The organism is Streptomyces aurantiacus, assembly GCF_027107535.1.
In the GTDB taxonomy this organism is placed as follows: Bacteria; Actinomycetota; Actinomycetes; order Streptomycetales; family Streptomycetaceae; genus Streptomyces.
The window spans coordinates 458,710-684,912 of sequence record NZ_CP114283.1 but is presented as its reverse complement, the minus strand read 5'-3'; the positions used below and the strand labels follow the sequence as shown (position 1 = coordinate 684,912).

207 protein-coding genes, 3 rRNA genes and 1 pseudogene (2 of these 211 cut by a window edge) are annotated in these 226,203 nt (G+C 70.3%); 77 read left to right on the top strand and 134 right to left on the bottom strand.

The annotated features are described in order from the left end of the window. From nuoF to O1Q96_RS04755, 6 genes are all read right to left on the bottom strand, one after another. Positions 1-824 carry the 5' portion of an NADH-quinone oxidoreductase subunit NuoF gene (nuoF, locus tag O1Q96_RS04780; RefSeq protein ID WP_269247008.1) on the bottom strand. Its footprint begins 559 nt before the window's first position, so the window shows 824 of its 1,383 coding nt (coding positions 1-824); it begins with the start codon at positions 822-824; its stop codon lies beyond the left edge, outside the window. Beyond that, positions 824-1,702: an NADH-quinone oxidoreductase subunit NuoE gene (gene nuoE, locus O1Q96_RS04775; protein WP_269247007.1), complete on the bottom strand. Its 879-nt coding sequence runs from the start codon at positions 1,700-1,702 to the stop codon at positions 824-826. The genes nuoF and nuoE overlap by 1 nt, the downstream gene beginning before the upstream one ends. After that, positions 1,699-3,030, bottom strand: a complete 1,332-nt coding sequence (locus tag O1Q96_RS04770; protein WP_217453059.1) for an NADH-quinone oxidoreductase subunit D — start codon at positions 3,028-3,030, stop codon at positions 1,699-1,701. The genes nuoE and O1Q96_RS04770 overlap by 4 nt, the downstream gene beginning before the upstream one ends. Beyond that, a complete protein-coding gene (locus tag O1Q96_RS04765; protein WP_269247006.1) occupies positions 3,027-3,767 on the bottom strand; it encodes an NADH-quinone oxidoreductase subunit C in 741 nt (246 codons plus the stop codon). Before O1Q96_RS04765 ends, O1Q96_RS04770 begins: the two co-directional genes overlap by 4 nt. Continuing rightward, positions 3,764-4,318: a NuoB/complex I 20 kDa subunit family protein gene (locus O1Q96_RS04760; RefSeq protein ID WP_018528252.1), complete on the bottom strand. Its 555-nt coding sequence runs from the start codon at positions 4,316-4,318 to the stop codon at positions 3,764-3,766. The genes O1Q96_RS04765 and O1Q96_RS04760 overlap by 4 nt, the downstream gene beginning before the upstream one ends. A gap of 66 nt (positions 4,319-4,384) precedes the next feature. After that, positions 4,385-4,744: an NADH-quinone oxidoreductase subunit A gene (locus O1Q96_RS04755; RefSeq protein WP_003974383.1), complete on the bottom strand. Its 360-nt coding sequence runs from the start codon at positions 4,742-4,744 to the stop codon at positions 4,385-4,387. A gap of 765 nt (positions 4,745-5,509) precedes the next feature. On the opposite strand from O1Q96_RS04755, the gene O1Q96_RS04750 reads away from it, so the two are divergent. Beyond that, a complete protein-coding gene (locus O1Q96_RS04750; RefSeq protein ID WP_269247005.1) occupies positions 5,510-6,337 on the top strand; it encodes a C40 family peptidase in 828 nt (275 codons plus the stop codon). A 222-nt stretch (positions 6,338-6,559) separates the two neighbouring features. Here O1Q96_RS04750 and O1Q96_RS04745 read toward each other — a convergent pair whose 3' ends face one another. Then, positions 6,560-7,864: a geranylgeranyl reductase family protein gene (locus O1Q96_RS04745; RefSeq protein WP_269247004.1), complete on the bottom strand. Its 1,305-nt coding sequence runs from the start codon at positions 7,862-7,864 to the stop codon at positions 6,560-6,562. A 129-nt stretch (positions 7,865-7,993) separates the two neighbouring features. Here O1Q96_RS04745 and O1Q96_RS04740 point away from each other — a divergent pair, with 129 nt between their 5' ends. After that, positions 7,994-8,500: a GNAT family N-acetyltransferase gene (locus O1Q96_RS04740; protein ID WP_269247003.1), complete on the top strand. Its 507-nt coding sequence runs from the start codon at positions 7,994-7,996 to the stop codon at positions 8,498-8,500. A gap of 79 nt (positions 8,501-8,579) precedes the next feature. Next, entirely contained in the window at positions 8,580-8,918 is a 339-nt protein-coding gene (locus O1Q96_RS04735) for a PASTA domain-containing protein (RefSeq protein ID WP_269247002.1), read from the top strand. A gap of 68 nt (positions 8,919-8,986) precedes the next feature. On the opposite strand, the gene O1Q96_RS04730 is transcribed toward O1Q96_RS04735, so the two are convergent. The 4 genes from O1Q96_RS04730 to O1Q96_RS04715 all read right to left on the bottom strand — a co-directional run bounded on the left by O1Q96_RS04730 (position 8,987) and on the right by O1Q96_RS04715 (position 13,754). After that, positions 8,987-9,688: a demethylmenaquinone methyltransferase gene (locus tag O1Q96_RS04730; RefSeq protein WP_269247001.1), complete on the bottom strand. Its 702-nt coding sequence runs from the start codon at positions 9,686-9,688 to the stop codon at positions 8,987-8,989. A 103-nt stretch (positions 9,689-9,791) separates the two neighbouring features. Further along, entirely contained in the window at positions 9,792-10,988 is a 1,197-nt protein-coding gene (locus O1Q96_RS04725; protein ID WP_269247000.1) for an acyltransferase family protein, read from the bottom strand. Continuing rightward, positions 10,988-13,300, bottom strand: a complete 2,313-nt coding sequence (locus O1Q96_RS04720; protein WP_269246999.1) for a bifunctional polysaccharide deacetylase/glycosyltransferase family 2 protein — start codon at positions 13,298-13,300, stop codon at positions 10,988-10,990. Before O1Q96_RS04720 ends, O1Q96_RS04725 begins: the two co-directional genes overlap by 1 nt. A gap of 19 nt (positions 13,301-13,319) precedes the next feature. Next, the gene (locus O1Q96_RS04715) at positions 13,320-13,754 is read right to left on the bottom strand and encodes a hypothetical protein (protein ID WP_269246998.1); all 435 of its coding nucleotides are present in this window, start codon (positions 13,752-13,754) and stop codon (positions 13,320-13,322) included. A 309-nt stretch (positions 13,755-14,063) separates the two neighbouring features. Here O1Q96_RS04715 and O1Q96_RS04710 point away from each other — a divergent pair, with 309 nt between their 5' ends. Then, entirely contained in the window at positions 14,064-15,089 is a 1,026-nt protein-coding gene (locus O1Q96_RS04710; RefSeq protein WP_269246997.1) for a chitinase, read from the top strand. Positions 15,090-15,192: 103 nt separating this feature from the next. Here the strand turns inward: O1Q96_RS04710 and O1Q96_RS04705 are convergent, their stop codons facing one another. The 4 genes from O1Q96_RS04705 to O1Q96_RS04690 form a co-directional block, all read right to left on the bottom strand. Further along, the gene (locus tag O1Q96_RS04705) at positions 15,193-15,645 is read right to left on the bottom strand and encodes an imidazolonepropionase-like domain-containing protein (RefSeq protein ID WP_419586421.1); all 453 of its coding nucleotides are present in this window, start codon (positions 15,643-15,645) and stop codon (positions 15,193-15,195) included. A 4-nt stretch (positions 15,646-15,649) separates the two neighbouring features. Then, on the bottom strand, positions 15,650-16,849 hold the full coding sequence (gene mqnC, locus O1Q96_RS04700; RefSeq protein ID WP_269246996.1) for a cyclic dehypoxanthinyl futalosine synthase: 1,200 nt from the start codon (positions 16,847-16,849) through the stop codon (positions 15,650-15,652). Between the two features lie 104 nt (positions 16,850-16,953). Next, positions 16,954-17,697, bottom strand: a complete 744-nt coding sequence (locus O1Q96_RS04695; RefSeq protein ID WP_269246995.1) for a prepilin peptidase — start codon at positions 17,695-17,697, stop codon at positions 16,954-16,956. Next, complete coding sequence (locus tag O1Q96_RS04690; protein ID WP_269246994.1) at positions 17,694-20,678, bottom strand: BTAD domain-containing putative transcriptional regulator; 2,985 nt, start codon at positions 20,676-20,678, stop codon at positions 17,694-17,696. Before O1Q96_RS04690 ends, O1Q96_RS04695 begins: the two co-directional genes overlap by 4 nt. Before the next feature lie 331 nt (positions 20,679-21,009). Between O1Q96_RS04690 and O1Q96_RS04685 the strand changes: the two genes are divergently transcribed. Beyond that, complete coding sequence (locus O1Q96_RS04685; RefSeq protein ID WP_269246993.1) at positions 21,010-21,657, top strand: hypothetical protein; 648 nt, start codon at positions 21,010-21,012, stop codon at positions 21,655-21,657. Further along, on the top strand, positions 21,654-22,736 hold the full coding sequence (locus O1Q96_RS04680) for a hypothetical protein (protein WP_269246992.1): 1,083 nt from the start codon (positions 21,654-21,656) through the stop codon (positions 22,734-22,736). The genes O1Q96_RS04685 and O1Q96_RS04680 overlap by 4 nt, the downstream gene beginning before the upstream one ends. Positions 22,737-22,803: 67 nt before the next feature. Here the strand turns inward: O1Q96_RS04680 and O1Q96_RS04675 are convergent, their stop codons facing one another. Both O1Q96_RS04675 and O1Q96_RS04670 read right to left on the bottom strand, forming a co-directional pair. Then, positions 22,804-23,079 (bottom strand): hypothetical protein, encoded by a 276-nt coding sequence (locus tag O1Q96_RS04675; RefSeq protein WP_269246991.1) that lies wholly within the window; start codon positions 23,077-23,079, stop codon positions 22,804-22,806. A 415-nt stretch (positions 23,080-23,494) separates the two neighbouring features. After that, the gene (locus tag O1Q96_RS04670; protein WP_269246990.1) at positions 23,495-24,418 is read right to left on the bottom strand and encodes a helix-turn-helix domain-containing protein; all 924 of its coding nucleotides are present in this window, start codon (positions 24,416-24,418) and stop codon (positions 23,495-23,497) included. A gap of 173 nt (positions 24,419-24,591) precedes the next feature. Here O1Q96_RS04670 and O1Q96_RS04665 point away from each other — a divergent pair, with 173 nt between their 5' ends. Beyond that, positions 24,592-25,938, top strand: a complete 1,347-nt coding sequence (locus O1Q96_RS04665; RefSeq protein WP_269246989.1) for an aldehyde dehydrogenase family protein — start codon at positions 24,592-24,594, stop codon at positions 25,936-25,938. Between the two features lie 504 nt (positions 25,939-26,442). After that, positions 26,443-27,555, top strand: a complete 1,113-nt coding sequence (locus tag O1Q96_RS04660) for an alkene reductase (protein ID WP_269246988.1) — start codon at positions 26,443-26,445, stop codon at positions 27,553-27,555. A 182-nt stretch (positions 27,556-27,737) separates the two neighbouring features. On the opposite strand, the gene O1Q96_RS04655 is transcribed toward O1Q96_RS04660, so the two are convergent. Then, the gene (locus O1Q96_RS04655; RefSeq protein WP_269246987.1) at positions 27,738-27,938 is read right to left on the bottom strand and encodes a hypothetical protein; all 201 of its coding nucleotides are present in this window, start codon (positions 27,936-27,938) and stop codon (positions 27,738-27,740) included. Between the two features lie 98 nt (positions 27,939-28,036). Here O1Q96_RS04655 and O1Q96_RS04650 point away from each other — a divergent pair, with 98 nt between their 5' ends. Continuing rightward, on the top strand, positions 28,037-28,381 hold the full coding sequence (locus tag O1Q96_RS04650; protein ID WP_269246986.1) for a hypothetical protein: 345 nt from the start codon (positions 28,037-28,039) through the stop codon (positions 28,379-28,381). A gap of 87 nt (positions 28,382-28,468) precedes the next feature. Here O1Q96_RS04650 and O1Q96_RS04645 read toward each other — a convergent pair whose 3' ends face one another. The 14 genes from O1Q96_RS04645 to O1Q96_RS04580 form a co-directional block, all read right to left on the bottom strand. Beyond that, a complete protein-coding gene (locus tag O1Q96_RS04645; RefSeq protein WP_269246985.1) occupies positions 28,469-28,951 on the bottom strand; it encodes a pilus assembly protein TadG-related protein in 483 nt (160 codons plus the stop codon). A gap of 8 nt (positions 28,952-28,959) precedes the next feature. After that, positions 28,960-29,421 (bottom strand): TadE/TadG family type IV pilus assembly protein, encoded by a 462-nt coding sequence (locus O1Q96_RS04640; RefSeq protein ID WP_269246984.1) that lies wholly within the window; start codon positions 29,419-29,421, stop codon positions 28,960-28,962. Next, complete coding sequence (locus O1Q96_RS04635; protein WP_269253473.1) at positions 29,422-29,802, bottom strand: TadE family protein; 381 nt, start codon at positions 29,800-29,802, stop codon at positions 29,422-29,424. It abuts the gene before it with no gap. A 121-nt stretch (positions 29,803-29,923) separates the two neighbouring features. Beyond that, positions 29,924-30,175: a hypothetical protein gene (locus tag O1Q96_RS04630; RefSeq protein WP_217455642.1), complete on the bottom strand. Its 252-nt coding sequence runs from the start codon at positions 30,173-30,175 to the stop codon at positions 29,924-29,926. Positions 30,176-30,272: 97 nt separating this feature from the next. Continuing rightward, the gene (locus O1Q96_RS04625; RefSeq protein ID WP_269246983.1) at positions 30,273-31,199 is read right to left on the bottom strand and encodes a type II secretion system F family protein; all 927 of its coding nucleotides are present in this window, start codon (positions 31,197-31,199) and stop codon (positions 30,273-30,275) included. Then, positions 31,196-32,176, bottom strand: a complete 981-nt coding sequence (locus O1Q96_RS04620) for a type II secretion system F family protein (RefSeq protein WP_269246982.1) — start codon at positions 32,174-32,176, stop codon at positions 31,196-31,198. The genes O1Q96_RS04625 and O1Q96_RS04620 overlap by 4 nt, the downstream gene beginning before the upstream one ends. 7 nt (positions 32,177-32,183) lie before the next feature. Then, positions 32,184-33,494 carry a TadA family conjugal transfer-associated ATPase gene (locus O1Q96_RS04615; protein WP_217455644.1) on the bottom strand — a complete coding sequence of 437 codons (1,311 nt, stop codon included), beginning with the start codon at positions 33,492-33,494 and terminating at the stop codon, positions 32,184-32,186. Continuing rightward, entirely contained in the window at positions 33,491-34,342 is an 852-nt protein-coding gene (locus O1Q96_RS04610; RefSeq protein WP_217455645.1) for a hypothetical protein, read from the bottom strand. Before O1Q96_RS04610 ends, O1Q96_RS04615 begins: the two co-directional genes overlap by 4 nt. Before the next feature lie 22 nt (positions 34,343-34,364). Beyond that, a complete protein-coding gene (locus O1Q96_RS04605; protein WP_269246981.1) occupies positions 34,365-35,093 on the bottom strand; it encodes a hypothetical protein in 729 nt (242 codons plus the stop codon). Between the two features lie 642 nt (positions 35,094-35,735). After that, positions 35,736-36,221: a hypothetical protein gene (locus tag O1Q96_RS04600; protein WP_269246980.1), complete on the bottom strand. Its 486-nt coding sequence runs from the start codon at positions 36,219-36,221 to the stop codon at positions 35,736-35,738. Between the two features lie 17 nt (positions 36,222-36,238). Further along, entirely contained in the window at positions 36,239-40,813 is a 4,575-nt protein-coding gene (locus tag O1Q96_RS04595; protein WP_331276027.1) for a DUF6531 domain-containing protein, read from the bottom strand. Positions 40,814-41,209: 396 nt separating this feature from the next. Further along, the gene (locus O1Q96_RS04590) at positions 41,210-41,818 is read right to left on the bottom strand and encodes a hypothetical protein (RefSeq protein WP_269246978.1); all 609 of its coding nucleotides are present in this window, start codon (positions 41,816-41,818) and stop codon (positions 41,210-41,212) included. A gap of 251 nt (positions 41,819-42,069) precedes the next feature. Continuing rightward, positions 42,070-42,717 carry a hypothetical protein gene (locus O1Q96_RS04585; RefSeq protein ID WP_269246977.1) on the bottom strand — a complete coding sequence of 216 codons (648 nt, stop codon included), beginning with the start codon at positions 42,715-42,717 and terminating at the stop codon, positions 42,070-42,072. 176 nt (positions 42,718-42,893) lie between these two features. After that, positions 42,894-43,184, bottom strand: a complete 291-nt coding sequence (locus O1Q96_RS04580; RefSeq protein WP_269246976.1) for a winged helix-turn-helix domain-containing protein — start codon at positions 43,182-43,184, stop codon at positions 42,894-42,896. Between the two features lie 171 nt (positions 43,185-43,355). Here O1Q96_RS04580 and O1Q96_RS04575 point away from each other — a divergent pair, with 171 nt between their 5' ends. The 4 genes from O1Q96_RS04575 to O1Q96_RS04560 all read left to right on the top strand — a co-directional run bounded on the left by O1Q96_RS04575 (position 43,356) and on the right by O1Q96_RS04560 (position 45,844). Continuing rightward, a complete protein-coding gene (locus O1Q96_RS04575) occupies positions 43,356-43,646 on the top strand; it encodes a hypothetical protein (protein ID WP_217455762.1) in 291 nt (96 codons plus the stop codon). Continuing rightward, the gene (locus O1Q96_RS04570) at positions 43,643-43,864 is read left to right on the top strand and encodes a hypothetical protein (protein ID WP_269246975.1); all 222 of its coding nucleotides are present in this window, start codon (positions 43,643-43,645) and stop codon (positions 43,862-43,864) included. Before O1Q96_RS04575 ends, O1Q96_RS04570 begins: the two co-directional genes overlap by 4 nt. A 223-nt stretch (positions 43,865-44,087) precedes the next feature. After that, the gene (locus tag O1Q96_RS04565; RefSeq protein ID WP_269246974.1) at positions 44,088-44,762 is read left to right on the top strand and encodes a hypothetical protein; all 675 of its coding nucleotides are present in this window, start codon (positions 44,088-44,090) and stop codon (positions 44,760-44,762) included. Continuing rightward, positions 44,759-45,844, top strand: a complete 1,086-nt coding sequence (locus O1Q96_RS04560; RefSeq protein WP_419586420.1) for a hypothetical protein — start codon at positions 44,759-44,761, stop codon at positions 45,842-45,844. Before O1Q96_RS04565 ends, O1Q96_RS04560 begins: the two co-directional genes overlap by 4 nt. A 207-nt stretch (positions 45,845-46,051) precedes the next feature. Here the strand turns inward: O1Q96_RS04560 and O1Q96_RS04555 are convergent, their stop codons facing one another. Then, positions 46,052-46,612 carry a hypothetical protein gene (locus O1Q96_RS04555; protein WP_269246972.1) on the bottom strand — a complete coding sequence of 187 codons (561 nt, stop codon included), beginning with the start codon at positions 46,610-46,612 and terminating at the stop codon, positions 46,052-46,054. Between the two features lie 378 nt (positions 46,613-46,990). Here O1Q96_RS04555 and O1Q96_RS04550 point away from each other — a divergent pair, with 378 nt between their 5' ends. From O1Q96_RS04550 to O1Q96_RS04530, 5 genes are all read left to right on the top strand, one after another. Continuing rightward, positions 46,991-47,293, top strand: a complete 303-nt coding sequence (locus tag O1Q96_RS04550) for a WXG100 family type VII secretion target (RefSeq protein ID WP_269246971.1) — start codon at positions 46,991-46,993, stop codon at positions 47,291-47,293. A 150-nt stretch (positions 47,294-47,443) separates the two neighbouring features. Beyond that, positions 47,444-48,727: a hypothetical protein gene (locus O1Q96_RS04545; protein WP_269246970.1), complete on the top strand. Its 1,284-nt coding sequence runs from the start codon at positions 47,444-47,446 to the stop codon at positions 48,725-48,727. Positions 48,728-48,761: 34 nt separating this feature from the next. Further along, complete coding sequence (locus O1Q96_RS04540; RefSeq protein WP_269246969.1) at positions 48,762-49,154, top strand: hypothetical protein; 393 nt, start codon at positions 48,762-48,764, stop codon at positions 49,152-49,154. Then, positions 49,147-49,785 carry a hypothetical protein gene (locus tag O1Q96_RS04535; RefSeq protein WP_269246968.1) on the top strand — a complete coding sequence of 213 codons (639 nt, stop codon included), beginning with the start codon at positions 49,147-49,149 and terminating at the stop codon, positions 49,783-49,785. The genes O1Q96_RS04540 and O1Q96_RS04535 overlap by 8 nt, the downstream gene beginning before the upstream one ends. Further along, entirely contained in the window at positions 49,782-50,381 is a 600-nt protein-coding gene (locus O1Q96_RS04530) for a hypothetical protein (RefSeq protein WP_269246967.1), read from the top strand. Before O1Q96_RS04535 ends, O1Q96_RS04530 begins: the two co-directional genes overlap by 4 nt. 164 nt (positions 50,382-50,545) lie before the next feature. On the opposite strand, the gene O1Q96_RS04525 is transcribed toward O1Q96_RS04530, so the two are convergent. The 6 genes from O1Q96_RS04525 to O1Q96_RS04500 form a co-directional block, all read right to left on the bottom strand. Then, positions 50,546-51,061 (bottom strand): hypothetical protein, encoded by a 516-nt coding sequence (locus O1Q96_RS04525; protein WP_269246966.1) that lies wholly within the window; start codon positions 51,059-51,061, stop codon positions 50,546-50,548. 103 nt (positions 51,062-51,164) lie between these two features. Beyond that, a complete protein-coding gene (locus tag O1Q96_RS04520; protein WP_269246965.1) occupies positions 51,165-51,764 on the bottom strand; it encodes a hypothetical protein in 600 nt (199 codons plus the stop codon). Further along, entirely contained in the window at positions 51,757-52,383 is a 627-nt protein-coding gene (locus O1Q96_RS04515) for a hypothetical protein (protein ID WP_269246964.1), read from the bottom strand. The genes O1Q96_RS04520 and O1Q96_RS04515 overlap by 8 nt, the downstream gene beginning before the upstream one ends. 7 nt (positions 52,384-52,390) lie before the next feature. After that, positions 52,391-53,725, bottom strand: a complete 1,335-nt coding sequence (locus O1Q96_RS04510) for a hypothetical protein (RefSeq protein WP_269246963.1) — start codon at positions 53,723-53,725, stop codon at positions 52,391-52,393. A gap of 36 nt (positions 53,726-53,761) precedes the next feature. Beyond that, positions 53,762-54,160: a hypothetical protein gene (locus tag O1Q96_RS04505; protein WP_269246962.1), complete on the bottom strand. Its 399-nt coding sequence runs from the start codon at positions 54,158-54,160 to the stop codon at positions 53,762-53,764. Between the two features lie 73 nt (positions 54,161-54,233). Further along, on the bottom strand, positions 54,234-54,539 hold the full coding sequence (locus tag O1Q96_RS04500) for a WXG100 family type VII secretion target (protein ID WP_217455672.1): 306 nt from the start codon (positions 54,537-54,539) through the stop codon (positions 54,234-54,236). 380 nt (positions 54,540-54,919) lie between these two features. Here O1Q96_RS04500 and O1Q96_RS04495 point away from each other — a divergent pair, with 380 nt between their 5' ends. Further along, entirely contained in the window at positions 54,920-59,515 is a 4,596-nt protein-coding gene (locus O1Q96_RS04495) for an FtsK/SpoIIIE domain-containing protein (RefSeq protein ID WP_269246961.1), read from the top strand. Between the two features lie 98 nt (positions 59,516-59,613). On the opposite strand, the gene O1Q96_RS04490 is transcribed toward O1Q96_RS04495, so the two are convergent. Continuing rightward, positions 59,614-61,578 carry a serine/threonine-protein kinase gene (locus O1Q96_RS04490; protein WP_269246960.1) on the bottom strand — a complete coding sequence of 655 codons (1,965 nt, stop codon included), beginning with the start codon at positions 61,576-61,578 and terminating at the stop codon, positions 59,614-59,616. Between the two features lie 349 nt (positions 61,579-61,927). Then, positions 61,928-62,800, bottom strand: coding sequence for a menaquinone biosynthetic enzyme MqnA/MqnD family protein (locus O1Q96_RS04485; protein WP_269246959.1), 873 nt, complete (start codon positions 62,798-62,800; stop codon positions 61,928-61,930). Between the two features lie 357 nt (positions 62,801-63,157). On the opposite strand from O1Q96_RS04485, the gene O1Q96_RS04480 reads away from it, so the two are divergent. Beyond that, positions 63,158-63,361: a cold-shock protein gene (locus O1Q96_RS04480; protein WP_033319512.1), complete on the top strand. Its 204-nt coding sequence runs from the start codon at positions 63,158-63,160 to the stop codon at positions 63,359-63,361. Between the two features lie 172 nt (positions 63,362-63,533). Here the strand turns inward: O1Q96_RS04480 and O1Q96_RS04475 are convergent, their stop codons facing one another. Both O1Q96_RS04475 and O1Q96_RS04470 read right to left on the bottom strand, forming a co-directional pair. Then, the gene (locus tag O1Q96_RS04475; protein ID WP_269246958.1) at positions 63,534-65,450 is read right to left on the bottom strand and encodes an AMP-dependent synthetase/ligase; all 1,917 of its coding nucleotides are present in this window, start codon (positions 65,448-65,450) and stop codon (positions 63,534-63,536) included. A gap of 205 nt (positions 65,451-65,655) precedes the next feature. Then, a complete protein-coding gene (locus O1Q96_RS04470; protein WP_269246957.1) occupies positions 65,656-66,981 on the bottom strand; it encodes an acetyl-CoA C-acetyltransferase in 1,326 nt (441 codons plus the stop codon). Between the two features lie 122 nt (positions 66,982-67,103). Here O1Q96_RS04470 and O1Q96_RS04465 point away from each other — a divergent pair, with 122 nt between their 5' ends. Together O1Q96_RS04465 and O1Q96_RS04460 are read left to right on the top strand one after the other, a co-directional pair. Beyond that, entirely contained in the window at positions 67,104-68,405 is a 1,302-nt protein-coding gene (locus O1Q96_RS04465; RefSeq protein ID WP_269253472.1) for a 3-oxoacyl-ACP reductase, read from the top strand. Between the two features lie 139 nt (positions 68,406-68,544). Then, positions 68,545-69,423, top strand: coding sequence for a MaoC family dehydratase (locus O1Q96_RS04460; protein WP_269246956.1), 879 nt, complete (start codon positions 68,545-68,547; stop codon positions 69,421-69,423). A gap of 62 nt (positions 69,424-69,485) precedes the next feature. Here the strand turns inward: O1Q96_RS04460 and O1Q96_RS04455 are convergent, their stop codons facing one another. The 8 genes from O1Q96_RS04455 to O1Q96_RS04420 all read right to left on the bottom strand — a co-directional run bounded on the left by O1Q96_RS04455 (position 69,486) and on the right by O1Q96_RS04420 (position 76,187). Beyond that, entirely contained in the window at positions 69,486-70,145 is a 660-nt protein-coding gene (locus O1Q96_RS04455) for a TetR/AcrR family transcriptional regulator (protein ID WP_269246955.1), read from the bottom strand. Positions 70,146-70,207: 62 nt separating this feature from the next. Continuing rightward, positions 70,208-70,510, bottom strand: a complete 303-nt coding sequence (locus tag O1Q96_RS04450; protein ID WP_217455679.1) for a DUF4229 domain-containing protein — start codon at positions 70,508-70,510, stop codon at positions 70,208-70,210. Positions 70,511-70,633: 123 nt separating this feature from the next. After that, positions 70,634-71,167, bottom strand: coding sequence for a GNAT family N-acetyltransferase (locus tag O1Q96_RS04445; protein ID WP_269246954.1), 534 nt, complete (start codon positions 71,165-71,167; stop codon positions 70,634-70,636). Positions 71,168-71,228: 61 nt separating this feature from the next. After that, positions 71,229-72,392 (bottom strand): aminofutalosine synthase MqnE, encoded by a 1,164-nt coding sequence (gene mqnE, locus O1Q96_RS04440; protein WP_269246953.1) that lies wholly within the window; start codon positions 72,390-72,392, stop codon positions 71,229-71,231. Positions 72,393-72,492: 100 nt separating this feature from the next. Then, the gene (locus tag O1Q96_RS04435; protein WP_269246952.1) at positions 72,493-72,957 is read right to left on the bottom strand and encodes an Lrp/AsnC family transcriptional regulator; all 465 of its coding nucleotides are present in this window, start codon (positions 72,955-72,957) and stop codon (positions 72,493-72,495) included. 73 nt (positions 72,958-73,030) lie between these two features. Beyond that, positions 73,031-73,705, bottom strand: a complete 675-nt coding sequence (locus tag O1Q96_RS04430) for a UbiX family flavin prenyltransferase (protein ID WP_269246951.1) — start codon at positions 73,703-73,705, stop codon at positions 73,031-73,033. Positions 73,706-73,833: 128 nt separating this feature from the next. Continuing rightward, a complete protein-coding gene (gene mqnP, locus O1Q96_RS04425; RefSeq protein ID WP_269246950.1) occupies positions 73,834-74,736 on the bottom strand; it encodes a menaquinone biosynthesis prenyltransferase MqnP in 903 nt (300 codons plus the stop codon). After that, positions 74,733-76,187 carry a menaquinone biosynthesis decarboxylase gene (locus O1Q96_RS04420; protein ID WP_269246949.1) on the bottom strand — a complete coding sequence of 485 codons (1,455 nt, stop codon included), beginning with the start codon at positions 76,185-76,187 and terminating at the stop codon, positions 74,733-74,735. The genes mqnP and O1Q96_RS04420 overlap by 4 nt, the downstream gene beginning before the upstream one ends. Positions 76,188-76,286: 99 nt before the next feature. Here O1Q96_RS04420 and O1Q96_RS04415 point away from each other — a divergent pair, with 99 nt between their 5' ends. Continuing rightward, positions 76,287-76,649 carry a PLD nuclease N-terminal domain-containing protein gene (locus O1Q96_RS04415; protein WP_269246948.1) on the top strand — a complete coding sequence of 121 codons (363 nt, stop codon included), beginning with the start codon at positions 76,287-76,289 and terminating at the stop codon, positions 76,647-76,649. A 40-nt stretch (positions 76,650-76,689) separates the two neighbouring features. On the opposite strand, the gene O1Q96_RS04410 is transcribed toward O1Q96_RS04415, so the two are convergent. Both O1Q96_RS04410 and O1Q96_RS04405 read right to left on the bottom strand, forming a co-directional pair. Beyond that, entirely contained in the window at positions 76,690-76,803 is a 114-nt protein-coding gene (locus O1Q96_RS04410; RefSeq protein WP_269246947.1) for a DUF397 domain-containing protein, read from the bottom strand. Continuing rightward, a complete protein-coding gene (locus tag O1Q96_RS04405; RefSeq protein ID WP_269246946.1) occupies positions 76,766-77,713 on the bottom strand; it encodes a helix-turn-helix domain-containing protein in 948 nt (315 codons plus the stop codon). The genes O1Q96_RS04410 and O1Q96_RS04405 overlap by 38 nt, the downstream gene beginning before the upstream one ends. Positions 77,714-77,829: 116 nt before the next feature. Here O1Q96_RS04405 and O1Q96_RS44185 point away from each other — a divergent pair, with 116 nt between their 5' ends. After that, the gene (locus O1Q96_RS44185) at positions 77,830-78,054 is read left to right on the top strand and encodes a hypothetical protein (RefSeq protein WP_331276026.1); all 225 of its coding nucleotides are present in this window, start codon (positions 77,830-77,832) and stop codon (positions 78,052-78,054) included. Then, a complete protein-coding gene (locus O1Q96_RS44180; RefSeq protein WP_331276025.1) occupies positions 78,051-78,338 on the top strand; it encodes a hypothetical protein in 288 nt (95 codons plus the stop codon). Before O1Q96_RS44185 ends, O1Q96_RS44180 begins: the two co-directional genes overlap by 4 nt. A gap of 6 nt (positions 78,339-78,344) precedes the next feature. On the opposite strand, the gene O1Q96_RS04395 is transcribed toward O1Q96_RS44180, so the two are convergent. The 5 genes from O1Q96_RS04395 to O1Q96_RS04375 all read right to left on the bottom strand — a co-directional run bounded on the left by O1Q96_RS04395 (position 78,345) and on the right by O1Q96_RS04375 (position 82,000). Continuing rightward, on the bottom strand, positions 78,345-78,857 hold the full coding sequence (locus tag O1Q96_RS04395) for a hypothetical protein (RefSeq protein WP_269246945.1): 513 nt from the start codon (positions 78,855-78,857) through the stop codon (positions 78,345-78,347). Beyond that, complete coding sequence (locus O1Q96_RS04390; protein ID WP_269246944.1) at positions 78,841-79,332, bottom strand: RNA polymerase sigma factor; 492 nt, start codon at positions 79,330-79,332, stop codon at positions 78,841-78,843. The genes O1Q96_RS04395 and O1Q96_RS04390 overlap by 17 nt, the downstream gene beginning before the upstream one ends. A 140-nt stretch (positions 79,333-79,472) precedes the next feature. Then, on the bottom strand, positions 79,473-80,096 hold the full coding sequence (locus O1Q96_RS04385) for a class F sortase (protein WP_269246943.1): 624 nt from the start codon (positions 80,094-80,096) through the stop codon (positions 79,473-79,475). Then, positions 80,093-80,461 carry a Tat pathway signal sequence domain protein gene (locus O1Q96_RS04380; protein WP_269246942.1) on the bottom strand — a complete coding sequence of 123 codons (369 nt, stop codon included), beginning with the start codon at positions 80,459-80,461 and terminating at the stop codon, positions 80,093-80,095. Before O1Q96_RS04380 ends, O1Q96_RS04385 begins: the two co-directional genes overlap by 4 nt. 144 nt (positions 80,462-80,605) lie before the next feature. Continuing rightward, complete coding sequence (locus O1Q96_RS04375; protein ID WP_269246941.1) at positions 80,606-82,000, bottom strand: heparan-alpha-glucosaminide N-acetyltransferase domain-containing protein; 1,395 nt, start codon at positions 81,998-82,000, stop codon at positions 80,606-80,608. A gap of 181 nt (positions 82,001-82,181) precedes the next feature. On the opposite strand from O1Q96_RS04375, the gene O1Q96_RS04370 reads away from it, so the two are divergent. From O1Q96_RS04370 to O1Q96_RS04360, 3 genes are all read left to right on the top strand, one after another. Next, positions 82,182-82,907: a response regulator gene (locus O1Q96_RS04370; RefSeq protein WP_269246940.1), complete on the top strand. Its 726-nt coding sequence runs from the start codon at positions 82,182-82,184 to the stop codon at positions 82,905-82,907. 14 nt (positions 82,908-82,921) lie between these two features. Next, on the top strand, positions 82,922-84,028 hold the full coding sequence (locus tag O1Q96_RS04365; protein WP_269253471.1) for a sensor histidine kinase: 1,107 nt from the start codon (positions 82,922-82,924) through the stop codon (positions 84,026-84,028). Between the two features lie 236 nt (positions 84,029-84,264). After that, positions 84,265-85,023, top strand: coding sequence for a VOC family protein (locus O1Q96_RS04360; protein WP_269246939.1), 759 nt, complete (start codon positions 84,265-84,267; stop codon positions 85,021-85,023). On the opposite strand, the gene O1Q96_RS04355 is transcribed toward O1Q96_RS04360, so the two are convergent. Further along, positions 85,010-85,582: a YqeB family protein gene (locus O1Q96_RS04355; protein ID WP_269246938.1), complete on the bottom strand. Its 573-nt coding sequence runs from the start codon at positions 85,580-85,582 to the stop codon at positions 85,010-85,012. The genes O1Q96_RS04360 and O1Q96_RS04355 overlap by 14 nt on opposite strands. Positions 85,583-85,777: 195 nt before the next feature. Between O1Q96_RS04355 and O1Q96_RS04350 the strand changes: the two genes are divergently transcribed. The 3 genes from O1Q96_RS04350 (at position 85,778) to O1Q96_RS04340 (ending at position 88,614) form a co-directional block, all read left to right on the top strand. Beyond that, on the top strand, positions 85,778-86,245 hold the full coding sequence (locus O1Q96_RS04350) for a nucleoside deaminase (RefSeq protein ID WP_269246937.1): 468 nt from the start codon (positions 85,778-85,780) through the stop codon (positions 86,243-86,245). Further along, positions 86,238-87,287: an isopenicillin N synthase family dioxygenase gene (locus tag O1Q96_RS04345; RefSeq protein ID WP_269246936.1), complete on the top strand. Its 1,050-nt coding sequence runs from the start codon at positions 86,238-86,240 to the stop codon at positions 87,285-87,287. The genes O1Q96_RS04350 and O1Q96_RS04345 overlap by 8 nt, the downstream gene beginning before the upstream one ends. A 208-nt stretch (positions 87,288-87,495) precedes the next feature. After that, the gene (locus tag O1Q96_RS04340; RefSeq protein WP_331276024.1) at positions 87,496-88,614 is read left to right on the top strand and encodes a hypothetical protein; all 1,119 of its coding nucleotides are present in this window, start codon (positions 87,496-87,498) and stop codon (positions 88,612-88,614) included. A 38-nt stretch (positions 88,615-88,652) separates the two neighbouring features. On the opposite strand, the gene ccsB is transcribed toward O1Q96_RS04340, so the two are convergent. The 7 genes from ccsB to hemL form a co-directional block, all read right to left on the bottom strand. Further along, the gene (ccsB, locus tag O1Q96_RS04335; RefSeq protein ID WP_269246935.1) at positions 88,653-89,753 is read right to left on the bottom strand and encodes a c-type cytochrome biogenesis protein CcsB; all 1,101 of its coding nucleotides are present in this window, start codon (positions 89,751-89,753) and stop codon (positions 88,653-88,655) included. Then, positions 89,750-91,579, bottom strand: a complete 1,830-nt coding sequence (gene resB / locus O1Q96_RS04330) for a cytochrome c biogenesis protein ResB (protein ID WP_269246934.1) — start codon at positions 91,577-91,579, stop codon at positions 89,750-89,752. Before resB ends, ccsB begins: the two co-directional genes overlap by 4 nt. 4 nt (positions 91,580-91,583) lie before the next feature. Then, positions 91,584-92,351, bottom strand: coding sequence for a cytochrome c biogenesis CcdA family protein (locus O1Q96_RS04325; RefSeq protein ID WP_269246933.1), 768 nt, complete (start codon positions 92,349-92,351; stop codon positions 91,584-91,586). A 6-nt stretch (positions 92,352-92,357) separates the two neighbouring features. Then, a complete protein-coding gene (locus O1Q96_RS04320; RefSeq protein WP_269246932.1) occupies positions 92,358-93,002 on the bottom strand; it encodes a TlpA family protein disulfide reductase in 645 nt (214 codons plus the stop codon). Positions 93,003-93,103: 101 nt separating this feature from the next. Beyond that, positions 93,104-94,396, bottom strand: a complete 1,293-nt coding sequence (locus O1Q96_RS04315; RefSeq protein ID WP_269246931.1) for a polysaccharide deacetylase family protein — start codon at positions 94,394-94,396, stop codon at positions 93,104-93,106. A 318-nt stretch (positions 94,397-94,714) separates the two neighbouring features. Then, positions 94,715-95,389: a histidine phosphatase family protein gene (locus O1Q96_RS04310; RefSeq protein ID WP_269246930.1), complete on the bottom strand. Its 675-nt coding sequence runs from the start codon at positions 95,387-95,389 to the stop codon at positions 94,715-94,717. Further along, on the bottom strand, positions 95,386-96,705 hold the full coding sequence (hemL, locus tag O1Q96_RS04305) for a glutamate-1-semialdehyde 2,1-aminomutase (protein ID WP_269246929.1): 1,320 nt from the start codon (positions 96,703-96,705) through the stop codon (positions 95,386-95,388). The genes O1Q96_RS04310 and hemL overlap by 4 nt, the downstream gene beginning before the upstream one ends. A gap of 139 nt (positions 96,706-96,844) precedes the next feature. Between hemL and O1Q96_RS04300 the strand changes: the two genes are divergently transcribed. Both O1Q96_RS04300 and O1Q96_RS04295 read left to right on the top strand, forming a co-directional pair. After that, entirely contained in the window at positions 96,845-97,504 is a 660-nt protein-coding gene (locus tag O1Q96_RS04300; protein ID WP_269246928.1) for a hypothetical protein, read from the top strand. 240 nt (positions 97,505-97,744) lie between these two features. Next, complete coding sequence (locus O1Q96_RS04295; RefSeq protein WP_269246927.1) at positions 97,745-99,256, top strand: MFS transporter; 1,512 nt, start codon at positions 97,745-97,747, stop codon at positions 99,254-99,256. A gap of 128 nt (positions 99,257-99,384) precedes the next feature. Here O1Q96_RS04295 and O1Q96_RS04290 read toward each other — a convergent pair whose 3' ends face one another. Then, complete coding sequence (locus O1Q96_RS04290; protein ID WP_269246926.1) at positions 99,385-100,203, bottom strand: SAM-dependent methyltransferase; 819 nt, start codon at positions 100,201-100,203, stop codon at positions 99,385-99,387. A 234-nt stretch (positions 100,204-100,437) separates the two neighbouring features. Here O1Q96_RS04290 and O1Q96_RS04285 point away from each other — a divergent pair, with 234 nt between their 5' ends. Next, entirely contained in the window at positions 100,438-101,274 is an 837-nt protein-coding gene (locus O1Q96_RS04285; RefSeq protein ID WP_269246925.1) for a transglutaminase domain-containing protein, read from the top strand. A 129-nt stretch (positions 101,275-101,403) separates the two neighbouring features. Here O1Q96_RS04285 and O1Q96_RS04280 read toward each other — a convergent pair whose 3' ends face one another. From O1Q96_RS04280 to O1Q96_RS04265, 4 genes are all read right to left on the bottom strand, one after another. Beyond that, positions 101,404-102,714, bottom strand: coding sequence for an FtsX-like permease family protein (locus O1Q96_RS04280; protein ID WP_269253470.1), 1,311 nt, complete (start codon positions 102,712-102,714; stop codon positions 101,404-101,406). A 5-nt stretch (positions 102,715-102,719) separates the two neighbouring features. After that, positions 102,720-103,511 (bottom strand): ABC transporter ATP-binding protein, encoded by a 792-nt coding sequence (locus O1Q96_RS04275; protein WP_269246924.1) that lies wholly within the window; start codon positions 103,509-103,511, stop codon positions 102,720-102,722. Between the two features lie 288 nt (positions 103,512-103,799). Beyond that, the gene (locus O1Q96_RS04270; RefSeq protein ID WP_269246923.1) at positions 103,800-105,236 is read right to left on the bottom strand and encodes a sensor histidine kinase; all 1,437 of its coding nucleotides are present in this window, start codon (positions 105,234-105,236) and stop codon (positions 103,800-103,802) included. Beyond that, entirely contained in the window at positions 105,237-105,944 is a 708-nt protein-coding gene (locus O1Q96_RS04265; protein WP_269246922.1) for a response regulator transcription factor, read from the bottom strand. 219 nt (positions 105,945-106,163) lie between these two features. On the opposite strand from O1Q96_RS04265, the gene O1Q96_RS04260 reads away from it, so the two are divergent. Next, positions 106,164-107,447, top strand: a complete 1,284-nt coding sequence (locus tag O1Q96_RS04260; protein ID WP_269246921.1) for a glycosyltransferase family 4 protein — start codon at positions 106,164-106,166, stop codon at positions 107,445-107,447. A 204-nt stretch (positions 107,448-107,651) separates the two neighbouring features. Here O1Q96_RS04260 and O1Q96_RS04255 read toward each other — a convergent pair whose 3' ends face one another. After that, on the bottom strand, positions 107,652-108,392 hold the full coding sequence (locus O1Q96_RS04255; protein WP_269246920.1) for an FMN reductase: 741 nt from the start codon (positions 108,390-108,392) through the stop codon (positions 107,652-107,654). Continuing rightward, on the bottom strand, positions 108,389-109,498 hold the full coding sequence (locus O1Q96_RS04250) for an LLM class flavin-dependent oxidoreductase (protein WP_269246919.1): 1,110 nt from the start codon (positions 109,496-109,498) through the stop codon (positions 108,389-108,391). Before O1Q96_RS04250 ends, O1Q96_RS04255 begins: the two co-directional genes overlap by 4 nt. Positions 109,499-109,663: 165 nt before the next feature. On the opposite strand from O1Q96_RS04250, the gene O1Q96_RS04245 reads away from it, so the two are divergent. Further along, complete coding sequence (locus O1Q96_RS04245; protein WP_269246918.1) at positions 109,664-110,494, top strand: helix-turn-helix domain-containing protein; 831 nt, start codon at positions 109,664-109,666, stop codon at positions 110,492-110,494. Between the two features lie 140 nt (positions 110,495-110,634). Here the strand turns inward: O1Q96_RS04245 and O1Q96_RS04240 are convergent, their stop codons facing one another. Then, complete coding sequence (locus O1Q96_RS04240; RefSeq protein WP_269246917.1) at positions 110,635-111,123, bottom strand: hypothetical protein; 489 nt, start codon at positions 111,121-111,123, stop codon at positions 110,635-110,637. Positions 111,124-111,319: 196 nt separating this feature from the next. Here O1Q96_RS04240 and O1Q96_RS04235 point away from each other — a divergent pair, with 196 nt between their 5' ends. Further along, positions 111,320-111,652, top strand: coding sequence for a YnfA family protein (locus O1Q96_RS04235; protein ID WP_269246916.1), 333 nt, complete (start codon positions 111,320-111,322; stop codon positions 111,650-111,652). Between the two features lie 6 nt (positions 111,653-111,658). Here O1Q96_RS04235 and O1Q96_RS04230 read toward each other — a convergent pair whose 3' ends face one another. Next, positions 111,659-112,099, bottom strand: a complete 441-nt coding sequence (locus O1Q96_RS04230; protein WP_269246915.1) for an ester cyclase — start codon at positions 112,097-112,099, stop codon at positions 111,659-111,661. A 184-nt stretch (positions 112,100-112,283) separates the two neighbouring features. Here O1Q96_RS04230 and O1Q96_RS04225 point away from each other — a divergent pair, with 184 nt between their 5' ends. Then, positions 112,284-113,069 (top strand): SDR family NAD(P)-dependent oxidoreductase, encoded by a 786-nt coding sequence (locus tag O1Q96_RS04225; RefSeq protein WP_269246914.1) that lies wholly within the window; start codon positions 112,284-112,286, stop codon positions 113,067-113,069. Positions 113,070-113,116: 47 nt separating this feature from the next. Here O1Q96_RS04225 and O1Q96_RS04220 read toward each other — a convergent pair. Next, a pseudogene (locus O1Q96_RS04220) lies at positions 113,117-113,209 on the bottom strand (polysaccharide deacetylase family protein); the annotation flags it as partial. Positions 113,210-113,482: 273 nt separating this feature from the next. On the opposite strand from O1Q96_RS04220, the gene O1Q96_RS04215 reads away from it, so the two are divergent. Both O1Q96_RS04215 and O1Q96_RS04210 read left to right on the top strand, forming a co-directional pair. Further along, the gene (locus O1Q96_RS04215) at positions 113,483-114,034 is read left to right on the top strand and encodes a recombinase family protein (protein WP_269246913.1); all 552 of its coding nucleotides are present in this window, start codon (positions 113,483-113,485) and stop codon (positions 114,032-114,034) included. 70 nt (positions 114,035-114,104) lie between these two features. After that, complete coding sequence (locus O1Q96_RS04210; RefSeq protein ID WP_269246912.1) at positions 114,105-114,545, top strand: hypothetical protein; 441 nt, start codon at positions 114,105-114,107, stop codon at positions 114,543-114,545. A 66-nt stretch (positions 114,546-114,611) separates the two neighbouring features. Here the strand turns inward: O1Q96_RS04210 and O1Q96_RS04205 are convergent, their stop codons facing one another. Further along, positions 114,612-115,805, bottom strand: coding sequence for an RtcB family protein (locus O1Q96_RS04205; protein ID WP_269246911.1), 1,194 nt, complete (start codon positions 115,803-115,805; stop codon positions 114,612-114,614). A 205-nt stretch (positions 115,806-116,010) separates the two neighbouring features. On the opposite strand from O1Q96_RS04205, the gene O1Q96_RS04200 reads away from it, so the two are divergent. The 3 genes from O1Q96_RS04200 (at position 116,011) to O1Q96_RS04190 (ending at position 119,441) form a co-directional block, all read left to right on the top strand. After that, positions 116,011-116,868, top strand: a complete 858-nt coding sequence (locus tag O1Q96_RS04200) for a DUF3558 domain-containing protein (protein WP_269246910.1) — start codon at positions 116,011-116,013, stop codon at positions 116,866-116,868. Positions 116,869-117,016: 148 nt separating this feature from the next. Continuing rightward, positions 117,017-117,922 carry a DUF3558 domain-containing protein gene (locus O1Q96_RS04195; RefSeq protein WP_269246909.1) on the top strand — a complete coding sequence of 302 codons (906 nt, stop codon included), beginning with the start codon at positions 117,017-117,019 and terminating at the stop codon, positions 117,920-117,922. Positions 117,923-118,049: 127 nt separating this feature from the next. After that, positions 118,050-119,441, top strand: a complete 1,392-nt coding sequence (locus tag O1Q96_RS04190) for a DUF2637 domain-containing protein (protein WP_269246908.1) — start codon at positions 118,050-118,052, stop codon at positions 119,439-119,441. A gap of 101 nt (positions 119,442-119,542) precedes the next feature. Here O1Q96_RS04190 and lysS read toward each other — a convergent pair whose 3' ends face one another. Then, positions 119,543-121,285: a lysine--tRNA ligase gene (gene lysS, locus O1Q96_RS04185; RefSeq protein ID WP_269246907.1), complete on the bottom strand. Its 1,743-nt coding sequence runs from the start codon at positions 121,283-121,285 to the stop codon at positions 119,543-119,545. Positions 121,286-121,563: 278 nt separating this feature from the next. Between lysS and argS the strand changes: the two genes are divergently transcribed. The 3 genes from argS (at position 121,564) to O1Q96_RS04170 (ending at position 125,533) form a co-directional block, all read left to right on the top strand. Continuing rightward, positions 121,564-123,348, top strand: a complete 1,785-nt coding sequence (gene argS, locus O1Q96_RS04180) for an arginine--tRNA ligase (RefSeq protein WP_269246906.1) — start codon at positions 121,564-121,566, stop codon at positions 123,346-123,348. A gap of 360 nt (positions 123,349-123,708) precedes the next feature. Continuing rightward, positions 123,709-124,635, top strand: coding sequence for a phosphotransferase family protein (locus O1Q96_RS04175; RefSeq protein WP_269246905.1), 927 nt, complete (start codon positions 123,709-123,711; stop codon positions 124,633-124,635). Between the two features lie 100 nt (positions 124,636-124,735). Beyond that, the gene (locus O1Q96_RS04170; RefSeq protein WP_269246904.1) at positions 124,736-125,533 is read left to right on the top strand and encodes a DUF4253 domain-containing protein; all 798 of its coding nucleotides are present in this window, start codon (positions 124,736-124,738) and stop codon (positions 125,531-125,533) included. A 10-nt stretch (positions 125,534-125,543) separates the two neighbouring features. Here O1Q96_RS04170 and O1Q96_RS04165 read toward each other — a convergent pair whose 3' ends face one another. Together O1Q96_RS04165 and O1Q96_RS04160 are read right to left on the bottom strand one after the other, a co-directional pair. Next, positions 125,544-126,446 carry an SAM-dependent methyltransferase gene (locus O1Q96_RS04165; RefSeq protein WP_269246903.1) on the bottom strand — a complete coding sequence of 301 codons (903 nt, stop codon included), beginning with the start codon at positions 126,444-126,446 and terminating at the stop codon, positions 125,544-125,546. Positions 126,447-126,590: 144 nt separating this feature from the next. Then, positions 126,591-127,979, bottom strand: coding sequence for a helix-turn-helix domain-containing protein (locus tag O1Q96_RS04160; protein ID WP_269246902.1), 1,389 nt, complete (start codon positions 127,977-127,979; stop codon positions 126,591-126,593). 216 nt (positions 127,980-128,195) lie between these two features. Between O1Q96_RS04160 and O1Q96_RS04155 the strand changes: the two genes are divergently transcribed. Both O1Q96_RS04155 and O1Q96_RS04150 read left to right on the top strand, forming a co-directional pair. Next, on the top strand, positions 128,196-128,906 hold the full coding sequence (locus O1Q96_RS04155) for a DUF4232 domain-containing protein (protein WP_269246901.1): 711 nt from the start codon (positions 128,196-128,198) through the stop codon (positions 128,904-128,906). Between the two features lie 118 nt (positions 128,907-129,024). Continuing rightward, positions 129,025-129,906, top strand: coding sequence for an NAD(P)-dependent oxidoreductase (locus O1Q96_RS04150; RefSeq protein ID WP_269246900.1), 882 nt, complete (start codon positions 129,025-129,027; stop codon positions 129,904-129,906). A 69-nt stretch (positions 129,907-129,975) separates the two neighbouring features. Here O1Q96_RS04150 and hemB read toward each other — a convergent pair whose 3' ends face one another. Next, positions 129,976-130,968, bottom strand: coding sequence for a porphobilinogen synthase (gene hemB / locus O1Q96_RS04145; protein ID WP_269246899.1), 993 nt, complete (start codon positions 130,966-130,968; stop codon positions 129,976-129,978). A gap of 187 nt (positions 130,969-131,155) precedes the next feature. On the opposite strand from hemB, the gene O1Q96_RS04140 reads away from it, so the two are divergent. Continuing rightward, entirely contained in the window at positions 131,156-132,547 is a 1,392-nt protein-coding gene (locus O1Q96_RS04140) for an FAD-binding oxidoreductase (RefSeq protein WP_269246898.1), read from the top strand. Between the two features lie 363 nt (positions 132,548-132,910). Here the strand turns inward: O1Q96_RS04140 and O1Q96_RS04135 are convergent, their stop codons facing one another. The 5 genes from O1Q96_RS04135 to O1Q96_RS04115 form a co-directional block, all read right to left on the bottom strand. Continuing rightward, complete coding sequence (locus tag O1Q96_RS04135) at positions 132,911-134,599, bottom strand: bifunctional uroporphyrinogen-III C-methyltransferase/uroporphyrinogen-III synthase (protein ID WP_269246897.1); 1,689 nt, start codon at positions 134,597-134,599, stop codon at positions 132,911-132,913. After that, on the bottom strand, positions 134,596-135,555 hold the full coding sequence (hemC, locus tag O1Q96_RS04130) for a hydroxymethylbilane synthase (RefSeq protein WP_269246896.1): 960 nt from the start codon (positions 135,553-135,555) through the stop codon (positions 134,596-134,598). The genes O1Q96_RS04135 and hemC overlap by 4 nt, the downstream gene beginning before the upstream one ends. Continuing rightward, positions 135,552-137,483 (bottom strand): glutamyl-tRNA reductase, encoded by a 1,932-nt coding sequence (locus O1Q96_RS04125; RefSeq protein ID WP_269246895.1) that lies wholly within the window; start codon positions 137,481-137,483, stop codon positions 135,552-135,554. The genes hemC and O1Q96_RS04125 overlap by 4 nt, the downstream gene beginning before the upstream one ends. Beyond that, the gene (locus O1Q96_RS04120; protein ID WP_269246894.1) at positions 137,480-138,247 is read right to left on the bottom strand and encodes a redox-sensing transcriptional repressor Rex; all 768 of its coding nucleotides are present in this window, start codon (positions 138,245-138,247) and stop codon (positions 137,480-137,482) included. The genes O1Q96_RS04125 and O1Q96_RS04120 overlap by 4 nt, the downstream gene beginning before the upstream one ends. 331 nt (positions 138,248-138,578) lie before the next feature. Beyond that, positions 138,579-138,878, bottom strand: coding sequence for a glutaredoxin family protein (locus O1Q96_RS04115; protein WP_269246893.1), 300 nt, complete (start codon positions 138,876-138,878; stop codon positions 138,579-138,581). 233 nt (positions 138,879-139,111) lie between these two features. Here O1Q96_RS04115 and O1Q96_RS04110 point away from each other — a divergent pair, with 233 nt between their 5' ends. The 3 genes from O1Q96_RS04110 (at position 139,112) to O1Q96_RS04100 (ending at position 142,752) form a co-directional block, all read left to right on the top strand. After that, positions 139,112-140,050: an HAD family hydrolase gene (locus O1Q96_RS04110; RefSeq protein WP_269246892.1), complete on the top strand. Its 939-nt coding sequence runs from the start codon at positions 139,112-139,114 to the stop codon at positions 140,048-140,050. Between the two features lie 393 nt (positions 140,051-140,443). After that, on the top strand, positions 140,444-141,220 hold the full coding sequence (locus O1Q96_RS04105; protein ID WP_217455742.1) for an ECF subfamily RNA polymerase sigma factor, BldN family: 777 nt from the start codon (positions 140,444-140,446) through the stop codon (positions 141,218-141,220). Positions 141,221-141,522: 302 nt separating this feature from the next. Next, entirely contained in the window at positions 141,523-142,752 is a 1,230-nt protein-coding gene (locus O1Q96_RS04100; protein WP_269246891.1) for a DUF5667 domain-containing protein, read from the top strand. Between the two features lie 103 nt (positions 142,753-142,855). Here the strand turns inward: O1Q96_RS04100 and O1Q96_RS04095 are convergent, their stop codons facing one another. The 11 genes from O1Q96_RS04095 to O1Q96_RS04045 all read right to left on the bottom strand — a co-directional run bounded on the left by O1Q96_RS04095 (position 142,856) and on the right by O1Q96_RS04045 (position 155,209). Further along, positions 142,856-143,905, bottom strand: a complete 1,050-nt coding sequence (locus tag O1Q96_RS04095; RefSeq protein WP_269246890.1) for a lysophospholipid acyltransferase family protein — start codon at positions 143,903-143,905, stop codon at positions 142,856-142,858. Between the two features lie 14 nt (positions 143,906-143,919). Beyond that, positions 143,920-144,981 carry an NAD-dependent epimerase/dehydratase family protein gene (locus O1Q96_RS04090; protein ID WP_269246889.1) on the bottom strand — a complete coding sequence of 354 codons (1,062 nt, stop codon included), beginning with the start codon at positions 144,979-144,981 and terminating at the stop codon, positions 143,920-143,922. A 321-nt stretch (positions 144,982-145,302) separates the two neighbouring features. After that, entirely contained in the window at positions 145,303-145,401 is a 99-nt protein-coding gene (locus O1Q96_RS04085) for a 30S ribosomal protein bS22 (RefSeq protein WP_003948845.1), read from the bottom strand. A 164-nt stretch (positions 145,402-145,565) separates the two neighbouring features. Then, a complete protein-coding gene (locus O1Q96_RS04080; protein ID WP_093781815.1) occupies positions 145,566-145,775 on the bottom strand; it encodes a helix-turn-helix domain-containing protein in 210 nt (69 codons plus the stop codon). 129 nt (positions 145,776-145,904) lie between these two features. Then, entirely contained in the window at positions 145,905-146,720 is an 816-nt protein-coding gene (locus O1Q96_RS04075) for a phosphatase (protein WP_269253469.1), read from the bottom strand. Positions 146,721-146,857: 137 nt separating this feature from the next. After that, positions 146,858-148,030 carry an acetoin utilization protein AcuC gene (locus O1Q96_RS04070; protein ID WP_269246888.1) on the bottom strand — a complete coding sequence of 391 codons (1,173 nt, stop codon included), beginning with the start codon at positions 148,028-148,030 and terminating at the stop codon, positions 146,858-146,860. Further along, complete coding sequence (locus O1Q96_RS04065) at positions 147,981-149,210, bottom strand: MFS transporter (protein ID WP_269246887.1); 1,230 nt, start codon at positions 149,208-149,210, stop codon at positions 147,981-147,983. The genes O1Q96_RS04070 and O1Q96_RS04065 overlap by 50 nt, the downstream gene beginning before the upstream one ends. Positions 149,211-149,318: 108 nt before the next feature. Beyond that, positions 149,319-149,966: an HAD family hydrolase gene (locus tag O1Q96_RS04060; RefSeq protein WP_269246886.1), complete on the bottom strand. Its 648-nt coding sequence runs from the start codon at positions 149,964-149,966 to the stop codon at positions 149,319-149,321. A gap of 62 nt (positions 149,967-150,028) precedes the next feature. Next, a 5S ribosomal RNA gene (gene rrf / locus O1Q96_RS04055) occupies positions 150,029-150,145 on the bottom strand. A 100-nt stretch (positions 150,146-150,245) separates the two neighbouring features. After that, positions 150,246-153,369 (bottom strand): 23S ribosomal RNA (locus O1Q96_RS04050). Between the two features lie 312 nt (positions 153,370-153,681). Beyond that, a 16S ribosomal RNA gene (locus O1Q96_RS04045) occupies positions 153,682-155,209 on the bottom strand. The 16S, 23S and 5S rRNA genes sit together here, the layout of an rRNA operon. A gap of 844 nt (positions 155,210-156,053) precedes the next feature. Between O1Q96_RS04045 and trpS the strand changes: the two genes are divergently transcribed. Beyond that, entirely contained in the window at positions 156,054-157,052 is a 999-nt protein-coding gene (gene trpS / locus O1Q96_RS04040) for a tryptophan--tRNA ligase (RefSeq protein ID WP_269246885.1), read from the top strand. Between the two features lie 39 nt (positions 157,053-157,091). On the opposite strand, the gene proC is transcribed toward trpS, so the two are convergent. The 6 genes from proC to O1Q96_RS04010 all read right to left on the bottom strand — a co-directional run bounded on the left by proC (position 157,092) and on the right by O1Q96_RS04010 (position 161,711). Further along, on the bottom strand, positions 157,092-157,901 hold the full coding sequence (gene proC, locus O1Q96_RS04035) for a pyrroline-5-carboxylate reductase (RefSeq protein WP_269246884.1): 810 nt from the start codon (positions 157,899-157,901) through the stop codon (positions 157,092-157,094). A gap of 130 nt (positions 157,902-158,031) precedes the next feature. After that, a complete protein-coding gene (locus O1Q96_RS04030) occupies positions 158,032-158,826 on the bottom strand; it encodes an ABC transporter permease (protein WP_269246883.1) in 795 nt (264 codons plus the stop codon). Then, positions 158,823-159,695, bottom strand: a complete 873-nt coding sequence (locus tag O1Q96_RS04025; protein ID WP_269246882.1) for an ABC transporter ATP-binding protein — start codon at positions 159,693-159,695, stop codon at positions 158,823-158,825. Before O1Q96_RS04025 ends, O1Q96_RS04030 begins: the two co-directional genes overlap by 4 nt. 632 nt (positions 159,696-160,327) lie before the next feature. Then, on the bottom strand, positions 160,328-160,810 hold the full coding sequence (locus O1Q96_RS04020) for an EamA/RhaT family transporter (protein WP_269246881.1): 483 nt from the start codon (positions 160,808-160,810) through the stop codon (positions 160,328-160,330). A gap of 144 nt (positions 160,811-160,954) precedes the next feature. Then, positions 160,955-161,242, bottom strand: a complete 288-nt coding sequence (locus tag O1Q96_RS04015; protein WP_269253468.1) for an SH3 domain-containing protein — start codon at positions 161,240-161,242, stop codon at positions 160,955-160,957. A 115-nt stretch (positions 161,243-161,357) separates the two neighbouring features. Next, the gene (locus O1Q96_RS04010) at positions 161,358-161,711 is read right to left on the bottom strand and encodes a peptidase (RefSeq protein ID WP_269246880.1); all 354 of its coding nucleotides are present in this window, start codon (positions 161,709-161,711) and stop codon (positions 161,358-161,360) included. Positions 161,712-161,861: 150 nt separating this feature from the next. On the opposite strand from O1Q96_RS04010, the gene O1Q96_RS04005 reads away from it, so the two are divergent. Continuing rightward, entirely contained in the window at positions 161,862-164,075 is a 2,214-nt protein-coding gene (locus O1Q96_RS04005; RefSeq protein WP_269246879.1) for a serine/threonine-protein kinase, read from the top strand. Between the two features lie 106 nt (positions 164,076-164,181). On the opposite strand, the gene ilvD is transcribed toward O1Q96_RS04005, so the two are convergent. From ilvD to O1Q96_RS03985, 4 genes are all read right to left on the bottom strand, one after another. Further along, positions 164,182-166,035, bottom strand: coding sequence for a dihydroxy-acid dehydratase (gene ilvD / locus O1Q96_RS04000; RefSeq protein WP_269246878.1), 1,854 nt, complete (start codon positions 166,033-166,035; stop codon positions 164,182-164,184). A gap of 174 nt (positions 166,036-166,209) precedes the next feature. Beyond that, positions 166,210-166,824, bottom strand: coding sequence for a TetR/AcrR family transcriptional regulator (locus tag O1Q96_RS03995; RefSeq protein WP_269246877.1), 615 nt, complete (start codon positions 166,822-166,824; stop codon positions 166,210-166,212). Next, positions 166,821-167,648 carry a sugar phosphate isomerase/epimerase family protein gene (locus O1Q96_RS03990; protein ID WP_269246876.1) on the bottom strand — a complete coding sequence of 276 codons (828 nt, stop codon included), beginning with the start codon at positions 167,646-167,648 and terminating at the stop codon, positions 166,821-166,823. The genes O1Q96_RS03995 and O1Q96_RS03990 overlap by 4 nt, the downstream gene beginning before the upstream one ends. Before the next feature lie 308 nt (positions 167,649-167,956). Beyond that, positions 167,957-168,889 carry a Ppx/GppA family phosphatase gene (locus O1Q96_RS03985; protein WP_269246875.1) on the bottom strand — a complete coding sequence of 311 codons (933 nt, stop codon included), beginning with the start codon at positions 168,887-168,889 and terminating at the stop codon, positions 167,957-167,959. Positions 168,890-169,065: 176 nt separating this feature from the next. On the opposite strand from O1Q96_RS03985, the gene O1Q96_RS03980 reads away from it, so the two are divergent. Then, entirely contained in the window at positions 169,066-169,860 is a 795-nt protein-coding gene (locus tag O1Q96_RS03980) for a DUF3109 family protein (protein ID WP_419587035.1), read from the top strand. Between the two features lie 109 nt (positions 169,861-169,969). Here the strand turns inward: O1Q96_RS03980 and O1Q96_RS03975 are convergent, their stop codons facing one another. Further along, positions 169,970-171,904: a BACON domain-containing protein gene (locus tag O1Q96_RS03975; protein ID WP_269253467.1), complete on the bottom strand. Its 1,935-nt coding sequence runs from the start codon at positions 171,902-171,904 to the stop codon at positions 169,970-169,972. Positions 171,905-172,126: 222 nt separating this feature from the next. Here O1Q96_RS03975 and radA point away from each other — a divergent pair, with 222 nt between their 5' ends. Both radA and disA read left to right on the top strand, forming a co-directional pair. Then, a complete protein-coding gene (gene radA, locus O1Q96_RS03970) occupies positions 172,127-173,536 on the top strand; it encodes a DNA repair protein RadA (RefSeq protein ID WP_269246873.1) in 1,410 nt (469 codons plus the stop codon). 70 nt (positions 173,537-173,606) lie between these two features. After that, positions 173,607-174,731 carry a DNA integrity scanning diadenylate cyclase DisA gene (disA, locus tag O1Q96_RS03965; protein ID WP_269246872.1) on the top strand — a complete coding sequence of 375 codons (1,125 nt, stop codon included), beginning with the start codon at positions 173,607-173,609 and terminating at the stop codon, positions 174,729-174,731. A 275-nt stretch (positions 174,732-175,006) separates the two neighbouring features. Here the strand turns inward: disA and O1Q96_RS03960 are convergent, their stop codons facing one another. Next, complete coding sequence (locus tag O1Q96_RS03960) at positions 175,007-175,828, bottom strand: hypothetical protein (protein ID WP_269246871.1); 822 nt, start codon at positions 175,826-175,828, stop codon at positions 175,007-175,009. A 238-nt stretch (positions 175,829-176,066) separates the two neighbouring features. Here O1Q96_RS03960 and O1Q96_RS03955 point away from each other — a divergent pair, with 238 nt between their 5' ends. The 5 genes from O1Q96_RS03955 to cseC all read left to right on the top strand — a co-directional run bounded on the left by O1Q96_RS03955 (position 176,067) and on the right by cseC (position 180,815). Continuing rightward, a complete protein-coding gene (locus O1Q96_RS03955) occupies positions 176,067-176,996 on the top strand; it encodes an HhH-GPD family protein (protein WP_269246870.1) in 930 nt (309 codons plus the stop codon). Positions 176,997-177,253: 257 nt separating this feature from the next. Continuing rightward, complete coding sequence (locus tag O1Q96_RS03950; RefSeq protein WP_269246869.1) at positions 177,254-177,811, top strand: SigE family RNA polymerase sigma factor; 558 nt, start codon at positions 177,254-177,256, stop codon at positions 177,809-177,811. Then, positions 177,799-178,449: a hypothetical protein gene (locus O1Q96_RS03945; RefSeq protein ID WP_269246868.1), complete on the top strand. Its 651-nt coding sequence runs from the start codon at positions 177,799-177,801 to the stop codon at positions 178,447-178,449. Before O1Q96_RS03950 ends, O1Q96_RS03945 begins: the two co-directional genes overlap by 13 nt. A gap of 72 nt (positions 178,450-178,521) precedes the next feature. Next, the gene (cseB, locus tag O1Q96_RS03940; RefSeq protein ID WP_269246867.1) at positions 178,522-179,241 is read left to right on the top strand and encodes a two-component system response regulator CseB; all 720 of its coding nucleotides are present in this window, start codon (positions 178,522-178,524) and stop codon (positions 179,239-179,241) included. A gap of 275 nt (positions 179,242-179,516) precedes the next feature. After that, positions 179,517-180,815, top strand: coding sequence for a two-component system sensor histidine kinase CseC (cseC, locus tag O1Q96_RS03935; RefSeq protein ID WP_269253466.1), 1,299 nt, complete (start codon positions 179,517-179,519; stop codon positions 180,813-180,815). A 159-nt stretch (positions 180,816-180,974) separates the two neighbouring features. Here the strand turns inward: cseC and O1Q96_RS03930 are convergent, their stop codons facing one another. Then, entirely contained in the window at positions 180,975-182,570 is a 1,596-nt protein-coding gene (locus O1Q96_RS03930; RefSeq protein WP_269253465.1) for an MDR family MFS transporter, read from the bottom strand. A gap of 194 nt (positions 182,571-182,764) precedes the next feature. On the opposite strand from O1Q96_RS03930, the gene O1Q96_RS03925 reads away from it, so the two are divergent. Beyond that, positions 182,765-183,349, top strand: coding sequence for a TetR/AcrR family transcriptional regulator (locus O1Q96_RS03925; RefSeq protein ID WP_269246866.1), 585 nt, complete (start codon positions 182,765-182,767; stop codon positions 183,347-183,349). Positions 183,350-183,358: 9 nt separating this feature from the next. Here the strand turns inward: O1Q96_RS03925 and O1Q96_RS03920 are convergent, their stop codons facing one another. Then, positions 183,359-184,045 (bottom strand): M23 family metallopeptidase, encoded by a 687-nt coding sequence (locus O1Q96_RS03920; RefSeq protein ID WP_269246865.1) that lies wholly within the window; start codon positions 184,043-184,045, stop codon positions 183,359-183,361. 432 nt (positions 184,046-184,477) lie between these two features. Continuing rightward, positions 184,478-185,992, bottom strand: a complete 1,515-nt coding sequence (locus O1Q96_RS03915; RefSeq protein WP_269246864.1) for a carboxylesterase/lipase family protein — start codon at positions 185,990-185,992, stop codon at positions 184,478-184,480. Positions 185,993-186,146: 154 nt separating this feature from the next. On the opposite strand from O1Q96_RS03915, the gene O1Q96_RS03910 reads away from it, so the two are divergent. Continuing rightward, positions 186,147-189,287 carry an NACHT domain-containing protein gene (locus tag O1Q96_RS03910; RefSeq protein WP_269246863.1) on the top strand — a complete coding sequence of 1,047 codons (3,141 nt, stop codon included), beginning with the start codon at positions 186,147-186,149 and terminating at the stop codon, positions 189,285-189,287. 155 nt (positions 189,288-189,442) lie between these two features. Further along, entirely contained in the window at positions 189,443-190,078 is a 636-nt protein-coding gene (locus tag O1Q96_RS03905) for an HAD family acid phosphatase (protein ID WP_269246862.1), read from the top strand. A gap of 81 nt (positions 190,079-190,159) precedes the next feature. On the opposite strand, the gene O1Q96_RS03900 is transcribed toward O1Q96_RS03905, so the two are convergent. After that, positions 190,160-192,688: an ATP-dependent Clp protease ATP-binding subunit gene (locus tag O1Q96_RS03900; protein WP_269246861.1), complete on the bottom strand. Its 2,529-nt coding sequence runs from the start codon at positions 192,686-192,688 to the stop codon at positions 190,160-190,162. A 429-nt stretch (positions 192,689-193,117) separates the two neighbouring features. On the opposite strand from O1Q96_RS03900, the gene O1Q96_RS03895 reads away from it, so the two are divergent. Next, positions 193,118-193,804, top strand: coding sequence for an SCO3374 family protein (locus O1Q96_RS03895; protein ID WP_269246860.1), 687 nt, complete (start codon positions 193,118-193,120; stop codon positions 193,802-193,804). Here the strand turns inward: O1Q96_RS03895 and O1Q96_RS03890 are convergent. The 10 genes from O1Q96_RS03890 to O1Q96_RS03845 form a co-directional block, all read right to left on the bottom strand. Then, positions 193,783-194,118, bottom strand: a complete 336-nt coding sequence (locus tag O1Q96_RS03890; RefSeq protein WP_149512141.1) for a histone-like nucleoid-structuring protein Lsr2 — start codon at positions 194,116-194,118, stop codon at positions 193,783-193,785. The two genes, O1Q96_RS03895 and O1Q96_RS03890, sit on opposite strands and share 22 nt — an antisense overlap. A 249-nt stretch (positions 194,119-194,367) precedes the next feature. Further along, complete coding sequence (locus tag O1Q96_RS03885; protein ID WP_217458891.1) at positions 194,368-194,907, bottom strand: amino-acid N-acetyltransferase; 540 nt, start codon at positions 194,905-194,907, stop codon at positions 194,368-194,370. Between the two features lie 9 nt (positions 194,908-194,916). Then, on the bottom strand, positions 194,917-195,348 hold the full coding sequence (locus O1Q96_RS03880; protein ID WP_217458892.1) for a BlaI/MecI/CopY family transcriptional regulator: 432 nt from the start codon (positions 195,346-195,348) through the stop codon (positions 194,917-194,919). A gap of 156 nt (positions 195,349-195,504) precedes the next feature. After that, positions 195,505-195,684, bottom strand: a complete 180-nt coding sequence (locus O1Q96_RS03875) for a hypothetical protein (RefSeq protein ID WP_269246859.1) — start codon at positions 195,682-195,684, stop codon at positions 195,505-195,507. 57 nt (positions 195,685-195,741) lie between these two features. Next, positions 195,742-196,413 carry a hypothetical protein gene (locus O1Q96_RS03870; RefSeq protein WP_269253464.1) on the bottom strand — a complete coding sequence of 224 codons (672 nt, stop codon included), beginning with the start codon at positions 196,411-196,413 and terminating at the stop codon, positions 195,742-195,744. 308 nt (positions 196,414-196,721) lie between these two features. Beyond that, on the bottom strand, positions 196,722-197,519 hold the full coding sequence (locus O1Q96_RS03865; RefSeq protein WP_217458894.1) for a type III pantothenate kinase: 798 nt from the start codon (positions 197,517-197,519) through the stop codon (positions 196,722-196,724). Between the two features lie 2 nt (positions 197,520-197,521). Then, on the bottom strand, positions 197,522-198,547 hold the full coding sequence (gene nadC / locus O1Q96_RS03860) for a carboxylating nicotinate-nucleotide diphosphorylase (protein WP_269246858.1): 1,026 nt from the start codon (positions 198,545-198,547) through the stop codon (positions 197,522-197,524). Between the two features lie 5 nt (positions 198,548-198,552). Continuing rightward, on the bottom strand, positions 198,553-200,271 hold the full coding sequence (locus O1Q96_RS03855; RefSeq protein ID WP_269246857.1) for an L-aspartate oxidase: 1,719 nt from the start codon (positions 200,269-200,271) through the stop codon (positions 198,553-198,555). Continuing rightward, positions 200,268-201,257, bottom strand: a complete 990-nt coding sequence (panC, locus tag O1Q96_RS03850) for a pantoate--beta-alanine ligase (RefSeq protein ID WP_269246856.1) — start codon at positions 201,255-201,257, stop codon at positions 200,268-200,270. The genes O1Q96_RS03855 and panC overlap by 4 nt, the downstream gene beginning before the upstream one ends. 31 nt (positions 201,258-201,288) lie before the next feature. Further along, the gene (locus tag O1Q96_RS03845; protein WP_269246855.1) at positions 201,289-202,236 is read right to left on the bottom strand and encodes a Rossmann-like and DUF2520 domain-containing protein; all 948 of its coding nucleotides are present in this window, start codon (positions 202,234-202,236) and stop codon (positions 201,289-201,291) included. Between the two features lie 148 nt (positions 202,237-202,384). On the opposite strand from O1Q96_RS03845, the gene O1Q96_RS03840 reads away from it, so the two are divergent. Next, positions 202,385-203,596: a threonine aldolase family protein gene (locus tag O1Q96_RS03840; protein ID WP_269246854.1), complete on the top strand. Its 1,212-nt coding sequence runs from the start codon at positions 202,385-202,387 to the stop codon at positions 203,594-203,596. Here O1Q96_RS03840 and O1Q96_RS03835 read toward each other — a convergent pair. Beyond that, positions 203,579-203,797 carry a hypothetical protein gene (locus tag O1Q96_RS03835; protein WP_269246853.1) on the bottom strand — a complete coding sequence of 73 codons (219 nt, stop codon included), beginning with the start codon at positions 203,795-203,797 and terminating at the stop codon, positions 203,579-203,581. The genes O1Q96_RS03840 and O1Q96_RS03835 overlap by 18 nt on opposite strands. A gap of 187 nt (positions 203,798-203,984) precedes the next feature. Between O1Q96_RS03835 and O1Q96_RS03830 the strand changes: the two genes are divergently transcribed. Continuing rightward, the gene (locus O1Q96_RS03830; protein WP_269246852.1) at positions 203,985-205,088 is read left to right on the top strand and encodes a DUF5937 family protein; all 1,104 of its coding nucleotides are present in this window, start codon (positions 203,985-203,987) and stop codon (positions 205,086-205,088) included. 92 nt (positions 205,089-205,180) lie between these two features. Here the strand turns inward: O1Q96_RS03830 and O1Q96_RS03825 are convergent, their stop codons facing one another. Continuing rightward, positions 205,181-205,852, bottom strand: a complete 672-nt coding sequence (locus O1Q96_RS03825; RefSeq protein ID WP_269246851.1) for a response regulator transcription factor — start codon at positions 205,850-205,852, stop codon at positions 205,181-205,183. Between the two features lie 38 nt (positions 205,853-205,890). Continuing rightward, a complete protein-coding gene (locus O1Q96_RS03820; protein ID WP_269246850.1) occupies positions 205,891-207,093 on the bottom strand; it encodes a sensor histidine kinase in 1,203 nt (400 codons plus the stop codon). Between the two features lie 173 nt (positions 207,094-207,266). On the opposite strand from O1Q96_RS03820, the gene O1Q96_RS03815 reads away from it, so the two are divergent. Continuing rightward, positions 207,267-208,316, top strand: a complete 1,050-nt coding sequence (locus O1Q96_RS03815; protein WP_269253463.1) for an SAM-dependent methyltransferase — start codon at positions 207,267-207,269, stop codon at positions 208,314-208,316. Positions 208,317-208,365: 49 nt separating this feature from the next. Here O1Q96_RS03815 and O1Q96_RS03810 read toward each other — a convergent pair whose 3' ends face one another. Further along, positions 208,366-209,526 carry an NADH-quinone oxidoreductase subunit D gene (locus O1Q96_RS03810; RefSeq protein ID WP_269246849.1) on the bottom strand — a complete coding sequence of 387 codons (1,161 nt, stop codon included), beginning with the start codon at positions 209,524-209,526 and terminating at the stop codon, positions 208,366-208,368. 31 nt (positions 209,527-209,557) lie between these two features. Between O1Q96_RS03810 and O1Q96_RS03805 the strand changes: the two genes are divergently transcribed. Beyond that, positions 209,558-210,073, top strand: a complete 516-nt coding sequence (locus tag O1Q96_RS03805) for a PH domain-containing protein (RefSeq protein ID WP_269246848.1) — start codon at positions 209,558-209,560, stop codon at positions 210,071-210,073. Between the two features lie 161 nt (positions 210,074-210,234). Further along, the gene (locus O1Q96_RS03800; protein ID WP_269253462.1) at positions 210,235-211,518 is read left to right on the top strand and encodes a PH domain-containing protein; all 1,284 of its coding nucleotides are present in this window, start codon (positions 210,235-210,237) and stop codon (positions 211,516-211,518) included. A gap of 106 nt (positions 211,519-211,624) precedes the next feature. Here O1Q96_RS03800 and O1Q96_RS03795 read toward each other — a convergent pair whose 3' ends face one another. Then, positions 211,625-213,628, bottom strand: a complete 2,004-nt coding sequence (locus O1Q96_RS03795; RefSeq protein WP_269246847.1) for a hypothetical protein — start codon at positions 213,626-213,628, stop codon at positions 211,625-211,627. A 512-nt stretch (positions 213,629-214,140) separates the two neighbouring features. Then, the gene (locus O1Q96_RS03790; RefSeq protein WP_269246846.1) at positions 214,141-215,265 is read right to left on the bottom strand and encodes an alpha/beta hydrolase; all 1,125 of its coding nucleotides are present in this window, start codon (positions 215,263-215,265) and stop codon (positions 214,141-214,143) included. A gap of 225 nt (positions 215,266-215,490) precedes the next feature. On the opposite strand from O1Q96_RS03790, the gene O1Q96_RS03785 reads away from it, so the two are divergent. The 6 genes from O1Q96_RS03785 to O1Q96_RS03760 all read left to right on the top strand — a co-directional run bounded on the left by O1Q96_RS03785 (position 215,491) and on the right by O1Q96_RS03760 (position 220,952). Next, a complete protein-coding gene (locus O1Q96_RS03785; protein ID WP_269246845.1) occupies positions 215,491-217,296 on the top strand; it encodes a phosphatidylglycerol lysyltransferase domain-containing protein in 1,806 nt (601 codons plus the stop codon). A 168-nt stretch (positions 217,297-217,464) separates the two neighbouring features. Further along, entirely contained in the window at positions 217,465-218,343 is an 879-nt protein-coding gene (folP, locus tag O1Q96_RS03780) for a dihydropteroate synthase (RefSeq protein WP_269246844.1), read from the top strand. After that, entirely contained in the window at positions 218,340-218,843 is a 504-nt protein-coding gene (locus O1Q96_RS03775; RefSeq protein ID WP_217458909.1) for a nuclear transport factor 2 family protein, read from the top strand. The genes folP and O1Q96_RS03775 overlap by 4 nt, the downstream gene beginning before the upstream one ends. 524 nt (positions 218,844-219,367) lie before the next feature. Further along, on the top strand, positions 219,368-219,727 hold the full coding sequence (gene folB / locus O1Q96_RS03770) for a dihydroneopterin aldolase (RefSeq protein ID WP_217458910.1): 360 nt from the start codon (positions 219,368-219,370) through the stop codon (positions 219,725-219,727). Next, entirely contained in the window at positions 219,724-220,332 is a 609-nt protein-coding gene (folK, locus tag O1Q96_RS03765; protein WP_269246843.1) for a 2-amino-4-hydroxy-6-hydroxymethyldihydropteridine diphosphokinase, read from the top strand. Before folB ends, folK begins: the two co-directional genes overlap by 4 nt. Before the next feature lie 134 nt (positions 220,333-220,466). Next, the gene (locus tag O1Q96_RS03760) at positions 220,467-220,952 is read left to right on the top strand and encodes a DUF3180 domain-containing protein (protein ID WP_269246842.1); all 486 of its coding nucleotides are present in this window, start codon (positions 220,467-220,469) and stop codon (positions 220,950-220,952) included. 127 nt (positions 220,953-221,079) lie between these two features. On the opposite strand, the gene folE is transcribed toward O1Q96_RS03760, so the two are convergent. The 5 genes from folE to O1Q96_RS03735 form a co-directional block, all read right to left on the bottom strand. Next, on the bottom strand, positions 221,080-221,685 hold the full coding sequence (gene folE / locus O1Q96_RS03755; RefSeq protein ID WP_269246841.1) for a GTP cyclohydrolase I FolE: 606 nt from the start codon (positions 221,683-221,685) through the stop codon (positions 221,080-221,082). Positions 221,686-221,829: 144 nt separating this feature from the next. After that, complete coding sequence (gene ftsH, locus O1Q96_RS03750; protein WP_269246840.1) at positions 221,830-223,869, bottom strand: ATP-dependent zinc metalloprotease FtsH; 2,040 nt, start codon at positions 223,867-223,869, stop codon at positions 221,830-221,832. A gap of 211 nt (positions 223,870-224,080) precedes the next feature. Continuing rightward, positions 224,081-224,641 carry a hypoxanthine phosphoribosyltransferase gene (gene hpt / locus O1Q96_RS03745; RefSeq protein WP_151477812.1) on the bottom strand — a complete coding sequence of 187 codons (561 nt, stop codon included), beginning with the start codon at positions 224,639-224,641 and terminating at the stop codon, positions 224,081-224,083. Between the two features lie 106 nt (positions 224,642-224,747). Next, positions 224,748-225,764, bottom strand: coding sequence for a tRNA lysidine(34) synthetase TilS (gene tilS / locus O1Q96_RS03740; RefSeq protein WP_217458915.1), 1,017 nt, complete (start codon positions 225,762-225,764; stop codon positions 224,748-224,750). 172 nt (positions 225,765-225,936) lie between these two features. Next, positions 225,937-226,203: the 3' end of a zinc-dependent metalloprotease gene (locus tag O1Q96_RS03735; RefSeq protein WP_269246839.1), read on the bottom strand. It continues 873 nt past the right edge of the window; the window shows 267 of its 1,140 coding nt (coding positions 874-1,140); its start codon lies off the right edge, out of view; the stop codon is at positions 225,937-225,939.

Genomic DNA, 226,203 nt, shown 5'->3' with positions numbered 1-226,203 from the left:
TACTGGCCGGGGCTGGTGACATGGCCGCTGAGCGAGTAGAGCGTGAAGCCCGGGGACTTCTCGCTTCCCATCGAGCGGAACCATTCTTTGCCCTTGTGGAGAATCGCGGGAACCGACGCGATCGACTCGACGTTGTTCACAACAGTCGGACAGGCATAAAGACCCGCGACCGCAGGGAAAGGGGGACGAAGTCGCGGTTGTCCACGGCGGCCTTCGAGCGAGTCGAGCAGCGCGGTCTCCTCACCGCAGATGTACGCGCCCGCGCCCGCGTGCACGGTGAGCTGGAGATCGAGTCCGCTGCCCAGGATGTTCTCGCCCAGGAAGCCCGCCGCGTAGGCCTCGCGGACGGCCTCGTGCAGGCGACGCAGCACGGGGACGACTTCACCCCGCAGATAGATGAAGGCATGCGACGACCGGATCGCATAACAGGCGATCACAATGCCCTCGATGAGGCTGTGCGGGTTCGCGAAGAGGAGCGGGATGTCCTTACAGGTCCCCGGTTCCGATTCGTCGGCGTTGACAACTAGATAGTGAGGCTTTCCGTCACCCTGCGGAATGAACTGCCATTTCATTCCGGTGGGGAATCCCGCGCCGCCGCGCCCGCGCAGACCGGAGTCCTTCACGTACGCGATGAGGTCGTCCGGTGACATGGCGAGCGCCTTGCGCAGGCCCTCGTACCCGTCGTGCCTGCGGTACACGTCCAGCGACCAGGACCTGTCCTCGTCCCAGAAGGCCGACAGCACCGGCGAGAGCAGCTTCTCGGGGCTGCTCTCACCGCCGGTCTCCGGCCGGGAGGTGCCCCCGTATTGAGTGGACAAGGTCATCACTCCCCCTCCTCGGCAGCGGGCCCGGCCGGGTTGGCCGGGTCGGAGGCCGCCGTGTCCTGCGGCGCGTCGTGCGAACTGAGGTGCTCGGCCGGGGACGGGGCGTGCGGCGCTTCGTCCTGGGGAGTTCCGGACCCTCGCGGGTGCACGACGCGGGCGGAGCCCGTCTCCCCCTTGGCCAGCCGGAGGCCGATCAGCGAGGCGGGGCCCGCGCCGCCGCTCGCCTCGACCGCGCCGGCCCGCTCGTCGGGGAAGCCCGCCAGGATGCGGGCGGTGTCCTTGAAGGAGCACAGGGGGGCACCGCGCGTCGGCTCGACCTGTGTTCCCGCGCGCAGGTCGTCGACGAGGCTCTTCGCGCTCGCCACGGTCTGGTTGTCGAAGAACTCCCAGTTGACCATCACGACCGGCGCGAAGTCGCAGGCCGCGTTGCACTCGATGTGCTCCAGGGTGACCAAGCCGTCGCCGGTGGTCTCGCCGTTGCCGACACCGAGGTGGTCCTGGAGTGCCTCGAAGATCGCGTCGCCGCCCATGACCGCGCACAGCGTGTTGGTGCACACGCCCACCTGGTAGTCACCGCTCGGCTTGCGGCGGTACATGGAGTAGAAGGTCGCGACCGCGGTCACCTCGGCCGTGGTGAGGCCGAGCATCTCCGCGCAGAACCGCTGTCCGGTGCGCGTGACATGGCCCTCCTCCGACTGCACGAGATGCAGCAGCGGAAGGAGGGCGGACCGGGAGTCCGGGTAGCGGGCGATGACCTCGCGCGCGTCCGCCTCGAGCCGGGCCCGGACGTCGTCCGGGTACGCGGGCGGGGGCAGTTGGGGCATGCCCAGGCTGACGCCCTGCGGCTGTACGCCCTGCTCGGAAGGAGTGGTGGTCACCGGTCGACGCCTCCCATCACGGGGTCGATGGACGCGACGGCGACGATGACGTCGGCGACCTGGCCGCCCTCGCACATCGCCGCCATGGCCTGCAGATTGGTGAAGGACGGGTCCCGGTAGTGGACCCGGTAGGGGCGGGTGCCTCCGTCGGACACGGCGTGCACCCCGAGTTCCCCCTTGGGTGACTCGACGGCCGCGTACGCCTGTCCCGGCGGTACGCGGAAGCCCTCGGTCACCAGCTTGAAGTGGTGGATCAGGGCCTCCATGGAGGTGCCCATGATCTTCTTGATGTGGTCGAGCGAGTTGCCGAGGCCGTCGGGGCCGAGCGCGAGCTGGGCGGGCCAGGCGATCTTCTTGTCGGTGACCATGACCGGACCGGGCTGCAACCGGTCCAGGCACTGCTCGACGATCGCCAGCGACTGGCGCATCTCCTCCAGCCGGATGAGGAAGCGCCCGTACGCGTCGCAGGTGTCGGTGGTCGGGACGTCGAAGTCGTACGTCTCGTAGCCGCAGTACGGCTGCGCCTTGCGCAGGTCGTGCGGGAGGCCCGCGGACCGCAGGATCGGACCCGTGGCACCCAGGGCCATGCAGCCGGCCAGGTCGAGGTGGCCGATGTCCTGCATACGGGCCTTGAAGATGGGGTTCCCGGTGGCGAGCTTGTCGTACTCGGGAAGGTTCTTCTGCATCTTCTTCACGAACTCGCGGATCTGGTCCACCGCGCCCGGGGGCAGGTCCTGGGCGAGGCCGCCGGGCCGGATGAACGCGTGGTTCATGCGCAGGCCGGTGATCAGCTCGTAGATGTCGAGAATCAGTTCACGATCACGGAAGCCGTAGATCATGATCGTGGTGGCGCCGAGCTCCATGCCGCCGGTGGCGATGCACACCAGGTGCGAGGAGAGCCGGTTCAGCTCCATCAGGAGCACCCGGATGATCGTCGCGCGGTCCGGGACCTGGTCCTCGATGCCGAGGAGCTTCTCGACGGCCAGGCAGTACGCGGTCTCGTTGAAGAAGGACGTCAGGTAGTCCATGCGCGTCACGAAGGTGGTGCCCTGTGTCCACGTACGGAACTCGAGGTTCTTCTCGATGCCGGTGTGCAGGTAGCCGATGCCGCAGCGGGCCTCGGTGACCGTCTCGCCGTCGATCTCGAGGATGAGCCGGAGCACGCCGTGCGTGGACGGGTGCTGGGGGCCCATGTTGACGACGATGCGCTCGTCGTCGGCCTTGGCCGCGGTCTGGACGACCTCGTCCCAGTCGCCGCCGGTGACCGTGTAGACGTGGCCCTCGGTGGTCTCGCGCGCGGAGGCGGCTGATGCGTGCGACGTGCTCATGAGTACGACCTCCGCTGGTCCGGAGCCGGGATCTGGGCGCCCTTGTACTCGACGGCGATGCCGCCGAGGGGATAGTCCTTGCGCTGCGGAAAGCCCTGCCAGTCGTCCGGCATCATGATCCGCGTCAGTGCCGGGTGGCCCTCGAAGACGATGCCGAAGAAGTCGTACGTCTCGCGCTCGTGCCAGTCGTTCGTCGGATAGACCGAGACGAGGGACGGGATGCGCGGGTCACTGTCCGGGGCGCTGACTTCGAGGCGGATCAGCCGGTTGTGGGTGATCGAGCGCAGGTGGTAGACGGCGTGCAGCTCGCGGCCCTTGTCCTGCGGGTAGTGGACTCCGCTCACTCCGGTGCACAGCTCGAAGCGCAGGGCCGGGTCGTCGCGCAGGGTCCGGGCGACGCGGAGCAGGTGCTCGCGGTCGATGTGGAAGGTCATCTCGTCGCGGTCGACGATCGTCTTCTCGATCGCGTTCTCCGGGACGAGCCCCTGTTCCTCCAGGGCGCCCTCGAGCTCGTCGGCGACCTCGTCGAACCAGCCGCCGTACGGGCGGGACGCCGGGCCGGGAAGACGGATCGAGCGGACCAGGCCGCCGTAGCCGGAGGTGTCCCCGCCGTTGTTGGCGCCGAACATGCCGCGCTGGACGCGGATCTCCTCCCCGCCGTCGCCGCGCTGGCCCGGCAGGTTGGAGGCGCCGAGGTCCTTCTCGGGGTTCGTGCCGTTGCCGTTCGCGTCGCTCACCGCAGCAGCCCCTTCATCTCGATGGTGGGGAGCGCCTTGAGCGCCGCTTCCTCCGCCTCGCGGGCCGCTTCCTCGGCGTTCACGCCGAGCTTCGAGGACTGGATCTTCTGGTGGAGCTTGAGAATCGCGTCCATCAGCATCTCGGGCCTCGGCGGACAGCCGGGCAGGTAGATATCGACAGGGACGATGTGATCGACGCCCTGCACGATCGCGTAGTTGTTGAACATGCCGCCCGACGACGCACAAACCCCCATGGAGATCACCCACTTCGGGTTCGGCATCTGGTCGTAGACCTGCCTCAGGACCGGCGCCATCTTCTGGCTGACGCGTCCGGCGACGATCATCAGGTCGGCCTGCCGCGGCGAGCCGCGGAAGACCTCCATGCCGAAGCGCGCCAGGTCGTAGCGGCCCGCGCCCGTCGTCATCATCTCGATGGCGCAGCAGGCGAGGCCGAAGGTGGCGGGAAAGACGGACGACTTGCGCACCCACCCCGCGGCCTGCTCGACGGTGGTCAGCAGGAAGCCGCTCGGCAGCTTTTCTTCGAGTCCCATGCTCAGTGGCTCCTCTGTCCCCTATACGGGGCTCAGTCCCTTGCGGGGTTCAGTCCCATGCGGGTTTCAGTCCCATTCCAGGCCGCCTCGCCGCCACACGTACGCGTACGCGACGAAGACGGTGAGCACGAAGAGCAGCATCTCCACGAGCCCGAAAATCCCGAGTGCGTCGAACGTGACGGCCCAGGGGTAGAGGAAGACGATCTCGATATCGAAAATGATGAAGAGCATCGCCGTCAGGTAGTACTTGATGGGGAACCGCCCGCCGCCCGCCGGCGTGGGGGTCGGCTCGATTCCGCACTCGTAGGCCTCGAGCTTGGCCCGGTTGTATCGCTTTGGACCGATAAGCGTGGCCATGACCACGGAGAAGATCGCAAAGCCTGCCCCGAGGGCTCCCAGTACGAGGATGGGCGCATACGCGTTCACCGCTCCTCGCTCCTCTCAGTCGGCATTGACTGCTGGCGGTTGCATCAGGCGTCGCTCCTGCTCCGCGAACCTCATGGACCTCATGAGGCGCACGAGCCCCGTGCAGCTCCACGAAGATCGCGCACATGTGAAGCAGGTCACAAGCCCAACTGCCCCGCATCCTATGCCTGCCGGTCTGTGATCTGCGACACGGGGTACGACAACGCCTTTGTGATCTCCACCACCCGGCGAACGATCATGAAGTCGGATGAGTGCTGATCTTCGTACGAGAAGCGCCCGAGTGATCACCAGAGGTGACATTTTCGCTCGTCGTCGCTGGTCCAGGCCCTGGCGCACTATCAAGGGAGTCGGACCCAAGGCAAATTGGTGCTGGACGTGGGTGCTTGATAGAGGAACTCGTTCACACTTCGGGGGGAGTTGGGGTGCCCGTTGTGGACGACTCCGGTGCGTGCATCCGTTCACGAGCGGAGCGGCCGCCGGGCCGGCCTTCACGCCTCCCCCCGATCCGCGCGCCGGACGCGGCCGTCACGGCCGCCGTTCCGTGACCTGCGTCACATTGGTAACGGGCCGGAAACAACCGGGCTTGGCCATCCGCGCCAACGAGTGGTAGGCGGCGGGCAATTCGGGCGTAACGCGAAAAGGCCTTGATCACAGGCTTGTTGGGTGGTGTCCACAATGCCCGTTACGGCGTCAATAAGGAACGCCACGCCCGGCCTTCGGAGGGTCCGTTGAACAATTGTGGCGCAGCGCACGTTTCTTGAAGGTATGGAGGACTCCCTGATACCGGTTGTACCCATGTCCCACACCGCTCACATACGCAGCCACCGGAAACCCCGGCCTCGCAGCAGCTCGGCGCTCGCGATGCGCGCCGGAGTTGCCGGTGGCGTCCTCAGCACCCTGGCAGTGGCCGGTGCCGCCGGATCGGCCAACGCGGCCGAGCCGGTCACCCAGACCATCGAGCTGCCCACGCTCACCGACGACCTGACCGCTCAGGTGGCCGAGTCCGCGGAGGTCACCCAGCAGGCCGCGGCCGACTACCAGCTGCGGGCCGAGCGTGACGCCGCCGCCGCCAAGGCCGCCAAGCAGGCCAAGGCGGACCTCGCGGACGCCAAGAAGAAGGCGGAGGCCAAGCAGAAGGCCGAGGACGCCCGTAAGGCCGCCGCGGAGCGCGCCACGCGTTCCGCCGGGCGGACCACCCTCGCGGCGACGCCCAGCAACGACGCCGTCGCCCCTGCCAGCGGCAGCGTCGCCACCGTCATCAGCTTCCTCCGGGCGCAGGTCGGCGACGCGTACGTCATGGGCGCCACCGGCCCCGACGCGTGGGACTGCTCGGCGCTGGTCCAGGCCGCGTTCAAGCAGGTCGGCGTCGACCTGCCGCGCGTCTCCCAGGCCCAGTCGACGGCCGGCACCCCGGTCCCGCTGTCCGACATCCAGGTCGGCGACATCCTGTACTGGGGTGGCGCGGGTTCGGCGTACCACACGGGTGTCTACATCGGCGGCGGACAGTACCTGGACGCGGCGAACCCCTCGAAGGGCGTCGTCATCCAGGACCTGTCGGGCTACCCCGCGAGCGGTGCGGTGCGGGTGCTCTGACCTTCGGTCACATGATTTGACCGCTTTTGACGGGCCGCTTCCCTCCGTGAGGGGAGCGGCCCGCGGGCGTGCTCCCGCGCGGTGCCCTCCGGAAAGGGCTCCACGGGCCCTTCAGGCCGCGCGTACGCGGCGCGGGCGACCGCTCCTCGTGGAGCGGCCGCCCGGGGCGTGGCGGTGCGGCGGGCGGGCCCGCCCGCCGCACCGCCACGCGATGTCCGTCGCCTACGCCTTCGGAGCGACCTTCGACAGGCCGTTGATGATGCGGTCCATGGCGTCGCCGCCCGTCGGGTCCGTCAGGTTGGCGAGCATCTTCAGCGTGAACCGCATCAGCATGGGGTGCGTGAGGCCGCGCTGGGCGGCGATCTTCATGACCTTCGGGTTGCCGATGAGCTTCACGAAGGCGCGGCCGAGCGTGTAGTAGCCGCCGTAGGTGTCCTTGAGGACCTTCGGGTAGCGCTGGAGGGCGAGTTCCCGCTGGGCGGGCGTCGCGCGGGCGTGGGCCTGGACGATGACGTCGGCGGCGATCTGGCCGGACTCCATGGCGTAGGCGATGCCCTCGCCGTTGAAGGGGTTCACCATGCCGCCCGCGTCGCCGACGAGGAGCAGACCCTTCGTGTAGTGGGGCTGGCGGTTGAAGGCCATCGGCAGGGCGGCGCCGCGGATCGGGATCGTCATGTTCTCCGGGGTGTAGCCCCAGTCCTCGGGCATCGAGGCGCACCAGGCCTTGAGGACCTCACGCCAGTCCAGCTCCTTGAACGAGGAGGTGGTGTTGAGGACACCGAGGCCGACGTTCGACGTGCCGTCGCCCATGCCGAAGATCCAGCCGTACCCGGGCAGCAGGCGGTCCTCGCCGGGGCCGCGCCGGTCCCACAGCTCCAGCCACGACTCCAGGTAGTCGTCGTCGTGGCGCGGGGACGTGAAGTACGTACGGACCGCGACGCCCATCGGGCGGTCCTCGCGGCGGTGCAGGCCCATCGCCAGGGACAGCCGGGTGGAGTTGCCGTCGGCGGCGACGACCAGGGGCGCGTGGAAGGTGACCTCGCGCTTCTCCTTGGAGTCGGCGTCACCGATCTTCGCGTGGACGCCGGTGATCCGGCCCGTGCGGTCGTCGACGATCGGGGCGCCGACGTTGCAGCGCTCGTGCAGCCGGGCGCCCGCCTTCTGCGCCTGCCGGGCGAGCTGTTCGTCGAAGTCGTCGCGCTTGCGGACGAGTCCGTAGTCGGGGTAGGCGGCGAGTTCCGGCCAGTCCAGCTGGAGGCGGACTCCGCCGCCGATGATGCGGAGCCCCTTGTTCCGGAGCCAGCCCGCTTCCTCCGAGATGTCGATTCCCATGGAGACGAGCTGCTTGGTCGCGCGGGGCGTCAGCCCGTCACCGCACACCTTCTCCCGCGGAAACGCGGTCTTCTCGAGGAGCAGGACGTCCAGCCCGGCCTTGGCCAGGTAGTAGGCGGTGGTGGAACCGGCTGGTCCGGCCCCGACGACGATCACATCGGCGGTGTGTTCGGAGAGGGGCTGGGACTCGGTCACGGCGGGGTCTCCCCAAGTCTCGAAGGCTCGAAGTCTCTAAGCGCGAAGTCTCGAAATCCGCGTGCTGACGGGCACGGGACATGGGCAGTCTATGCAGCGGTACTGATCACCTGGCTGAAGGGCTGCCCCGTGAACCGAGCTCTCCCCGTGGTACACCTGCGCGTCCCGACCGACGAGGACGCGTTCGCCTGGCATCAGGCCTTCGATCACCCGGACGTGATGGAGTTCCACGGCGGGAGATCCGCCGAACTGTCCGTCTACGAGGAGTTGACCGCCCGGCAGCGCCGGCACGACGCCGAACACGGTTTCTGCTTCTGGACCATGCTCGACGAGGGAGGGCGGGTCATCGGTTTCACCGGGGCGCAGCCGTGGCCCTACGAGTGGGGCCCGAAGGGCGAGATCGAGATCGGCTGGCGGCTCGGGCGGGAGTACTGGGGCAGGGGGTACGTCACCGCGGCGGCGCAGGCCACGCTGGAGAGGGTGCGCGCGACCGGCGTACCGAGCGTGGTGGCCATGGTGAACGCGCGCAACCAGCGGTCCATCGCCGTGACCAGACGCCTCGGCATGGAGCTCGTGGAGTCGTTCACGTCCCCGAAGTCGCAGCAGGTCGGGCACTGCTACCGACTGGCTCTCTGACGGCTCCCCGCGGCTCTCCGACACCTTCCGGCGCGGCCCGGCAGGGCTTACTCTGCCGGTACCGCTGGGGGTGACGTCTGTGCGCATACCACGCAAGACACCCGAAGTGCGCGTACCGCGGCTCGTCGGTCTGATGGCCATGGACGCGCGCGAGACGGCCGAGGCGCGCGGGGTGCTGCTCGCGGCGCCCGACCGGCCCGACTTCCATCTGACCGTCGTCGACTACGTCGTACGGCAGTACCCGCTGCCCGGGGCGGAGGTGTCCCGCGGCGCGGTGGTGACCGTGTGGTTCGACTTCGGTGAGGGCGAGGGCGGGGGCGGAGCGGGTGTCCGGGAGCCCCGGCGGGGCGGGCCGCCGCCCGGCGGTATGTACCGGGAGCTCGACGAGCCGGGGGATCCGTTCGTGGTTCTGCGCTAGCGGCCGGGTCTCCCGAACGGCCCGGGGCGCGGGCCCCTCACGCCGCCGGACGGCGGAGGCACCTGGGTCTACGCGACCTGCTGCTTGTAACCCCTGTGCAGCGCCACGATCCCGCCCGACAGGTTGCGCCACGCCACCTTCGACCAGCCCGCCTTGATCAGGCGGTCGGCCAGGGCCGGCTGGTCGGGCCAGTCACGGATCGACTCGGCGAGGTAGACGTACGCGTCGGGGTTGGAGGAGACCGCGCGGGCCACCGGCGGCAGGGCACGCATCAGGTACTCGGTGTAGACGGTGCGGAAGGGCGCCCAGGTCGGGTGCGAGAACTCGCAGATCACCACACGCCCGCCGGGCTTCGTCACCCGGTACAGCTCACGCAGTGCCGTGTCCGTGTCCTGGACGTTCCGCAGGCCGAAGGAGATCGTCACCGCGTCGAAGGTGTCGTCCTTGAACGGCAGCTTCGTGGCGTCGCCCGCCGTGAGCGGCAGCCAGGGGTGGTTCTTCTTGCCGACCCTGAGCATCCCGAGGGAGAAGTCGCAGGGCACGACGTACGCACCCGTGCGCGCGAAGGGCAGCGAGGAGGTGGCCGTGCCCGCCGCGAGGTCGAGGATCTTCTGCGCGGGCCGCGCGTCGACCGCCTTCGCGACCTCCTTGCGCCACACCCGGTCCTGGCCGAGCGACAGCACGTCGTTCGTCAGGTCGTACCGTTCCGCCACGTCGTCGAACATCGAGGCGACTTCGTGCGGCTGCTTGTTCAGGGATGCGCGGGTCACGGTCCCCATTGTGGCAGTACGGGCCGGGCGACTCGCCGACACCCGGCCCGTACCCCGGCCGAGAACACCGGTGGAGAACGCCGCCGTGCGGGCGGGGCGGCTCTCAGGGCAGCAGCCTCGGTCCCGTCCGGGCGGCCACGTCCTCCACCCACCCGCACAGCAGGATGAACACGGCGATGAGGAGCCAGCCGACGCCGAACATGAACCACTGGCTCTCCAGCGGCAGATACGCCTCGAAGGCCGGGACGTTCCAGAACCGGTCGATCAGCGGGACGGCCAGGATCAGCGCGATCTCGTGCCAGAGGTAGAGGGTCACGGCGCGGGCGTTGAAGATCGTGACGATCCGGTCGAGGCGCCTGAAGCGGGCCAGCCACGCGAAGTCGATCCCGAAGCGCGCCTTCGCGTACATCAGCAGGGTCACGAACCCCGCCGACCAGAAGGCCTGCGCGAGCGGGATGTCGTCGAGGTCGTACGAGCCCGTCTCGGTCTGGTGCGTGAAGGCGTACCAGCCTCCGTAGCCGATCGCGGCGAGCGAGAGGACCACGACGGCGAGCGGCTTCAGCCGTTGGAGCACGCCGTCGCGGTGCGCGAAGCCGAGGATCCAGCAGAAGAGGAACGTGGCCAGGTCGGTGAGCGCGTTGCCGAAGCGGTCGTCCGGCGGCGCCCAGAGGAACTGGACAACCAGAATCGGCGCCGTCGAGAGCACCAGGACCGCCACCGGGGCCGCCCGGAAGACCCGCAGCAGCAGGGGCGAGAGCAGGACGAACCAGAGGTAGGTGCGCAGGTACCAGAGGATCTCCCAGGCCTGCTCGCCCCACGCGTTGCCCGGCGGGTCGCCGAGCGGCACGATCCAGTAGACGATCTGCCAGCCGGGCATCCAGCCGTGGACCAGCATCGCGGCCACGACGAAGAAGCCCCAGAACCAGAAGGGTGGCAGGAGCCGGCGGACACGGCTCCTGATCACCTTGAGGGCGGGCCGCTCCAGGGACTTCGCCATCAGGGTCCCGGCGAGCGCGAACATGATCCCCATGGAGGGCAGGACCATGCCCGCCCAGGCCCAGCCGAAGGTGTGGTAGGCGACGACGCGGACCAGGGCGACCGCCCGGAGCGTGTCGAAGTAGCGGTCGCGGCCCGCGGCCGTCCGCGCCTCCGGAACGGTGTCCACGCGCGGCAGCCGTGCCGTGTCCGAGAGCGCCCCGGGCCCGGAGACCGGCGGGGCCCCGGACCCGGACCCGGCGACCGGCGGGACATCCGGTGCGGCGGTCGCCGAGGGGCGGCCGTCCCGGCGGTGGGAGCCCATCAGCCCGCCCCCGCCGGTGTGCCGACCTCACCCGTGCGCTTCAGCTTCTGCCAGCGCAGGCGGCCGCCCGTGAGGGCCGTGACGCAGGAGTGGATGAGGACGAGGTACATCATCTGCCGGTACACGAGCTGCTGCAGCGGCATCATCAGCAGGTACCGGTACTTCTCCCGGTCGAGCCGGAACGCGTAGGCCGCGCAGACGAGTTGCACGCACAGCACGGCCAGCCAGGCGAGCAGTGACGCCTTGAAGTCGATGAAGATCATCGAGTAGACGGTGAACACGTCGATGAGCGGCGCGAAGACGGGCGTGACGATCTGGAAGATGACGACCAGCGGCATGCCGACCCGGCCGAAGCGGCCCGAAGGCCCCTTGTCCGTCAGGGACTTGCGGTGCTTCCAGAGCGCCTGCATCGTGCCGTACGACCAGCGGTAGCGCTGCGACCACAGCTGCTTGAGCGAACCGGGCGCCTCCGTCCAGGCCCTGGCGTGCTCCTGGTAGACGACCCGCCGGCCCTGACGGTGCATGGCGATGGTGATGTCGGTGTCCTCGGCGAGCGTGTCCTCGCTCATCCCGCCGACCGCGAGCACGGCCTCCCTGCGGAACGCGCCGATCGCGCCCGGGATGGTGGGCATGCAGCGCAGCAGGTCGTACATGCGGCGGTCGAGGTTGAAGCCCATCACGTACTCGATGTGCTGCCAGGCGCCGATGACCGTGTCGCGGTTGCCGACCTTGGCGTTGCCCGCGACCGCGCCGACATCCGGGTCGGCGAAGGGCTGGACCAGCTGCCGTACGGTGTCCGCCTCGAAGACCGTGTCGCCGTCCATCATCACGACGATGTCGTGACCGGCGTGCCGTACACCGTTGTTGAGGGCGGCCGGTTTTCCCGCGTTCTCCTGGCGGACGACGCGCACGTTCGGCATGCCGAGCGCCTCGGCGATCTCCTTCGTGCCGTCCGTCGAACCGTCGTCCACGACGATGATCTCGATCGGGTGGGTGCTCCGCGCCAGCGACCTGAGGGTGTTGGCGATGCACTCCTTCTCGTTGTACGCGGGCACGATCACGCTGACCGGCCGGGTGACGGCAGGCCCCCAGCTGAACCGGCGTCTGTTGCGCTGCCGGTAGTGCCTGCGGGCGAGGATCAGCATCATCCCGAAGCGGCCCATGACGGCGACACCCACGACCGCGAGCCCGGTCGCGAGCCCCGGTACGGTCCACTCGGCGACGGTGACCGCCGCGACGAGGGCCTTGCCCTCGTACAGGGTGGTGCCGGTGGCGGTGCGGTGGGCGGCCTGGAGGCCGTCGGCTCCCCCGGCCTGCCGTCCCTGCTGTCCCTGCTGTCCGCCGGGTGCCTCGCCCGCCGACTGCCCGCCGGCGGCCTGTTCACCGCCCGCCTGCTCGCCGCCCGGCTGCTGCCCGTTCGCCTGCGGGCTGTCCGTCTGCTGGATGGCGCCGCTGATGGTGGTGAAGGTGTAGCCCTTCGCCTTCATCTTCTTGATGTACGTGCCGAGCGCCGCGACGGTCTGTGAGCGCTCGCCGCCCGCGTCGTGGAAGAGGACCGACGCGCCCTTGTTCTTCGACGGCGTCGCCCACTTGATGATCTTCGAGACGCCGGGCCGCTTCCAGTCGTCGCTGTCGGTGTCGACGAAGACGCTGGTGTAGCCCTCCTCGCCGAGCTTCTTGTAGACGGGCCAGCTGTAGTTGTCGATGGCGTCCGTCTCCGAGGAGTACGGGGCGCGAAACAGGGTCGTCGTGATGCCCGCCGCGCCTGCCAGGGCGAGCTGCGTCTGGTCCATCTCCCGCTTGATCCGGGCGTCGCTCTGGTACGAGAGGTCGACGTGCGTGAACGTGTGGATGCCGATCTCGTTGCCCTGGTCCACCAGGTCGTTCACGATGTCCGGGTAACGCGAGACCATCGAGCCGACCACGAAGAACGTGCCCGGGACGTCGTTCTCCTCCAGGATGTCGAGGATCTGGGGCGTCCAGGTGGGGTTGGGGCCGTCGTCGAAGGTCAGCGCGATGGTCTTGTCCGGGACGGACCGGGTCTGGGCCTGCCCGCCTCTGAAGGAGAGGATCGGCCCGCCGTCGAGGACGTCGTCCGGGACCTTGCTGGAGCTGGCGTTGCTGCGTACGCGCTCGTCCCCGCCGACCTCGGCGCGCAGATAGCCGTCGAGCAGCATCACGCTGGTGAGGGCGAGGAGGAGCAGCAGGGCGAGGATGACACGCGGTTTCTGCAGCGCCGCGGCCTTGCCCGCGGCCCGGGTCATCCGGGACGGGGCGCGCCGGCGGCCGCGCGAGGGCGTCGTGGTTGCCATGAGTGTGGGTGCGTTCCGGTCAGTTGGCGGCCGCGGAGGCGGACGCGGTCGGGGCGGAGACGGGCGCCGACGGGGCGGCGGTGGGAGCGGCGCCGGTGGCCACGCCCGAGGGCGGGGCGCCGGTGGGCCGCGCGGGCGGGGTGCCGGTGCCGCCCTGCGGCCGGACGCCGCCGCCGGGGCCGGAGTTCCGGCCGCCGCCCGGGCCGCCCCCGAAGGGCAGCAGTGAGGACGGGGAGAGCGAGGGGCCCCAGCCCATGAACGCCATGCCGAGCACGACCGCGTACCCGATACAGACGACGCCGAGGAGGAGGCCGATCCGGCGCAGCAGCCTGGCCCTGCGCCCGGAGCTGTCGACGAACACGGGACCGTCTTCGGACCCGTTCGGCCCGTTGCCGCGTTTGCGGCGGCGGCCGCGCCCGGCGGCGCGGGATTCGATGGCAGGCTCGGAATGCATTCCCCGGATATTAGGCAGCCTTTATGTGTCCGAAACTCAGGTTCTCTTGTGAGACCGCCATGAGAAAAGTCCGAGCCTGTCTTTTCCCTGAGAGAATCCCTGTTCGCCGGACAGGACGAGGAGCGCCGAGAAAATGCTCAATGTCCGCATATCCATGCCCGGTTGACCCCATTTGCCCATCCGTTTCCATGAGCTTCCCGTGCGTTTCCTGTATTCGTGCGGCACGGCCGTTCGTGAGACATTTCCACTCCGGGAACGCACTGTGTTTCCGTCCCGGGACAGGAGTCACAAGAGGTGGGAGCATGCGCGATGAGGAATTTCCTGAAGCCGGCTGCCGGGCTCGTCTGCCTGTTCACCCTGGCCGGCGCGGGGTGTTCCGCGGGGACGGACGACCCTTCCGGCACGGCGTCCACGAGCCCCCGGCAAAACAGCCCGTCACCGTCCGAGGGTTCGTCGGGCACCGCTTACGCCCCGTACGTCAGCGCCACCACCGCCTCCGGCAACGACTCGGCCGGCTCCCCCTCGGCGTACAACCTGGCCTTCGTCATCTCGGACGGCAGCAGCTGCACGCCGAAGTGGAACGGCACGACCGCGATCGGCGACTCGGCGGTGAAGTCCCGTATCTCGGCGCTGACGGAGTCCGGCTCCGCCGTGCGCGTCTCCTTCGGCGGAGCCTCCGGCAAGGAGCTCGCCTCGACCTGCGACAGCGCCTCGGAACTGGCCGCCGCCTACGGGAAGGCGCTCGACGCGGCCGGGGCCACGGAGGCCGACTTCGACGTCGAGGGCGAGCAGTTGACCGACTCCGACTCGGTCGCGCTGCGCTCCGAGGCGATAGCGCTGCTCCAGAAGGAACGCTCCGGCCTGGCGGTCACCTTCACGCTGCCCGTGATGCCGTCCGGCCTCGACGACGACGGTCTGGCGCTGCTGGAGTCGGCCAACGACAACGGCGTCCAGGTGTCCACGGTCAACATCATGACCATGAACTACGGCAGCACGTACGACGAGGACATGGGCGACTACGCGAAGACGTCGGCCCAGGCCGCCCACGACCAGCTGGAGGACGTCTTCGGGCTGTCGGACGAGGGGGCCTGGCGGGGGCTCGCCCTCACGTCGATGCTCGGCGTCAACGACGTGGACAACGAGACGTTCTCCCTGTCCGACGCTGCGCAGGTCAGGTCGTTCGCGGAGGAGAAGGGGGTGGCGTGGGTGTCGATGTGGTCGACGTTCCGGGACCAGCCGTGTGAAGGAGACGATGCCGCCTCGGATGACGCGGCGACGAATTGCAGCGGGGTCGAGCAGGAGGCCGGCGACTTCGCCGAGGCGTTCACGGGGTGATGTGAGGGCGGCGGCTCTTGTCCCTCAGGGGCGCGGGGAACTGCGCGACAAGCCCCCACTCACCCGCACCCGAACCCCAGCCGACCCGCCCCGACCCGCCGAGTCATCGGCGCCGATGCACCAGGCGACCGGCGCACACGGTCGCCACGCACGCCCCGTCCGCGTCGAAGACCGCGAGGTCGGCCCGGCCCGCGTCGGTGATCGCGGCGGGGCGCACGCGGGCCAGGACGACCACGTCGTTGCGCCCGGCCGCCGCCCGCAGCTCGGCCGTGTCGGCGTACTCCGCCAGGACCGCCACCGCGCCCCGCTTCAGCGCGGCGTGCACCCGCTCGCGCGGCGTCGGCGCGTCCGGGAGCGGGCCGTCGAGGACGAGGCCCGGCCCGAGGACGCCGGGCCACTGCCGCACACGCGCGCCCGGAAACCGTTCCACCAGCTCCGCGAGCGGACCCGTCGCGGCGATCCGGGCACCCTCCACCGCGACGGCCCCGCCCTCGACCGGGTCGTGGCCGTCCCAGGTGTGACGCAGCTCGTCCGCCGCGTGGATCGTCAGTGCCACCGGGCTAGTTGGAGGCGAGGAGCTTCAGCTCGGGGTGGGCGGTGCCGCCCTCGATCGCCGTCGACGAGATGTGCGACTGGACCCGCTCGTCGACGGGGTCGTTCGCCGGGTCGTCGTGGACGACGAGGTGCTCGTACGTGGTGGCCCGCTGGGCCGGGACGCGGCCGGCCTTGCGGATCAGGTCGATGATCTCCATGCGGTTGGAGCGGTGCTTGGCACCGGCCGAGGAGACGACGTTCTCCTCCAGCATGATCGAACCGAGGTCGTCCGCGCCGTAGTGCAGCGACAGCTGGCCGACCTCCTTGCCGGTGGTGAGCCAGGAACCCTGGATGTGGGCGATGTTGTCCATGAACAGCCGCGCGATGGCGATCATCCGCAGGTACTCGAAGAGCGTGGCCTGCGTACGGCCCTTGAGGTGGTTGTTCTCGGGCTGGTACGTGTACGGGATGAAGGCGCGGAAGCCGCCCGTCCGGTCCTGCACGTCACGGATCATGCGCAGGTGCTCGATGCGCTCGGCGTTGGTCTCGCCGGTGCCCATGAGCATGGTGGACGTGGACTCCACGCCCAGGTTGTGCGCGGCCTCCATGATCTCCAGCCAGCGCTCGCCGCTCTCCTTCAGCGGGGCGATGGCCTTGCGGGGCCGGGCGGGGAGCAGCTCGGCGCCGGCGCCGGCGAAGGAGTCGAGCCCGGCCGCGTGGATGCGCTGGATCGCCTCCTCGACGCTCACCTTGGAGATCCGGGCCATGTGCTCGACCTCGCTCGCCCCCAGGCTGTGGATGACGAGCTGCGGGTAGGCGGCCTTGATCGCGGAGAAGTGCTTCTCGTAGTACTCGACACCGAAGTCCGGGTGGTGTCCGCCCTGGAACATGATCTGCGTGCCGCCGAGTTCGACGGTCTCGGCGCAGCGGCGCAGGATGTCGTCGAGGTCGCGCGTCCAGCCCTTGGCGGTGTCCTTCGGCGGCGCGTAGAAGGCGCAGAACTTGCACGCCGTGACGCAGACGTTCGTGTAGTTGATGTTGCGCTCGATGATGTACGTCGCGATGTGCTCCGTACCGGCGTACCGGCGGCGGCGTACGGTGTCCGCGGCGGAGCCCAGCGCGTGCAGCGGGGCGTCGCGGTAGAGGTCGAGCGCCTCCTCCGGGGTGATCCGCCCACCCTCGGCGGCACGGTCGAGGACGGACTGAAGGTCGGCCTTCTCGGTCACCGGGACGGTCCCTTTCATAGGGGTGTGGACGGACTGATCCAGCGTACGCCAGCCGGTCCGCGCCCCGGACGTCAGGCCGCTCGCCCCTTGCCGATCACCCGACGTCAGGCCGCGTACGCCCCGATGAGCAGGCCGGCGAAGGCCCCGGCGATCAGGAACGGCCCGAACGGGATGGACGTCTTGCGCCCGGCCCTGCGGGCGACGACGAGCCCCAGTCCGTAGAGCCCGCCGAACAGGAACCCGGCGAAGGTGCCGAGCAGCACGGTCCCCCAGCCGTACCAGCCGAGGACGGCACCGAGACCGAGGGCGAGTTTCACGTCGCCGAACCCCATGCCGTTGGGGTTGATGAGGAAGAGGACGAAGTATCCGGCGCCGAGGGCGAGGGCTCCGTACAGCGCGGTCGGCCAGGACCCGGCGTCCTCGGGCGCGGCCGCGGCGCCCGCGAGCAGGACCAGGGCGGCCCCCGCCAGGGACAGCGTCAGCACGTCCGGCAGGCGCTGCACGCGGAAGTCCACGACGGCGAGCAGCACGCCGAGGGGGGCGAGCAGCAGCCAGACGGCCAGTTCGGGGCGGGCGCCGGTCGCCGCGGCGAGGGCTCCGCAGACGAGAGCGGTGGCGAGGGAGAGAAGGAGGGCGCTCGGGCCGTACGCCCGCCCGCCGCAGTCCGCGCAGCGGGCCGGGCCGGCCCAGCCGGCGAGGGGGTGGCCCTCGGGGCACCGGTCCTGCCAGTCCTCGCCGGGGGCGACCGAGAAGCGGTGTGCGGGGCGGGGCACGAACAGACCGGCGACGCCGCCCCACAGGGCGGCGCCGACGATCGTCAGCAGGTCGACCGGCTGGAGGCCGTTCATCCCACGGCGGCGACGCCGCTGCGCCAGGTCGGCAGCAGCTCGTCCAGCAGCGCCTCGGTCCGGGGCGGCAGCCCGCGGGCCCCGCTGCGGGACACGAGGTCGGCGGCGACCCTCTGGAGCCGCTCGGAGTCGTCCGTGGCGTGCGTGGCCCGCAGCAGCTCGTTCCACAGGCGCTCGTCGCCCGGGGCGGAGCCCAGCGCCGCGTCGAGCGCCTCGATGGCCTTCTCCGCCCGGCCCTTCTCCAGGTGGAACGCGGAGAGGGCGAGCCCGATGTCCGCGACGAGCAGCGGCAGTTGGGCGTCGATGATCTCGTGGGTCAGCCAGCCGTAGCGCCCGGCCGGCCGTTCGGCCAGCAGCGGCCCGCGTACCAGGACCAGCGCGTCGGTCAGCAGACGTCCGCGCACCGCGCGGCTGTTGGCACCCCGCCCCTGCGTGGCCTCGTGGTACAGCGACCGCAGCACGTCCAGGTCGGACACGACGGACTTGGCGAGCTTGAGCCGCCCGGTCGGGTCGGTGCCGAGCCGCCCCGTGCCGTCGGGGTCGTTGCCGAGCCAGGCGCGCAGCCTCTCGACGAGCGCGTCCCGCACGTCGTCCGTGACACCGCGCGGCCAGAGCGCGGAGGACAGCACCCGCGGGTGCACGCCCTCCCGGTGCAGCAGCAGCAGTGCCAGCGCCTCGTGCAGCAGCGCACTGCGCTCACCGTCCGGCGTCTCCAGGCCGATGATCTCGTACGGGCCGACGAGCCGCGCGTACACCGCGGGACGGCCCTGCTCGCTGATGTCGACGAGGAACGGCGGAGTGGTCGTCGGCCGGTCGTCGTCGCGCTCGGGGTCGGCGTCGGTGAACAGCTCGACGACGGCCCGCTGCTGGGCCACCGGCAGGAGCTGCGCGTCGAGTTCGAGCCCGAGGAGCGGCGCGAGGAGCTTGCCCTCGCCGGTGATCTCCATCTCCCAGGCGGCGCCGGGCAGATCGCCCGACTGCGTGCCGACGAGGTAGCCGATGCCCAACCGGCTTGCGTCGGCGGCCAGTTCGGCAAGCTTGACGGCGTCCTCGGCGGTCGGCTCGGCGGCGAGCAGCACGAGGTGCGGTGCCCAACGGGTGTGCTGGGCAGGGCCCGTACGCCCGGTGAGCACCGAGTCCTGTCCTGCCGCGCCCAGCGCACCGCGCCGCTGCCGCGTCTCCGCCTCCATGGTCTCCACGAGCGCCTCGACGTCGTCGAGGTGGCGGAGCCGGTTGGGCGCGAGCGGCGTGAGGTCCTCGCCGAAGCCGACGAGCGTGATGGTCATGCGGTCGGACCAGCCGTTGGTGGCCAACTCGGCCGCCACGGAGGCGAAGACACCCGCACGGTCCTGCTCGCGGCCGCTCAGGGAGACGATGCCGGGCACGGCCTCCAGGTTGAGCAGCAGCCGCGAGTCGTCCATCGTGCCGAGACTGACGAGCCCGGGGTACGGGGCGGCCGTGTCGACCTCCTCGTACCGCTCGGCGTCGGCGCGGGCGAGCATCCAGAACGTCTGGTCCTGCCCGAGCTGCCACGGCGCCGGCGGCTTCCCGGCGGGCTGGGCGAGCTGGAGGTGCAGGTCGCCGTTGCCGCTCATCCAGGCCGCGTACACGGTCGGCAGCGGTCGGGACTCCCCCGCGAGCGAGGCGGCGAGGCCGCGCAGCGACAGGTCGAGCAGGCGTACGCCCTCGGGGTCGGCGCCCACCAGCAGCGCGTCCTGCGCGTCGGCGGCGGCACCGGTGGGTGTCGGCGGCTCCATGCCGCGGCGGCCTCCGACGGCACCGAGCGCGGACTGCCACAGCGCCTGGCGGCGACGCCGGCCGAGGGCGCCCAGGAGCCCGGCGGCGAGGAGGGGTGCGCCGAGGAGGGCCTGCGGCAGTCCGAAGCCGCTGTCCTCGCCGGCGGCGGGGCCGGCCTGCTCCTGCTGTCCTTGCTGTCCCTGGCCGTGCCCCCGGTCGGGCGCGGGCCGCTGCTCGGGAAGACTGATGTGCGCGGTGTCGCGGTCCAGGGACCCGGACCCGCCGCCCTGCTGTCCGCCGCCCTGCTGGTGCGCGCCTCCGGTCCTGGCGTAGTCGGAGATCTGCCGCTGCACTTCCGGCGACACCTTCGGGGCCTCGTCGGGCATCTCCACGAGTTCGCCGCCGCGGGCGTCGCCCGGCATCTCCATGATCCAGCCGGGCCGGATGAGACTGGCCTCGGAGAGCTTCGAACCGTCGGGCTGCGTACGGTCCTTGTTGAGCTGGTAGATCTCCTTGTACCGGCGCCCGTCACCGAGGTGGCGCTCCGCGACCTCCCAGAGGGAGTCGTGGTGGCGGCCCTCGGGCGGCTGGATCCGGTAGAACTTCGTGTCGTCGTCGGACGCGTGGGCGCCACTGCCGCCGTCCGCGTGCGCGGCGCTCGCGGCCTGCTCGGCCAGCGCGGCCGCGGCGCTCGCGGCGGCCTGCTCCTGCTGCTGGCCCAGCAGCCCGCCCGGTGTCTGCTGCGCCGCGGCGGCGGCCGGCCGCTGGTTCCCCTCCAGCTGCTGCCCGAGCTGCGACAGACCCGGGGTGAAGCTCGCGGCGGTCGCGCCGACCAGCAGCAACGCGGCGACGAGCTGTCGCGCGAGCAGTTGGCTGGGCCCGGCCCCGGGCACCCGGTTCGGCAGCCCGACGCCCGACAGCGCGGCCTTCATCTCGACGAGCACACAGGCGGTGAACTGGGCCCAGGCGAGCCAGACGACGACGGTCAGCGTGTTGATGAACGTGTCGACGCTGATCTCTTTCTGGAGCCAGTCCAGACTCGGCGCGCCGCCCGGCAGCGGCCATCCGATCTGCACGGCCAGCGCCCCGGGCACCCCGATCAGCAGCACGAGCAGGGCGGCGAAGGCGAGGAGCGCCTTCAGGAAGTCCCCGAACGAACGGCGGCGCCGGGGCAGGGGCTGCGGCGTCCGATTCCTCGGACCCGGCGAGCTTCCCGTCGAGTTGGAAGTGGTACGTCGCGCCATGGCGGGTGTCCTGATGTCGTGTGTGGAGGGAGGGACAGCGGGGGTGCACTGAGCCTACTTAGATCCTATTCAGCGTGTCGAAGGGCTTGGAGGGACGGAGTGCCTTCGGTGCTACCGCTTACGCACCGTCCGTCCCCTACGCCGGAGTTGTCCGTCCGGGCGCAGGTCTCGGCGGGCCCGACGGCGGGCCCGTTCGCAACTGTCACGCACAGGCCTCACGATCCCCACACAATCCCCCATCGCCCCACCGAGGCCCTCTACTCCCCCCTGATAGCTTCGTTCCCTGTTGCACACATGCCCCATACACATATGTCTTGCAGGGAGTACACCCGTGGCCCGCCGCACCGTCACCACCGCCGCCGCGTTCGCCGCCACCGCGGCACTGCTGCTCACCGCTTGCGGCGGGGGTGACGCGTCGTCCTCGGACGCCATCGAAGGGGCGGGCAAGGGATCGGGCGGCAGCCCGTCGGCCTCCGCGTCCGCGTCGGCCGGTGCGGACCGCCCGACGGTCAGGCTTCCGAAGAACTTCCGGCTGACCTTCGAGGACTGGACCAGCGGCGACCCGCAGACCCGGGCCGTCCTCACCGACGCCAGAGAGCAGCTGCGCGCGGGTTACGCGGCGATCATCGCGAACGAGCCCGACGGCGGTGAGGCTCTCGCCTTCTACGACACCAGGACCGGCCTGTCCCAGGACCGGCAGTGGATCAAGAGCTACACGGACAAGAACCTCACGGTGTTCGGCAAGCTGCCCGCGTTCGACCCCGAGGTCTCCTTCACCGGCGACAAGAAGGCGGCGTCCCTCACCTACTGCACCGACGAGAGCAAGGCGTACTCCAGGAACCGCGAGACCCGCGAGGTCGCGGGAAACCCGGCGGGCACCGACCCCCGGATCCGCTACACCGTCAGCCTCGTCAAGAACGCCCAGGGTGTCTGGCAGAACCTGTCGACCCGCTCGGAGAGGGGTGCCTGCGCGCGATGAGGTATCCCCGCGGATGGTCGTCGCCGGTGGTCACGTCGCCGGTGGTCACGTCACTGGCGGTCGCGTCGCTCGCTCCGGTACTTCTCGCCTCGATACCGGCACACGCGGTCGGGCACGGCGGGGTCAACGGGGCGGCCGACGACGACCGGAACATCTCCGCCGCGGCCGACCGGTCGCGGATCCGGGTCACCCAGGTGAGCGGCCCCACCGGCGGGGAACGGGGCGCCCTCTCACCGAAGGACGTGAACTGGAAGCCGCCGCCCTGCTGGTACGAGCCCGTCTTCACCCCCGCCCAGCTGAAGGGCTTCTCGGAGACCGACGGCAGCGGTGACGTCAGCCTCCGCCAGGGCTGGATCGGGTCACGCCTGTGGACCGACCACTTCAAGGACGCGAAGGACGCCCGCAACTACTTCGCCGCGCCGTCGACCGCGCAGGGCTACCAGAACTACAACCTCGGCAAGGACGGCTACTTCTGGCGCGGAGTCGCTCCGGACGTCACCTCCGTCGACGACACGTCGGAATGCGGCCGGCTGATGTTCTGGCAGGACGCCGGTGAGATCCCCGACGTCCCGGACGCCCCCACGCCGGAGACCCTCGCCGACTACGCGTACGACAAGGTCAAGGTCCCCGAGACCGAGGTCGAACTGAGGCCGGCGGCCAAGTCCACGGTCAACCTGCCCACTTGGGTGTGGCTCGACAAGGGGACCTTCCAGGACGTCAGGGTCCGGGCCGAGTTGCCCGGCACCGGCCTGTGGGCCGAGACGACGGCGAAGCCGGTCGCCCTGCACCTGGAACCCGGCACCGAGAACGCGGAGACCTATCCCGCGGGCAGTGACTGCGAGATCGACGAGGACGGTTCGATCGGCACCCCGTACGAGAAGGGCGACGCCGGCAGCACCCCGTCCTGCGGCATCAAGTACCTGCGTGCCACCGGCGGCGATCCCTACCGGCTCGCCGCCTCCGTCACCTGGCAGATCACCTGGGAGGGAACGGGCGGAGCGGGCGGTGACCTCCCCGACGGCACCTTCGAGACCGCCCAGGACGTGAACGTCCAGGAGATCCAGTCGATCAACCGCTGACGCGTGACCGCCGCCCGGCAAGAGCACCGGCTCCCGCCGTACCACCACCCTGATCGTCGGCCTCGTCCTACCGGATGACGGCGAGCGGATCGTGCACGGCACCGTGGACTTCACCAGCGCGTACTTCCTGCGCGCCGTCGGCATCGCCACCGAGCGCGGCTGCGGCCTCGGGTTCGTCCACTCCCACCCCCGAGGCCCCCGCTGGCAGCGCCTGAACGACATCGACCACGCGGCCGAGGAATCCTTTGCCGCCCAGACCCTGGCCATCACCGGCCTCCCGCTGGTCGGCCTGACCTTCGTCGGCGCGGACGCCGGATACGGCGCCCGCGTCTGGCAGCAGCACGCACCCCGCGCCTACGTTCCCACCGAAGCGGAGAATGTCCGCGTCGTCGGCGGACGTTTCGCGGTCACCTCCAACGACCGCCTCGTCCCCATGCCCAAGGCCACGGGCCGGCAGTTGCGTACCGTCTCTGCCTGGGGGCGGGACGCTCAGAACGATCTGGCACGGCTCCATGTCGGCGTCGTCGGCACCGGCTCGGTCGGCATGATCGTCGTCGAGGCGCTGGCCCGTACAGACGGTGCCGTCACTGCCGCGGGCGTTGCCGCTGATCGCTCGCCCATCTGCCCGGTGGCGAGCACCGTGCGCGCCCGCGCTACCTGGGCCGTCCTGAATCCGACACCCCCCGGGGGGGGCGTCTGCGTGCGAGAGGACGCTGGGCGTGGCGCGCAGCCGACTGCCGATGATCAAGGGGAGTTCATCAAGGCGTGCGTGCCGACGACGTGCCCGTTCCCGCCCGGGTCGCATCCGCGCCCCAGCTGGCCAGCAGTCGCAGAGCCTGCGCCGACGGGGAGTTCGGTTCGGCGTGGTAGGTCACCAGCATCTGCTCGTGGGCGTCGGCCTGGTGGAACGACTCGAGGCGGAGATCGAGTTCGCCGACGAGCGGGTGGTGCAGGCGCTGGATACCGTGGCATTTCTCCTTGACGTCGTGGGTGGCCCACAGCCGTCTGAACTCCTCGCTCTTCACCGAGAGTTCGCCCACCAGCGCGGACAGCCGGGGGTCGTCCGGATGGGAGCCGGCGTCCATGCGCAGCTGAGAGACGACGTCGCTCGCTTTGTGCTCCCAGTCCACGAACAGGTCGCGGTACTCGGGCCTCAGGAACACCAGCCGCGCCCAGTTCTGCTCCCTCGCCGGCAGCTCGGCCCAGTCGCCGAAGACCGCCGCGGCCATCCGGTTCCAGACGAGGATGTCCGAGCGGCGCCCCACGAGGATCGCCGGAACACCGTCCATCGTGTCCAGCAGCGTCCGCAGGGGACCCCGCACCTGCTGGGCGCGGCCGGCCGGCTTCTTCTTGTGCTGCTTCGGCTTCGCCAGGTGCGTGAGGTGGGCGTGCTCGGCGTCGCTCAGCCTGAGCGCGCGGGCGATGGCGTCGAGGATCTCCGCCGACACGGTCCGCCCGTTGCCCTGTTCCAGCCGCGTGTAGTACGCCACCGATACCCCGGCCAGCTGCGCCAGCTCCTCGCGGCGCAGCCCCGGCACCCGCCGGTACCGTCCGAAGCTCCGCATCCCCACGTCCTCCGGCTTCAGCCGGGCTCGCCGGGTGCGCAGGAACTCGCTGAGCTCGGCGCGCGGGTCCAGCGCGCCGGCGGCGGGCTCGTGCACCGGTTCGGGGTATTCGTCCATGCCTCGAGTATCCACGGTCGGACGCACACCATCCTGACCCAACCAGTGGTAGGCACCGCGCGCGTACGCAATGCCGTGACCTGGGTGGATGCCGGCCCGTCCAGGACGCTGGTCACCGTGCCCGGCCGGAAGGCGGCCGGGGCGTGGCTTGCATCAAGAACGGAGCACATCCCATGAGCGCAACACAGGGGATCGAGTCGAGGACGCACCGGACGGAAACGGCTGCGGAGGTGGTCGGCCGCCTTCGTGCGACGTTCAACACCGGCGTCACCCGCCCACTGGACTGGCGCGTCAGCCAGCTGCAGCGGCTTCGGGCACTGCTGGTCGAGAACGAGCAGGAGCTGATCGAAGCGCTCTGGGCGGATCTGAGGAAGAACGCCACCGAGGCGAAGATGCAGGAGATCGACTTCACCGTCGCCGACATCGACGAGACGCTGGCGAATCTCGGGAGCTGGCTTGAGCCTCGTCCGGTGGAGGTTCCTGCCCACTTCGGTCCCACGACCACGGCCTACACCACGTACGACCCGCTCGGGGTCGTCCTGGTGATCGCTCCGTGGAATTTCCCGCTGCACCTCCTCATCGACCCCATCATCGGCGCACTGGCCGCCGGGAACACCGTGGTGGCCAAGCCGAGCGAGATGTCGGTGCACACGTCGGCAGTGGCTTCACGCCTGCTGCGTGAGTACTTCGACGCGGATGTGCTCACCGTGGTCGAGGGGGGAGCCGAGGAAACCACGGCCCTGCTGGCACAGCGTTTCGACCAGATCTTCTACACCGGCAATGGGACGGTCGGCCGGATCGTCATGGCGGCAGCGGCCAAGAACCTCACCCCGGTCACACTCGAACTCGGGGGCAAGTCGCCGGTCTTCGTGGCCCCCGACGCCGATGCGGACGAGACCGCGAAGCGGCTGGTCGGCGCCAAGTTCGGCAACGCGGGCCAGCAGTGCATAGCCCCCGACTACGTTCTGGCCGATCCTGCCACCGCCGCCGCACTGGTCCCCGCCCTCCGCGCGGCGATCAAGGCTCAGTTCGGCCCCACTCCACAGACCTCAGCCGACTACGGCCGGATCATCAATGAGCGGCACTTCGACCGGCTCACGCGTCTGCTGGACTCCGGCAGGGCGGCGGTGGGAGGCCAGCACGACCGTGACGACCTGTTCATCGCACCGAGCGTGCTCACCGGTGTCGACCCCGCATCGCCGGTCATGCAGGAGGAGATCTTCGGTCCGATCCTCGCCGTCGTCGAAGTCGCCGACCTCGATGCCGCCATCGCCTTCATCAACGAACGCGACAAGCCCCTCGCGCTCTACGCCTTCACCACGTCCGAGGCCATCAAGTCGCGCCTCGTGAACGAGACGTCCTCCGGCGGCGTCGCCTGGGGCCAGCCGGTGATGCAACTGCTCATGCCCGGCCTGCCTTTCGGCGGCGTCGGCGAAAGCGGCATGGGCCGCTACCACGGCCGGTACTCCCTCGAGACGTTCAGCCACCTCAAGGCCGTCGCGGACGTGCCGCTCAACTAGGCCCAAGCCTTTGTGAACCGGGCTGTCCGATGGGCGATCGGCCGGCGGAAGTGCCTCGCCGCTGCGAACGAGGAGCGCTGAGATCGCTGTGCCCGCCACCGCCGAAAGCGCGTTCCAAGCCGTGTATCGGTCCTCTTCACGGGGGCGCGACGAGGGAGCCGGTCGCGGCGCGGCCTCCAGACACCGATCCGTACCGACTCCGGCGGCGGCACCCATGACTTCGTCACCTGGCTGACTGCTGATCGTGCGCAAGGAGCGAACGCCCGTACTCCGGCGGGCAGTTGCGCTTGACCGGTGTCGACGCCGACGCCGACGGCATGCGGCTCTCACCGCGTGCACCGCCAGCACCACCCACACCCCGATCGCAGTCCTGGAACCGCGTCACCGTCAGCGGCCCCGCGCCTGCCCGAGGACCGCATCCGCGCCTCCGCCGGGACAGCGTGGACCCCCTGCGTCGCAGACTTTCATCCCGTTTTCCTCCGTATTTGAGAAAGAAAGAAACTCATGACTGTCAACATTTCAGAAGTTTCGCCCGTTTCATCACTTTTCTCCCCCGTCGCCCTCGGGAAGATCGAGCTCGCCAACCGCCTCGTCATGGCGCCGATGACCCGGGTCCGGGCCGGTTCCTCCGGCATTCCCGGGGACCTGATGGTCGAGTACTACCGGCAGCGGGCGAGCGTCGGGCTGATCATCACCGAGGGCACCTACCCCGACCACGCGTCGCAGGGGTATGTCGGCGAGCCGGGCATCGCCACCGGCGAGCAGGCGGCCGGCTGGCAGCGGGTGTTCGAGGCGGTGCACGCCGAGGGCGGCCGCATCGTCCTGCAGATCATGCACGCCGGCCGCGGCACCCACCCCGACATCAACGGCGGCCGCCGCATCCTCGCCCCCAGCGCGATCGCCATCGACGGCAAGACGTTCACCGAGAAGGGCGAGCAGTCCTACCCCGTACCGGAAGCGATGACCACCGCAGAGATTCGGGCAGCCCTGGAGGACTTCGTCACCGCGGCCCGCCGGGCCATCGAGGCGGGATCGGACGGCGTGGAGATCCACGGCGCCAACGGCTACCTGCTCCAGGAGTTCCTCTCCCCGGCAGCCAACCAGCGCACCGATGGATACGGCGGCTCGCCGCAGAACCGCGCCCGCTTCGTCGTCGAGGTCGTCACGGCGGTCGCCCAGGCCGTCGGTGCCGAGCGGGTCGGGCTGCGGATCTCGCCGGAGGTCGACCTCGGGGACGTCTTCGAGACCGACCGGGACGACGTCCTGGCCACCTACGGCACCCTGGTGGACCAACTGCGCCCGCTGGGCCTGGCCTACCTCTCTGTACTGCACACCGAGCCGGGCGGCGACCTTGTACAGGAGCTGCGGCGGCGCTTCGACGGCAAGCTGATCGTCAACAACGGCCCCTTCGGGGGGCAGACCACCCGCGAGCAGGCGCTCCAGCAGATCGAGGCCGACCACGCCGACGCCGTGGTCGTGGGCCGGGCCCTCATCTCCAACCCCGACCTGGTCGAGCGCTGGCAGGGTGGCCACCCGGAGAACGAGCCGCGGCCGGAACTGTTCTACGGGCCGGGCGCCGAGGGCTACACCGACTACCCCTTCCTCGAAGCGGCTTGAGGCCCACGGTCACGCCTGTCCATGCGGCAGCCCCACTCACCATGGACAGGCGCCCGACCGGCGACACTGTGCCCGCCCCTTTTCGGAATGGGCAGCAACGTCCGGATGACCTGCCATTTAGGGATTCGGGCCATGACGCAGCCGAGGACCGCCCGGAGGGTCGCCTGAGGCTGGGCCGCGCTTCAGCCTTCGATGATCGCGTACGCGTACCGGATGACGGACTCGGTGTAGGGGGGTCGGCGGCGGTCGGCACGGGCCGCCACCGAACCCGATACGTGACCGTCCGGACGGCTCCGCCTCCGCGAGGTGTCCCCGGAACCACCGACCAGGTCGTGCTCGTCTCTGGTGTCGGCCCGGTCCTTGACCTGGCCGAGGCGTTCCACGACATCTTCGACGCCGTGACGGGTACCTTCCGTTTCGTGTAGACATCACGTGGACGGACACGAGCCGCCGAGCCACGGACACCACAGGGGGATCGCACATGGGCAAGCCCGACCTCGCGCTGCCGCTCAGTGAGCTGGAGGACTACGGCAGCCGGCTGCGTGACATCAAGTCGCGGATGAACCACACCAAGAAGCTCTTCGAGTCCTACCGGGACGACATCGGTGACGGCGGTGTCTACGACAAGCTGGAGGACTTCGAGTCCAACTGGGAGGACGGCCGCGAGGACATCAACCAGCAGCTCGAGGCCCTGGCCCAGATGTCCGAGGCGGTCGTCCGCGAGTTCAAGAAGCTGGACGACGACCTGGCGAAGCAGGTCTCCGAGGGTGTGAAGTCCGACGGCAAGGGCGGCAAGCAGGAGGGCGGCAAGGGCGGCAACAAGTAGCCACCCGGAGGACGTCTCGGCCGGTCCGGGACTGTCGGCGCGATCTTGTCGGTTCGCCGCCGCCCGGCCGCCCCGTGAGGGGCCGCCTCAGCCGACCTCGTTCTCCGCCACCGCCCGGCCCCGGACCGTCACGTCACCGCCGTAGAACATGCCCGTGAAGACCGGCGAGTAGGTGAGCTGGACCTCCACCTCGACCTGGTCGGCGGTCGCGGCGACACAGTGCGTGGCGGCGATGTCGGGGCCGGTCATGCCCATCTCCTGGGCGAAGGCCTTCACGCGGGCGCCGCAGTTCTCGAAGAGGATCGGCGCGCCGCCGCCCTCGTTCTGGTACAGCTCTTCGAGGTCGACGTCCTGGGCGGCGTAACGGGCGGCCTGTTCGGCGATGTCGGCGGCGCGTTCGCGCTTGGAGATGGACAGCCCGCCGTCGATGACGAAGGCCGACAGGGACAGGAACACCAGCGCGAAGATGATCACCGCTCCGGCGCCCGAGCCCCGGTCGTCGAGGCGTGCGCGCCTCGCATCCACCCACGTACGTACGACGGCTCCGCGGATCCGCATGCGTCCGGCCATCGCCGTCCTCACGCCTTCCTCTTGAAGGGGTCCAGCGGCGAGGTGAACGACGCCGTCAGCCGGGTCGGTACGTCCAGACCGAGCATGGCCAGACCCCGCACCTCGCAGCTGACCTCCACGGTGAACAGGTCCGCGTCCTCGAAGCCGGCACTGGTCTTGTCCACCGAGACCGGGCCGGAGCAGACGTCCGCCAGGTCGGCGTCCGCGGCCTTCTGGGCCTCGGCCATCGCGGTCCCCTCGTCCCGCTGGAGCGACCCGGAGCGCGCCGCGTCCCTGGCTGCCCCGTCCATCGCCCCCCGCCCGTCGACCAGTTGCCCGAAGGCCACCAGCACCAGGATGAAGAGGATCATCACCGGGGCGAGGATCACCACCTCGACGGTGGACAGCCCGCGGTCACCGGCCGCCGCGAGGGCCCGCTCCCGGACCCGGCGGCTCACCGGGCGCACGGCTTGGCGCACGAGTGGGCGCATCTAGTTCCCGTCCTCCTCGACGAACCGCTCCACCGGCCCCACCGACTGCGCGTGCACCGTCAGATCCAGTCCGGGGAACACCGACGGCACCTTCGCCGTGATCTCCACCCCGACCGTGTTCTGGTCCGGCTGGAGCAGCTTCACGTCCGGGCCGAGCACCAACTGCGGCCCCAGCTGCGCGATGTAGCTGTCGACGACGTCCCGCGCCTCGCCTCGCCACGCGCCCGGCGACTCGTCGGCCGTGGCACGGGCCTTGCGGGCGCCGGCCTGGGCCGCCGCCTGGGCCACGTGGTCGGCGAAGAAGTACAGCGCGAACTGCACCGTCGCGAAGATCATGAAGAAGAGCACCGGCGTGAGCAGCACGAACTCGATCGCGGTCATGCCGGAGTCGCCGCGGGCGGAGGCGGCCTCCACCCGGCGGCGTATCCAGCGTCGTACGCTCACCAGTTTCCCCGTATGCGAGAGATGCGAGAGATGCGGGACAGAGGGGACAGGGACGGAATCAGCAGGTGCTGCCCGCGTCCGCGCCCTTGATGCACTCGCCGACCTTGTTGGCGCCGTCGCTGAGCGCGGCGTTGATGATCGCGGCGACCACGCCGACGATCGCCACGACGACCGCCGAGATGATGACCCATTCCACCGCGGACGCACCGCGGTCGAGTTCGCCGGAGCGGGCGCGCTGCACCCGGCCCTGGAGGAAGGTGATCAGGAAGTCCACCCCCGGGATCCCGGTGCTGTAGTTCCGTCCGTTCATGGTGAGTTGTCCTCTCGAGACTGTTCGGAGCAGTCGGTGCGGTTGGGTTCGGTTCGCTTCGGAGATGCAGTTGTTGTCGCCGTGCCGTTGCCGTCGCTCAGACCTGGAACACGCGCATCGCCGCCGGGAAGATCAGGAAGACCAGGAAGCCGGCGCAGAGCAGCAGCTGTGCCACGAGCATCGACTGCGACTTCTCGCCGGCGCTGCCCTCGATCTCGGCGAGTTCGCGGTGCCGCATCGTCTCGGCGCGCGAGGCCAGCGACTCGCGTACCTTCGCGCCGTCGTCCGCGACGAGCGCCAACGAGGCCGACAGGTCCTTGAGTTCCTCGACGCCGAGGTCCTCGCCGAGCGAGCCGAGGGCCTGCCACTGGCTGATGCCGGTGATACGGGCGTCGGCGAGGGCGTTGCGGATGCGCTGGGTGGCCCAGCCGTCGGAGACCTCGGCGGCCGCCATCAGGGCCTCGGGGAGACCGCGGCCGCCCGCCAGGCTCATCGACACGAGGTCGAGGTACGCGCCGATCACGCGCCGCAGGTCGCGCCGCTTCTCGGCCGCGTCCCGCCGCACCTCCAGATCGGGCAGGAAGAAGAAGACGAGCGCGAAGAGCAGCGCCAGCCAGACCGGGACGACCGGGCTGCTGCCGAAGCCGAGCGTCCAGACCACGGCGAACATGAACGGCCCGAAGAACAGTCCCGCGGCGCCCAGCAGCACCTTCGTCGCGAGGAAGTTCTCCCAACTCCGGTCGAGGACCGCGAGGTCGGCCCGCAGCGACCGCTGTTCCCAGCCCTGCTGCAGGTAGAACTCGGCGACCCGTCGGCCCACCTGGGCCCGTACGCTGCCGAGCCGTCCGGCGTCGGCGGTGCGGTGCGCGGACTCGTACGCCGCTCCCCGCGCGCGCATCGCGTCGATGCGGGCGACCTGGGCGACCGCGCTCTGCTTGGACGGCATCAGGGCGCGGACGAGGGCGAAGATGCCCAGGCCCAGGACGGCACCGACCAGGACGGGCATGGTCAGGGTGGAGTTCATCGGCGTACCCCCTCCTCCGGCAGCGACTGGGACTGTGACGGCGACGGCATGCGCGGGCGTACGAACTGGACCGCCGACTCGTCCCGTACGAGGAACCGCTCCGGTGTCTCGATGGTGGAAAGCTTGCGCAGCCACAGGAAGCCGAGCGCGAACAGGCCGCAGACACAGGCGAGTACGAGCTGGCCGACCGCCGTGCCGTACGGCTCGACGAAGTCGCGGTTGAAGATCGACAGGCCGAGGACGAAGGCGACCGAGACCGCGACGACGATCTGCACCGAGCGGCGGGTCGACGCACGCTGGGCCATGACGCGCTGGCGCATGTCGACCTCTTCGCGCGCCGACTTCGCGAGCGCGCCCAGGACCTGGCGCAGGCCCGGGCCGCGCAGGCGCGCGTTGAGGATGAGGGCGGCCACGATGATGTCGGCGGACGCGTCGTTGATCTCGTCGGCGAGCTGCTGGAGTGCTTCCGGCAGCGGTGTGCGGGAGCGCAGGCGGTCGACGAGGGCGTCGAGGTGCGGGCGCAGCACGGGGGCCGAGGCGCGTGCGGAGGCGGGGATGGCCTGTTCGAGGCCGACCGCGCCCGCGATGGTGTCGCGCAGCGACTCGGTCCAGGAGGCGAGGGCCTCCACGCGGCGCATGGCGGCCTTCTCCTCGGAGGCGCCGCCGAAGAGCTTGTCCCAGAAGAAGACGAGGATGGCGGTCGCGATTCCGGCGACGGCCCACCGGGTGAGCAGCAGGACGACGATGCCGGCGCCTGCCGCGATCGAGCCGCGCCGGCCGGCGAACCGTACGAGTTCGGAGACCCGTTCGCTCGCCTTCTGCTTCTCGTGTTCGGGCTTGGCGGGCAGTCCGCGGACCGCCACGGCGAACAGGGCGAGGCCGCCGCCGACGGCGATGCCGCACGCGAGCGCGTACAGGACCGTCGTGGAGAACAGCCCGCCCATGGAGCCGAGCGAGTCGAGAGCGGCGAGAGTCATGGTCGGTTCACCCCCAGTTCCCGCCGGGCAGGCGATAGCCGTGCTGGATCAGGTCTTCGAGGCAGGCGAGGGGTGCGTGCGGCAGGACACGGCCGTCCGGTGCCTCGGCGAACACCTCGCTGGACAGGACGCGTCCGTCGACGCCGTTCACCTCGCGGATCGAGGTGACGACGCGCTGAAGGCGGCCGCCCGACTCGAAGTTGTTGCGCCGCTGGACGAAGACGACGAAGTTCACCGCGCCCGCGACGAGCATCTGGCTGGCCTCGATGGGGAGGCGTTCGGTGGCCTGGAGCGCGTAGGTGGAAATACGGTTGAACACCTCGTGGGAGCTGTTGGCGTGGATCGTGGACAGCGAGCCGTCGTTGCCCTGCGACATCGCGTTCAGCATGGTCACGATCTCGTCGCCGAGGACCTCACCGACGATGACGCGGGAGGGGTTCATACGCAGGGACCGGCGGACCAGCTCCGCCATCGAGATCATGCCCTGGCCCTCGGAGTTGGGCAGCCGCTCCTCGAACGCCACGACGTTCGGGTGCAGGTCGGCGAAGGTGTCGAGGCCGAGCTCCAGTGCGCGCTCGACGGTGATGAGGCGCTCCTGCGGCGGGATCTCGTTGGCGAGCGCGCGCAGCAGGGTCGTCTTGCCGGCGTTGGTCGCGCCCGCGATCATGATGTTCTTCCGGGCGCGGACCGCGCAGGCGAGGAAGTGTCCGACCTCGGGGGTGAGCGTCCCGTTCCCCACCAGGTCCGACATGAAGACCTTGCCCATGCGCGCGCGGCGGATGGACAGGGCGGGCCTGCGCGTCACGTCCATGACGGCGGACAGGCGCGAACCGTCCGGCAGCCGCAGGTCGAGCTGCGGGTTCGCGGAGTCGAAGGGCCGGGAGGAGAGGCCGGAGTACGCGCCGAGGATCTGGATCAGCTCGATGAGCTCCTCGTCGGTCTCGGCGACGGGATCGCCCTTGACCTCCTCGCCGTTGGCGTAGCCGACGAAGACCTGGTCGTACCCGTTGATGTCGATGTTCTCGACCTCGGGGTTGTCGAGCAGCGGCTGCAGCCGCCCCACTCCGAAGAGCGCGGCGTGCACGGCGGCGGCGTACTGCTCCTCGGTCTCGGCGTCCAGGGGCGTACGGCCGGAGTTGATCTCCGTCCGGGCGTAGTCCTCCAGGATCTGGGCTATGACGGCCCGGGCGTAGTGCCGTTCGTCCTCGTTGGACATCGGCGTGACGCCGGAGACCTGGTCGAGGCGGCGCTGCTCGGCGATACGGTCACCGGCGTCCTGCCGGAACCGCTTGACCAGCTGGTGGTCCACAGCGGTCATCGGCCGGCTCCGGCGGTGGCCTGACTGCCCGGACCGCCGGCCGGCCCGGACCAGGCCGCGCCGAACTGCTGGTAGAGGTCCGAACTCACCTTGCGCGCCGAGCGGATGAGCAGCGACTTGTCGAGCCGTCCGCGCTTGCGGCCTGCCAACTGGTCGGCGCCCGCCGGGTCTTCGGCGATGGTGCCGACGACGCGGGCGCCGGTCTGGGCGGCCACCAGCATGTCGTTGACCTGGTGGACGATCTTGGCGGAGTCACCCGGGTCGGTGATGAGGACGACCCCGATGAGGGGTGTGCCGAGCGCGGCCGCGCCGCGCGGGCCACCGTGCAGTTTGGCGGTGAGGACGGCGGCCCGGTCGCGTACGCGGGCGATGGCCTCGGGCTCGGTGCGGGAGATGAGGAGGACGAGGGCCGCCTGCGAGAACATCTCGACGGCCGGGGTGTCGCCGGTGATCCGCCCGCAGTCCGCTATGACGTCGGCGGGTGCGTGGGGCGAGTCGGCGAGTTGCGCGAAGGCACGGCCGAGGGTGGGCCACAGGCCCGCGAGTCCGGCGGCCTGTTCGGCGTTGCCGAGCCCGACGAGCACTTCGAGCCCACCGCTCAACGGCTGTACGTGGTCCCAGAGTTGGTCCGGTACGAGGCCGCGGCGGGCGGTGGCGGCGATGGACAGCATGCCGGTGTTGGGGTTCAGCGGTCCGCCGTGCGCCGCGGCGCTGCGGTACACGAGGTCGCCGCCGGCCGGGTCGGTCTCGGCGAGCAGGACGCGGCGCGGCCAGACGGCGGCGAGGGCGACGGCCGCCGTGGTGACGCCGGGGGAGCCTTTGTCCGCGGCGAGGGCGATGAGGGCCATGGTGTGTGTGACTCTCTTGCCGCTAGTTGCCGGGGACCAGGACGAGGGCGACCTGGTTCGCCGCGGCGGCGCGGGCCAGCGCGGCCGCGTCGCTCTCATCGACGGTCACGGTGATGCGCTTGTTGGTGCTGCTGATGGTGGCGTCGCCACTGTCGTCCGGCACGAAGGTGACGCGTGCGTCGGAGACGATCGGGGTGCCGCCGGTACCCGCGGAACCGGAGGAACCGGTGTCCGTGTCGTCGTTCGAGGAGGACGAGCCGGAGTTGCCGACCTGGTAGGCGGCCACGAGGTCGCCCTGCTCGATGGTCTGCGGGTACTGGCCCTCCTTGAGGGAGAGACCCACGACGGCCTTGCCGGGTTCGAGGTTGGCCTTGCGGGCGAACATCTCGCCGATGACGAGGGTGCCCCCGTAGATCGTGGACTTGGCCTTGAGGTTCTTGAGAGCCTCGAGCTGGTCCCACCTGACGTAGTTGACGCCGGAGTCCTCCGCGACCAGGACCGACTCGACCTTCTTGCCGACGGACTGGCCGGCCTGGATGTCGGCCGTCACCTTCACGACCTCGATACGGTCCCCGGCGCGCAGCACCAGCATGGTCGCTCCGAGCGCACCCACGAGGATCAGCAGCACCGCGAGCGCGGCCAGCGCGGGTTTGCGCTCGCGAGGCGGTGAAGGAAGCCGCTCCCCCGTCGTCGGCTGAACCGGCGCGGAGGAACGGTTGTTGCCCGCCCCCGTACGCTCTTGGATCTTCACGCAACCGCTCCCCGTACACCCAAGAAGGTTTTGTCATTCAGGACACTTGGAACACTCCGCCCTCACCGGGGCGTACCGCTCGGCCTGGTCGAATAGCCATGGCCGGAACGAGTGTCAAGTCATCGCACCGTATCAGCAGCACATAAGCCCCTCAAGGCGCGCCCGGGACCGCAAAGCTCACACGTCCCGACGTTATCCACGCGCAACGCGGGGGGTTCGGTTCCCGGTTGAGGAAGGGCCTGTGCAAGCGGCTTCCGCTGTGCATCAGCGAATCATTCGGAACCGCTCGGAGGCATGCCGGTCACGCTGTGTCCATCATCCCTGCACGACTTGCTCACGGGGTTCACGCGGAGGCGCGGGATGACCCGTCAGCGATCTTCGGCCACGTGAACGGCGACACCGGGCTCGCGACGACCGTGGTCGAGGCGCAGAAAGCGAAGCTCGGCTGAGGCTTGGTTCCGACTCACCTCTACGAGTGAGCCGTTGGCGTCCCAGCGCCTGACAACCGGAGGACGAGGACGAAGCCCCCTTCGGCCAGTACCGTGAACGCACCGCTCCCGCGTTCCGCAGAAGCCGGGCAGAAGCCAGTCACGAGCCAGTCACGAGACGGCGGGCCCGCCGGGATCCCCGTCACCGATGCGCTCAGGCGTTGTCCGTGGCCGGGTTTTCGTTGGAGACGAGAGCCGCGGTGAAGTACAAGGGCAACCCGTCCTCCGGGTCCAGGGGCACCTCCTGCGACGTCCAGCGGCTGAAGGCGATCGTCAGGTCGAGTACCACCGGCTCCTCCGGATTCGTCTCGTCGATTCGATACCCCTCGTCCGCGAACATCTTGAGCAGTTGACGGGCAGGCGTGCGGAAGACATCGAGTCCGCGATACAGGACCCGCAGATCCGAATCCTCTTCCTCCGCACACGAGACATCCACGGCATTGACCATCTTCTGGTCCTTGAGAATCACCAGGACATCGAATCCATCACCCATGGACTGGATCTTCACCGTGGGATCGTGATCGAAAGGGCCTGACACCCGGACTTCACCCCATGCGGCAGCGGCCTCGACAGCATCCTCGAAGGCCATGCCCATACGCACCGGCGGAACACCGTGCGGCGGATCCAGGACGATCTCCATATCTCCTACCTCAATCCTTATTTGAGCAGATCGTAATTGACGGTCCAGCCGTTGTCGGAAAGCATCTTCTGCAGCCCGGCATTGTCCTTCATGCTGGCAACCATGTCGGCTATGTGCTGGTCATACTTGTCTCCGAAGCGCGCCCGGATGTCATCGATGTCCATCTTCATCGCTTCGTCGAACTTCCCCTGGTCGATCAAGTCGCGCTGTGCGTTGCGCCAGGGTGTCGCCGAGTATCCACGGCTGTCCGTGCTGGAGACCAGCCGGTGGTCTCGCCGCTCCATACGGATCGCCGGGCCCATGTGGGGAGTGAGGCTGAGGTGGGAGTACGCGGCCTTGGCAGGCATGTGGTTGATCTCGTTGCCCGACCGCGCCGGCGCAAGCCTTCCGTACCACCCTCCCAGGTCCGTACAGACCAGGCCGAGGGGGTCGCTCCAGGTGAAGGGATTGAGAACGTAGGCGTAGTTGTTCGGGGCGGCATCCAGACCGAGTGGGTCCGGGGAGAGGTAGCGCCCGTTCTCCGCGTCGTAATAGCGCCGGACGTTGTAGTCCAGTCCGGTCTCCGCGTCGTGATATTGGCCAGGGAAGCCCAGTGGGCACGCCGGCTCTTCCGCATCTCCTCCGAGGGGCGTCCCCCACACCGAGGTGCGCCGACTCCAGCGGATGTGTCCGCCGTCATCGATCAGTTCGGTCGGCGTACCGACCAGGTCGGTGACTATGGCGTAGAAGCGGGCGTCGACCTCCTCCTGGTCGCCCAAGGAGCCCTCCGGCGCGACGCACGTGCGCTCGGTCTGGGCGAGCGGCCGATGCTCACCCGGCTGCCAGTGCCAGGTGGTCACGTCGAGGACATCGTCGCTCCGCCGCTGTATTCGCTCGGCGAGTCGGGTCCCCTCCCACACGAAGTCCATCTGCCGGGCGACCGTGCCGTCCTGCGCCAAGAGCTGTTTGGCGATTCGGCGGCCGAGCGGATCGTAGAGATAGTGCCAACGGCGGCCGTCCGGAGTGACGACGTCGGTGAGGCGGTCGAACGCGTCCCACCCGTACTGCCACGTCCGTGAGCCACCGGACAGCAGTCGCCGGGTTGTCGATGTGACGCGGCCCTGGCCGTCGTACTCATAGTGGGTGCGCCGCTCCTGCCGACGCAACAGCATGCCGTCGTAGACACGATGGTCCGGCGCCGGCGCCTCGTCCGCTCCTGCCGCCGGGGCGGGGACCAGACGGCTGTCCACCAGGTTGCCGGCTGCGTCGTACGCGTAGTTCTCCTGCCCCTGCGGGGAGTTCGCCGCGAGGACGCGGCCGTCCAGGTCCAAGGAGAAGCGGCGGTGGCCCGTGGTGGAGTCGATGACGTCGGTGAGGAAATTGTCCGCGCGGTATCCATAGGTTCGCTGCCAGCCATCGGACGCCGTCGCCGCTTCCGCGATACCCCCTGCCTCGGAACGCAGGGCCTGTCCGGTCATCCGCCCCGCCGAGTCCCAGGTCTGGCTGAGCACGGCTCCGGCGCCCAACGCCCGCTCCACTTCGCGCCCAGCGGAGTCGTAAGCGAGCTGCACTCCGCCTCCCGCTGTGTGCAGCTCGGTCACACGGTCGACCGCGTCATACGTCCATGTCGCAACGGCTCCCGTGGGTGTGCGGCGACGAGTTCGACGCCCCAGCAGGTCGTATCCCAGCTCCAGTGAACGCCCGTTGCACGTCTCCTTCAGGACACTGCCCAACGCGTCCCGCTCATAGGTGACGACGGCATCCGCCCCAGCCGCTCCCAGAAGGCGCCCCGCCCGGTCGTACTGATAGCGAACCTCGGCATCGTCCGTCACCTGGGTCGCGAGATTTCCTCGCGCGTCGAAGGTGCAGACGACTCGCTGCCCAGCGCCGTTGATCCGCTCGACGGGCTGCCCCGCCGCGTCGAAGCGATAGCTCGTCGTTCTCCCGCTGAAGTCCTGCTCACGCAGCAGGTTGCCGACCGCGTCGTACTCGTACGACCAACTGCGTCCGAGCGGGTTGGTGACACTGACAAGCCTGAGCTCCGTGTCGTAGTCGTACACCAGACGTGATCCGTCCGACTGCGTCAGCGCCACCGGAAGGCCGAAGTGCCCCTGTTCGTAGCGTGTGATCGCACCTACCGCACTCGTGTGGGACACGAGATTGCCTCCCCGGTCGTGCTCCCAGCGCTCGACAGAGCCGTCGGCCAGTGTGCGTGTGAGCAGTCGGCCGTCGACTGTCCAGCTGAGACGAGTGGAAGCCCCGGAGGATTCGGCGATCTCGACAACCTGGCCGAGGCCGTTGCGTATGTAGCGAATGGGCAGACCGAGTGGATCGGTGACGGCTGTGGGGAGCCCCGCGGCGTCGTTCGCGATGCGGTGTTCAGCCCCCATGGGATCGATGACGGCAGCCTTCGCCCCCGACTCGTCGTACTCGTAGCGTGTAACGGCTCCGGCCGGATTCTCCAGGCTCACGAGGTTGCCCTGCGCGTCGAATTCGCGCCGCCAGCACGCACCGTCCGCCTCGATGACTGCGACAGGCTGACGCGCCTCGTCGTACTCGGTGCGTACGGTCGATCCGTCCGGCAGCTCCACCTCGACGAGACTGCCCCACGCGTCGTACGCGTATCGGGTCGTGCGGCCCAGAGGATCGGTTTCGACAAGCAGCCGGTCGAAGCGGTCCCACTCCCGAACCGTCGTGGCTCCCAACGGGTCGATTTCCGATACCACTTGGAAGTGATCGTTCAGTTCGTACGTCGTGGTGTGGCCGAGCGAGTTGGAGTAAAGGGTCCGGCGGCCTTCGTCGTCGTAGGCGAATGAGCCGTTCAGGTATCCGTCGGGGCCGGTGGTACGAATGCAACGCCCCCGCGCGTCATACGTGTAGTGAAAACGTGTTCCGAGACGATCTTCCCAACTGCCGATGCGATACCGGTCGTCGTAGAACAGCTTTTCCGGATTCCCGGTGGCGTCATACACATGGGTCAGATGGCCCGCCTGGTCGTACCCGTAACGCATCAGCGTCGGAGCACCAGGGGCGCTGGAAAGAGCGAATCCGGTGATCCGACCCCCTTCTGCGGACACGGCGACGCGATATCCACCGCTGTGCGCCAATTCCACGGGCACGCCGTCGTCGTCATAGGAGACCGTGATCGAGTTGCCATGGCGGTCTGTCGCGGAGACGAGTGCCAGTTCGGCGGGCCGGGCCGTGGAGACCGGAGCGAAGTGGAGGGTCTGGCCAATCTCGTGCTGATGGACCGTCATCGGTCCGTTTCCTGCACCATTCCAAGAGAGTTCCCAGCGCGGCCCTTCGACCGGCAGAACCGACAGGTCCGGTTCAGGAGTGGGGTACTCCAGCACCATGCCGTCCTCGGTCACCAGCCGGACACCGTACGGCTCCAGCAGCAGACGCTGGTCGAGAGTCGAGGTCCATGTCTGTCCGAACCATCGGCCCGCGCGCTGATCGGTCACGTAGTGCCGCCGCAGAATCAGCGGAAGAACGCCGGGCAGAAAGACATCGTCCTCCGACATGACCATTTCGCCGGTCGCCACATCGACCGGATCGTTTTTGCAGACACGCTTGAGCATGCTCAAGGCGCTCTTGCGTACGCCGCCCGCCAGCCCCTTGGCCATGCCTTTGAGGCCCAACTTGCCGAGTCCTTTGAGCCCCTTGGCAAGCCGTCCAAGGCTGGTGAGACCCTTCATGCCGGGTATGCAGTCCAGGGCAGCGAAGGCCACATCCCACAGGGACGCCTGCCCCTTCATGTATTTGTTGAGTGTGTCCGCCAGGACGACCAGCGCGGCGATCAGCACGATCGCGCCGAGGATCGGCCCTCCGATGATCAGCGCGATGATGCCGAGCACGGCCACAACGACCTTGCACACCGCGACGATCGTGTCCCAGTTGTCGACGAACCAGTCGCCGACCTCCTCGTACCACTTGCGGTTCTGGATGCCCGCGTCCGAGGCCTCGTCGAGCTTGCGCTTGGCTTCCCCTGCGGCGTCCTCGCGCATCTTGCGGGCGTCCGCGGCCATCTTCTTCGCGGCGTCCAGCGCGTTCTGCGCTGAGGTCACGTCCGACTGGGCGGAGGTGTGGGCGTCCTTGGCGCTCTGCGCGTCCCGGGTCGCCGCACGGACCTTGGACTCGTCCGGCTTCTCGACGTTCTTGCCGCCGGTCGGGTCGTCCTTGTACTTGTCCGCTTCCTTGTTCGCCCTCGTCACCCACGAATCGGTTGACGAGAGACGGGACTTGGCGGAGGAGAGATCGGCCTGCGCCTCGCGCCCCTGGGCCAGGGCCTTGTCGGCCAACGCCTGGGCCCGCTCCAACTTCGGCCAGTACGCCGCCAGCGCGTCCCCCGCCAGGTCGTACGACTTCTTCAGCTTCTTGAGGTTCTTCGGGACGCCGGAGAACTCGTCCTGGAACACCTTGGCGGTCTTGCCCACCCAGGTCAGGACGGACTCCTCCTCCGCCATCCCCTTGACGAGACGGAGAGCGTCCTGAACGTCGTCGGCGAAGTCATGCAGGCTCTTGGCAAGGGACTTGACCCGAACGGGATCCCCCGGTGTCGGATCCTTCTCCAGGTCCAGGACGTGCCAGTCCGTCGGCCGGTACCCCGCCATCACGCAACCCCCGTCACGCCAACCTCGTCAACCTCACGTACGCACAAGTGAAGTTACTGGGTACGGGCGTTCGATGAAAAGGTCACGAGGGTGGCGCGGGCCGCCGCCGAGCCGCGGCCCGGCGTCGCCGTTCCTACTCCGCGAAGCGGGGCGTCGACGTGATCGCGTCGAAGAACAAGTCGGCGAGGTCGAGCACCTGGCTGCTCCCGGCGACGAGGGCAACCTTGCCCTCCTACCCGGGGACGGGGATGAACGTTTGCATGAGCACGGCACGGATGGTGCGGTTGAGCGCGTCATCGGGAGAGCTCCCGTGCGGCGCTAGCGGATCAGTTGCCGGTGCGCGTACTTCTCAAGAAGAGGTGGCCGCCCACAGGGGCACTTCCTGAACCTGCCACGTCAGAAACCCCACGGGGCAGGATCCGGGGTCAACGATCTGTCCTCAGACCAGACGAGCCGGGCCTCCAGGCTGTCCCCCAGGATTTCGACGAGACGCTCCACCATCCACCCGTTCCAATGGACGCCTCCGCGGTATTCCGGCAGCCGGAAAGCGGGCAGGTCGACGGGGAGCGCGTCAGGGCGGAACACCGCCTTCTTGACCTCGCCCGTCATCCTCTTCGGCTTGGACGACCGCCGGGTGTCCAGGCAGTCGACCACGCGCTCCACCAGGTAGAGGAAGTACTCATCCGCTTCGGCGCCCTCGATGGAGACCGGAACGAGCGCTCCTGCCGACGAGAGTTCGTCCCGCAGCGGTTCGGCGATGCGACTGCTGAGGACGGGAGCGCCGGGATATCCACACGGGAACTCCCCCTTGCGCAGCCGCGGATCACCGTCCCACGAACCGCTGAGACCGGTCGGCCTGTCGGCGTCGGACCCGCTGATCTGCCAGCGGATGACTTTTCTGAGCGAGTTGCCGAGCAACAGGGTCCGGAACTCACCCGCACCCGGCATCAACCGGTAGACGGCAAGCGGGAGGCGGCCCCGGACACCGCGATCGTCAGCCGTCATGGCGCCTCACCCACCAGGCCCCGGACCGAGTCGACGAACGAACTACCCACGTGCAGCTCCAGCGGCTCAAGACGCGCGCCGACTCACCGCGTCATGCGTGTACATCGTGCTGTTCCCGTTCATTCACTCCGCGACGATGCGGCCCAACGCGTCCCCATCGCTGCGCAGTTCGCAGCCCGCGCCTGCCGAGTTGGTAACCGAGCGGATCGGCCGGCCGACGGCGTCGTACGCATAGCCCGGCGGCGCCGTTCCTACTCCGCGAAGCGGAACGTCGACGTGATCGCGTCGAAGATGTCGAAGAACGAGTCGGCGAGATCGAGCACCTGGCTGCTCCCTGCGACCAGGGCGACCTTGCCCTCCTGGCCGGGCACGGGGATGAACGTTTGCATGAGTACCGCCCGGATGGTGCGGTTGAGGGCGTCATCGGGCACCGGGATGTCCTCGATGCCGTACGTCCGCGCGGCCGGGCCGACGCCGGGGATGTCGACCGTCGTGACCTTGCGCCACGCGTCGCCCTCCTTCTTGGCCTCCCGCACGGCGAGTTGCCCCGCCATGACCTGGGGGTCGGTGGAGAGGGGCGCGCCGTCCTTCGTACGCCCGCCGACGAGGGAGACGGTGATCGACCCGGTGATCGGCGTGTCACCGCCGAAGCTCTCAGCCATGCAGCCGCAGTACAGCGCGCCCGACTTCCAGGCGTCGGCCGCGGCCTTCTGCAGGAAGGCGGTGTACGTGTCCTTGTACTTCGCCAGGTCGGGCTGCTGCCGTACACGTTCGGCGACCATGCGGCGGATCGAGTCGTCCCGCGAATCGGGCCGCACGTCGAACTCCCACCACGACTCCGGCACCTTGATCTGGAAGCCGCCGCGCTCGATGGTGAGCGTCTCCATGTAGCGGGCCATGTTGGTTGTTCTCCCCCGGTCCGAAGCAAACTGATGTGCGCGTGCGCGCAAGCCTACGAGGGCGCGGTGGCTTCCGCTCCGGGGGCGACGCCCTCATCGCCGCGGCCGAGGCGGATGCCGCGACCTCGTCCGGCGGTGTGACACCGCACGCGACGAGCGAGATACCCGCTGAGGGTCTACGCCTCCTGGCCGTCGCCCGGGGGTTCGTCGGCCTCCGGGTACGCGACGAAGGTGCCCTTCGCGGGGAGGGTGACGACGAGTCCGCGTTCGCGGAGTTCGCGGGTGGCGCGGCGGGCAGTCAGGTGCGCGACCCCGTACTCGTCGGCCAGGTCACGCTCCCCCGGTAGCCGCGCACCGGGCCGCAGCTCCCCAGAAGCGATGCGGGCCGCGATGTGGTCCGCCATCTGCATATAGACGTAGGCAATCTTCGTCGGGTCGATCGGCGACTGCCCTGACTCTGGTGTCATATCGAACAACGTACGACAGCAGGGAACTGCACGGCTCATTGGAGCGCAGCAAACCGCTATACACCACCCAGCTGCACCCTGTACCGTGCCTTGAACGTGAAAGACCCCGGCGACGGATGCAAGCCGTCCCGGGGCGTGGCCGACGCTAAAACCTCAAACAGGAGCGCCAACATGCTGGACCTTATCGTCCGCTGTCTCGCCTGGATGCTGAGCATCTGCACCCCCCGCCCTCGGGGCCGCCACCGGATCGGAGTGGTCCCACCCCTCCGGTTCATCCCGGCCCCGCCGCCCCGCTTCACGGAAATCCTCGACGGCAACGCGTCCCGGCTCGTACGCCCCTACGTCCTGGGCGCCGCCGAACACCGGCGCCAACGCGAACGCCGCCGCGCCCTCTATCTCGCGACGGTCGGCATCGACGTCGGCCCGGACCACATCCACGGCGTCCCGGTGGCCGCCCGATGACGCGCCCCGCCGTGCGGATGTGCGCCCGCTGCCACCGGACGACCGATCGGCCGATCCTGGTCCACGAGGTGCATGCGGCGACGGGCCCCGGCTTCAACGTGTACGCGTGCCCCGACTGCGCCGACCACTACCCGCCCATGACCGACGTGCTGGAAGTGACGAAGCCGACCCGGGAGAACCGAGCCGGAGGGCGCCTCAGCAAGGGCGCGGGGAACTGAGCGAAGCGGTCTCGGCCCCGGACGCCCACCTGCGTCCGGGGCCGGTCCCGTGCCCGTCCGAGCCGCTGTGCACTCCGACACGATCGGGCCACAAGCGCCGTCCGATTGCCCCGGTTCCTCCGCGTCCGACCAGCCTTGCAAGGAAGTTCGCGGTAGCGAAACCGCGCGGCCCATGGATAACGTCGTAGCTCTTCAATGCGTCTGATTCTCACGGGGGTTCACTGTGAAGCGCCGCTCTTTGCCCGTTGCTGCCGCGCTCGCCGCGACCGCAGCCCTGCTGCTCACGGCATGCGGCGGCGGGGACGACAAGTCCACCGACAACGACAAAATCGCCGGCGCGGGACAGGACAAGGAGAAGCCGAAGAAGTCGGCAGAACCCGCGGGAGCGGCACAGGACAAGCCGGACGGCGTGGACGTGTCCCTGCCCAAGGGGATGAACCTGGACCTGGCCTTCGACTGGGACAAACCGAAGGCCAAGAACGAGGCGGCGGCAATGGACGACGCCGCCAACTACCTCCGCGCCATGTACCGGGGCGTCGGCAAGCGAACGGCCAACGACGCGGCCGTCACCAGCTACTCCACCGGCGACGGACGCCACTACGCGGAAGTCCAGATCAAGGAGTGGGTCAAGGGCGGCTGGACTGCCACCGGCCTCCGCCGTCACTACGACGCCACCACGCGCTCCACCACGAACGGCAACTCTGTGGAGGTCGCGTTCTGTTCGGACTCGAGCAAGTTTTACGCCGAAGAAGTCAAAACGGGGAAGGTCCTGAAGACCAAACCCAGCCTCGTGGACTTCAGCTACTTCAAAATCATCATGGTCAAGCTCCCCACAAGTGACAGCTTGTGGCAGGCATCCAAGGTGTTCGTCGAGGAGGAGGCGAAGAAGTGCCAGTGAACACAGCCCGACGTACAGCCCTCAGCATCGGCTCAGTTGCCCTGACGCTGGCCTTCGGCACTGTCATCCTCGCGGCACCGGTCCACGCGGCGGGAGGGCCGCGCGATGGCACCGGCGCCAGCAGCAACCCACAAGGCGGTAAGGACAGCACCGGCATCTACGCCGCCGCCCGCGTCCAGTACTCCGGCGCCGTGGCCAAGAGCGGAGGCACCGGCAACGTGACGTCGGCCGACGTCAACTGGACACCGCCGAGCTGCTGGTACGCCCCGTACATGGGTGCCAAGGACTTCAAGAAGGAGATGTCCAAGAACATCGAGGACGCCAAGAGCGCGCCCGGCATGACCGGTCACGCGGGTGCGGCGATAGGCGAGATGGAACGCCACTACGAGGACGACTACGGCTGGACCGACACCCCCGGCTACAAGGACTACAACGTCGACAAGGACGGCGAGGGCATGTTCTGGGCCGGCGTCGAGAACCCGAACGAGCCGGACTACCTCAAGCGGACCGCGTGTTCGGACCTGCCCTTCTGGGTCGAGAACGGCGAGCCCCCGCCGCCCCAGTACGAACAGGCCATTACTCCGGAGATGCTCGCCGCTCTCGCGTACCAGCACATGGAGCTGCCCGGCACGAAGGTGACGCTCGCCCCCGAGGCCATCGCCAAGGTGAACCTGCCGACCTGGGCGTGGCTCGACGAGGCCGCGTTCGACGAGGTCCAGGCGACGGCGGCCATCAACGTCCCCGGCTTCAACATCCAGGCGACCACGACCGCCACCCCCAAGTCCCTCACCCTCGCCCCGGGTACCGAGGACGCCACCACCATCCCCGCCGACGGCGAATGCCCCATCGTCGACGGCAGGATCGGCGAGCCCTACGCCAAGGGGAAGGCCAAGGAGACCCCGCCCTGCGGCATCGTCTACCGCCGCTCGTCCGGCGGCGAAACGTTCCCCATCAAGGCGGCCCTCACCTGGGAGATCAGCTGGACGGGCACGGGCCAGGCCGGCGCGGTCGGTCTGCCCGACGGCACGATCGAGGCCGTCCAGAACATCACGGTCGAGGAGATCCAGTCGGTCAACCGCTGAGCGGAGCAACCATCGACCGCTGGGCGCAGCACGTGATGCGCGGCCGGTTCCCCCACGGAGCCGGCCGCCACTTCCTCGGCCCGGACACCCGGAACCCTCTCGGCATCACTACGGACCGGGCAGCCGGGTGCGCACCCTGCCATTGCTTCTAACGCAGAGATACCTCACGAGGGTTCACTGTCAGCGCCGCTCTCTGCCCGATGCCGCTCATCCCCGCGCCGCCGCCCGGCTCTTTCCCTTGCCCTTCTTGCGGAGCTTCCGCAGCCGCTCCCGTTCACGTGCGTTCCGCTTCTCGGCTCGCGTGTTCGTCACTCGACGGACAGCCCACCCCACCAGGCCGACTGTCAGGAGATACGCGACGAGGGCGCTGCCGGAGCCCGGAATGTACGCACAGTGTGCTTCGGACGAAGAGCAGTACCTCCCGGGTAGGGAGCCCAGCAGATACATCAGTACGCCGAACGCCGGGCCCCAGCAGGCCACCACGCCCACGGTCCGCGCCGCACGACGCAGCCGGGTCGTCCTCGTGGTCCGCTCCCAGAACCACAGCCCGCCGAAACCCCCGAGGACGGTGACCATCCCGAAGGCGACGCCGAGCCCCCACGAACCACCTGGCCAATCGAGTACGACCGGTGCCGTCTCCCGCACGAACCACTTGCCGGCTCCGAGGATCCACAGCCCAACGGCGGCCATCCCCAGGAAAAGAAGCACTCCGGCCGCGAGGCCGAACCCCTCGCGCATCCGAAACCTGCCGGCAGTCTGTCCGGTCAATGGTGCCTCCCCCTGCTTCTGCGGACGCCGCGCGCACGATCGCTCACCAGGTGACAGTAACGACTATGAGGTTGCTCATAGCCCGTGGACGGACAGGGCATTTGTTTATTCGGCGAGCCTTCGACCACCAAACCCGCACACGCTCTTCACCCGGGCAGTTGGAAAGCCATTCATCGGTGAGGTCATCGCGTTCGGCACCGGGGCCGCACTGGCGAGATCCCGTACTCCACGGATACCGTCGTGACCCGTTGCTGCCACACCGGCCGCGACCTCGGCCCGGTCGGCTACGGCACCCGGCAGTGGGAGAGGGAGAGCAAGCCCCTTGCTCCCGTCAGCCGTTGAGACCGAACCGACTCACGTCACGGGGATAGGTTGCCCATGGGAAAAGATGCGGACCTCAGGGTCAATATCGAGCTTCTCTCGGAGTCCGAGTCCCGGCTGAAGAACCTCAAGAAGGAATTCAACAACCTCGGGAACCGAGCCGACGACATGCGCTCCCACTGGGGCAGTGGTGAGATAGCCGACTCCATGGATACATTCGTGGACAACTGGGACGACTATCGGGCGAAAATGATCAACAGCATCGACACGGTGGGCAAACTGGTCAAATCAACCATCGAAGGATTCGGCGGACTGGACGGGGATTTGGCCAAAGGCCTGCAAGAGGGCAAGAAGAAGTAAACTTTCGCCCATCGTGCGCCCGGGGCCCGGCACCGGCGCAGTCAGCCGCGAACCGGAGTCGGCGAGTTCAGCAACGGGGAGACGCAACCAGTGGCCGCACCATCCAAAGCCAGGCCGCGCGACTGGCATCCGCTCACAGATTCCGATCCGGTGCCCGGGGATGCCGAAGAGATCCGCGCCGAAGTCAAGCACATGAAGGGTGTCGCGGAGTCACTCCGTGAACAGTCCCGAATGCTGCGCGGAATCGGCGACGACGACGAGCTCAAGGGCAAGTACGCCGGAAAGCTGAAGGACGAGTCCGAGGTCCTGGAGAAGCATCTGCGCGAGGTCGCCGGGCGCTACGAGCGCGTACACGGGCATCTGAGCAACTGGGCCAATGACCTGGAGCACTACCAGGGCGAAGCCGATGCCCTTCTGCGCAAGGCCAAGGAGAAGCAGGACGAGGTCGACGCGGAGAAGGCCAAAAAGGAATCCGGGGACGACAAGGCGGCCAGCCCTTCCGACGGAGATCCGATACAGGAATTCCGTGACCAGCTCGACCGCGTCACGGGAGACCGCGACGAACGAGCCCGGCACTACGCAAAGAAGATCAGCGACCAACTCGACGACGTCATCGAGGACAGCTGGTGGGACAACGTCAAGGGCTGGGTCCACGAGAACGCGGACTGGATCAAGGTCGTCATTGACGTCCTGGGGTGGATCGCGACCATCGTGGGCGTTATCGCCATGTTCATCCCCGGCCTCAACATCGCGGTCTTCCTGGTGGTCGCCGGGCTTCTCGTCCTGGGTACGAGAATGCTCCTCGTGGCTTCTGGCGACGCCAGCTGGATGGACGTCGCCATGGACTCCATCGGCCTGGTAACCATGGGTATGGGGCGGCTCGGTGTGGCCCTGCTGAAGGGTGCCAACACCTCCACCAAGGCCGCTGCTGCTCTGTCCCGTGTCGGCAAGCTCAAGGACGGCATTCGTGCCCACTCGCGCGTCATGGACGACCTGGGCCGACTCGCGGCCACGACCTCGGACGACGCGACCAAGGTCTTCGCCAAAGAGATGCGGCTCTTCATCCGCAAGAAGATCCTGGACGACGCGGGCCGGGTGTCCATGGACTCCCCTGAACTCAGCAAGCTCGCAAAGGCCGCCCACCTGGGCGACGACGAGGCCGCCGGTCTGTACGCCAACATCGCAAAGAACGGGGAGGCGTTCCCCGAGGCGGTCTCGACCGTCGCGCGGGTCGGTTCGAACGCCGGGTACGGCCTGTCCCTTGCCGGCGCGTATGTCGGAACCACCGCCGACGTCATCGACAAGAGCCTCGGGCAGAGTGACGCGATCGCTGCCGCGCACGACGCGTGGGGCACCGCGGACAAGCCGTTCAGTGAGACGTACAACGACTGGAAGGCGAACACATGGCTGCCGCCCGTCGACACGCACTGGTAGACCGACAGGACGCCCGGACGAAGGTCGAGAACTGATGCCTCCCAACCAACCACCTGCCGCTTCCGCGGTGGTGACCCGCCTCGGCGGCGGAGTCGTGGCAGCGGCGCGGCTGTGCGTCATCGTTCCTGCCGTGTTCATCGTCGTGTACTTCCTGCTGGCCGCCGTGAGCCCACGTTCGTTCGTCCCTGTCTGGGTCTGGACGGAGCGGGCGGTGGTCTCCGCGGGCATCCTCGGGGTCCTCTGGATCTTCACGCGCCACCCCTGGCACAGTCGGCGACCGGAAGGCCTCACCCACGCCCTCCTCGTCTCCTGCACGCTCTTGCTGCCGGCACTGGTGACAGGGTTCTGGCCGGGCGTCATCGGTGCGTTCGTCACCCCACTGCTGGTGGCCGGTTCCGCCGTCGTGGAGAAGTTCCGACATGTCTGAGGTCTCCGACGACGTACGCACGTCCACGATGCCGCTCGGCTACCGTCTGGTCCCGCCGCCGGGCTGGGACATGATCCCGCTGCGGGACGGCGCGGACGAAGCCGTGAAGCGCATAGTCGACCGCGGAGTGGCGCAACTGTCCGACGACATCCCCAAGGACGACGTCATCAAGGCGCGTCTGGAGCTGATCAAGCGCCTCAACAAGGCGGTTCAGCAGGCGCGCAAGGCGGACGGACTCACGCTCTACCTTCCGGTGGAACGGATCCACGGCACTCTCGTCGCCGCCTCCATCGTTGTCTCGGAAGCGCTCACCGGTCCCGGAGTCGCAGTCGGAAGCGGCGAGGTCGTGGCTCAGCTGCTTGCGGACGGAGCGAGCAGTGAGCCGGTCACGATCGACGGGGCCCACGGCGTCCGGGTGGACAAGACCGTCGCCGCCGACGCGGAACGGGAGGTGGAGTACGCCTCACGCCGCATCGACTACGTGCTTCCGGTCCCGGGATCCGCCGTCGCCCAGTGGGTGACGATCTGCTTCAGCACCATTGCCGACGGGGACCCCCACAGCGAGTTCGCCGAAGTCCTCGTCGAACTCTTCGATGCCGTGATGACCACGTTCCGCTGGAGCTATTCGTGATCTTCCTTGAGACCGATTCGGATCCCACCGAGTGGCTACTCATGCCACTGAGGTGGGACAGCACCGACGAACGTCAGGACTGGGCGCAGAAGAACGCGGAGATGCTCTGGCGGCTGCGCGAGAAGCGGCCCAAGCGGCGTGAGATCCGCGCGCTGGCGAAGCGGCTGGACATGCTGGCGGAAGGAATTCCCGGCCGGGTCCCCGCGCACCAGGTCTTCCTCTACGCCCCTGACCCGCGCCGCATTCCGCTGGCCTTCTTCGCCCTGTCGGTGCCGGCTGAGGGTGATCGCACGACGCAACTCCGCGAGGCGGTGCAGGCCGACCGGGACAGCCCGGTGCGGCCGACCGAGGTGGACACGTTCACCACCGAGCGGCTGGGCGAGGGGCTCCGCTCCCTGCGGTACTGGGGTTCTCGCGAGGGCGCGCTGATGATGTCGCTCAACTTCGCATGGCGGTCGGAGGAGTTCGGGGTCGACCTGTCGGTACGTACGGTGGCCGACGATCCCGGTTGGCTGGCGGCCCACCTCGACGAGGCGGATGTCTTCGCCCGCAGCCTGTGGCTGACGAAGACCCCGGAAGGCTCACCGCCCGCCTGACAGCACGGTGCGGTGGCGGCCGCGATGGACGACGACGTCGGCTACAGCCCGGTCAACCCCCGGCCTTCGGCATCGGACGCCTCTGCTCCGCCGGCACCAAGCTCGCCGCCACGGCCGGCCTCAGCCGAGTGTGGGCCGCGGTGCCTCAGTGGCGTCGTCGCGTTCTACTCCGTACGGGAGTTGAGCATCCCGTCGGAGTCACTGCGCGTCTGGACGCGTTGGGCGCCGAAGGACCGCAGGGCCCCGCGTCCGAACCGTTCCCAGGGAAGCAGCGCCACAGGAGCCCAGCTGAAGCCGACGGCAAAGAAGCTCAACAGGGTGGTCAGCCATTCGGGAAGGATCCAGCCGAGCTGGGCGGCGAGCAGTGAGACAACGACCAGGTAGACGCTGAACACGACGATGCCGAGGGCCTTGAACAGGGCTTCGCCCGGTCCGAGCCTGGACTTCTCCTCGGTCCCCCGGACCGCCGCGAAGAGGATCAGTGGCAGCATCAGACCCAGCAGGCCGCCCATGCCGATACCGCCGATGCCCACCGCATTCCGTCCGTCGTCGGGGACCGCTGACGACAAGAACGAGTCGTCGGCCAAGCCGATGGTCAGGGCGACGCCCGCACAGGCACCGAGCGTCATGGTCGCCAGGACGAGCAGCAGCCCCGCACCGAACGCGATGTTTCCTGCCATCGACCGCCGCGGACTCCGCGGCCGGGGTTCCCCGGCCGCTGATCCAACAGACATGGGCTCTCCCATTCCGCGCCGGCCACACGCTCGGCACACTGATCGACGATCACTTCCAATGCAATGTGCCGGCAACAGCGTCGAACAGCTCCACCATCTGGTCCGCCAGCGGATCCACCGGGGTGGAAAAGCTCAGCATGAGCCATTTATCGGCCGCCGGGACAGGAACGTAGTAAGTAAGCGTCGTGGTGGGAAGGGTGTTACCCATCTGAGCCGCAGGATCTGGATCTTCCCGGTATCTCTCCCGGGCCGCCTCTCCTGCCACCGGGAGGTTTACCAGTGATACATCCTTCTTCGGTGCCGCAATGCGAGCTGCCAGCTGATGCACTGTGGCGCCGCGAGGCCAAGAATCAGGCGGCGAAATCGACACGAGAAGCGATGAAGCCAGAGGCACATCTCCCACCGTCAGGGTCGACATGTAAAGTTCGATACCCCCATGCCGGAATGCCATCTTCGCCTGCTTTTGCAGATCACGCATCATTCGCTCCCTGACGTGTGGAGCGTTGTCCACACCACGGAATTGCTGCTCAGCAAGAGCGATGATTCCTCGATCCCAAAGACCGGGCTCCAGTCGGATTTGAAACCAACCGTCCGGGACGATCAATCCATAATCCTTGGGGGGCGATTCCCATTCGTTCACGTCAGGCATGGGAATCTGCCTCGCCAGACTGGTCGACCGACTCAACACTCAGCGAACCGATCATATCGTCCACCATTTGCGTCAACTCGTCAGAATACTGGAAAGCATTCCACTGAACTGTCACCAGCACCACGTCGTCATTGTTCGCGGGGCACACCGCGTACCTGATGAACTCGGCCAGGCGTCCACGCCCGAAGAGCTTCTTCTCCTTAATGGCTGCCTGCACTCGGACGGCACGGCCCGCTGACAGATCCAGGTATCTCACCTCCGGCGTGCCAACCACCTCCATGTTCTCCCATTCGAGAATCATGGGCTGAACGTCTTCGGGCGTAGGCCGGATCCCTTCATCGCCAAATACGGCGAGCTCCAGGGTTGCAATATTGATTCCCGAGTCCGAAAAGTAGGACCCCGCTACGACTGCTCCACTCTCGTACGCCTTCAGCGCCATGCGGGTCAGGGTGTCGACAAGCGATGCCCTCTCAACAGCCAGACGCAGCGGGTTGAACTGGGCAACTCGTGCCGCGGCCAATTCCCTCGCCGCACCCTTCGACCCCTCGGCCAGCGTCAGGTCCACCCACCCCGGACCAAGGTCGAGCGAGTATCTGTACGTAACGTCACCGCTGGTCATGTATCTCTCAGTCCGGTAGCAGGGGGTTGATCACCGGGTCCGCCGCAAGGCCACCCACGGTGATCAAGGATCCCGTCAAGGAGATGACATTCGCCTTACCGGAGATCCTATTGATGGCAGAAATCTCTGGAAGCCCTTTAGATGCAATCTTTGCCGAATTAATCTCGGCCGCAACTCCGGAATCCAGAAACGTGAAGGATTTGAACCCTCCTTGCGCCCCAAAAGTCTGCCTCATGTCTCTCCACGATTGAGGCCTTCCCATAGTTTTTAGGTTACTCCACGAACTCTTGATTCCGGACGGCGATAGAAGGTGGTCCTTGAAAGGCTCACCAAATGCCCTGAGCTTCTCTCTACCCGTGAGTTTGGACTGCTGAGCAGCAAGCCTGTTCAGTTTCTGCCTGTCCCGCTTGGCAATAGTGCCCGCAGCACGGGCTCCTGGCCTCCCGGCGGCTCTCTGAAGTCGGGGCAGCGTCCGGGCCAGAAATTTTCCGGCGTATTTACTGAAAGCCTTTCCTACACCAGCAGCAAGAAATCCCAGAGCGGCAACGCCGAGATCCATCCAATCGGCATCACCCCTGGCGAATTGAATCACTGTGCAGACGAGACCGATGAGACTCGCCGTCATGGCGATCGTCCCCAGCAACCCGGCTAGAGCCTGACCAATTACCGGAATCCACCCCACGAGCATTGCCGCGATTCCGCAAACTGTGGCAATTTTCGCTGTCCAGTTGTTCACATCGTCGAGAAACTTATCCCAAAAGCCATCTTTCAGCGAATCATGAGAAATTATGTCATCAATGGCCTCACGGGCCTTCTTGGCTGCCTCATCCCTAATGCGCTTGGCTGCCTCGATCTTCTCTCTGGCTGCTTCGATGTCACCGGACGCCGCATCCATTTTCCCTTCTAGTCTCTCCCTCTCCTCCTTGCCGTCTTTTCCTGAGAGACTGTCGAGGCTCTTCCGCGTCGAACTCTTCCTTTCGTCCGCCTCTCGCGCTTCCTTCAGGGCCGAATCCGCAATGTTCTGCGCACGATGGAGGTCGGATGCATAGTTCGTCGACGGTGCGTGCAGCTGATCCTGATAGCTGCCGCTCACCTCATGGATATCCGAACCGATAGCGTCGGCCGCCGCGTCATATCTCTTGTACGCGGCCTCAAGTTTTCCTTGACTTCCCTCGGCCTTCTTTCGAAATTCCTTCCCGGCATCGGAGTCCCAGGAATCGACTTTCGAGATCGCTTTGAGATTTCTGATCTGCCGACCCAGCTCGTCCGCTGTCTTCCGCAGCTTCCTGCCAAGCGCCACGAGCTGATCCGGGTCCCCGGGGACAGGGTCGACATCAGCCAAAGGATGCCAGTCACGCGGTCGGCTACTCATTCCTCGCTACCCCCGGTTGCCCTTCTTTGGTGCCTGCGCGCCACGAATCGCGTCCGCCAACTGCTGATCGATGTCTTCGTACGCTCCAGCTGCAGCCTTAGCAATCTTGGAAAGTGCATCGATTTCTTCTGTCAGCTCTTTTCGACTGAGCTTCCAGTTGTCCACGAAATCTTCGAATTTGTCCTTGAGGTCGCTGTTTCCGAAGTCTTCGTCGTACTTGCCTTTGAGGTCTTCAAGGCCGTCGAAAGACTTCTTGATGTTGCCGAGTCCTCTGCCCATTCCGCGAATTACCTCAAGATCTTCAATCCGCGTATATTCGCCCACAGCCACCCCGCCACATGTTTCTACCGTCGTAGAAATCAGCCCAACGTGAACTGGTGCGGCAGAGCTGATTCCACGCTCCACCGCACCAGTTCATATCGTCACTAGACAGCCCCAGCCATCCCACAGCGGCTGAACCCGCCCCCAAGGTCGGACCTCAGCCCTTGACACCCTTGGCCAGTTCGTCGTCCAGGTCCTGGTACGCCTTCGCGGCGCTCGTGAGGAACTTGGACATGCCCGTCAGGCCGTCGATCGTGTCCTTCGCGCCCTTCTTGAACTCCGTGAAGGAGTCCTCGAAGGCCTGCGAGCCCTTGCGGGTGGTGTAGCCGTCCTTGACGAGGCCCTGGATGTAGCGCTCAAGGGAGTCGAGCTTCTCGTCGATCTTGTCCTTGGCGTCGGTCAGCTTGGTAGCCGCCTTGTGCATCTCGTCATATGTGATATCTGCGTCTTTGCCGCCGGCCATGTGGCGTCCTCCGTCACAACTCGACTTGCCGCAGGGCCAACCCCCGTGGCTCCCGTTGCGGATGATGCGATCGTCCGCTGAGCATGCAGCTTACGCAGAGCGCTTGCAGCCGCACACCCCGGATCCGGCAAGAGCCTTCAGGGAACCAGCACATACGCCGTTGCCTGTGGGAAGGGTGGAGCGGATATCGTCACGGGGCGGTCCTGGGCAGGAATCGGGACGGGCAGCAGACGGTACAGCCAGGCTCACCGAACAGTTCCGCCCAGCCTGCAGACAGCTCAGTCCAGCCAGTAAACAGTCCAGTAGACAGTTCAGTTCAGTGGTCACTGGGCGTGTGGTCCGTCGAGGGCCGTCGCCCAGGGGATTCGGGGAGGACGATCGTGCGCCTGACTCTGACCGTCGTCGATCCACTCGGCGGCGCCGGTGCCGACGTGGTGCTCGACGCGGATCCTGAGTCCTCCATGGGGGACATAGCGAAGGAGCTGGCCGCACACGTCGGTCACGGCGGTGGGGCGCAGATCATCCCCATCGGCCAGCACGGGCAGCAGGCGGCGAGCGGCGGTGCGCCGATCGCGTACGTCGACGGGCATCCCCTCGACCCGGCCGCCACCGTGGGGACCTCGCCGCTGCGTGAGGGCGCCGTCGTCAGTCTGTACGACCCGGCCGGCTGTCTGCCCGGCGAGCCGACCGGGCTCGTCGAGCTGCGGGTGGCGAGCGGGCCCGCCGCGGGCTCCGTGCACCGGCTCGGCATCGGGCGCTACGACATCGGCAGCGGCCCCGCCTCCTACATCCGCGTCGAGGACCCCGAGCTCGCGGCGCGCGCGCTGACGTTGTCAGTTGCAACGGACGGAACATGCCAGGTCGCCCTGCACGGGGACGACAAGGACAAGGAGGCCGTCACGCTCGACGGCGAGCCGGTCGAGGGGAAGGAGTGGCCGCTCGGCGCCCAGATCGCCGTCGGCAACACCCTTTTCGAACTCGACCGCTACTCCCCGCCGAACGCCGCGCTGAAGTGGTCCGACGACGGGACCGGCCTCGACTACAACCGGCCGCCCCGGCTCCAGCCCCCGGAGCGCCAGACCCGGTTCAAGCTGCCGGCCAAGCCGCGTGACTTCGAGGCCCGGCCGCTGCCCTGGCTGATGGCGCTGACCCCGCTGGTCGGTGCCGTCGTGGCCGTGATGATCTTCGGGCGCTGGTACTACCTGATCATGGCGTTGCTGAGCCCGATCATCCTGTTCGGCAACTACTTCATGGACAAGAAGCACGGGCGCAAGTCCCATGCGAAGCAGGTCAAGGAGTACAAGGAGCACAAGGAGCGGATCGAGAAGGACGCGCAGGACGCCCTTGTCGACGAGCGCCTCGACCGTCGCCAGGCCGTGCCCGACCCGGCCACTGTGCTGTCGATGAGCACCGGCCCCCGCACGCGGCTGTGGGAGCGCCGCCGCACCGACCCCGACCACCTGGTCATCAGGGTCGGCACGGGGCAGCTGCCCTCCGAGGTGGTGCTCGACGATCCCGAGCAGGACGACCACAAGCGCGAGGTCACCTGGAAGATCGAGGACGCCCCCGTCGCCGTACCGCTGTGCGAGCGCGGGGTCGTCGGCATCGCGGGGCCCGGTGACTCGGCGCAGGCGATCGGGCGTTGGGTCGTCGCGCAGAGCGCCGTGCTGCACAGCCCGCTGGACGTGCAGTTCTACGTCCTCACCGAGAACAGCGCCCAGCTCACCTGGGACTGGGTCCGCTGGCTGCCGCACTCGCGGCCCTCCGGCGCCCAGGACACCAACGTCCTGATCGGTACGGACGCCGAGACCGTGGGTGCCCGTATCGGCGAGCTGACCCAGCTCCTCGACGCCCGCCAGAAGGCGGCCAGGGAGAACGGCCGCCAGACCAGCTTCACCGATCCGGACATCGTGGTCGTCTGGGACGGTTCACGGCGGCTGCGCTCCATGCCCGGCGTCGTGCGGCTGCTGCGGGAGGGCCCCGCCGTCAGCATGTACGCGATCTGCCTCGACGCGGAGGAGCGGTTCCTGCCCGGCGAGTGCCAGGCCATCGTCATCGCCGAGCCGAAGCCGCAGGAGCGCCCGGAGCGCGGGGCCCCCACGGCGGACACGGGCACCCCGGCCGGTCGCGGCTACCAGGCGGGCGCCAACGGCTTCCCCTCCTTCCAGGCCTGGCACACCACCACCGCGGACGACCAGCAGGAGGGTGAGCGGAAGCCGCTCGAACTGCGCCTGCGCGTCGAGCAGACGGGCACGGCCCGGGTCAGGAACGTACGGCCGGACTTCGTGTCGGCGGCCTGGTGCGCGCGTCTCTCCCGCGCCCTGTCCCCGATCCGGGACATCAGCGGCGAGACGGAGGACTCGGCGCTGCCCGGCTCCAGCCGGCTGCTCGACGTGCTCCAGCTGGAGCCGCCGACGAGTGACGCGATCTCCGCGCGGTGGCGCATGGGCGGGCAGTCGACGATGGCCGTCGTCGGTGAGTCGTACGACGGGCCCTTCGGCATCGACATCCGGCGGGACGGGCCGCACGGTCTGATCGCCGGTACGACCGGTTCCGGCAAGTCGGAGCTGCTGCAGACCATCGTGGCGGCGCTGGCCGTGGCCAACACGCCGGAGAACATGACGTTCGTGCTGGTCGACTACAAGGGTGGCGCCGCCTTCAAGGACTGCGTCAACCTGCCGCACACCGTCGGCATGGTGACCGACCTCGACGCCCACCTCGTCGAGCGGGCCCTGGAGTCCCTCGGCGCCGAGCTGCACCGGCGCGAGCACATCCTGGCCGCCGCCGACGCCAAGGACATCGAGGACTACCAGGATCTCGTGCGGCGCGAACCGTCGCACCGGCCGTTGCCCCGACTCCTCATCGTCATCGACGAGTTCGCCTCGATGGTGCGTGACCTGCCCGACTTCGTGACGGGCCTCGTCAACATCGCCCAGCGGGGCCGTTCGCTCGGCATCCACCTGCTCCTCGCCACGCAGCGGCCGAGCGGTGTCGTGTCGCCCGAGATCCGCGCCAACACCAACCTCCGTATCGCCCTGCGCGTGACGGACGGCGGCGAGTCGAGCGACGTCATCGACTCGCCGGAGGCCGGGCACATCTCCAAGAACACGCCCGGCCGCGCGTACGTACGCCTCGGCCACGCCTCGCTCGTGCCCTTCCAGTCGGGGCGTGTGGGCGGCCGGCGGCCCGGCGCCGCCGACCCGCAACTCCTCGCGCCCTGGGCGGGACCGCTCGGCTGGGCGGACCTGGGACGGGCCGCGCTGGTCAAGCCCAAGGTCGAGGCGCGGGAAGAAGAGGAGATCACCGACCTCAAGGTGCTCGTCGACGCCGTCCGGGACGCCAACACCTCGCTCGGCATCCCCTCGCAGCACAGCCCGTGGCTGCCCGCGCTCTCCGAGACCCTGCTGCTCGACGAGGTCGAGGTACCGGCCGTCGCCGCCCTGGCGCCCGGCAAGCTGCCCCCGGCCCCGTTCGGCGTCGAGGACCTGCCCGCCGACCAGGCCCGCCGCCCGGTCGTCGTCGACTTCTCCTCCTTCGGGCACCTCATCGTGGGCGGTGCGCCCCGCAGTGGCCGTTCGCAGATCCTGCGGACCCTCGCCGGGTCGATCGCCCGCACGCACTCCTCCAAGGACGTGCACCTGTACGGCATCGACTGCGGCAACGGCGCGCTCAACGCGCTGACCCGGCTGCCGCACTGCGGAGCCGTCGTCGCCCGTAACCAGACGGAACGGGCCGTACGGCTGGTCACCCGCCTCAAGGCCGAGTTGACACGGCGTCAGGACCTGTTGTCCGACAAGGGCTTCGCCGACATCGGTGAGCAGCGCGCGTCCGTCGCCGAGGAGGAGCGGCTGCCGCACGTCGTCGTGCTGCTCGACCGGTGGGAGGGCTGGCTGCCGACGCTCGGCGAGTACAACCACGGTGAACTGACGGACGAGTTGCAGACGATGATGCGTGAGGGCGCGAGCGTCGGCATCCACCTCGTGGTCACCGGTGACCGGCAGGTGCTGCTCGGCCGGATGGCCTCGCTCACCGAGGAGAAGTACGGTCTGCGGCTCGCCGACCGTTCCGACTTCTCGATGCTCGGCATCAACGCGCGCAAGGTGCCGGAGGAGATCCCGCCCGGCCGCGGCTTCAAGAACGAGTCGGCGATCGAGACGCAGTTCGCGCTGCTCTCCGACGACACGACCGGTCAGGGGCAGGCCGCCGCGCTCGCCACGATCGGTGAGGCCGCCGCGGCCCGTGACGCCGAAGTCCCGCGTGCGCGGCGGCCGTTCCGGGTGGACTCGCTGCCCTCCCGGATCGGTTTCACGGAGGCGTGGGAGATGCGCGACCCGGCGGTCGCGCAGTCCAGGCTGTGGGGTCTGGCGGGGATCGGCGGCGACGACATCATGGCGTTCGGCCCGGACCTGTCGCAGGGCGTGCCGACGTTCGTTGTCGCCGGACCGGCGAAGTCCGGCCGCAGCACGGCACTGCTGAACCTGGCACGTTCGTACCTTCTCCAGGGTGTGCGTCTCGTCATCGCGGCCCCCCGCCCGTCGCCGCTGCGTGAACTCGACGGCCAGGACGGCGTGTTGAAGGTGTTCACCGAGGACGACATCGAGAGCGACGACTTCAACGAGGCCATCGAGTCGGCGAGCCCCGAGGAACCCGTCGTGGTCATCGTCGACGACGGCGAGGTCCTGGAGGACGCGGACTGCGAGCGTGAGCTGAAGCGGCTCGTGCAGCGCGGCGCCGACCGTGGTCTCGCGCTGGTCATCGGCGGCGACGAGGAGGAGGTCTGCGGCGGCTTCTCCGGCTGGCAGGTCGAGGCCAAGAAGGGCCGCCGCGGCATCCTGCTGTCCCCGCAGGACTCCGGCGCCGGTGAACTGATCGGTATCCGTACGACCCGCAGCATGGTCGGCGGACCGGTCACGCCCGGCAAGGGCATGCTGCACCTGGGGAACGGCGAGACGATCACGGTCACCGTGCCGCTGTAGGGCCGCCCACCCAGGTACGGGCCGGGCGGGCGGGGCGGGGCGTCGTACGCGATGCCCCGCCCGGCTCGGCCCGGCCCCGCTCGTCCCCGCCCGGCCCGCTAACCGACCTTCGACATGCGGGCCACCGGGTCGCCCGCCTCCGCGTTGTCCGTCTCGTAGCGCAGGTCGTCACCGGCCGGGATCAGCCGGACCTCGTGCCGGCCCGTCGTGCACTGGGACGTGGTGGACGGCTTGGACACGCTCGTGGCGACCAGTTGTCGCTCGGTGACCTTCTTGAGGACGAGGTCGGTGTCGCAGGTGCCGCCGATGAGGTCGGTCTGCCGGAAGGTGCCGACGCGGTCGCCCTCCCCCGCCTGACGGACCGTGACGCGGAAGGTGCCCATCGGGAGACTGCCGTCGAGGGCGAAGGCGTTGCCCTCCCAGGTGCCGAGGTAGGACTTGGGCACGGCGGGGAGCCCGCTGGTCTCGGCGGAGAGGCTGGCTGAGGGACGGGCGGTGGCCGCGGGCGGCGAGTCGGCGGCTCCCGAGTCGCTGCTGTCGTTCGAGTCGGCGGTGCCCGGCAGCAGGTCGAACGCGAAGACCGAGCCGAACGTCACCGCCGCCAGGGCGCCGGCCACCGCGAGGGCCACCGTGCAACTCAGCTTGCGGCCACGGCCGTTGGCGGTCGGCGCCGAGGTCGCGGCCACGCTGACGGACAGCTTGCCCGCGCCCACGCCGGCTCCAACGGTCGGGCCGGCACCGGCTCCGTCCCCGTCACGTGGTTCCGGGAGGTGCGCAGGGGCGCCGGGCGGGGATTCGTGGGGCCTGTGGGGCCCCTGGGGTCCACTGTTCGCATAGGGCGAGTAGGACGCGTACGACGGATCCGGTGGGCCGAAGACACCGGCCACGGGAGAGGACCCGCCTCCGGCCCCGGCTCCGGCCCCGCTGTCCGTCCCGGCTCCGCCTCCGGTCCCGCCGACGGCTTCCCCCGCCTCGGGAGCCCCACCGGGCACCGGCCCGGGTGCTGTCCCGAAGGTCTGCGCGGGCGCCGCCCCGGAGGCCGACGCGGGCTCTGTCCCCGGGGTCGGCGCAGGGATGGGCGCGGGGGCCGGCGCGGGCCGGTCCGGTGTCGTCCCCTCCCCCACCGACGGGCTGCTGAAGCCCACGACCCCTGACGGCGCCGTCTCCGTCGCCTCCAGGTTCAGCAGCCGTACCGCGCTGCGGCTGACCTGTTCCACCAGCGGCCCCGGCAGCCATCCCGCCGCCACCAGCCGTGCCGCGCCCTCCGGGGCGAGAGCGGTGGCGAGAGCCCCCGGGGTCGGGCGGGCGGACGGGTCCTTGGCGAGGCACCCGGCCACCGCCTCCCGCAACTCACCGGACAGCGCGCCCAGTTCGGGCTCCTCGTGGACCACCTTGTAGAGGAGCGCGGCCGAGGAGTCGCCGGGGAACGGCGACGAGCCGGTCGCCGCGTACGCCAGGACCGCCCCCAGCGAGAAGACGTCGGCCGCGCCCGTGACCCCCTTGCCGAGGATCTGCTCGGGCGACATGTAGCCGGGCGAGCCGATGGAGACGCCCGTCGAGGTGAGGGAGGCCGTGCCGTCCGTCGCGCGGGCGATGCCGAAGTCGATGAGGAGGGGTCCGTCGAGGGTCAGCAGGACGTTGGACGGCTTGACGTCGCGGTGGACCAGGCCCAGGCCGTGCACGGCCGACAGCGCCTCGGCGAGTCCGGCGCCGAGGACCCGTACGGAGTGGTCCGCGAGGGCGCCGGAGTCGGCGACGGCGGCGGTCAGTGTGGGGCCGGCGGCGTAACCGGTCGCCACCCACGGGACGGAGGCGTCCGGGTCGGCGTCGAGGACCGGCGCGGTGTACGCGGCGCCCACCCGCCGGGCCGCCTCCACCTCGCGGCGGAACCGGGCGCGGAACTCCTCGTCGAGCGCGAAGTGCGGGTGCACGATCTTTACGGCGACCGTACGGCCGCCCGCGCTGCGGCCCAGATAGACGCGGCCCATTCCGCCGGAGCCGAGCCGGCCGAGCAGCCGGTAGGGCCCCACGACGGTGGGTTCATCGACTTCGAGCGGCCGCATGGCAACCGCACCTCCCCCGTATACCCGTACCCGTCGTCCCCCGTACGTGTTGCTCTCCCAGCAGAGTAGTGCCGTGCCTCCCCGCCGGACTCTCGGCGTTCACCACTCGCTGTCCGAGCGCGCTGTCCGGGCACGCTGTCCGGGCACCCGGTCCGCCGTTTTGGAGGCTGTATCGGCTCTCCCTGTTACCGGGGGAAATGCCGGGCCCCTCAGGAAGCGCCAGGAGCCGGGAATTCGCCCCGCCGAATTACCCGTACCCTCCCCGCCCTCCGTACGTTCCCTTTCCTCCCGCGAAATTCCGGTTCGTCCCGCAGGATTCCGGTTGCTCCCCGGGTATCCGGCTCTTGCCTCAGGGCTCCAGCAGTTCGACCTTCACGTCCGGCGCGAACCCTGTCGTGGTCCCCACCTTCCGCGCGAACTCGGTGACCGCTTCCAGCTGGGGCCCGCCGAAGCGGAAGTCGAGCGTCGTGAAGTAGCGCTCCAGGACGCTCTCGTCGAAGGCCTCCCAGCGGGCCGCCTGCTCGGCGACCTTGCCGACCTCCTCCAGGGACAGGTCACGGGAGGCGAGGAAGGCCTCGTGGACCCTGCGGGTGAGGACCGGCTCGCGTTCCAGGTAGTCGCGGCGGGCGGCCCAGACCGCGAAGACGAAGGGCAGGCCCGTCCACTCCTTCCACAGGGTGCCCAGGTCGTGCACGGCGAGGCCGTAGCGCGGGCCGTCGAGCAGGTTGGCCCGCAGGGCGGCGTCGCCGATCAGGACCGCCGCGTCGGCCTCCCGCATCATCAGACCGAGGTCGGGCGGGCAGGTGTAGTACGAGGGCTGGACGCCGAAGCGCTCCGCGAGGAGCAGCTGCGCGAGGCGGACGGAGGTGCGCGAGGTCGAGCCGAGGGCGACGCGGGCGCCGTCCAGCTGGTCCAGCGGGACCTGGGAGACGAGCACGCAGGACATCACCGGGCCGTCGCAGCCGACCGCGATGTCGGGGAAGGCGACCAGCTCGTCGGCGTGCTTGAGGAACTCGACGAGGGTGATGGGCCCGATGTCGAGATCACCCCGCACGAGCTGCTCGCTGAGCTTCTCCGGGGTGTCCTTGGTGAGCTCGAAGTCGAGGAGCGTGCCCGTTCTCGCGAGCCCCCAGTAGAGGGGCAGGCAGTTCAGGAACTGGATGTGGCCGACGCGCGGCCGGGAGCGGCGGGCGTCGGGACGCCCCTCGGGAGAATTGTCCACATCGCGAGGCTAGCCCCCATGAGGTACGGTGCATGCCCCGGGTCCCGGAGCCGGGCTTTAAACGCCTTCACCCTGCGGTGTCAACCCTCTGTGACACCGCGTGATACCGCTACGTCAACCCCTCCGGCGGCCCCGCCAAACTTCCGGGTGACGTGATCTTGCCCTCTATTGCTTTCGGCTGCCCTCGTGGGTACGCTCATCCGCAAGTTGCAGTTTGGTTTCCCTTGCAGTACAGAGCCTGCGGAGCATGTGACCGCGGGCTCTCGTCGTTTTCAGATGAATGCAGTTGTTGACAAGCTTTTGTTTACACCTTGCAGGTTCTGGAGCAGGGCAACCCTTTGGGCCCAAGGAGGGCTTATGGCTACCGGAACCGTGAAGTGGTTCAACGCTGAAAAGGGCTTTGGTTTCATCGCCCAGGAAGGCGGCGGCCCGGACGTCTTCGTCCACTACTCCGCGATCAACGCGAGCGGATTCCGCTCTCTCGAAGAGAACCAGGCGGTTACCTTCGACGTGACCCAGGGTCCGAAGGGCCCGCAGGCGGAGAACGTCACCCCCGTCTGATCCTTCGGCCGAGTCTTGGCTCCCTGAGCCCAATACTCTGATCCGGAACCTAGAGCAGTACCCAAGGAGCCCCGACGCCGTCAGGTGGAGGGGCTCCTGCCTTTCCCGGACCCGGACCCCGAGCCGGGCCTGCCCGGCTCGGGCCACCCCCGGGCCGGGCAGACCCGCGGTTCTAGTCCCCGCCGAGCTCCCCCTCGTACATCTCCTCGATCTCCCGGGTGAACTCCCGGGTCACGACGGCTCTGCGGAGCTTCATCGTCGGGGTCAGGTGGCCGGCCGTCTCCGTGAAGTTGAGGGGCAGGACGGTGAAGCGGCGGATGGACTCGGCGCGGGAGACCAGGCGGTTGGCGTCGTCGACCGCGCGCTGGAGGACGGCGAGGAGTTCGGGGTCGGTGGCCAGCGTGGCGACCGGGACCTCGGTCTTGCCCGCCATGCGGCACCAGTGGGCCATGCCCTCGGCGTCGAGGGTGACCAGCGCGGTGACGTACGGGCGGTTGTCACCGACGACGACGCACTGGTTGATGAGGGGATGGGCGCGGAGCCAGTCCTCCAGGGGTGCGGGGGCGATGTTCTTGCCGCTGGTGGTGATGAGGATGTCCTTCTTGCGGCCGGTGATCGTGAGGTAGCCGTCGTCGTCCAGCTCTCCGATGTCGCCGGTGGCGAACCAGCCCTCCTGGTCGGCCGGGACCACCCCGCCCGCCTGCGGGTCCCAGTAGCCGCGGAACACCTGGTCGCCGCTGAGCAGGATCTCGCCGTCCTGGGCGATGCGGACGCGGGTGCCGGGCAGCGGCCAGCCGACCGTGCCGAGGCGGGGCCGGTGCGGGTAGGTGAGGGTCGCCGCGGCGGTGGACTCGGTGAGGCCGTAACCCTCGAAGACCTGGATGCCGGCGCCGGCGTAGAAGGAGGCGAGGCGGCGGCCGAGCGGGGAGCCGCCGCAGACCACCTGGCGGACCTTGCCGCCGAGGGCCGCGCGGATACGGCGGTAGACGAGCGGGTCGTAGAAGGTGCGGGCCGCTCTGAGTTTCGCGCTCGGGCCGGAGCCCGTGCCGTGCTGCTGGGCCTCCAGCGCCTCCCCGTACCCACGGGCCACCCGGGCGGCACGGTCGAAGGAAGAGGCGCGGCCCATCTTCTCCGCGGTGGCGCGGCCGGTGTTGTAGACCTTCTCCAGCACGTACGGGATGGCCAGGAGGAAGGTCGGGCTGAAGCCCGCGAGGTCGGCGAGCAGTTCCTCCGTACGGATGCTCGGCGCGTGGCCCATGCGGACACGGGCGCGCATACAGGCGACGGCGACCATCCGGCCGAAGACGTGGGAGAGGGGGAGGTAGAGGAGCGTGGACGCCGGGTCCTTGAAGGTGGACTTGAAGACGGGGTGGAGCAGTTCGACGGCGTTGTCGACCTCGGCGAAGAAGTTGCCGTGGGTCAGCGCGCAGCCCTTGGGGCGGCCCGTGGTGCCGGAGGTGTACATGATCGTCGCGAGCGAGTCGGGGCCGAGGACGCCACGGCGTACGGCGACCTCCTGGTCCGGGACGTCGCGGCCCAGCTCGGCGAGGCGGTCCGTGTGCCCCTTCTCGAAGACCCACATGTGCCGGACGTCGGGCAGCCGGTCCCGCTCCGGGCCGAGTGCGGCGGCCTGCCCCACGTGCTCGACGGCGATCGCCACCGCGCCGGAGTCCTGGAGGATCCAGCGCGTCTGGAAGACGGACGAGGTCGGGTAGACGGGGACGGTGACGAGGCCCGCGGCCCAGGCGGCGAAGTCGAGAAGCGTCCACTCGTAGGTCGTGCGCGCCATGATCGCGAGCCGGTCGCCCGGCATCAGGCCCTCCGCGATCAGGCCCTTGGCGACCGCCAGTACCTGGTCGGCGAACTCGGCCGCCGTGACGTCCGTCCAGGTGCCGTCGGCGCCCTTGCGGCTGAGTACCGGGTCGTCGGGCACCTGGTCGGCGTTGTCGAAGGGGATGTCCGCGAGCGAGCCGTGCGTCACGGGCAGGATCAGCGGGGGGACCGAGACCTCCCGTACGACCCCGTCCAGCCGCCGCACCTCGGGCTCGGGGAGGGCAGGCTGGTGGTGGGAAGAGGGATCGCGGGACACGGGCGGCTCCTTACTCTCGCGCTCTCCCCATTACGGACCCGCGAAGTGGCAGGTTCACCTGGAAAGTGGGGGGCTTGTGTGCGGAAGAGTGAGAGGTTGGTGCGTGTTCGGACGGCTGTTCATCTTTTGCCCAACATACGGGCACATCAGGGGCGTTGTTCACGGCCTCTTCGAGGGCGCCTCACGGGCTGTAGCGCGGGCTGCCTCACGGGCGTTCGAGGATCGCCGTGACGCCCTGGCCGCCGGCCGCGCAGATCGAGATCAGTCCGCGGCCCGGGCGGTCCCGCTCGGCGAGCAGTTTCGCCAGGGTCGCCACGATCCTCGCCCCGGTCGCCGCGAAGGGATGACCGGTGGCCAGTGACGAGCCCGCCACGTTCAGCCGGGCCCGGTCCACCTGGCCCAGCCCTCGCTTCTCCCAGGCCGCCAGCGTGGCCAGTACCTGGGACGCGAACGCCTCGTGCACCTCGACGAAGTCGAAGTCGCCGAGGCCCAGCCCGGCCCGCTCCAGCATGCGCGGGACCGCGTGGGCCGGCGCCATCAGCAGACCGTCCTCACCGTCCGCTCCCTCACCGGCCGCTCCTCCTCCGGCCGCGGTCGCCGTCACGAAGTCCACGGCGGCCGTCTCGTACGCCGTGAGGTAGGCGAGCGGAGTCAGCCCGCGCCCCGACGCCCACTCCTCGCTCGCGAGCAGCACGACGGCCGCGCCGTCGGTCAGGGGTGTCGAATTACCGGCGGTCATCGTCGGGTTGGGGTGCTTCACGCCGAACACGGGCTTCAGGGAGGCCAGTTTGCCGACGGTGGAGCCGGGGCGGAGGTTCTGGTCCCGGTCCAGCCCGCGGAAGGGCACCACCAGGTCCTCGAAGAAGCCGCGTTCGTAGGCGGCGGCCAGCCGCTGGTGGCTCGCGGCGGCCAGTTCGTCCTGCGCCTCGCGGCTGACGGCCCACGCGCGGGCGGTGACCGCGGCGTGCTCGCCCATGGACAGGCCGGTACGCGGTTCGGCGTTGCGCGGGATCTCCGGGACGAGGTGGCCGGGGCGGATCCGCGCGAGCGCCTTCAGCCGGGCGCCCGCCGACCCTGCGCGCCGGACCTCCAGCAGGATGCGCCGCAGCTCGTCGTTGACGCCGAGCGGGGCATCGCTGGCCGTGTCCGCGCCGCCCGCGACGGCCGAGTCGGTCTGCCCGAGGGTGATCTTGTTGGCCGCCGCGATCACGGCCTGCAGGCCGGTGCCACAGGCCTGCTGGATGTCGTACGCGGGGGTGCGGGCGTCGAGCAGGGAGCCGAGCACCGTCTCGCGCGCGAGGTTGAAGTCGCGGCTGTGCTTGAGGACCGCTCCGGTGACCAACTCCCCGACCGCGCCGGGCTCTTCGAGCCGGAAGCGGTCCACGAGGCCGTCGATCGCCGCGGTCAGCATCTGCTGGTTCGAGGCGGTGGCGTACGGGCCGTCGGATCGGGCGAAGGGGACGCGAGTGCCGCCGATGACCGCGACGCGGCGCGGCCGCGGCATGCGCAGGGGTTCCAGGGGGCTGCTCATCTCGACCTGCTCCTCACCCGTGACGTAGGCTTACCTCGGGTAACCTTACTCCAGAGTAAGCATGGAGCGGGTACCGAGCGAGCGTGCGACCGAGCACATCCGACCGAGCTGGGAGCTGGACCATGGCCGACCGCTATCTGAGCCTCACCGGCACCGCACCCGGCCGCTTCCTGACCCGGCGGCTCGGCCTGCCCCAACCGGCGGCGCTGCGGCGGTGGAGCACCGAACAGCCCTCCCTGCCAGGACAGTTGCTGCATCTCACCGCGGGCAGGTCCGACCTGGACCTCGCCCCCGTCCTGGCCGGGGCCGGGCCGGAGCCCGGCACGGAGAGACCCGTCGCGGTCGTCCTGGACGCCACCGGCGTCCGTGACGTCGAGACGCTCGCCGAGGTGCACGCGGCACTCCATCCCGTCGTGCGGTCGGTCGCCGAGAGCGGGCGGATCGTGGTGCTCGGCGCTCCCCCGGACCCCGCCGACCACCACCAGGCGGCCGTGCAGCAGGCGCTGGAGGGGTTCGTGCGGTCCCTCGGCAAGGAGATCGGGCGGGGCCGGACCGTGAACCTCGTCCGGCTCACGGACGCGCGCTCGGCCGAGTCGACGCTCCGGTTCCTGCTCTCGCCCAGGTCCGCGTACGTCAGCGGGCAGGTGATCGAGGTCGGCGGTGGCGAGGTGACCGCGCCCGAGGACTGGGACACGCCCCTCGCCGGGCGGACCGCCCTGGTCACCGGGGCGGCGCGCGGGATCGGTGAGGCCGTCGCCCGGACGCTCGCGCGGGACGGGGCGCGGGTGGTGTGCCTGGACGTGCCCGCGGCCGAGGCCGAACTGACCGCGGTCGCCGGGCGGCTCGGCGGTGTCGCCCTTCCGCTGGACATCACGGCGGACGACGCGGGGGCGCGGATCGCCGACGCACTGCCCGGCGGACTGGACGTCCTCGTCCACAACGCCGGGATCACACGTGACCGCAGACTGGTCAACATGCCCGCGGAGCGCTGGAGTTCGGTGCTCGACGTCAACCTCGCCAGTGTGCTGAGCACGACCGACGTGCTGCTGTCCGCCGGCACACTCGGGGCGGGCGGGCGCGTCGTGGCGACCGCGTCCATCGCCGGGCTCGCGGGGAACGCCGGACAGACCAACTACGCCGCTTCCAAGGCGGGGATCGTGGGACTCGTACGGTCCCTCGGGCCGCGGGCGCTCGCGGAGTACGGGGTGACGGTGAACGCGGTCGCGCCCGGGTTCATCGAGACTCGCATGACGGCCGCGGTGCCGTTGTTCATCCGTGAGGCGGGGCGGCGGATGAACTCGCTCGCGCAGGGCGGAGCGCCGGTGGACGTGGCCGAGACGACGGCATGGCTCGCGAGCCCCGGGGCGGGGGCCGTCAACGGGCAGGTCGTCCGGGTCTGCGGCCAGAGCCTGCTGGGAGCGTGAGCGCTCCGCTCGGGGTGCCGATCCGCCGGGTCGGCCGCGGCCGGCCGCGCCCACCCGGCGGAGCCGCACGATGTCACAGCCGTCCCCTCACGGGGCGCTGTCCTTGGCGTGGGCCGTCTGCGGAGCAGGGGAGTCAGTGATGGATGACCTTTCGGATGCCATGAACACCCATGTCCTCACCGGTTCGCCGTCGCTGTGGCCGATGCTCGGCCGGGGCGCCCTTCTCTCGCCGTTCAAGCGGCCGCGGACGGGGGTCACCGCGCCCCGCACCCGTCTGGTCGTCCCCGGTGTCCGCATCGACCTGGGCAGGCTCGCCGCGTACGAGCGGGTCTGCGGATTCGGGGTGGGGGCGGATCAGCTGCCCCTGCCCTATCCGCACGTTCTCGGGTTCCCGGTCGCGATGCGGCTGATGAGTGAGCGGGCGTTCCCGCTGCCGCTGCTCGGGCTGGTGCACACGTCCGTCACGATCACCCAGCACAGGGCGCTCACCGCCACCGGCGAGTACGAACTCGCCGTGCACGTCGAGGAACTGGCGCCCCACAGACGTGGCACCGAGGCCGTCGTCGTGACCGAGGTGCGGACGGGCGAGGAGCTCGTGTGGGAGTCGCGCAGCACCTACCTGGCACGCCACGGCACCACCGCGGGAGGCACCGGCGGCTCGCCCGCCCTCCGGAGCGTCCGCGAGCGCGAGCCGCTGCCGGTGCTTGCCGAGTGGCGGCTCGCCGGGGATGTCGGGCGGCGGTACGGGGCCGCGTCCGGGGACCGCAATCCGATACACCTGCACCCCCTCACCGCCCGGCTGTTCGGGTTTCCCCGGGCCGTCGCGCACGGCATGTGGACCGTGGCGCGCTGCCTCGCCGAGCACGGCACGCCCCGGACGGCCATGCTGCGGGCGGAGTTCAAGGCACCGGTGCTGCTGCCGGGAACCGTGTCGTACGGGTCCAGGAGCAACCGCTTCGAGCTGTGCGGCCCGGGCGGCCGACTCCACCTGACGGGAGAGGTACTTCCCCTGCTCTGACCAGGACCTCTGTCGTTCAGGGCTCGACCGATCAGGGACTTCGCTGACCGGCGCTCGTCCGCTCAGGGTCTCGGCGGCGCTCCGGGGGCCTCCGACCAGGGCCGGCCCTCCATCAGGTCGCCCAGGCCGGCCCAGGCGAAGTTCATCAGGGTCGCGGCCGCCTGCCGGGCGGACACTCCGGGGGTGGCGTTGGCCCAGGCGGCGAGGGACTCGGCGGCACCGACGAGGGCTTCCGCGAGGCCCGCGACCTCCCGCTCGGGCAGGGACGGGTCCCGGTGGGCCTCCCGGGCCGCGACCACGATCAGCTGGGTGACGAAGGCCACGATCTCCTCGCGCATCGAGGTGACCTCGGCGGCGAACGGCTCCCCGTGCGTACGCGCCTGGAGGTGCAACACCGCCCAGCCGTCCGGGTTCTGCGCGGTGTGGGTGAAGAACGCCCCCAGCCCTTCCCAGAGTTGGCGGTCGGCGGGCAGGTCCGGCCGGACTCCGGCGCGTACGGCCGCGGTCAGGGCGGCCGCCTCACGACGGATGCACGCGGTGAAGAGGTCTTCCTTGGAGTTCAGGTACAGGTAGACCAACGGCTTGGAGACACCCGCCAGGTCGGCGATCTCGTCCATCGACGCGGCGCGGTAGCCCCGCTGCCCGAAGGTCCGCACGGCGGCGTCCAGCATCTGCTGCTCGCGCACGGCACGCGGCATCCGTTTGCTCTTCACTGCACCCATACAGGAAAGAGTATGTTCTGCCGGCGGCTACGTCGGGGTCGAGGTGCGGCCGGCCGTCGTCTTCAGGACGTCCGGCCCTGAGCCCGTGCCACCTCGTCGACCACCGCGTCCTCCTGGCTGCGGTTGGCCTCCAGGTTGGACTTGACGCGGTCGACGCGCTGCACGATGCGGATCGAGGCGCGGTCGCGCTCCTTGCGGAGGGCCACGAAGCTGATGGGCGCCGAGAGCAGCAGGGCGAGCAGGACGATCCACATGCCGTTCGAGTCGCCGAGGCCGCGCGGGGCGACGCCGGAGTAGACGAGGCCCCAGACGACCACGAGGCAGCCCACGAAGATACCGAGGCGCATCAGTGTGTAGCGGAGCATCTCAATCCACTCTTCTCGTTCCGGACTTCCCCAAGGGCATCGTCCAGTGAAGCACGGTCGGGCCGCGATCTTGCAGGGGGGTGCTCGGTGTGCGGGTCCCTCCGGGGCGGCGGCCGGGCCCCTTCAGCGGATGCGGCTCAGGGACAGCAGCATCGTGATGTCGTCCCGCTCATCGCCCGGCGCCGTCCTGATCGCGTCCGGTACACGGCCGACCTCCTTGTAGCCGCACGACCCGTAGAACCGTTCGAGGCCCTCGCCGCCGCGGCAGGTGAGCCGTATCGCCTCGATGCCCTCCATGCCGCGGGCGGCGTCGGCGGCGGCCGCGAGGAGGTCGCGGCCGTACCCCTTGCCCTGCTGCCTCGGGTGCACCATCACCGTGTAGAGCCACAGCCAGTGCGTCATCAGGCGGTGGGTGTTGCAGGTGAGGAAGGCGGTCGCCGCGACGGTTCCGTCCTCTTCGCGGCCGACCAGCAGGCGCGTGCGGCCCTCGGCCATCGCGACGAGGTGCTTCACCAGTTCCGGCCGTATCGCCTCGCGCGACACGGGGGGTACGAAGCCGACGGAGCCGCCCGCGTTGGACACGTCGGCCCACAGGTCGGCGATGCCGTCCCGCAGGGCGGGGCCGACGGAGGGGTCGAGCTCGAACGTAAGGGCCATGCGGCCAGGTTACTTATTACCCTGGCCGGGGCTCAAGTGACGCCCGATGCGCGGACAGGCCTCAGAGGCGCATCGGCTGCGGTGTCTCCCTGCGGTCCGCCGCCGCGGGCTCGTACTCGCGGATGATCTCGTACCGCGTGTTCCGCTCGACCGGGCGGAAGCCGGCGTCGCGGATCAGGTCGAGCAGGTCCTCGCGGGTCAGCTTGTTCGGGGTGCCGTAGTTGTCGGCGTCGTGGGTGATCTTGTACTCGACGACCGAGCCGTCCATGTCGTCCGCGCCGTGCTGGAGTGCCAGCTGGGCGGTCTGGACGCCGTGCATGACCCAGAAGACCTTGACGTGCGGGACGTTGTCGAAGAGCAGCCGGGAGACCGCGAAGGTCTTCAGGGCCTCCGCGCCGGTCGCCATCTGCGTACGCGCCTGGAGGCGGTTGCGGACCTTGCCGTCCTTCAGGTCCACGAAGTCGTGCTGGTAGCGCAGCGGGATGAAGACCTGGAAGCCGCCGGTCTCGTCCTGGAGCTCACGCAGCCGCAGGACGTGGTCGACGCGGTGGCGCGGCTCCTCGATGTGCCCGTAGAGCATGGTGCACGGGGTCTTGAGCCCCTTCTCGTGCGCCAGGCGGTGGATGCGCGACCAGTCCTCCCAGTGGGTGCGGTGGTCGACGATGTGCTGCCGGACCTCCCAGTCGAAGATCTCCGCGCCGCCGCCGGTGAGGGCTTCGAGACCGGCGTCGATCAGCTCGTCGAGGATCTCGGAGGCACTGAGCCCCGAGATCGTCTCGAAATGGTGGATCTCCGTGGCCGTGAACGCCTTCAGGGAGACGTTCGGAAGGGCCTTCTTCAGCTCACTGAGCGACCGCGGGTAGTAGCGCCACGGCAGGCTCGGGTGCAGGCCGTTGACGATGTGCAGCTCGGTGAGGTTGTCGCCCTCCATCGCCTTCGCGAGACGGACGGCCTCCTCGATGCGCATCGTGTACGCGTCCTTCTCGCCCGGCTTGCGCTGGAACGAGCAGTAGGCGCAGGACGCGGTGCACACGTTCGTCATGTTGAGGTGACGGTTGATGTTGAAGTGGACGACGTCACCGTTCTTACGGGTGCGCACCTCGTGGGCGAGCCCGCCCAGCCAGGCCAGGTCGTCCGACTCGTAGAGCGCGATGCCGTCCTCACGGGTCAGCCGCTCACCGGCCCGGACCTTGTCCTCCAGCTCGCGCTTGAGCCCGACATCCATGCTTCTGCCTCTCCTAGTGACGAACCCTGTCAACCGTACGCCCAGGGCCTGTCCGCCTCGCGACGCCCTCCGGGCGACGACGGGAACTGCCGGCCGGGACCTATGCCCCCGGCTCCTCCTCGGGCAGCCCGCCCACCCGGTTCTCCCACTTCGTGGAGAGCACGATGGTCGTACGGGTCCGGGAGACGCCCTTGGTTCCCGACAGCCGTCGGATGGTCTTCTCCAGGCCGTCCACGTCGGGGGCCCGCACCTTGAGCATGAAGGAGTCGTCACCGGCGATGAACCAGCAGTCCTCGATCTCGTTCAGGTCCTTCATCCGGCGGGCCACGTCCTCGTGGTCGGCGGCGTCGGAGAGCGAGATGCCGATGAGGGCGGTGACGCCCAGACCGAGCGAGGCCGAGTCGACCGTCGCGCGGTAGCCGGTGATGACACCGGCGGCCTCCAGGCGGTTGATGCGGTCGGTGACGCTGGGTCCCGACAGTCCGACGAGGCGTCCCAGCTCCGCGTAGGAGGCCCGGCCGTTCTCCCGGAGAGCCTGGATGAGCTGCCTGTCCACCGCGTCCATGCGATCGATAGCCTTCCGCTGAGGTCCTGAAGTGATGGGTGAGTACCGCTGAGTTGCTCGTGTACCGCTGTGTTCAGGTGGTGCGGGAGCCGCCGCCGAGTTCGCCCTTCCAGCGGCGGTAGAGGGTGTGCCCGACGCCCGCCGCGTCCAGCACCCGCCCGGCGACGAAGTCCACCAGGTCCTGGATGTGCGTGGCCCCCGCATAGAACGCCGGGGAGGCCGGCAGCACGGTCGCGCCCGCGTCGTCGAGCGTCACCAGGTGCCGCAGCGTCTGCCCGTTGAGCGGGGTCTCCCGCACGGCGACGACCAGCTTGCGCCGCTCCTTGAGCGTGACGCTCGCGGCCCGCTGCAGCAGGTCCTTCGAGAGGCCGAGGGCGACTCCGGCGACACAGGCCGTGGACGCGGGCACGATCAGCATGCCCTTCACCGGGTACGACCCCGAGGACGGCCCCGCCGCCAGGTCCCCGGCGCTCCAGTGCCGCACGTCGTCGACGTCCACCGCGAACGTGCCGGGCTTCCCGTCGGCCCCCCGGCCGAGCCACTCCCGCAGGTCGTCCTGCCAGTGGGCGTCCCGGAAGGAGATCCCGGTCTCGTCGAGCAGCGTGAGCCGCGAGGCCCGCGAGACGACGAGGTCGACGCTCTCACCGGCCGCGAGAAGCGCACGCAGCACGGCAGCCGCGTACGGCGTTCCGGACGCGCCGGAGACCCCCACGATCCAAGGCCGACGCTGCGATTCCCCTGCGTTCACACCTTGAGCCTACCGGCGAGTTCCCCCATGGTCCGGACCGGTGGTGCGCCTACGCGTCCGCCGGACGGACCTGGGGTGCCGGGCGCCGCTCCGCACGGCCACGGGCCGGCGGCCGGGCCGCGCCGTCCTCACACGGTCAGACCGCGAACCAGCAGGTCGAGCAACGCGCACACGAACAGGGCGATCCCGATGAAGCCGTTGACGCTGAAGAAGGCGCGGTTCACCCGGGACAGGTCGTGCGGGCGGACGATGGAGTGCTCGTAGAGGAAGGCGGCCGTGACGACCACCAGGCCGAGCCAGAAGAAGGCGCCCGCGCCGGTGGCCAGCGCGTACCAGACGAAGAGGCCAGTGGTCACGGCGTGGCAGCCCCTCGCCCCCCAGATCGCGGCCGGGATCCCGAAGCGCGCCGGCACCGACCTGACGCCGATCTCCCGGTCGGTCGTCACGTCCTGGCAGGCGTAGATCAGGTCGAATCCGCCGATCCAGATGCCGACGGCGAGCCCCAGGATCACCGCGTCCCACGACCACTCGCCGGTGATGGCCAGCCAGCCGCCGATCGGGCCCATCGCCTGGGCGAGACCCAGGATGGCCTGCGGGAAGTTCGTGAACCGCTTGCCGTACGGGTACACGACCATCGGGATCACGGCGATGGGCGCGAGGGCCAGGCACAGCGGGTTGAGCAGGGCCGCGGCGCCCAGGAAGAAGACGAGGGCGACGAGGGCGCCCGTCCACGCGTGCTTCACCGTCATCGCGCCGGTGACCAGCTCGCGGTGGGCGGTACGGGGGTTGCGGGCGTCGATCTCGCGGTCGATGATCCGGTTCGCGGCCATGGCGAAGGTGCGCAGGCCCACCATCGCGATCGTCACCAGCAGCAGCCGCCCCCACTGGATGTTCCCGTCCGTCAGGAACATGGCCGTCAGCGCCGCGGTGTACGCGAAGGGCAGCGCGAAGACGGAGTGCTCGATCATGACGAGGCGCAGGAACGCCTTGGTGCGCCCCGGCTGCGGGATCGCGGCTGATGCGCTGCTCACGAGAGTCCGTACTCCTTCCAGCGGCGGTCGACCTTCGCCGCCGTCTCCGGGTCCGAGAGAACCATCTCGGGCCAGCCGCCGTCCCGTGTGTAGCCCTCCTCGGGCCACTTCCTGGTGGCGTCGATGCCCGCCTTGCCGCCCCAGAACTGCTGGTACGAGGCGTGGTCGAGGTGGTCGACCGGGCCCTCGACGACCGTCAGGTCCCGGGAGTAGTCGGTGTTGCCCAGCGCGCGCCAGGCGACCTCGTGCAGGTCGTGGACGTCACAGTCGGAGTCGACGACCACGATCAGCTTGGTCAGGGACATCATGTGGGCGCCCCAGACGGCGTGCATCACCTTCTGGGCGTGTTTGGGGTACTTCTTGTCGATCGCGACGATCGCGCAGTTGTGGAAGCCGCCCGCCTCGGGGAGGTGGTAGTCCACGATGTCCGGCACGATGATCTTGAGGAGGGGGAGGAAGAACCTCTCCGTCGCCCGGCCCAGCGGGCCGTCCTCGGTCGGCGGGCGGCCGACCACGATCGACTGGAGCAGCGGCCGCTTGCGCATGGTCACGCAGTCGATGGTGAGGGCCGGGAAGGGCTCCTGCGGCGTGTAGAAGCCGGTGTGGTCGCCGAAGGGGCCCTCGGGCAGCATCTCCCCCGGTTCGAGCCAGCCCTCCAGTACGACCTCGGCCTGCGCCGGGACCTGCAGCGGCACCGTCTTGCAGTCCACCATCTCGATCCGCTTGCCCTGGATGAACCCGGCGAAGAGGTACTCGTCGATGTCACCGGGCAGCGGGGCGGTCGAGGCGTACGTCACGGCGGGCGGGCAGCCGAAGGCGATGGCGACCGGGAGACGCTCGCCCTTTCTCGCCGCCACCTGGTAGTGGTTGCGGCTGTCCTTGTGGATCTGCCAGTGCATGCCGATGGTGCGCTTGTCGTGGCGCTGCAGGCGGTAGAGCCCGAGGTTGCGGATGCCGGACTCGGGGTCCTTGGTGTGGGTGAGTCCGAGGTTGAAGAAGGACCCGCCGTCCTGCGGCCAGGTGAAGAGCGCGGGCAGCTGGTCGAGGTCCACGTCCTCGCCGCGGAGCACGACCTCCTGGACGGGCGCGTCCTTCACCTTCTTCGGCGGTACGTGCGTCATGGCGCCGAGCTTCCCGAAGGCCTCGCGCACCCCGACGAAGCCCTGCGGCAGCTCGGGCCTGAGCAGCCCGCCGATCTTCTCGCTGATGTCCGCGTACGACTTCAGGCCGAGCGATTTGAGGAGGCGGCGGTCCGTCCCGAAGACGTTCATCGCGAGTGGCATCGCCGATCCGCGTACGTTCTCGAAGAGCAGCGCGGGGCCGCCCGCCTTCTGTACGCGGTCGACGATCTCCCCGACCTCCAGGTACGGGTCCACCTCGGCCTTGATGCGCTGGAGGTCGCCCTCGCGCTCCAGCGCCCGGAGCAGCGAGCGAAGATCGTCGTAAGCCATGCGTTCCAGTATCGGGTACTCGCTACGCTGGCTCTGTAACGGGGGCCGCTCACCCGGCCCCGATCTCCGCACGCATCTCCACAGCAGGGGGACCACCGCATGCTTCGGGTGCTGATGATCCTGGTGCCGCTGGCACTCAGCATCTATGCGTTCATCGACTGCATCACCACCGATGAGAAGGACGTCCGCTACATCCCGAAGCCCCTCTGGGCGATCCTCGTGCTGCTGTTCCCGCTCGTCGGTTCCATCTCCTGGCTGATCGTCGGCCGTGCCCGCACCCCGCACGGCGCCTCCTCGTCGCGCCGGGGCGGCTGGGTCGCGCCCGACGACAACCCCGAGTTCCTCAAGTCCCTCAAGGACGAGAGCGCCGAGGACGACGGGAAGAGCGACGGCAAGAAGAGCGACGGCAAGGACGACACCGACGGCGAGGGCCCCGAGGACTCCGCCCCGCCGAAGTCCTGACGGGCGGCGGGGCCCCTTCCGGAGCGGATCCGTCCGCCGGTCAGCGCACGGCCGACACGAACGCCGACCAGGCGCTCCGCCTGATCAGCAGGGTGGGGCCTTCTGGGGTCTTGCTGTCACGCACGGGGACGAAGTCGGGGAATCCGGGGGCCACTTCGATGCAGTCTCCGCCGTTTGCATCGCTGTAGCTGCTCTTGGTCCAAGTCGCCGCGCTCAGCTCGTACTTGTCCATGATCTTCGAACCTCTCCATCGCGTCGCTGATCAGAGCGGCGGATTCGCGAGCTGACGGAGCGTCCGCCCTGAGCACATCATAGGTATGGCTGAGGCGCGCGTAGACGGCCGGATCGTCGTTGAAATGACCACGGTCCAGGGCCTCCGAGTAGTCCCATTGATGCCCGTCCGGCAGTGTGATCAGCGACATGGTCCCGCTGGGACGGTCGAGTCCGAACAAGTCGGCCGGGGCGACCTGAACATGGATGTTCGGGTTCCGTGCGACGCGCAGAAGGTGCGCACACTGGTCACGCATGACAGCGGGTGTCCCCATCGCGTTACGGAGACAGCTCTCGTCCAACACAACGGCGTAGTACGGACCGTCGGCTTCCAAGAAGCGCTGCTGTCGACTCAGTCGGGCCCGGACCCGCTCCTCCACCTCTTCGGCGTTCGTGATTCGGCTGCTGAACAGCGCCCGTGCATAGTCCTCGGTCTGCAGCAGACCCGGCACGACCCGCTCGTGATACGCCCGCAGCGCCACCGCCACCCCGTCCATCTCGGCCCGCCGCCTGAACCAGTCCGGGTGTTCCACCTGCGGGTACCAGTCGATGCGACTCCACAGCCTCGCCAGCACCCCGCCCGTGTCCAGCAGTTCGTCGCAGGACTTCGCGAACGTGTCCTGCGGGACCCGGGTTCCTGCCTCCACCCGGGCCACGTGCGAGCGGTCGCACGGGATCTGGCGGGCCAGTCCCTCCTGCGTGAGGTCGGCCGCCTCGCGGAAGTGCTTGAGCACCTCCCCGAACACCGCGGCGGTCGTGGCCGCCGAACCCCCCTCGGCATTACGTCGGCTCACAGGGCCCGCCCCCTCCGTGACAGTGCGCCAATGGCACGCGTCGTGCGTTGAAACCAGCGGTTCCGTTCAGCGACGCTGGGTGCACACAGCGTAGTGATCCAGTGTACGGAGCGTCAGTGGAAGCAGAAACAGCACCGGAGCCCGGGGCCCTCGTCTACGACCCGGTGGCACGGCGGGTCGGCGAGTACCGGGACACGACAGGCCCGTACGCGATGCTGCGGCCCGTCGGCGGCGGCCGGGAGTGGCAGGCCGACCCGGCGAGGATCCGCCCGGCCACGGCCGAGGAGCGGCTGGCGGCGGCCCTGCGGGCGGCCAACACGCGTTCGGAACGGGCACTGTGACGTCGCGCCGGGCGGACAGGGAGGGCCGGGAGGACTGGGAGGGCTACGGGGATCGTCGGCCCGTAGCCGCGTCCGCCTCCGCGGCCATGTCCGTGTCCCTGACCGTGCCCGTCCCCGTTCCGGGTTGCCCGGTGTGCACCGAACTCGCGATACGCCGTGACGACGCCCGTGCCCGGTTCGACCGCAGCGCGGTGACCGACAGCGACGTGCTGCTGGGACGGCATCTGCGGACGGAGCACGACGCGTCGGTCCACCGGCCCGCCGGTGCCCCCGAACCCCGGTGACTTTGGCTACCCGGCCTCGGGTGTGGCGCCGTCGGTGCTTGCGGGGGCCGACGGCTCGAGGCCCGTCGGAGTCGGATACGTGGACGGCGCGGTGGTCGGTGCCGCTGTGGCCCTGGGTGTGTCCGGCTGCCGGCTCGGGTCGGTCGCGGGCGGAACGGCCGTCGTACCGGGACTCGGGGGCCCGGTCGTGTCGTCGGCGCGGGACTCGGCGGGCCCGGGCGTCGACGGCAGGCTGGGCTCGGCCGAGGGGCTGCTCGTGCGCGGCGGGGCGAGAGGAACCTGCGGGGACACGGGTGTGTCGGGGCCCGCGAAGCGCAACGGCAGCGCGACCAGAGCGGTGACCGCGCACAGCAGGCCGGCTCCGGCCGCGGCACGGAGCATCCGGCGGCGGGCCGCGCCGCGGCGGATCTCCTCGAACCGGCCGGCGGGCGGACCGAGGTAGTCGGTGGTGGGCCGCATGATGACGGCAAGGGGGTCGTCGGGTTCGAAGTCCGGGCCGTCGTCAGAGTGTGTGATCAACGCTTCTCCTCAGATGGGCGCGGAGCAGTTCGCGGGCCGCGTGGAGGTCGGCCTTGATGGTTCCTTCCTTGCGCCCGGTCAGCACGGACACCTCCCGGATCGGCATGTCGGCGTAGTAGTGCAGCAGGATCGGCACGCGCAGTCGCTCCGGCAGCGACTGCACGAGCAGGCGCACCGACGGGTCGGCCTGTTCGGCCTCCGGCCGGACGGCGGCCTCGGCCGTCGCACGGCGCATCGCTTTGCGTTCGCGCTCCATTTTGCGCCAGTGGTCCCGGACGAGGTTGGCCGCAGTGACGTAGAGGAACCCGCGGGGCTCCGCCACGGACGTCCAGCGGGCCCAGAGCCGGGTGAACGCCTCCGAGGCGACCTCGTGCGCCGTCTCGTCGTCGTCGACCAGGCGGCGGCACCAGCCGGCCAGGCGCGGGTAGAGGGCGGCGAACAGCTCGGACGCTGCCTCCTCGCGGGACCGTTTCAACGCTCTCCATGGTCGTGATGCACTCGGGGCACCGGCAGTACTCGCGACACTCGCGGTACGTGCGGCACTCGCTGTCCTCGTGGGAGAGGATCCCGGGCCGTGGGCGTACGGTTCCACCGGCCCGGAATCCGGAGTGCGGGTCAGGGACCCGCCGGGTTCAGCGCGGCGAAGACGATCACGCTGTCGCGGTACCCGTCGCCGGTGCGGGGGCCGCCGCACGTGATGAGCCGTAGCTCAGGACGGCCCACGTCCCCGTAGACGTCGTCCGTCGGGAACTCGGCCTGGGCGACCGTCCGTACGCCGGTGACGGTGAACTCCGCCGACCTGCCGTTCTCCAGGCGCGTCACGATCCGGTCGCCCCGCCGCAGTTGCCCGAGACGCCTGAAGACACCGTCCCCGAAGTCTCCGACCGTGGCGTGGCCGAGGATCACGGACGGACCGACCTGGCCGGGCGTCGGCGAGTGCCGGTACCAGCCCGCCCGGTCGTCGGCCTCGATCGGGGGCACCTGCGCGCTGCCGTCGGGGGCCAGCCCCAGCCGCATGACCGGGGTGTCGACCTCGATGGCCGGAATGCGCAGCCCGACCGGGACCGAACGCGCGAGGGCCCGCACGGTCTTCCCGGAGGGCCGCGAAGGCGGTGGCTCGCTCTCGCGGCCGGTGCCCCCGGTCCCTTCGGACTCCCTGACGCCTTCTCCTCCCGCGCAGCCCACGAGCAGGGAGGCCATCGCCGCGGTGACGAAGGCGCGCCTGGAGAGCGTGGTCACGCCTCGTTCGCCTGTCGGCGGCGCACGAGGTAGACGGCCGCGCCGCCGGCCACGAGGACCGCGGCGGCGCCCCCGCCGATCAGCCCGGTGGCACTGCCGGACTCCGAGGCCGCCTCACCGGTATTGGGCGCTCCGCTCGGTACGACGGAGACCTCACCGTCGGACGGCGCCCTGGTCGGTTCGGCGCTCGCGGGCACGGACGCCTCCGGGGTGGGGGCCGTGGTCGGTTCGCCGGGGCTCGGCGCGGTGCTCGGCGCGGCGGTGGTGGCGGGGGTGGGAGACGTCCCGTCGGCGAACGCGGGCACCGCGCCGGCCAGCACGGCGGTGCAGGCAAGTGCCAGGACGCTGAGGACAGTTCGGCGCATGAGTAGCTCTCTTTCATCGGTCCGTCCGCGCTGGTGCGCGGCGGGCTGCCTGACGGATCGAGCGAAGAGACGAGACAGCGACCGGACAGGTTGTAAAGAGATGGCAAAGTCCTCGAACGCGTGCGTACTGCGGGAGGGGCGCCCTTACTTGATGTGCCGCGCGACCTTGGTGGCGCCGCTCAGCACGTGTTCGAGCGGGCCCCGGCTGAAGAAGCGCGACCAGACGACGGCCAGGACCGTGACGGCCGCGCTGAAGCCGAGCAGGACGCGCAGCGAGGGGCCGGGGAGTTCGTCGATGCCGAGGAAGTGGATGCCCACGACGTGGAAGACGTACGCCGTCAGGGACATCGAGCCGACCGCGACGACCGGAGCCGCGAGGCGGCGGAAGCGGGGCAGGCACTCGACCGCGGCGACACAGGCGACGAGCACGGCGAGGGCGACACCGGTGTTGCCGATGACGGAGAGGGTGGTCTCGCTGTGCGGGGAGGCCGCCCAGAGCCAGGCCGTGGTGTCGCCGCTCGGGTAGCCGGCCGTGTCCGACCACCACAGGGACAGGGGCGAGCCGGAACCGTACCCCTCCTCCCGGATGCTCTCGGCAAGGGCGCCGCGCACCCCGGGGACCAGGTGCAGGGCCAGCCACGAGCCGCCGTACCCGAGCACGGCCAGCCCGACGCCCGTGACGGCCAGCCGGGCGCGTACCGCCGCGGACGCGAGGTCGAGGCGGGCCACCGCCATGCCCGCGAGGACGAACGGGATCCAGGCCAGTGCCGGGTAACTCCCGCTGAACAGCAGCTCGACGAAGCCGTCGGTGCCGCTGACGCGGGCCAGCGGGTCGTACCGGATGACGGTGTCGGACCAGGTGCCGTCGTAGACCGACTGCTGGACGGCGTAGAGGAGTTGGGGCAGCGTCAGGGCCGTGCCGGCGGCGAGGGCGGCCAGGGTTGCGGGGCGCAGCCGGTGGAAGGGCAGGACCATGACGAAGAAGAGACCGTAGTAGGCCAGGATCACCTCGACCGGGGTGCCGGTGGAGGTCAGCCAGGTGCCGACGGCGAGCAGGACGGCGGCCCGGATCAGCACCTTGGCGACGGCCTGGCGTCCCTCCCGGCCCCTCCTCGGCGCCCGGCGGCCGGTCATGAGGATGATCGAGAAGCCCGCCAGGAACGCGAAGAGGGCGGAGGCGCGGCCGTGGGCCAGTTCCATCACGAAGCCGGTGACCCCGCCGACGGAGGGGTCGGGGCCGACGTGGGCCGCGTACATGCCGAAGACGGCGAGGCCGCGGGCGAGGTCGACACCGACGAGCCGGCCGGCCTGCGCGGCCCGCCCCGCCGGGGCCGGGCCGTCAACCGGGAGCGGAAGCTCGGCGGGGACCGGACGCTCCGCCGGGAACGAGCGCTCCCCCGGGGCCGGATGCCCTGCCGGGACCGGATGGTTGGTCGAGGTCGGACGCTGTGCCGGGATCGGGTCGCCGGCGGGTGCCGGAGCGGTTTCGGCTTTCGGAGCGCCGGCGGGAGTGGTGCGCTCTGAGGCGTTCTGCGTCATGCTTCCAGGCTGGGAAGAGCGCAGGTCGAGGACCATCCGCCGGGCGTCCGGCAATCCCCCGCCGAGCGGCCGGACCTACCCCGCCGGACGGCGGATTCAGGGGCCTTCGGGCGCTCGCGCGTGGTTCGGTGTGCCTAGGCTTGGCTCGAAATCGACGGGCGGGCGAGGAGACGGGACGCGAGTGATCCGGGTTCAGGTAGTGGATGACGAGGCCCTGATCCGGTCCGGCTTCGAACTGATTCTCAACGCGGCCGTCGACATCGAGGTCGTCGCCACCTCCACCGGCGCCGAGGCGGCCGGCACGGTGACGCGGCTGCGGCCCGACGTGGTGCTGCTGGACATCCGGATGCCGGACGTGGACGGACTGACCGTACTGCGGGAGATCCGGACGATGCCCGACGCCCCGGTGGTGGCCATGCTGACCACCTTCGACTCCGACGAGTACATCGTGACGGCCCTGCGGTCGGGCGCGGCCGGGTTCATCCTCAAGGACACCGAGCCGGAACAACTGGCGCAGCTCGTGAGGACGCTCGCGGCCGGCGGGGTGGTGCTGTCGCCGAAGGCGTCCCGGTCGATGCTGCACGGCCACCCCGGGCACGAGGCCGCCGACGACGACCCGGGCGTACGGCGGGTCGGTCTGCTCAGCGGACGTGAGTGCGAAGTGCTCGTGCTGGTCGCCGAGGGGCTCTCCAACGCCGACGTCGGGGCGCGGATCCACCTCAGCGCGGGCACGGTCAAGGACCACGTCAGCGCCATCCTCACCAAGCTGCGGGTGGGCAGCCGGGTCCAGGCGGCGCTGCTGGCGCAGCGGGCGGGACTGCTCGACGGGCAGGGCCAGGGCCCCGGGGAGACTCCCGGCCGAGGGCCCGGAGAAGGGCCCGGCCGGCACAGGGACGCCGAGCGGTGAAGCCCTTACGGCTGATGCTGGGCCGGGTTCCCGTGCGGGCCGTACTGGTCGACGCCCTGCTCGTCGCTGTCGCGTCCGTGGACGTCTGGCTCCAGCTCGAGTACGACACCCCGCTGGAGGTGGCCCTGTCGGCCGCCGCCTGCGCGGCGCTGGCCATGCGGCGGCGATTCCCGCTGACGGTGTTCATGCTGTCGCTGCCCGCCGCGCTGTTCTCGTCGGTCGTCGTGGCGCCCCTGGCCGCCCTCTACACACTGGCCGAGCGCAGCCGCGACCGGCGGCTGCTCATCGTCTGCGCCACCGCGTCGGCGGTGGCCTCCGCGCTGCCGTGGCCGCTGTCGGAGTACGCGACGGACGACCGCATCTGGACGTTCATCGACTTCGTCTACCTGCTGGCGACGGCGGCCGCCCCGGTCTTCCTGGGCCAGCTGGTCCAGGCCCGGCGCGATGCCGCTTCCCGCCTGGCCGAGATCGAGGAGGCACGGGAGCACGAGCGCCGACTGCACGCCCAGGGCGTACTGGCCCGCGAACGGGCCCAGCTGGCGCGGGAGATGCACGACGTCGTCTCCCACCAGGTGAGCCTCATCGCCGTGCGGGCCGGGGCCCTCCAGGTCGGCGCGAAGGACGCCGAGACGTGTGAGGCGGCCCGGACGATCCGCGAGCTCAGCGTGACCACGCTGGACGAACTGCGGCACATGGTCACGCTGTTGCGTGCCTCCGGCGGCCGTGCGACCGAGCTGACTCCGCAGCCGACCCTGGCCGAGCTGCGGCAACTGGTCGACACGAGCGGCATCGAGGTGACACTGGAGGGCGAACTGCCGTCCGGTATCGGGGCCCCGGCCCAGCGCGCGGTCTACCGGACCGTGCAGGAGGCCCTCACGAACGTGCGCAAGCACGCGCCCGGCGCCACCGCGACGGTCCGGCTGTGGCAGGAGTGCGACGAGCTCGGCGTGACGGTCACCAACACTCCGCCGACCCGCCCCACGCTCGAACTGCCCAGTTCCCAGCAGGGGTTGATCGGACTCGGCGAGCGGGCCGAGAACCTCGCCGGTTCCTTCGAGGCGGGCCCCACGGCCACCGGCGGCTACCGCGCACACCTGCGGCTGCCCGCGACGGCGGACTGAGCCCGCGCACACAGCGGTTCGGCCAGACGTCCGCGTAAGGCGGCACGGCAGTTCCAGTCCCGCGACGGCGGCCCGTACCTCGGCGGGGTCGGTGAACGCCCCGGCGGACGCGTACATGTCCGCCGCCTCGTCGTTCACCTGTGGCCGTATAGGACAGAGCCTGGCCTAGTCGGCTCCTACCGTCGGGAACGAATCGCCGTTGTCCGATCTCGTTGTCCGACCCCTGGGAGCATTCGATGAGCCACGTCACCAGCATTCAGCCCGCCGGTACGCCCACGTGGATCGACCTCCGCGTGCCCGACCGGGAGCGGGCGCTCGCGTTTTACGGCGCCCTCTTCGGGTGGGAGTACGACACGGGAGCGGTGGACGGGCGGGGCCTCGGCACGGTGTGCCTGCTGCACGGCCGGCCCGTCGCGGCCGTCGCGCAGGCCCCGGCCACCACCGGCTTCGGCTGGAACATGTACTTCGCCACCGCGGACTGCGACGGCACCGCCCGGCGCGTCACGGAGGCGGGCGGTGTCCTGCTGAAGCCGCCGACGGACATCGGGGACCAAGGCCGTGCGGCCATCGCCGAGGACCCGGTCGGCGCCCGCTTCGGACTCTGGGAGGGCCGGGCGCACCTCGGCTGCGAGGTCGTGAACGAGCCCGGCTCGCTGGTCCGCAACGACCTGGTCACCCCGGACCCCGGGCCCGCCCGGGACTTCTACACCGCCGTGTTCGACTACACCCTGGACCTCAACGAGACGCTCCCGGACCTCGACTTCACGTTCCTGCGGCGCAGGGACGGCCACGAGATCGGCGGGATCTTCGGCTTCCCGGCCGCCCCCTCGTCGTCCTGGGTGACCACGTTCGAGGTGGCCGACACCGACGCGGTGGCGGACCGCGCCGCCGCGGCGGGCGGTACCGCCGGAGTCCCGGAGGACACCCCCTACGGCCGCAGCGCCACCGTCACGGACCCCTTCGGCGTGGAGTTCTCGGTCATCACCCGGCCCTGAGCCGCTGTGGGCGGTCCGCCCACCGGTAGCCGTGGGCCGTGAAGGCGTCGGCGAGGCCGCGCCACGACAGGCCGCTCTTCTCCCGGGCCAGCTCCTCACCGTCCGGGCCGAGCAGTACGAGCTGCTTGCCGTCCCGGTGCACCAGGGTGATCCCGTCGCGGGCGAACTCCTGCTCCGCGTCCCTGACGGCGAGGACCACCCGGCTGTCGGACACGCGGACCGTCAGTGAGTCGTGCACCGCGCCGAACCCGATCAGCACGCCCAGCAGCAGGCCCACGGCCACCGCGCCGATGGAGAGACCGGGCTCGGGGATCGAGTTCAGCAGTTTCGCCGGGCCCTTCAACGGCGCCCAGCGCAGTTTCGGCAGCCAGTCCGCGAGGACCGTGGTCAGCCAGCCGACCACGCCCGTGCCCAGCACACAGATGAGCATGATCGCCCAGACCGGTTCGGCCAGCACGGTGGCGTCGTCCGCCCGCGCGCGTGTCCCCGGCTCCGGCCGCTTCTCCATGTCCACGTTTCCGCTCCCCCGCTCGGCACCGGTGGTACGACCACCGCTCACTCCACCAGTCTGGGGAGAAGGAGGCGCCCGGTCGTCGGCCGATGGTCTACGGCCCGACGACTTTGGTCGCCGCGTCCCGCCCGGCGCGTGTACGCCTCCTAGGTGCGCGCACGCCTCCGCTGCCGGAGGGGTACGTTCCGCACGTTGCCCCGGTTTTCGGGCCGCGGGAGAGCCGGCCGCGGGAGAGTGGGAATCATGAGAGACGTGGAGCGCATCGACCCGGCACGGGCCCGCGCATGGCTCGCGACCGCCGTCGAGGAGGCCAGGGCCGGGCTCGCCGAGGGCGGCATCCCCATCGGCGCCGCGCTGTACGCGGCGGACGGCACACTGCTCGGCCGGGGCCGCAACCGCCGCGTCCAGGACGGCGACCCGTCCACGCACGCGGAGACGGCCGCCTTCCGGAACGCGGGACGGCAGGGCTCGTACCGCGGCACGACGATGGTGACGACGCTCTCGCCGTGCTGGTACTGCAGCGGTCTGGTCCGGCAGTTCGGGATCTCCCGGGTCGTCGTCGGGGAGGCCGAGACCTTCCACGGCGGGCACGACTGGCTGGCGGAGCACGGCGTGGAGATCGTGCTCCTCGACGACGCCGAGTGCGTCGCCCTGATGCGCGACTTCGTCAGGAACAACCCGGCACTGTGGAATGAGGACATCGGTGAGTGACACCGCGACCCCCGACAGCCCCCGCACCCCGGCCGCCGGTTCCCGCACGCCGGACGCCACCGGACCACGCCTCCCGTCCGCCGGACCCCGTGTCCCGACCGTCGACCTCGGGCCGTGGCTCTCCGGCGACCCCGGGGCCCGCGCCCGGATCGCCCGCACGGTCGACGGGGCCCTGCGGAGTGCCGGCTTCCTGCTGGTGACCGGGCACGGCGTCGACCCGGACCTGCGGGCCCGGGTCCGCGAGGCGGCCCGCGTCTTCTTCACGCTCCCCGCCGGGGCCAAGGAGCCGTACGCGGCGAAGGTCGGCGGGCGCGGCTGGCTCGGTCCGGGCGCCGAGGCCAACGGCTACGCGGAGGGCACGCCCACCCCGCCCGACCTCAAGGAGTCCCTGACCTTCGCGACGCACGAGCCCTTCGACGACCCGGCGACCAACGCGGAGTGGTACGCGCCGAACGTCTGGCCCGCCGAGACCCCCGAACTGCGGGCCCTGTGCGAGGAGTACCTGGCGCGGATGGGCGAGCTGGAGAACCACCTCCTCGCCCTGCTCGGCGAGGCGCTGGGCCTGGAGCCCGACTTCTTCACCCGGCACATGGACCACCCGACGTACGGCTTCAACATCAACTGGTACCCGGGCACGGAGGTCGTCGGCGAGCCCCAGGAGGGCCAGTTCCGCATCGGCCCCCACACCGACTTCGGCACGGTCACCATCCTCGACCGGCAGGCGGGCAGGGGCGGTCTGCAGGTCTACACCGACGAGGGCGGCTGGGAGGACGCGCCCTTCGACCCGGATGCCTTCACCATCAACATCGGTGACCTGATGGCCCGCTGGACCGGCGACCGCTGGCGTTCGGGCCGCCACCGCGTGCTGCCCCCGCCGTCCGACGCCCCCACCGAGGAGCTGATGTCCCTCGTCTACTTCGGCGAGTGCACCCCGGGGACACGGGTCGAGTCGGTCCCGGCGCCGGTCGGCCGCGTGGCGTACGAACCGGTCGACTCCCACGTGTACCTGCGGGAGAAGCTGGACTCGATCACCGTGGGCTGAACGGCACGGGGCCGCGTGGGCGGAGCGCGGCGGACGCCCTCGCGGACCGGCCGTTCCGTGGTCGAACTCCGCCGACGGCACCGACATTTCCGGAAGCCCGCGGACATCACGCGATCCACTCCGAAGCAACGCCCCCTGGGCACCACGGCTGTTGATAGACCTCACAGCAGCACGAGTACAGGACCCACGGGCCCCAGGGGGAGATGCGGTGCGCGAAGGGCTGCACGGCCGGGGGGCGTTGTTCGACACGGATCCGCCCGGCCTCGCTCCACGGCTGGTCGGGCTACGCCCCTTCCAGCAACGGCCGAGCCCGTTGGAGCACACGGAGGAGCTGCCGTTCGTCGTGTTCGCGGGCGCGCGGGGGCTCGGCAAGAGCGCGGTGCTGGAGCAGCTCAGGGACGCCTACGAAGGGCATACGCCGGTCGCGCTGATCGACTGCGAGGACGAGCTGTTCGCGTGCGGGGACGAGCAGGGCGCGGTTCCGTCGCCGCGGCGGCCCCGCGAGGCGTGGTCGCCGGTGTCCCAGGCCGTGCTGACGATCGCCGAGCAGCTGGCCGAGCCGGTGACCGGCGCCGGACGGATCCCGTTCCCGCGGCTCGCGGCGGGGCTGCTGGCGGTGGTGGCGGGCGGCTGGAACGACCGGGACCTGCCGCGTATCCGGCAGGAGGCCGAACGGCTCCTGCTGCTGAACGACACCGGGTCACGCGCCGCCGGGTCCTGGGGCGCCGGATTCGTGGGGCGCCGGGTCGGCCGGGTGTCGACCAGACTGGCCGCCGCGCTCTCCGGTACGGGGCCGGTCGTCGAGCCGGTCATCGAGGCGACCCTGGAAGCCTTCACGGAGGGCGTCACGTCCACCCACCGACGCCTGCGGAAGGCGGCCGCCTGGTACCGGGACTACCCGCACGCGGGCGGCAACCCGAAGCTCGGACTCATGCTGCTCTCCGGGCACTTCAGGCTGGGCCGCGGCCCCCGCACCCATGCCGAGCGCCATCTCGTACGGGCCCTGCTGGCCGACCTCGACGACGCGTACACCGGCGGTCTGCCCGGTGCCCTGCAGCGCACCCATCGGCTCGGGCGTCCGCTGGTGCTCCTCGACAACGCGCAGACCGCTCCGGGCCCCGGCCTGATCGGTTCGGTACTGCGGGACCGGGCCGACGGCATCGCCGACCGGGTGGCGTTCTTCGCGGGCCTGCGCGGCGACGGGCACCCGTCCCTCCACCACGCCGTCCGGCGCTCGCTCCCGGAGGTGGCCCAGCGCAGCGGCTGGCAGCCCGGCACCACCGTCTCGTCCCGGGCACTCCTCGTACCGCTGCCGCCGCCCGGGTAGGGGCGGCGGCAGGCCCGCGGCGAAGACGGGCCGAGGGATCAGACCCCGGCGTAGGAGTGCTTGCCGGAGACGAAGATGTTCACGCCGTAGTAGTTGAACAGCCAGCAGGCGAAGGCGATGAGCGCGATGTACGCGGCCTTGCGGCCCTTCCAGCCGGCCGTGGCACGCGCGTGCAGGTAGCAGGCGTACGCGACCCACGTGATGAACGCCCAGGTCTCCTTGGGGTCCCAGCCCCAGTAGCGGCCCCACGCGTCGCCCGCCCAGATGGCGCCCGCGATGATCGTGAACGTCCACAGCGGGAAGACCGCGGCGTTCACGCGGTAGGAGAACTTGTCGAGCGAGGCCGAGGCGGGCAGCCGCTCCATGACGGAGGTCGCGAAGCGGCCCGGCTTGCCGCCGGTCGTCAGCTTGTTCTCGTACGAGTCCTTGAAGAGGTACAGGATCGTGGCGACCGCGCCCACGTAGAAGACCGCTCCGCAGAGGATCGCCGTGGAGACGTGGATGTAGAGCCAGTACGAGTGCAGGGCGGGGACCAACTGGTCGCTGGCGGTGTAGAGCACGGTGACCGCGACACCGAGGTCGAGGAGGACCGAGGTGACCAGGGGGAGTCCGAGCCAGCGGATGTTCTTCCTCAGCGCGAGGAGCGTGAGGTAGACGCCCACGGCGACGGTGGAGAAGGTGATGTTGAACTCGTACATGTTGCCCCACGGCGCCCGCTCCACCGACAGGGCGCGTGCGAGCACGCCGCTGAACTCGATGAGGAAGGCGAGCACGGTGAGGGACACGGCGATGCGGCCGTAGAGGTCCCCCTGCTCGTCACCGCCGTGCGCGCCCGGCCCGTCCGGCACGTCCCGCGCGCCGGCCGCGGCCCGCGTGACGACCTTGGGCCGTTCCAGTACGGCGGTGCCGCCCGCGTTCTGCACGGTGACCGCTGGAGCCCCCGCCTTCTTGGCGTCCCCGGCGGTGAGCGCGGCGGCCGTGCGGCCGACCGTGCTGCGACTGCCGAAGATCCATTCGGCGATGTACGCGAAGAAGGCCAGCGTGTAGACGGCCATCGCGGAGTAGATCAGCGTGTTGCTGAGGTTCGCGAGGTTTTCGTTGGTCGCGGCGGCGAGGTCGGTTGCGGCGGCGAGAGTCACTTGGTCTCAGCCCCTTCGGCAGGTACGGCGGGGGGTTCGGGGGTGGAAGTCGCGTTCTCGGGCCCGGGGCCCGGGTCCGGGTCCTGCTCCGGGCTGTCGGGGGCGCCCGGCGCCAGGTCGTACAGGTGGCCGGCCAGGGTGCCCAGTTCCTCCGGGACCTTGGCGGACTCGCTGCGGCCGAGGCCCGCCATCTCGACGACCGTGACACCGTCGGGGCCGGCGGTGGCCCGCACCCAGACGCGGCGGCGCTGGATGAAGAGGGAGGCCGCGAGACCGAAGATGGCGGTGAACGATCCGACGAGGGCCCAGCCGGAGCCGGGCTGACGGGTGACCTGGAAGTTCGCCCACTCCTTGATCCCCTTCTCGAAGGTGATCGAGCCGGCGCCGTTCGGGAGCTGCATGGTCTCGCCGGGCTTCAGGTTCTCCCTGAGCTGCTTGCCCTTGGAGTCCTTGAACTCCTTCATGTTCTTCTTCTCCAGCTGGTACACACTCTGCGGGAGACCCGCGTCGACACCGAGGTCGCCGTGGTACGCGGCCAGGTTCAGCACCGGGTTCAGCAGCGCCGGGAACTGCGAGACCACCGCGGTGCCGTCCCCGCCGTACGCCGGCAGGAAGAAGGCCTGGAAGCCGAGCTGCTCCCGCTTCCCCTCGGCGTTCCGGTAACCGTCCATGACCTTGATCGCGCCGGTCGAGGTGACGTTGGAGTCGAGCGGCAGCAGTGGCACGGCCTGGCGGTAGACGACCTCGCCCTTGCCGTCCCGGACGGTGATGACGGGCGCGTAGCCGTGAGCGGTGAGGTAGACCTTCGAGCCGTCGATCTCCAGCGGCTCGTTGACCTTGACGGTCTTCCTCTTCGCCTTGCCGTCCGCGCCCACGCTGTAGTCGACGGTCGCCTGGTACGTACGGGGAGTGCCCTTGTTGGGGCCCGTGTTCTCGTACGTGCCCTTGAAGTCGTCCAGCACGAAGCTGAACGGCTCCAGATCGTCCGTGTCGAAGAGGTTCCCGGACTTGAAGTCGTCGTACTGCGTGAGGGTGTTGGCGAAACCGTCACCCTCGACGACCAGTTTGTTGCCCTCGGACTTGAAGAGCTGGCCCCAGGCGAAGGCGACCAGCATCACGATCAGCGCGATGTGGAAGGCGAGGTTGCCGACCTCACGGAGATAGCCCTTCTCGGCGGCGACGGCGTCCCCGGCGAGGTGCGCACGGAAGCGGCGCTGCTTCAGGAGCTTGAGCGCCTCCGCGCGGACCGCCTCCGGCTCGGCCCCGGTCCGCCACGTCGTGTACGCGGGCAGCCGGGTCAGCAGGCGCGGCGCACCCGGCGGGCGGCCGCGCAGCTGGCCGACGAACTGCCAGGTGCGGGGCACGATGCAGCCGATGAGCGAGACGAAGAGCAGGATGTAGATCGCGGAGAACCACACCGAGCTGTAGACGTGGAAGAGCCCGAGCTGCTCGTAGAGCGGGCCGAGCGTGGTGTGCTGTGCACGGAACTCGGCGACCTTCGTGTCGTCGGTCCCGGACTGCGGGATCAGCGAGCCGGGGATCGCGCCGAGGGACAGCAGGAAGAGCAGGAGCAACGCGACCCGCATCGAGGTCAGCTGCCGCCAGATCCAGCGGGTCCAGCCGAAGACCTCGCGGCCGGTCCAGGCGAGCCATCCCAGGGCGCCGGGGGTGCGGGAACCGCCGAAGGAGCCGGGCATCGCCGTCTCCCGGGGCGCGGTGGACAACTGCGCGCCGGCCTCGCCGAGATCGCCCGTGTCCCCCGCCGGGGCGGTGTCGTTCTGCGCACCGGTCCGCACGTCGGTGTCCCGGTCCCGTGTCGTGCCCATCGATTCAGACCCCTACCGTGAAGCCGTCGGACCAGCCCTGCATCTCCTGCACGATGCTGTCCCACGCGCCGGTCAGCAGGAGCAGACCGGTCGCGATCATCATGCCGCCGCCGACACGCATCACCCACACGTAGTGGCGCTTGACCCAGCCGAAGGCGCCGAGCGCCTTGCGGAAGGCGACCGCGGCGACGACGAAGGGCACGCCCAGACCGACGCAGTACGCGACCGTCAGTATGGCCCCGCGTCCGGCGCTCGCCTGGTCGGAGGAGAGGGCCAGCACGGAGGCGAGCGTCGGCCCGATGCAGGGCGTCCAGCCGATTCCGAACAGGGCACCCAGCAGAGGGGCGCCGACCAGTCCGGCCACCGGCCGCTTGTGGAAGCGGAACTCGCGCTGGGTCAGCCAGGGCATCAGCCCGAGGAAGAACACGCCCATGAGGACCATGAGGACGCCGAGCACCATGGACAAGGTGTCCTTGTGCTCCTGAAGGGTCGACCCGAAGTAGCCGAAGAGCGCCCCGCCGGAGACGAACACGGCGGTGAAGCCGAGCACGAACAGTGAGGCCCCGGCGACCATCCGCCCACGCCGGGCGTCGGCCAGGTCGGTGCCGCTGACCCCGGTGACGTAGGACAGGTAGCCGGGCACGAGCGGCAGCACGCACGGCGAGAAGAAGGAGATGAGCCCGCCGAGCAGGGCGATCGGGACGGCGAGTACCAGCGCCCCGTTGAGGACGGTCTGGTTGGGGTCGGTGCCCGCGGCTACGAGAAGAGACACGAGCCGTCACTTCTCCGCGAGGATCGGCTTGAGCATCTTGCGCAGATTCGCCTCACTGAGTGCCGACAGCGAGCGGGAGGCGACCTTGCCGTCCCGGTCGAGGACGAGCGTGGAGGGGATCGTCTGCGGGTTGAGCGTGCCCTTCTTGAAGCGGAGCATCAGCTTGCCCGTGGGGTCGTACAGACTCGGGTAGGTGACGCCCTGTTCCTTCTCGAAGGCGATCGCCGGGCTGGTGCTGGTGTCGCGGGTGTTGATGCCGACGAACTGCACGCCCTGGTCCTTGAGGTCTTCGGAGACCTTGACGAAGTTCTTCGCCTCCAGGCGGCACGGGCCGCACCAGGAGCCCCAGACGTTCAGGACGACGATCTTGCCCTTGTAGTCGGCGACGTCGAGCTGCTTGCCCTCGAGGGTCTTGCCGGACAGGTCGGGGGCCGGGGTGCGGCTGCCCTTCTCGACCGTGGCGATGCCGTCGGAGCCGGTGACGAAGCCGGTGTCGCCCGACCCGCCGGCCTTGCCCCCGGAGCCGCAGGCGGACAGGAGCAGCGCCGCGGCGACGACCCCGCCGGCCAGCGAAGCGGCACGGCCACGGGTCCGGTTGGTGCGCTGGAAGGTCCGGTTCGTGCGCTGGGGGGCGCGGTGGGCGGCACTCATGTGAAAAGTTTCGCATGTCCGTTCCGGGGATCTTGCGCACCCCCCTCACGGGCGGATAACCGCACGTCGGACAGCATTTCGGGGGCTGAACGCGGAGGCCGTCAGGCGGCCTGACCCGAGCCCTTCGCCGACTCGTCCGAGGAGTTCGTGGCGGTGGCACCGAGGAACGTGTTCCAGCCACCGGCCGGCTCCTGGCCCACTCCCAGGGTCCGCAGCTTCTCCAGGACGGCCGCGTCCTGCACGTCGAGCCAGTCCACGAACTGGCGGAACGACACCATGCGTACGTCCTTCTTGCCCGCGATGTGCTTCAGCGCTCCCTCGACGGCGTCCATGTAGATGCCGCCGTTCCATTCCTCGAAGTGGTTACCGACGAAGAAGGGGGCGCGGTTCGTCTCGTATGCCCGCTTGAAGCCCGCTATGTACGCGTTGGTCGCCTGCTTGCGCCAGGCCGGGTAGTTGGCGGGCGGAGCCTGGGTCGAGTTGACCGACTGGTTCGCGAGGATGTTGTAGTCCATGGAGAGGACCTCGAAGGAGTGGCCGGGGAACGGGACGGCCTGGAGCGGCAGGTCCCAGACACCGCTCTTCTTCGCGGGCCAGATCTGGAGGCCGCCGGGCGAGGAGGCGTCGTAGCGCCAGCCGAGCTCGCGGGCGGTGGGCAGCAGGTTGCTCTGGCCCTTCAGACACGGGGTGCGGCCCCCGATGAGTTCCTTCTCGTAGTCGAAGGGCAGCGCGGGCACCTCGGCCTCGGTCCAGCCCGTGTTCGTACGCCACTCCTTGACGAAGGCCTTCGCCTGGGTGATCTCGCTCTTCCACTGGGCCGGGGTCCAGTTCTCGACCGTGCCGGTGCCGCCGCAGAAGTGGCCGTTGAAGTGGGTGCCTATCTCGTGTCCGTCGAGCCAGGCCCGACGCAGGTTCTTCAGCGTCGACCTGATGTGCGCGTCCGTCAGATATCCGATGTCGGAAGCGCCCGGCGCGTTGTTCGGCGGGAGGTACTTGCGCTTTTTCGACTCGGGCAGGAGATAGAGACCGGAGAGGAAGAACGTCATGCGCGCGTCGTGTTCTTCGGAGAGTTTCAGGAATCGCTCGAAGAGGCCGTTGCCGACATCTCCCGCGCCGTCCCAGGAAAAGACGACGAACTGCGGCGGGGTCTCGCCCGGTTCGAGCGGCACGGGCCTGCCGGGCTGCCTGGGCTGCTTCCCGGTGTAGGAGGTGGAACCGTCACCGAGGAGGCGGGCGGGGCGTCCGCCACCCTTGTTGCCGCCGCCACCGGCGTTTCCGGAACCTCCGACGTCCCTGGAGCCGTCTCCCAGTGCGCTGCCGCAGCCGACGAGCCCCGCGGCCGCCGCCGCGCCTGCTCCGAGTCCCAGCATTCCCCTTCGACTGATGTCCCGCATTCCGTCCCCATTCGTCGTGCCCTGTGCCCAAACCAGATGGACACCGGGTTAGAGGGGACGACGAACTGGCGGGTTCCATGCCACACACACATATTTCGGTGACTATCCGAAGATGAACCTGTAACGGACGCAACGGAACTACAGGACCCGAATACCCGTCCCTGTAGGCCGCCCCGGAAGGGGCGCGCCCTACACGGGCGCGGGGAACTGCGCGCCCAGCCCCCACGCACCCGCACGACGAAAGCAGACGGACCCGGCCGTCCAGGGCCGGCGACGGGCCGGCCCGGGGCGGCCCCGGGCCCGAGGCCGCCGGAGCGCCTACGCTCCGAAGGCCTTGGACCCACCCTTCACCGGCTTGGCACCGGCGAGGAGATGCGCCGGCACCAGATCCCGCGCGGGCTCGGTGTACCCGACGGACACGATGTTGTCGCCCTGGTAGGTGAAGGTCGTCAGCGACGCGAGCGTGCACTGCCGCTTGCGTGGGTCGTGCCACAGCCGCCGCCGCTCCACGAAGGACCGCACGATCCAGATGGGCAGCTGGTGGCTGACACACACGGCCTCGTGCCCCCGCGCCGCGTCCTTCGCCGCGTCCAGCGCCCCCATCATCCGTACGACCTGCTCCAGGTACGGCTCGCCCCAGGACGGCCGGAACGGGTTGACGAGGTGCTTCCAGTTCTCGGGCCGCCGCAGCGCGCCGTCCCCGACCCCGAAGGCCTTGCCCTGGAAGACGTTCTCCGCCTCGATCAGCCGGGCGTCGGTCGCGAGGTCGAGACCGTGCGCCTCGGCGACCGGCGTGGCCGTCTCACGGGCCCGCTCCAGCGGGGAGGAGACGACGTGCGTGATGTCCCGGGGGGCGAGGTGCTCGGCGACCCGCTCGGCCATCCGCCGCCCCAGCTCGGACAGGTGGTAGCCGGGCAGCCGCCCGTAGAGCAGGCCGCCCGGATTGGCGACCTCCCCGTGCCGCATCACGTGTACGACGGTGATGTCACTCATGCTGCCGTGGCCTCCGCTGCTGCCCGTGCCGCCGCCGGAAGGGCGTCGGCGATCCGCTGTACCGCCCGGTCGTCGTGCGCCGTCGACACGAACCAGGACTCGAACGAGGACGGCGGCAGGTACACACCCTGCGCCAGCATCGAGTGGAAGAAGGCGTTGAAGCGGTACGACTCCTGCGTCTTCGCGTCCTCGTAATTGCGTACGTCTCCCCCGGTGAAGAAGACGGAGAACATGTTGGACGCGTTCTGCAGTCTGTGCACCACACCTTCCTTGGTGAGGGCGTCCGTGACGAGCGTACGGATCTGCTCCGACACCGCGTCGACCTTGGCGTACGCGGCGTCGTCGAGCAGCCGCAGCTGGGCGAGGCCCGCGGCGGTCGCGACCGGGTTCCCGGACAGCGTGCCCGCCTGGTAGACGGGGCCCACGGGCGCGAGGTGCGCCATCACGTCCCCGCGCCCACCGAAGGCCGCGGCCGGGAAGCCGCCGCCCATGACCTTGCCGAAGGTCATGAGGTCGGGCGCGACCCCGTCCACCCCGTACCAGCCGGCCCTGCTGGTCCGGAAGCCGGTCATGACCTCGTCGGAGATGTAGAGGGCCCCGTCCGCCGCGCAGGCGTCCTTGAGTCCCTGGTTGAAGCCGGGCCCGGGCGGCACGACGCCCATGTTGCCGGGCGAGGCCTCGGTGATCACACAGGCGATCTCGCCGGGATGCGCGCGGAAGGCCGCGCGTACGGCGTCGAGGTCGTTGTACGGAAGGACGATGGTGTCCCCGGCCTGGGCGCCCGTGACGCCGGGGGTGTCGGGCAGCGCGAACGTGGCGAGGCCGCTGCCCGCCGCGGCCAGCAGCGCGTCTACGTGCCCGTGGTAGCAGCCGGCGAACTTCACGACCTTGGCGCGCCCGGTGAAACCGCGCGCGAGACGGATGGCGGACATGGTCGCCTCGGTGCCGCTGGACACGAGCCGGACCTGCTCGACCGGCTCGACGCGGGCGACGATCTCCTCGGCGAGCGCGACCTCGCCCTCACCCGGCGTACCGAAGGAGGTGCCTCGGGAGACGGCCGCCTGGACCGCCGCGATGACCTCGGGACGGGAATGGCCGAGGATCATCGGCCCCCACGAACAAACGAGGTCCACATACTCCCTCCCGTCGGCATCCGTCAGGTATGGACCGTTACCGGACACCATGAACCGGGGCGTACCGCCCACGGCGCGGAACGCGCGGACGGGAGAGTTCACGCCGCCGGGCGTCACGGCCGCCGCACGGTCGAAAAGAGTCTGCGAAACTGGGGCTTCGTACGGATAGCTCACACGGACCATGGTGTCAGAGGCTGCGAAGATCCTGCGGACAGGTGTTTCAACGTACGTTTCGGCGTGCGGCCGCGGGGGAGGTCACTGTCACGATGATCGGGTTGCGTGGCGGGGGTCGCGCGCCCTGGAAAAGCAGTCGGGTGGAGATATGCATCGCGGTGGTGGACTGGGCGAGGGGACCGATGACCTCGGTCCTCGGCGTGCCCGGCGGGGGAAGCACCGGCGCGAGGCGGAGGCTGCCGAGGCACGGCAGACACAGGGATCGCAGGGCGAACCTGAGCGGATCGACCCGTCCGCGCGTATGGACGGTATGGACTACACGGACCGCGGGGCAGACCAGCTCAGGCCAGGAAGCGGGAATGGTGGCCGGGTGGGGGTGACGTACAAATACTTCGGGGCCCCGGACGGCGCGACCGCCGCCCGCGTCCCGATCTCCATGCGCCCGGAGGAACTCGGCGGCGACGAGCTCGGCATGAACGGCATGTTCACGAAGATCAAGCCCGAGACGATGGCCGCGATGGTTCTCACCGGCATAGAGGGCATACCCCTGCACAAGGTGCCCCCGCTCGAACTCGTCGTCCTCCATCCCGACTACGCCGTGGTCAAGCTCCCCATGACCGTCGTCGACCCGCTCCGCGGCATCGGCGAGGAGGCCGTGGGTGCGGCCGCCTTCATCTGGTCGACGGTCCCGGACCGCGGCGGCCCCCGCGACGCGTTCAACGTCTACCAACTGCTGCACGAGTGGCAGGACTTCAGCCACCGGCTGCACGAGGCGGGGCATCAGCCGTACTGCCTGGTGTGGCCGTAGGCGAGTTGCCTCGAGGATGATTCGGGCGGGACCTTCGGGTCCCGCCCTTCGTCGTTCGCCGCGCGCCCTGGCACGACGGCCGTGCGGTGACCCACAGGGCGCCCGGCCGGCCACCCTCCCTCCCCTTTGCTCGAGCTTTGCCGCTCCGGACCTCCATCCACTTGCGTAAGTCAATCAATTCACTTTATCGTTGAGTGAGTCAAGCAAATCTCTCCTGTTCCTTCCGACGGAGGCACTCCGATGTCCGACGCCCTTCACCGATCCGCCGCGGCCGGGGGTTCCGCCCCGCCCAGGCCGAACGCCGTCGTGGCGGTCCTGGCCTTCGCCGGAATCGTCGTCTCGCTGATGCAGACGCTCGTCATCCCGATCGTCCCCGAGCTGCCCCGGCTCCTCGACGCCTCGGCGTCGAACACCGCCTGGACGATCACGGCCACCCTGCTCGCCGCCGCCGTCGCCACTCCCGTGGTCGGCCGCCTCGGCGACATGTACGGCAAGCGCCGCATGCTGCTGATCAGCATCGCCTCGCTGATCTTTGGCTCGGTCGTGGCCGCGCTGAGCGACTCCGTCGTCCCGATGATCGCCGGACGGGCCCTCCAGGGCCTGGCCGCCGGTGTCATCCCCCTCGGCATCAGCATCATGCGCGACGTGCTGCCGGCCGAGCGGCTCGCCGGGTCGACCGCGCTGATGAGTGCCTCACTGGGCGTCGGCGGCGCCCTCGGCCTGCCCTCCGCGGCGTTCCTCGCCGACAACTTCGACTGGCACGTGCTGTTCTGGACCTCGGCCGCCCTCGGTGCCGTGGCCCTCGCCCTCGTCCTGACGCTCGTGCCCGAGTCGAAGGTGCGCACCGGCGGCCGCTTCGACCTCATCGGCGCCCTCGGCATGGCCACGGGGCTCGTGTCCCTGCTGCTGGCCGTCTCCAAGGGCGGCGACTGGGGCTGGACCAGCGGGTCCGTCCTCGGCCTGTTCGCCGTCGCGGTGCTCGTCCTGGTGGCGTGGGGCTTCTACGAGCTGCGTACCCGTCAGCCGCTGGTGGACCTGCGCACCACCGCCCGCCGTCAGGTGCTGTTCACCAACCTCGCCTCGATCGCGTTCGGCTTCTCGATGTTCGCGATGTCGCTGGTCCTGCCGCAGTTGCTGCAGCTGCCCGAGCAGACCGGTTACGGCCTCGGCAAGTCCATGATGACCGTGGGCCTGGTGCTCGCTCCGCAGGGTCTGGTGATGATGGCCATGGCGCCGCTCTCCGCCGCCATCACCAAGTCCCGGGGCCCGAAGATCACCCTGATGACGGGTGCCGTCATCGTCGCCGCCGGCTACGGCCTGAACATCGTGCTGATGTCCGAGGTCTGGCACCTCGTCCTGGTCTCCTGCGTCATCGGCGGCGGTGTCGGCTTCGCCTACGGGGCGATGCCCGCGCTGATCATGGGCGCCGTGCCCGCCTCCGAGACGGCAGCCGCCAACAGCCTCAACACCCTGATGCGGTCCATCGGTACGTCCTTCGCCAGCGCCGTCGCCGGTGTCGTCCTGGCGCAGATGACCACGGACTTCGGCACCACCGCGCTGCCCTCCGAGAACGGCTTCAAGGTGGTCATGGCCATCGGTGCCGGAGCGGCGCTCCTCGCCCTCGCCCTTGCCGCGTTCCTGCCGAGCCGGCGGCCCGCCGCGCAGGCGGTGGCCACAGCCGGGGACACCGGTGGAGGGGACACCGGCGGCGGGCGCTCCGGGCCCGTGGAGGTCTCGGGCGCGAAGTCGTAGGTCCCGGGGCGAAGCCGCGGCGCTCCGGCGCCAGGTCGTGACGCCCCTCGCGCATCGCGTACGCCTCCGGTGGCCGCCCGCCCGCTCCCGCGGGAGGCGGCCACCGGAGGTGTACGCGGCCGCTCGTGTCAGGGCTTGCGGCCCAGGCCCCCGTGCTGGCCGATCGGCGTCGGCTCACCGGAGCCGTTCTTCTCCGGGCGCCACAGCGGAACGGACACGACGCCCGGCTCCACCATCTCCAGCCCCTCGAAGAACGCCTCGATCTGGGGGACGGGACGCAGGAAGTACGGGACCGCGCCGGTCTCGTTGTAGCCGTCCTGGGCCGCCTCGTAGGTCGGGTCGGTGCCGCGGGAGCCGTCGTTGACGCAGAGGTAGCTGCCGGACGGAAGGCCGTCCAGCAGGTCGCGGACCAGGGCGCGGGCCCGGTCGTAGTCCGCGACGTGACCGAGGATGCCGCTCAGGATCAGGGCGGTCGGGCGGGTGAGGTCCAGGGTCCGGGCGGCCGCCTCCAGGATGCTGTCCGGCGTGTAGAGGCTGGCGTCCACGTAGTCGGTGGCCCCCTCCGGCGAGGAGGTGAGCAGGACCCGGGCGTGGGCGAGGACCAGCGGATCGTTGTCGACGTAGACGACCTTGGACTCCGGTGCGAGCCGCTGGGCGACCTCGTGCGTGTTGTCCACGGTCGGCAGGCCGGTGCCCACGTCCAGGAACTGCCGGATGCCCGCCTCCTCCACCAGGTAACGGATGCTGCGGCCGAGGAAGGCACGGCTGCTGCGGGCGATGGTCACGATGCCGGGGAAGACGGCTGTGTAGGCGTCGCCGGCCTCCTCGTCCACGGGGTAGTTGTCCTTGCCGCCCAGCCAGTAGTTCCAGATCCGGGCCGAGTGCGGCACGGAGGTGTCGATCCTCTGCCGGGCCGGCTGTCCCGTCGGGCTCTCGTGATCGGTCATGGGCACCGTCTTCTCATCCAAGGCGTGTACGAACACGCACAAACCTAAGGTCCAAGGTTCAGCGTTCAAGTTCCAACGCCCAAGATACGTACGCCTTTTCGTACCCGGAGGTCGGCCCTCCTCCCGGCGCGGCCGGAATCCGTCCCGCCGGGCTGCCCCCGCACCGCCCCGAACGGGTGCGCGGACGCGTGTGATGATGACGGGAATTCCTGGAGAGAAGCGGGGGCGGTGGCCGTGACCAGCCGATTGCTGATGCCGTACCGGCGGGCGGAGCGCGCGGAGGGGGCGGGTGCGCGGCCTCCGGCGACGGCGGACGTCCCGGGCTCGACACGGCCCACCGCGATCCTGGACTGGACCGGCCCCGGCGTCACCGCCCTGGTGGAACGCGTGCGGGCCGCCGGGCCCGCGGGGCCGCTCGACGCGCTGCGCGTGGCGCACGGGATCGTCGCGCGGGAGATACGGCCCGTGTACTCCGTCGAGGACCGGCGCCGGGTCTCGCGGACGCTGCGGCTCGGGCGCGGGTCGTGCAGTCAGCGGATGGCGGTGCTGGAAGCGGCCGCCCGCGCGATGGGCGTACCCACGCGGGTACGGGGGCTGCTGGTCGACGGGGTCTTCTGGTACCCGCGGTTTCCCCGGCTGAAGCCGCTGGTGCCGGAGCAGGTGCTGCTGGCCTGGCCCGAGTTCCGGCCGGCAAAGGCGTGGATACCGATCGGCGAACTGTTCGGCACGGCCGACGGCGGCGCCGGTGGCGGGTCGATGCCCCCCGAGGGCCCGCTCACGGAGCCGGGCGACGGGACGGGCGACCGCGGCGCCGGGTTCACCAACCAGGGCGGCGAGACGCTCTTCGACGCCGTGGCCCGTACGACGGTCGACTGGGGCGGGGCGTCGAACTGCACCGCGTCGGGCACGGCCTGCGACCTGTCGGCCCGCGTCCTGAGCGACCTCGGCCACTTCGGCTCCCGCGACGAGCTCTTCACCCGCCACGGCCAGACCCTGTGCCTCGCGGCCCGCACAGCGGGCGAACCGGTCCTGGGCCGCTGGAGCGCGGGAGCCCACAAAAACCCGTCCTGACGCGCCCCTTCAGGGGCGCGGGGAACTGCGCGACCAGCCACAACGCACCCGCCCCGACGGATCCCCCTCAGGCCCCCGACACCGCGGACGTGGGCAGCCGCCCGAAGCGGTTGCCCACGCCCACACCATTCACGCGGCCAGCGACACGGCCCCCACCGCAGGCTCCCGCAGCGCCCGCCGTGCCGTGACGAGGCTCGTCACCAGGGTCGCCGCCGCGGCCACCGCCACGATGCCGAGCCAGATCCCGAGCCCCCGGTCCGGCAGGACCGAGTCCGTGCGGACCACCGTGAACGGGATGATCCCGGCGAGGGCCGCAACCGTACCGAGGAGGACGCCCGTCACCGTGAGGACGAGGGACTCGATGCCGACCATGCCGAGGACCTGGCCCGGGGTCGCCCCCGCGAGGCGCTGCCGGCCGAACTCCTTGCGGCGGTAGGTCGTCGCCGCGTACAGCGAGTTGATCAGCATGACGCAGGAGAAGACCACGATGATCCCGACGACCGTGAGGTTGAGGGTTTCGAGGTTCTTCGCGTCGACGGACTTGGGGACACCGGCGGCGTCGATGGCGTCGTTCTCGACGGCCTGCATGTAGAGCGTCGCCGTGGCCATGCCGGTGAAGAGGATCAGGGGCATGAGGACACCGGACAGCTGGGAGGCGTGCACCCGCATGGTGCGTACGGCGAGATAGCCGCTCGGGCCCGACAGGGGCAGCCGGCCGAGCAGAGCCCTCAGCAGCCGCGGTGAAAGGAGCGCGAGGCCGACCGCGAGGAGGATCGAACCGTACGCCGCCGGTGCCATCAGCGCGGCGTCGGTCGAGGAGAAGGCGAAGGTGGAGCAGGCGGACAGACCTCCCAGGGTCAGGGCCGCGCCGATGACGAACCTGCGCCCCCTGTTCCGGGGCCGGTCCCCACGGGTGGACCGGCGCACCGCGAGGAACGCCGCCCCCGCCGCGGCGAGCACCGTGACGACCATGCCCGAGTACAGGGCGATGGGACCGAAGGTGTGGTCGACGGAGCCGGCGACCTGTCCGCTGTCCTGGAAGAGGTCGAGCAGGGCCCGCCCGCCGAGCATCGCGGGACCGATGGCGAGCAGCGCGCCCACCAGGGAGACGGCCACCGACTCCCCGACGACCATCCGCTTGATCTGCGCGGGGGTGGCGCCGGAGCAGCGCAACAGCTCCATCTCGGCGGAGCGCTGGCGGACGTTCACCGTCAGGGTGGAGGCGATGGCGAAGAACACCAGGAGGGTGCCGTAGCCGCCGACGACGCCCGCCGCGGTGGACAGGGTCTCCGCGCTGACGGAGTCGACGCCCTGCGCGCCGGCCGTGTCGTGCATCGAGTTGAACGTCATGATGACCGTCGCGCCCAGGAAGGCGGACAACAGCGTCGCGGCGAAGCGCCCCGGGCGCTGCCGGACGGAACGCATGGCCAGAGTGAACATCACGCTCACGCCCCCGCCCTCACGTCGTCGCCGAGGTGCGCGAGGCGCTCGGCCACCGCGTCCACGGTCGGCCGGTGCATCTCGCCCGCGAGCCGCCCGTCCGCGAGGAACAGGACCGAGTCGGCGTACGAGGCGGCGACCGGGTCGTGGGTCACCATGACGACCGTGCGGCCGTGGACGCGCACCGCCTCCTGGAGAAGCAGCAGGACGTCCCGCGCGCTGCGGGTGTCCAGGGCGCCGGTCGGCTCGTCGGCGAAGATCACGCTGGGCTCGGTCACCAGGGCCCGGGCGATGGCGACGCGCTGGCGCTGGCCGCCGGAGAGCTGGTCGGGCCGGTGGCCGAGGCGGTCGCCGAGACCGACGGCGGTGAGGGTCTGCCGTACCCGCGCCCGGTCCACGCGGCGCCGGGCGAGCTTCAGCGGCAGGACCGTGTTCTGCGCCACGGTGAGCGTGTCGAGCAGGTTGTACTGCTGGAAGACGAAGCCGATGCGGTTGCGCCGGAACTTCGTCAGCTCGGCCTCGGTGCCGCCGGTCATCTCCGCGCCGTCGACCATCACGATGCCGCTGTCAGGCCGGTCCAGTCCGGCCGCGCACTGCAGCAGCGTGGACTTGCCGGAGCCCGAGGGACCCATCACCGCGGTGAACGTGCCGCTCGCCAGGCTGAGCGTCACCTCGTCCAGCGCGGTCACGGCGCTGTCGTCGCTCCCGTAGGTCTTGCTGACCTTGACCAGGCGCAGAGCCGTCCCGGTGGGGCCCGTGCCGTGGTGCTGCGTACGTCGGCCGTTTCGGTGGAACATCGTCGTCACCCTCCGTCGGGCACTGTCCGTACCCCCTCGGTCGGGCACCCTCGGCGCCCTCGTCGGGCACTTCCCGTGCCCTGACGAAGACGCTACGGAGCGGGCGGCACGCGCACACTGGGCGCAGAACCCGTATCGGGGGGTGTATCCAGCGACACCCCGGCCGACCGGCAGGCACCTCTTCCCCGGCCGGCCCGCAGGTCAGGGAGCCGGGGCCCGCACCGCCTGCACACGCGTCGGACGTAGGCGCCTCAGCCGTCAGCCGTCCGTGCGTCGGCCGTCCGTGCGTCAGCCGTCGGCGACGACCGTGAAGCCGGTCACCGAGCCGCCGCCCTCCCGGCGCCCGGCGAACGGCTCGCCGCCGTGGACGACCGCCACCTCCCGGACGATCGACAGTCCGAGCCCGGAACCGGGCAGGCTCCGCGCGTCCGGCGCGCGGTAGAAGCGGTCGAAGATCCGGTCGAGGTCCTCCGCGGCGATGCCCGGCCCGCGGTCCAGGACCTCGACCCGCACGGTGTTCCCGGCGCGGGTCACCACGAGCTCGATCGGCCCGTTTCCGTCCCGGTCGAACTTCGCCGCGTTCTCGACCAGGTTGGACACGGCCCGCTGCAGCGCCGCGGGCCGCCCCTCGACCACCGTGTCGCCGGACACGCGGACCGTGACGGCACGCCCCGTGCGACGCCGTGCCGCCACCGCCACGTCGTCCGCGATCTCGGCGACGGCGACCCGCCGCGGCGGCTCGGTCTCGGACTGACCGGCCGCAAGCGCCACCAACTCGTTGACCAGGTCGGTGAGTTCACGGGACTCCTGGGCGAGGTCGGCGACCAGTTCCTCGCGGACGGCGGGCGGCAGCTCGTCGATGCGGCGGAGCATCGAGATGTTCGTGCGCAGGGACGTCAGGGGCGTACGCAGCTCGTGGCCCGCGTCCTGGACCAGGCGCCGCTGATCGTCCTCGGACTGGGCGAGACGGCCCAGCATGCGGTCGAAGGAGCGGCCGAGCCGGGCCACCTCGTCGTACCCGGCGACCGGCACCTGGATGCCGAGCCGCCCGGTGCGCGCCACGTCCTCGGCCGCCCCGGCGAGCCGCACCAGGCGCGAGGTGATGCGCCGGGCCAGCCACCATCCGAACAGACCCGCTGCGATCACGACGGCGCCCACCAGCAGCACGGTCCGCTGCTGGAGGTCCCGCAGCAGGTCCTCGGTCCCGCTGAACTCCTGCGCCACCTGGACGGCGCCCCGCCCGCCGCCGAGCGAGACGGTCGCGACGCGGTAGACGTCGTCGCCGACGTCGACGTCCCGGTGCTCCACCAGCCGCCCGGCGGGCTGCGCGGCGGCGAGCGGCCGGTCGTCGGCGCCCACGGGCAGCGCCGGATGCCCCCGGTCGACGACGGACCCGTCCGGCCCCAGTACCTGCACCGCCGTGCCGCTCGGCCGGACGATCTCGTCGCGCGGGCCGCCGTCCGCGTCGGCGGTGGCGAAGTCCGCGGGCGACAGGGAGGTCTGGCGCACCTCGTCGAGCAGGTCCTGCACGACACCCTCGAACACCGTCTGCTGGTCGACGCGCACGAGCCGGGCGGCGGCGTCGTACGACAGGAAGCCGACGAGGACGGTGACGACGGCCGCCACGGCGGCGAACGACACCGTGAAGGTGGTCCGCAGGGAGGACAGCCGGGCCCGGGCCACCCACCGCCCGAACCGGCCGTGCCGCGCGCCCGGGGGCCGCACTCAGTCCTCCCTCAGCACGTACCCCACGCCCCGCACGGTGTGGATCAGTGCGGGCGCGCCCGGCTCGTCGAGCTTGCGCCGCAGGTAACCCACGTACACGGCGAGGTTCTTGGAGCCGGGTCCGAAGTCGTAGCCCCAGATGCGGTCGTAGATGGTGGTGTGGTCGAGGACGATGCCGGCGTTGCGGACGAGCAGCTCCAGCAGGTCGAACTCGGTGCGGGTCAGGTCGACCTCCCGCGGGCCGCGCCAGACCCGGCGGGCCTGCGGGTCGATGCGCAGACCCGCGACGGCGATCCGGCCGTCGGGCATGCGCTGCGGTTCGCTGGGTACGTCGTCGGGAGCGCCCGTACGCCGGAGCAGGGCCCGGAGCCGGGCGAAGACCTCCTCGACGTCGAAGGGTTTGACCACGTAGTCGTCGGCCCCGGCGTCCAGGCCGGCGATGCGGTCCGCTGTCTCGACGAGCGCGGTGAGCATCAGAATGGGAGTGCGGTTGCCCTCGGCGCGCAGGACCCGACAGACCTGGAGGCCGTCGATGCCGGGCATCATCACATCGAGAACGAGCACGTCGGGCGGGCTGCGATGGGCCTGCGCGAGCGCCTGGACACCGTCGGCGACCGCGACGACCTCGTATCCCTCCAGGGTCAGGGCCCGCTCCAGGGCATGGCGGATCGCGCGGTCGTCCTCGGCGAGCAGCAGATTGTGGGGCACGGAACCAGTCTGCCAAGGCGTTGTCTACGTACTACCTGCTGAAGCGGGGTACGGCCGGGCCTCTTACCCGGCTCTCACCCCGCGGGGACCAGTGGCTTACCTCGCCCAGCCACTGTGTCCCGGGTGCCAGGGGCGAGCGCCGCGACGGGGAGGGCCACGCACCGCATGAAGCGCACGGGACGCACGGATCGTACGGAACACAGGGAGACCGCAGAGCGAATGAGCCGCATGGGCCGTACGAAGGTCGTCTTCCTGCTGCACAACGCGTACGCCATCGGGGGGACCGTCCGTACGACGCTCAACCTGGCGGCGGCGCTCGCCGATCGGCACGACGTGGAGATCGTGTCGATGCGGCGGCACCGGGACGAGCCGCGGTTCACCATCGACCCGCGGATCACGGTGGTGCCGCTGGTGGACGAACGGGACGGCAGCGGCGACCTCACGGAGCCCGACTACGCGCTGCCGGCCACGGACTTCCCCGCCGCCGACAAGCGGTCCGCGCAGTACACCCGCCTCACCGATCTGCGGGCCCGCGACTACCTCATGGGCTGCGACGCCGACGTGGTGGTCGGTACGCGGCCCGGAATCAACGTCTACGTGTCCCTCTTCGCGCCGCGGCGGGCCCTGCGGATCGCCCAGGAGCATCTGCGGCACGACTCGCACAGCAAGCGGCTGCGGGGCGTGCTGGCCCGGCACTACCGCCGGCTGGACGCGGTGGTGACGACGACGGAGGCCGACGCGGAGGTGTACCGGCAGCGGATGACCCTGCCGGGGGTGCGGGTCGCCGCGGTGCCGAACATCGTGCCGGCGCCCGAGGGCATCACCCGCGACGGGACGGCGAAGGTGGTGGCCGCGGCGGGCCGGCTGGTCCCCGGCAAACGCTTCGACCTGCTGATAGAGGCCTTCTCGGCGGTCGCCTCGAAGGAGCCCGACTGGCAGCTGCGGATCTACGGCGGCGGCCCGCAGCGTGAACACCTCCAGAACCTCGTGGACGGCCTGGGGCTGGCGGACCATGTCCGCCTCATGGGGCCGCGTACGCCGATCGAGGCGGAGTTCGCCAGGTCGGCGCTGGTGGTCTCGGCCTCGGACGCGGAGTCGTTCGGGATGACGCTGGTCGAGGCGATGCGCTGCGGGGTGCCGGTCATCAGCACGGACTGCCCGCTGGGCCCCGCCGAGATCATCACCGAGGGCGCCGACGGGCGGCTGGTCCCGGTGGGCGACTCGCGCTCGCTGGCCGAGGCGATGCTCGACCTGATCACGGACGAGCCGCTGCGGCGGGCGATGGGCGAGGCCGCGCTGGCGAGCTCCCACCGTTACGACGCCGAACCGATCGTGGACCGCTACGAGACCCTGTTCGCCGAGCTCAGGGCGACCCGGGGCCGCCGCGCCTGGGCCCGCACCCGCGCCCGCGCGATCGGCTGGGCCCGGCGCCAGGCCCGCAGACTGCGACAGCCGACGAACGGCCGCCCACCGGTCAACGGCACGAGCACCGCAGGCCCTTGACGGACGGCGGCCGGGCGGGCCCCGCGCCCTCAGGGACGCGGGGACCGCGCGCCCAGCCCTCACGCCCGCGCGGACACAGCACGAACAGCGCAACCGGACCGCCCCGAAGCCGTCCCGGGTCGCCCTGTACGACCCGGGACGCCCCGAGAACCCGCCCGGCCGACCGGTGGCCACCCCAGTAACCCGGTCGGCCGGGCGCCCCCTCTACTCGGGACGCAGCGCGGCGAGCTGCTGCTCGAACGGCACCACTTCGAAGGCCCCGGCCCGCACCCGGCCGGCCCCCGGAGCGGGCCCCGCCGCCGGCTCGCGGCTCCCGGCCGACGAGGCCACCTCGGACACCACAGACGGCGCATACGGCACAGACGGCACAGACAACGCCGGTGGAACAGACGGCACGGTCCGCCGGCCCGCCAGGCCGCTCATCAACCCCGCCAGCTCCCCCGCGGCCCGTTCGATCCGCTCGGCGAGGCCCTCCGCGCCCCAGTCCTCCGAGGCCGCGTAGACCCCGGTCGGCACGACCACCGCCCGCAGGTACGCGAAGAGCGGCCGCAACGCGTGCTCCAGGACCAGCGAATGCCGTGCCGATCCCCCGGTCGCGGCGATCAGCACGGGCTTCCCGCCCAGCGCGTCACGGTCCAGCACGTCGAAGAACGACTTGAACAGTCCGCTGTACGAGGCGGAGAAGACCGGCGTGACGACGACGAGCCCGTCCGCCGACGCCACCGCGTCCAGCGCGGCACCGAGCGCGGGCCCGGGGAACCCGGTGGTCAGGTTGTGCGCGATCTCGACCGCGAGGTCTCGCAGTTCCACCACCTCGACCGCCACCGGCCCCTCGGCGGGGGCCGCCGCGGGGACGCGCCCCACGACGGCCGCCGCGAGCCGGTCGCCCAGCAGCCGCGTGGACGAGGGAACGCTCAGCCCCGCCGAGACGACGACCAGCTTCATGACGCGGTCACCTCCTTGTCGGCACCGGCACCGGCCGCGGCGGCAGCGACCCGCGCCGCGTGCGTCGGCGCCTCGGGCACACCGGCCGGGCGCCCCTTGGCGAACTCCTCGCGCAGGACGGGCACGACCTCCTCGCCCAGCAGGTCGATCTGCTCCAGCACGGTCTTCAGCGGCAGCCCGGCGTGGTCCACGAGGAACAACTGACGCTGGTAGTCACCCGCGTAGTCCCGGAAGGACAGGGTCTTCTCGATGACCTGCTCGGGTGAGCCGACCGTCAGCGGGGTCTGCTCGGTGAAGTCCTCCAGCGACGGGCCGTGCCCGTACACCGGCGCGTTGTCGAAGTACGGCCTGAACTCCCGCACCGCGTCCTGCGAGTTGCGCCGCATGAACACCTGCCCGCCGAGTCCGACGATCGCCTGCTCGGGCGTGCCGTGCCCGTAGTGCGCGTACCTCGACCGGTACAGCTCGACCATCTGCTTGGTGTGGTCGGCCGGCCAGAAGATGTTGTTGTGGAAGAACCCGTCCCCGTAGTACGCGGCCTGCTCGGCGATCTCCGGCGAGCGGATCGAGCCGTGCCAGACGAACGGCGGCACGCCGTCCAGCGGACGCGGAGTGGCCGTGAAGGACTGGAGCGGCGTACGGAACTTGCCCTCCCAGGTCACCACGTCCTCCCGCCACAGCCGGTACAGCAGGGCGTAGTTCTCGACGGCGAGGTTGATGCCCTGCCGGATGTCCTTGCCGAACCAGGGGTAGACCGGGCCGGTGTTGCCGCGCCCCATCATCAGGTCGACCCGGCCGTCCGCGAGGTGCTGCAGCATCGCGAAGTCCTCGGCGATCTTCACCGGGTCGTTGGTGGTGATGAGGGTGGTGGAGGTGGAGAGGATGAGGTTCTCGGTGCGGGCGGCGACCCAGCCGAGCATGGTGGTCGGCGACGACGGCACGAAGGGCGGGTTGTGGTGCTCGCCGGTCGCGAAGACGTCGAGCCCGACCTCCTCGGCCTTCTGCGCGATGGCGACCATGGCCTTGATCCGCTCATGCTCGGACGGGGTCCGGCCCGTGGTGGGGTCCGGCGTGACGTCGCCGACGGTGAAGATCCCGAACTGCATGGCTACCTCATCCTCCGCAGGTTGTTTACGATTCAACTATACCCGCCAACGAGGCCCGTCGCCCGACTATTCCCCGGCCCGCCGCTCCCGGGCGCGCGAGCCGCTTCCCCCCTCCGCATTCCCCTGGCGAGGCCCGGTGTCAGTGCCCCGCCCTACGATCCAGGGATGGCCGCCCCTCGCCGCGACACCAGAGGCATCGTCGACGCCCCGGAGCTCTTCTCCCGCGTCCGCTTCCGCCGCCGCGAGCCCGCCGCCGCGCTCCGGCCGTACCTGGAGCACTACTGGCTGATCGACTGGGACCTGCCCGAGCCGTACGCGTCCCACGTCGTCCCGCACCCGTCGGTGAACGTGGTCTTCCAGCGGTACGCGACCCAGGGCGCCGAGGGGGAACCGCCCGGCACGGCGGAGGTCTCGGGCATCGGCCTGGAGCTCTTCACGAAGAAGCTGGAGGGCCGGGGCAGGGTCTGCGGAGTCCAGTTCCGGCCGGGAGGCTTCCGCCCCTTCGCGCCACGGCATCCGGTGTCGGCCCTGACGGGCAGGCGCCCGCCCCTCGCCGAGGTCCTCCCCGCCACCCAGGGCGACATCGACGCCGTCCTCACCCCGGACGACGAGGACGCCCGCGTGGCCGCGCTCGACGCGTTCCTGCTCGGCCTCGGCCCGGCCCCGGACCCGCGGGCCGACCTGGCGATGGCCCTGGTCGACCGCATCCGCACCGACCGTACGATCCGCCGCGTGGGCGACCTCGCCGACGAGCAGGGCATGACGGTACGGGCGATACAGCGCCTCTTCTCCGCGTACGTGGGCGTGGGCCCGAAGTGGGTCGTCCTGCGCTACCGCATCCACGAGGCCCTGGAGCACGCCGAGTCCACCCCCGCCCTCGACTGGGCCGCCCTCGCCGCCGACCTCGGCTACGCGGACCAGGCCCACCTGGTGCGGGACTTCACGGCGACGGTGGGGGTCCCTCCCACGGCATACGCCCGGACCGGCGCCCCGTAGCCCCATGGGGGACACGGGGCGGACGCCGTTCACGGCTCCACCGGGGCCCGCCCGGCCGGACTCCCCCACCGGGGCCGGCCGGCCCCGCCACCGGCCGCCGGACACCCCGGCCGGGAAAGCCGGCCTGACCGGGAGCGGTCCTAGAACACGTACGTGTCCCCGGTGTCCAGGACGAGCACCCTCTGCCGGTCGTTGTGATGGTTGCGGTCCACCGCGCCGCCGCCCCACACCGTCTCGATGCCCAGCGTCACCTCCGACGGCGCCCCCTTCAGCCGTACCGCCATGGTGACCGTCCGCCCCCAGCCCGCCGCCGGCAGTGCCCCCGTCCGGCACAGCACCGCCCGCACCTCCGCCCGGGCGCACCCGGCCGGCAGCCGCTGCTCGTCCGCGAGAGGCACCGACCAGCGCAGCCGCACCGTCGCGTCCGCGACGCCGAAGGGGCCGTGGTTCTGCGGGGTCATCCGCAGCTCCACCTGCCCTGCGGTCATCGACAGGTACCCGTGATAGGCGAGATCGGCCTCGGGCGCCGCCGCGGCGGCCGGGAGGGGAGCAGCCGAGGCGGCGGCCGGAACGGTGGCGGCCGCCACGGCCAGGACCGCGGCCGCTGCCGGCGCACGAAGAATCCGCATGTGTCATGTCCTCCGAGTCGACCCGTGGGTCTGCTGCTGTCTCTGACGGCGTCCGTCTCTGGCTGCTTCTTCTGTCCTCGTCACGACCCGTGGGTCAACGGATGTATGCCACCTGGGCCGCACGGCAGGCGCCGCCCATCAGGTGAGATGCCGTGCGGGCGGCGACCGGCTGATGCGGGCATGCGAAAGTGGCCGCGTGTCCGTCCTCCGCTCCGCCGCCCTGTTCGTCCTCGCCGCGCTCCTGGAGATCGGCGGCGCGTGGCTGGTCTGGCAGGGCGTGCGCGAACACCGCGGCCGACTCTGGATCGGCGCGGGCGTCATGGCCCTCGGCGCCTACGGCTTCGTCGCCACGCTCCAGTCCGACGCGAACTTCGGCCGCGTCCTCGCCGCGTACGGCGGGGTCTTCGTCGCGGGCTCCCTCGCCTGGGGCATGGTCGCGGACGGCTTCCGCCCCGACCGCTGGGACGTGACGGGCGCGCTGATCTGCCTCGCGGGCATGGCAGTGATCATGTACGCGCCGCGGAGCTGACGACCCTCAGGCCGGCGGTTCTTCGGGCAGCAGTCCCAGCTGCCCCAGGAAGTCCATCTGGTCGAAGTAGAGCCGGTAACTGGCGATCCGCCCGTCCGAGTCCACGGTGGCGCAGTCGCATCCGCGGATCCTGATGTCCTTCTGCGTCGCGGGCAGCGTCTCCCCGTCGGGCAGCACCAGCGGTCCCGTGTTCCGTCCGCTGAAGAAGCCCTCGTCGACGGCGGTGTCACCGATCTCGTACGAGTACACCGTCTCGAACGTCGCCCCGGGGACCGCCTCCGTCATGTGCCGCCAGTACTCGACGATGTTGTCGCGCCCGTGGATCTCTCCCTCGTCGGGCGTGACGGCGACCGCGTCCGACGCGTAGAGCTCGCCGATGAGCTTGAGGTCCTGGTTCGTCGTCAGGGCCTCCGTGAGCCGGTCCATGACCTCACGTGCCTGTCCCATGATCCACCTCCTGCACAGGGGATCACCCACCTCGATTTTCCCACCACTTCCCGTCCCGTGCACCAGGTCACCGGCGGGCCGTGCGCCCCGCCCGCCTATCCTGGCCGGTGAACCAGTCGACCGTACGAGCGAGCAGCGGCCCCGTACCGGCACCGCGCCCGCCCCCTCTCACGAGGAGCAGCCCATGACCGCCGCCGCATCCGCCGCGCCCGCCGCCGCGTCCCGCATCGCCGTCGTCACCGGCGCGAGCAGCGGGATCGGCGCCGCGACGGCCCGGCAGCTGGCGGCCGAGGGCTACCGCGTCGTCCTCACCGCCCGCCGCAAGGACCGTATCGAAGCGCTCGCGGAGGAGATCAACGCGACGGGCGGCCAGGCGGCGGCCTACGCGCTGGACATCACGGACCGGACGGCCGTCGACGAGTTCGCCACCGCCTTCACAACGATCGGCGTCCTCGTCAACAACGCCGGCGGCGCGCTGGGCGCCGACCCGGTCGCGTCCGGCGACCCGGCGGAGTGGCGCCAGATGTACGAGACGAACGTCATCGGCACCCTCAACGTCACCCAGGCGCTGCTGCCCGCGCTGACCGCGTCCGGCGACGGCACCGTGGTCGTGGTCTCGTCGACCGCCGGCCACAGCACGTACGAGGGCGGCGCCGGATACGTGGCCGCCAAGCACGCCGAACACGTCCTCGCGGAGACCCTCCGCCTGGAGATCGTCGGCACACCGGTCCGGGTCATCGAGATCGCCCCCGGCATGGTCATGACCGACGGGTTCGCCCTGACCCGCTTCGGCGGCGACACCGAGAAGGCGGCGAAGGTCTACGCCGGGGTGGCCGAGCCCCTCACTGCCGAGGACGTCGCCGACACCATCACCTGGACGGTCACCCGCCCCTCCCACGTCAACATCGACCTTCTGGTCGTGCGCCCGCGCGCCCAGGCCTCCAACACGAAGGTCCACAGGGAGCTGTAGACCCCGAACGAAACCTCGGGCCGCTCCCGCAACCACCCCATGGCCTCTTCGGTCCCACCACAGGGCACCATCAAACTGCACCAAGCCGCGATCCCGCTCTCGATCGTCTCGACAACGGCGGCATTGACCCCGCGCCGCATCCCGAAGTCATCGCAATCGACGATGAGGACACGGGCATCGGCGGGAAACCAACAACTCGCCGGACAGCAACGGGAGTTCTGCCATCCGGGCAGCGTGAACTCCAACCACGCGTCTCCGCCTCCGAATAACCCACAAGGGTGAACCGGATAGATCACTCATGCGAGACGTGAACGCCCGATCTAGGCTCACGCCACACCATCAAAACGACGGCCCTCGGCCGGGATTGCCGTCCCACCCGAGGGCCTGACCACCAAGGAAGACAGGTACTTCCCGTGGCTGAACATGACACTAGCGCGCGCTCGAACGCGCCTACCAAGCGACGCAAAAAGGCGAGGCCTGAGCCTGCCGAAGTAGAGCTTCTACTCACAGAACTCCGGGGCCTCCCCGGTACGGCACCATCACTGCCTGAAGCGCTGGCTCTCCGGGATTCCGGCTGGCTCCTGGTTGTGGCGTACTGCCGCATCTCCTGTGACAGGCACAAGAGAGACGGCCACGGCGTCGAGGACCAGGCCAAGCACTGTGCGCGCATCGCCGCCCGGCATCGCATGATCATCGTTCACCGCTATGTCGACAACGACAAATCAGCCTCCAAAATCGGCGTCACCCGTCCCGACTTCGACGCAATGCTCGAAGCACTCAAGGGCAGAGCCACCCAGGCCGGATATCCGATCGACGGAGTGATCTGCGTGTCCGACGACCGGCTTTACCGGGATGTGCGTACGTATCAGCGCTTCCTCAAATGCTTCACTGCGCACCCGATGCGGGAGACCCTCGGCACAGGGGCAGACGTGCAACGCACCGATGCACGGCCACCCCAGCGATAAATCGTACGTATACCGCTGCCGTCTCGCAGTGGACGGTGGCTGCGGTCGCGTAAGTCGGCAAGGTCCTGCGGTGGACGATCTGATCACTCAGTACGCCTTGGACATCCTGGACCGACAGGACACACTCGGTGCACGCCTTACAGCCCCCTGGCCCGGCGAGCACCGGCTGGAACTGGCGCAACAACAAAAATCGCTCCTCCAGGAACAGTGGTACGCCGAGGAAATCAGTGATGCGCTGTATTTCTCACAACTGACGTCGGAGGAAGCCGAGCTCAAGCGACTCGTCAACGAACAGAAGGTGTGGACGGCCGGACAGCAATCCGTGCGGCATCCGCACATGGACGCGCGAACCGCCTGGAACAGGACAAGCTTGCGTGAGAAACGCGAGATCCTCTCCGGTCTCCTCGATTCCGTGACCATCCTCCCGGGCACGAAGGGGTCACACCGCTTCGAACCGGCCACGGTCGTTCCCGTGTGGCGAGACCTCGGCTCACCAAGCTTGGGCGGGTAACCGCGGGCACAGGAAGAACGGAGGGTCCGACAAGGAGCTTGTCGGACCCTCTCCCGCTGTCGCACGTCATCCCTTGACGCAGACAACCTGCTTCAGCTTCGCCACGACCTCCACGAGGTCGCGCTGCTGATCGATGACCTGCTCGATCGGCTTGTACGCGCTCGGGATCTCGTCCACGACACCGGAGTCCTTGCGGCACTCCACGCCCCGCGTCTGCTCCTCCAGGTCCTGCGTCGAGAAGCGACGCTTGGCGGCGTTACGGCTCATACGCCGACCCGCCCCGTGCGAGGCCGAGTTGAAGGCCTTCTCGTTGCCGAGGCCCTTCACGATGTACGAACCCGTGCCCATCGAACCCGGGATGATGCCGTACTCACCCGCCCTGGCACTGATGGCCCCCTTGCGCGTGACGAGCAGATCCATGCCCTCGTAACGCTCGCGGCTGACGTAGTTGTGGTGGCAGCTGACCTCCGGCTCAAAGGCCACTCGGGCCTTCTTGAACTCCTTGCGGACCACGTCCTTCAAGAGCGCCATCATGATCGTCCGGTTGTACCTGGCGTACTCCTGCGCCCAGTAGAGGTCGTTCTGGTACGCCGCCATCTGGGGGGTGTCCGCGACGAAGACAGCGAGATCGCGGTCGATCAAGCCCTGGTTGTGCGGGAGTTTCTGGGCGATGCCGATGTGGTGCTCAGCAAGCTCCTTGCCGATGTTCCTGGATCCGGAGTGAAGCATCAGCCAGACCGAACCACTTTCACTTGTACAAACTTCTACAAAGTGATTCCCCCCTCCAAGCGTTCCCATCTGCTTCGTGGCCCGCCCCTGACGGAACTTCACAGCCTCAGCCACACCGTCGAACCGCCCCCAGAACTCCTCCCACCCCGAAGTGGCCAGCCCATGGAATCGCCCAGGCTCCACCGGGCTGTCGTGCATCCCCCGGCCCACCGGAATGGCCTTCTCGACCTCGGACCGGAGGCGGGAAAGGTCTCCCGGCAGGTCGTTGGCGGTCAGGGACGTCCTGACCGCGGACATCCCGCAGCCGATGTCCACGCCGACCGCCGCAGGGCACACGGCACCCTGCATCGCGATGACCGACCCGACCGTCGCGCCCTTCCCGAAGTGGACGTCCGGCATGACCGCCAGACCCTTGATCCAGGGCAGCGTGGAGACGTTGCGGAGCTGCTGCATCGCGACGTCCTCCACAGACCCCGGGTCCGCCCACATACGGATCGGAACCTTCGCCCCCGGCATCTCCACGTACGACATATCGTCCTCATTCCCCCGAAAAACAAGCAGAAGTCACACACCGCAAAACCGGCGCCAAGGTGAACGTTTGGGACAACGGACCGGCGTCCACGGCATTGCGTGCGATACACATTGTCTCCAGGTGCCGCCCCCGGGCGGCAACCGAATAACCACAGGACACCCTGGTCGCGAGCAGGTGGAGCGGCCTGTCGAGAGGAGCCCCACCGTGCAGCGGAAGGCGTACGTATCCGGCGTCGCCGCGCTCCTCGCGGTGCTGCTGGCCGGCTGCACCGGTGGATCGTCGGACGACGGCGGCGAGGACGACCCGAAGCCGGGCGACACGGCGACGACCGCCGCCGCACCGCAGCCGGGCAAGTACCGCACCCTCCCCGAGCCGTGCGGCGCGGTGTCGCAGAGCACCCTGGACTCGCTGCTGCCGGGCATCAAGCAGGTCACGGACGAGGAGCAGCGCGAGAAGGCGTACGAGGGCACGGCGACACCCACGTACGACACGGACCGGAAGGTCGGCTGCCGCTGGAAGGCGGAGTCGGCGAGCGCGACGGACCACCTGCTGGTGGACTTCGAGCGGGTGGTCTCGTACGACAACGCGGTCAGCGACGACGAACGCACCACGGCGATCTACCTGGAGAAGGAGACGGCGGCGGACATCCCCGAGCCGGTCGCGTCGTCGTCCGACTCGCCCGATTCGTCGCCCTCCGGGTCCTCCTCGGAGGAGACCGGTTCCGGATCGAGCCCGGGCGCCGGCGAGTCCGGCACCCCGGACGACGCGAGCGCCGGCAGCAGTTCCTCCGCGAGCCCCTCCGACAACGCCGCGCCGGGCTCCACCTCCACCGCCCTCCAGCCCCGCACGCTCGACGACCTGGGCAACGAGGCGTTCCTCCACGACTCCCTGAACACCTCCCAGCAGCGGACGGTGACTGTGGTGTTCCGCACGTCCAACGTCGTCGTGACGATCCAGTACGACGAGCAGCCGGCGACCACGACGGACGTTCCGAGCAGCGAGGAAATGCAGGACAGGGCACTGAAACTGGCGGGTCAGCTCGCCGAGACGTTCAACGAGTAGAGGGGTCCGGCGGGCGGCCCTCCCTCGGTGGAACCCGAGTCACGTGTGTCCCGTTCGGCGTACGGTGGCTCCTCGGACCCGACCGAGTGCGGCCGGCAACGAACACGGCCGTTCGCACGTACACCCGAGCGTCTTGAGTGAAGGAACCATGCACCGACCCGTACAGCGACACCGTCAGCGACTCACCCGCATCCTGGTCGGCGCGGCCGCCGTCCCGGTGCTGCTCGTCGCCTCCGGCTGTTCCTCGGACTCCGGCGACGGCTCCGGCGACGACGCGAAGAAGGACTCCGGCTCCTCGGCGTCGCCCGCCGCCACCGAGGCGGCGGCGGTGAAGGAGGCGACGTACGCGAAGCTTCCCGAGACCTGCAAGGTGTTCTCGTCGAAGACGTTGAAGGAGCTCGTCCCGGAGGGCGCCAAGTCCGGCAAGGAGGGCACGTCGGACGACGTGGCGACGCGTGGCAACTGCTCCTGGGACAGCTTGGACAACAACGGTGTGAAGGGCTCGCAGTTCCGCTGGCTGAACGTGTCGCTGCTGCGTTTCGAGTCGGACCAGAGCCGCGGCACGGGCGAGAAGCTCGCTTCCGAGTACTACGCGAAGCACGCCGAGGACGCACGCTCGGTGGACGGCGCGAAGGACACCAAGTCGCAGCCGGTGTCCGGTACGGGCAACGAGGCGACGCTGGTGACGTACGACCTGAAGAAGAAGGAAGGCACCTTCAAGCAGCAGACGCTCGTGACGCGGGTCGAGAACGTCGTCGTGACGGTCGACTACAACGGCGCGGGTCTGGCGGGTGACAAGGCCCCGAAGGCCGCCGATCTGTCGAAGGCGGTGGAGAAGGCCGCGAAGGAGGCCGTGCAGGCGGTCGTGACCGCGAACGGCGGCGGCGACGGGGCCGGATCGGGCGCCGGCTCCACCCCGAGCAAGAGCGCGAGCAAGGGTTCGGACAAGAGCGCGAGCCCGAACCCGAGCAAGGTCTCCGACAAGAGCGCGAGCCCGGGCCAGGGTTCCGACTTGAGCACGAGCCCCAGCAAGTCCGCCGCCAAGAAGAGCTAGCCGGACCAGGACATTTGCGGGAGCCCGGCCCTCACGGAGGCCGGGCCCGACCCGTACCGGGCGCCCGCACCCCGTACACATGTGCCACTCTGTTGCGCGCAACAGGTCGTAATGGGAGGGGAGTACGGTGGCCGCGCCTCTGCAGCTCACCAAGACGCACCGGATCCTCATCGGGGTGGTCGTCTTCGGAGCGGTCGTCATCGCCGGTATCGGCTTCGCCGGTTCCTACGCGGCGGTTCGCGAACTCGCCCTCCAGAAGGGCTTCGGCAACTTCAGTTACGTCTTCCCGATCGGCATCGACGCGGGCATCTGTGTGCTGCTCGCACTCGACCTGCTCCTCACCTGGATCAGGATCCCGTTCCCGCTCCTGCGTCAGACGGCGTGGCTGCTGACGGCGGCGACCATCGCGTTCAACGGCGCGGCCGCCTGGCCGGACCCGCTGGGCGTGGGCATGCACTCGGTCATCCCGGTCCTGTTCGTGGTCTCCGTGGAGGCGGCCCGGCACGCGGTCGGCCGGATCGCGGACATCACGGCCGACAAGCACATGGAGGGCGTGCGCCTCACCCGCTGGCTGCTCTCCCCGCTCCCCACCTTCCTCCTGTGGCGCCGCATGAAGCTGTGGGAACTGCGCTCCTACGAGCAGGTCATCAAGCTCGAACAGGAACGCCTCGTCTACCAGGCGCGGCTGCGGTCCCGCTTCGGCCGGGCCTGGCGCCGCAAGGCCCCCGTCGAGTCCCTCATGCCCCTGCGCCTCGCCCGCTACGGCGTACCGCTGGCCGAGACCGCACCCGCCGGCCTCGCGGCGGCCGGCATCGAGCCCGCGCTGCTGCCCCCGGCGCCGCAGCCGGCCCTGGAGCGGGCCGACACCGCCGCGGGCGCTCACGCCCCCGTGACGGCGCCCGCCCTGGAGAACGACCCGGCACGTGCCCAGGCGCAGCGTCCCGCCCCCGAGGACGAGGACTTTCCCGAGCAGCCGGACCAGGCGGAACCGCAGAATCCGTGGCTCCATGCCCGGGACCCCCAGTCCGTCGCGTACCAGGGCGGCTACGACCCGACGTACGACCCGGAAGCCGCGTACACCGAGTGGTACTCGGAACAGCAGCAGGCCGAGGAGTTCGAGGAACAGCAGCGGTTCCAGGACCAGCGGCAGTTCCGGGACCGGCGGCGGTTCGAGCAGGAGACCGTCCCGCAGCAGCAGGAGACCTTCCCGCAGCAGTACGAGGAGCCGTCGGTCCCCGACCCGGAGCCCTCCGCGGAGGACACCGGCACCTTCCCGATCCCGGCGGGCCCGGGCCGTACCCGTGAGCTGGGTGCGGGTGGCGGCACGGAGCCGACCGAGGAGGACTACTACCTGGTCTTCAAGAAGTCGATAGACGGCAGCTATCCGACCTCGGGCCAGTTCAGGGGTGACGTGGAAGCCACGTACGGCATCAAGCTTCCGCAGCGCGAGGCCGACCGCATGGTGAATCGCTTCACCAACCGCCACACGGCGATACTCCAGGAAGACCACATCGCGTAGGCACAGGCGCCCACGCCGTGCCTGTACGCGGCACGCGGTGCCTGTACGTGGAAGGGGGCGCCCGGAAATCTCCGGGCGCCCCCTCCGCGTACGGGCGCGGGCTACTCGCCGAGCAGCTTCCTCACCCGCTCCTGGCCCACCGCGAGGAGCAGGGTGGGCAGGCGCGGGCCGGTGTCACGACCGACCAGCAGGTGGTAGAGCAGGGCGAAGAAGGTGCGCTGGGCGACCTTGATCTCGGCCGGGAGTTCCTTCGGGGTGGCGTCGGCGGAGAAGCCGGCCTGGACCTTGGGAACGCCGTAGACGAGATGGGTGAGCCCGTCCAGCGACCAGTGCGCGTCGAGGCCGTCGAGCAGCAGCCGCAGTGACGCGCGGCCCTGGTCGTCGAGGGACTTGAGGAGCTCCGCGTCGGCCTCGTCCCGCACGACGGTCCGCTGGTCGGCGGGGACCTGGGTGTTGATCCAGGCCTCGGCCCTGTCGAGCCGCGGCCGGACCTCGTCGAGCGACGTGATCGGGGCGGCCGGGTCGAGCTCGCCGAGAATGCGCAGGGTCTGGTCCTCGGCGCCCGCGGTGATGTCGGCGACGGACGCGAGCGTGCGGTAGGCCATCGGCCGGGGCGTCCTCGGGAGCTCACCCGCGGCGGTGCCGACCGCGCGCGCGTGGGCGGCGGCGTCCGCCGGGAGGGCGGACCCGTCGGCGACCTTCCCTTCCAGCTTGTCCCACTCGTCGTAGAGCCGCTGGATCTCCTGGTCGAAGGCGATCTTGAACGACTGGTTGGGCCTGCGGCGGGCGTAGAGCCAGCGCAGCAGCTGCGGCTCCATGATCTTCAAAGCGTCGCCCGGAGTCGGGACCCCACCCTTGGAGGACGACATCTTCGCCATCCCGGAGATCCCCACGAACGCGTACATGGGTCCGATGGGCTGCTTGCCGCCGAAGATGCTCCCGACGATCTGCCCGCCCACCTGGAAGCTGGACCCGGGCGACGAGTGGTCGACGCCGCTGGGCTCGAAGACGACGCCCTCGTAGGCCCAGCGCATCGGCCAGTCGACCTTCCACACCAGCTTGCCGCGGTTGAACTCGCTCAGCCTGACGGTCTCCGAGAAGGCGCACTCGGCGCAGGTGTACGCCAGCTCGGTGGTGTCGTCGTCGTAGGACGTGACGGTGGTGAGGTCCTTGCCGCAGCCACCGCAGTACGGCTTGTACGGGAAGTACCCGGCGGATCCGGTGCCGTCGTCCTCGGCGGCCGCGCCGGACCCCTCGGCGGCTTCGAGCTCCGCCTCGTCGACGGGCTTCTGGCCCTGCTTCTTCGCGGGGGCCTTCTTGGTGCGGTACTGGTCGAGGATCGCGTCGATGTCGCCGCGGTGCTTCATCGCGTGCAGGACCTGCTCGCGGTAGACGCCCGACGTGTACTGCTCGGTCTGGCTGATCCCGTCGAACGCGACGCCCATCTCCGCGAGGGCGTCGACCATGGCGGCCTTGAAGTGCTCGGCCCAGTTCGGGTACGGGGAGCCCTCCGGGGCGGGCACGGAGGTCAGGGGCCTGCCGATGTGCTCGGCCCACGACGCGTCGGTCCCGGGGACGCCGTTCGGAACCTTCCGGTACCGGTCGTAGTCGTCCCACGAGATCAGATGCCTGACCTCGTGGCCGCGGCGGCGGATCTCGTCGGCGACCAGGTGCGGGGTCATGACCTCGCGCAGGTTGCCGAGGTGGATGGGACCGGAGGGGGACAGTCCGGACGCGACGACGACGGGTTTACCCGGGGCTCGGCGCTCCGACTCCTCGATGACCTCATCCGCGAAACGGGAGACCCAGTCGGTGGTCTCGGTGCTCTGAGCCACGATCGGCACGTCCTTCTTTCCTCAGGAGGTGTCATGCGCCGGCGGTACGTTCGCACGGCTGACCCTTCCCATTCTCCCAGCTACGCCCTCATCCACGAAAACGGCTTTCCTCGCCCCCGGCGCCCCTGCCCTTCCCGTCCCTGGGGCTGCGCCCTCAGACCTCCCCTGTCGCGCTGCGCCCTCGAGCAGGTGGCGGGAACGAGCAGGGGCGGCGGGGGCGAAAACCCCTTTACCCCCCGTGGGATACTGGGCTGATCCATACCCACGAGGAGAACGGCACCCATTCCATGGCCTCGGTCACGTCCCTCACCGCCCACGTCCACCAGCGCCTGTCGGACGCGCTCACGGCAGCCCTGCCGGAGACCGCGACCGCGGACCCGCTGCTGCGACGCAGCGACAGGGCGGACTTCCAGGCCAACGGAATCCTCGCCCTGGCGAAGAAGGCGAAGGCCAACCCCAGGGACCTCGCGACGCAGGTCGTCGACCGGGTCGTCAAGGGTGACCTGATCGAGGACATCGAGGTCTCGGGCCCCGGCTTCCTGAACATCACGATCACGGACCGGGCGATCACGGAGACCCTCGCGGCCCGTGCCACGGACCCGGCGGGCCGCCTCGGCGTGCCGTTCACCGACCACCCGGGCACGACGGTCATCGACTACGCCCAGCCGAACGTGGCGAAGGAGATGCACGTAGGCCACCTCCGCTCCGCGGTGATCGGTGACGCGGTCGTGCAGATCCTGGAGTTCGTCGGCGAGACCGTCGTCAGGCGGCACCACATCGGCGACTGGGGCACCCAGTTCGGCATGCTCATCCAGTACCTGGACGAGCACCCGCACGAGCTGGACCGCGAAGCCGCCGGGGACGACACCGCGGAGACGGGCGAGGAGGCGATGTCGAACCTCAACCGCCTCTACAAGGCCGCGCGTACGCACTTCGACTCCGACGAGGAGTTCAAGACGCGGGCGCGCCGCAGGGTGGTCGACCTCCAGGCGGGCGACCCGCACACCCTCGCCATCTGGCAGCGGTTCGTGGACGAGTCGAAGGTCTACTTCTTCTCGGTCTTCGAGAAGCTGGACATGGAGATCCGGGACGCGGACATCGTCGGCGAGTCGGGCTACAACGACATGCTGGACGAGACGTGCCGCCTCCTGGAGGAGTCGGGTGTCGCGGTCCGCTCGGAGGGCGCGCTGTGCGTGTTCTTCGACGACGTCAAGGGCCCCGACGGCAACCCCGTCCCGCTGATCGTGAAGAAGTCGGACGGCGGCTACGGCTACGCGGCCACCGACCTCTCCGCGATCAGGAACCGTGTCTTCGACCTCAAGGCGGACACGCTCGTCTACGTGGTCGACGCCCGCCAGTCCCTGCACTTCAAGATGGTCTTCGAGACGGCACGCAGGGCGGGCTGGCTGAGCGGGGAGACGAAGGCGCAGCAGCTTGCCTTCGGCACGGTCCTCGGCAAGGACGGCAAGCCGTTCAAGACGCGTGAGGGCGAGACGGTCCGGCTGGTCGACCTGCTGGACGAGGCGATCGACCGTGCCACGACGGTGGTCCGTGAGAAGGCCGAGAAGGTCGGCCTGACCGAGGAGGAGATCGTCGAGAACGGCCGGTTCGTCGGTGTGGGCGCCGTGAAGTACGCGGACCTCTCCACGTCGGCCGTCCGGGACTACAAGTTCGACCTGGACCAGATGGTGTCGCTGAACGGCGACACGAGCGTGTACCTCCAGTACGCGTACGCCCGTATCCAGTCGATCCTCCGCAAGGCCGGGGACGCGCGTCCGCTGGCCCACCCGGAGCTCGCGCTGGCTCCGGCGGAGCGCGCGCTGGGTCTGCACCTGGACCAGTTCGGCGAGCTGCTCCTGGACGTGGCCGCGGGGTACGAGCCGCACAAGCTGGCCTCGTACCTGTACCAGCTGGCGTCGCACCTGACGACGTTCTACGACCAGTGCCAGGTGCTGAGCGACGCGAACCCGAAGGAGGTCGTCGAGAACCGTCTCCTCCTCGTCGACCTGACGGCCCGCACGCTCCACCAGGGCATGGCGCTGCTCGGCATCAGGACGCCCGGGCGCCTCTGACCGACGCCGGTCGACCCACACCCGTTCGGGTGAAGGGGTATTGAAGGCGTACACGTCAGAGGGGCTTTCGAGTTAGCGGTGATCGGCCTCGCGGCCGGTCGGCGGGCCCTGTGGCACGGCATTTGAGCCACAGGGTCCCGCCCCGCATATGCCTCTGTCCTCACTCGCTCCGAGGTGTCCGTCCGTACGAGTGATGGCCAAAGGTTGAGGTGTCCGGGCGCACCCCGGAGTATGCGATGCTGCGGGGCGCCAAACCCCAACTTCGGGGAGTCCAGAGCCCTGTTGGACCGCACGCTGGGAGCGCGATGAGCACTGCACTGCCCTTCTTCACCCCGGCCGGCCGGAGGGTGTCCACCAGCCATGCTGCCACTCGTTGAGACCGGCGAAGAACTGGACGACGTCGTCCGGGACGAGGCACTGCTGCGACCTGCCGTCGCGGACCTGTGCGAGCGCCTCGGTCTGGTCCCGAAACCGATGGTCCGCTTCATCGAGGGCTCGCTGCCGGTGTACTCCATCGGCGCCGCGCACGTCCTGAAGCTGTTCCCCGCCTTCGAGAAGCTCGACGCCAGGCGCGAGGAGCGGATGCTCAGCCATGTGTACGGCAAACTGCCGGTCCCGACACCGCAGTTGTACTCGGCCGGCGCGTACAAGAACGGCTGGTCCTTCGTCCTGATGTCCCGGCTGCCGGGCGAGAGCCTCGCGGAGGCCTGGCCTCGGATTCCGGCGGCGGAGCAGGACCGTATCGTCACGGAGGCCGGTGAGACCCTCGCAGCGCTGCACGCGCTGAGTCCGGCGCCGCTCGCGGGCTTCGTCGGTCCGTCCGACTGGGGCCTGTTCGTCGACTCACAGCGTGCGAACGCGGTGGCGCAGCAGCGCGAGGCCGGACTGTCCCAGGCGTGGCTGGAGCAGATTCCGTGGTTCCTGAGCTCGGTGCCGCTGGCCACCCCGGCACGACGCGTGCTGCTGCACACCGAGTTCATGCGCCAGCACCTGACCGTGGACCCGGAGGGCTGGCGCCTGACGGGCCTGTTCGACTTCGAGCCCGCGATGGTCGGTGATCCGGCCTACGACTTCGTGGGTGTCGGCCTGTTCGTCGCGTGCGGGCAGCCCCGGCTGCTGAAGCGGTTCTACGAGGCGTACGGGCGCGCCCCGTTCGACCCGCACACGCTCATGGCGTACACGCTGCTGCACGTCTACAGCAATCTCCCCTGGTACCTGAGCCTGCTGCCCAAGCCGCCGAAGCCGACGCTGGACTCGCTCGCGGAGACCTGGTTCGGCACCGACTGACGGGCCGCGGCGCCGGGCCCGCGCAGGGCGGCGCCGCGTCGGTTGTCGCCGGAGACGGTCGCCCACGCCGTTGTCGGTGACGAGCCCTACAGTCACGTGCATGGCGACTCTTCCGAACCAGCTGCCGAAGCTGGCGGCCGATCCGACCGGCCGCTCGCTCGGTCTCGACCTTCCGCCCGGTGCCCTCCTCGACACGACGGTCGAGGGCCCCTGGGACGAACCGCTGCTGTGGCGCGCCGACGCCCGGGCGGCACCGGGCGACTGGCTGCGCCTGACGTCCGCGCGCCGCACGGCCGGCCTGTGTCCGGTCCTGGTCGGCGGGAGCACGGCCGGCGAATCACACCCGGACAAGTGGGGGCTGGACCCGGACCTCGCGTCGTATCCGGGCGACCACGACGCCGACGAGGTGCTCGCGGAGCTCTGGGAGGAGTTCGCGGCGGAGGCGGAGGACGCCGACTGGCCCGGCCTCGCCTCGGCGGGCGAGCCCGCGGCCGACCCGGACGCCCGGGCGGCCGAGGTGACGGACGCCCTCCTCGGCGGCACGGGACGGCTGGAGGAGGCCCGGCTCGCGCTCGTACCGGCCCGCCGCAGCGCCGACATCCCGGCCGCCCTCGGCTGGTGCGGTCCGGTCGGCCTCACGAGCGACGTGGCGCGGTTGTGCGCGGTCCTGCGTTCCTGGGAGGACCGCTTCGGCATACGGGTCGTGGCGCTCACCTTCGACCAGCTGGTCGTCTCCGTCGCGGCCCCGCCCCGTACCCCGGCCGAGGCCGAGGCGGTCGCCGCCGAGCACTACGCGTTCTGCCCGGACACCGTCGCGGAGAGCGGCCACGCCTCCCTGCGGGCGTACGCCGAGCGCGAGGTGCTCGGCGCACCCTCCTGGTCGTTCCGGTGGAACTGAGGAGCGGGACTCAGGGCTTGCGGCCGGTGACCGCGTACACGTTGATGTCCGCGTCCGTCACGTCGTTGATGTCCCGGTACCGGACCTTCTCGATGTCGTCGAGCTCGTCGAGGTAGCCGGCCTCGGGCGGCTCGGGCACCGGCGCCGCGTCGTCGGGCCGCCAGTGGTGGGCGGGGACCACGCCGGGCGCGTCGATCTCCAGCCCGTTCTCCGTGAGGAACCGCTCGACCTCCGCCTTCGAGCGCAGCACGAAGGTGAAGCCGCGCTCGGTGTACGTCCGCTGGACCGCGCGGATGTTCTCGGGGTTGAGGTCCTCGGTGAGATGGCTGAGCACGAGCCGGCTGCCCGAGGGCAGGGCCTCGATCAGCTCACGCACGATCGGGTAGGCCTTCTCGTCCTCGACGAAGTGCAGGACCGCCACGAGCGCGAGGGCGACCGGCCGGTCGAAGTCCAGGGTCTTCGCGGCCCTTTCGAGGATCTGGGCCGGGTTCTCGAGGTCGGCGTCGATGTAGTCGGTGAGGCCCTGGGGCCCGCTGGTGAGCAGGGCGCGCGCGTGGGCGAGGACGACCGGGTCGTTGTCGACGTACACGACCCGGGAGTCGGGGGCGATGCGCTGGGCGATCTGGTGCACGTTCTCCTGGGTCGGCAGCCCGGTGCCGATGTCCAGGTACTGCCGGACGCCTTCTTCGCCCGACAGTGTGTTGACCGCCCGGCGCAGGAAGTCGCGGTTGTGCCGGACGTCGAGGTAGCCGCGCGGGTTGGCGGTGAGCGCGGCGGCGGCCGCGGCCCGGTCCACCGGGTAGTTGTCCTTGCCCCCGAGGAAGACGTCGTAGACACGGGCCGGGTGTGCCTTGGTGGTGTCGATCCTCCTTCTCAGCTCGGCGGGGTCCTGGCTGAGAGCATCACCGGGCATAGAGCCTCTCCCTGGAGAGTCGCGTCAGTCAACGAGCAACAACCTAACTCCCAGGGCGACTTGATAGTGCCCTGAATCCAAGTTCCATCGAACGGATCACGCCGGCCGGGTTTGCCGGACGCCGATCCGGGAAAGGGCGGCCGCTCAGCCGGGCACGTCGGGCTCGTACTCGTTCCGCCCCCACTCGGAGTCGCCGAGCGGGAAGTCGTACGCGGGCCGCCCCACGTTCCCGCTCGTCCGGAACGGCTTGCCGCGGTCGTCGACCCGCACGGAACCCGTCTGCGTGCCGCTGGACCAGTCGAGCTCCAGAAACCAGCTCACGTTGTGCGTCCGGGCGTCCGCGAAGATGTAGAAGACCTCGGGGTCGGACTCGCTCACCTTGTACGGGAAGTCGCGCTGTCCGGCCTTGGGCGAGGTCTCGGGCCGCCCGGCGTCGAGGTTCACACCGAACGACGTGGTCTCCACGCCGCCACCGCATCCGACGCCCATCGCGAAGTCGTTCCAGGCGAGCGGCTTGCTCTTGTCCACCACCCGCACGTGCAGGTCCTCAAGGACGACGGTGGCCTTTCCGGTGCCCTGGACGGTCACCGCGAGCATCTGCTGCCCGGCGGCGACCCCGCCGAGCGCGTTGACCCACCCGCGCGCGTCGGGCTCACTCGGAGGCGGGGGCACCTGCTCGGCCCTGCGGTCGACGAGGTAGTGCTGGCTGCACGGGCCCTCCCACTTGTACGGGTTGACGGCGACGGTGGGCGCGGTGGCGCCGTCCGCGGCCGCGGGGCCACCGCGCCGCGTCGCCCCGGCCCCGCCGGCCCGGGAGGCGGAGGACGAGACGGAGGGTGTGGGGCTCGCGGACCGCGAGGCGGACGGTGAGGGAGACCCGCTCTTCGCGTCGGCGGACTCACCTGCCTCCGGCCGACCGTCGGCGGACTCGGCCGCCCCCACCGACTGCTTCCGGCCCTTGCCGTCGTCGTCCCCGCCCGGCACGAGATTCACCACGAGCGCCGCGGACACGACGGCGGCGGCCACGGCGGCACCGGCGAGGGCGACGGTACGCCGCCGCCGGGCGACCGGAACGTCAGAGGAAGCCGGAGGGACCGGAGAACCAAGAGGGACCATAGAAGCGGCCGGAGTGACGGCCGTGCTGTCGGCATCGGCATCGGCATCGGCATCAGAGGCGGACACAGCCCGGCCCTCGAAGCCGGAGCCGGCACCAGAACCGCCCCCGGAGCCAGAATTAGAGCCATACCCGGCCACGGCCCCAGCTCCGGAGCCGCCGCTCCCGGCCTGCTTCTGTCCCCGCCGCGCATCCGCGAGAACCCACCGCCGGTGCAGCTCCACCAGTTCCTCGGGCGTGGCCCGGCAGACCCGCGCGAACCGCTCCACGGGCGCGTAGTCCGTCGGCACGGCATCCCCGTTGACGTACCGGTGAAGCGTGGACGCGCTCGTGTGGAGCCGCTTCCCGAGCACCCCGTAGCTGAGCCCGGACCGCTCCTTCAACTGCCCCAAGAGCTCCGTGAACTCGTCCCCCGCCACCGTTTCTCCCTCTTCTCGCGTCCCGGACCCCCGTTCCAGGGGGAGGTCGTTCCCCCAGGTCAGAGCCGTTGCAGCCGTTCCAGCGTCCCGAAGAACCCGACAGGTGTGGCGGCCGGGACGGGTCGCCGCACAAGCTTGGGCCATCCAAGCACGCCGCTCCCGGCACCCGGTCGAGCGGTCCGTGCCACCACCCGTACCGCATCAGGGGGATCACTCATGTCCGCACGCACCACCCGCACCCGTATGCTCGCCGCTGCCACGTTCGCGCTCGCCGCACTGACGCTGACGGCGTGCAACAACGGAGAGGGCGTTCGCGACGAGGGCGCGTCGGCCGGCGCCGACTCCTCGTCCGTGACCCCCTCGCCCAAGGGCAGCGAGGGAAGCTCCAAGGGCGCGGGGCAGGCCGACGCCGTGGGATCGGCGTCCGGCGGCGACAAGGGCACGCAGGGCTCCACGGGTTCGAACGGCACGACGGCCTCCCCCGGCACGACGAACTCCTCGGGCTCGGCGGACTCGGACTCCGCCCTCACTCCCTGCACCAACGTCCGTACGACCGCCACCGTGGTCTCCCGCCCCCTCAACCACCTCCTCCTCACCGTCACCAACACCGGCTCGAAGAACTGCAACCTGACCGGCTACCCGGCCGTCCGCTTCGGCGAGGCCCAGTCGGTACCGCCGGTCTTCGAGGACTCCAAGCCGCAGGCGGTGACCACGCTGGCTCCGGGCGAGTCGGGATACGCGGGCGTGCTCCTGTCGGCGGCGGACGGCAGCGGCTCCAACGGCTACACGGCCAAGTCGCTGACGTTCCACCTCAAGGGCTCGGAGAGGGTTCAGAACCCGTCGCTCCCCGCGAAGGGCGTGTACGTGGACGACTCGATCCAGGTCACGTACTGGCAGTCGACGATGGACAACGCCCTCACCTGGTGACACCGAGCGGCGGCCCCACTCAGCGGCCGCATGCGCCCGCCTCACTCACCAAGAGGTAAGCACCTGACCAACTAGTGGGTACTTGTGGCGAGTTGGGCCCCCGACCAGCATGGTCGTCATGGCACCCCACCACTCGTCACAGACCCCCGTCACCGTCCTCGGCCTGGGCCTCATGGGCACGGCACTCGCGGCCGCCCTCCTGAGGGCCGGCCACCCCACCACGGTCTGGAACCGCACCCGGTCCAGAACGGGCCCGCTCACCGCACAGGGGGCGACACCGGCCGGCACCCCGGCCGAGGCCGTCACCGCGAGCCCACTGGTCGTCGTCTGCCTCACGACGTACGACGACGTGACCGGGCTCCTCCAGCCGCACACCACCGCGCTGGCGGGCCGCACCCTGGTGAACGTCACCAACGGAACCCCCGCGCAGGCGCGGAAGTTCGCGCTCTGGGCGCAGGAGCACGGCATCCGGTACGTCGACGGCGGGATCATGGCCGTGCCCCAGATGATCGGGACCCCCGCCGCGTACGTCCTCTACAGCGGCGACCAGGAGGCGTACGCGTCGCATCGGCCGGCCCTCGCGGCCCTGGGCGGCACCCGCTGGACGGGCACGGACCCGGGCCTGGCGGCCCTCTACGACCTGTCCCTGCTGACGGGCATGTACGGCATGGTGATGGGCGTGGCCCAGTCCTTCGCCCTGATCCGCTCCCAGGGCATCGAGGCCCGGGAGTTCGCCCCGCTGCTCTCGGACTGGCTGAACGCCATGACGGCCGGTCTGGTCCCGGGCACGGCCGAGGCGGTCGACACCGGCCGCCACATGACCGACGTCTCCAGCCTGGCCGTCAACCAGGCGGCGTTCCCGAACCTGCTGACCGCCTTCGCCGACCAGGGCGTACGCCCCGAACTCTTCGCCCCGATGCGGGAGTTGCTCGACCGGGCGGTCACCGAGGGCCACGCGGACGACGGCCTCTCCCGCCTGGTGGAGCTGCTGAAGGCCTGACGGCGCGGCCCCAGGGGCGGCCGGGACCAGGCGGGCGGCACAGGCCACCGGCCGTCGGCGGAACTGGCGTCAGCGAAGCTTCTGAGCCGCCTCGGTCGCCCAGTACGTGAGGATGTTCCGCGCCCCGGCCCGCCTGATCCCGGTCAGCGTCTCCATGATCGCCCTGTCGCGGTCGATCCACCCCTTCTCGGCGGCGGCCTCGACCATCGAGTACTCCCCGGAGATCTGGTAGGCGACGACGGGCACGTCCACGGAGTCCGCGACACGCGCCAAGACGTCGAGGTAGGGCCCGGCCGGCTTCACCATCACCATGTCGGCCCCCTCCTCCAGATCGAGGGCCAGCTCCCGCAGGGACTCCCGGACGTTCGCCGGGTCCTGCTGATAGGTCTTGCGGTCCCCCTTCAGCGACGAGCCGACGGCCTCCCGGAAGGGCCCGTAGAAGGCGGACGAGTACTTGGCGGTGTACGCCAGCACCGCCACGTCCTCCCGCCCGATCTGATCGAGGGCGTCGCGGACGACGCCGATCTGGCCGTCCATCATCCCGCTGGGCCCCACGACGTGGGCGCCCGCGTCGGCCTGCACCTGAGCCATCTCGGCGTACCGCTCCAGGGTCGCGTCGTTGTCCACGCGCCCTTCCGCGTCCAGCACACCGCAGTGTCCGTGATCGGTGGTCTCGTCGAGGCACAGGTCGGACATCACGAGCAGCTCGTCGCCGACCTCGGCCCGCACGTCGCGGATGGCGACCTGAAGAATCCCCTCGGGGTCGGTCCCGGGCGTACCGGCCGCGTCCTTCTTCGACTCCTCCGGCACGCCGAAGAGCATGATCCCGGAGACTCCGGCCGCGACCGCCTCCGCGGCCGCCTTCTTCAGGCTGTCCCGGGTGTGCTGCACGACGCCCGGCATCGCCGCGACGGGCACCGGCTCGGCGACGCCCTCGCGCACGAAGGCGGGGAGGATGAAGTCGGCGGGGTGCAGCCGGGTCTCGGCGACCATGCGCCGCATCACGGGGGTGGTCCGCAGCCGCCGCGGGCGGGCGCCGGGGAAGGATCCGTACTTCGTCATGGCACCTACGCTACGCCCGCCCCAGGACCACCTTTGCCGACTCCTCGTCGGTGCCGACGGCTCCCGAATGCGCCCCGCAGACCCCGGGTCCATCCTGGGGGAACAAGGACCCCGACGGCCTCTCCCTTCGCGCAGAACCGCCGCCGTCCCTCCGTCGCGCAACCCGCACGCGCTCAAGGAGGACGCGATGACCGCCCCACATCCCACCCCTGACCTGTTCGCCCTCTCGGACATCCGCGGTCCGGTCCTCAGACCCGGCGACGACGGCTACACGGACGAGGTGACCGGCTTCAACCTGGCCGCGACGCACACGCCCGACCTGGTCGTCGGGGCGACCGGCACCGCCGACATCGTGACCGCCCTGCGCTGGGCGAGCGCCACCGGCACCCCCGTGGCCGTCCAGGCCACGGGCCACGGCGCCAACTACCCCATCGACAACGGCCTGCTGATCAGCACCTCCCGTATGACCGACGTACGCGTCGACCCGGGCGAGCGCACCGCGACGGTCTCCGCCGGAGCGAAGTGGCGGCACGTCCTGGAGGCGGCCGCACCGCACGGCCTCGGCGCGCTCAACGGCTCGTCGACGGACGCCGGAGTGATCGGCTACACCCTGGGCGGCGGCCTCCCGGTGCTCGGCCGCCCGTACGGGTACGCGTCCGACCTGGTCCGTTCCTTCCAGGTCGTCACGCCCGACGGCACGCTCCACGAGGTGGACGCCGGCCACGAGCCCGAACTGTTCTGGGCGCTGCGCGGCGGCAAGGGCAACGTGGGCATCGTGACCTCACTCGTGTGCGAGCTGCCCCCGGTGTCCCGCATCCTGGGCGGCGCGCTCTACTGCGCGGGCGAGGACGCGGAGGCCCTGCTGACCGCGTACGCGAAGTGGACGTCGTCCCCGCTCCCGGAGGAGATGTGCTCGGCGTTCGGGCTGCTGCGTCTGCCGCCTCTGCCGCAGATCCCCGAGCCGTTGCGGGGCCGCTTCTGGTCCCGCGTGGCGATCGCCTGGACCGGTGACCCGGCGGAGGGCGAGCGCCTGCTCGAACCCATCCGCGCGGCGGCACCGGTGGTCGTCGACACGGTGGCGGAGATGGACTACACCGCCGTGGACCAGATCTACGCGGAACCGCAGGACCCGCTCCCCGCAAGGGAGTCGTGCACCCTGCAGCGCGAGCTGCCTCCCGAGGCCGTACGGACGCTCCTGGACGAGGCCGGCCCCGCGGCCACCGACTGCCCCCTGCTGGTCGTCCAGCTGCGGCACATGGGCGGCGCGCTGGCCCGCCCCCCGGCGGTCGAGGACGCGGTCTGCGCCCGGGACGCCCAGTACCTGCTGGAGACGGTCGCCGTCACGCCCAGTCCGGCGGCCGCCGAGGCCGTGGAGCGGGCCACGGTGGCAGTGCACACGGCGATGGCCCCGTACGGAACGGGCCGGACCATGGTCAACATCCACGGCACGCCCGGCGACGACACGGACAGGGCCCGCGCCTGGACCCCGGAGGTCTACAGCCGCCTGCAACACACCAAGGACACCTACGACCCGGCGAACCTCCTGCGCTTCGGCCACGCGATCCCACCGGCGGCCTGACAGAACACGCGGCCACCGCCGAACGGGAGCGGGCCGTACCGATAGGGCACAAACCCTGCCGATACGGCCCGAGGCCGCCGACGCACGGGAGCGGGCCGGTACCGACACGGCGCGAGCCATGCCGATACGGTCCGCGGCCGCGGACGCACGGGAGCGGGCCGTGCCGGTACGTCGCAGCCCGCCGCATAGGGCTCCTCCAGACAACCCCAACGATTCCGTCGTGGGGCAGTACACCCGGAAGGCGGCGGGCTCGACGTACCGGCACGGCCCCGACCCCCCACCGACACGGGCGGACGCGCCACACCGGCACCGCACCAGCACCGCACCAGCGCCACGACTACGTGGCATGACCACGTGGCACGACTACGTGGTGGTCCGCCGCCTACGAGACCCGGGCCGCCGCTCACTGGGCCGGGTGACAGGATCCCCGGCCTCAAGAGCCGAAGCCCGACGCCGCAGCCCGAAGTCGGCCAGCGCCTCCGCCAACCGGTGCACGGACGGCTCCGGAGCCATGACGTCGACCCGCAGCCCGTGCTCCTCGGCGGTCTTGGCCGTGGCCGGACCGATACACGCGATCACGGTGACGTTGTGCGGCTTCCCGGCGATACCGACCAGGTTCCGCACAGTGCTGGACGACGTGAAGAGAACGGCGTCGAACCCGCCGCCCTTGATCGCCTCGCGCGTCTCCGCCGGAGGCGGCGACGCCCGCACGGTCCGGTAGGCCGTGACGTCGTCGACCTCCCAGCCCAGCTCGATGAGCCCGGCGACCAGGGTCTCGGTCGCGATGTCGGCCCGAGGCAGGAACACCCGGTCGATCGGATCGAAGACCGGATCGTAGGGCGGCCAGTCCTCCAGCAGCCCCGCGGCGGACTGCTCACCACTGGGCACCAGATCCGGCTTCACCCCGAAGGCGACCAGCGCCTTGGCGGTCTGCTCGCCCACAGCGGCGACCTTGATACCGGCGAAGGCCCGGGCATCGAGCCCGTACTCCTCGAACTTCTCCCGCACGGCCTTGACCGCGTTCACCGAGGTGAAGGCGATCCACTCGTACCGCCCGGTGACGAGCCCCTTGACCGCCCGCTCCATCTGCTGGGGCGTGCGCGGCGGCTCGACGGCGATCGTCGGCACCTCGTGCGGCACGGCCCCGTACGACCGCAGCTGGTCGGAGAGCGACGCCGCCTGCTCCTTCGTACGCGGCACGAGCACCTTCCAGCCGAACAGCGGCTTGGACTCGAACCACGACAACTGGTCGCGCTGGGCGGCTGAGGAACGCTCACCGACCACGGCTATCACCGGCCGGCCGCCTTCGGGCGAGGGCAGCACCTTGGCCTGCTTCAGCGTCTGCGCGATGGTCCCGAGCGTCGCGGACCAGGTCCGCTGCCGGGTCGTCGTACCAGCGACGGTCACGGTCATCGGGGTGTCGGGCTTGCGGCCCGCGGCGACGAGCTCACCCGCGGCCGCCCCCACGGAATCGAGGGTCGCCGAGACGACCACGGTCCCGTCGGACGCGCCGACCTCGGTCCAGCAGCGCCCGGAGGCCGTACGGGCGTCGACGAACCGCACGTCCGTGCCCTCGGCGTCCCGCAGCGGCACACCCGCGTAAGCGGGCACACCCACGGCGGCGGCGACACCGGGAACGACCTCGAAGGGCACCCCCGCGGCGGCGCAGGCGAGCATCTCCCCGGCGGCGTACGCGTCGAGCCCGGGGTCACCCGAGACCGCTCGGACGACCCGCCTGCCGCTCCGTGCGGCCTCCATGACAATATTGGCCGCGTCCTTCGACGCGGGGACGCCAGAGGTGGTTGACGCGCCGTCAACTACCTTCAGCTGAGGCGTGTCCGGGCTCGGGCCCGTATCGGTGTCGAGCACGGTGACGTTTCGTCTGGCGTGCGTGCGGACGACGTCGAGCACTTCGGGTTCGGCGACCAGGACATCCGCGTTCCCCAGCGCCTCCACGGCGCGCAGAGTCAGCAGTCCCGGATCCCCGGGTCCGGCACCGAGGAAGGTGACGTGCCCGTGTTCGAGGCCGGCGGGAAGGGTGGTGGGGCTCAATGTGCTCGCTCCCCCATCAGACCGGCCGCGCCCTTGGCAAGCATCTCGGCGGCGAGTTCACGGCCGAGCGCCATTGCTTGGTCATGTGTCTCGGGCACGGGACCGGTGGTGGACAACTGCACCAGCGTCGAGCCGTCGGTCGTGCCGACGACGCCGCGCAGGCGCATTTCCTTGACAATCTGCCCGTCGGCCAGAAGGTCGGCGAAGGCACCCACAGGTGCGCTGCAACCGGCCTCCAGGGCGGCGAGCAGGGACCGCTCGGCGGTCACGGCGGCCCGGGTGAGCGGGTCGTCGAGCTCGGCGAGCGCAGCGACGAGGTCCGCGTTGTCCGCGGCACACTCGATCGCGAGGGCCCCCTGGCCGGGGGCGGGCAAAACTGTGTCGACCGACAGGAAGTCGGTCACTTCGTCGGTCCGTCCGATGCGGTGCAGTCCGGCGGCGGCCAGGACGACGCCGTCGAGCTCACCGGCGCGCACGAACCCGATCCGGGTGTCGATGTTCCCGCGGATCGGCACGGTCTCGATCGTCAGCCCGTGGTCACGCGCGTACGCGTTCAGCTGGGCCATGCGACGCGGCGAGCCGGTGCCGATCCTCGCCCCGTTCGGCAGCTCGGCGAACTTCAGGCCGTCGCGTGCGATCAGCACGTCACGCGCGTCCTCGCGGACCGGTACCGCGGCCAGTGCCAGCTCGTCGGGCTGCCCGGTCGGCAGGTCCTTGAGGGAGTGCACGGCGAAGTCGATCTCGCCGCGCAGCAGCGCCTCGCGCAGGGCGGTCACGAAGACGCCCGTGCCGCCGATCTGTGCGAGGTGCTCGCGGGACGTGTCTCCGTAGGTCGTGATCTCCACGAGCTCGACGGGCCGTCCGGTCACCTGGCTCACGGCGTCCGCCACCTGCCCGGACTGGGCCATGGCGAGTTTGCTCCGCCTGGTCCCGAGCCTCAGTGCCTGCTCAGTCATGCTCGCCCTCGGTTCTCGGCGCTCTCGAAGTTGTCGCTGTCGAAGGTGTGTTCTCCGAAGGCAGTGCCATCGAAGGTGCTGTCGCCGCGGCCGTTGTCGCCGCGGCCGTTACCGGAACGGCCGTCGTCGACGCGCCCGTCCCCGGAGTCACGGTCGTCGGCCCGGGAGACAGCGTCGACCGTCTCCTGGTCCAGGTCGAACAGGGTCCGCAGCGCGTCCGCGTATCCGGCGCCGCCGGGCTCCGCGGCCAGTTGCTTGACCCGTACGGTCGGCGCGTGCAGCAGCTTGTCCACGACGCGTCGCACGGTCTGGGTGATCTCGCCGCGCTGCTTGTCGTCGAGGCCGGGCAGCCGTCCGTCGAGCCGGGCGATCTCGCCCGCGACGACGTCGGCGGCCATCGTCCGCAGCGCTACGACGGTCGGCGTGATGTGCGCGGCCCGCAGGGCGGCGCCGAAGGCGGCGACCTCGTCGGCGACGATCCGCCGCACCTGGTCGACGTCGGCGGCCATGGCACCCGCGGACGGTGTCCGTTGATCGGACACGGTGGCGGACGCGTCGGCGAGGGACTCGATGTCCACCAGCCGCACCCCGGGCAGCCGGTGCGTGGCCGCGTCGATGTCACGGGGCATGGCGAGGTCGAGCAGCGAGAGAACGGGTGCGGGCCGAGGCGCCTCGGCGACGGGCTCGGGCCGGCGCCGCTCGGGCACGCGCCCGACGGTGGCCGCGGCGGCGGCGAGGGCGGCGATGGCCTCGGCCTCGGCGGCCGGGTCGAGCGCCACGGTGAGGCCGGTCTGTCCCTCGGACGCCGCGGCGGACGCGCCCTTGTCCACCCAGGCGGCGTGCTGCTCCAGCTCGGCGGCGGCCATCCCCGCCACGGCGGCCTCGCCCAGCACGGAGAACCCGGCGGTCGCCTGCACGGCGGAGAGGTCGAGGGGGCAGTTGTCCTCGGCGCCGACGCTGGTGGGCGGCAGGTCGTCCCGTACGGCGGGGGTCGCGGTCGTCCGGGCGGAGCCGCCGCCCGTCGCGCGGAGAACGCCACCGGCCTCGGCCTGCGACGGGACCGTACGGCCCTCCAGCGCCTCGGCGACGCTCTCGGCCGTGAGGACGAGTCCTGTCGCACCGGTGCACGACACGACGACGTCGGCACGTGTCAGTTCACCCGCCACCGCGTCCATCGGCACCGCCCGGGCCAGCACGTCCGTGCCGTCCTGCCCGTCCGGCCGCTGTCCGTACTGCTCCCCGAGGAGCTCGGCGAGCCGCTCGGCCCGGTCGAAGGTCCGGTTGGCGACGACCACTTCGGCCACTCCGGCACGCGCGAGCGTGGCCGCGGCCAGCGAGGACATCGAGCCCGCGCCGATCACGAGGGCCCGCTTGCCCCTGGCCCAGGCGTCGACCGATGCTCCGGCGGCGAACTGCTCCAGGCCGAAGGTCACCAGGGACTGCCCGGCCCGGTCGATGCCGGTCTCGGAGTGCGCGCGCTTGCCGACCCGCAGCGCCTGCTGGAACAGGTCGTTCAGCAGCCGTCCGGCCGAGTGCACCTCCTGCGAGGTGGCGAGCGCGTCCTTGATCTGGCCGAGGATCTGCCCCTCGCCGATCACCATCGAGTCCAGGCCGCAGGCCACGGAGAAGAGGTGATGGACGGCCCGGTCCTCGTAGTGCACGTAGAGATAGGGGGTGAGCTCCTCCAGCCCGACCCCGCTGTGCCGCGCGAGCAGCGTGGAGAGATCGGCGACACCGGCGTGGAACTTGTCCACGTCGGCGTAGAGCTCGATCCGGTTGCAGGTGGCGAGTACCGCGGCCTCGGTGGCCGGCTCGGCGGCGACGGTGTCCTGGAGCAGCTTGACCTGGGCGTCCGCGGGCAGCGCGGCCCGCTCGAGGACGCTGACCGGAGCGCTGCGGTGGCTCAGCCCGACGACGAGGAGACTCATGCCGGCATCACGGCGGGGACATCCCCGTCGGGCCCTTTCCCGGCCTCCTTGGCCGCCGCGGCCTCGGCCTTGAGTACGGCGTCGGCCTGGGCCTCGGCCTCCTCGCCGGCCTTGCGCTGCTCGTGGAAGGCGAGGATCTGCAGCTCGATGGAGAGGTCGACCTTGCGTACGTCGACGCCGTCCGGCACGGTCAGCACGGTCGGCGCGAAGTTCAGGATGGAGGTCACGCCGGCGGCGACGAGCCGCTCGCAGACCTGCTGCGCGGCCCCGGCGGGGGTCGCGATGACACCGATCGACACACCGTTGTCGTCGATGATCTTTTCCAGCTCGTCGGTGTGCTGCACGGGGATGCCGGCGACGGGCTTGCCCGCCATCTCGGGATCGGCGTCGATCAGCGCCGCGACACGGAACCCGCGCGAGGCGAACCCGCCGTAGTTGGCCAGGGCCGCGCCGAGATTACCGATACCGACGATCACTACCGGCCAGTCCTGGGTGAGGCCCAGCTCGCGGGAGATCTGGTAGACGAGGTACTCGACGTCGTAGCCCACACCGCGCGTGCCGTACGACCCGAGGTACGAGAAGTCCTTGCGCAGCTTGGCGGAGTTGACCCCCGCCGCGGCCGCGAGTTCCTCGGAGGAGACCGTGGGTACCGAGCGCTCCGACAGAGCGGTGAGGGCTCGGAGGTACAGCGGAAGCCTGGCGACGGTGGCCTCGGGAATCCCTCGGCTGCGGGTCGCCGTTCGGTGAGTTCGGCCAGTTGCCACGGTGCTCCTGCGGGTAGCGCGGGGCTGCAGGCGGTCACACGTTCCTGGACCGCCCCGTCGAATGCAGGCTATGTCTTTGTGAACGCGTGCACAAAGATGGTGTCCGATTTGCCCGGCCAACGTGACCGGGGTCACGCACCCCCGGCGCACCCGTACGGAACCGGCGCTCGCACACCTTCGTTCCTCACTTGTTGGGGGCAAAGCCGCACACTCTCCTCTACGATCCCCGCCCCCGAGTCCGAATCGCCCTCGATCCTAAGTGACTTTCGGGACCCGTTGGACTGCTCGGTCAGGCCACGGTCCGATTACTCCTGCCGCCCGGCAGCGGTGGCTACGAGGTGAGCGCCCGTCGCAGCCGCTCCCCGTCCACTTTCCAGAACGTGTGCTGCGCCCCGTCCACCAGCACCACCGGGATCTGTTCCCAGTACTCGCGGTGCAGGTCCGCGTCCTGGGTGATGTCCTTCGTCTCCCAGGGGACTCCGAGGTCACCGCAGACCTTCTCGACGACGGCCTGTGCGTCTTCGCACAGGTGGCAGTCGGGTTTGCCGATCAGGGTGACCAGCCGCTGCTGCGGCGCCTTCTTCTCCGCGCGGCGCTCCGCACGCCGAAAGATGGGACTCATACGACCCATTCTCCCGCGCTCCCCCGGCAGCGGCGCCCCATAAAGGGGTGATGCTCCGCCGGGAGCGCGGGGAGCCGCGCGACAGGCCCTCACCACCCCACAGCCGAAGCACAGCCACCTCTCGAACCGACCGGGAGAGCGATCCGAGGGGGATGCGCTCTTCGACAACACGTCGCGGAGAGTTCACAGCATCCAAACCTCCCGACTCCAGGACCACCGAACAAACTGGCTATGCTCACGCCATGGCCGCTCTCGGATGGCTCACCCCCCGTAGACGCTCCGCGACCGCGCGCAGCGTGCTGGCAGGCGAGGCCTCGGCTGAGGCAGCGCGCAAGACCTCCCAGGAGCTGGAGGAGCTCGCGCACGAAGCCGCGCCCGAAGGCGTCGAGCCGGTGTTCCCCGTCTTCGGCGACGACCAGGCCGCCGCGTTCTTCGACCTGGACAACACCGTGATGCAGGGTGCGGCGATCTTCCACTTCGGCCGGGGCCTCTACAAGCGGAAGTTCTTCGAGTCCCGGGACCTCTACCGGTTCGCCTGGCAGCAGGCCTGGTTCCGGCTGGCCGGCATCGAGGACCCGGAGCACATGCAGGACGCGCGCGACTCCGCGCTGTCCATCGTCAAGGGCCACCGCGTCGCCGAGCTGATGTCGATCGGCGAGGAGATCTACGACGAGTACATGGCCGAGCGCATCTGGCCCGGCACCCGCGCCCTGGCCCAGGCGCACCTGGACGCCGGCCAGAAGGTGTGGCTCGTCACGGCCGCCCCGGTCGAGATCGCCACGGTGATCGCCCGCCGGCTCGGCCTGACCGGCGCGCTCGGCACGGTCGCGGAATCGGTGGACGGCGTCTACACGGGCAAGCTCGTCGGTGAACCGCTGCACGGCCCCGCCAAGGCGGAGGCGGTACGCGCACTCGCGGCGGCGGAGGGCCTGGACCTCGGCCGCTGCGCCGCGTACAGCGACTCCCACAACGACATCCCGATGCTCTCGCTGGTCGGGCACCCCTACGCGATCAACCCGGACACCAAGCTCCGCAAGCACGCCCGCACCCTGGACTGGCGGCTGCGCGACTACCGCACGGGCCGCAAGGCGGCGAAGGTCGGCATCCCCGCGGCGGCCGGGGTCGGCGCAGTCGCGGGCGGCACGGCCGCGGCCATCGCCCTGCACCGCCGCCGCCGCTAGCGCTCCCCGGCGAGCCCCCTCACCCCGGCCCGCGGGTTCGTCACGTCGGGCCGCGCGGTTCCCCGCGCCCTGACGGAGCGCACGGGTAACGGGCAATCCGGCTCTTCTACCCGCACACCGCCCCCGCCAGTCCCGTTGACGGCACCCGGCCACAACACGCCCCGGACTCAGACGGAACGCGAACCATTTCGATCAACAACCGGTCACTGTCCGGCACTTGATCAGCCGTCATTCGGTTACAGAAGCGACGTAATCGATGATTTGAGCAACTGGGTGTAGCACTGCCTGTACGAAGCGTTATTCTCCTCAGACGCATAACGGACCCCGCTCTTCGCTACGACGGGTGAACGGTCCGGTACTGCACGTGATGGAAGCTCTGCCTCTGGGAGTCCCGTGTACCCACACGTCGGGGTTGACGCCTCGGGCCTGGCTACGCTGCGCGCAACGGTCCTCGACCGTTTGCGCGGCTTCGTCCCCACCGCGTACGCCGTCCCCGCCCTCGCTGTCTCCGCCGCGCCCGTCGGCCCGTGCTACGCACTGGCCGAGAGCAGCGCGGCGGTCGGCAGACGAGGACGTTCGAGCGCGCCAGCCACCCCCGCACGCCGCCCGGCCGCAGACAGTGACAGCGCCCGGATGATGGATCTCGTGGAGCGCGCACAGGCCGGTGAGGCCGAGGCCTTCGGCCGGCTCTACGACCAGTACAGCGACACCGTGTACCGCTACATCTACTACCGCGTCGGCGGGAAGGCGACCGCGGAAGACCTGACGAGCGAGACGTTCCTGCGCGCCCTGCGCCGCATCGGCACGTTCACCTGGCAGGGCCGTGACTTCGGCGCCTGGCTGGTCACCATCGCCCGCAACCTCGTCGCGGACCACTTCAAGTCGAGCCGCTTCCGGCTCGAAGTGACCACCGGCGAGATGCTCGACGCCAACGAGGTCGAGCGCTCCCCCGAGGACTCCGTCCTGGAGTCCCTCTCGAACGCGGCACTGCTGGACGCCGTACGCCGCCTCAACCCCCAGCAGCAGGAGTGCGTGACCCTTCGGTTCCTCCAGGGCCTCTCGGTCGCCGAGACCGCCCGCGTCATGGGCAAGAACGAGGGCGCGATCAAGACCCTCCAGTACCGGGCGGTGCGCACCCTGGCCCGACTCCTCCCGGAAGACGCCCGCTGAGACCCCGTACCCGGCCTCGACGCCACCCGGCCGGCCCGCCGGACCGGCCCCCGGTACGACCCCGTACGAATCAGTACGCTCAGCGACGCTCAACTGACCCTCCGTGAAAGTCTGTTGACTTCGCGGTCCGATCATTCGTCGTCCGTAACCCAAGTGCCGAGCCGCTCGTTGTGCGGGATACAGGCTCCCTGTGGTCACACCCTGGCCACTGCCGATCACTCGATCGTGTAGTTCCGGGCAGGGAGTGCACCCCTCAGGACCCCCTGGGGAGTCGACCGTCATGACGAGAGGAGGTGCCGCCAGTGATCGCGAACGTATCGGCGCACCGGCGGACGAACGCCTTCGCCCAGGCCCTGGAGGAGCAGTCCGACAGGGGCACGGCGGCCGAGCAGTCCGAAGGACCTGCTCCGGCCGCCGCGGACCGGTCCGAGCAGAGCCGGATGCTGTCCTTGGCGACCGGCCTCGGCGAACTGCCCAAACCGGAGCTGGACCCCGAGGTCAAGGTCGTCCAGCGGGCTCAGCTGGTGGCCGCGATGGAGGCCATGCTGCTCGAGGGCACGGCCGCGGGAGGCGAGGCGACGGGCCCTTCGGTGCCCGAGCAACGGTCCCATCGGGGCAAAGGCGCGCATCGGGCGACCGGGCTGGGGAAATTGCGACCCCGTTCCCGGCTGTCGAAGGGGCTCGCCGCGGGCGGGCTCACCGTGGGTGTGGCCGCCGGAGCCTTCAGCGGCGTCGCCGCTGCCAGTTCCGACGCCCTTCCCGGTGACTCGCTCTACGGGCTCAAGCGCGGTATGGAGGACCTGAAGCTGGGCATGGCCGACGGGAACAGCGACCGTGGCCGGCTCTACCTCGACCAGGCCTCCACCCGGCTGAGCGAGGCGCGCCGCCTGATGGAGCGCGGCCGCTCGGGCCCTCTGGACCACGAGTCCCTGGGCGAGATCCGCCGCGCACTGTCCGGCATGCGGCACGACGCCTCCGAGGGCCACCGCCTGCTGCACGAGGCCTACGAGCGGAACCCGGACTCCCTGGGCCCCATCCAGGCACTGTCGGCCTTCTCGCAGTCGCACCGCGACGCCTGGGGCGCCCTGCGCGACCGGCTGCCCGTCCAGCTCGGCGACGTGAGCCGCGAGGTCAGCTCGGTCTTCGACGCCATAGACGAAGAGGTCGAGCCGCTGCGCTCGCTGCTCCCGCAGCCGCCCGCGCCGGAGGGCACCGGCCGGCACCGCGGCGCGAGCTCGGACTCCACCGGCCCCTCCGGTACGGACCGCGCTGCCACACCCAGCGCCACCGGCGGCGGCTCCACCGACGGCACCGGGTCCAGCAGCGGCAAACCCAAGCCGTCCACGTCCAAGACACAGGACGACGGTCTGCTCGGCGGCAACACGGGCGGCCTCCTCGACCCGCCCGAGGACGACACCGGCGCCACCCCGTCCGGCAAGGACACCCCGCCGGCCGAGCCGGACGTGACCTTGCCGCCTCTGCTTCCGGGGCTGCTTCCGGGCCTGGGCATCGACAGCGAGGACGCGGGCTAGCCTCCGTGCATACGTGTGTGGGGCGCCCCCTTTCCGAAGGGGGCGCCCCACACACGTATGCACGCCGTCGATCAGCACCTGCCGACGAGCGGCAGAACGTCCGTCAGAAGAACACCGAACGGCGCTGCACCAGCAGCTTGTAGAGGGTGTGCTGGATCTGTTCCCTCACCTGGTCCGTCAGGTTGAACATCAGCATCGGGTCCTCGGCCGCCTCCGGCGGATAGCCGTCCGTGAGGATCGGCTCGCCGAACTGGATCGTCCACTTGGTCGGGAGCGGGACCGCGCCCAACGGACCGAGCCACGGGAACGTCGGCGTGATCGGGAAGTACGGGAAACCGAGCAGCCGCGCGAGGGTCTTCGCGTTGCCGATCATCGGGTAGATCTCCTCGGCGCCCACGATCGAGCACGGGATGATCGGGGTGCCCTGGCGCAGCGCGGTCGACACGAACCCGCCCCGGCCGAAGCGCTGCAGCTTGTAGCGCTCGCTGAACGGCTTGCCGATGCCCTTGAAGCCCTCCGGCATGACGCCGACCAGTTCGCCGCGCTGCAGGAGGCGTTCGGCGTCCTCCGCGCACGCGAGGGTGTGACCGGCCTTGCGGGCCAGCTCGTTGACCACCGGCAGCATGAAGACCAGGTCCGCCGCGAGCAGCCGCAGATGCCGGCTGTCGGGGTGGTTGTCGTGCACCGCGACCTGCATCATCAGGCCGTCCAGCGGCAGCGTCCCCGAGTGGTTGGCGACGATCAGCGCCCCGCCCTCCGACGGGATGTTCTCGATCCCCTTGACCTCCACGCGGAAGTACTTCTCGTAGAGGGGGCGCACCAGGGACATCAGGACCTGCTCGGTGAGCTCCTGGTCGTAACCGAAGTCGTCGACCTCGTAGTCGCCCGTCAGACGCCGCCGCAGGAACGACAGGCCCCCGGCGATGCGCCGGTCCCAGCCGCCGTTGTGCGGCTCCCCCACAGCAGCCGGTTCCTCACGCGTCACAGGACCATCATCCTGCTGAATCGTTCGTGCGGGCAGGGGCTGGAGCTCCTGAACCGCCGTGGGCTCGCCTTTCCGCCTGCTGCCCGCACTCCGGCGCCGCGGCGACCGCTGTGCGGCACTCCCGCGGGACCGGTCGTCGTCGAACGGAATGACCTTGGCGTCCGCCATCGTTGATGCGCTCCTCAGTTGGCGCTCTGCGTCGGGGGGTGGCCACCGCCCAGTACGGGCAGTGCGGCGATCCGGTCGACGGCTCCCGTAATGGCCTCGGGGGGCAGCAGTCCGGGGCCCCGGCTGCGGGCGAAGTCCGCGAACGTCTCCGCCGTCGTGAACTTCGGCCGGTAACCGAGCGTCTCGCGCATCTGGTTCGTCGCCACGACCCGGCCGTGGGTGAGCAGCCTCAACTGCTCGGGCGAGAAGTCCGTGATGCCCAGCGTACGCAGCGCCGAGCCCACCCAGGTGATCGCGGGCATCAGCAACGAGACGGTGGGCCGGCCCAGCCTGCGCGCGCACTGCGAGAGCAGCAGGACGCCGTCGCCGGCGATGTTGAACGTGCCGCTGTTGAGCGTGCCCCGCTCCGGCTCGTGCGCGGCGATCCGCAGTACGTCGATCACGTCGTCCTCGTGCACGAACTGCAGCCGCGGGTCGTAGCCGATGACGGTCGGCAGCACCGGCAGCGAGAAGTACGCGGCGAGCGGGGTGTCCGCGCTCGGCCCGAGGATGTTGGCGAACCGCAGCACGCACACGGCGACGTCGGGCCTGCGCCGCGCGAAGCCGCGTACGTATCCCTCGACCTCCACCGTGTCCTTCGCGAAGCCGCCGCTGGGCAGCGACTTGGGCGGGGTCGTCTCGGTGAAGACGGCCGGGTCGCGGGGCGCGGAGCCGTAGACGTTCGTGCTGGACTTCACGACCAGCCGCTTGACCGTCGGCGACTTCTGGCAGGCGCCGAGCAGCTGCATCGTGCCGATGACGTTGGTCTCCTTGACCGAGGTCCGGCTTCCGCTGCCCAGCGGGGTGCCCGTCACGTCCATGTGCACCACGGTGTCCACGGAGTGCTCGGCCAGCAGCCTGGCGATGGTGGGCTGCCTTATGTCGGCCCGTACGAAATCCGCTCCGCCCAGGTGGTGTTCCGGCGTGACCGCGTCCACGGCGACCACCCGGTCCACCTCGGGGTCACGCTGGATCCGTCGGACGAACCGGCCCCCCAGCTGACGGGCCACTCCGGTCACGAGCACGACCTTCCCCAAGATCAGCGCCTTCCTTCCAGCCGTCGACGACATCCCGCTCGTACTCTGCCGTGTTCCCCGTGACGGTCACGTTAGCGGTTCGGTGTTGCGCTGTGATGACTGCCCGATGCATGAAGTGACGGCACCCCCGGACATACGATCAGACCAAGCCATTCGGCGCTCCGACGCAGGTCCGGGCCTACGCACAGCGTTCGCCCCACCGCACACCGTGGGCAGGGACGACTGTGGCCCCCCACCGATCGGTGGGGGGCCACAGAGCGCACTGTCGCGGCGTCGCCCACTACCCGCCTGCGCGAGGTGGGCGACCGCCGCCTGTCGCGACTACTTCTTGTTGCGACGCTGAACGCGAGTGCGCTTGAGCAGCTTGCGGTGCTTCTTCTTCGCCATCCGCTTGCGCCGCTTCTTGATAACAGAGCCCACGACTACCCTCGCTCACTTCTCTTTACTCGTTGCTGGGCTGCATGGGCCCACACGACTTATGAGGGGCCAGCCTACCCGCCTGAGCGCCGAGGTTGTAATCGAGGAGTTCCGGGTGGGATCCCCGGGACGCGATCGTGCGTCCCCGGGCCCCCTCCGGACCGCCGTCAGGCTGTCTCCACCCCCACGTAGGACTCGCGAAGGTACTCGTGAACCGCTTGCTCCGGGACGCGGAAAGACCTCCCCACCCGGATCGCGGGCAGATGACCGCTGTGCACCAAGCGGTACACGGTCATCTTCGACACTCGCATCACCGAGGCGACTTCCGCCACGGTAAGGAACTGAACCTCGTTCAGAGGCCTCTCGCCAGCAGCCATGACACACCTGAACCTTCCGCACTCGACGGTCACCGGCTTCCCCTTCCGGTGACACTTCGTCGTTGCGTGCTCACTCCCCAGAGTAGGGGCGGGTGATGCGAGTGGGGAAGAGGAGCCCCCGTCGGCGGCCTACTGTGACAGACACGCTCGATTGAGTACATAGCGAGTAAGCGGTCGGTAGTAATCAGACCGCACAGCGTCATCAAGTGGAACGACGACGGACACCCGCCCCTCAGCCTCTCCGACGAACAGCGCGGGATCGTCGGTGTCACCCAGGCCGATGGCCTCGAACCCCAGCTGACCTGCTCCGCAGACCCATCCGTGGTCTCCCACCACGAGTTCGGGAAGCGGCCCGCCGGCCTCGGCCGCGGCGGCCAGAGCCGTCCGAACCGGGAGGGGGGAGTGCGTGTGTGCGCCGGTCTCACGCCCGGCGCCCTGCGCCCCGGCTTCCCGCACGAGCGCGACTCCTCGTACGTAGTCAAGGTTGTACGTGCGTAGGCCGAACCGGGTCGTTATGTCGACACAGTCACCATACGCAGGGGTGAGGACAGCACATCCCGCCGCCGACAGAGCGTCCGCGAGAGCGGCGTAGAAACCGAGCAGCCGGTGCGGATGCCCGGTGCCGAGCAGCACCGGGGAACGCCTGCGCGCCGCTTCCGCAAGCCGCTCCGCGAAAGCGTCGAGCGCCACGAGAGTCCGCTCAGGATCGATCACATCGAGTCCGGACGTATGCCGGGGATCACCCGATACCCCGCATTTGTCCGCCATCAACGCGATCAGATCGGACTGTTTCCAGGCCCATTCGGGATCGAGCCCGATCGTCACTCGTGGGTCCCGCGCCGCGAACAGCCGGTAGCTCCTGAGACTCACTTCGCGCGAGGTGGCCACGGTCCCGGCCAGCCTCGCCGCCAGCAGGTGCGCCCGCAACGCTCCGGTACTCAGCACGTCCTGATGCTGACGCATATGCCGGGTCCCCGCCCCCGAAACAGGGGGAACACCGCACAGTTGGCGTAATACCTTCCCATGGAGCCCTCCACCGGGGGCAGCCCGCCGCGGCCGGGGCCGCACACCCGCCAGGGGCCCTACGCCAACAGCCCCCGCAGGGGAAACACCGCCTTGCGCGCGGCCAGTACCGCCTGGTCCAGGCGGTCCGCTGGGTCGTACCCCGCCTCCCACCGCGCCCACTCCACGGGCCAGCGCCCGTCGGTCATCCGCGCGGGCGCCAACTGCCGCGTACGGGCGAACACTTCCTGCCGCCAGCTCTCGGGGATGACGGACTCGGGCGCCACCTCCCGCCCTGCCGCGATCGCCACCAGATGCGTCCAGGACCGCGGTACGACATCCACGACGGCGTATCCGCCTCCGCCGAGGGCGATCCACCGCCCCTCGGCGTGCTCGTGCGCCAGCTCGTGACAGGCGACCTGCACGGCCCGCTGGGCGTCGAGCGACACGGCGAGATGAGCGAGCGGATCCTCGAAGTGCGTATCGGCCCCGTGCTGGGTGACGAGTACCTGCGGCCGGAAGTCGGCGATCAGCTCCGGCACGACGGAGTGGAAGGCCCGCAGCCACCCCGCGTCCCCGGTCCCGGCCGGCAACGCCACGTTCACGGCGGAGCCCTCCGCGTCCGCGGCCCCGGTCTCCTCGGGCCACCCCGTCTGCGGGAACAGGGTCCGCGGGTGCTCGTGCAGCGACACCGTCAGTACCCGAGGGTCGTCCCAGAACGCGGCCTGCACACCGTCGCCGTGGTGCACGTCCACATCCACGTACGCGACCCGCTCGGCCCCGAGCTCCAGCAGCCGGGCGATGGCCAGCGAGGCGTCGTTGTAGATGCAGAACCCGGAGGCGCCCCCGGGCATCGCGTGGTGGAGCCCGCCCGCGAAGTTCACCGCGTGCAGCGCCTCACCCCGCCACACGGCCTCGGCGGCGCCCACCGACTGGCCGGCGATCAGAGCGGAGGCCTCGTGCATACCGGCGAACGCGGGATCGTCCACGGTCCCCAGCCCGTACGCCCCGTCCGCCGCCCGGGGATCCGCGGAGGCGGCCTTGACCGCCTCGACGTAGTCCTCCCGGTGCACCAGCCGCAGCGTGGAGTCCCCGGCGGCCTTGGCCGCGACGACATCCATCTCCCGGTCGAGCCCGAAGGCGTCGACCAGGCTCCGGGTCAGTGCCAGCCGGACCGGATCCATCGGATGGTCCGGGCCGAAGTCATAGCCCGTTACTGCCTCGTCCCACATCAGCTGTGCGCGGCCGCTCATGCCCGTCACCGTATCCGGAAGGTCCGGAACCGAACGAACGGGCGTACACCAACGTCACCAGGACCAAGGCCATCGGTACGAGCATCGCTCCCCGATAGCTCCACACGTCGCCCAGAGCCCCCACCAGGGGCGAACCGACCAGGAACCCCACATAGTTGAAGATGTTCAGCCGCGCGACGGCCGCGTCCGCCGCCCCGGGGAACAGCCTTCCCGCCGCCGCGAAGGTCTGCGGCACGATCACGCACAGGCCGAATCCCACGAGCGTGAAGCCGAGCATCCCGACCCAGGCTCCCGGCGCGGCCGCCACGACCGCGAAGCCCACGGCGGCGAGCAGGGCCCCCACCCGCACGACCGTCACGGCCCCGAAGCGCCGCACCCCGAGGTCCCCGACCGCCCGCCCGAGCAGCGTGGTGATCATGTAGACGTTGTACGGAAGGGTCGCCATCTGCTCCGAGCTGCCGAGCACGTCCTGCAGGTACTTGGCGCTCCAGTTGGAGACGGTCGAATCGCCGATGTACGCGACGGCCATCACCAGACACAACGGCAGGAGCATCCTGGACCCCAGCCCCGCACCGCCACCCTTGCCAGCGCCCTCGTCCGGCACAGGGGCTTCTTCGGGGCCACCCCTGTCGACGTACCACCGGCTCGCCACGAGTGCGGCGGGCAACAGCACCAGCACGACGGGCAGGTACGACACGAACAACGCCAGGTCCCAGTGCGCCCCCACCCAGGCGAGCGAGGCCCCGATGATCCCGCCCAGGCTGTACGCGGCATGGAACCCGAGCATGATGCTGCGCCCGTAGGTGTGCTGGAGGCTCACCCCGAGCATGTTCATGGACGCGTCGAGGGCTCCGACGGCCAGCCCGAAGGCGGCGAGGGAGAGCCCGATCGCCCACAGGCCGTCACCGGCGCCGACACCGAGCAGCGCGAGCAGCACGACGGGCTGCGACCATCGCAGTACGTGACTCGGCGGCACCCGCTTCACCAGGTGCTCGGTACAGACGCTCCCGACCCCGGCGAGGATCGGCACGGCAGCGAGGAAGGCGGGCAGCAGCCCGTCGGATATCCCGTACCGGTCCTGGATCGCGGGGATACGCGTCACGAGCAGCGCGAAGGCGACGCCCTGGGCGAAGAAACTGAACGCCAACGAGGCCCGGCCACGCCGCAGCACATCTGTCATGGCGGCACAGCGTAGGGCTCCGGCTTACTCGTGGGTAGATGGTTCAGAAGATGAATTTTGCTCAGCTTCGAGATCTCAAGATCGACTGGTCTTCTTCGAGGCGTCCCGTCAGCTCTGGAGCAGCCCCATCAGCTCGCTCATCTGCCCGAAGAGGCGGTCGGCCCCGGCCAGCCGCTCGGCCGGTGTCATGGCCGTGAAGCCGTACACGTCCATCCCCGCCGCAACGGCGGCCCGGACCCCTAGCGGGCTGTCCTCGATGACGAGGCATTTCTCCGGGGTGACCCCCATCCGCCCTGCCGCGTACAGGAACAGGTCGGGTGCGGGCTTCCCCCGCCCCACATCCTGCGAGCTGAAGATCCGCCCGTCGTCGAACCACCGGTCCAGCCCGGTCTTCCGGTGCCCCACCCGGATGCGCTCATGGCTCCCGGACGACGCCACACAGTACGGAACTCCGTCCGCGGCGAGCTTCTCCAGGACCTCCACGGCTCCCGTGACCGGCTCCAGCTCCTTCTCGAAGGCGGCGAACACCCGCCCGTGGAAGACGTCGTCGAAGTCGGCCGGCAGCCGTTCCGCGGTCCGTTCCTCGATCATGTCGTGTACGCGATGCATGGCGGCACCCATGTAGTCGCGCAGGGACTCCTCGTACGAGGTGGGGTGCCCGAGCTCGGTGAGATACGCGGCGAGAAGCGCGTTGGAGATCGGCTCGCTGTCCACGAGAACGCCGTCGTTGTCGAAGATCACCAGTTCATAGCGCATAACTCCGACCCTAAACGCAAAATAGCCCCCGCACCGGAGTGCGGGGGCTATCAGCAATATACGTTCGGCGGCGTCCTACTCTCCCACAGGGTCCCCCCTGCAGTACCATCGGCGCTGTAAGGCTTAGCTTCCGGGTTCGGAATGTAACCGGGCGTTTCCCTCACGCTATGACCACCGAAACACTATGAAACACTCAAACTGCGGCACCATACCCCGTGGCCAAACAAGGGTATGGGATTGTTCGTGGTTTCAGAACCAACACAGTGGACGCGAGCAACTGAGGACAAGCCCTCGGCCTATTAGTACCAGTCAGCTTCACCCCTTACAGGGCTTCCACATCTGGCCTATCAACCCAGTCGTCTACTGGGAGCCTTAACCAATCTAGTTGGTGGGAATACTCATCTCGAAGCAGGCTTCCCGCTTAGATGCTTTCAGCGGTTATCCCTCCCGAACGTAGCCAACCAGCCATGCCCTTGGCAGGACAACTGGCACACCAGAGGTTCGTCCGTCCCGGTCCTCTCGTACTAGGGACAGCCCTTCTCAATATTCCTACGCGCACAGCGGATAGGGACCGAACTGTCTCACGACGTTCTAAACCCAGCTCGCGTACCGCTTTAATGGGCGAACAGCCCAACCCTTGGGACCGACTCCAGCCCCAGGATGCGACGAGCCGACATCGAGGTGCCAAACCATCCCGTCGATATGGACTCTTGGGGAAGATCAGCCTGTTATCCCCGGGGTACCTTTTATCCGTTGAGCGACGGCGCTTCCACAAGCCACCGCCGGATCACTAGTCCCGACTTTCGTCCCTGCTCGACCCGTCGGTCTCACAGTCAAGCTCCCTTGTGCACTTACACTCAACACCTGATTGCCAACCAGGCTGAGGGAACCTTTGGGCGCCTCCGTTACTCTTTAGGAGGCAACCGCCCCAGTTAAACTACCCATCAGACACTGTCCCTGATCCGGATCACGGACCCAGGTTAGACATCCAGCACGACCAGACTGGTATTTCAACGACGACTCCACCATGGCTGGCGCCATGACTTCAAAGTCTCCCAGCTATCCTACACAAGCCGAACCGAACACCAATATCAAACTGTAGTAAAGGTCCCGGGGTCTTTCCGTCCTGCTGCGCGAAACGAGCATCTTTACTCGTAGTGCAATTTCACCGGGCCTATGGTTGAGACAGTCGAGAAGTCGTTACGCCATTCGTGCAGGTCGGAACTTACCCGACAAGGAATTTCGCTACCTTAGGATGGTTATAGTTACCACCGCCGTTTACTGGCGCTTAAGTTCTCAGCTTCGCCAAACCGAAGTTTGACTAACCGGTCCCCTTAACGTTCCAGCACCGGGCAGGCGTCAGTCCGTATACATCGCCTTACGGCTTCGCACGGACCTGTGTTTTTAGTAAACAGTCGCTTCTCGCTGGTCTCTGCGGCCACCCCCAGCTCAAGCAGCAAGTGCTATCACCGGTGATGGCCCCCCTTCTCCCGAAGTTACGGGGGCATTTTGCCGAGTTCCTTAACCATAGTTCACCCGAACGCCTCGGTATTCTCTACCTGACCACCTGAGTCGGTTTAGGGTACGGGCCGCCATGAAACTCGCTAGAGGCTTTTCTCGACAGCATAGGATCATCCACTTCACCACAATCGGCTCGGCATCAGGTCTCACCCTTGATGTGCGACGGATTTACCTATCACACGGGCTACACCCTTACCCCGGGACAACCACCGCCCGGGATGGACTACCTTCCTGCGTCACCCCATCACTCACCTACTGCAGGTCTGGTCCGTCGGCTCCACCACTTTCCTTTCCCCGAAGGGTCCGGAACGGCTTCACGGACTTAGCATCGCCTGGTTCAATGTTTGACGCTTCACAGCGGGTACCGGAATATCAACCGGTTATCCATCGACTACGCCTGTCGGCCTCGCCTTAGGTCCCGACTTACCCTGGGCAGATCAGCTTGACCCAGGAACCCTTAGTCAATCGGCGCACACGTTTCTCACGTGTGTATCGCTACTCATGCCTGCATTCTCACTCGTGAACCGTCCACCACTGCCTTCCGGCGCGGCTTCACCCGGCACACGACGCTCCCCTACCCATCCGTACTCCCGTTGGGGATATATGTACGAATGACACGACTTCGGCGGTACGCTTGAGCCCCGCTACATTGTCGGCGCGGAATCACTAGACCAGTGAGCTATTACGCACTCTTTCAAGGGTGGCTGCTTCTAAGCCAACCTCCTGGTTGTCTGTGCGACTCCACATCCTTTCCCACTTAGCGTACGCTTAGGGGCCTTAGTCGATGCTCTGGGCTGTTTCCCTCTCGACCATGGAGCTTATCCCCCACAGTCTCACTGCCGCGCTCTCACTTACCGGCATTCGGAGTTTGGCTAAGGTCAGTAACCCGGTAGGGCCCATCGCCTATCCAGTGCTCTACCTCCGGCAAGAAACACACGACGCTGCACCTAAATGCATTTCGGGGAGAACCAGCTATCACGGAGTTTGATTGGCCTTTCACCCCTAACCACAGGTCATCCCCCAGGTTTTCAACCCTGGTGGGTTCGGTCCTCCACGACCTCTTACAGCCGCTTCAACCTGCCCATGGCTAGATCACTCCGCTTCGGGTCTTGAGCGCGCTACTGAATCGCCCTATTCGGACTCGCTTTCGCTACGGCTTCCCCACACGGGTTAACCTCGCAACACACCGCAAACTCGCAGGCTCATTCTTCAAAAGGCACGCAGTCACGACCCACAGAGTAAACTCTGTGAGCGACGCTCCCACGGCTTGTAGGCACACGGTTTCAGGTACTATTTCACTCCGCTCCCGCGGTACTTTTCACCATTCCCTCACGGTACTATCCGCTATCGGTCACCAGGGAATATTTAGGCTTAGCGGGTGGTCCCGCCAGATTCACACGGGATTTCTCGGGCCCCGTGCTACTTGGGTGTCTCTCAAACGAGCCGTTGATGTTTCGACTACGGGGGTCTTACCCTCTACGCCGGACCTTTCGCATGTCCTTCGCCTACACCAACGGTTTCTGACTCGTCTCACAGCCGGCAGACTGTGAAAGAGAGATCCCACAACCCCGCATGCGCAACCCCTGCCGGGTCTCACACACATACGGTTTGGCCTCATCCGGTTTCGCTCGCCACTACTCCCGGAATCACGGTTGTTTTCTCTTCCTGCGGGTACTGAGATGTTTCACTTCCCCGCGTTCCCTCCACACACCCTATGTGTTCAGATGTGGGTGACAGCCCATGACGACTGCCGGGTTTCCCCATTCGGAAACCCCCGGATCAAAGCCTGGTTGACGGCTCCCCGGGGACTATCGTGGCCTCCCACGTCCTTCATCGGTTCCTGGTACCAAGGCATCCACCGTGTGCCCTTAAAAACTTGGCCACAGATGCTCGCGTCCACTGTGCAGTTCTCAAACAACGACCAACCACCCATCACCCCGCCTTCACAGGCGAGTGCACTGGGGCCGGCACTGAAGGCAGCCATACGGCCATACCCTCAGACACCCAACAGCGTGCCCGGCACCCTCGCCGCTTCCCTCATTCTTTCCACGCCCCGAAGGACAGTACTGGAAGGAGAAGACGACCAAGAGTGCCGAATAATCAACGTTCCACCCATGAGCAACCACCGTCGAACGTGTGCCGACGTAATGGCCCTGGACCACCAAGCAAGCTTGGCGGCCTAGATGCTCCTTAGAAAGGAGGTGATCCAGCCGCACCTTCCGGTACGGCTACCTTGTTACGACTTCGTCCCAATCGCCAGTCCCACCTTCGACAGCTCCCTCCCCACAAGGGGGTTGGGCCACCGGCTTCGGGTGTTACCGACTTTCGTGACGTGACGGGCGGTGTGTACAAGGCCCGGGAACGTATTCACCGCAGCAATGCTGATCTGCGATTACTAGCAACTCCGACTTCATGGGGTCGAGTTGCAGACCCCAATCCGAACTGAGACAGGCTTTTTGAGATTCGCTCCACCTTGCGGTATCGCAGCTCATTGTACCTGCCATTGTAGCACGTGTGCAGCCCAAGACATAAGGGGCATGATGACTTGACGTCGTCCCCACCTTCCTCCGAGTTGACCCCGGCAGTCTCCTGTGAGTCCCCATCACCCCGAAGGGCATGCTGGCAACACAGAACAAGGGTTGCGCTCGTTGCGGGACTTAACCCAACATCTCACGACACGAGCTGACGACAGCCATGCACCACCTGTCACCCGACCACAAGGGGGGCACCATCTCTGATGCTTTCCGGGCGATGTCAAGCCTTGGTAAGGTTCTTCGCGTTGCGTCGAATTAAGCCACATGCTCCGCTGCTTGTGCGGGCCCCCGTCAATTCCTTTGAGTTTTAGCCTTGCGGCCGTACTCCCCAGGCGGGGAACTTAATGCGTTAGCTGCGGCACCGACGACGTGGAATGTCGCCAACACCTAGTTCCCACCGTTTACGGCGTGGACTACCAGGGTATCTAATCCTGTTCGCTCCCCACGCTTTCGCTCCTCAGCGTCAGTAATGGCCCAGAGATCCGCCTTCGCCACCGGTGTTCCTCCTGATATCTGCGCATTTCACCGCTACACCAGGAATTCCGATCTCCCCTACCACACTCTAGTCTGCCCGTATCGAATGCAGACCCGGGGTTAAGCCCCGGGCTTTCACATCCGACGCGACAGACCGCCTACGAGCTCTTTACGCCCAATAATTCCGGACAACGCTTGCGCCCTACGTATTACCGCGGCTGCTGGCACGTAGTTAGCCGGCGCTTCTTCTGCAGGTACCGTCACTTTCGCTTCTTCCCTGCTGAAAGAGGTTTACAACCCGAAGGCCGTCATCCCTCACGCGGCGTCGCTGCATCAGGCTTTCGCCCATTGTGCAATATTCCCCACTGCTGCCTCCCGTAGGAGTCTGGGCCGTGTCTCAGTCCCAGTGTGGCCGGTCGCCCTCTCAGGCCGGCTACCCGTCGTCGCCTTGGTGAGCCACTACCTCACCAACAAGCTGATAGGCCGCGGGCTCATCCTTCACCGCCGGAGCTTTCAACCCCCACCCATGCGAGTGGAAGTATCATCCGGTATTAGACCCCGTTTCCAGGGCTTGTCCCAGAGTGAAGGGCAGATTGCCCACGTGTTACTCACCCGTTCGCCACTAATCCCCACCGAAGTGGTTCATCGTTCGACTTGCATGTGTTAAGCACGCCGCCAGCGTTCGTCCTGAGCCAGGATCAAACTCTCCGTGAATGTATTCCCGTAATCGGGAGAACACCACGAGAGCGGAACAGTCAACCGGAATAAGGAAGACTGTTCACAGCGTCCTCGCTGATGCGCCTACCGGAACAATGCCCGGCAGGACTTTTTCAAAGGAACCTCCACCCACCACAAAGTGATGGACGGGGTATCAACATATCTGGCGTTGATTTTTGGCACGCTGTTGAGTTCTCAAGGAACGGACGCTTCCTTCGTACTCACCCTCTCGGGCTTTCCTCCGGGCGCTTCCCTTCGGTCTTGCGTTTCCGACTCTATCAGACCGTTTCCCGATCCGATTTCCTCGGTGCTTTCCAGGTTTCCGCTTTCGCGTTTCCCTTTCCGGCGGTGTCGACTCTACCAGATCCTTTCGGGCCCGATTCCCAGTCGAAGTGGGTTGTCCTCGCGGCTGTTGGGCCGTTCCGACGAGTGAGACTTTAGCGGAATCCCGGCCCCCGAGCTAATCGGGGTTGCGTCCTTTCGAACGCGGATTCCTCATTTCGCAAACGCGCATGAAAACGAGCCGACGACGGGTCGTCGATCGCTGTGTGTTTGTTGCGGAATGGCTGTCCGGGGACCAACCGAAGTCGGCGCTCACGTCGGACAACTCGGAGAACACTACGGAGCGGCCTGAGGTGTGTCAACCCGAGGCCCGGGGCCACCCTGGAGGCGTACTCTCGGTGTCATGACTACGCACGCGTGCACCCAGTTGTGGTGGGCCACCTGACGGCGGCCGTACATACGCGTGTACTCAACGGCCGCCGCCTCGGCGGCCGTTCTCGTATCTCCTTCCTGGAGCACCGGCCGGCGGTGGTGGCGGCCTCGACCAGGAGGTAGAGGAATGAAGCGGGTCTTCAGCGGGGTCAAGCCGACCGGGCACCTGACACTGGGCAACTACCTGGGGGCGATGCGGCGCTGGAGCGCGGTCGACCAGCACGAGGCCGACGCACTGTTCTGTGTCGTCGACCTGCACGCGCTGACCGTGGACCACGATCCCGGGCGGGTCCGCAGGCTCAGTCGGCAGGCGGCCACCCTGTTGTTGGCCGTGGGACTCGATCCGAAGCTGTGCACCCTCTTCGTACAGAGTCACGTGGACGAGCATGCGCGGTTGTCGTACCTGCTGGAATGCGTGGCCACCGACGGCGAGATGCGGCGGATGATCCAGTACAAGGAGAAGGCGGCGGCCGAGCGCGCGCGGGGCGGGAGTGTGCGGCTGTCGCTGCTGACGTATCCCGTGCTGATGGCGGCGGACATCCTGGCGTACGGGACCGACGAGGTGCCGGTGGGGGACGACCAGGCGCAGCACGTGGAGCTGGCGCGGGACCTGGCGGTGCGGTTCAACCAGCGGTACGGGCACACGTTCGTGGTGCCGCGGGCCACGCATCCGGAGGTGGCGACGCGGGTCATGAACCTCCAGGAGCCGACGTCGAAGATGGGGAAGTCCGACGACGTGGGGCCCGGGATCGTCTATCTGCTCGACGAGCCCGAGGCCGTCCGGAAGAAGATCATGAGGGCCGTGACGGACAGCGGGCGGGAGGTCGCCTACGACCGGGAGGCCCGGCCCGGGGTCTCGAACCTGCTGGAGATCCTCGCGGCCTGTGCGGATGGGAACCCGAACGACCTGGCCGGTGTATATGAGTCGTACGGATCTTTGAAGAAGGACACCGCCGAGGCCGTGGTGGAGCTCCTCGGGCCCGTACAGCAGAGGCACAAGGAGTTGTGCGCGGATCCTGCGTACGTGGAGGGGGTGTTGCGGGAGGGTGCCGAGAAGGCCAGGGAGATGGCGAGGCCGACGGTGGACTCGGCGTACCGGGCGATCGGGCTGCTGCCGGCGGGGTGAGGAGCGGTGGGGCCGGGAGCGGGCCCGGCCCCGGGGCTCTCAGCCGTTGCCGGAGGCCAGTGCGCGACTGCGGTCGCGGGCTGCCTCCAGGGCCGCGATGAGGGCGGCCCGTACGCCGTGGTTCTCGAGTTCGCGGATGGCGTTGATCGTGGTGCCCGCGGGGGACGTGACGTTCTCGCGGAGCTTCACGGGGTGCTCGCCGCTGTCGCGGAGCATCACGGCGGCGCCGATCGCGGACTGGACGATGAGGTCGTGGGCCTTGTCGCGGGGCAGACCGAGCAGGATGCCGGCGTCGGTCATGGCCTCGACCAGATAGAAGAAGTACGCCGGTCCTGAGCCGGAGAGGGCGGTGCAGGCGTCCTGCTGGGACTCGGGGACGCGGAGTGTCTTGCCGACGGCGCCGAAGATCTCCTCGGCGTGGGTGAGGTGCTCGGCGGTGGCGTGGCTGCCGGCGGAGATGACGGACATGGCCTCGTCGACGAGGGCGGGGGTGTTCGTCATGACACGGACGACGGGGGTGTTCTGGGCGAGGCGCTCCTCGAAGAAGGAGGTGGGGATGCCCGCCGCGCCGCTGATGACCAGGCGGTCCGCGGGGACGTGCGGGGCCAGTTCGTCGAGGAGGGTGCCCATGTCCTGCGGCTTGACCGTGAGGATCAGGGTGTCCGCGCTCTTGGCGGCCTCCTGGTTGGTCACCGGGGTGACGCCGTGGCGCTCGTGGAGTTCCTTGGCGCGCTCGGGGCGGCGGGCGGTGACCAGGAGGTCGGCAGGGGCCCAGCCGGCTCGGATCATTCCGCTGAGCAGGGCCTCGCCGATCTTGCCGGTGCCGAGCACTGCGACTTTCTGGGTCATGTTCGGTTGCCCTCCGGGGGTGCGTCGTCCGGGGCCCATCCTCGCACCGGGGCACGGGGGCGGGCCGCGTTGTCCGCTGGGCGGGACACGGTCGGGCCCTTCGGGCGGGGCGGGCTGAGGGCCGGCACGGCTATGCGGTGCGGCGGCGGAGGGTTGCCGCGCCGAGTGTCAGGACGAGGAGGGCGCAGGCCGCGACGATCAGGGCGTCGCGGACGAAGGCGGCGGTGATGTCGGTGTGGATGAGGACTTCGTTCATGCCGTCGACGGCGTACGACATGGGGAGGACGTTGGAGATGGCTTCGAGTACGGGGTGCATGTCGGGGCGCGGGGTGAACAGGCCGCAGAGGAGGAGCTGGGGAAAGATCACGGCCGGCATGAACTGGACGGCCTGGAACTCCGAGGAGGCGAACGCCGAGACGAAGAGGCCCAGGGCGGTGCCGAGCAGGGCGTCGAGCAGCGCGACCAGGAGGAGCAGCCAGGCCGAGCCGGTGACGTCGAGACCGAGGGCCCAGACGGCCAGACCGGTGGCCAGGACGGACTGGACGATGGCGATGGCCCCGAAGGCGAGGGCGTAGCCGGCGATGAGGTCGGCCTTGCCGAGGGGCATGGCGAGGAGGCGTTCCAGAGTGCCGGAGGTGCGTTCGCGGAGGGTGGCGATGGAGGTCACCAGGAACATCGTGATGAGGGGGAAGATGCCGAGGAGCGAGGCGCCGATGGAGTCGAAGGTGCGCGGGCTGCCGTCGAAGACGTAGCGGAGCAGCAGAAGCATCAGGCACGGGATGAGGATCATCAGCGCGATCGTGCGCGGGTCGTGGCGGAGCTGGCGCAGGACCCGGGTCGCGGTGGCGGTGGTGCGGGCGAGGTTGATGGCGCTCGGCTTGGGGGGTGCGGCCGGGTTCGCGCGTGGCGCGGTGCTCGTGCTCATCGGACGGGCTCCTTGTGGTTCTTGTCGTGGTGCTGGCCGCGGGGCTCGTCGCCGGCCGCGATGGCTTCGTCGACCAGGTGGAGGAAGGCGGCCTCGACGGTGTCGGCGCCGGTCCGGGTGCGCAGGGCGTCCGGTGTGTCGTCGGCGAGGATCCCGCCCTCGCGCATCAGGAGCAGGCGGTGGCAGCGCTCGGCCTCGTCCATGACGTGGGAGGAGACGAGGAGGGTGGCGCCCCGGTCGGTGGCGATGGTGTGGAAGAGCTGCCACAGATCGCGGCGCAGTACGGGGTCGAGGCCGACCGTGGGTTCGTCGAGGACGAGCAGTTCGGGGGTGCCGAGGAGGGCCACGGCGAGTGAGACACGGCTGCGCTGGCCACCGGAGAGGTTGCCCGCCAGGGCGTCGGCGTGGGAGGCGAGGTCCACGTCGGCGATGGCGTGGGTGACGTTCTCGTGGCGGCGGGCGGCGGCGGCACGGCCAGGGTCGAGGATCGCGGCGAAGTAGTCCAGGTTCTGGCGGACGGTCAGGTCGTCGTAGACGGAGGGGGCTTGGGTGACGTATCCGATGCGGGAGCGGAGTGTGGCGTGCCCCGCGGGCAGGCCGAGGACTTCCAGGGTGCCGGTGACCTGGGCCTGGGTGCCGACGATCGACCTCATCAGGGTGGATTTGCCGCACCCCGAGGGGCCGAGCAGGCCGGTGATCTGGCCGCGGGGGACGTCGAAGTCGAGTCCGCGGAGGACCTGGCGGGTGCCCCGGACGACGGTGAGGGCCTCGGCGTGGACCGCGGAGGGGACGGCTGTGTGGCCCGGAGTCGGTGTGTGGTCCGGGGTCTGTGGCGTGGGGTCGGGTGGGCCCGGAGCATTATTCATCATGTGATGAATAATGCGCCCGGGTGCAGGAGCCGTCAAGCCCGGGCGGGGCATCGCATGGCGGAGTGCCGCGTCGGCGGGGCGCCGGGGCGGTGGACGCCGGGGCGGCTGGGAGAGGAGGGGCGCAGGCCTGGGGCGGAGCGGGGTGAGGGGCGGTGGACGGCCGGGGCCGCGACGACCGGGCGGGTGGAGGGCTTCAAGCTCAGGGACCGGGGGCGAGGGGAGGCGGCGTGTGTGAGAGGCAGGTCAGGGGCGTGTTGTGACCATCACTACGACCTCGTAGGTCTCCTGTACCGAGCCGTCCGGGAAGGCGCTCAGGAGGTGTTCGCCCTCGTCCGCGAAGAAGGCGGCTGTCGCCTGCTCACCCAGGACCAGGAAGACCGAGTGGCTGCCGATGTCGGCCAGGTGAGTGTCCAGGGGGACGGTTCGGCTCCAGCGGACCTCGTGTCGGGTGCACGGGGGCAGGTACGGGGCGCCGGCGAAGACGTCCTCCGTACGGGCCCGGAGGCCGGAGCCGCGTTTCTCGGTGACGTCGCTGCCGATGAACTTCTCTGTGCGCCGTCATGGCCACATCGTGGCCGGAGCGCGGGTGAGGGAACAGAGGGACTGCCTCGACCGTCCGGCGGGCCGCCCGGTCAGGCGCGTCGTCCGCGTGACGGCTTCCCCTTGCGGCGGGACGCGCGGCGGTCGTACCGGGCGCGGGCCGTCTCGTACTCGGTGCGGTGGAGGCGCTCGCCCGGGGCTTCGGTCAGCGAGCGGAAGAAGTAGGCGGTGAGAGTGCCGACGAATCCGATGGTCAGCAGGCCTCGAAGGGCGGACTGGGTGTCCGGGGCCGGGCGGGCCGAGTAGCCCGACCAGGTGGTGCGGAACGCGACCGCGCTGCAGACGGCGAACATCGTCACGACGAGGAGGGTGACGAAGCCGCCCACGGCTGCGATCTCCAGGCCCTCGTACGCGAAGCGGAGGACCAGGCAGCCGGCCACGATCGCGGCGAGTGAGCCCGCGGTGACCGCCGCGCGGCGGGCGCGGTAACCACCGTCGTGGTTCACCCACGTCGTTCCGAAGAAGCGGATCGGTTCGGGGCGGGGGCCTGCGGAGGTGCCTGGTTCGTCGCTCACGGTTCGATTATGGCCTCGGGCGGCCGGGCGACGGCATCCACGTGCCTACCGGAGCGGTGGCGGGGCGAGCGGGAGCCACGGCCCGCCGGTCCGTGGCCCGCCGGTCGGCGGGTCGGTGGTCGGTGGACCGGGGCTCCCGGCGGTTCAGCCGCAGCGCCCTGCCACGTAACCGTCGCTGCCCGTCTGCACGTACGCGTCCGAGACGTACTCGCCGTTGTCGATGTTGTCCCAGATCTTCGTCGTGCCGTACGGTCCGGTGATCGTCTCACCCGGTGTCTGGCAGTAGACCGGGACCTTGGCGCCGACCGGCAGAGTGCGGATGATGGAGTAGCTGGTGCTCGGTCCGCTGCGGACGTTCACGGTGTAGCCGGGGGCGACCGAGTAGTACCTCTGGTTCACGGCGCTCGCCGCCGGGGCCGAGCCCATGACCATGAGGGTCGCCCCGATGGCCGCACCCGCGACCAGCGCGGCTCTGCCCTTGCCGAACCTCGCGGACCTGCTGAACTTCACTTCTGTTTCCTCCCGGGTCTCATGGCCCCTGCTTCGTTCAGGCGCAGCGCGGTGCCACGTAACCGTCGCTGCCCGTCTGCACGTACGCGTCCGAGACGTACTGGCCGTTGGCGATGTTGTCCCAGACGTTCGTCGTGCCGTACGTGCCGGTCACCCACTCGCCGGGCTTCTGGCAGTTGATCGGCACGCGGGCGCCGAGCGGCAGCACCTTGACGAGCTGGTACTGCGTGCCGGGGCCGCTGCGGACCTTCAGGCGTACGCCCGGAGCCACCGGGTAGCGGACCGCCATCGCCTCCGCGCTCTCCGCGGCGGCCAGTGTCCCGCCCGCCGCCCCCTCAGCCGTGTCTTCGACCGTTCCTTCGACCGTGGTCGTGCCTTCCTCAACAGCCATGGCTGCCTCCCCCGTTGATGATTTCCCCGTCGGTGCATTCGTGGTTCTCACACGCGACCCGCGCAGGCTAGCAAGCCCCTCCGACATCGCACGCACCATCGACTAGGCTCCGTGCGTCGCGCTCGGCGGACACAGACACGGGGGTGGGCCATGGCCCCGCTGCGCAGCTTCGGACCCGGACAGGAAGCGGAACACCCGGACTACGCCGGGCAGTACCGCCTTGAGTCGTGCCTGGGTGCGGGCGGCATGGGTGTGGTGCATCTCGCGACGTCCGCTTCCGGACTGCGTCTCGCGGTCAAGGTCGTCCACGCCGAGTACGCGGCCGACCCCGAGTTCAGGGCACGCTTCCAGCAGGAGGTGAGCGCCGCCCGGCGGGTGAGCGGAGCCTTCACCGCGCCCGTGGTGGACGCCGACCCGAATGCCCAACTGCCGTGGATGGCAACGCTGTTCATACCTGGCCCGACCCTCGCCGAGCAGGTGAAGCGGAACGGCGCGATGGAGCCGGGCGAGGTGCGCAGGCTCGGTGCCGGTCTGGCCGAGGCGCTGCGCGACATCCATCGCGCCGGAGTGGTCCACCGTGATCTCAAGCCGAGCAACGTCCTTCTCGCGCCCGACGGGCCGAAGGTCATCGACTTCGGCATCTCGCGGCCGACGGACAGTGATGTGCGCACGGAGACGGGCAAGTTGATCGGTTCGCCGCCGTTCATGGCGCCCGAGCAGTTCCAGCGGCCGAGGGAGGTCGGGCCGGCCGCCGACGTGTTCGCGATGGGCGCGGTGCTCGCCCACGCGGCGACGGGCCGCGGGCCCTTCGACTCCAACAGCCCGTACATCGTCGCGTATCAGGTGGTGCACAACGAACCGGACCTGGCGGGCGTCCCGGACGACCTGGTACCGCTGATCCTGCGCTGCCTCGCGAAGGAACCGGCCGAACGGCCCCTGCCCGCCGAGGTGATGGACGCACTGCGGCAGCCGGTGCCCGCGCCGGCACCCCGGATCCCGCTCCAGCGGCGGCCTCCCGAGGAGACGCACATCGCCGCGGGGCCGCGGCCGGTGACAGCCGCTCCCGCCCGTGCCCGCCGTCGCCCCGGACGGGCCGCGGTGGCCGGCGCGGCACTCGTGCTGGCCGTCGGCGGGGCTCTCGGTGTACGGGAGCTGGTCTCGTCCGAGACACCTTCGGCCGGCTCCGCCGAGGCGAGTCCGGAAGCCTTTCGGCCGTGGAGTACGGCCCTCACCGACACCCGGACGGCCGGGGCACAGGTCACGCCTCCGGTCTGTACCTCGGGTGAGGGTGCCCTCTTCTGCTCGGCCCCCGGGGTTCCGGCGGCGCGGCTCGATCCTGTGGACGGCCGGATCATGTGGTCGTACAAGGGCGGGGACGCGGAAACGGGTGCGGGCGAGGGGGAGGACAAGGGCGGGCGGGACGATGCCGCCGGTGACGGCAGCGACAGCGACAGCGGCAGCCGTGGCGGCGGCGACGGTTCAGCGGACGCGAAAGTGCTGCCCGAGCTGTCGGGCGGTCTGTTGCACATCACGAGCGGCGGCCGGCTCGGCGCGGTCGATCCGCGGTCGGGCAAGCAGCGTTGGGGCGTGGACATCTCCGCGTACGCGACCGTCGTGCACGGTGTGGACACCACGCTCCTCGTCGGTGAGCGTGGCGCGGTGCGGGCGCTGGACAGTGCGACGGGCGAGGAGCGCTGGAGCGCGCCGATCGGCGGACTCGGCACCCAGTGGATCGGCGGCCAGGCCGGAGCGGAGGTCCTTTACGCGGTGACGCCCTCCGACGACGGGACCGCCACGCAGGTGATCGCGGTGTCCGCGGAGCGGGGCACGGTGCTGTGGACGGGGTCGGCGGCCGGGAATTTGAGCCCGTTCTCCGCGCCCGACGGCGCCCTGTACCTCCTGTCGACGAACGCGGACCAGATGGTCGACGCGATCGTCCGGTTCGACAGCGGGAAGCGGAGCGCCCGCCGGGTGCCCCTGCCGACCCCGCTCGACCGGGCCTCCGCCGCGCAGAGCGGTGGAATCGCGTACCTCAGCGACGTGGGCGGCTCACTCGTGGCCGTCGACACACGGCCGTCCGGGAAGGGTTCCGAGCTGTGGCGCCTGGAGACTTCGGTGAGCCGTCCGTCGCGGCCCGTGGTGGCGGGCGGCCGGGTGTACGTCACCGGCCCGGACGGCCGTCTTCTCGCCACGGACGCCGACAGCGGCGAACCCCTGGGTCAGACCCGGCCCCGGCTGGGCGGTGACACGGCGCGGGTCGTGGCGGAACTGCCCCTGCCGGTGGTCATGGACGGGGCGGTCTTCGGCAGCGCGCCCGACGGCAGCGTCTTCGCGGTGGACGCGGGCAACCCCGCCGCCTGGTGAAGCGGGTCACCGGTCGCCCGGCCCGGCCGTCCGGTGACCCCAGTGAACGGCGAACCCGCCCGGTGGTGAGGACCGGGCGGGTCCACGTGCGGGTGGCGCTGCCGGGCTAGCCGAGCTTCGAGACGTCGCGGACCGCGCCCTTGTCCGCGCTGGTCGCCATCGCGGCGTACGCGCGCAGGGCGGCCGAGACCTTGCGGTCACGGGCGACCGGTGCGTACACACCTGCGAGGGCCTCGCGGCGCGTGGCCAGTTCCTCGTCGGAGACCAGGAGCTCGATGCTGCGGCCCGGGATGTCGATGCGGATGCGGTCGCCGTCGCGGACCAGGGCGATCGTGCCGCCGGACGCCGCCTCGGGCGAGGCGTGGCCGATGGACAGGCCCGAGGTGCCGCCGGAGAAGCGGCCGTCGGTGATCAGGGCGCAGGTCTTGCCGAGGCCGCGGCCCTTGAGGAAGGAGGTCGGGTAGAGCATCTCCTGCATGCCGGGCCCGCCCTTGGGGCCCTCGTAGCGGATGACGACGACGTCGCCGTGCGTGATCTCCTTCTTGAGGATCTTGTCGACGGCTTCCTCCTGCGACTCGCAGACGACCGCCGGGCCCTCGAAGGTCCAGATCGACTCGTCCACGCCGGCCGTCTTCACGACACAGCCGTCGACGGCGAGGTTGCCCTTGAGGACGGCGAGGCCGCCGTCCTTCGAGTACGCGTGCTCGGCGCTGCGGATGCAGCCGCCGGCGGCGTCCGTGTCCAGGGCCTCCCAGCGCTCCGACTGGGAGAAGGCCTCCGCCGAGCGCACACAGCCGGGGGCCGCGTGCCACAGCTCCAGGGCCTCCGGCGACGGGGAGCCGCCGCGCACGTCCCACGTCTTCAGCCAGTCGGCGAGGGACGAGCTGTGGACCGAGTTGACGTCCTCGTTGAGCAGGCCCGCGCGGTGCAGTTCACCGAGGAGGGCGGGGATGCCGCCGGCCCGGTGCACGTCCTCCATGTAGTACGTGCGGTCCTTGGCGACGTTCGGTGCGACCTTCGCCAGACACGGCACCCGGCGCGAGACCTCGTTGATGTCGTCCAGGTCGAACGCGACGCCCGCCTCCTGGGCCGCGGCCAGCAGGTGCAGGATCGTGTTGGTCGAGCCGCCCATCGCGATGTCGAGGGCCATGGCGTTCTGGAAGGCCGCGAAGGTGGCGACGTTGCGGGGCAGGACCGTCTCGTCGTCCTGCTCGTAGTAGCGGCGGGTGATGTCCATCACCGTGCGGCCCGCGTTCTCGTACAGCGCGCGGCGGGCCGTGTGCGTGGCCAGGACCGAGCCGTTGCCCGGGAGGGCGAGTCCGATGGCCTCCGCGAGGCAGTTCATGGAGTTGGCCGTGAACATGCCGGAACAGGAACCGCACGTCGGACAGGCGTTCTCCTCGATACGGAGGATGTCCTCGTCCGAGATCTTCTCGTTCACGGCGTCGGAGATCGCGTCGACCAGGTCGAGCGTGCGGACCGTGCCGTCGACCAGCGTGGCCCGGCCGGACTCCATCGGGCCGCCGGAGACGAAGACCGTGGGGATGTTGAGCCGCAGCGCGGCGTTCAGCATGCCCGGGGTGATCTTGTCGCAGTTCGAGATGCAGATCAGGGCGTCGGCGCAGTGGGCCTCGACCATGTACTCCACGCTGTCCGCGATCAGGTCGCGGGACGGCAGGGAGTAGAGCATTCCGCCGTGGCCCATCGCGATGCCGTCGTCGACGGCGATCGTGTTGAACTCGCGCGGGATGCCGCCTGCGGCCGTGATGGCCTCACTCACGATCCGGCCGACGGGCTGGAGGTGGGTGTGGCCGGGCACGAACTCCGTGAAGGAGTTGGCGACCGCGATGATCGGCTTGCGGCCGATGTCCGCGCCCGGTACACCGGAGGCGCGCATAAGGGCGCGTGCGCCCGCCATGTTGCGGCCGTGGGTGACTGTGCGGGACCTCAGCTCGGGCATCGTCGCTCGCTCCTTCGGAGAGTGTTGACTCCCATCGAGCGTACGCCGGTCATCCAGGGGGCGGACACGATGTCCGGAATGCGGGATGGTTGTCTCGGCTTTCGGCCCGGACCGTGGTGGGCGACCCGCCGCGGTTCCCCGCAGCCTCCGGGGCTCCCCCGAAGGGGGCCGGGCTCAGGGGTTCGTCAGGTGGCCCTGGATCACGGGGGCCACCCTCGCGATGATCTGTTCCGGGTCCGCCGAGGCGAGGGGCTCGACCTTGATCACGTAACGCAGCATCGCGATGCCGACCAGCTGGGCGGCGGCCAGTTCCGCGCGCAGTTCGGCGTCCGGCACATCGAGCCGGCCCGCGACGCGGCGCAGCAGCTGGGCCGAGACGAGGCGGCGGAAGACCGTGGCCGCGACCTCGTTGTTCACGGCGGAGCGGATGATCGCGAGCAGCGCACCGCGGGTCGCCGGGTTCTCCCAGACCCCGAAGAAGAAGCGGGCCAGCTGCTCGCCGACGCCGTCGAGAGGGCCCTCGTCGATCACGCCGGGAGCCTTCAGGAGAGGGCCGAACGCGACCTCGATCGACGACTCGAAGACCTGCTCCTTGGTACCGAAGTAGTGGTGCACGAGCGCCGAGTCCACGCCCGCCGCCTTGGCGATGCCGCGCACGGACGTCTTCTCGAAGCCCCGCTCCGAGAACTCCTCGCGGGCCGCCGCCAGGATGCGGTCACGGGCCGCGGGGGCGTCGGTGGAGTCCGTACGGGAGGGGCGTCCCCGGCGGCGCGGGGCGGCGGCGGTCATGTACGCGGAACCCGGGCGGCCGCCGAGGCCAGGTGGAGCCGGGTGAAGGCGAGGGCCTCCGCCAGGTCGGCCTCGCGCTCGGCGCCCGACATGGCCCGGCGGGTGTTGACCTCGATGACGACGTGGCCGTCGAACCCGGACAGGGCGAGCCGTTCGAGCAGCTCGGCGCAGGGCTGGGTACCGCGGCCGGGGACCAGGTGCTCGTCCTTGTTGGAGCCGTTGCCGTCGGCGAGGTGGACGTGGCCGAGGCGGTCGCTCATGCGGTCGACCATCTGGAGCGCGTCGGTGCGGGCGGTCGCGGTGTGGCTCAGGTCGATCGTGAAGTGCCGGTAGTCGTCCTTCGTCACGTCCCAGTCGGGGGCGTACGCGAGCATCTCGCGGTCGCGGTAGCGCCAGGGATACATGTTTTCGACGGCGAACCGTACGTCCGTCTCGTTCGCCATGCGCCAGATGCCGCTGACGAAGTCGCGGGAGTACTGGCGCTGCCAGCGGAAGGGAGGGTGGACGACGACCGTGCTCGCCCCGAGCTTCTCGGCGGCCGCCTGGGCGCGCTGGAGCTTGGTCCACGGGTCGGTGGACCAGACGCGCTGGGTGATGAGCAGGCAGGGAGCGTGCACGGCGAGGATCGGGACGTGGTGGTAGTCGCTCAGGCGGCGCAGGGCCTCGATGTCCTGGCTGACCGGATCGGTCCACACCATGACCTCGACACCGTCGTAGCCGAGGCGCGCGGCGATCTCGAAGGCCGTCGCCGTCGACTCCGGGTACACGGAGGCCGTGGAGAGCGCGACCTTCGCATCCGGGATGCGCACGACTGGTTCTGCCACGGGGACAGGTTACGGGGTGGCTCCGGTGGCTGTGGCAGGGCGGTGGGGTTTGGCCGGGGAGCACCGGGTCGCCGACGGGGCGCGCTCCCGGGCGGCAGCGGGCCTGCCGGGGGCCTGGCGCGTGAACGCCCCGGCCGCGCATGTCACGGCCCCGCGCCGCCAGGCGGGTGGGGTGGGGGCGTGCGGCGGGCAGGGCGTGGAGTGTGCGCCGGGTGGGGTTGTCCGGGGTTGTGCGCCCGGTTTCTCGCGCCCCTGCGGACGCCCCTACGGCGGGGCCGCCTGGTCCCTACGGCGAAGCCGCCTGATCCTTACGGCGAGGCCATCTGGTCGAGGCTGCGGAGGATCACGCCCTCGCGGAGCGCCCAGGGGCAGATCTCCACGGTCTCCACCCCGAAGAGGTCCATCGCGCCCTCGGCGACGATGGCGCCGGCGAGGAGCTGGCCCGCGCGGCCCTCGGACACCCCGGGGAGTTCCGCGCGTTCGGCGATGGTCATGGAGGCGAGCCGCGGGACCCAGTCCTGCAGGGAGCGGCGCTTGAGCTCGCGCTGGACGTACAGGCCGTCGGTCGAGCGCGCGGCGCCGGCGAGACGGGCGAGCTGCTTGAAGGTCTTGGAGGTGGCGACGACGTGGTCGGGGGCGCCGAAGCGGCTGAACTCCCCGACCGTACGGGCGATCTGGGCCCGCACGTGCCGGCGCAGGGCCTTGATGTCCGCCGGGTCCGCGGGGTCGCTCGGGAGCCAGCCCGCGGTCAGCCGGCCCGCGCCCAGCGGCAGTGACGCCGCCGCGTCGGGCTCCTCGTCTATGCCGTACGCGATCTCCAGCGATCCGCCGCCGATGTCCAGGCAGAGCAGCTTCCCGGCCGACCAGCCGAACCAGCGGCGGGCGGCGAGGAAGGTGAGCCGGGCCTCCTCCGCGCCGGTGAGGACCTGGAGCTCCACACCGGTCTCGGCGCGCACCCGGGCCAGCACCTCGTCGGCGTTGCTGGCCTCGCGGACCGCGGAGGTCGCGAAGGGCAGCAGGTCCTCGACACCCTTGTCCTCGGCGGCCTCCATCGCCTCCCGGACGACGGCGATCAGCTTGTCGACCCCTTCGGAATCGATCGCGCCGCTCGCGTCGAGGAGTTGGGCGAGCCGCAGCTCCGCCTTGTGCGAATGCGCGGGCAGCGGGCGCGCGCCGGGGTGTGCGTCCACCACCAGCAGATGCACCGTGTTCGAACCCACGTCCAGGACACCGAGTCTCATGGACGGAACGCTACTGCGCCCGGGCCGCCCGGCCGTCCCCAGAGTGGTCACAGGCGACTTACTCTGGACACGTGCCAAAGACGAAAAAGACGAAGAGCGACAAATCGACCAAGGGTTCCGCCGCGGAGTCCGTGGCGGACTTCGAGCAGGACCTGGTGTCCGGGTCCAAGAAGCCCGTGAAGTCACCGAAGGCCCCCAAGCACCCGAAGCCGCCGAAGGGCGACGAGAAGGGGCTCGATTTCGCGCGCGCGTGGGTGGAGTTCCCGGACCCGTCCGACGGCGAGCAGGTCTTCCGCTGCGATCTGACCTGGCTGACCTCTCGCTGGAACTGCGTCTTCGGAAGCGGCTGCCAGGGAATCCAGGCCGGCCGCGCGGACGACGGGTGCTGCACGCTCGGCGCCCACTTCTCGGACGAGGACGACGAGAAGCGTGTCGCCGGGCATGTGGCGAGGCTCACGCCCGAGATCTGGCAGAACCACGCGGTGGGGACGGAGACCGGCTGGGTCTCGAAGGACGAGGACGGTGACCGGCAGACGCGCCCGTACCAGGGGTCCTGCATCTTCCAGAACCGGCCGGGTTTCGCCGGCGGCGCGGGCTGCTCGCTGCACATCCTCGCCGTCAAGGAGGGCCTCGAGCCCCTGGAGACCAAGCCGGACGTCTGCTGGCAGCTGCCGGTCCGGCGGACGTACGAGTGGATCGACCGGCCCGACGACACCCGCGTGCTGCAGGTCTCGATCGGCGAGTACGACCGGCGCGGCTGGGGTCCCGGTGGCCACGACCTGCACTGGTGGTGCACCTCGGCGACGTCGGCGCACGGTGCGGGGGACCCGGTGTACGTCTCGTACCGGCCCGAGCTGATCGAGCTGATGGGCAAGGCGGGGTACGACCGTCTGGTCGAGCTGTGCGAGGAGCGTCTGGCCTCGCAGTTGCCGCTGCTTGCCCCGCATCCGGCGGACCCGGTGGACCGCTGACGCAGCACGTCCCGCTGGGGCGCGTGAACCGCGGCCGGTCCCCCGCGACCCGCGGCGGCAGGTGAGACCCCGTGCCGGGCGCTCAGCCGCCCGACGGACTGCGAGGCGCTCAGCCGCCCGACGGGCTCGGGGCCCCGCTGTCGCTCGGGGCCGCGCTGTCACCGGGCGGCGGCGTGGGACTTCCGGAGGAGCCCGGCGGGGGCTCCGGCTCCGGATCGGACGGGGTCGGCTCGCTGGGCGTCGGCTCCGGCCCTGGGTCCGAGGGCGTCGGTTCGCTCGGCGTGGGCTCGGGGTCGGGCCCCGGGCCCGGGTCTGTCGGACCGGGGTCGGTCGGCGTCGGCGGGTCCGGGCGGGGCCCGGGGTGTGTCGGGCTCGGGCCCGCGGTGCCGTAGCCGTCGATCGTGACCACCGCGCCCGCGGGTGCGATCGACACCCGTGCGCTCCAGAGGCCGATCGGCTCGCGGAGATGATCGACGTACACCTTGATCGTCAACGACTCCCCCGGTTCCAGCGTTCCCGACGACCGGCTCAGGTAGAGCCAGGACGCTCCGGTGCGCGCGGACCAGTGGACCGGTGCGTCGCCGGTCGCCCTGAGGGTGATGAGGGTCGTGTCGCCGCTGGAGTCGGCCGCAACGGCCAGGCCGTGGTCCTGCCGCCCCGGGGCCACGCTGATGACCTCCACGGAGACATCGGGCGAGCCGCTGCGCGGGGTGAAGCGGGCGTCGGGCCTCGTACTGGCGTTGCCCGCGTTCTCGTAGCCGGGGGCCTCGTCCCCGAACCCCTCGGAGTCGTGCGCCTCGCTCGCGGTGACCGACCGGCCGTCGGCGCCCTCGCCGATGAGGGGCGCGCCGCGGTAGGCCGCCCACAGGGCGAGTACGGGAGCCGCCACGACGGTGGCGACGACCGTGGTCGTGACGGCACGGGCGCGGAGGCGGTCCCGGCGGGCCGCGTGGTCCTTGGGGTCCATCGGGAAGCCGCGCCGGTCGAAGCGCGGACCGCCGCCCCGCGCGCGCGGGAGGTGCGTCATCGCCATGTGGAGGGCCGCGCGCGGGGCTTCGAGCACGGGCAGCGCGGCGGGCGTGACGCTGGTGCCGGGCCAGGAGCCCGGGACCGCGCGCTCGGCGGTCCGGCGGCAGCGCGGGCAGTCGTCGACGTGCCGGACCAGTTCACGGCGCAGGGCCGTGCTGAGGACGAGGTGGTTGTCGCCCGTGAGGCGCGTGACACCCGGACAGGTACCGGTTTCGACGACGGCGAGGGCCGCGCGCGTGCGCTCGACCTCGCAGGCGGCCGCCGCGAGGAGTTCCCGGGCGGCGGCCGGATCCATGCCGAGGACGGCGGCGACCTCGTGCGCGGCAAGCTGGTGACGGACGGCGAGTTCGAGCGCCTCACGCTGCTCGGGCGTCGTCCCGGCGGCCTCCGGCCAGGCCAGCAGGGCCAGTTCGCGACGGCGGCGGTCCTCCTCCGCGGCGGCGAGGAGGTCGGCGGTGCGGTCCGGGGAGCGGTCCGGGGAGCGGTCCGGCGCCGTGGTGGGGGCGCGACGGGCGGCGTGGACGACCTTGGCCTGGCCCTCCGCGCGCGGGGCGGAGGAACGGCCCGAAGCGTCCGCGCCCGTGGAACGGCCCGGGGCGTCCGAGCCCGAGGGACGGCCGGGCACCTCCCTGCCCTGAGGGCGGCCCGGGGTGCGTGGGCCGGCCTCGGAGCGGCCCGAGGCGTGGGCGCCATGACGTTTCTGCTTGGCCTCGGCGAGCTTGCGCAGGCAGGACCAACGGGCGAGCGCGTAGAGCCAGGCCCGGCGGTCGTCGGACGCCTCCGGGCCGCGCTGGCCGCGCCGCTCGGCCAGGGCGAGGACGTCCCCGAGAGCGGCGGTCGCCGTGTCGTGGTCGCACAGCACCGAGAGGCAGTACGTGAACAGGCCATCCAGATATGGCTCGTAGCGCGCGGGTGGGCGCTGCGCCAGCGTGCGCGCCGCCGCCCGGTCACGCGCTGCACGGTGCGCCCGGTGTGCGCCGGTGGTGTGCGGGGAGGTCTCCGGACTGCTGCTCATCACCCGTGCGACCGTAGGGGCCTGACAGTGGCCCCTTCTTCCTGCTTGCGCACATTTAATCCGTACGGGTGAAACGATCCCTCATAAGAGGACAGGAACCCCGAATTCCATGGCGTGTTCCTGACGAGTCGTGGCCGGTTTGCGAAGGGTGCCCGGATATCGGCATCGCGCGGCGAACAGGCCGTCACCGCACTGTCGGTGGTGCCGGTTACGGTTCGTGTCATGGCTGCCCGTACGAAGACCGCGAAGGACCGGCCGTCCTACCGCTGCACCGAATGCGGCTGGCAGACGGCCAAGTGGCTCGGCCGCTGCTCCGAGTGCCAGGCCTGGGGGACGGTCGAGGAGTACGGCGCGCCCGCCGTGCGTACGACGGCCCCCGGCCGCGTCACCACGAACGCGTTGCCCATCGGCCAGGTCGACGGCCGGCAGGCGACCGCCCGCTCGACCGGTGTGCCCGAGCTGGACCGGGTGCTCGGCGGCGGCCTCGTGCCGGGCGCGGTGGTGCTCGTGGCGGGCGAGCCGGGCGTCGGCAAGTCCACCCTGCTGCTGGACGTGGCGGCCAAGGCGGCGAGCGACGAGCACCGCACGCTCTACATCACGGGCGAGGAGTCGGCCAGCCAGGTCCGCCTGCGCGCCGACCGCATCAAGGCGATCGACGACAACCTGTTCCTGGCGGCGGAGACCGATCTGTCCGCGGTCCTCGGTCATCTGGACGCGGTGAAGCCGTCCCTGCTCATCGTCGACTCCGTACAGACCGTGGCCTCTCCGGAGATCGACGGCGCCCCCGGAGGCATGTCCCAGGTCCGCGAGGTGGCCGGAGCCCTGATCCGCGCCTCCAAGGAGCGCGGCATGTCCACCCTCCTGGTCGGTCACGTCACCAAGGACGGGGCCATCGCCGGCCCGCGTCTCCTGGAGCACCTCGTGGACGTCGTCCTGAGCTTCGAGGGCGACCGGCACGCGCGCCTGCGACTCGTGCGGGGCGTCAAGAACCGTTACGGGACGACGGACGAGGTCGGCTGCTTCGAGCTGCACGACGAGGGCATCACGGGTCTGACCGACCCGAGCGGTCTGTTCCTCACCCGCCGGGCGGAGCCCGTCCCCGGCACCTGTCTGACCGTCACCCTCGAAGGCCGCCGCCCCCTGGTCGCCGAGGTCCAGGCGCTCACCGTGGACACCCAGATCCCCACCCCGAGGCGTACGACGTCCGGCCTGGAGACCTCCCGGGTCCAGATGATGCTCGCCGTCCTCGAACAGCGAGGCCGGATCAGCGCGCTCGGAAAGCGGGACATCTACACGGCGACGGTCGGCGGCGTGAAGCTCTCCGAGCCCGCCGCGGACCTCGCGGTCGCGCTCGCCCTGGCCAGCGCGGCGAGCGACACCCCGCTCCCCAAGAACCTCGTCGCGATCGGTGAAGTGGGCCTCGCGGGCGAGGTCAGACGGGTCACGGGGGTGCAGCGCAGGCTCGCCGAAGCACACCGTCTGGGCTTCACCCACGCCCTCGTTCCGGGCGACCCGGGCAAGATCCCCGCCGGTATGAAGGTCCTGGAAGTCGCCGACATGGGAGACGCGCTGCGGGTCCTCCCGAGGTCGCGTCGGCGAGACGCCCCACGGGAGGACGAAGAGCGCCGGTAGACTTTGCCCAGGTCTCGCCCGTCCGTACGAACCGAGGGCGCCCCCAGAAGCCTGCGACCGGAGGAGTGCAGTGGCAGCCAACGACCGGGCAGCAGTTCCCGGCAAGTCCGGCGGGAGTTCCGGTGCCGATGGTCTGATGCGTACCTCCCTGAGCGCCGTGGCACCCGGTACCGGGCTGCGTGACGGCCTGGAGCGGATCCTCCGCGGCAACACCGGCGGGCTCATCGTGCTCGGCTGGGACAAGAACGTCGAGGCCATGTGCAGCGGCGGTTTCGTGCTGGACGTCGAGTTCACGGCGACCCGGCTGCGCGAGCTGTGCAAGCTCGACGGCGGCATCATCGTCGACAAGGACATCACCAAGATCTTGCGGGCCGGCGTGCAGCTGGTCCCCGACCCGACCATCCCCACCGAGGAGACGGGCACCCGTCACCGCACGGCGGACCGGGTGAGCAAGCAGGTCGGCTTCCCCGTCGTCTCCGTCTCCCAGTCCATGCGTCTGATCGCGCTGTACGTGGACGGGCAGCGGCGGGTCCTGGAGGACTCGGCCGCGATCCTCTCCCGTGCCAACCAGGCGCTGGCCACGCTGGAGCGGTACAAGCTCCGTCTCGACGAGGTCGCGGGCACGCTGTCCGCGCTGGAGATCGAGGACCTGGTCACCGTCCGGGACGTGTCAGCGGTGGCCCAGCGGCTGGAGATGGTGCGGCGGATCGCGACCGAGATCGCCGAGTACGTGGTCGAGTTGGGCACGGACGGGCGGCTGCTCGCGCTGCAGCTGGACGAGTTGATCGCCGGGGTCGAGCCCGAGCGGTCGCTCGTGGTGCGGGACTACGTGCCCGAACCGACCGCGAAGCGCTCCCGCACGGTCGACGAGGCGCTGTTCGAGCTCGACGCGCTCGCTCACGCCGAGCTGCTCGAAATGCCCACGGTGGCGCGGGCACTGGGCTACACCGGGTCGCCCGAGGCGCTCGACTCCGCGGTGTCGCCCCGCGGGTTCCGGCTGCTGGCCAAGGTGCCGCGGCTGCCCGGCGCGATCATCGACCGGCTGGTCGAGCACTTCGGGGGGCTGCAGAAGCTTCTCGCTGCCAGCGTGGACGATCTGCAGACCGTGGACGGGGTCGGGGAGGCTCGGGCGCGGAGTGTGCGGGAGGGGCTTTCGCGGTTGGCGGAGTCCTCGATTCTCGAGCGCTACGTGTAGCCGTCCGGCGGTTTGGCGGGGTTTTGGGCTGAGGCGAGTTGTGTGGGTGGCCCGTGCCCTCGCCGAGGGTGGGGCGCGTTGTTTTCCGGTGCCGGTCCGTGAGGGCTGGTCGCGCAGTTCCCCGCGCCCCTCAAAGGCGCCTGACGGCGCCAGGTGGTTGAGCCGGTGACCCCCGTGGGGGCTTGTCGCGCAGTTCCTCGCGCCCCTGAAGGGCGCCTGATGGCGCCAGCCGGGCCTCGCCCCTCTTCGTGGAAGGGCTTGTTCCGGCTGAGGTGTCAGTCCTTTTTCAGGACGAAGGATGTCTGGGACTTGGGGAGGCCCGGGGTTTTGGCTTCTACCAGGTACGTGCCGGGAGTCGCCGTCAGTGCCGGTGGGGTCGCGCACTGGGGGGCGCTCGCCTTGCGGTTCCATTCGACGGTGCGGGTGACGCGGTTCTCCGCCGGGACGCGGAAGAGAATGCTCGCGGCACTCGTGGGACAGTCGGCCGAGGACCAGATCTCGTCGTCGCTCTCCGCCTGAGTGATCGTCAGGACGGCGTTCTTCGGGCCGAGGTCGAGCTTGCAGTCGCTGCTGGAGGAGTTCCTGGCGATCAGTTCGAAGGTGGGCTTCTCGTCGGGTGTGTACGAGTTGCTGACGCTGCGCAGCGTCAGCTTCACGGACCCCGCCGTGCAGTTGGGCAGGCTGGACCCGGCCGGAACCGTGTCCCCCGAGCCGCCACCGCCCTCGCCGTCGTCCCCGCCGCCACCGGAACCGGCACCGCCCGAGGCCGAACTGCCCGACCCGGAACCGCCCGAGCCTCCGGAGCCCGCCGACCCGCCGGACTCCCCGGAACCGTCGCCGCCACCGCTCGACTCGTCACGCCCGCCCGGGGCTTGACTGATCGCGGGGTCGGACCCGGAGGGGCCGGGTGTGATCGAGGCCGTGGGGTTCTTGCCGTTGCCCCCGTCGGCGTCGTTCCTGTTGCCGCCTCCGCCTCCGGAGGTGACCACCCACGTGATCAACAGTGCCAACACCGCGAACATGGACGCGAGAATGGCCCTCCGTCGCCAGTAGATGGAGGAGGGAAGCGGCCCGACCGGATTGCGCAGAGATCCCACGGCGCAAACTGTACGAGAAATCGGGGAGTTCGCTGTCCTCACCCGCCGCCCAGGACCTCAACTTTTTCCGATCATCATCCTGGAAGGGCCTCGGGCCGCTGTCGTCCGCCGGGTGCGCCCCATCACCGCGGGGGCGCGGGGAACTGCGCCGCGCGCCCCGCCGACCCACGCCCAGAACACAACACAACGCCCCCGACCCCGGCAAACCGCCGGAGGCCGTGGCAGGATCGGAACTGCCATGACTGCTCCCACGAAGCCCTCATCCCGCGCCCAGGCCGACACGCTCGAGACCGTCGGCGACGACCTGCACGCCCCTGTCATCGACTGGTTCGAGGAGAACGCGCGCGACCTGCCGTGGCGGCGGGCCGACGCGGGGCCGTGGGGGGTGATGGTCAGCGAGTTCATGTTGCAGCAGACACCGGTGAGCCGGGTGCTTCCGGTGTACGAGCAGTGGCTCGCCCGCTGGCCGAGGCCCGCCGATCTCGCCGCCGACGCGCCGGGCGAGGCCGTCCGCGCCTGGGGCCGGCTCGGCTACCCCCGGCGTGCGCTGCGTCTGCACGGCGCGGCGGTCGCCATAACGGAGCGGCACGGCGGCGACGTACCCACGGAGCACGCGCAGTTGCTCGCGCTGCCCGGCATCGGCGAGTACACGGCGGCCGCGGTGGCCTCCTTCGCGTACGGGCAGCGGCACGCCGTCCTCGACACGAACGTGCGGCGGGTGTTCGCGCGGGCCGTCACCGGCGTCCAGTACCCGCCGAACGCCACGACCGCCGCCGAACGCAGGCTCGCCCGCACCCTGCTGCCCGACGACGAGCGCACGGCCTCGCTCTGGGCCGCCGCGTCCATGGAGCTCGGCGCGCTCGTCTGCACGGCGAAGAACGAGACGTGTGCGCGGTGCCCGATCGCGGCCCTGTGCACCTGGCGGCTGGCCGGCAAGCCCGCCCACGACGGTCCGCCGCGGCGCGGCCAGACCTACGCGGGCACGGACCGTCAGGTGCGCGGCCGGCTGCTCGCCGTACTGCGCGAGGCCGTCAACCCCGTGCCGCAGTCGGCCCTCGACCGTGTCTGGGAGGAGCCCGTGCAGCGGGCCCGCGCCCTGGACGGGCTGGTCGCCGACGGACTGGTCGAGCCGCTCGTCGGCGGTCTGTACCGGCTCCCGCAGAGCTGACCCACAGCTTCCACCGAGCCCGGTAACAGCTCCCCGGCGGGCAAATCGCCGCGTAACCACCCCAGTCGCCGCCTCGCTTTACCCAGGCCCTACTTCCGTTACACAACCGACGGACAGCCGAGCGCTCCCCGCAGGCTCGCTCGGACAACCCCGTGACAACACGTCCGTAACTTCGGTGCCGTACCGCGGAACAGCGGCACGGCAGGCAACGGACAACCGGCAGCACACAGGTCGGAACGGGGACGGAGGCGGTTGGAATGGCGCACGGCGAGGTGCTCGAGTTCGAAGAGTACGTACGTACCCGGCAGGACGCGCTGCTGCGCAGCGCACGCCGCCTGGTCCCCGACCCCGTCGACGCGCAGGACCTCCTGCAGACCGCGCTGGTGCGGACGTACGGCCGCTGGGACGGCATAGCGGACAAGCGTCTCGCCGACGCCTACCTGCGCCGCGTCATGATCAACACGCGTACGGAGTGGTGGCGGGCCCGCAAGCTGGAGGAGGTCCCCACCGAGCAGCTCCCGGACGCGAGCGTGGAGGACTCCACCGAGCAGCACGCCGACCGCGCGCTCCTGATGGACATCCTGAAGGTGCTCGCTCCCAAGCAGCGCAGCGTCGTCGTGCTGCGACACTGGGAGCAGATGTCCACGGAGGAGACGGCCGCCGCCCTCGGCATGTCGGCCGGCACGGTCAAGAGCACACTGCACCGGGCGCTGGCCCGGCTCCGCGAGGAGCTGGAGCGCCGGTCCAGTGACGAGAACGGCGAGCTCGGCGTACACGCGCCGGAGCGTGAGGAGCGGGAGCGTTGCGCGGCCTAGACACTGAGGGCTCCCGGGCACCCGAGGCCCGGACGGCGGTGATCACGGCAGTGGCCGTGATCACCGCCCTCGGCCTTTTCGTGTCCGCCTGCGGTACGGGCGGCACCGGCGCCCGGGACGAGGGTCCGGCCCTGAGCGACTCGGCCGCCGGAAGCGTCTCGATCCCGTCCGTCCCGGCCTCGGCAACTCCCGACCGGGTGAACGCGGTCCGGCTCGTCAAGGCCGACCCCGGCGTCAGCTCGGCGGTCAAGCGCGACCTGAAACCGTGCGTCGGTGACGAGTACCCGGTCGACGTGTCGTACGGCGACCTCACCGGCGGATCCGCCCAGGACGTCGTTATCAACGTGATGACCTGCGGTGACGCGGTCGGCGTGGGCTCGTACGTGTACCGCGAGGAGGACGACGTCTACCGGAACGTCTTCCGGGCCGAGGAGCCGCCCGTCTACGCGGAGATCGACCGGGGCGACCTGGTGGTCACCCAGCAGGTGTACGAGAAGGACGACCCGGTGACGTATCCGTCCGGCGAGGAAGTGATCACGTACCACTGGATGACGACCCGCTTCACGGAACGGGCCAGGACGCACAACGACTACAGCAAGGTGGTGGGCGGCGAGACCGCGGCGCCGACCGAGCAGTAGGGCGCGTTCCCGTACAACCGCCGGATCCCCTGCCTTCGCAGGGCCCACCGACCGAGAAACTGAGAGCACCGGATGGCAGAGCAGACCCATGTCCTGTTCGTCGAGGACGACGACGTGATCCGCGAGGCCACCCAGCTCGCGCTGGAGCGGGACGGCTTCGTGGTCACCGCCATGCCCGACGGTCTGTCGGGGCTGGAGGCGTTCCGTGCGGACCAGCCCGACATCGCGCTCCTCGACGTGATGGTGCCGGGGATCGACGGGGTGTCGCTGTGCCGTCGGATCCGTGACGAGTCGACCGTCCCCGTGATCATGCTGTCGGCCCGTGCCGACTCGATCGACGTCGTCCTGGGCCTGGAGGCGGGCGCCGACGACTACGTGACGAAGCCCTTCGACGGAGCCGTGCTGGTCGCGCGCATCCGGGCCGTGCTGCGGCGCTTCGGGCACGCGAGCGGATCGCGCTCCGGCGCCGAGACCGACGGCACGTCGTCGGTCCCCGCCGACGGAATGCTGTCCTTCGGTGCCGGCGAACTGGAGATCGACACGGAGGGCATGGAGGTGCGCAGGGGCGGCGCACCGGTGGCGCTGACACCCACCGAGATGCGGCTGCTCCTGGAGTTCTCGTCCGCGCCCGGTACGGTCCTGTCCCGCGACAAGCTGCTGGAGCGGGTGTGGGACTACGGCTGGGGCGGTGACACCCGCGTCGTCGACGTCCATGTGCAGCGGCTGCGTACGAAGATCGGCCAGGACCGGATCGAGACGGTCCGCGGCTTCGGCTACAAGTTGAAGGCCTGAGCGGAGCGGACGATGCGGGGGAGGAACCAGAGCCCGGCCGGCGGGGCCGGTGCACCGGCCGAAGACGGGCGCGGGCGGATCGGCAGAGGTGGTCGCGTGGCGCGTCCGTCGGGAACGGGCGCGGGGGGCATGGCGTGAACGGGCGGGACGAGTCCCTCGGGGACGGGCGGCACCCCGGTCGCGGGGCCGGCCCCGGGCTCGCGACCGTCCCCGAGGCCGATGCCGGCCTCGGCGGGCGCTACCGGGTCGGTCTGCGGGAGAGAACCAGGCGTCTGATGCCACGTACGGGGATCAGGTGGAAGCTCAGCGCCGCGATCGCGGCGGTCGGCGCGCTGGTGGCCGTCGCACTGAGCCTGGTCGTGCACAACGCCGCCCGGGTCTCGATGCTCGACAACGCGCGCGACCTGGCGGACGAGCGCGTCCAGATCGCCCAGCGGAACTACGAGGCGTCCGGGCGGCCGAACTTCCCCGGTATCAAGATCGACGATCCCGGACTGCCGAAGGACCTGCTGGCGAAGGTGACGGCCGGGCGCCGGGCGACCTATGTGACGGAGCCTGCGGACGGCGTGCCCGACATCTGGGCCGCCGTTCCGCTCAAGGACGGCCGGATCCTGTCGCTGCACACGAACTTCACCGACCGCAGCACGACCGTGCTGAAGGACCTCGACGAGGCACTGCTCATCGGTTCGATCGCGGTCGTCTTCGGCGGCTGCGCGCTCGGCGTGCTCATCGGCGGCCAGCTCTCGCGGCGGCTGCGCAAGGCGGCCACGGCGGCCCGGCGGGTCGCGCAGGGCGAGACGGACGTGCGGGTGCGGGACTCGATCGGCGGGGTCGTGCGCGACGAGACCGACGACCTCGCGCGGGCCGTGGACGCGATGGCGGACGCACTGCAGCAGCGCATCGAGGCCGAGCGGCGGGTGACCGCCGACATCGCGCACGAGCTGCGCACTCCGGTGACCGGGCTGCTCACCGCGGCCGAGCTGCTGCCGCCGGGGCGGCCGACGGAACTCGTACGGGACCGGGCGCAGGCGATGCGGCAGCTGGTCGAGGACGTGCTGGAGGTGGCCCGGCTGGACAGCGCGTCCGAGCGGGCCGAGCTGCAGGACATCATGCTGGGCGAGTTCGTCACCCGGCGGGTGACCGCGCGCGACCCGGAGATCCGCGTACGCGTGGTGCACGAGTCGCGGGTCACCACCGACCCCCGGCGTCTGGAGCGGGTCCTCATCAACCTCCTGGTCAACGCCGCCAAGCACGGCAGGCCGCCCATCGAGGTCACGGTCGAGGGCCGGGTCATCCGGGTCCGCGACCACGGGCCGGGTTTCCCCGAGGAGCTGCTCGCCGACGGGCCGAGCCGCTTCCGCACCGGCAGCAGCGACCGTGCGGGCCAGGGGCACGGGCTGGGGCTCACCATCGCCGCGGGGCAGGCGCGGGTGCTCGGTGCGCGGCTCACCTTCCGGAACGTGCGGGCCGTCGGTGCGCCGGACGGCGTGCCGGCGGAGGGGGCGGTGGCGGTCCTGTGGCTCCCGGAGCACGCGCCGACGAACACCGGCAGCTATCCGATGATGCCGGTGTGAGAGCCGGCGGCCCGGGGGTGTGGCCCCCGGGCACGGGTCGGGAACGGCACGGGAACGCGGAGGGCGGAGAGCGGCGAGCGGCGAGCGGCGGGTGAAGGAAAGGGCCCCCGGTCACGGACATGGTCCGCAACCGGGGGCCCTGGGCAGGGCTGGGGCGACTCAGACGGCCTCCGCGACCGTCGGCTTCGCACCCGCGGCGTCCCCGGCCGCACCCCCGCCCGGCTCCTGACCGCCGGGCCCGCCGGAGGCCCCCCGCAACGGGACCTCCTTCACGAACACCGCGCCGATGAGGGCGACCACGGCCACGACGGCTCCCAGCAGGAACGCCGAGTGCGTCCCGGCGGCGACAGCCTGCTGGTAGGCCTCCCGGGCGGCCACCGGCAGCTTCGCCAGACTCGCCGCGTCCAGCTGTGCGGACTGCTCGGTCACCTTTGAGCCGAGCGCCCCGGCCCGCTCGGACATCACGTCCTGGACGCGGTTGTTGAACAGGGCCCCCATGATCGCGACGCCGAAGGACGACCCGAGCGTGCGGAACAGTGTGCTGCTGGACGACGCGACGCCCATGTCCTTCATCTCGACGCTGTTCTGCGAGACGAGCATGGTGATCTGCATCAGGCAGCCCATGCCGGCGCCGACGACGGCCATGTACACGCCGGACGTCAGGCGCGAGGTGTCGGTGTCCATGAGCGACAGCAGGTACAGCCCGACCGCCATCAGCACGCTGCCCACGATCGGGAAGGCCTTGTAGCGCCCGGTGCTGGTGGTCACCCGCCCGGCGACCATCGAGGTCACGAGCATGGCGCCGAGCATCGGCAGCAGCAGCAGTCCGGAGTTGGTCGCCGACGCGCCCTGCACCGACTGCTGGTAGAGCGGCAGGAACAGCACCGCGCCGAACATCACGAACCCGGTGATGAAGCCGACGACCGACATCAGCGTGAAGTTGCGGCTGCGGAAGATGTGCAGCGGCATGACCGGCGCGGCGGCCTTGGTCTGCACGAACAGGAAGCCGACGAGCGCGGCGACACCGATCGCGGCCAGCTCCATGATCATTGCGGAGCCCCAGGCGTACTCGGTCCCGCCCCAGGTGGTGACGAGCACGATCGAGGTGATGCCCACGGTGAGCAGCGCGGCGCCCAGGTAGTCGATCCGCGCCTCCACCCGCTTCCTGGGCAGATGCAGTACGGCACTGACGGCGATCAGCGCCACGACGCCGAGCGGCAGGTTGATGTAGAAGGACCAGCGCCAGCCCCAGTGGTCGGTGATGGTGCCGCCGACCAGCGGCCCGCCGATCATGGCGAGGGCCATCACGCCGGCCATCATGCCCTGGTACTTGCCCCGCTCCCTCGGCGGTATCAGGTCACCGATGATCGCCATGACGCCGACCATCAGACCGCCGGCGCCGAGCCCCTGGATCGCGCGGAACCCGATGAGCTGTCCCATGTCCTGGGCCATGCCGCTCAGTGCCGACCCGATCAGGAAGAGCACGATCGACGTCATGAAGATGCCCTTGCGCCCGTACATGTCGCCGAGCTTGCCCCAGATCGGGGTCGAGGCGGCGGTCGCGAGCGTGTACGCGGTGACGACCCACGACAGGTGTTCCAGACCGCCCAGGTCCCCCACGATGGTCGGCATCGCGGTGCCGATGATCATGTTGTCGAGCATCGCGAGCATCATCGCGATCATCAGTGCGAACAGGACGACCCGTACGCTCCTGGGCTGCTTGCCCGCGTCCACGGCGTCCGCCGGTGCCCCCACTTCGCCCGCTGCCCCGGCCGCTCCGGCCGCCTTGGTGTCCGCCACTGTCCCACTCCCCTGGGTACCGCCCTGCACTTACTTGCCGACCGGCAAGTTGACTACACTGGGAAAGTAGACCCGCAACTAGCCGGGCGTCAAGTAAGTTTTTCTTTGCCCGCGCCGAAGGCGTGCGAGCAGGACGAGGAGCGGCCACGATGGACGGCAGCAGGCAGCGGCGGCGCGGAGACACCCGCCAGCGCATCCAGGACGTGGCCGTCGAGCTCTTCGCCGAGCAGGGCTACGAGAAGACGTCCCTGCGCGAGATCGCCGAGCGGCTGGACGTCACCAAGGCGGCGCTCTACTACCACTTCAAGACCAAGGAAGACATCCTGATCAGCCTCTTCGAGGACCTGACCAGGCCGATGGACGAGCTGATCGAGTGGGGCAAGGGACAGCCGCGTGCCCTCGAGACCAAGCGGGAGCTTCTCACCCGCTACAGCCAGGCCCTCACCGACGCGGCCCCCCTCTTCCGCTTCATGCAGGAGAACCAGGCGACGGTCCGCGAGCTGAGCATCGGCGAGTCCTTCAAGGACCGCATACTCAAGATGCTGGACATCATCAAGGTGCCGGACGCCCCGCTGACGGACCAGGTCCGGTGCGTGAGCGCCCTGTTCACCATGCACTCGGGGATGTACGCCCTCAAGGACATGGAAGGCGACCCCGAGGACAAGCGGCTGGCCGTCCTGGAGGTCGCCATCGACCTGGTCACGCGGGCGCACTCAGGCGCCCACGAGTCCTGAGCCGGCTCCTCAGATGCTCAGGCCCTTGGAGCGCAGGAAGGCGACCGGGTCGACCGCGGTGCCGTAGTTGGCGGTCGTGCGGATCTCGAAGTGCAGGTGCGGGCCGCTGGAGTTGCCGGTGTTGCCGGACAGCGCGATCCGCTGGCCGGTCTTCACGACCTGGCCCGCCTTCACGTCCACGCGGGAGAGGTGCGCGTACTGCGAGTACGTACCGTTGCCGTGCTTGATCACGACCGCGTTGCCGTACGCGGGTCCGTCGCCGGCACCGTTGCCGCCGGCCTTCACGACGGTGCCGCCGTGCGCGGCGACGACCTGGGTGCCCGAGGCGACGGCGAAGTCCTGGCCCGAGTGGGTGGAGGACCACAGGTTGCCGGCCTGGGCGAAGCTCGCGGAGAGCTTGTACTTCTTGACCGGGTCGACCCAGGAGGCGGCCTTCTTCGCGGCGGGCTTGGCCGCGGCCTTCTTGGCGGTCGCCTTGTTCTTCGACTGGGCCGCGGCCTTGGCCTGGGCGACGGCCTGCTGCTGCACGGAGGCGGCGGCCGTGGCCGGAAGGGCGACGGCGCTCGCCCTGGTGTCGGCGGCGACCGCTGCCCCGGCTCCGAGCACGGCCGAGGCGCCGAGGCCGAGGGCCAGGAAGGCGGCCCGGGCACGGAGCTGGGTCGTGCCGGGTATGCGGGACTTGGTGCGCTGCGACATGGGGGCTACCTCCGGGGACGGGCATGAACGAACCCGGCACGCTGACGATGCGCCGGGCGGGGGTCATCCCTTGGTAACCCGCACCCCCGCCATCCCCCAAAACACCCATCTACGACCGCAAGTCGTACTTGACCCCGAAACTTCCAAGTCCTTGACAGAATCGCCGTCCGGTACGAAATCCTCCCGGTTTTTTCTCAGAAGTCTGGTTTACCCCCACTTCACGGACCTCCCTTTCGGCCCTGGAGCAGACCCGCGGAGACCGCCACTCAGCCCCCGGGACCCCACATCCACCCGTAGGGCCAAAGGTCCTATTTGCCCGTCTTCACCCCACCACTACCGGTCTTAGTACGGGGCAAATCGCCTGTGCGTCATGTCACCGGACGGCAGGATCGAGCGGCGTCGCACTGTGACGGGGGCTACAGCTCCGCCCTGTCAGACCAACGGCAGCGCCCCGAAGACGTGCCCCTGCCACAGCGCCCGTGACGTCTCCTCCGGATACGCGGTCACGGTGGGCCGCACGTCGAAGAGCCGCACCGGCCTTTGCTCGACGTCGTACGCGGGCCACCCCGGCCCCTCCCCCGCCGCGAACCCGGTCCACGCGGCCCGGAACAGCCCCGACAGCTCCTCCGCCTCCGCGGGCGGCGCCTCCCCGAGCAGCATCGCGGGCAGTCCACGGCCGAGGTTCCCGAAGACCAGCGGCACATCGAGTCCGTGGCAGGCCCCGAGCACCCCGCCCATACCGGGCGCCGCCCACGTCAGCTCGTAGAAGTGGGTTCGGCCGCCGCCCGCGATCTGGGCCTCGGCCAGGTGGAGGGACGGCATGCGGAACAGCCAGTCGGAGTGGACCAGCTCGTACAGCCCCTCCGGACCGAGGCCTGGGGCCGCGTCCCGGTACGCCTCAGCGCCGTGCCCGGCGGGCGCGAACGCCCTCAGCGCCACCGCCGCCCGCTCCTGCGTCACCTCGCCCAGCATCCCGCCGAGCGCCATGAAGAGCCGGTACTCGTCCCGGGTGTGGCCGACCATGAGCTCGACGTCCCGCCCCGCGCCGGCAGCGAGCGCCTCCCAGGGCGCGACCGGCAGTACGTCCCCGTCCACCACGGGCGCGAGCGGGATCGACGTGTGCGCGAGCACCCCCCACCGCTGCGCGTACCGCTCCATCCTCGCCCCGACCGCGTCCCCCGCCGCGGGCAGCAGCCCCGGCGGCACCGCGGCCAGGTCCTCCACGGTCGGCCGCCGCCCCAGCTCCGCCGCCAGCTCTCCGGCGATGTCCGCGGCGAGCGCCGCCGACAGGAACGTACCGGGCACGCTCTGCGCGACGGCCCGCCCGAACAGCCCCGCCGCGCGCTCCATCGCGAGCAGCGCGGCGACCGAACCCGCGCCCGCCGACTGGCCGAAGACCGTGACGCGCTCCGGATCACCGCCGAAGGCACGGATGTTGTCCCGCACCCACTCCAGCGCGGCGACCTGGTCGAGCAGTCCGCGGTTGGCCGGAGCGCCCTCGATGTGCGCGAACCCCTCGATGCCGACCCGGTAGTTGAGTGTCACCAGGACGACGTTGCCCTCCCGCGCCAGCCGGCCGCCGTCGTACTCGGGCAGGCCGGACATCCCGATGACGTACGCGCCGCCGTGCAGCCACACCATCACGGGCAGTCCGGCAGCGGGGCCGGGGTCCGGCGTCCAGACGTTGAGCGTCAGCCAGTCGCCGTCGTCGGCGTCGCCCTGCGCCAGCGCGTCCATTCCGAACGCCGCGGACTGCGGGGGCGGCGGCCCGAAGCCGGCCGCCCGCCGTACGCCGTCCCACCCCCGCACGGGCCTCGGAGCCCCGAACCGCAGGGGGCCGACGGGCGGTTCGGCGAAGGGGATGCCCCGGAACACCGCCGTGCCGGCCTTCCCGGCCGTGCCCCGCAACACCCCGGCCTTCGTACGGACTTCCGGTTCGGTTTCCATGACGGCTCCCTCCGAGGACAGTTCGGGACACCTGGGATCCTCCCGCCGCACCGGAGCGCGGGGCCACCGGATTTGCCGCTCCAAGATCCACGGACAGGGGCCCGCCCCGGCGGATACGCTGGCCGACCACCCACCATGCCCTCGGGGGAGCGCCATGGAACCGGCAACCGTAGGCGTACGGCTGGCGTCCAGCGTGGCCACACCGCTGATCAGGAAGCTCTTCGTGACGGAGGGACCGGGCGCGGGCCTGGTCGACAAGCCCGTACGCATCTCGTCCCGCGTCTCCTTCCGGGGCGAGCAGCGCACCCTCCGCCGCAAGGACGTCGCCGGGCTCGCCGCCGAGCTGGTCGGGCGGGCCCTCAAGGACGCCGCCGAACGGCCCGTCGCCGCCGACGAGGAACAGCCCGTCGTCCACGCCCTGGCCGACACCCTCCACGCCCTCGGTGACCTCACCATGACGGACGCGCAGGCCGTCGCGCTCGGTCACACGGGCCTCGCCCTCCACCTGCGCCACACCGCGGGGAACCCCGGCCGGGACCTCGGCCTCGACGCGACGCTCTTCTACGAGCGGCTGCTCGACACGGCCTGCCTGCACATCCTGCACTTCTTCACGCAGCGTTCGACCTTCGTGGCCCGCACCCTCGTCGAGCAGACCCGCAGACAGGCTGAACTGATAGCGAAGGTCGACGCGTTGATCGCCCGGACACCGCGCCCGGGTGACGGCGACGCGGCCTTCGAGCAGCGCTGTCTCGCATACACGGCGACCCGGCACCGGCAGCTCACCATCTACGGGATCGACCTGGTGAACTCGCCCGACCGCTGGCCTCTGGACGCCGCGTACCTGAGCCTCCAGGCCCAGCGCCCCGCCACGAGCGACGAGGACGGCAGGTTCATCACCTCGCTCGGCACCCCTCTGCCCGCCGAAGAGGCCCTGGCGGACCAGGACCTGGTACTGCTGCGGGGCGTGGCCGGGTCGGGCAAGACGACGCTGGTGCAGTGGCTCGCGGTGACGGCCGCCCGGGGCGAGCGAGGGGACCGGATCCCCTTCGTCCTGCCGCTGCGGACGCTCGTACGCCGCCCCGACGGCCTGCCGGCGCCCGCCGATTTCCTCGCCGCCGCCCGCGTGCCGTTCCACGACGCGGCCCCGGACGGCTGGGCGGACCGAGTGCTCGGGGCGGGCCGCGGGCTGCTGCTCGTCGACGGCATCGACGAGATCCCCGAAGCCGACCGCGAGCGCACCCGCCGCTGGCTGCGCGACCTGATCGACGCCTATCCGGGCAACCAGTGGCTGGTCACCTCACGCCCCTCGGCCGTACGCGAGGACTGGCTCGCCGCGGACGGCTTCACCGAGCTGGCGCTCTCGCCCATGAGCCGTGAGGACGTCACCGCGTTCATCCAGCGCTGGCACACGGCGGCCCGGATCGGCGCACCGGACACGGAACGCCTCACCGCGTACGAGGAATCGCTGCTCGACGCCGTCCGCACCAAGCCGGATCTCGGCCGCCTCGCCACCAACCCCCTGATGTGCGGCCTGATCTGCGCCCTGCACCGGGACCGGCGCGGCTATCTGCCGCACGGGCGGCAGGAGTTGTACGACGCAGCGCTGTCCATGCTGCTCTCGCGCCGCGACCAGGAGCGGGACATGATCCCCGACGGGCCGCACGGAGCGTCCGACGGGATCCGGCTGACGGAACTCCCGCAGATCCAGCTTCTCCAGCGCCTCGCCTACTGGCTGATCCGCAACAGCCGCTCGGAGATGGACCGTGAGCGCGCCGAACGCCTCATCGCCGACGCACTGCCGTCGCTGCCGGCCGTCGCGAGCCAGGGCGACGCGGCCGCGATCCACCGCCACCTCCTCGTCCGCAGTGGTCTGCTGCGCGAACCGGCTCTGGGAACGGTCGAGTTCGTCCACCGCACCTTCCAGGACTACCTCGGCGCGAAGGCTGCCGTGGAGGACGGTGATTTCGGGCTGCTCGTCCGCAACGCCGCCGACCACCAGTGGTCCGACGTGATCCGCATGGCCGTCGCCCACGCCCGGCCGCGCGAACGAGCCGAGCTGCTGGGCCAACTGCTCGCCGCCGCCTCCGCCGAACACACCGACCCGGCCGCGGGCACGCGCATCCGCCTCCTCGCGCTGGCCGGCCTCGAACACGCCACGGAACTCGACCCGCGGGTCCGGGCCGCCGTCGAGGAGCAGGCGGCCCTGCTCATCCCGCCCCGCACGGCGGAGGAGGCCAGGGATCTGGCCTCCGCCGGCCCGCTCGTCCTGGAGCTGCTGCCCGGCCCGGAGGGACTGTCCGACGCGGAGGCCAGAGCCGTCGTCGTCACCGCGTCCCTCATCGGCACGGACGCGGCCGTCCCGGTCCTGGCCCGCTTCCGGACCCACCCCGCTCTGCCGGTCCGCGCGCAGCTCACCTGGACATGGCACCGGTTCGACGCCGAGCGGTACGCGGCCGACGTCATCGCCCATCTCCCCCAGGACGACCTGTATTTCACCGCCCGCTCAGCCGCGCATCTGCGCATTCTGCGCTCACTGGGCGGCCGGCGCGGACTTCAGCTCGCCGGAGACATCGACGCGGCGGAACTGAAGGCCTCTCTCGTACCGGAGACGACACGTCATCTCGTCATGCGGGACAACCATCTGCTGCGCGAACTGGACTGCCTTTCCTCGCTCCGCGGGCTCAGGCATCTGGACATCAGCGGCAGTCCCTTCCTGGAGGATCTCGGCCCCTTGACCGGACTGCCGCTGAAATGGCTGTCACTGGACCTTTTGCCGGGCCTGGAAAGGGCGGACGCGCTGGCGCCCCTCTCCGATTCAACGACCCTGCGCGAGTTCGACACCGGCGTCCCGTTGCTGGGCGAATCCCTCGACGCCGCTCTTCCCCGGGGTCTGACCCTGACCTATCTGCGATTCACCAAGGATTCCCTGCGGTTCACCGGATTGCGCGGCTTGCGCCATATGCGCTCGGTACAGACGCTGAGCCTGGCGAGCCTGCGCTTCGACCCGCTCACCGCAGAGGACCGCGAGGAGGTGGCGCGCCTCCCGGAACTCGAGGAATTGCGCCTCAACTGGACCGCTGTTCCCTGGACCGAAGGACCTGTCCTGCCGGGCATTCGACGACTGCGCCTCAACAAATTCACCGGAAACGAAGATCTCTCGTCGGTACGGGCTCTGTTTCCCGGGTTGCAGGCGGTGACATTCGTACTCGCCCCCGAGACGGCCGAGGTGCCCGAGCACGTCCTCGGACTCTTCCCGGGCATGCACACCGTCATGAGGACGCACACCGTCCTGTAGGGCGTGCGTGTGTCCGGTATCTAGCCCAACCCCAGCTGGGCGTCCTACAGTTACCAACCAGTAATCTCTTCGCTTCCCTGTGGCCCCGCAGGCCCACGAGCATGCACCACGCCCCACGTCCGCAGCGCTCCGAACGCGAGAGGAACCCCCCACCCATGACAGGAAGCAGCTGGCAGCGCCTCATAGGCGTGACCGTCGCCACCACGGCCGCCACCGCGGCCCTGATGAGCCCTGCCGCCGCGGCCCCGGCCAACGCCGCGGCCGTCACCTCCGCGGCGACGGCCGCCGCCGCGGAGGACGTGGACTACGACACCTGGCAGAAGGACTGCAGAGCCGTGATGGCGCAGGCACTGCCCTACCTGAAGGAACGCATCTCCAAGGCGCCCTCGGGTGAGAAGCAGGCCATCGTCTTCGACATCGACAACACCACGCTGGAGACCGACTTCGGCTTCAGCTACCCCTCGCCGGCCAACGCCCCCGTCCTCGACGTGGCCAAGTACGCGCAGGACCGCGGTGTCGCCCTCTTCTTCGTCACCGCCCGCCCGGACATCATCAAGTCGGTGACGGACTACAACCTCAAGAACGTCGGCTACAAGGTCTCCGGCCTGTACGTACGCAACTTCATCGACCTCTTCAAGAACGTGGCCGAGTACAAGACGGCCCAGCGCAAGGCCGTCGAGGCCAAGGGCTACACGATCATCGCGAACATCGGCAACAGCGCCACCGACCTGTCGGGCGGGCACGCCGAGAAGACGTACAAGCTGCCGGACTACGACGGCCAGTTGTCGTAGCGGGGCGGGACGGCATGACGAAGGGGCCGGTGCTCGATGGCACCGGCCCCTTCGGCCGTACTCAGACGGAACCCCTCGGGGTCACGCCTCCTTGCTCAGGTTGGGGCCTGTCCCACCGGCCGCCTGCTCGATCGGCGGGACGTCCGGCAGCGCGGACTTCTCCTCGCCGCGGAAGGTGAAGGTCTGGGTCTCACCCTCGCCCTCGGTGTCCACGACCACGATGTGACCGGGGCGCAGCTCGCCGAAGAGGATCTTCTCCGACAGAGTGTCCTCGACCTCGCGCTGGATCGTGCGACGCAGCGGACGCGCGCCCAGCACCGGGTCGTAGCCCTTCTTGGACAGCAGCTCCTTGGCGGACTGGGAGAGCTCGATGCCCATGTCCCGGTCCTTCAGGCGCTCGTCGACCTTCCCGATCATCAGGTCGACGATCGTGAGGATGTCGTCCTGCGTCAGCTGCGGGAAGACGACGACGTCGTCGACGCGGTTGAGGAACTCGGGCCGGAAGTGCTGCTTGAGCTCGTCCGAGACCTTGTTCTTCATGCGCTCGTAGTTGGTCTTCTTGTCACCGGAGGCCGCGAAGCCCAGGTTGAAGCCCTTGGAGATGTCCCGGGTGCCGAGGTTGGTCGTCATGATGATGACCGTGTTCTTGAAGTCCACGACCCGGCCCTGGGAGTCGGTCAGACGACCGTCCTCCAGGATCTGCAGCAGCGAGTTGAAGATGTCCGGGTGGGCCTTCTCGACCTCGTCGAAGAGCACGACGGAGAACGGCTTGCGGCGGACCTTCTCGGTCAGCTGGCCGCCCTCTTCGTAGCCCACGTAACCGGGAGGCGAACCGAAGAGACGCGAGACCGTGTGCTTCTCACTGAACTCCGACATGTCGAGGGAGATCAGCGCGTCCTCGTCACCGAAGAGGAACTCGGCGAGCGCCTTGGACAGCTCGGTCTTACCGACACCGGACGGGCCGGCGAAGATGAACGAACCACCGGGACGCTTCGGGTCCTTCAGACCGGCGCGCGTACGACGGATCGCCTTCGAGAGCGCCTTGACGGCGTCGACCTGACCGATGACCCGCTTGTGGAGCTCGTCCTCCATGCGCAGCAGACGCGAGGACTCCTCCTCGGTCAGCTTGAAGACCGGGATGCCGGTGGCGGTCGCGAGGACCTCGGCGATCAGCTCGCCGTCGACCTCGGCGACGACGTCCATGTCGCCGGCCTTCCACTCCTTCTCCCGCTTGGCCTTGGCGGCCAGGAGCTGCTTCTCCTTGTCGCGGAGGGAGGCGGCCTTCTCGAAGTCCTGCGAGTCGATCGCGGACTCCTTGTCGCGGCGGACGCCGGCGATCTTCTCGTCGAACTCGCGGAGGTCCGGCGGCGCGGTCATCCGGCGGATGCGCATCCGGGAACCGGCCTCGTCGATCAGGTCGATCGCCTTGTCCGGCAGGAAGCGGTCCGAGATGTACCGGTCGGCGAGCGTCGCCGCCTGCACCAGAGCCTCGTCCGTGATGGACACGCGGTGGTGCGCCTCGTAGCGGTCCCGCAGGCCCTTGAGGATCTCGATGGTGTGCGGCAGCGACGGCTCCGCGACCTGGATCGGCTGGAAGCGGCGCTCGAGGGCCGCGTCCTTCTCCAGGTGCTTGCGGTACTCGTCGAGCGTCGTGGCACCGATGGTCTGCAGCTCACCACGGGCCAGCATCGGCTTCAGGATGCTCGCGGCGTCGATGGCGCCCTCGGCGGCACCCGCACCGACCAGCGTGTGCAGCTCGTCGATGAACAGGATGATGTCGCCGCGGGTGCGGATCTCCTTGAGGACCTTCTTCAGGCGCTCCTCGAAGTCACCGCGGTAGCGGGAGCCGGCGACCAGCGCGCCGAGGTCCAGGGTGTAGAGGTGCTTGTCCTTGAGGGTCTCGGGCACCTCGCCCTTGACGATGGCCTGCGCGAGGCCCTCGACGACGGCGGTCTTGCCGACGCCGGGCTCACCGATCAGGACCGGGTTGTTCTTCGTGCGGCGGGACAGCACCTGCATGACCCGCTCGATCTCCTTCTCGCGCCCGATGACCGGGTCGAGCTTGGACTCACGAGCGGCCTGGGTGAGGTTCCGGCCGAACTGGTCGAGGACCAGGGACGTCGAGGGGGTGCCCTCGGCAGGACCGCCACTGGCGCCGGCGGTCTCCTTGCCCTGGTAACCGGAGAGCAGCTGGATGACCTGCTGCCGCACCCGGTTGAGGTCTGCGCCCAGCTTGACGAGGACCTGGGCGGCGACGCCCTCGCCCTCGCGGATCAGGCCGAGCAGGATGTGTTCCGTGCCGATGTAGTTGTGACCCAGCTGAAGGGCCTCGCGGAGCGACAGCTCCAGGACCTTCTTGGCACGAGGGGTGAAGGGGATGTGCCCGGACGGGGCCTGCTGGCCCTGGCCGATGATCTCCTCCACCTGCTGGCGGACCGCCTCGAGCGAAATCCCGAGGCTCTCCAGGGCCTTAGCGGCGACACCCTCACCCTCGTGGATCAGGCCCAGGAGGATGTGCTCGGTGCCGATGTAGTTGTGGTTGAGCATCCGGGCTTCTTCCTGAGCCAGGACGACAACCCGCCGCGCGCGGTCGGTGAACCTCTCGAACATCGTTAATCGCTCCTCAGAGCGGTCAGGCAGTAAGGGGACGCTCCCCTCCCTGTCCTTCCGCAGCTTAGTCCCGCAAGCGGGGACCGCTCATTCCAACTGCCGACACCGTCCTTGGCCTCCTGACCCCGAACGCCGACATCTGCTCCAACCCGATGGTGCGAGACGATGTTCCCGCAGGCCAGGCAGATACCCCCACCATCTGTACGCCGATGGCGAACGTGAGATGCCCGAGCGCTGCGTGTCGCCCCTCCCACTAGGGATGTCTTACCCGTACGCACTGACACTCCATGCCCAGTACCCCGGTTCCCTCCGCTACGGGCGAACATCCTTGCGCCGCCGACCACCCGCAAGCGTCCACTCTTTCGGCACTCTTCGCACACGGCGGACCACTCAGCGTAACTCGAACGCGCTTCTGGCGGTTGACCCTGCATGGTCCCCACGGTTCCCTCCCCCCGCCGTCCGGTCGATGCGTGCCGTCCGAGCGACACGGTCCGGCACTGGTACGAGAACGAACTGGGATGGGCGACCGTGCCCGGCACGCCTGTGGAACTGCTGACGGGGCTGCGCTTCGACGTCCTGGAGGCACCCGCGGAGGCGGGGTACGCGGCGCTGCGGCACCTGGGGCCGGGCTCTCCGGTGGCCGTGCGGGCGGACCGGATGTGGCTGTTCGTGGCCGCGGGGACCGCGGAGGAGCTGCCGGGACTCCTCGACTGGCTGGAGTGGGGCGCTCTCGAACTGGACCTGCGGGCGACCGGTGCGGGCGGGCGCGTCGAGGCGCCACTGCCGCCGGGCCTGGTCCGCACTCAGGGCGGTCGCGGTGACTCGAGCCCGGGAGGGGCGGGCCGGGACGGCACCGGACCGGGCGGGACGGGGGCGGGAACCACGGCCCCGGTGGGCACGGTGGTCACCCCTGACGAAAGCTCGCAGGGGGCCGCCGTCTGGCTGCGGCCCCCTGAGCCTGGCTGCGAGGTGGAGCCGTTTTTGCCGGCGCTCTCGACTCTCGGTGGGGGCGGTGGGGGCGCCCCCGATCTCGTACGGCTCGTGGACACCATGGCGACGGAATGCCACCGCATCCGGCTGCGCCGCTGCTGCGCTCAGCCGTTGGCCTTCTCGTAGGCCTCGCGAATGGACGCCGGAACGCGGCCACGGTCATTGACCTCGTAACCGTTCTCCTTCGCCCAGGCACGGATCTGCGCGGTGTCCTGGCTGCCACCGGAAGCGGCGCGCGCCTTTCCACGGCCACCCGAGGCGCGGCCTCCGGTGCGACGACCGCCCTTGACGTACGGGTCGAGAAGTCCACGGAGCTTGTCCGCATTGGCAGTCGTGAGATCGATCTCGTACGTCTTGCCGTCCAACGCGAACGTCACGGTCTCGTCCGCCTCGCCACCGTCGAGGTCATCGACAAGAAGGACCTGAACCTTCTGTGCCACCGGATTTCCTTTCATCGATATCTACGGGGCCGAGAGGCCGCGGCGGCTGCCGCAGTTTCACGCCCCCTGTTATATGCAGTACTGCAGTACGTCGGAAAGCAAACCGCTTTTGCTGGAAAAACACAAACCCCTGGGAGAGACCGACGGGACCGGGAAGACCGGAAACGTGCGCGTTTCGGACATAGGGTCCGCGGGCAAGGGCGGCCGGTCTAGTCCCGGGGGTATGTCCGGGGTATTACGCGGTGGCGGTCACAGATGCAGAAGCATCCGGCTGTTGCCCAAGGTGTTCGGTTTCACTCGTTCGAGCCCCAGGAACTCGGCCACGCCCTCGTCATAGGAACGCAACAGCTCGGCGTAGACATCGGTGTCGACGGGCGTCTCGCCGATCTCCACGAAGCCGTGCTTGGCGAAGAAGTCGACTTCGAAGGTCAGGCAGAATACGCGGCGAACACCGAGCCAGCGGGCGGTCTCCAGCAACTTCCCCAGCAACTGATGGCCGACACCGGCGCCCTTCATGACGGGGTTCACGGCGAGAGTGCGGACTTCCGCGAGGTCTTCCCACATGACGTGCAGAGCGCCGCAGCCCACGACCTCCGAACTCGGCCCGGTGCCGCGTTCCGCGACCCAGAACTCCTGGATGTCCTCGTAAAGCGTCACGGTCGCTTTGTCGAGCAGGATGCGGCCGCGGACGTACGAGTCGAGGAGGCTGCGAACCGCCGGGACATCGCTGGTCCTGGCCCGGCGGACAGTGAGGGCATTAGTGCTGACTTCGGGCTGCTCTGCTGGCATGTCCGGACGCTATCGCCCGGTCTCGCCCTCCGCGGCGGCGGGGTTCTCGCCTGCGGTGTTCTCCGGGGCGGCCGTGGTTTCCGGGCCCTGGACGATACGTACGGCGTCGCGCAGCGTCTCGCGCTGTTCCGGGGACATCATGCCGAAGAAGGCGACAAGAGCGGCGGCCGGGTTGTCGCTCTGGGACCAGGAGTCGTTCATCAGTGCGGCCGCGTAGGCGGCGCGGGTGGAGACCGCCTCATATCGATAGGCCCGGCCTTCCGCCTCGCGGCGGACCCAGCCCTTCTGATGGAGATTGTCCAGGACGGTCATCACCGTGGTGTAGGCGATGGACCGGCTCTGCTGAAGGTCTTCCAGGACTTCTCGGACGGTCACCGGGCGGTTCCACTTCCACACCCGCGTCATGACCGCGTCTTCGAGTTCTCCCAATGGGCGAGGCACAGCTCAGAACAATAGGGGGAGATGCCGCCGATCACGTGGTGGACGTGGCATCGAATGACAAACAGCAACAAAAAGGGCGTACGACTCGAAAAGCTGATGAGTCGTACGCCCTGTGATGAGCGTTCGCGCCGCGGTCGGTCGGCGCCGGAGCGGAGCTCAGGCGCTTGGTTCGCGCGGGGCCTGGCGGGTGTGCTCGGCGCGGGCGAGGACCGCGTCGACGGCCGCGTCCTCCTTGGCCTTGTTGGCGCCGCCCTGGGTCTTCACGATCGTCACGATCAGACCGACGAAGAACACGGCCATCACTACCGGGGGCACGAGCGCGGAGACGTATTCCATGCCGTCCAGAGTAGCCACGGCCCGGCGGTGCGCGGGGCTCGGGGTCGCGGACCGGCCCTACACGGCGGCGAGCTGTCGAGGGGGGTTCGCGGGCGGGGCGGAGGGTTTGCGCCTCGGGGGGAACACCTCGCCCGGGGTCGGAATGGGGCGGTCCCGGCTCGGGGACTGCGGCCTGGGCCGGGGGGCCGGCTTCTCGGCGGGCTTCTCCGCGGGCTTGCCGCCGGGGTCACCGGTGGCGGCGCCCGCCATGGCCGTCGCGGTCAGGGCCGTCGTCCCCGCCGCCGTCCCGGTGGCGGCGAGACCGCCGGGGAGGGCCGTCAGACGTGTACGGCCGCGGGTGCGCGAGGCCGGGACCGAGTGGCGGGCGAGGCGGGCGCGGACGTCCTGTTCCGCGAGTGCGAGGCAGCGGTCGAGGAGGACGGCCGCGACGGGGTTGCCGCACAGGGCGCGCAGCGCGGCCAGGTCGTCGGGGACCGGGCGGTAGCCGGCGCCGAGCGCCTCCTCCAGAAGCGTCAGATAGCCGGCCGCCGTTCCGGGCAGGGCGGCGCGGTAGCGGGCGAGGTCGGCCAGCAGGAAGGCGCGGAGTCTGGCGCCCTCGCGGGTCGCCTCGTCGACGGTCTCCGCCAGGCGGAGGCAGTCCTGGACATCCTGCGCCGAGGCGGGACAGGGGTGTAGGGCGAGAGCGAGCGCACGTCGGAGCACACGCAGCTCCTCCGCACCGAACGCCATGCCGCCGCGGGATCCGTAAGGCGTGGGCATGCTCGCGACGATACGCGCTAATCAGACAAAATCCGTAGATCGGATGTCGTGTGGCGTGGCTCCGCCACGCGGACGGGGGCGGCTTCCGGTTCGTCGGACCGGACGGCGCGGGCGAGCGGGGGCCCGGTCGCATCCACCCCGCGGAGCCGCGGACCGGCGCGGCCCGCGCCCGGGCGGGTGGGCCCGGGCCCCTGCGGCGGCCGCGGGCCTTCGTGAGCCGAGCGCGCACCTCCCCCGCAGTCCCGCGGGGCGCGGGGCGCGGGGCGGTGCGCCTCCTGTCAGGTCCTGGAGACGTTTCTCTCGTAGACCAGGCGGAGGCCGATCAGGGTCAGCCAGGGCTCGTGCTCGTCGATCACCGAGGCCTCACCGAGCACCATCGGGGCCAGACCGCCCGTCGCGATGACGGTGACGTCGTCCGGGTCCTCGGCGAGCTCGCGGGCCATACGGCCGACGACGCCGTCGACCTGTCCGGCGAAGCCGTAGATGATGCCGGACTGCATGGCCTCGACGGTGTTCTTGCCGATGACCGTGCGGGGCCGGGCGATCTCGATCTTGCGGAGCTGGGCTCCCCGGACGCCCAGTGCCTCGACGGAGATCTCGATGCCGGGCGCGATGACGCCGCCGGCGTACTCCCCGCGCGCGGAGACCGCGTCGAAGGTCGTCGCCGTGCCGAAGTCGACGACGATGGCCGGTCCGCCGTAGAGCTCGACCGCCGCGACCGCGTTGATGATGCGGTCCGCGCCGACCTCCTTGGGGTTGTCCATCAGGATCGGGACGCCCGTCTTGATGCCCGGCTCGACGAGGACGGCGGGTACGTCGCCGTAGTAGCGGCGGGTCACCTCGCGCAGCTCGTGCAGGACCGAGGGGACGGTCGAGCAGATCGCGATGCCGTCGATGCCGTCGCCCAGCTCGTCGCCGAGGAGCGGGTGCATGCCCATGAGGCCCTGGAGGAGCACGGCCAGTTCGTCCGCGGTGCGGCGCGCGTCCGTGGAGATGCGCCAGTGCTCGACGATGTCCTCGCCGTCGAAGAGCCCGAGGACGGTGTGCGTGTTGCCGACGTCGATCGTGAGCAGCATGCCTACTCAGCCTCGCTCGTCGGTGTCCCGGAGGCCTCGCGCAGGTCGAGGCCGATGTCCAGGATGGGCGAGGAGTGGGTGAGGGCGCCCACCGCGAGGAAGTCGACGCCCGTCTTCGCGTACGCGGCGGCGGTGTCCAGGGTGAGGCGGCCCGAGGCCTCCAGGAGCGCGCGGCCGGCCACGAGGGCAACGGCCTCCTCGCACTCGCCGGGCGTGAAGTTGTCCAGGAGGATCAGGTCGGCGCCCGCGTCCACGACCTCACGCAGCTGGTGCAGCGTGTCGACCTCGACCTCGATCGGCACGTCGGGGAAGGTCTCCCGCACCGACTTGAAGGCCTGGGCGACACCGCCCGCGGCGACCACGTGGTTGTCCTTGACGAGGGCCGCGTCCGAGAGGGACATGCGGTGGTTGACACCGCCGCCCATGCGGACCGCGAACTTCTCCAGGGAGCGCAGTCCGGGCGTCGTCTTGCGGGTGTCCCGCACGCGCGCGCCGGTGCCCTCCAGGAGGTCCGCCCACGCGCGCGTGGCCGTCGCGATGCCGGAGAGCCGGCACAGCAGGTTCAGCGCGCTGCGCTCGGCCGTCAGCAGGTCCCGGGTGCGGGTCGTCACGCTCAGGAGTTGCTGACCGGCCTCGACGCGGTCGCCGTCCTCGACGTGCCGCTCGACCTCGAACTCGTCGGTGCAGACCACGGAGACGACCGCTTCGGCGACCCGCAGGCCCGCCACCACGCCGGCCTCGCGGGCGGTGAAGTCGGCGGTGGAGACGGCCTCCTCGGGGATGGTCGCGACCGTGGTCACGTCCACGCCGTGGTCGAGGTCCTCCTCGATGGCCAGGTGCGCGATGTCCTCGACCTCGACGGGGTCGAGCCCCGCGTCGGAGAGGAGCTGCGCGAGAGCGGGGTCGAGCCCGCACTCGGCGTACGCCGCGAATTCGGCGGAGTCGGCGTCGTACTCCCCGTCGGCCGCGCAGCCGCAGCCGTCGCCGCAGCCACCGCCGGTGAGAAGGGGAAGGTCGGGGGTGCTCACTTCTGTCACTGCTCCTGAGGACGGGGCTGCTGTGTCGGGGGGAAGTCTGGGGTGTCGGTGGTGTGTACGGCGAGCGTGCGGTCGGGATTGAGCCGTACGACGATGTGGCGGCGCCAGGTGTCGTCGTCCCGGTCGCCCCGGTCCTCGCGCCAGTGGCAGCCGCGGGTCTCCTCCCGGAGGCGGGCGGCGGCGACGAGGACGCGGGCCACGCACAGGAGGTTGGTGGTCTCCCAGGTGTCGACGCCGGGCTCGGCCGTCTTGCCGTGCTCGTCGAGGGCGTCGCGGGCGTCTGCGTGCAGCCGCTGGATGCGGTCGGCGGCGGTCTCCAGGGAGGTGGCCGAGCGCAGGACGCCGGCGCCGTCCGTCATGATCCGCTGGATGGCGAACCGTGCCTCGGCGGCGAGGAGCGGGTGCGCGGGCTTCTCCGGCTCGGCGATCGGCGCGGGCACGCGCACGCGTGGGCCGCTGTCCTCGTGCCGGCCGGTGATGTCCGCCGCGATGCGCTCGGCGTAGACGAGGCCCTCCAGGAGGGAGTTGGACGCGAGCCGGTTGGCGCCGTGGACACCGGTGCAGGCGACCTCGCCGCACGCGTACAGGCCGGGCACGGTCGTGCGGCCCCGGGAGTCCGTGCGGACGCCGCCGGAGGCGTAGTGGGCGGCCGGGGCCACCGGGACGGGCTCGGTGACCGGGTCGATGCCGTGGGCGCGGCAGGCGGCCAGGATCGTCGGGAAGCGGTGCTCCCACATGTGCGCGCCGAAGTGCCGGGCGTCCAGGTACATGTGCTCGGCGTCCTGCTCCTGCATGCGCCGCATGATGCCCTTGGCGACGATGTCCCGGGGCGCCAGCTCGGCGAGTTCGTGCTGTCCGAGCATGAAGCGCTCACCGTGCGCGTCGACGAGGTGGGCGCCCTCGCCGCGGACGGCCTCGGAGACCAGCGGCTGCTGGCCCTCGGCGTCCGGGCCGAGGAACAGCACGGTCGGGTGGAACTGCACGAACTCCAGGTCGCTGACCTCGGCGCCGGCCCGCAGGGCGAGGGCGACGCCGTCGCCGGTGGACACCGACGGGTTGGTCGTCGCGGAGAAGACCTGGCCCATGCCGCCGGTCGCGAGGACCACGGCGGGCGCGTGGACGGCTCCCACGCCGTCGTGCTGGCCCTCTCCCATGACGTGCAGGGTCACGCCGGCCGTGCGTCCGTCGGCGTCCGTGAGGAGGTCCAGGACGAGCGCGTTCTCGACGGTGCGCAGTCCACGCGCGCGTACGGCCTCGACGAGGGCCCGGGAGATCTCGGCGCCGGTCGCGTCGCCGCCCGCGTGGGCGATACGGCGGCGGTGGTGGCCGCCCTCCCGGGTGAGCTCCAGGCCGCCCTCCTCCGACTCGTCGAAGTGGGCGCCCGTCTCGATGAGGCGGCGTACCGCGTCGGGGCCCTCGGTGACGAGGATGCGGACGGCGTCCTCGTCGCACAGGCCCGCGCCCGCCACGAGTGTGTCGTCGAGGTGCTGCTCGGGGGTGTCGCCCTCGCCCAGGGCCGCGGCTATGCCGCCCTGGGCCCAGCGGGTGGAGCCGTCGTCGAGGCGGGCCTTCGTGACGACGACCGTGCGCAGGCCGGCGGCGTCGCAGCGCAGGGCGGTGGTGAGTCCGGCGACCCCGGAGCCGACGACCACGACGTCGGCGGCGACGGACCAGCCGGGTGCGGGCGCGTGCAGACGTATGCCTGTGCTGGTCACGAGGCGGCTCCGAAGGTCAGAGGAATGTTGTCGATCAGCCGGGTCGTCCCGACCCGGGCGGCGACGGCGAGGACCGCTTCGCCGGTGTGACCGGCCCGGACCTCGGTGAAGTCGGACGGATCGACCAGTGCCAGGTAGTCCAGGGCGAGCGGCGGGCTGAGGCGGGCCGCGTCGTCGAGGACCAGACGGGCGGCGGCACGGACCGCGGCGGGGCCACCGGGGGCCGCCTTGGCCACGGCGTGCGCGTCGGCGGCGGCGCGGGACTCGCCGATGGCGCTGAGGGCCTCGGCACGCGCGTGCGTGGCGGGCACTTCGCGGGCCCGCGCGCGCAGGGCCTCCTGGGCGGCGTGCCGGTCGCTGCCCGCGAACAGGGCCTGGGAGAGGGCGAGCGCGGTGCGGCGCTCGGCGGTCGACAGGTAACGGTTGCGGCTGGACAGGGCCAGACCGTCCGCCTCGCGCACCGTCGGGACGCCGACGATCTCCACCCCGAAGTTCAGGTCACGGACCATGCGGCGGATCAGGGCGAGCTGCTGGGCGTCCTTCTGCCCGTACAGCGCCACGTCGGGCCGGGTGAGGTGCAGCAGCTTGGCGACGACGGTGAGCATGCCGTCGAAGTGCCCGGGGCGCGTCGAGCCCTCGAGGCGCTCCCCCATGGGGCCCGCGCTGATGCGGACCTGGGGTTCGCCGCCCGGATAGACCTCGTCCACGGAAGGGGCGAACACGACGTCCGCGCCCGCCTGCTCGGCGATCTTGACGTCGGCGTCCAGCGTGCGCGGGTAGCGGTCGAGGTCCTCGCCCGCGCCGAACTGGAGGGGGTTCACGAAGACGGTGACGACGACCTCGCCGTCGCCCGCGATCTCCCGGGCTGTGCGGATCAGGGTCGCGTGGCCCTCGTGCAGGGCGCCCATCGTCATGACGACGGCACGGCGGCCGGTGCGTACGCGCGCGTGGAGCTCGTCGGCGGTGCTCAGCAGGGCGGTGGTCATCGGGCGTCTCCGGTCTCGGCACCTGCGCACGTCATCGGGCGTCTCCTTCGGTCCCGTCGGCGCGGCCGGCCCCGTCGGGTCCGTCGGCGAGCACACCGAGGAGGTCCTCGGCGAGCTCCGGCTTGAGCAGGCCGTGGGCCAGGGCCCGGTCGGCGGTCGCGCGGGCCATCGCCAGATAGCCGGCGACGGTCTGCGGCGCGTGCTTGCGCAGCTCGGTGACGTGCGCCGCGACCGTGCCCGCGTCGCCTCGCGCCACCGGTCCGGTGAGCGCCGCGTCGCCCGACCTGAGGGCGTTGTCCAGGGCGGCGCCCAGCAGCGGGCCCAGCATCCGGTCCGGGGCCTCGACACCCGCGGCACGCAGCAGGTCCATGGACTCGGCGACCAGGGTGACCAGGTGGTTGGCGCCGAGCGCGAGGGCCGCGTGGTAGAGCGGGCGGGCCTCCTCGGCGATCCACTCGGGCTCGCCGCCCATCTCGATGACCAGGGCCTCGGCGGCCAGCCGCAGCTCCTCGGGAGCGGTGACTCCGAAGGAGCATCCGGCGAGCCGCTGCACGTCCACGGGGGTGCCGCTGAACGTCATCGCGGGATGCAGGGCGAGAGGCAGCGCTCCGGCGCGCAGGGCGGGGTCCAGGACCTTCGTCCCGTACCGCCCGGACGTGTGCACGAGCAGCTGTCCCGGCCGGATGGACCCGGTCTCGACGAGCCCTTCCACCAGTCCCGGCAGGGCGTCGTCAGGGACCGTGAGCAGCACCAGGTCGGCCCGCTCCAGGACCTGCTCGGGCGTCATGAGCGGCACGTCGGGCAACAGCTGCGCGGCGCGGCGCCGGGAGGCGTCGGACACCCCGGAGACGGCCACCGGGCGGTGTCCGGCGAGCTGGAGCGACGCGGCCAGGGCGGGACCCACGCGGCCGGCGCCGACGACGCCGACGGTGAGCCGCGCGGGGCGGTCCTTGGGGTCTGCCTGGGGGAATGTACTCACTCGACGGCGGCCTTCCGTTCCAGTCCGCTCGGGGTACCGGACGCTTTCTCGTCATGTTAACGCGATTGGTCCGGGGGCCGTTTTCCTGTCCACAGGCTGTGGGGAATCCGCGTGACCGGCCGCCGTGCCGTCCTGCATGATCCGGAACATGAGCGATACGGCGGAACGGGCTGCGGACGGAACGGCGGAACAACCCGCGAAACAGCCGACGGGGGAGGAAGCGGAAGAGACGGCCGAGCAGCGGCGTGAGCGGCGCAGGGTCGCCTGGCGCGGCGCGCGGCGGGTGCTGTGGCGGCCCGGTTTCCGTTCCACGGTCGGTGAGCTGCTGGCCGGGCTGACGGACGCCGCGTCCGACGTGTACGACCTGGATCGGCCGGTGGACATGTACGGCAACGGCATCGTGGAGACCCTGGAGGAGCGGGTCGCCGGACTGCTCGGTACGGAGGCCGCCGCCTTCTTCCCCTCGGGCACCATGGCCCAGCAGGTGGCGCTGCGCTGCTGGGCGGGCCGCACGGGCAACGCGACGGTGGCGATGCATCCCCTCTCCCACCCGGAGGTCCACGAGAGGCATGCCCTCAGCACGCTCAGCGGCCTGCGGACCGTCCACCCGACGCGCGAGCCGCGGATGCCCTCCGCCGACGAGATACGCGACCTGGACGAGCCCTTCGGGGCGCTGTTCCTCGAACTGCCCCTCAGGGAGGCCGGTTTCGTCCTGCCCTCCTGGGAGGAGCTGGTCGCCGTGACGGACGCGGCCCGCGAACGCGACGCCGTGGTGCACGTCGACGGGGCCCGCCTGTGGGAGTGCGCCACCCACCTCGGCCGCCCCCTGGACGAGATCGCGGGGCTCGCGGACAGCGTCTACGTGTCCTTCTACAAGTCGCTGGGCGGGTTCGGCGGCGCCGCCCTCGCGGGCCCTCGGACACTCGTCGACGAGACGAAGGCCTGGCGCCACCGGTACGGCGGGCAGGTCCTCCAGCAGTTCCCCACCGCCCTGTCCGCGCTGATCGGCCTGGAACGGGAGCTGCCCCGGCTCCCGGAGTACGTGGCCCACGCGCGCGTGGTGGCCGCGGCGCTGCGGGAGGGGTTCGCCGGGGCCGGGCTCCCCTGGGCGCGGGTGCACCCCGAGGAGCCGCACACACACCAGTTCCAGGTGTGGCTGCCGTACGAGGCCGATGCCCTGACCGAGGCGGGGACGCGGCAGGCGGAGGAGACGCTGACGTCCCTCTTTCCGCAGATCTGGGAGAGGGGCGGGCCCGGTCTGGCGTACACCGAGGTCACGGTGGGCGCGCCGGGCCTGGAGTGGACGGCGGACGACGTACGGGCCGCCGCCACGGACTTCGCGTCACGGCTTCCCCGCTGAACGCGGGCGCCCGAACAGCCTGGCCAGTGCCGCCCGCGTCCGGCCGCGGGCAGGGCGTCCGGTCAGGGCCGCGCGGAACCGCCGGTGGTCGCGCAGCTCACGCATGGCCTGCCAGTCGTGCTCGCCGGGGGCCGGCGGCGTCGGATCGCCGTGCTGCCGGGCCCGGTGGGTGTCGAGGAGGTACTGCTGGGTGATGCTCATGGCGGATCGCCTTCTCGGGACGGGTACGGACGTCTGCCGGGACCGACACCGGTTCCGGACGTTCTCCGTGGGCCCCGCGGTGCCCCGGTGGTCCCAGCCTGCTCCCGGCGGGGCGGTCCGTCGTGTCGATTGACGACGCTCGTCAATCGGCGGCCGGCCTGTCGGTGGCGGGGTGCACCATGAGGACATGAGCGTGACCATCGACATCTCCGGGCTGCGCAGGGAGCGGGTGGCCGTCGTGCCCTCGCCCCTGGCCGAGCTCTGCATGGCGCTGCACGCGCTGGCCGAGCCGGGTCACCACCCCGGGCTGCAGGGCTGGGCGACCGGGGTGACCGCCCGGCTCGACCCGCATCTGGCGGACCGGATGTGCGAGGCGGACTTCCTGTGGCGGACGACGTTCTCGGACGTGTTCCTGCCGTACGCGGCGGCGGGCGGCACCACGCTCCCGGGCGGCACCCTCGCCGAGGAGCTGGACCTGCTCGACAAGCTGACGGACGAGCAGTTCGTGGACGCGGCGCTGGAGTTCACCTGTGCGCTTCCGTACGACGCGCAGGGCGCCGGCGCCCTCACGGACGCCGCGTCCCGGCGGCGCGCCCTGGAGCTGGCCGCAGCGCGCGGACCCCGGCCGGCGGACTTCACCGCGCGGCTGCTGGACGATCCGCCGCGGATCCGCGCCTGGCTGCGGCGGTTCCTGGAGGACTGCGACGAGGCGTTCTTCGCCGAGACCTGGTCCCGGCTGCGCCACCAGCTCGGGGCGGACGCCCGCCGCAAGACGGACCTGCTCGGACGCCGGGGCCTGGCCGACGCCCTGGCATCGGTGTCCCCCGCGGTGACGCTCGACGAGACCGCCTGCCGGATCACCGTCGACAAGCTGGGCCACGGCCGCACCGCGACCCGGGACGGCGGCCTCCTGCTGGTGCCGACGAGCCTCGGCTGGCCCCACCTCATGGTGCTGCACCGGTACGGCTGGCAGCCGGTGATCCACTACCCGGCCGCCTCCCCGGAGCTGACGGTCCCGACCTCCGTCGAGCAGCTGACCCTCCGGATGGCGGCCCTGTCCCACCCGATGAGGATGCGGCTGTGCCGGAGCCTGGCCCGCAGCGCGTTCACCACGAGCGAGCTGGCCCAGACGCACGGCATGACGGCTCCCGAGATATCCCGGCATCTGAGCGTGCTGAAGAAGGCGGGCCTGCTCACCACCCGCCGCCGCGGACGGTACGTACTGCACCAGCTGGACGTCACGATGGTGGCCCGGCTGGGCAGCGACTTCCTGGAGGGGATCCTGCGCTGAGCCGCCGCCCCGCGCTCCCCCGGGCTCCGCTCAGCCGGGACCCGGCCGACCGGATCCCGACCGACCGGGCGCGGCCCGACCGGAGCCCGTGCTCAGCCCTGTCCCCCGGCCCGTACGAGACCGGTCTCGTACGCGAGGACGACGACCTGGACGCGGTCGCGCAGGCCCAGCTTCGTGAGGATGCGGCCCACGTGGGTCTTGACCGTCGCCTCGGAGAGGACGAGCCGGGCCGCGATCTCGCCGTTCGACAGGCCCTGCGCGACCAGGATCATGACCTCGCGCTCCCGGCCGGTGAGCCGCTCCAGCTCCTGGTGCTGGGTCTCCTTGCCGGCACTGGGCAGCATCGGCGCGAAGCGGTCGAGCAGACGCCTGGTCGTCGAGGGCGCGACGACCGCGTCGCCGCTGTGCACGGAGCGGATCGCGGCGAGGAGTTCGCCGGGCGGCACGTCCTTGAGCATGAAGCCGGAGGCGCCCGCCTTGAGCCCCGAGAAGGCGTACTCGTCGAGGTCGAAGGTGGTCAGGATCAGCACCTTCGGCGGATTCGGGTCCTGGCAGATGCGGCGGGTGGTCTCCACACCGTCGAGCTTCGGCATGCGGACGTCCATGAGCACCACGTCGACCTCGGTCGCACGCAGCACCTGGAGGGCCTCGACGCCGTCGCCCGCCTCCCCCACGACCTCCATGTCCGGCTGGGCGGCGAGCACCATCCGGAACCCGGTGCGCAGCAGCACCTGGTCGTCGACGAGCATCACGCGGATCGGCATGGAAAGGTCCTCCGGTCGGTTCATGAAACGTGCACGTGTCAGTGGGCGGGTTTGAGTGGAAGCAGGGCACTGATGCGGAAGCCTCCGCCCGGACGCGGCCCCGCGTCCAGGGTGCCGCCGACCATGCCGATGCGCTCGCGCATCCCGATCAGGCCGTGGCCCTGGCCGTCGACGCCGCCCTCCTCGTAGAGCTCGTGCGGGGCGCCCTTGCCGTCGTCCTCGACGAGCAGGCCGAGGCCGTCGTCGAAGTAGACCAGGCGGACGCTCGCTCCCGCGTTCGGCCCCCCGTGCTTGCGGGTGTTGGTGAGGGCCTCCTGCACGATGCGGTACGCGGTCAGCTCGACGCCGCTCGGCAGAGGCCGCGGGGTGCCCTCGATCTTGAAGTCGACGGGGAGGCCGGAGGTCCGGCACTGCTCGATCAGGTCGTCGAGCTGTTCCACGTCCGGCTGCGGCACGTACTCGCCGGACTCCTGGTGCTCGCCGGTGCGCAGGACGCCGAGGAGGCGGCGCATCTCGGCGAGGGCCTGCCTGCCGGTCCCGGAGATGGTCTCCAGGGCCTTCCTGGCCTGGTCCGGCGCGGAGTCGAGGACGTAGGCGGCGCCGTCGGCCTGGACCACCATCACCGAGACGTTGTGCGCGACCACGTCGTGCAGTTCCCGGGCGATCCGGGCGCGCTCGGCGGCGACCGCGACCTTGGCCTGCGCCTCGCGCTCCTTCTCCAGGCGGGCGGCACGCTCCTCGAGCTGCGCGAAGTAGGCGCGGCGGGTCCGCAGTGAGTCGCCGAGGACCCAGGCGAGGGCGAAGGGGACCGTCTGGAAGATCACTATCGCGATCTGCCCGCCGGCGCCGACCTGGTCCTCCGGCCAGCGCAGCTGCGCCAGCGGGGCCGCGCACAGGCCCGCCGTCAGGGCGAGCCGGGACGCCCAGCCGGTGCCGTTCGAGGCGACCGTGTAGGTGATCACCAGCAGCGCGAAGTCGGCCGGCGCCATCTCCATGTCCAGCAGCAGCTGCGCCGCGCCCATGGTGACGGCGAGGAGCAGCATCGCCTCGGGCATGCGTCTGCGCAGCGCGATCACCAGACACAGGAGCAGGGTGATCGGGAGGGTGACGGCCAGGTGGTCGGCTCCGGAGTTCTCCGGCCCGGCCGTCCCACCCATGACCGAGATCCCGAGCAGGACGACGGCCCAGAAGCCGTCGACCCATGCCGGGTGCCTGCGGAGAAAATCATAGAGACGCTGCACGTAACCCAGCGTAGGGAAGCGTGCAGTGTGCAGGGGTCAACCGGAGGGTCGATCCGTAACCGGTGCTCGTACTCCCCAAGGTGGAGGCCACCTTGGACCAGGCGCTTAGCCTGGCGCGGTGACGGCGACGCAGAGCGGTGGTGGGCGCAGTGGGGCGTGAGGCGGCGGGCGGGATGCGCGGGTGGCGCGCGGCGACCGAGGACGCGCTCTACGGGCCGCGCGGTTTCTACCGTCGGCCCGAGGGGCCCGCAGGACATTTCCGCACCTCGGTGCACGCGTCACCGCTGTTCGCGCGGGCCGTGGCCCGCCTGCTCCGCCTCGTCGACGAGGCGCTCGCGCACCCCGCCGAACTCGCCTTCGTCGACATGGGCGCGGGGCGCGGCGAGCTGGTGACCGGCGTCCTGCGGGCGCTTCCGGCCGACGTGGCTGCCCGCGCGCGCGGGTACGCGGTCGAACGGGCCGCCCGCCCCGCCGGTCTCGATCACCGGATCGAGTGGATGCCTGAGCCCCCGCCGGGTGTGACGGGGCTCCTGTTCGCCAACGAGTGGCTCGACAACGTGCCGTTGGACGTGGCCGAGGTGGACGCCCACGGGGTGCCGCGCCTCGTCCTCGTGGGCCCGGACGGGACGGAGTGCCTCGGCGGGCCGGTGCGGGGAGCGGACGCGGCGTGGCTGCGGAGGTGGTGGCCGCTCACGGGTACGGCAGACGGCCCGGCCCCCGCCGGAAGGTCCTCCTCCGACTCCGGCGGGCCCTTCGCCGGGGACTCTCCCTCCGAAGGGCTCCGTGCCGAGATCGGTCTGCCCCGGGACGCCGCCTGGGCGTCGGCCGTGGCCGGGCTCGGCCGCGGTCTCGCCGTCGCCGTCGACTACGGGCACGGCGCGGGAGCGCGACCGCCCTTCGGCACGCTGACGGGGTTCAGGGAGGGCCGTGGGACGGCACCCGTGCCGGACGGCTCCTGTGACATCACCGCGCATGTGGCGCTGGACGCGTGCATGCTGCCCGGGGGCCGGCTGCTGAGCCAGCGGGCGGCCCTGCGCGCGCTGGGAGTGAGCGGGGAGAGGCCGCCCGCGTCCCTGGCCGCCACGGACCCCGCGGGCTACGTACGGGCCCTCGCGGCCGCCGGCGAGGCCGCCGAGCTGACCGCCCGGGGCGGGCTGGGCGACTTCGGCTGGCTGGTGCAGCCGGTCGGTGTCACGGACCCGCTGGCCGGTGTCGGCGGCTGATCGCCGACCACTTGCTGTCGACCGCTTGCTGTCGACTACTTGCTGTCGACTACTTGTCGATGTCCCCGACCACGAAGAACAGCGATCCGAGGATCGCCACCATGTCCGCGACCAGGGTGCCCGGCAGCAGCTCGGTGAGCGCCTGGATGTTGTTGTACGAGGCCGACCGCAGCTTGAGCCGGTACGGCGTCTTCTCGCCCTTGCTGACGAGGTAGTAGCCGTTGATGCCCAGAGGGTTCTCGGTCCAGGCGTACGTGTGGCCCTCGGGGGCCTTCAGGACCTTGGGGAGCCGCTGGTTGATCGGGCCGGGCGGCAGCTCCGCGATCCGGTCCAGGCAGGCGTCGGCGAGGTCGAGCGCGTTGTGGGTCTGCTCCAGGAGGCACTCGAAGCGGGCCAGGCAGTCGCCCTCCTCGCGCGTGACGACCTTCAGGGTGTCCTGGAGCTCTCCGTACGCGAGGTACGGCTCGTCCCGGCGCAGGTCGAAGTCGACCCCGGAGGCGCGGGCGATGGGACCGCTCACCCCGTAGGCGTGCACGGCCTGCGAGGAGAGGACGCCCACGTTCCTCGTACGTCCGCGGAAGATCTCGTTGCCGAGCACCAGGCCGTCGAAGCGGTCCATGCGGGAGCGCACTCCGGAAACGGCCGCACGCGCGCGCGTGGTCCATCCGGCGGGCAGGTCCTCCTTGAGGCCGCCGACCCGGTTGAACATGTAGTGCATGCGCCCGCCGGAGATCTCCTCCATGACGTGCTGGAGCTCCTCGCGCTCCGTGAACGCGTAGAAGATCGGGGTGATCCCGCCCAGTTCGAGAGGGTACGAGCCCAGGAACATCAGGTGGTTCAAAACCCGGTTCAGCTCCGCGAGCAGCGTGCGGGTCCACACCGCGCGCGGGGGCACCTCCATGCCGAGCATCCGCTCCACACCGAGGACCACGCCCAGCTCGTTCGAGAACGCGGAGAGCCAGTCGTGACGGTTGGCCAGCATGATGATCTGACGGTAGTCGCGCGCCTCGAAGAGCTTCTCGGCGCCGCGGTGCATGTAGCCGATCACCGGCTCCGCGTGCTGGATCCGCTCCCCGTCGAGGACGAGCCTCAGCCGCAGTACGCCGTGTGTGGACGGGTGCTGGGGGCCGATGTTGAGCACCATGTCGGTGCTCTCCGCGGCGCCGCCGACACCGACTGTGGTCTCTGTGGGACCCGTCGTAGGAGTCATGGGGACAGTGTCCCGTACGTACGCTTGCGGCATGGAGACGGGGACCTCGGAGAACACGGGGCAGACAGCGGGGCGGACGGCGGACGAGCCGGTGTGGATCGGGCTCCCGCCGGGGCTGCTGAGGATGCGACGGCTGTTGCTGGTGGTGTGGCTGGGTCTGCTGACCATCGGTACGGCCCTGCTGCTCGGCCTGCTGGCCGGGCCCGGCTGGGCGGCCTTCGCCCTGCTGCCGCTGGCGGTGCTGCTGTGGGGCTGGCCGATGCTGGGGCGCAACTGGCGTTCCTGGCGGTACGCCGAGCGGGCGGACGACCTGCTGATCAGCCGGGGTGTCCTGTGGCGCGAGGAGACCGTGGTGCCGTACGGGCGCATGCAGCTGGTCGAGGTCACCTCCGGTCCCGTGGAGCGGCATTTCGGGCTGTCGAGTGTGCAGCTGCACACGGCCGCGGCGGCTACGGACGCCCGCATTCCGGGGCTCGTCCCGGCGGAGGCGGAACGATTGCGCGACCGGCTCACCGAGCTGGGCGAGGCCCGATCGGCGGGGCTGTGACGACGCCACCGGGCGCCCCCAAGGACGTGCGGGAAGAGCCCGGTCCGGTACAGGAAGAGGCCGGGATCGAGGCCGGGGCCGTACCGGAAGAGGCGGGCGCTCCGAAGGGAGGGGTCCAGACCGAACCCGTACCGGGTGAGGCAGGAAAGGGCGCTCCCGCATTGCGTGAGCGACGGTTGCATCCCGTGACGCCGCTGCGCCGCGCGTGGGCGCCGGTCGCCGTGATCGCCGGGTGGGCCGTGCACGACCCCGACCAGGCACAGCGGCAGCTGACGCGGCTCACCACGGCCACCCTGCTGGCCGTCCTCGTCGCGGCCGTCCTGGGGGCCGCCCTCTACGGCTTTCTGAGCTGGTGGTTCACGCACTTCGCGGTGACCGACACCGAACTGCGCATCCGTACGGGCCTGGTGTTCCGCCGCACCGCGCACATCCGGCTCGAACGGATCCAGGCCGTCGACGTCACCCAGCCGCTGCTGGCCCGCGTGGCCGGCGTCGCCAAACTCAAACTCGACGTCGTCGGGACCGACAAGAAGGACGAGCTGGCCTATCTGGGCCAGGAGGAGGCCCGGGTCCTGCGGGCCGAACTGCTCGCCAGGGCCGCCGGTTTCGCGCCCGAGACCGCGCACGAGGTGGGCGAGGCACCGGTCCGGCAACTGCTGCACGTACCGGCCGGGGTCCTCGCCGTCTCGCTGGTCCTGACCGGGGCCACCTGGGCGACGCTGGCCGCCGCACTCGTCGTACCGCCGCTGCTGTGGTTCGCCACCCACAGCGTGTGGACGGTCCTCGCGACGGCGCTGCCCCTGCTCGGCGCGGCGGGCGCGAGCAGTGTGGGCCGGTTCGTCGCCGAGTACGACTGGACCGTGGGCGAGTCCCCCGACGGGCTCCGCATCGACCACGGGCTGCTCGACCGCGCGCACGAGACGGTGCCGCCCGGCCGCGTGCAGACCGTACGCGTCGTCGAGCCGCTGCTCTGGCGGCGGCGTGGCTGGGTCCGGGTCGAGCTGGACGTGGCGGGTTCGTCCAACTCCGTGCTCGTACCGGTCGCTCCGCGCGAGGTCGCCGAGTCGGTGATCGCGCGGGTCCTGCCGGGAGTGAGCGTGCCGACCGCGCTGTCGCGGCCGCCTCGGCGCGCGGCCTGGTGCGTGCCGTTCTGGTGGCGGGGCTACGGGCTCGCCGTGACCGACGCCGTCTTCGTGGCCCGGCACGGGCTGCTGCGCCGCAGCATCGCGCTCGTGCCGCACGCCAAGGTGCAGAGCGTGCGCCTGGAGCAGGGGCCGTGGCAGCGCCACAAGGGGCTCGCCGACGTCCGGGTGGACACGGGGGCCAACAAGACGGTGACGGCCCGGCTGCGGGACGCCTCGGAGGCCGCGGAGCTGCTGTACGCGCAGGCGGACCGGTCGCACACCGGACGCCGGGAGGCCCTGCCGGACCGCTGGATGGCGTGAGGGCAGCGGCTGTTCGCCACTGCCCTCGTGTCCGAGCCCGACAGCTGTACGTGTACGTACAGGTATGTACGCCCCTGTACCTGTGGGTACGTCCGGCTCGCGCGGGTTAGGAGACCGCGCTCCGCAGCCCCGCCACGTCGATCTGTTCCGTCTCGTCGTGCGCCGTCAGGTCGATGACCTGACCGACCCCGCGGGACTCCTCGCCCGCGGGCCTGAACCCGGCCTCGGACTCGGCCTTGTGGAGCGCGAGCGCCTCCTGGCCCACCACGTCGGCGAGGTCCTCGTTCTGTACGGCCTCCAGTGCCTCGGCGCCCTTCTGCGTGCCGAAGAAGTCGAAGCCGCCCTCGACGGAGGGGCGCGCGGGGGTGGCAGGTACGACCGCGACGGCGGTGGGCACGGTGAAGTGTCCGGCGGGGCGCCGGGGCCGCGCGGCGGGTGTCAGCGCCTCCGCGCTCGTCGGGGACGGGCTCTCTTCGGCCGCGGGCGGCTCCTGTACGCGGGCCACCTCCGACGGGGTGGGCCGGGCGAGGGCGGTGCCCGACGGCGGTTGCGGCTCGGTGGCGGGCGTCTGCGCGTGCGCGGTGTCCGTCTCGAAGGCAGGCCGGGCGGCGGGAGCGGGCCGGGGCGTCGTGCGGCTCGCGGTGGACTGCAGGGACGTCACGCCGATGGCGGCGGCCCCCGCGCGAGGCCGTACGGCCTCGTCGGTCCGCGCGTCGGGCCGTTCGGGCCCGGTGAGCTGTGCGTCGGGGCGCACGGGCCCGGTGGACTGCGCGGGAGTCGGCGCGGTCGCCGCGGTCGTGCGCTCGTGCCCGCCGACCGCCTCGGGCGTCCCCCGCGTCTCACCCTCCTGCCGGGGCTCGCCCTCGGACGGGGCCGTCATGGTGCCGCCCGCCGCGGACGCGCCCTTCGCGGAACCGCCGGGCCGGGGTGCGCCCTTGCCGGGGCCACCGGGCGGGGGCGAACCCTTCCGGGCACCGCCCTTCGCGGCAGTCCGCTTGGCCGGACCGCTCTTGGGAGAGGCGGGCGGCGTCGCGCCACCGGCCCCGGGGCCTCCGGTGTCCGGGCCGTCCGTGACCGGGCCGTCCTGCGCCGAACCGCCCTCGGCGGGCTCGGACTCGGCACCGGCACCGGCATCCGGGGCGACCTGGGCGGCGTCCGCGGCCTCGGACCCGGCTGACTCGGAATCGTCCTGGGCGGAGCCGTTCCGCGTGGAACCGTCCGTCGCGGCGTCGTCCGCCAGCAGGGCGTCCAGCGCGGAAGCGACCGGCGCGGGAGCCTCCGGAGCAGTGGCGTCCGGTACCGGGCCCGTCTCCTCCGTCGTGCCTTCGGCAGTGGCATCGATATCGGAATCGAACTCGGACTCGGACTCGACCAAGGTCTCGTCCCCGGTCCCGGTCCCGGTCCCGTCCTCGGCAGTGCCGTCCGCCGGAGCCGCGGTGCCGACAGCGCCGGCGGTGACCGCTCCCGCAAGCCGGTCCAGGGCCGCGTTGGCCCGCACGTAGAGAACCGAGGCCGCGGAGGACGCCGCGAGGGCCGCCTGAACAGTCGCCGCCGTCGCCTCGGGCACGACCGCCTCGGGCGCCGTGTCGGCGGGCCCGCCGGAAGCCGTTGCCCCGTCCGCCGAAGCGGCGGCCGGCAACGCCGGGACCGGAGTGGTCGCCTCTATCTCAAGAAGCCGTCGGTTCTCCAGCGCGGTGGCCCGCTCGGTCTCCGCCGTGGCGTATCGCCGCAGCAGCGCCGCGTGTTCGTTGCGCAGCCCGGCCAGCTCGGCCCGCTTGGCACGGAGGCGTTGTTCCAGCTTGGTCCGCAGTTCGCGCGACTCGTCCAGGTCGCTCTCGAGTTCGGCGACCCGCTCCTCGAAACGCCACTCGTCGCTCGCCCGTCCGCGGACGAGATCCGCGACGCGCCTGCCCGCCGACGCGTCCCAGCGGCGCATCACGACCGCGCCCACGACAGCCGTCACCGCGGCCCCCGCGGCCAGCCCGCGGAGCACCAGTGGTTCGGAGAAAAGCCATGGCCCCACGGCGCAGACGACGGAGACGCCTGCGATCGCCGAGGGGGGCAACAGCCGGTGCAGAGGTGGGGAATGGCGGTGACGTCCTCGTGGCATGGCCAGAAACTTACCGCGCGTAGGCGAATCGTGGTGCCCCGCGTGGCAAAAACGCAGCCACACCGAAACCTTCTCACCGCCCCTTCACCGGACAATCCCCGCACCACCCGCTCCCGGCCCACCACTTCGGCCCGGCACCGGCACTCCCAGCGGTCGCACGCCATCCGCCGATTCACGTCCGGCATCCGGCGTCCGACCCGCCACCACTCCTTGATCGACCCCTTCTCCGCCAGTCGCGCCTTCGGGTACGCCCTCGGGGCCTCCCATGGACCTGACCTCGTCACTTCCGCCGTTCCGGGGCTTCTCGTCGTTCTCCCGCATTGCCACCGAGCGCGGTCCGGGCATTGCCGCCGACTGCGGTCCCGGTCTTGCGGCCGGACTTCCCGAGATCCGAAAAGCGTCTTCGTGCCGGGAATTCCGCGGGAGCCGCCGCGTATTCACGTGCGGAGCCGATCGCGCGCTTACGGGCCGACCGCGTCGATTCCCCGGCCCGGCCGCATGCCGTGCCGCCGTCAGCGGTCGCTCAGCCGTCCGCTCAGCCACTGGAGGGTCGCCGGGATCTCGCGCCGCCAGGTGTTGAAGTTGTGCCCGCCGCTGTCGAGGATGATCGACGAGATCCGGGTCGGTTTCTTCGCCTTGACCAGGTCGATGAACCGCAGCGTCTCCCCGTAGTTGTTCTCGCCCTGCCTGCTGCTGCTGACGAGCAGTGAGGTGTCGGGCGCGGGCCTGTGCCTGAGCCACCACATCAGGTCGGCGCTGTTGCGCAACTCCTCGTCCCCGTGGAAGAGATCACCGGTCGTGGGGTCGGTCGCCGCCTTGTAGTACGGGGAGAGGCCCGCCCCGGCCGCGTACGTCCCCGGATGGTGGACCGCGAGCTTCAGCGCACAGTAACCGCCCGTCGAGTCACCGACGATGCCCCAGCTTCCGGGTTTCCTGCCCACCCTGTAGTGATGTGACACGGCGTCGGGGAGGTCCCTGGCGAAGAACGACTCGGTCTGCGGTCCGCCGGGAACGTCCACGCACTCGGTGTCCCGCGGGGGCGCGACGGTGGGCCGCATCATGACCAGGATCATCGGCTGCATCCTGCCGTCCTTGGCCAGCGCGTGGGCGGTCTGCGGATAGTGCAGGCCCTTGATCAGCGCCTCCGCGGTGCCCGGATAGCCGGTGAGCACGACAGCGGCCGGGAAGGTGCGGGTCCGGTACTGCGGCTGGAAGTACTCCGGCGGCAGATAGACGTACGCGGGACTGGCGATGTGTGTCCGCCGGCCCACGATGTCGACCTTCTGGAGCTGACCGCCGATCTGCGGACGTGCCCCGCCGGACACGTTGACCTGCCGGGTGTCGACCACCTGGAGCGGCCCGGCCGTGCCCCCCGCGTCGTGGTCGACCACGATCCCCTGCCCGGACTCCTGGCCGAAGAGGTCGGCCCAGCTCGCGTAGAACCCGAAGGCCTGGTTGGCGCCGATGCCGACCGACGCGAAGAGCAGGACCTGAGTGACCGCCAGCAGACCGATCCGGCCTGCCACCGCACGCCAGTTGCGGCCCGCGAGACGCGGCCAGAACCACACCGTGCCGACGAACAGCAGCACCGCGAAGAGGATCACCAGTGCCAGCACCTTGTTGCTCGTGAGACCCATGAGCTGTTCCTGCCTGCGCTTTCCGACCGGTGGCCGCACCGATTCCTCACGGCGCCTTGCCCCGGTCTTTCCTTGCCCTTTGACGCGGTTTTCCGGAAGGGAGTGAACCTGACTCCCTGTGACACCGTCCTAGAGGGCGCAATGTCGCCGGATGCCGGATTGGCACCGGATTCACGGTCTCTCGCGGAACAACGGGATGCGATGTCTGTCAGGATAGATGGGGAAATGTCGGGCGAGGTTCCGGATCGAACGGGCCGACTGCGGAGTGTGCTCCGCGGTCCGCGCCCCGAAGCCGTCCCCGTCCTGGTCGCCAGGGCCTGCACGCTCGTCGGAGTCCTGGACATCGCCGCGGGCGTCTTCCCGCGCTTCCGCCACAGCCGTATGCACACGCTCGCGGAGGTGCTGCCGGGCGCGCTCGGCCCGTTCGCCGCGGCCCTGTCGCTCAGCGCGGGCGTTCTGCTGCTGCTCCTGGCCCACGGGCTGCGCCGGCACAAGCGGCGGGCATGGCGGGCCGCGGTGGTGCTGCTCCCTGCCGGTGCCCTCGCTCAGTTCACGTACCGGCACTCGCTCGTCGGCGTCGTCATCTCGCTCGCGCTGCTCGCGCCGCTGCTGCGCCACCGGAGCCAGTTCACGGCGCTGCCCGACCCGCGCAGCCGCTGGCGGGCACTCGCCAACTTCGTCCTCATGGGCGCCGGTTCACTCGTCCTCGGCCTGGTCATCGTCAGCGTCCACCCGGACCGCATGGTCGGCGACCCCAGCCTCGCGGACCGCATCAGCCATGTGATGTACGGCCTGTTCGGCTTCGAGGGGCCCGTCGACTACACGGGCACCACGTCCTGGACGGTGGCCTTCTCCCTCGGCGCGCTCGGCCTGCTGACCGCCGTCACCACCATCTACCTGGCCTTCCGCCCCGAACACCCGGCCGCGCGCCTCACCGAGGACGACGAGACCCGGCTGCGCGCCCTCCTGGAGAAGCACGGCGGTCGCGACTCGCTCGGCCACTTCGCACTCCGCCGCGACAAGGCGGTCGTCTTCTCGCCGAGCGGCAAGGCGGCCGTGACCTACCGCGTCGTCTCCGGGGTGATGCTCGCCAGCGGTGACCCGATCGGCGACGTCGAGGCCTGGCCGGGCGCGATCGAGCGCTTCATGGACGAGGCCAGGGCCCACTCCTGGACCCCCGCCGTCATGGGCTGCTCCGAGACGGGCGGCGAGGTCTGGACCCGCGAGACCGGTCTCGACGCCCTCGAACTGGGCGACGAGGCGGTGGTGGACGTCGCGGATTTCTCCCTGGCCGGGCGCGCGATGCGGAACGTGCGCCAGATGGTGAAGCGCATCGAGCGAGCTGGCTACGAGACGCGGGTACGGCGCATCCGTGACCTGGGCGAGAACGAGCTCGACCGGATCCGCGCGGCCGCGGAGGACTGGCGCGGCACGGACACCGAGCGCGGCTTCTCCATGGCACTCGGCCGCATCGGCGACCCGGCGGACGGCGACTGTCTCATCGCGACGGCCCACAAGGCGGACGAGGAACCGGGCCCGTACGGCGACCTGAAAGCCGTGCTCCACTTCGTTCCCTGGGGCACGGACGGGGTCTCCCTGGACCTCATGCGCCGCGACCGCTCGGCGGACCCCGGCATGAACGAACTCCTCATCGTGGCGGCCCTCCAGGCGGCTCCCCGCCTGGGCATCACCCGGGTCTCGCTGAACTTCGCGATGTTCCGCGCGGCCCTGGCACGCGGCGAGAAGATCGGCGCGGGCCCGGTCCTGCGGGCGTGGCGCGGCCTGCTGGTGTTCCTCTCCCGCTGGTTCCAGATCGAGTCGCTCTACAAGTTCAACGCGAAGTTCCGTCCCTACTGGGAGCCCCGCTTCGTCGTCTACCGCTCCTCCCGCGACCTCCCCCGCATCGGCCTCGCCGCCATGCAGGCCGAGGGCTTCGTGAGCCTCGCCCTCCCGCGCGTCCTGCGCCGCCGCCCGAAGCCGCCCCGCCCCTGCGCCCACGCGGTGACGGAACGGGACGCGAGAGCGGCGTAACGGCCCCGCAGTACCTCCTCCCTCCCCCGCCCCCCCACCACGGACTCCGGCCGCCTCGCGACGCCCACCCCCGCGCCGCGCGGCGGCCGGTTCGTACCCGGCCCCGGGACGAACCCCCGCCCATCAGGGGCGACCGACCGCTCACCGCGGGGGGCCTAGGCTTGGCGTATGAGCAAGAAGAGCGGGCGCGGCCATGTCGCGGGCCTTCCGGCATGGGACCGCTGCGCGGTCATGGGCGTCGTGAACGTGACGCCCGACTCCTTCTCGGACGGCGGCCACTGGTTCGACACGACCGCGGCCGTCAAGCACGGCCTCGACCTGGTCGAGGAGGGTGCCGACCTGGTGGACGTGGGCGGTGAGTCCACCCGCCCCGGCGCCGCCCGTGTGGACGAGGCGGAGGAGCTCAAGCGGGTGATCCCCGTCGTCCGCGGCCTCGCCGCCGAGGGCGTCACCGTCTCCGTCGACACGATGCGCGCCTCCGTCGCCGAGCGCTCGCTCGCCGCGGGCGCCGCCCTCGTCAACGACGTCAGCGGCGGCCTCGCCGACCCGGCGATGATCCCGGCGGTCGCCGCCGCGGGCGCCCCCTTCGTGGTCATGCACTGGCGCGGCTTCCTCCAGGGCAGCACCGTACGGGGGTCGTACGAGGACGTCGTCTCCGAAGTCGTCGACGAGCTCCACGCGCGCGTGGAGGCCGTTCTGGCGGGCGGAATCGCCCCGGACCGGGTCGTCGTCGACCCGGGCCTCGGCTTCTCCAAGGAGGCCGAGCACGACCTCGTCCTGCTCGCCCACCTCGACCGTCTCCGGGAGATCGGCCACCCCTTGCTGGTGGCCGCGTCCCGCAAGCGCTTCCTGGGCCGCGTACTCGCCGGTCCGCAGGGTGCCCCGCCGCCCGCGCGGGAGCGCGACGCCGCCACCGCCGCGGTCTCCGCGCTCGCCGCCCACCAGGGCGCGTGGGCCGTACGCGTCCACGAGGTGCGGGCCACCGCCGACGCCGTCCGGGTCGCCCGGGCCGTGGAAGGCGCTCGCACGACAGAGGGATCCCGGTGAGCGCCCCGCACACGGACGTCGAGCAGGTCGAGCTCGCCAACACCGCCTTCTACGAGGCACTGGAGCGGGGCGACTTCGAGGAGCTCTCCTCGCTCTGGCTGACGCCGTCCGACCTGGGCCACGACGAGGAGTACCACGACCCGGCGCAGGCCGGCGAGGTCTCCTGCGTCCATCCCGGCTGGCCGGTGCTCAACGGCCGCGGCGAGGTCCTGCGCTCGTACGCGCTGATCATGGCGAACACGGAGTACATCCAGTTCTTCCTGACCGACGTGCACGTCTCCGTCACCGGCGACACCGCGCTGGTGACCTGCACGGAGAACATCCTCAGCGGCGGTCCCCCGCCCGAGGACAGCGACGAACTCGGCCCCCTCGTCGGCCAGCTCGTCGTCGCCACGAACGTGTACCGCCGCACACCGGACGGCTGGAAGATCTGGTCGCACCACGCCTCGCCCGTCCTGGCCGAGACCGAGGAGGACGAGCCGGACGAACCGTCCGCCTGAGGCCGCGCCGGACACCCCGGGCCGCCCGGGACGGGTGTCCCGCCCCGACGATCACTTCGCCGCCGCACGGTTCGACGCGCGTATACGGGTATGCGTACCGGTGCCGCCTCCCGACGGGGCGGCGCGAGCGGTGACCGCCGCCGCGAGGCCCGCCCCGGATCGGAGAGCTCGTTGATCCGGACGGCCGGGCGGAGTCACGGTCCGGGCCGCGGCCGGGGCGTGACGGCGGGCCTTGGTACCGGTCCTCGCCGTAGTACGTTGGTGATCGTGACGGCGGCCACGGACACGCGACGGGGAACGTCGACGGGCCGAGGCCCGGACGTCGTCGGGGCACGCCGGCCGGAGCGTTCGGTGCACGCCGTGCGTCCTGTCGGGAAACGTCCGGCGCACCCGCCGGGCCATCGCGTGGACACGGGCCCCGTGCCCGGCCCTGTCAGTGTCCGCGGGTAGATTCGTTCGAGGCCGGTGTACCGCCCGCACACCGTACGGACCGGCCCCCACCGACGATTTCAGGAGTGATTCGCGTGGATCGTGTCGCGCTGCGCGGCCTCAGGGCCCGTGGGCACCACGGTGTCTTCCCCAAGGAACGCGAAGAGGGCCAGACCTTCATCGTGGACATCACGCTGGGCCTGGACATCCGCCCGGCGGCGGCCGACGACGACCTCACCAAGACCGCGCACTACGGCATCGTGGCGGAGGAGGTCGTGGCCGTCGTCGAGGGCGAGCCGGTGAACCTCATCGAGACGCTCGCCGAGCGCATCGCCCAGACGTGCCTGAAGCACGACGGGGTCCAGGAGGTCGAGGTGTGCGTCCACAAGCCGGACGCCCCGATCACGGTCCCCTTCGACGACGTGACCGTCACCATCACCCGGAGCCGAGCATGACCGCGTTCACCGGGGGCCAGAGCGACCCGACCGTACAGCCGGTGCCCGCCTCGGTGGTGGAGCGCGTGGACGCCGCCGACACGACCCTGCAGAACCCCAGGCGCGCCGTCCTCTCCCTGGGCTCGAACCTGGGCAACCGCCTGGAGACCCTCCAGGGCGCCGTCGACGCCCTGGAGGACACCCCCGGCGTCCGCGTCAAAGCGGTCTCCCCGGTGTACGAGACGGAGCCGTGGGGCGTGGCCCCGGGCAGCCAGCCGTCGTACTTCAACGCGGTGGTCGTCCTCAGGACGACCCTCCCGCCCTCGTCGCTCCTGGAGCGGGCCCACGCGGTCGAGGAGGCCTTCCACCGGGTCCGGGACGAGCGCTGGGGACCCCGCACGATCGACGTCGACATCGTGGCGTACGCGGACGTGGTCTCGGACGATCCGGCCCTGACCCTCCCCCACCCGCACGCCCACGAGCGCGCCTTCGTCCTCGCCCCCTGGCACGACGTCGACCCCGAGGCCCAGCTGCCCGGCCACGGCCCCGTGGCACAGCTGCTCGCCGCGGTCCCCCGGGACGGTGTCGCGCCCCGGGCCGACCTGGAACTCCAGCTGCCCGAATAGTCGTTAAGGTCAAGACGCACACGGGCGGTCGGCCGAAGGCTCGAAGAAACCGCGTCTTCCTTGGAGCCCCGGGCCCCCGGGGTTCTCGGACCGGCCCGCCGTGGACCGGGACACGCAATCGTGAGAGGAACTGAGTGAAAGAGCTGCGCATCAGGACGCTGGCCGCGGTGTTCCTCGTGGCCGGGGTGCTGTCCTGGGCAGGTGCCCGCCTGTGGAACTCGGTGGGTACGCTCCCCCGGGTCCCCCTCGCGGCCCCCGTCGTCCTGGCTCTGATCGCCGTGGTCCTGCTGGCCACGGCGCTCTCCCTCCGGGCCCGTCTGAAGGCCCAGCGCGAGCGCCGGCCCGGCGCCAAGGGAGTTGACCCCATGATGGCCGCCCGCGCGGTCGTCTTCGGTCAGGCGAGCGCCCTGGTCGCCGCCCTCGTCGCCGGGATGTACGGCGGCACGGGCGCCTTCCTCCTGGAGTTCCTCGACATCCCCGCCCGCCGCGACCAGGCCGTCTACGCCGGCTTCTCGGTCCTGGCGGGCATCGCCGTCATAGCGGCCGCCTTCTTCCTGGAGCGTGTCTGCAAGCTCCCGGAGGACGACGACACGAACGGCAGCCCGGCCCCGGCGGCGTAGGCGCAGGCCCGCGCCCGAAGGGGCGCGGGGAACGGCGCGCCCGGCCACGACGAACCCGCGGCCGTCGACGCACGGCACCTACGAGGACGCCCTCAGCCGAGCGTCACGGCGTCACCGCGTCACCGCGTCACCGCGCCATGATGAGGCTCATGGCCTCATTACGGGTGGCAGCGTCGCGCAGTTGCCCCCGCACGGCCGACGTTATGGTCTTGGCCCCCGGCTTGCGGATCCCCCGCATCGACATGCACATGTGCTCGCACTCCACCACGACGATCACGCCGCGCGGCTCCAGCATCTCCATCAGCGACTCGGCGACCTGCGTGGTGAGCCGTTCCTGCACCTGCGGCCGCCGGGCGAAGACGTCCACGAGACGGGCCAGCTTGGACAGTCCCGTGATCTTGCCGGACGTGCTCGGGATGTAGCCGACGTGCGCGACGCCCCTGAAGGGCACCAGATGGTGCTCACAGGTCGAGAACACCTCGATGTCCTTCACCAGGATCATCTCGTCGTGGCCGAGATCGAACGTCGTCGTCAGGACGTCCTCAGGTGCCTGCCACAACCCCGCGAAGATCTCCCGGTACGCCCGGGCCACCCGCCCCGGCGTCTCCCGCAGGCCCTCACGGTCCGGGTCCTCGCCGACCGCGATCAGCAGTTCGCGCACGGCGTTCTCGGCGCGCTTCTCGTCGAAGTCGCCGATCCTGCCCTCTCCGTCCAGCGTCACGGGGTCGGTCATCTGGTGCCTCGTTTCTGTGCCTCTCACGCGTGTGGACCACGCGTCTCGCAGTCGGGCATACGAAGATGCCGCGCCCCCCAGGCTAGAACCTGGGGGGCGCGGCATGCATTCCGGGCCTGGTGAGAACCACCGGGGCCGGATTTTTCAGCTCTCGGTGCGGTCCTCGGGGGCCGTCTCGGTCACCGGGGAGGCCTCCGCGGTTGCGGTGGACTTCGTGGTGATCGCGGGGCTGGCACCGTTCGTCCCGTTCGTCAGTGCCAGCTCCCTGGGGGAGAGCACCGGCGGGCGGGTGGACGGCGTCCGGCGGGAGGAGCCGGTCCACGCGGGACGGGCCGGACGCTTGACGAGGGGAGCGAAGATCTCGGCGATCTGCGCCTTGCTCAGCGTCTCCTTCTCCAGTAGCTGGAGCACCAGCGCATCGAGCACGTCGCGGTTCTCGACCAGGATCTCCCAGGCCTCGTTGTGCGCGTTCTCGATGAGCTTCTTGACCTCTTCGTCGACGAGCGCGGCGACCTCTTCCGAGTACTCGCGCGGGTGCGACATCTCCCGGCCCAGGAAGGGCTCGGTGTTGTCGCCGCCGAACTTGATCGCGCCGAGACGCTCGGTCATGCCGTACTGCGTGACCATCGCGCGGGCCGTGGCAGTGGCCTTCTCGATGTCGTTCGCGGCACCCGTGGTCGGGTCGTGGAAGACGAGCTCCTCGGCCGCACGCCCGCCCAGCATGTACGCCAGCTGGTCGAGCATCTCGTTGCGGGTCGTGGAGTACTTGTCCTCGTCCGGCAGGACCATCGTGTAGCCCAGCGCACGCCCTCTGGAGAGGATCGTGATCTTGTGGACCGGGTCGGAGTTCGGTGAGGCCGCCGCGACCAGGGCGTGTCCGCCCTCGTGGTACGCGGTGATCTTCTTCTCCTTGTCCGACATGATCCGGGTCCGCTTCTGCGGGCCCGCGACCACACGGTCGATCGCCTCGTCGAGCATGTTGTTGTCGATGAGCTTCATGTTCCCGCGCGCGGTGAGCAGCGCGGCCTCGTTCAGCACGTTCGACAGGTCCGCGCCCGTGAAGCCGGGCGTACGACGCGCGACAGCCCCCAGGTCGACGTCCGGAGCGACCGGCTTGCCCTTCTGGTGGACCTTGAGGATCTCCAGACGGCCCTGCATGTCCGGGCGGTCGACCGCGATCTGGCGGTCGAAACGGCCGGGGCGCAGGAGAGCCGGGTCGAGGATGTCCGGGCGGTTCGTCGCGGCGATGAGGATCACACCGCCCTTGACGTCGAAGCCGTCCATCTCGACGAGCAGCTGGTTCAGCGTCTGCTCTCGCTCGTCGTGACCGCCGCCCATACCGGCACCGCGGTGACGGCCGACCGCGTCGATCTCGTCCACGAAGACGATCGCCGGGGCGTTCGCCTTGGCCTGCTCGAACAGGTCACGGACTCGGGAGGCACCGACACCGACGAACATCTCGACGAAGTCGGAACCCGAGATCGAGTAGAAGGGGACGCCCGCCTCGCCCGCGACAGCACGCGCGAGCAGCGTCTTGCCCGTACCGGGAGGCCCGTACAGAAGCACGCCCTTGGGGATCTTGGCGCCGACGGCCTGGAACTTCGCCGGCTCCTGGAGGAACTCCTTGATCTCGTGGAGCTCCTCGACCGCCTCGTCCGAGCCCGCCACATCGGCGAACGTCGTCTTCGGGGTGTCCTTGGTGATGAGCTTCGCCTTGGACTTCCCGAAGTTCATGACCCGGGAGCCGCCGCCCTGCATCTGATTCATCAGGAACAGGAAGACGACGACGATCAGGACGAAGGGGAGCAGCGACAGCAGGATGCCGACGAAGGCGTTCTGCTTGGTCGGCGAGACCGTGTAGCCGTCCGGAATCTGCTTGTCCTGGTACTTGGTCTGGAGGGTGGTGGCCAGGTTCACACCCTGGTCGCCGATGTAGCTCGCCTGGATCTTCGAGCTGCCCTCGATCTTTTCGCCGTCCTTGAGCTCGACCTTGATGATCTGCTCGTCGCCGGTGGTGATCTTGGCCTGCTGGACCTTGTTGTCACTGATCGCCTGGACGACCTGGCCGGTGTCCACCGTCTTGTAGCCGCCGGACGAGCCGACGACCTGCATCAACACGACCACGGCAAGGACGGCCAGCACGATCCACATGACCGGCCCACGGAAGTATCGCTTCACGTCCATCCATACGGAGCGGTGTCGCCCCGTCCCTCCTGCCATAGTGAGTTTGATAAGACTGTTCTTCGGACGGTACCCCAGCATTGTCACCCGAAGCTGCACGGTCCGGCTGACAAACCCGTCTACGTATGCTCCAACGGCGGGAAACCCGCTGGGGTTCCCGGTCGTCCTACAGGGGTTGGGCCCCTGTCAGCGGACGTCACCCGTCCAGGGTGCCTCAGCCGCCGTAGACATGCGGCGCGAGCGTCCCGACGAACGGCAGGTTCCGGTACTTCTCCGCGTAGTCGAGGCCGTACCCGATGACGAATTCGTTCGGGATGTCGAAGCCGACCCACTCCACGTCGATCGCGACCTTCGCGGCCTCGGGCTTGCGCAGCAGCGTGCACACCTTGAGGGACGCGGGCTCGCGGGAGCCGAGGTTGGAGATCAGCCAGGACAGCGTCAGGCCGGAGTCGATGATGTCCTCGACGATCAGGACGTGCTTGCCCTTGATGTCGGTGTCGAGGTCCTTCAGGATCCGCACCACCCCGGAGGACTGGGTGCCCGCGCCGTACGAGGACACGGCCATCCAGTCCATGGTGACGGGGGTGGACAGGGCCCGCGCCAGGTCCGCCATGACCATCACCGCGCCCTTGAGGACACCGACGATCAGCAGGTCCTTGCCCGCGTACTCCGCGTCGATCTTCGCGGCCAGCTCCGCCAGCTTCGCGTCGATCTCTTCCTTGGTGATGAGCACCGACTTGAGGTCGGTGCCCAGGTCTTTCGCGTCCACCCGCATCACTTTCGGTCGTCCCACCGGCTGCTTCCCGGCCCTCCGCTAAGAGGGGCCGCTCCCCGAAGGGGTTGCCCTCCGGGGGAGTCGCCGCCCGAAGGGCGACCCTCTTTCAGCCTTGCCGAATCACCAGTCTGCCACCCTGCCGCTGGGCGACGACCTTGCCCGGGAGGTTGATGGCTCCCTGGCCGCGCCAGCCGGTGATCAGCCGGTCGATCTCCTCGATGTGCCGGGCGAACAGCGAACCGGCGGGGGCCCCGGCCTCGATGGCGGCGCGGCGCAGGATGCGGCGGCGCACGGCGGGCGGCAGGGCGTAGAGCTTGGCGCACTCCAGGAGACCCCCCGCGTCGCGTACGGAGGCCTCGGCCTGACCGGCCCACGCGTCGAGGGCGTCGGCGTCGTCGCGGGACAGCTGGGCCGTACGGGCGAGGGCTTCGACGACACCCTTGCCGAGCGCCTTCTCCAGGGCGGGCAGGCCCTCGTGACGCAGCCGGGAACGGGTGTACGCCGGGTCGGCGTTGTGCGGGTCGTCCCAGACGGGCAGGGACTGTGCCATGCAGGCCTTGCGGGCGGTCTGCCGGTCGAGGTGCAGGAAGGGGCGGCGGTAGCGGCGGGCGGCGCCGGGCCCTCCGGAGACGGCGGCCATGCCGGACAGGGAGCGGGTGCCGGAGCCGCGGGCGAGGCCGAGCAGGACGGTTTCGGCTTGGTCGTCGCGGGTGTGGCCGAGCAGGACCGCGGCGGCGCCGTGCCGCTCGGCGGCGGCGTCCAGCGCGGCGTACCGGGCGTCGCGGGCGGCGGCCTCGGGGCCGCCGTCACGGCCGACCGTGACCGCGACGGACTCGGCGGGGGCCAGGCCGAGTTCGGTGAGGCGCAGGACGACCTCGTCGGCGCGCAGGTCGGACCCGGACTGCAGGCCGTGGTCCACGGTGATGCCGCCGGCGCGGACGCCGAGCTTGGGTGCTTCGAAGGCGAGGGCGGAGGCGAGCGCCATGGAGTCGGCGCCGCCGGAGCACGCGACGAGCACGAGCGGCGCGCGCGAGGGCGTGTCGGGGGCGTGGTCGGTGAGGACGTCATGGAGTACGCGGCGGACCGCCAGGCGTATCGCCGCGACCGCAGGATGGGGACCCATGTCCGGTTCCCTTCATGAAATTGTCGGGGGGTGAGCCCGAGGTCGGTCACTCAGAGTGTGTCGATGGTGACAGAACCGGGCCGTTCCCCGAGCATTGCACGCCTACCCATGCCTCACGGTCCCTCGGACGGGTGATTGGAGGGGCGTTCACCTGCCGTCGGCCGGAATCAATTCACGACTCTGCCTTACGGTGCACCCGCGCGACCCAGTCCGCCGGTTTGGAGATCTCCGACTTGGTGGGAAGCGTGTTCGGCGAGGTCCACACGCGGTTGAAGCCGTCCATGCCCACCTCGTTCACGACGGCCCGTACGAAACGTTCGCCGTCCCGGTACTGGCGCAGCTTCGCGTCGAGGCCCAGCAGCTTGCGCAGGGCGAGGTCGAGGCGGGAGGCGCCGCGGGCTCGACGCTGCTGGAACTTCTCGCGGATCTCGGCGACGGA

Excerpts from the sequence above, each read along its gene's own strand:
- O1Q96_RS04770 (WP_217453059.1), bottom strand. The coding sequence starts at position 3,030 with ATGAGCACGTCGCACGCATCAGCCGCCTCCGCGCGCGAGACCACCGAG.
- O1Q96_RS04760 (WP_018528252.1), bottom strand. The coding sequence starts at position 4,318 with ATGGGACTCGAAGAAAAGCTGCCGAGCGGCTTCCTGCTGACCACCGTC.
- O1Q96_RS04750 (WP_269247005.1), top strand. The coding sequence starts at position 5,510 with ATGGAGGACTCCCTGATACCGGTTGTACCCATGTCCCACACCGCTCAC.
- O1Q96_RS04725 (WP_269247000.1), bottom strand. The coding sequence starts at position 10,988 with ATGGGCTCCCACCGCCGGGACGGCCGCCCCTCGGCGACCGCCGCACCG.
- O1Q96_RS04720 (WP_269246999.1), bottom strand. The coding sequence starts at position 13,300 with ATGGCAACCACGACGCCCTCGCGCGGCCGCCGGCGCGCCCCGTCCCGG.
- O1Q96_RS04715 (WP_269246998.1), bottom strand. The coding sequence starts at position 13,754 with ATGCATTCCGAGCCTGCCATCGAATCCCGCGCCGCCGGGCGCGGCCGC.
- O1Q96_RS04710 (WP_269246997.1), top strand. The coding sequence starts at position 14,064 with ATGAGGAATTTCCTGAAGCCGGCTGCCGGGCTCGTCTGCCTGTTCACC.
- O1Q96_RS04695 (WP_269246995.1), bottom strand. The coding sequence starts at position 17,697 with ATGAACGGCCTCCAGCCGGTCGACCTGCTGACGATCGTCGGCGCCGCC.
- O1Q96_RS04690 (WP_269246994.1), bottom strand. The coding sequence starts at position 20,678 with ATGGCGCGACGTACCACTTCCAACTCGACGGGAAGCTCGCCGGGTCCG.
- O1Q96_RS04680 (WP_269246992.1), top strand. The coding sequence starts at position 21,654 with ATGAGGTATCCCCGCGGATGGTCGTCGCCGGTGGTCACGTCGCCGGTG.
- O1Q96_RS04670 (WP_269246990.1), bottom strand. The coding sequence starts at position 24,418 with ATGGACGAATACCCCGAACCGGTGCACGAGCCCGCCGCCGGCGCGCTG.
- O1Q96_RS04665 (WP_269246989.1), top strand. The coding sequence starts at position 24,592 with ATGAGCGCAACACAGGGGATCGAGTCGAGGACGCACCGGACGGAAACG.
- O1Q96_RS04660 (WP_269246988.1), top strand. The coding sequence starts at position 26,443 with ATGACTGTCAACATTTCAGAAGTTTCGCCCGTTTCATCACTTTTCTCC.
- O1Q96_RS04650 (WP_269246986.1), top strand. The coding sequence starts at position 28,037 with ATGGGCAAGCCCGACCTCGCGCTGCCGCTCAGTGAGCTGGAGGACTAC.
- O1Q96_RS04645 (WP_269246985.1), bottom strand. The coding sequence starts at position 28,951 with ATGGCCGGACGCATGCGGATCCGCGGAGCCGTCGTACGTACGTGGGTG.
- O1Q96_RS04640 (WP_269246984.1), bottom strand. The coding sequence starts at position 29,421 with ATGCGCCCACTCGTGCGCCAAGCCGTGCGCCCGGTGAGCCGCCGGGTC.
- O1Q96_RS04635 (WP_269253473.1), bottom strand. The coding sequence starts at position 29,802 with ATGACCGCGATCGAGTTCGTGCTGCTCACGCCGGTGCTCTTCTTCATG.
- O1Q96_RS04630 (WP_217455642.1), bottom strand. The coding sequence starts at position 30,175 with ATGAACGGACGGAACTACAGCACCGGGATCCCGGGGGTGGACTTCCTG.
- O1Q96_RS04625 (WP_269246983.1), bottom strand. The coding sequence starts at position 31,199 with ATGAACTCCACCCTGACCATGCCCGTCCTGGTCGGTGCCGTCCTGGGC.
- O1Q96_RS04620 (WP_269246982.1), bottom strand. The coding sequence starts at position 32,176 with ATGACTCTCGCCGCTCTCGACTCGCTCGGCTCCATGGGCGGGCTGTTC.
- O1Q96_RS04615 (WP_217455644.1), bottom strand. The coding sequence starts at position 33,494 with ATGACCGCTGTGGACCACCAGCTGGTCAAGCGGTTCCGGCAGGACGCC.
- O1Q96_RS04610 (WP_217455645.1), bottom strand. The coding sequence starts at position 34,342 with ATGGCCCTCATCGCCCTCGCCGCGGACAAAGGCTCCCCCGGCGTCACC.
- O1Q96_RS04600 (WP_269246980.1), bottom strand. The coding sequence starts at position 36,221 with ATGGAGATCGTCCTGGATCCGCCGCACGGTGTTCCGCCGGTGCGTATG.
- O1Q96_RS04595 (WP_331276027.1), bottom strand. The coding sequence starts at position 40,813 with ATGGCGGGGTACCGGCCGACGGACTGGCACGTCCTGGACCTGGAGAAG.
- O1Q96_RS04590 (WP_269246978.1), bottom strand. The coding sequence starts at position 41,818 with ATGACGGCTGACGATCGCGGTGTCCGGGGCCGCCTCCCGCTTGCCGTC.
- O1Q96_RS04585 (WP_269246977.1), bottom strand. The coding sequence starts at position 42,717 with ATGGCCCGCTACATGGAGACGCTCACCATCGAGCGCGGCGGCTTCCAG.
- O1Q96_RS04580 (WP_269246976.1), bottom strand. The coding sequence starts at position 43,184 with ATGACACCAGAGTCAGGGCAGTCGCCGATCGACCCGACGAAGATTGCC.
- O1Q96_RS04575 (WP_217455762.1), top strand. The coding sequence starts at position 43,356 with ATGCTGGACCTTATCGTCCGCTGTCTCGCCTGGATGCTGAGCATCTGC.
- O1Q96_RS04570 (WP_269246975.1), top strand. The coding sequence starts at position 43,643 with ATGACGCGCCCCGCCGTGCGGATGTGCGCCCGCTGCCACCGGACGACC.
- O1Q96_RS04550 (WP_269246971.1), top strand. The coding sequence starts at position 46,991 with ATGGGAAAAGATGCGGACCTCAGGGTCAATATCGAGCTTCTCTCGGAG.
- O1Q96_RS04540 (WP_269246969.1), top strand. The coding sequence starts at position 48,762 with ATGCCTCCCAACCAACCACCTGCCGCTTCCGCGGTGGTGACCCGCCTC.
- O1Q96_RS04535 (WP_269246968.1), top strand. The coding sequence starts at position 49,147 with ATGTCTGAGGTCTCCGACGACGTACGCACGTCCACGATGCCGCTCGGC.
- O1Q96_RS04525 (WP_269246966.1), bottom strand. The coding sequence starts at position 51,061 with ATGGCAGGAAACATCGCGTTCGGTGCGGGGCTGCTGCTCGTCCTGGCG.
- O1Q96_RS04520 (WP_269246965.1), bottom strand. The coding sequence starts at position 51,764 with ATGCCTGACGTGAACGAATGGGAATCGCCCCCCAAGGATTATGGATTG.
- O1Q96_RS04515 (WP_269246964.1), bottom strand. The coding sequence starts at position 52,383 with ATGACCAGCGGTGACGTTACGTACAGATACTCGCTCGACCTTGGTCCG.
- O1Q96_RS04500 (WP_217455672.1), bottom strand. The coding sequence starts at position 54,539 with ATGGCCGGCGGCAAAGACGCAGATATCACATATGACGAGATGCACAAG.
- O1Q96_RS04490 (WP_269246960.1), bottom strand. The coding sequence starts at position 61,578 with ATGCGGCCGCTCGAAGTCGATGAACCCACCGTCGTGGGGCCCTACCGG.
- O1Q96_RS04480 (WP_033319512.1), top strand. The coding sequence starts at position 63,158 with ATGGCTACCGGAACCGTGAAGTGGTTCAACGCTGAAAAGGGCTTTGGT.
- O1Q96_RS04470 (WP_269246957.1), bottom strand. The coding sequence starts at position 66,981 with ATGAGCAGCCCCCTGGAACCCCTGCGCATGCCGCGGCCGCGCCGCGTC.
- O1Q96_RS04465 (WP_269253472.1), top strand. The coding sequence starts at position 67,104 with ATGGCCGACCGCTATCTGAGCCTCACCGGCACCGCACCCGGCCGCTTC.
- O1Q96_RS04460 (WP_269246956.1), top strand. The coding sequence starts at position 68,545 with ATGGATGACCTTTCGGATGCCATGAACACCCATGTCCTCACCGGTTCG.
- O1Q96_RS04455 (WP_269246955.1), bottom strand. The coding sequence starts at position 70,145 with ATGGGTGCAGTGAAGAGCAAACGGATGCCGCGTGCCGTGCGCGAGCAG.
- O1Q96_RS04450 (WP_217455679.1), bottom strand. The coding sequence starts at position 70,510 with ATGCTCCGCTACACACTGATGCGCCTCGGTATCTTCGTGGGCTGCCTC.
- O1Q96_RS04445 (WP_269246954.1), bottom strand. The coding sequence starts at position 71,167 with ATGGCCCTTACGTTCGAGCTCGACCCCTCCGTCGGCCCCGCCCTGCGG.
- mqnE (WP_269246953.1), bottom strand. The coding sequence starts at position 72,392 with ATGGATGTCGGGCTCAAGCGCGAGCTGGAGGACAAGGTCCGGGCCGGT.
- O1Q96_RS04435 (WP_269246952.1), bottom strand. The coding sequence starts at position 72,957 with ATGGACGCGGTGGACAGGCAGCTCATCCAGGCTCTCCGGGAGAACGGC.
- O1Q96_RS04420 (WP_269246949.1), bottom strand. The coding sequence starts at position 76,187 with ATGGCTTACGACGATCTTCGCTCGCTGCTCCGGGCGCTGGAGCGCGAG.
- O1Q96_RS04415 (WP_269246948.1), top strand. The coding sequence starts at position 76,287 with ATGCTTCGGGTGCTGATGATCCTGGTGCCGCTGGCACTCAGCATCTAT.
- O1Q96_RS04380 (WP_269246942.1), bottom strand. The coding sequence starts at position 80,461 with ATGCGCCGAACTGTCCTCAGCGTCCTGGCACTTGCCTGCACCGCCGTG.
- O1Q96_RS04375 (WP_269246941.1), bottom strand. The coding sequence starts at position 82,000 with ATGACGCAGAACGCCTCAGAGCGCACCACTCCCGCCGGCGCTCCGAAA.
- O1Q96_RS04365 (WP_269253471.1), top strand. The coding sequence starts at position 82,922 with ATGCTGGGCCGGGTTCCCGTGCGGGCCGTACTGGTCGACGCCCTGCTC.
- O1Q96_RS04360 (WP_269246939.1), top strand. The coding sequence starts at position 84,265 with ATGAGCCACGTCACCAGCATTCAGCCCGCCGGTACGCCCACGTGGATC.
- O1Q96_RS04350 (WP_269246937.1), top strand. The coding sequence starts at position 85,778 with ATGAGAGACGTGGAGCGCATCGACCCGGCACGGGCCCGCGCATGGCTC.
- resB (WP_269246934.1), bottom strand. The coding sequence starts at position 91,579 with ATGGGCACGACACGGGACCGGGACACCGACGTGCGGACCGGTGCGCAG.
- O1Q96_RS04320 (WP_269246932.1), bottom strand. The coding sequence starts at position 93,002 with ATGAGTGCCGCCCACCGCGCCCCCCAGCGCACGAACCGGACCTTCCAG.
- O1Q96_RS04315 (WP_269246931.1), bottom strand. The coding sequence starts at position 94,396 with ATGCGGGACATCAGTCGAAGGGGAATGCTGGGACTCGGAGCAGGCGCG.
- O1Q96_RS04310 (WP_269246930.1), bottom strand. The coding sequence starts at position 95,389 with ATGAGTGACATCACCGTCGTACACGTGATGCGGCACGGGGAGGTCGCC.
- hemL (WP_269246929.1), bottom strand. The coding sequence starts at position 96,705 with ATGGTCCGTGTGAGCTATCCGTACGAAGCCCCAGTTTCGCAGACTCTT.
- O1Q96_RS04300 (WP_269246928.1), top strand. The coding sequence starts at position 96,845 with ATGCATCGCGGTGGTGGACTGGGCGAGGGGACCGATGACCTCGGTCCT.
- O1Q96_RS04295 (WP_269246927.1), top strand. The coding sequence starts at position 97,745 with ATGTCCGACGCCCTTCACCGATCCGCCGCGGCCGGGGGTTCCGCCCCG.
- O1Q96_RS04290 (WP_269246926.1), bottom strand. The coding sequence starts at position 100,203 with ATGACCGATCACGAGAGCCCGACGGGACAGCCGGCCCGGCAGAGGATC.
- O1Q96_RS04280 (WP_269253470.1), bottom strand. The coding sequence starts at position 102,714 with ATGTTCACTCTGGCCATGCGTTCCGTCCGGCAGCGCCCGGGGCGCTTC.
- O1Q96_RS04275 (WP_269246924.1), bottom strand. The coding sequence starts at position 103,511 with ATGTTCCACCGAAACGGCCGACGTACGCAGCACCACGGCACGGGCCCC.
- O1Q96_RS04260 (WP_269246921.1), top strand. The coding sequence starts at position 106,164 with ATGAGCCGCATGGGCCGTACGAAGGTCGTCTTCCTGCTGCACAACGCG.
- O1Q96_RS04255 (WP_269246920.1), bottom strand. The coding sequence starts at position 108,392 with ATGAAGCTGGTCGTCGTCTCGGCGGGGCTGAGCGTTCCCTCGTCCACG.
- O1Q96_RS04250 (WP_269246919.1), bottom strand. The coding sequence starts at position 109,498 with ATGCAGTTCGGGATCTTCACCGTCGGCGACGTCACGCCGGACCCCACC.
- O1Q96_RS04245 (WP_269246918.1), top strand. The coding sequence starts at position 109,664 with ATGGCCGCCCCTCGCCGCGACACCAGAGGCATCGTCGACGCCCCGGAG.
- O1Q96_RS04240 (WP_269246917.1), bottom strand. The coding sequence starts at position 111,123 with ATGCGGATTCTTCGTGCGCCGGCAGCGGCCGCGGTCCTGGCCGTGGCG.
- O1Q96_RS04230 (WP_269246915.1), bottom strand. The coding sequence starts at position 112,099 with ATGGGACAGGCACGTGAGGTCATGGACCGGCTCACGGAGGCCCTGACG.
- O1Q96_RS04225 (WP_269246914.1), top strand. The coding sequence starts at position 112,284 with ATGACCGCCGCCGCATCCGCCGCGCCCGCCGCCGCGTCCCGCATCGCC.
- O1Q96_RS04205 (WP_269246911.1), bottom strand. The coding sequence starts at position 115,805 with ATGTCGTACGTGGAGATGCCGGGGGCGAAGGTTCCGATCCGTATGTGG.
- O1Q96_RS04195 (WP_269246909.1), top strand. The coding sequence starts at position 117,017 with ATGCACCGACCCGTACAGCGACACCGTCAGCGACTCACCCGCATCCTG.
- argS (WP_269246906.1), top strand. The coding sequence starts at position 121,564 with ATGGCCTCGGTCACGTCCCTCACCGCCCACGTCCACCAGCGCCTGTCG.
- O1Q96_RS04175 (WP_269246905.1), top strand. The coding sequence starts at position 123,709 with ATGCTGCCACTCGTTGAGACCGGCGAAGAACTGGACGACGTCGTCCGG.
- O1Q96_RS04170 (WP_269246904.1), top strand. The coding sequence starts at position 124,736 with ATGGCGACTCTTCCGAACCAGCTGCCGAAGCTGGCGGCCGATCCGACC.
- O1Q96_RS04165 (WP_269246903.1), bottom strand. The coding sequence starts at position 126,446 with ATGCCCGGTGATGCTCTCAGCCAGGACCCCGCCGAGCTGAGAAGGAGG.
- O1Q96_RS04155 (WP_269246901.1), top strand. The coding sequence starts at position 128,196 with ATGTCCGCACGCACCACCCGCACCCGTATGCTCGCCGCTGCCACGTTC.
- O1Q96_RS04150 (WP_269246900.1), top strand. The coding sequence starts at position 129,025 with ATGGCACCCCACCACTCGTCACAGACCCCCGTCACCGTCCTCGGCCTG.
- hemB (WP_269246899.1), bottom strand. The coding sequence starts at position 130,968 with ATGACGAAGTACGGATCCTTCCCCGGCGCCCGCCCGCGGCGGCTGCGG.
- O1Q96_RS04140 (WP_269246898.1), top strand. The coding sequence starts at position 131,156 with ATGACCGCCCCACATCCCACCCCTGACCTGTTCGCCCTCTCGGACATC.
- hemC (WP_269246896.1), bottom strand. The coding sequence starts at position 135,555 with ATGACTGAGCAGGCACTGAGGCTCGGGACCAGGCGGAGCAAACTCGCC.
- O1Q96_RS04125 (WP_269246895.1), bottom strand. The coding sequence starts at position 137,483 with ATGAGTCTCCTCGTCGTCGGGCTGAGCCACCGCAGCGCTCCGGTCAGC.
- O1Q96_RS04115 (WP_269246893.1), bottom strand. The coding sequence starts at position 138,878 with ATGGGTCGTATGAGTCCCATCTTTCGGCGTGCGGAGCGCCGCGCGGAG.
- O1Q96_RS04110 (WP_269246892.1), top strand. The coding sequence starts at position 139,112 with ATGGCCGCTCTCGGATGGCTCACCCCCCGTAGACGCTCCGCGACCGCG.
- O1Q96_RS04095 (WP_269246890.1), bottom strand. The coding sequence starts at position 143,905 with ATGGCGGACGCCAAGGTCATTCCGTTCGACGACGACCGGTCCCGCGGG.
- O1Q96_RS04080 (WP_093781815.1), bottom strand. The coding sequence starts at position 145,775 with ATGGCTGCTGGCGAGAGGCCTCTGAACGAGGTTCAGTTCCTTACCGTG.
- O1Q96_RS04070 (WP_269246888.1), bottom strand. The coding sequence starts at position 148,030 with ATGAGCGGCCGCGCACAGCTGATGTGGGACGAGGCAGTAACGGGCTAT.
- O1Q96_RS04065 (WP_269246887.1), bottom strand. The coding sequence starts at position 149,210 with ATGACAGATGTGCTGCGGCGTGGCCGGGCCTCGTTGGCGTTCAGTTTC.
- O1Q96_RS04060 (WP_269246886.1), bottom strand. The coding sequence starts at position 149,966 with ATGCGCTATGAACTGGTGATCTTCGACAACGACGGCGTTCTCGTGGAC.
- trpS (WP_269246885.1), top strand. The coding sequence starts at position 156,054 with ATGAAGCGGGTCTTCAGCGGGGTCAAGCCGACCGGGCACCTGACACTG.
- proC (WP_269246884.1), bottom strand. The coding sequence starts at position 157,901 with ATGACCCAGAAAGTCGCAGTGCTCGGCACCGGCAAGATCGGCGAGGCC.
- O1Q96_RS04030 (WP_269246883.1), bottom strand. The coding sequence starts at position 158,826 with ATGAGCACGAGCACCGCGCCACGCGCGAACCCGGCCGCACCCCCCAAG.
- O1Q96_RS04025 (WP_269246882.1), bottom strand. The coding sequence starts at position 159,695 with ATGATGAATAATGCTCCGGGCCCACCCGACCCCACGCCACAGACCCCG.
- O1Q96_RS04015 (WP_269253468.1), bottom strand. The coding sequence starts at position 161,242 with ATGGTCATGGGCTCGGCCCCGGCGGCGAGCGCCGTGAACCAGAGGTAC.
- O1Q96_RS04010 (WP_269246880.1), bottom strand. The coding sequence starts at position 161,711 with ATGGCTGTTGAGGAAGGCACGACCACGGTCGAAGGAACGGTCGAAGAC.
- O1Q96_RS04005 (WP_269246879.1), top strand. The coding sequence starts at position 161,862 with ATGGCCCCGCTGCGCAGCTTCGGACCCGGACAGGAAGCGGAACACCCG.
- ilvD (WP_269246878.1), bottom strand. The coding sequence starts at position 166,035 with ATGCCCGAGCTGAGGTCCCGCACAGTCACCCACGGCCGCAACATGGCG.
- O1Q96_RS03995 (WP_269246877.1), bottom strand. The coding sequence starts at position 166,824 with ATGACCGCCGCCGCCCCGCGCCGCCGGGGACGCCCCTCCCGTACGGAC.
- O1Q96_RS03985 (WP_269246875.1), bottom strand. The coding sequence starts at position 168,889 with ATGAGACTCGGTGTCCTGGACGTGGGTTCGAACACGGTGCATCTGCTG.
- O1Q96_RS03975 (WP_269253467.1), bottom strand. The coding sequence starts at position 171,904 with ATGAGCAGCAGTCCGGAGACCTCCCCGCACACCACCGGCGCACACCGG.
- radA (WP_269246873.1), top strand. The coding sequence starts at position 172,127 with ATGGCTGCCCGTACGAAGACCGCGAAGGACCGGCCGTCCTACCGCTGC.
- O1Q96_RS03955 (WP_269246870.1), top strand. The coding sequence starts at position 176,067 with ATGACTGCTCCCACGAAGCCCTCATCCCGCGCCCAGGCCGACACGCTC.
- O1Q96_RS03950 (WP_269246869.1), top strand. The coding sequence starts at position 177,254 with ATGGCGCACGGCGAGGTGCTCGAGTTCGAAGAGTACGTACGTACCCGG.
- cseB (WP_269246867.1), top strand. The coding sequence starts at position 178,522 with ATGGCAGAGCAGACCCATGTCCTGTTCGTCGAGGACGACGACGTGATC.
- cseC (WP_269253466.1), top strand. The coding sequence starts at position 179,517 with ATGCCACGTACGGGGATCAGGTGGAAGCTCAGCGCCGCGATCGCGGCG.
- O1Q96_RS03925 (WP_269246866.1), top strand. The coding sequence starts at position 182,765 with ATGGACGGCAGCAGGCAGCGGCGGCGCGGAGACACCCGCCAGCGCATC.
- O1Q96_RS03920 (WP_269246865.1), bottom strand. The coding sequence starts at position 184,045 with ATGTCGCAGCGCACCAAGTCCCGCATACCCGGCACGACCCAGCTCCGT.
- O1Q96_RS03915 (WP_269246864.1), bottom strand. The coding sequence starts at position 185,992 with ATGGAAACCGAACCGGAAGTCCGTACGAAGGCCGGGGTGTTGCGGGGC.
- O1Q96_RS03910 (WP_269246863.1), top strand. The coding sequence starts at position 186,147 with ATGGAACCGGCAACCGTAGGCGTACGGCTGGCGTCCAGCGTGGCCACA.
- O1Q96_RS03905 (WP_269246862.1), top strand. The coding sequence starts at position 189,443 with ATGACAGGAAGCAGCTGGCAGCGCCTCATAGGCGTGACCGTCGCCACC.
- O1Q96_RS03900 (WP_269246861.1), bottom strand. The coding sequence starts at position 192,688 with ATGTTCGAGAGGTTCACCGACCGCGCGCGGCGGGTTGTCGTCCTGGCT.
- O1Q96_RS03895 (WP_269246860.1), top strand. The coding sequence starts at position 193,118 with ATGGTCCCCACGGTTCCCTCCCCCCGCCGTCCGGTCGATGCGTGCCGT.
- O1Q96_RS03885 (WP_217458891.1), bottom strand. The coding sequence starts at position 194,907 with ATGCCAGCAGAGCAGCCCGAAGTCAGCACTAATGCCCTCACTGTCCGC.
- O1Q96_RS03875 (WP_269246859.1), bottom strand. The coding sequence starts at position 195,684 with ATGGAATACGTCTCCGCGCTCGTGCCCCCGGTAGTGATGGCCGTGTTC.
- O1Q96_RS03870 (WP_269253464.1), bottom strand. The coding sequence starts at position 196,413 with ATGGCGTTCGGTGCGGAGGAGCTGCGTGTGCTCCGACGTGCGCTCGCT.
- O1Q96_RS03865 (WP_217458894.1), bottom strand. The coding sequence starts at position 197,519 with ATGCTGCTCACGATCGACGTCGGCAACACGCACACCGTCCTCGGGCTC.
- panC (WP_269246856.1), bottom strand. The coding sequence starts at position 201,257 with ATGACCACCGCCCTGCTGAGCACCGCCGACGAGCTCCACGCGCGCGTA.
- O1Q96_RS03840 (WP_269246854.1), top strand. The coding sequence starts at position 202,385 with ATGAGCGATACGGCGGAACGGGCTGCGGACGGAACGGCGGAACAACCC.
- O1Q96_RS03835 (WP_269246853.1), bottom strand. The coding sequence starts at position 203,797 with ATGAGCATCACCCAGCAGTACCTCCTCGACACCCACCGGGCCCGGCAG.
- O1Q96_RS03830 (WP_269246852.1), top strand. The coding sequence starts at position 203,985 with ATGAGCGTGACCATCGACATCTCCGGGCTGCGCAGGGAGCGGGTGGCC.
- O1Q96_RS03825 (WP_269246851.1), bottom strand. The coding sequence starts at position 205,852 with ATGCCGATCCGCGTGATGCTCGTCGACGACCAGGTGCTGCTGCGCACC.
- O1Q96_RS03815 (WP_269253463.1), top strand. The coding sequence starts at position 207,267 with ATGCGCGGGTGGCGCGCGGCGACCGAGGACGCGCTCTACGGGCCGCGC.
- O1Q96_RS03810 (WP_269246849.1), bottom strand. The coding sequence starts at position 209,526 with ATGACTCCTACGACGGGTCCCACAGAGACCACAGTCGGTGTCGGCGGC.
- O1Q96_RS03805 (WP_269246848.1), top strand. The coding sequence starts at position 209,558 with ATGGAGACGGGGACCTCGGAGAACACGGGGCAGACAGCGGGGCGGACG.
- O1Q96_RS03795 (WP_269246847.1), bottom strand. The coding sequence starts at position 213,628 with ATGCCACGAGGACGTCACCGCCATTCCCCACCTCTGCACCGGCTGTTG.
- O1Q96_RS03790 (WP_269246846.1), bottom strand. The coding sequence starts at position 215,265 with ATGGGTCTCACGAGCAACAAGGTGCTGGCACTGGTGATCCTCTTCGCG.
- O1Q96_RS03785 (WP_269246845.1), top strand. The coding sequence starts at position 215,491 with ATGTCGGGCGAGGTTCCGGATCGAACGGGCCGACTGCGGAGTGTGCTC.
- folP (WP_269246844.1), top strand. The coding sequence starts at position 217,465 with ATGAGCAAGAAGAGCGGGCGCGGCCATGTCGCGGGCCTTCCGGCATGG.
- folK (WP_269246843.1), top strand. The coding sequence starts at position 219,724 with ATGACCGCGTTCACCGGGGGCCAGAGCGACCCGACCGTACAGCCGGTG.
- folE (WP_269246841.1), bottom strand. The coding sequence starts at position 221,685 with ATGACCGACCCCGTGACGCTGGACGGAGAGGGCAGGATCGGCGACTTC.
- ftsH (WP_269246840.1), bottom strand. The coding sequence starts at position 223,869 with ATGGACGTGAAGCGATACTTCCGTGGGCCGGTCATGTGGATCGTGCTG.
- hpt (WP_151477812.1), bottom strand. The coding sequence starts at position 224,641 with ATGCGGGTGGACGCGAAAGACCTGGGCACCGACCTCAAGTCGGTGCTC.
- tilS (WP_217458915.1), bottom strand. The coding sequence starts at position 225,764 with ATGGGTCCCCATCCTGCGGTCGCGGCGATACGCCTGGCGGTCCGCCGC.